We start from the raw sequence: 230,686 nt of genomic DNA on the forward strand, positions 1-230,686 counted from the left end.
GTATTCCGAAGCGTTTCGAGACACGTCCGGCAAACGGCGAGAGAAGCATGGCCGCGATTCCGATGGACCGGACAACCAAAACTCCCTGTTTATCCAGACCGAAGGGAGCTCCGCTTAAATAACTGCCCAGCACCGTATACATGTTCACAAAAGACATAAGCAGAACGAAAGCGACCACATAACTGAGCACGAGCTGCTTGCGGACAAAAACTTGCCCGATCTGCCGGACCGGCTCCCAAATACTCGCGTGGGCCTGCTGGATTCCTCCTTTTGGAAGAAAAACATAAACCAGAACCGCAGTTAGTGCGTAAACGCCGGCAAGCACATAAAATACCGCGTTCCACCCGTACTGTTCGCTGATAAGACTGCTGACCACCTGTCCCACGATTCCGGCCGTCAAAAATCCCGTACTGATAAAGCCGATCGTCGTTACGCGCTTTTCCGCCGGATACATCTCCACGGCATACGCAAGCGCTACCGGTGAGAAAGTGGCAGCCGCCGCTCCTTGAAGCCCCCTGAGAACCACAATCCAAGCAAACGAATGGACCAAGGCCAAAAGGAATGAAATAAACGTAAGAACGAGAAGTCCGGTGAAAATAACCTTCTTTCGTCCGTATTTATCGGACAGAGCGCCATAAATGAGGCATCCGAGAGCAAAGCCGATCGAAAACGTGCTTCCCGCAGCGGCCGCCTCTGTCGGCGTTATGTCATAAAGCCGGGCAAAAACCGAAATCAGGGGAATCGTCACAAACAGACTGGACATGACCGCCAGGCCGGACCAGCACAAAATCACGGTCATAAGGGAATAGTTTCTGCGCACGACAGAAGCATTCGTAAGTGGAGCTTGATTATTCATACTTCACCTCAAGTTGAATGGATGTAATACGGTTATATAATTAGATTATCTAACTACATGACTAAAAAAATTATCTGCCCGTTCCGAGCCGTTTTTCTATGCCTCTGTTAAGCTTAACGAGCATCTTATTAAACAGCTCTCGTTCCTCTTTATCCAATTCATCGACGAGAGACGCGCAGGTGGACCAGAATGCGGGCAGCACCCGCTTAACCAACCCGCTCCCTTCGGGACTAAGCCGGATATGTGTCATCCGCCCGTCTTTGCTGTACGGCTCGCGGATGATCAAGTCTCTCTTGTCGAGCCAGTTCAATAAGGACGTAACCGAGGAGCGGCGTATTCCGAGCCGGTCCGCTATGGAAGAAGGGGTAACGAGCTCTTTGTCTTGATGAAGAGAGATCAGCAGCAGAATATCCATCTTGCTCTCCGTAATGTCGTAATCGGATAAATGAATATCCATCACATCGAGAACACTGTCCCCGAGCCAAAGCATAAGGAGACCTGTAAGAGCGGAATCGCGGTCCGTATCGGAATTCGCGGTGCGTTCCAGCAAATCCCGGTAAGGTTTCGTCCCCAGTTTCGGCAGCTGCTGTTCGGTCGTATATTCCTTGGCGGGTTTTCTGTTCACGTTCATATACCTCCCTTCTCCGTTATTCGCCTATCGTTGTTCGATCATTCACGGTGCAGCTTTCATCGTTCCTGTTAGTTAGATAATCTAATCAAAATCACTATAACGTATCGTTTCCGTTTTTGCAAGCGTCAGTATGGAGCGCGTAACCGGCCGGACCGGGTGTCCACTTCTCACGTCAGCTCCGGGCAGGGGCTTTTCAAACCGTTCTAGATGAAATCGCAGCACATCCGGTACCGCCGTTACCAAAAGCTAATTTACATTTATTTGCACCGTGCGGATAAAAAAACCATCTGTCCGCTCCAGGCGTACAGATGGCCAGACTCTTTATTTGAAGCTCGTAACCCGGTAGAGAATCACGGCCGCTTCCGCTCTGGTCGTCAGGCCGTAAGGCATAATGCCCGTTCCGCTGCCTTCGACGAGTCTTTCCCGAACGAGGGCGGCTGCGCTCTCCACCGCGTAAGGAGCAAGTTCGGAGGCATCGTCGAAACCCGCCAGATCACGGGTACTCCCTGACTGAATGCCGTAACCGGCCGCATTCAGCGCACGGACGATGAGCGCCATCATGTCTTGTCTCGTGAGGAGCGCGCCGGGATCGAAAGTATCCGGACCGGTGCCTTCCGCGATGCCGAGCGCTTTCGCAGTTCCGACCGCCTCGTAATAATACGCGCCGGGTAACACATCTCCGAAGCGGCCCGCCGTGTCGGCCTTTAAGCCGAGCGCCCGCACGAGCAGCGTCACGAATTCGCCTCTCGTAACCGAGCGTGCCGGTTCGAACGTGTCGGCGGTGACGCCTTGTATGACGCCTTTACCGGCGAGAAGTTCTATCGCGTCTTTGGCCCATGCATAGCGGCTGTCCACGTCCGTGAACGTCTTTCTCGCAGGTTCAGGCTTCGGCTTCGGCTCCGGTTCCGGTTCCGGCTTTGGCTTGCCGTCCGGATTCACAGGCGGCTTGGTGCCCGTGACAGGCGGAACCGTGGTCACCGGCGGCAGGGATGAGCCGCCGTCTCCTCCGGAAGAGCCGCCGCCGGACGAACCGTTATCTTTCGGGATTCCGATCTGCACCGCATCGGAATTGGTCCGTACTCCGGCAGCTTTAATGACGAAGGTATAGCTTTGCTTCGGATCAAGCTTGCCCAGCTCAAGCTTGTAGGTGCCGGATTTCGTTTCGTCCGGCACATATTCGCTCCAGTAAGGACGAATTTTGTCGTCCTTCTCGTAAATCCGGTACCCTTTCACCGGCTCTTTGGAGTTCTTCGGACCGTTCCATGACAGTACCGTCCCGCCGCTTCCGCTTTGCACGGCGGCATTTTCGACCTTCGCTGGTTTCTCGTTGGTGCGTTTAATGCCGTACTCGTCATATGGCTTGACGTCTTCTCCCTTGACTGCCGTGTACGACGTGAATTTCATCACATCTTTGGACACCGAAACATCGGTGAACATCTTTTTGAAAGGCTGCTCGTTGATCTTGGCGAAATAATCGTCGTATCCCTTGTATTTCTCGTAAAATTTGCTTCCCACCGTATTCGTCATCAGATAAACTGTTCCCGGTGGATTGAGGGCATTCCCTGCTCCATCGTCCTTGATGTCTTTCATAGGAACATCGTTCAGCATCTGATAAGATCTCATATACATATGATCGTGGGCTTCGAATACGACATCAATGCCCATTTGATCCAATGCCGGAATTAAGTGTTTCTTGTAAAAGGCGATCCGTTCGCCTTCCCATTCCCCGGCATTGTCGCCGGCCGAATAGGGCCCTTTGTGTAACGAAACGAATTTCCATTTCTTGTCGGTCCGGGCTACAACGTTCTTCATCCACTCCAGTTGGGCGGTGAATTCCGGGTCCACCCAATCCACCTGGCCGCTAGGATCCAGTCCCCCTTCGAACTGAGTGTTGAACTGGATAAACAGGGCGTCGCCATATTCGAATGAATAGATCGAGCCCTCATGTGTGCCCGGGATGATCTGCTTCGGCAGATTAAAATGATAATAAAAGTTGTTGTTTTCGGTATTTTCGTCACCCTCGTAGTCGTGAACCTCGTGCCCGCCGAGGATCGGTACGTAAGGCGTGTGAGCCAGCTCGTTCTTGGCCGTATCCAGCAGCCACTGCCACTGCTGCTCCAAATCCCCGTTGTCCACCAGGTCCCCCGTAACCATAAAAAACTTCGGCTGGCCGGCTTTGTCCACCGCTTTGCGGAAAGTATCCTGCCATAATTCGAAGGAAGACTTGCTGGACCCTTGGGAATCCGATCCCACAATAAAGCGGAAATCTTCGTCGGCCGCTCCGTCCGTCGTAAACGATCCGACCGGGCCCCAGCCGTCCGGTTCACCGTTGCCCGCCCGGTACTTGTATGCCGTGCCGGGCTTAAGCCGGTCGGCCGTTACTTTATGACTGGCGAATTTCGTCTTATTGCCGGTATCCCGGTCGCTTTTGACGAAATAAGATTCAATGACTTCCGAGCTGCCGGAGTATGCGGAAGCTTTCGCTTCCGGGAACACGCCGTCTTTCATTTCGGAAGCTTCGATGACTTGAACCACGGTTCCCGGAATGTCTGGGGGCGTATACCAGGCGAAGCTCATCGACGTTTTCGGGTCCCCGTTAAACGTCATGTTCAGCAGCTTCGGCGTTTTGGGCGAGGTTCGGGTCTTGAAGCTCCACGTGATATCTCCGGCAAGCGGATAACCGTCCTCGGCTCCTTTTACAAGTTCTTTCGGAACCAAGACCGTGTAGGTCTTTTCATACGCAAAAGGGGTATGCTTGATTGTGAGCGTATCGCCGGATACTTGAAGGAATGTTTCGGACACGTTTCCGTTCTCGTCCGCTACGGTTGCCTGCTTTCCGTTTTCCAGAGCGATTTTTTTATTGAACTTCAACGACAATTCCCGGTCCGCCGTAATTTCTTCCGACTTGTCTCCCGGAAATTCCGCTACTGCCACCGTGGGCTCCGAAATATCCGAGCCGCTGATGCGTTCCCCTTTCACTTCGACGGCCCGGATCCGGCTCGAACCCGATCCGCCGATGCCCGGCCCGCCGGACGTTTTTTCGTCGGAGCTGACGATCCAGCGGATATACAGCTGAGGCTGGTTATCCGCTTCGGAGGGAAGCGGCAACTCGTTCAATTTGCAGGAGTCTCCGCTGCAGTTGTACGACGATTTGGCCATCACCAGATCGGCGATCGGGGTCCATGTCCGCTTGTCTTGGCTGATCTCAACTTTAAAATTCCGCGGTCCCGATCCGGAAGAGTTCTGCTGGGACGACAGGGTGATGCTGCGGAATCCTTTGGTCGGGACGGCCGCCAGCCAGTGCTTGACCCCGTTACCTTCATCCCAGCCCTGATAGCTCAGCGTGTCGTCTTCCACGTACTCGAACACGCCTCCGGAGTTGCGAAACGTGGACGCGGTGCCGTAAACTCCGCCCGCCGGACGGTAAATTCCGTTGTCACCCGCACCGGCGTTCCGGAAATTCCATTGAACCAAGGTCGAACGATCTTTGGGGACTCCGTATGTAGCAGTGAAAACTCCCTGGTCGGGCTGCACATCCCCCGATCCCCGCTGCTCCGCAATTTGTTCGGCAGGCGATGCCGCCTGCTGCGGCGCAGCAGCGGCAAACAGGCTGCCCGCCGTACTTGAAAACAGGACGACAAACACCGTCAGTACCGTTAAAACGTGATAAAACTTCTTGCTCAATCGCATGGCACTTCCACACATTCCGCTCCCACATCCCTCTCTATTGTCTACAAGAAAAGGGCCTGCATATAGCAGGCCCTTTTCTTTCGTTGCTTGTTATTCGCCGGGTGTCCACCAGTTGCCGGAAACGACTATCATACTCAGCAGCCGGATGCTGTTATCGAAATAATAGCTGTCCGAGGTAGGCGAATCGACGATGTCGCTCCACAGTTTGTTCAGCCACTGCTGATTGGACGAGTCTATCATCGCGCTTACCGCAAACGGCGCCGTGAACGCGATGGCGTGATCGGCTTTTTTCACATTGCCCTTCAAATCATAACCCGAACCGATTTTAGCGGGTTTGCCGCCCGTTGCGGACTGAATCCAGCCGTTCATCTGGCGGAGCTGCTCCAAAGCGCGGGTATCGCCGCTGATGAGATAATCCGTGGCTATTCTCCATGGTGTACGGCAGGAGTTCCAGCTGTATTCGTCATCCGTCGGCTCTTCCAGGTATTTGTCCGGAGCCGGTGCGTATGTTCCGTCCGATTTGCGGACGACGAAATCCGGAAGCAGCCCCGTTTTCGGCGAGTGCTTTTTATATACGGAGTTGATGATCTTGTAGGTCGTATCACTTACTTTGTCCCAATCCGCATTACCAGTCGCGTCCTTGAACGCTTTGAGTTGATGGAGCATGAAATCCGACGGACGCGTGCCCGGTCCGTACTTCGAATCGCTGTCGGAGGCCCAGTCGCCCAGCTTAAGATGAAATTGTTTGGCGTGTACGTCCCGCTTCAGGATCGCATTGATCATCTTGACGGCTTCACTCTTGTAGTTGACCTCCCCCGAACTGCCCCACTGTTTATCGGCGAGAAGCAGGGAATAAGCGATGTCCAGATCCCCGTCCGTCGCGGAGTAGGAACCCGAGCTGTCCACAATGTTGCCCGATGAGTCTTTGGCCTGCTGCCAAGCCATCAAAGCGGCATCGGCCGAACTCGGATGAGCTTTATAGAACCGGTACAGGCCGTCGAAATAAGTTTGCGCACTGGCGTCGTGCCCCGCCATATATGCGGTAATGAGCATCCCGTAGCCGTGGCCTTCCGAGCAGGACACCACATTTTTCGGATCGTCCACGATTTTTTCCCGGTTATAAAAAACATAATACTGGTTCGAAATTTTCGGATGCTTGACGAGGTATCTGGATTTCCATTCATCATATTTTTTCTTTACCTGCTGGTCCATCTGATCCTGTGTAAAATGGTTTGGCTTAATCGTGCCGGAGGTGTAGGAAACGTGCTGAGGAAACGGCTTCAACGCGGATGCGGCAATCGAAACGTTCGAACTTTCCCCATAAACTGGTTCGGTCTGGATGGATGAAGCCGGTACGGTTTCCTGAGCGGAAGCCGTCCCCGGTCCTGCTATCAAAGTGCCTAACAGACAAGCGCAAGTGCTTAATTCCAGCAATTTTTTCTTCATAGACCCTTCTCCTCTCAAAATTGCGTTCGTTATTCGGTAAACGTCGCTGCCAGCCTTTCTTATCCCGCTTCCGGCCACCTCCCTTGCGCATTTCACCCATATCATCTCCTTTTAAATTAAAGCGCTATAACTTTAATCTATGAAGGAGATTCGAATGTATCCTTGTGATCAGCGGAAATAAAGATTTCCGGCGAATTAGAACGGAAGTAAACCGGCCCCAATCCAACTAGAACAATAAGCGCTTTAATTTTTAATGTCAACGGCAAGCGTGCCGCCGAATTTTAAAGGTTTTATGAAGGCACTCCAAATCGCCCTTGCCGGCGTATAAGCGTCTGAATCTCCCCGGCAATTGTACCGGAAAGAGATCAGGATCGGATGCAGAACAAACGCACTCGGATGGAGAGCGTTCCGTATTAAGAATTTATTTTCCGGTCGGCCCCATTGCTTAAAAAAGGCCTATTTTTGCGTAAACAGGAACAGGGTCGGGTACTCCGGAGAAGCCCTATAGAAAGGCAGGCCCAGACTGTACTGCCGCGTCCGGACCTGCCCCGGGTCGTTACCGTGCTTCCTGCCCTCTCAGCAGCGTTTCCGCAACCGTAACGACCCGTCTTGCCTGATGGTTAACGGCAACCAGTACCTTGACGTCGAAATTGCCTCTCATGTCCACCGTCAGGCTTGTGCCGTACGGATTCCCGCCCGCGTCCATAACGGACGCATCCGTATACCCCAGTGGTACATGCTTATATACAAGGACAAGATCGTCGCTTCCTGTCCGCCGTGCACGTTGCTTGCGCTCGTCATGGCGGATACAACCTTGTTCGTCAGCTTCCCTCGTGCCCACAAGGCGCCGGTGGTGTCGAGAAACTGCTTCAGTTGAGTGGCCACGCTGCCGAAACGGGTCGGCGTGCTGATGAGTCCGCCCAGGCGATGTCATCCAAGGATGCTTCCGGCACGTCCGCGGTTTCATCCAGATGCGCCCGCCAGGCCGCAGAGCTCGCGCCGACCGCCTCCGGCGCGAGCTCTGCGGCCCGGAAAAGCCTGACCTGAGCCCCCGCTTCTTTCGCAGCGTTTTCGGCTGCCCGGGCCATTTTGTAGTTGGTACGTGTTGAACTGTAATACAAGGGGTTTTCAAAAAGATGGTTACGTATGCTCTGATCGTCAATCTTTTGCTATACTAATACTATAATTGATAATCATTATCACTGAAGGAGAGAAAATCATCGCCATGACTGATATCTCCAGCCTCCATAGAGAGCCGGTTTCTGCGCCTCATCTCTTTCATATCCCCCTTCGTATTACCGAAGTGAACAGCCAAGTCAAAGATCTTGGCCGAAGCGAACGCACGGGTTGTTCCCGGATTTTCGTCGTTCTTGGCGGAAGCGGTGTGCTGCACATACAGGAGGAGCCGTACGAAGTTTCCCGGGGAAGCCTATACCTTTGCGACGATTTTCAAAAGCTGGACGTTACATCTCACGGCTTGCTGAAGGGCGTGCTTATCGAGTACCGGCGTTTGGGCACGGCAGACCCGGACACCGGTGCCCTGCAATGTCCCGAACCTCTGAACGGTTGCCCGGACAAGCTCTTGAGACAGGCTGACGAACTGCAAAAACTATGGCGCGAGCCCAAGCTGGGCAGTCCTTTCCGGATACAACAGCTGTTCATTGAATTGATGAACGGGCTCTACGAAGAACTGGCTTCCAGGGAGAGGACCGGCCGCTCTTGGCTGGAGCAGAGCGTTAGTTTCATGCAAGCGCACTTTGTCGAGGACCTTACGCGGGATCAGCTGGCCGAAAGAGCGAATGTGAGCCCGGAACATTTTTCCCGCGCCTTCCGCAAGTATACCGGGCGGACCTTCAACGAATATTTGACGCTGCTGCGGATTCGCGGCGCCCAGAAGCGGATTTTGACCGGTTCGCCGGACTTGAATACGCTCGCTCAGGAGATAGGGTATAAAGAAGGCGCGTATTTGAGCCGCAGATTTAAAGAATCAGTAGGCGTCTCCCCTACCGTTTACCGGGGGAAGTCCAAACGGATCGTCACGCTTAATCAAAACTATACAGCTATTCTGACCGTGCTGGGTATTACTCCCGAGCTCGGCGTTTACACGGGCTGGACCGAGAAAATCGCGGGTGGGCCCGAAATACCGGAGAGGCAGAAATTTAACCCTTATGGCTGTACTTCCGCCAGTTTTTATGAGACGGTTGCCGCCGCCCGTCCGGACATCATTATCAGTTACGACACTCAAGAGGAAAATAATTCCCTTCTTCCGCTTGCCCCGGTGCTGGACCTGCCTTTTAAAACGATGAGCTGGCGGGAGCAGTTCCGGATGATCGCCGGGATCGTAAACAAACGCCGGGAGGCAGAAGAATGGCTGGCGCTCTATGACAAGCGGCTGATTCCGATTAACCGGCAGTTGGACCGACAGCTTGGAAGCCGGGGGACTGCGGCCGTCTGGGAAATCGGCCCGGACAAGGCTTACGGCTTCGGAAGCAGCCACGGCAGAAGCTGCCAGATTTTGTATGACGACATCGGCTTTCGTCCGCCTGAGCGGATGCTCGAGCAGGGCTTATCGTGGCGCGGGTACGTGGAGACCTCTATGGAAGCTATCGTCCAATATGCCGCCGATCATATTTTTATTACCGCGCTGCCCTGCGATTCTCATGGACGGCAGCGGCTGATGCGGCTGTTCCGGTCGCCGGAATGGCTTGCGCTCGATGCCGTCCGCCGGCGCAGAGTTTACCTGCTGGATCAACCCGAGCTGTTCTTCGGCTTCGACCCCCTCTCCTCCCTGGAACAGCTGCGCGTTTTGATGAACGTATTGGCACCGGATCACAAATTTACATGATCTTATATCATGTATGTGTATCGTTCTTGGGGTCTTTCCGCTGTACATTTAATGAGAATGATTATCATTTTTATTTAGGAGGACAACCCATGTTTTCTCATCAGCGATTCGCCCTATACCGTTTGCAGGCGGCAGCAACTGCCGTCCTTCTGCTCGCGGCCGTTATTCTATCCGGCTGCGGCGGTCGTGAGGATTCGGCTGCCGGTAGTACCGTGCCAGGCACACCGAACGTGCAGGCTTCGGATGTGAGCGGAACCGGTACAACGAAGGAAACGGCATTCAAAAAGATCTCCACCGTTAAAGGGGAGATTCAAATTCCCGTCCGTCCCCAGCGGATCGTCGCAGAGGAATATCTGGGAAGCTTGATCGCCCTTAATGTCGTACCCGTGGGAGCACCGGGATTAACCCTGAACAATTATTATTACAAAAAAGCGTTAAACGGAGTGGCCGATACGGGAACTTACGGAAAACTTTCCGTAGAGCGCATAACCGGGCTGGAGCCCGATCTGATCATCACCGGGAACGCGGAGACTTACGAACAGCTCAGCAAAATCGCACCGACCCTGGTCATACCGTACGGCACGTTGAAAAACACGCGCGAGGAACTGGAATACTTCGGCACCTTGCTCGGCAAAGAAACCGAAGCTAAGTCATGGCTCGAGGATTACGACCGGCGCATCGCCGCGGCCAAGTCCAAAGTCGATGCCGTTCTGCCTGCCGATGCTTCTTTTACCATCATGGAAAGCACCGATAAAAGCATATGGGTTTACGGGGATAATTTCGGACGCGGAGGTCAGCCGGTATACCAGGCTCTGGGCCGAACCCCCCCTGCCGCAATCTCCGATGAACTCATGAAAAAACAGTGGGCCGAAATCTCGGCCGAAGTGCTGGGACGTTATGCGGGAGATTACATCATCATGACTGCTAACAACAAAACCGCCGAAGACTTCCGCACCGATCCGGTTTGGAGCACGCTGCCTGCCGTCAAGAACGGGAAACTGTACGTGTGGCCGGAAGAACGCTCCTGGTACTACGACCCGCTTGCCGTACTTTCCCAGACCGAAGAATTAGCGGAGTGGTTAGTCAAGACCGGCAAGTAAAAGAACGGGCCGGAAGAAACACCTGTTTAGACTCGCCCCTTACTCTATCTCTTCTCCATCCATTCGCCCCCTCTCCATCGCATAGTTTTAACCGGGCCGCTCTTCTGACAAGAGCGGTTTTTTTCCGCTTCAAAGGATTTAGGAAGACGACGCTGTATTGCCGCTGTTTGCTCTCCCGCCAGAGCTTCCGTCGCTTCGCGGCTCCCCCCCTTCTGCGTCAGTAAGATACAGCGCAGCGCTGTATGTAGCAACGGTTCCTTTCCAAAGAGGAGAAAAAAAGACAGTATCCGGGCACTATTACCCGGTACCGTCTTCCGATATTTGCATTCGCGCTTTTTATGATAAGAGAAGTCAAGTGAGCGTCTCCGACGGTTCGGAAAACTCCGCTTCCATCGGATACTCTGTCTCGTTACTCCCGCAAACTGGCTGGTCTCATATCAGTCCAACTGCTCTCGATATATTCGAGACATTCCTGGTGCGTGCCTTCCTCCAGAACGGCCGTCCAGCCGTCCGGCGTCCGGATAAAAGCGGGCCAAAGCGAATACTGCCCTTCGACATTGACAAGAACCCGGAAGGAACCGCTCTGATCGTCAAACGGATTAGCCATAGAAACTCCCCTCCTCTTCTTTCGCTTTCGCGGACGACAGCTTTCCGGCCAGCATGCGGCCGATGATCGACAGCGGTCCCGGCTGGCACAAATCTTTGTGCCGGCATTCGATATCGTGGCGCTCGATTTCTCCTCCCACATAGGGAATCCACATATCGGGATCGATCGGATCGAACCAGTCCGGAATGATCGTCGAATGGAAAAACAGAAGATCGCCCTCGTATTTCTCCGGCACATAGGCCGCCAAAATTTTGACCGAGTTTTCGTACGTTACACGGAGCTGGCGGATCGTCTCGACACTCAGCGAAGCCAGCGCGCTATTGTCTCCGCGCAGAATCTCTATCGCGGTTTCCATCGTCAGCGGCTCGTCTCCGATGCTGTCGGGGTCGTACCCGCCGAGAGCAAGCAGAGCGGTCAGCGCCTCTTCTTCGTCCGGCTCTCCCCGCAGCGGCAGGTAATGGCTCGGATAAGCGTCCAGCATGGCCAGAAACTCGACGGATTCGCCTTCCTTCTGAAGCTGCACCGCCATGGCGTGAGCCACATTGCCTCCCAGCGACCATCCGAGCAGGCGGTACGGACCCGCTGGCTGGACGGTACGGATGCAGCGGATGTAATCCTCCGTCATCTCGCCCAGCGTTTGTGGGAGCCGGTCGGGACCGGCTATCCCCCGCGCCTGAAGCCCGTAGATCGGAACGTCCGGGTTCAGATGTTTCATCAAGCCGGCGTAGCACCAGCTGAGTCCTCCGGCCGGATGCACGCAGAACAGCGGAGCGCCGGAACCGTTGGAGCGCAGCGGCAGCAGCATCTCCAGCGCACCGTCACCCGTATCCTCTTCGAGCCTCGCGGCCAGTCCGGCCACTGTAGGCGTTTCGAACAGAAGGCCGATACCGGGATCTTTGCCCCATACCTCCCGTATCCGGCTCATGAGACGGACGGCCAGCATCGAATGCCCGCCCAGTTCGAAAAATCCGTCGTCGATCCCGACATCCTCCAGGCCGAGCGTTTCCGCGAACAGTCCGCAGAGCACTTCCTCCTGCGGAGTCCGGGGACTCCGGCTTCCGTTTGCGGAAGCGTAGACGGGAGCCGGCAGCGCTTTGCGGTCGAGTTTGCCGTTAACGGTCAACGGCAGACTGTCCAGCACGACGATGCCGGAAGGGACCATATGATCCGGCAGCGCCGCGGAGGCGTGCAGACGGATCATGCCTGCGTCCGGTACTTCGCCGGACTGAGCGGGAACGATATACGCCGCCAGCCGTTTGTCACCCGGCTGATCCTCCCGCAGGACGACGGCCGCCTGCGCAACCGCCGGGTGCTTCTCCAGCACGGCTTCGATTTCGCCCGGCTCGATCCGGAAACCGCGCAGCTTCACCTGCTGATCGGCCCGGCCCAAGTACTCCAGAGAGCCGTCGGCGAATCTCTTGGCAAGATCCCCTGTCCGGTACATCCGGCTTCCCGGCGGACCGAACGGATCGGCGACAAAGCGTTGAGCGGACAGCTCCGGCCTGCGCCAGTAGCCTCTTGCGAGTCCCGCACCGGACACGTACATCTCCCCGATCACGCCGAACGGCACAGGCTCCAGATTGTCGTCCAGCACGTATACGTCCAGGTCGGGAATCGGTACGCCGATCACGCTGCCGGACCCTGCTTCCGCGCTGCGGCGGTCTAACGGATAGTAACTCACATGTACCGTCGTTTCCGTAATACCGTACATATTAACGAGTCTGGGGAAGTTGTCCGGATGGCGGCTGTACCACTCCTCCAGTTTTCCGGGATCAAGCGCTTCCCCTCCGAAAATGACATGTTTGAGCGAAAGATCCGAAGCCTGCCCGGACTTCTCCCTGTCCGCCTGAATCAACTGATAGAAAGCGGACGGCGTCTGATTGAGCACCGTAACGCGCTGCTCTTCCAGCAGACCCAGAAATTCGGACGGAGAACGGCTTACGGAGAACGGTACGACAACGAGCTTTCCTCCGTACAACAGTGCGCCCCACAGCTCCCATACCGAAAAGTCGAAGGCATACGAGTGGAACAGTGTCCAGGTATCCGTCTCATCGAAGCCGAACCATTCCTCTGTCGATTCCATCAGCCGGATTACATTTTCGTGAGGAATAACGACCCCTTTGGGGCGGCCCGTTGAGCCCGACGTGTAGATGAGATACGCCGGATGGAGGGCGTGATGTCTGCCTGCACGCAGATCCGGTTCGGGATCGGATTCCGGCAGTTTCCGCAGGCGCTCCTCGCAGGCAAAATCGCCCAGTACCACGATTTTCAAGCCACTTCTTTCCGGCATACTTGCAGCGGCGTCCGCCGAAGTAACAAGAATCGAAGGTCTCGCATCTTCCAGCATGTAAGCCAGCCTGTCGGCCGGATAATCGGGATCGAGGGGCAGATACGCCGCTCCCGTTTTTAGAACGCCCAGTACGGCTGCCGGAAGATCCGCCGATCTCGGCAGAGCCAGAGCTACGAATTGCTCGGGTCCGGCTCCCTCCTCCATCAGAAGGCGGGCAATCCGGTTGGCCCGTTCGTTGAGCTGCCGATAGCTCAGCGTCTGCGTGCCGTACACGACAGCGGGAGCATCCGGCCGGAGTGCGGCCTGCCCTTCGAACAGCTCCGTAAGGGTGCGTCCGGGGGCGGACAGTTTGCCTCCTGCGATCGTTTGCTTGGCAGCCTCCGGTCTCGGCTTGGCCGTGAGCGCAAGCCGCTCTTCCTCCAGCAGCACGCTTATGCGGCCGACCGGCTGATCGGGCTGCGCCGCAGCTTGTTCCAGCAGCATCAGGAACCGCCTGGTCAATGCTTCAGCCGTGTGCGGCAGGTACAAATCCTTGCTGTATTCGAGCAAACCTTCTATGCCGCACGGTTCTCCGTCGGGGCGCCGGTGCTCTGTGAGTTCGAAGGTAAGATCGAACTTGGATGACCCTGTCCCCCGCAGCTCCAGCTTCGAGGCGATTCCCGGCAGATCCAGCCTCGTGGCCGGTGTATTTTGCAGCACGAGCATAATCTGAAAGAGCGGATGCCGCGAACGGGACCGTGCCGGGCTCAGTGCCTCGACCAGCCGCTCGAACGGCAGCTCCTGATTCTCGTAGGCGCTGAGATCCGTCTGCCGGACGCGTGCGAGCAGTTCGCGGAACGTGGGCTGTCCGGAAAGATCCGCTCGGAGCACGAGCGTGTTGATGAACATGCCCACGAGCGATCCGGTCGCTTCGTCCGGCCGGCCTGCGGCGGGACTTCCGACCGGTATATCCTCGCCTCCGCCCAACCGGGCCAGCAGCGCGGCGAGCGCCGCATGCAGCACCATGAACAAGCTGGCTTTCCCTTCGGCCGCCAGATCGAGCAGCTGCGCATGCAATTCTTCGCCGATCCGGAACGGAATCACGCCCCCGGCTTGTCCGGACACGGACGGACGCGGATGGTCGGCCGGCAGCGGAAGCTCCTCGGGCAGACCCCGCAGCGCCTCTTTCCAGTACGCCAGCTGGCTTCCCATCAGACTTTGCGGCTCGCTTTCTTCTTCCAGCAGCTTTTCCTGCCACAGCGTAAAATCGCCGTACCGGACCGGGGGTTCGCTCAATGACGGGTCACGGCCCGCGATCCGGGCCGCATAGGCGGATGACAGATCCGACGTGATAACCGAGAGCGACCAGCCGTCGGCCGCGATATGATGCACGACGAGCAGCAGGACGTATTCCCCTTCTTCCCGTTCAAAAAGGACCGCTTTCAGCGGAATCTCGGAAGACAGCTCGAATCCGTGACGAACTTCCCGGTCGAGCGCTTCCTGCCAGTTGTCTTCTTCCAGGCCCGCTGCCGGAATCACCTGAAACACAAACCTATCGGCGGCAGCTTCGCGATCAAATATGCGGATCTGCGGCATGCCGTCAGGCGTTTCTGGAAATACGGTGCGCAGCGGCTCATGACGTCCGGTAACGTCGAGCAGGGCCTGCTTCAGCGCCTGACGGTCCAGTTTCCCGGAGAGTGTACATACCAGCGGGATGTTGTAGGTGGAACTTGCTCCCTCCAGGCGGTACAGGAACCACAAGCGTCTCTGAGCCCTTGATAGAGGGACTACGGCCCCCGGAGCGGCCGGAACGACCGGCGGGATAGCTATCCCCTTCCGGCCCAGCAGCTGTGCAAGTTCACGAACCGTCGGCGCTTCGAATATGCCGGATAACCGCACATCCACTCCCGTCGTTTCGCGAATGCGCAGAACCGCTCGTCCGGCCAGAAGCGAATGTCCGCCCAGACGGAAAAAGTCGTCGTCGATGCCAACCGAGGACAAGCCGAGCACCTCCGCGAACACCTGGCAAAGAAGTTCCTCGTGAGGCGTCCGTGCGGAAGCTTCTTTTGCGGTGCCGGACATTTGCGGAGCGGGCAGCGCCTTGCGGTCGACTTTTTTATTAGGCGTCAGCGGAAGGCTCGCCAAGGTAACCCATACAAGCGGGACCATATATTCGGGCAGCTCCTGCTGCAGCTGTTTTTTCAATTGGGCATGATCCGGTTCATGGAGCTCCTCTGGCACGACATACGCGGTGAGCCTGCGCTCCCCGGGCCTGTCTTCCCGGACCACGACAACCGCTTGAGCTATGCCGGGCTGTCCGGCGATACGGGATTCGATTTCGCCGAGTTCAATCCGGAAGCCGCGTAATTTTACCTGATGATCCGCCCGTCCCAGATAATCGATGCTTCCGTCCGGAAGCCAGCGGGCCAGATCGCCCGTGCGGTACATGCGCGAACCCGGTTCTCCCCACGGATCGGCTACGAAACGCTCCGCCGTTTGAACGGGTCTGTTCAGATAACCGCGGGCCACTCCGGCGCCTGCGATGTACAGCTCCCCTTCGGCTCCCGGAGGAACGGGCTGGAGCCCGGCATCCAGGATATACGTCCGGGTGTTGGCGATCGGCGGACCGATAGGAGGCTTGATCATCGACCCACCCGGAAGTGCGGCCGCGGTAGAATAGATGGCCGTTTCCGTCGGGCCGTATTGGTTGTGCACCTCGCAGCCGAGCTCCTGCAGGGCAAGCTGGAGGCTCAGGGGCAAAGCTTCCCCTCCCGCAATGACACGCAGGCCGTCGAGCCTTCCCGGTCTTGCCGATACGAGTGACTGCCACAAAGTCGGCGTCGCCTGCATGATGGAAGCTCCAGTAGACCTTATTCTGCGGGCCAGCGCTCCTGGTTCGAGAATCAGCTCCCGGGATGCGATATCCAGGCAAGCGCCTCCGATCAGCGGCAGCAAAATTTCCATCACGGAAATATCAAACGCAATGGTCGTCACCGATAAGAAGCTGTCTCCTTCTTGAAGACGGAACTTCCTCTGCATGGCGTCGAGCAGATTGGCGAGGCCGCCGTAGGTTACGGGCACGCCTTTAGGCCTGCCGGTAGAGCCGGAGGTATAGATCACATAAGCGGGATTGAGCGGAGACGGGCGCAGCGGAAGACATTCGGCATCTGCATGGTCTCCGGTTTCCGGTATGGAGCCGGGACTTTCCGCGCGGTCAACCTTGTCCAGTTGATCGAGCAGTAGCAGGGATATCTTTCCCGTTTCCGGCAGCGCACGCATCGACTCCGTATCCGTCAGGAGGCAGGCCGGCTGCGCATCTTCCAGCATGTAGACGATGCGTTCCGCCGGATAGTCCGGATCGACCGGCATATAGGCCGCTCCCAGCCGGAGAACCGCCAGGATGGAAACGACGGCCGCCTCGCCACGCGGAAGTGCAATCGCGACGAGCCGCTCCGGTCCGATCCCGAGCCGTCTAAGCTCCGCGCCAAGAACCGCTGCCTGCCGGTCCAGTTCCGCGTACGTCAGCGTCCGTCCGCCGCACACAACGGCGGACGCATGGGGCGAAAGCTCCGCACGCCGGCGGATCAGCTCCGCTGGTGAATCTCCGGGCACGTCGCAAGCCGTATCGATCCAGCGGTTCAGGAGCAGATCCTTCTCCGAAGGCAGCAGGGTGTCCAGCAGTCCGGCGGGTGTATCCGGGTTAGCGAAGGCGGCCGACTCGAGGAAACTGAGAAAACGGCGCCGGTGGCCCGAAAGTTCCTGCTCGCTGTAAATGCCGGGATTTGCATCAAAGTCAATCTGCAGGCCGTCACCGTCGGAGGCTTCATAAATTTGTAGAGACAGATCTTCGGCGGGCCCTGCGTAAACGGAGTGCCGAACCGTTCCGGCCGAGGCGAAAGATGGGGTTTCCACGAACGGAATAATGTTGATCATCGGCCCGTAAAGCCTCCGCCTTTCGCCCAGCAAACCCAGATCCCTTACAAGATCATGCTGCCGGTAGCGCTGATGCCTGCGGAGTTTGCGCAGTTCCGCCGCAACTTGCTGTCTCAAGTCTCCCCAGCTCGTTTCGGGCCTTACGGTCAGGCACAACGGCAGGACGTTCATGACCATACCGGGTACATTCAGGGCCGAGCTGCCCAGCCGGTTCATCAAAGGAAGGCCGAGCCGGATATCCGCGGAGCCCGTCATCCGGTGCACGTAAGCGGCGGAGGCGGCAAGCACCGCTTCCGCCCAGCTGCATCCGGCCTCGGCGGCGGATTCGGTCAGCACACGGCTTGCCGCGGCAGCAAGCCGTCCCGATTGCCGGAGAGGGCTGCCGTCCGGGCTGTTTCCGCCTCTGCCCATGACGGAAGAGTCGGGGGCATCACCGAGCTTGTCCAGCCAGTACGCCCGGTCCCTCTCGTGCTGTCCCGATGCCCGGTATGCCTCCTCCTCGCGGAGAACTTGCTCGGGAGAACCGAAATTATGCGGCGGAACGGGACCGCCTGCTGCAAGAGCGGTATAAATCTGAGACGCTCTCCGGTGAAGCAGCGCATAGCCGTACGCGTCGATCAGTATATGATGAATGCGCTGATACCAGCACCAGCGGTCGGAAGCCAGCCGGATCAGCGCCTGGGTAAACAAAGGTCCTTCCGCGAGTTCCACGGACTTCTGCAAATCCTGGCGCATCCACGCTTCCGCCTCGGCAAGAGGATACTTCATCCCGCTGACGTCTATTTTCAGCAGAGCCCAATCCGTTTCGGGTCCCAGCTCCTGCCACGGCCCTTCGCCGTCCTCGCCGAAACGGGCGTGCAGCCACTCCGCTTCCCGCACCGTCAGCCGCAGTGCCTGTTCCAGTAGTTCCTCGTTTATGTCTCCGTGAATCTCCAGCCATTCCGCCGTGTTGTAAACGGAACGCTGTCCGTCCATTTGGTGGGCGTACCAGATTCCTTGCTGAGCGCCGGAAAGCGGCAGCCGGAGGGCGCTCCCTATCATCAGCGCTCCCCCCTTGCGGCTGCATCGTAATAATCCCCGTTCGGAACGAAGGTTACGGTTCTTGAAGCCAGCAGTCTGCTCCAGGCAAGCAGCGTCGGTTCTTCGGCAAGCTCCGCGAACGTAACGGACGCCCCCAGGCTTCTCCAGCGTTCGGCCAATGTCATAATCCGGATGGAGTCGAGTCCCCAATATTCCGGCAGATTATCCTCGTCACCTATCGCATCCGGCCGCTCCCGCAAAAGCCCGGCAACCTGCTGCCGCAGAGCCGACAAAGCAAAGGCGTACGGATCGGGTGCGCCCGCCGCTTCCGGCCCGTCCGACCGGCCGTCAGCCGCAGCGGTTTCGGCGATACCGGCGGCTGCGTTTGAAACAGCCCCCGCTTCCGCCTGCCCGAGGTTTACAGTTTCTGAAGTCTCTTTTGCCCACTGCGCCAGCAGCTGCTCCGTCGTCAGTGTGACCGCGCAGCGCTCGGCCGCGTATTTCAGCGCCAGGTCGTGTTTTTCCCGCGAAAAATCGGCCAGAGCGTCACTGACCATAAATGCCTCGATATCTCTCATAAAAGCCTCGCAGGCTGTCATCAGGCAGCCGATATGGGCATAAATTCCGACGATAATCAGCTGGTCCCGTCCCATCGCTTTCAACTGATCGGCCAAATCCGTTTTCTGAAAAGCGCTGTAGCGCCATTTGGTCAGCCGGATATCGTTGTCTCCGGGCTCCAGTTCCGCAATGATTTGCTGTTCTCGAGGGTCTGGGCCGATACCGGACCCCCAAAAATCTTGAAGCAGCCTGCGCTGTTCGGGTGTCTGTGCACCGGGCTGGGCCGAATAAATAACCGGCACACCCAGTTCTCTGCAGCGATTTGCGAGCAGCCGGATATGTTCCGTCAGCTCAGCCGCGGGCGATTGGCCCGGTTCGAAGCAGTCCATAAAATACTGCTGCATGTCGTGAATAAGGAACGCCGCCCGGGCCGGGTCCGGTGTCCAGGAAACCCGGTTTGCGGGTAAATCCTCCGCCGTAGGCATCGGGTATGATTGTACGGATGGTATTGCCATTTCAATCCTCTCCTTGTCAGGCTGTATAAAGTAAGCTGGGCTATCCTTGTCCGATGACCCGCTGTGCGAATCTAGCTTTTGACTCCGGCTTCTTCCAGCAGCAGAGCCGCAATACGCTGTCGAAGCTCTTTCTTGCTCACCTTGCCGACTCCCGTCTGGGGAAACGAATCAATGAATTCGAACCGGTCCGGGATTTTATAAGCGGCCAGGCCGCGGCGGCGGAGGAAGGAGCGCAGTTCGTCGCCACCCGTATGAGGATCCCTCGACAAAATAAAAGCGCAGGAACGCTCGCCCAGAAATTCGTCGGGCATCGACACGATGGCGGCGTCCCGAACGGCGGAATGGGCAAGCAGATGGTTTTCCACTTCTTCCGTGCCTACCTTGTCGCCTCCCCGGTTAATCTGATCCTTGGCTCTGCCTTCCACCACAAGATTCCCCTCAGGGGTCATACGCGCCAGATCTCCCGTCCGGTAAAAGCCGTCCGGCGTAAAACTGCGCGCATTGTGCTCGGGGGCTTTGTAATAACCGCGGATGGTATAAGGTCCCCGGGTCAGCAGATGACCGATCGTTCCCGGAGCCGCCGGACGATCCTCGTCATCGAGAATCAGTACTTCGTCAAGCGGTGACATGGGCCGCCCTTGTGTGCCCGTAATGACGCTCTCCGCATCATCCAGCCGGGTGTAATTCACAAGACCTTCCGCCATGCCGAAAACCTGCTGGAGCGTGCAGCCCAGCTCGGGCTTGACGCGCTTGGCCGCCTCCTCGCTGAATTTGGCTCCGCCTACTTGAAGAACCTGGAGCGGATGAAGGGTTTCGCCTCTCGTCTTGGCAGCTTCCAGCCAGACAAGCGCCAGCGGCGGAACGACAGCCGCAATAGTGCATTTTTCCTTCCTGATCAGCGGAAACACCTCGTCCGGACTGCCCGACCGCGCAAGCACGACCGTGCCTCCGGCATACAGGGTTCCGAGCGCCCCGGGCGAGCTCAGCGGAAAATTATGCGCGACCGGCAAAGCGGCCAAATATACGCTGCCGCCGTCCAGCCCGCATACTTCCGCGCTGCGCCGAAGACTGTATATGTAATCGTCGTGCGTACGCGGAATGAGCTTGGGAAGCCCCGTGCTCCCGCCGGACAATTGGAGAAAAGCAGTGTCTCCGGGAGCAGGACCGGCATCCGGCGTACCCGGCTGTTCTTCACGGACATCGGATGCTTGTCCCTCGGATCTATCCACCTGTAAAGGATGTAATTTACCCCGAATAGCCGGAATTTCGTGTGCATACGTTTCTTCCAAACTCAGATGATCGCCCGGATTTCCGGCTACGAGTACGTGACGGAGGCCCGGAACTTCGGCTTTCACTTCCGAAGCCAGCGTGCGGTAGTCGAAGCCGGCGTACTTGTCGATGGTGATATAGGCCTCCGCTTCCGAATACGAAGCGATATGAACAATCTCGCTCCGGCGATGGAGCGGCAGCGCAAAGACGGGAAGAGCGCCAAGCCGGAACAGCGCAAAAATCACGTCAAAGAATACCGGCACGTTCGGAAGCTGCACGACGACCCGGTCGCCTTTCCGGATTCCGAGTCCTTTCAATCCGGCGGCCAGCCGGTCGGCGTTCAGATCCAGCTCGGCGTAGGTGACACGCTCTTCACCGCCGACAATCGCGGATCGGTCGCCGTGGGCCGCGGCGCGTTCACGGAGCATTCCGCCGAACGTTTCACCCCGCCAGCAGCCCGCTTCGCGGTACTTCCGGACGAACTCGTCCGGCCAGTACGGATAATCTTCGCTCATACGCTCTTGCCTCCTCCGCCGCTTCCCGTATCCGGGTCCATTCCCATCGCGAGAAGCAGCGTTTTGAGCTTCGAGGAGGTCTCGGCCAGTTCGGCAGCAGGGTCCGAACCTTCGACAATCCCGGCTCCCGCGTATAAAGTCACGGCATCTTCCGCGATCTCCGCGCAGCGGATCGTCACCGCCCACTCGCCGTCACCGGCCGCATCGCACCAGCCGACCATACCGGTAAAATACCGCCGGTCGAACGATTCGAGCTCTCGGATGGCGGTTCTCGCGGGACCTGTCGGGGTGCCGCATACCGCCGGCGTCGGGTGCATGGCGACGGCCAGTTCAAGGGAGCTTGCCGCCGGTTCCAGCAGCTCTCCGGTCACCTTCGTGGACAGATGCCACATCGTTTTGGTCCCGATGACCGAAGGCTCTGCCGGCACATCCAGCTTCCGGCAGTAAGGGCGGAGCGCGGAGGCTACCGCATCGACCACAACCGCATGCTCGTGGCGGTCTTTAGCCGACAGCAGGAGCGCGTCCGCACGCCGCTTGTCCTCGGCGGGATCGCTGCTGCGGGCCGCCGAGCCGGCCAAGGGATTGGCCGTGACCAGCTGGCCCGAACGCGCGACAAGCAGCTCCGGACTGGCGCCGATCAGCGTGTGGGCGGCGGAAGCCGGCGCCGTGCCTTGGCCCTGGCCGGGATTGTGGCCGCTGCCGGACGCTCGCAAAGGAACGGCAAACGTATAGCCGCGCGTATTGCTTGCCGCGAGGCGGCGCAGGAGGCGTCCCGTTTGAACGGGCGGGCAATTTTCCAGCCGCAGCGAACGCGACAGCACGACCTTGCGCAGTTTGCCGGACCGCAGCTGCTCCAGTCCTTTTCGCACCGCCGCCTCGTAATCGGATTCCGTCGGGAACGATACGATTTTGAAGGTTCCGCCGTCGACTTCCCCGTCAAAAACAGAACGGGCCGTATCGCCCGCAACATCGGCTTGAACCGCCTCCGCATCCGCCAAAGGACCGGCCCACTCGGTATGCCGCGGTACGAACAGTTCCGGTCTGACTCCGCTGTTCACGGTGAACGGAATCGCTCCGACGATAACGGGTTCGGCGGCATTCCCCGCGCGGACACCCGCCAGCAGGTCCGCGACCCGGCGGGGCAGCCGCTCCAGTTCTTCCCCTTTCCCTTCAACGGAAAGTCGGACAAGCTCCCCTTCCGCAAGCAGCGTCCGGCGGGGCGAGCCGAAATAAAACGCCGAACCTTCGCTGTACTTATCGAGCAAGTCGGCCGGGGATAACAATTTTTCCTTTTGACCCAGCATCATGTTTATCCACTCCTTTTTATCTGTCAGCGGCCGAGCGTGGCTCCGCCGTCGATTCGAATATCGTGAAGCGTTATATGACCCGCCTGATCCGACGAAAGAAAAGCCGCGGCCCAGGCGATATCCTCCGGAGTCGCCAGCTTTCCGAGCGGAATGCCCAGCTTGTACAGTTCCGGCGATCCCGAAATCGTCTTGAATTCCCCGCTTTCGTCTTCCCACATGCCCCGCTGCATCGGCGTGTCCGTCGATCCCGGGGACACGATATTACAGCGGATTCCCTCCGCGGCATGCTCAAGGCCCAGGCATTTCAGCATCATGGCCGCGGCGGCTTTGGACGCGGCGTAAGCGCTCATACCGTAACGCGGCACGGTCCCCGCATTAGAGCCGATCAGCACGATCGACCCCCTGCGGCGCTTGGACATGCGGCTGATGACGGAGCGGCACACATAGAAGGCGCCGGTCGTGTTCACGGCGAATGTCCGCTCCCACTCCTCGTCGCCGAGCGTTACGCCGGTTCCATACTGCAGCACTCCCGCCGCATGCACGAGTATATCGACCGGGCCCTGCTCACGCTCGATGCGGCCGATGACTTCTTCCACGGCCCTGCTGTCCGCCACGTCGGCCGTATAGGCAGCGGCGGAAACGCCCGAGCTTGCCAGAGCTTCGGCTGCCTGCGCCGCCTTGTCGCCCTGCCGGTCTACGGCGGCTATTACGGCGCCCAAGCTGCCAAGGACGGCTGCGGCCGCTTCGCCGATGCCTTGGGCGGCGCCCGTCACGACGGCAACTTTGCCGGAGATTCCCGTGAATGGCACACGTGCAAACGGACTTTCTGTCATTCTTCAATTCGCTCCCTTCCATTGGCTGTATGTCCAGGTTCCTCTTGCCGCTTTCGTTACGGGCGGAAAGCGAACCTCAGCCCCCGGCTGATCAATCCGGGAAGGACGGAAACATGCCCTTCCTCTTCGAACGAATGCCACTGTGCGCTTAAGCCGCGGTTCTCCAGCTTCGAGAGCCTGACGGCCATCTCTCTGGCCATTCTGTAATTGCCCGAGGGATGCGCATTTTCGAGCTCTCCCATCGCAATCAGCGCCCGGATGCCCGGACTCTTCTGCAGCGAACCCGCGTCAAGCGCAGCCGTAAACAGCTTCTCCCGTTCGTCGAGCCATTCGCGGTTCCAATGGATGGACGGGCTCCCGGCGATATAGGTACGGAAATATTCCGGTCTTGTAAAAAGCGTATGCAGGACGAACAATCCCCCGAGAGAATGACCCATGATCGTCTGATTCGTGAGGTCGACGGGGTACTCCCTTGCGATGACCGGTTTCAGCTCTTCCTGAATGAAATCCAGGAAGGCAGCCGCGCCTCCCTGCTCCGGAAGCATCGTTCCGTCCGGTTTGCGCGTATATTTGGCAGTCTTTTCAGGCGTATAATCGAAGTATCGCTGCGGATGAAACGGTTCGTCCGTCGGATATCCGATGCCTACGATAAGCGCCGCTTTGACGCCCGTCACTTCGGGACGTCGGCATTGAACCCGCACAGCCTCCGTAACGGTGGCAAATACCGAATTGCCGTCCAGGACATAAAAGACGGGATAACCCGTCGAGGGAGGCGGTCCCGGCGGAATTGCCGTCATAATCCGGTAGGACAGATTCGTTCGGGACGAACGCATCACCCGCTGTTCGGCGTTCGGAATCCCCACACCGCCATTCGCCGTCTCTCCCTGAAAAGTTCTGCGGGGTATTCCCACACGTGATACCATTCTTTGCGGCCTCCTAGTAAAGAAATGTAAGCATTCATTTAGTGATATTGATAATCATTTTCATTTAAAATTATATAGGCTCCTATCCCCCCGGCACATGGAAGAAATCCGGAATTTATTTGGTCAAAATCCATTTTTAACTAATAACTTTACAGAAAAAAACCGTGGACGGGATTAACCCGTACACGGTTCTCTCTATCATTTCGCAATCAGCTTGACCACATCGTCGATCATCATTTCGTCGGCAATCATTCCGCTTCCCAGCCAGTATTCGCTGTTCACCTCATAGGCGTGTCCGGCTTGGACGGCAGGAATCTTTTTCCAAAACGGACTATCGGTGATTTCTTTCATCCGCTCCGTTCCCTGCCCGTATTGATTCATCATAAATATGTAATCCACGTCCAGGTCGGGCAGCACTTCAAGCGAGATAGCTGCGGAGTTTTTGCCGTCCACCAGCTTTGACATCCCGAATCCGAGTTTATCGTGAATGACGGCACCGGCCAAGTATTTGCCGCCCATCAGGCTTACGCCTCTGCTCGCAAAACGGATGACAGCGGCCTTTTTACCCGGCGCAGCCTGCTGCAGCTTCGCTTTCGCTTCCTGCACTTTTTTGTCGTGAGCCTGCAAAGCTTGCTTCGCTTCCTCGGTCTTGCCCAGCAGCTCGCCGAGCTTGCTTAGTGAAGCAGCCGGATCGCTTGAAGCGTTTTTGAATACATACGTCGGAGCGATCTTGGAGTATTTCTCGTAAACTCCGTTGGATGCGTACGATTCTGTTTGCAGAATAATCAGATCGGGCTGAAGTTCGGTCACGACTTCCGGAGAAGGGGCTCCGCTCGAAAAGTCAAGCTTGGGCACCTGACTCAGCTTCTCCTTCAAGTAACTGTTGCCTTGTCCTCCCGCAGACCATTGAGCGACCGGGGTTACTCCAAGCTTTGTGAGCGAATCTTCCAAGTAGGGCGCAAAGACCCGTTTTGGAGAAGCCGGCACTTTGACGGTATGGCCAAACTCGTCCGTAAACGTCCGTTCCTGTCCGCCGGCCGCACCGGTCGGTGCCGCCGAAGCGCTTGTATCTCCCGCTTTGCCGTCAGCGGATCCCGCATTCGGATTAGCTCCGCAAGCGGTCAGCATCAGAGCGGTGCATATAACGGCGAGCACCTTCACCGTAACGATTTTATTCAGGATACCAAATGAATTGCGCATAACTAAGCTCTGCCCCCTATGATAATGATTCTCATTCACAGGAATTATAAGTCAGCGGGAAGACTTCCGCCATGCACATGATCCAGAAAGGCGTTTGGACATTTTCCCGTAAACAGCAGCATCGCTTCATCCAGCATACGTGCGACGGCGACCGGGGAGTATTCCAGCCAGGGATCGGCCGATATGGGATAAATGTTTCCCGAACGGACCGCTTCGATCGTTTTCCACTCGGGTGAGTGCTGAAGGGCAAGCCAGTAGGCCCTCGACTCCGATTCGGGGCAAACCAGGACGAGAATCCGGCTCGGATCAAGCGCTCTGATATCTTCCGGGCGGATCGGGGCGGACTGCTTGCCGGATGAAACCTGCCGCAGGTTCAAATCTTTGAAAAGCACATCCTCCATTCCCCGGTTACTGTAGGAATACAGCCCCTTGCCGTAAAGCCGCACGATCAGGATCCCGTCATCTCCAAGCGCCGCCTCCGACTGAATCCGGGCCTCATCCGCAAGCTTGTCGTAGCCCCGGATCCACTGCTCCGCCTCGTCGGTACGTTTCAGGAAAACCGCGATAAGGCGCAAATACTCCCGCCAGCCCAGCTCCTGTGAAGTCGGGACAAAAAGAGCGGGCGCGATTTTACCGATCGTATCCTGCTGCTCGTCGCTTAATCCGTCCCCGGCCACGACGGCATCCGGCCTCAGGCGCGCCATCAGATCCGCATTTTCCTCGAAGGTTCCCGTAACATAAGGGTCCGTCAGCTTCAGCGCGTATCTGATTTTTTTCCGGTACGAGTAGTAATAATGAGCCGTCCACTTGGGATCGAGCGGAGCCGCCAGCGGCGTCAGGCCAAGGGCGATCAGATACCCGGTCATGTCTGGGGACCAAGCCGCGATCCGGTGTTTCGAACTCCGCGCGAACTCCGTAGGTGACATGCCCACTTCCTTTTTAAATTTCCGGCTGAAGTAGTATTCGTCCTTATATCCCACACGCTGGGCGATTTCCCTCAATAGAAGTGGTTCGGGCTCGGACAAATAACGCTTGGCCCGGTTGATCCTCAAATCGGTCAAATAGTCCATGGCACTCTGGCCGAACGTTTTTTTGAAAAGATCGACAAAATATTTCGGACTGACATGAACGCGTTCGGCAAGCTGCCGGACGGTCAACTGCTCGTGATAATGCGAATCCATATACACCCGGATGTCAGTCAGGTATGGTCTCGTGGCCGCTGCTCGTTCTCCGCGACCTTCGATGCGTGCCGATGATTTGCCCGGCTTCATCTGCATTCCCCCTCATCTGGGATATAGAATAATCGACGTCGTGATTCGCCTGCTTTTCTCTATTTTAATTTAAATGATAATGATTATCAATGATAACAAAAAAAGAAAAACGTCCCGCCTCAAGCATGGAACGCTTTCCAAAATTGTCCCTCCCGGTCGATGATGGCGCCAATCCGGGCAAACGGGATGGTAAAAGTCGGAAAACCTGCGGCATACGGGCCGATTTCGTACGGAAAAAAATAGAGATGAAGCGCATTCTCGGTCACAAAGAACGGTTGATCCGGCTTAATGCCCTTATAGCTGTCCGGAAACACATACGCATATTGCGGGTCTTCTTTAATCTGCCTGCCCACGATAGCGCTGAGTATGCGGACATAGTCACTTCCCGGTTTAAACAAATCTTTAAGTGCATACATGCGGCCGTTCTCCAGGTTAAGGATCGCATACGTTTTGGAAGGCATGCCGTGAGCGGCGCCAAACGGGTATTTGTACCCGGTCAATTCCAGCTCAAGCAGCTTATCTTTGAAAAAAGCGACCTGGAAATCGCCGGAATACGAATAATCAAGCTTCACGTCTCCGGGAACGGGCTTCACCTGGCTCCATTCCTTCAGTCTGTCGTTGACCGAACGCTGTACCGTCTCGTCCTTCAGGCCTTCGACCTGCGGGTAATAGACGAGATAGTCGCGGTTCGGCTTATATTTACCTTCTCTTACGAGGTAAGGCGGTCTCAGGGGAATAACCGTGTTCTGACGCCAGATAACCTTGCCGGCACGGTTCAGATAAGCCAGCCTGCGATCGGTGTATGCTTTGATCAGTCCTCCCCGCTCGAGCGTGAGTGTGCCGCTTCCTTCCACTCTCGGATAGCCCGGCGCCGGTTTGCCGCTGCGATCGATGAAATAGGTTTGTTCGGCTTCCGTCACCGAGGCTAACCCGTCCTTGAAGTCGGAAACCTCGTCGTACAGAAAATCCGACAGCAGCGCTCCGTCCCAGTCCGCGATCGCGTAAACCGAACCGAGGAAAGGCTGTTCGGGATCTATCGCCCTGCCGAGTGCAAACCGCTTCTCTCCCAAATCGCGGATGTCGTTGTAAGCCGGCTTGATCACATACCGGCCCGCTTTATCGATGACGCCGTATGTCCACTTGTAGTCTTCCGACGTACTGACAACGGCACGGCCGTCATGGAACGGCAGTCCCACCGTAAAGGACGGCGCAATAACGACTTTCCCCCGTTCATTGATGTAGCCGTACTTGCCGCCGGAAGTTTGCTGGAACGCAAGAAGGCCGTCTCCGTGCGGTCCGACGAATGCGTAAGGGTAGGACGCCAGCTTGCGGCCGTCCGGAGCGATAAGCGCATAGTCGCTGTCGCGGATTTTAACGACGGCCCGGTCGTCGCTAAAATCGTTCGCTTCCTCGAACTGCGCCGGAATCACCTCTCTGCCCTGTGCATCGAGATAGCCGTATCTGCTCGTTCCGGTATCGCCGCTTCCCCCTTCGGTGACGTAGAAAACGGCTCGCCCGTTCTCCATATTGGCGATGAACGGGTAGGCACGACGAGTCAGAACTTTGCCTTTCTCGTCGATCAGCTTGAAGCCTTCGCTGTCGATGACGACCGCCCGGCGCTCCGAAAACGGATTGATCGAATTGTAAACAGGCCGCACGACAAAGTGCGCCCACCGGTCGATCAGGCCGTATTTCCCGTCCCGTCCGACGACGGCGAGTCCGTTCTGCTGGAAATCCGCGGCGTCCTCGTAAACCGGCCGGATCGCCAGCCTTCCTTCCGGATCGATGTAGCCCCATTTCAGTCCGGACGTTGTTTTCAATGAAGCGGGATACAGGGCCGGCATCCGTGCTTGGGGTGATCTGCCGAGCCCGTTCAAAATGTTCAACCGGAGCTCCAGCAGTTTTTCACGCGAAGGATAGGGATTCGGAAAAGACAGCGCCTTCCGGACCGATACCAGCGCCGCCTCCGGCAGCCCGGCCCGGTACTGGGCGTCCGCCAAGTAGTACCAGTAAAACGTATAATCCGGATGCTGCCGGGTCATCGCCTCGTAGTACCGGACCACACGCGGAAAATAATAAGGATAAACATCCGGCGCCGGCACAAACGCCCCGCCGCTCCACCTCAGCACCTGGACGCGGTAGGCTTCTCCCGTATCATGAATCCACAGCGCCACTTCGGCTTTTCCGTTACGCCCGGTAAGACCCGGCATATCCTCTGCTTCGATATAACTGTAGCTCATGTCCGCGGGAGCGGCGTCTTTAAGCCCTTCCGGCGTCCATTCGTAAACCGACAGCTTCGACCAAATGGAACCGATCTGCCAGCCTACGAGCAGATTGTTGAGACCGGCCCGCAGAACGGGGGCGGACGACAGCAGCGTTACGCCGTAACCGGTTCCTTTTACAGTCGCCGCTTTCTGCCAAACGCCGTCCCGGCAAGTCAATACAAGCAGGTACATTTCACCGTTTAACCGGTAAACCGCCGCAATTTCCGGTATGCCGTCCCCTGTTAAGTCGGCCGAGTGAATCGCGGGTTGTGCGGCGGGTTTCTCTATCGTCATCAGTTCGGCTCCTTGCGGTAAAAACCCCGATACTAGCGAAGTCACCTGCATCTCGTCAGCCCGCATAGGCGATCCTCCTTTTTCCCCTTGCTTCGCCTAATCGTATGCGTTCCTCCAGTAGATATGCTTGCAAACGGTGAAATTCGTTTGGGATAAGTTTGGCGGGGGCGGCCGCCACCTCACAATCTTAGAAGATATGTAGGGGCCTTGCGGACACGGCGGAATTCGGTGTACAATCGCTTCAAGTTTTTAAACCACAGCCAATCTTCGAAAAATAAGAGGAACTTCCATGAAAAAAATCAAGCGCATTCTAAAAAGTAAATTTTTCCTTTTTGCCGCCCTGCTTCTGGTTTTCTTTTATGTCAATAACAGCTCCCTTTTCGTCAAAAGGGAGGCGGGCGCTCCCTACCTCCTCGCCCATCGGGGACTTGCGCAAACCTTCACCATGGAGAACATCGCAAACGACACGTGCACAGCCGAACGGATTTATCCGCCCGAGCATCCTTATCTGGAAAATACGATTCCCTCTATGGAAGCGGCTTTTCAAGCGGGTGCGGACAGTGTGGAGCTGGATATCAAACCGACTAAAGACGGTCAGTTTGCCGTTTTTCACGACTGGACCCTGGATTGCCGAACCCCGGCCGCCGGTAAAACCAGTGACTACACGATGGCGCAGCTGAAAGAACTGGATATCGGCTACGGCTATACCCCCGATCACGGGAAGACGTATCCTTTTCGCGGCAAAGGAACAGGGCTCATGCCTTCTCTGGGGGAAGTGCTCAAGTTATTTCCCGACCGTTCCTTTCTGATTCATATCAAAAGTAATGATGCCGCAGAAGGAAAACAACTGGCCGATTTTCTGTCCGTACGGCCCAAAGAACAAGTGGAGCGGCTTACCGTCTACGGGGGTGACGAACCTATTGACGCGTTAAAGGCGGAGCTTCCCGGTATACGGGTGATGTCGTTGGCCACGATGAAAAGCTGTCTGATCCCTTACATAGCCGCAGGCTGGACAGGTTACATACCTTCGGCATGCGAGCGGACACAGCTGCACATTCCGGAGAAAATCGCGCCGTGGTTGTGGGGCTGGCCGGACAAATTTTTGAACCGGATGGACGAGGCAAACACCCGCGTTATAGTTGTCGGGGGAGACGGCAGCGACTTTTCCAGCGGCTTCGATTCCCCTGAAGACGTCAAACGGCTGCCCTCCGGCTATAGCGGCGGAATCTGGACGAACCGCATAGACAGAATCGCTCCGCTTTACGGAAAATAAGGTTATGGCAGCGCAAGGCGAACTGCCGGGCCGCATAAGCAAAAAAAAGAACCGGTCCCCTTGAAAGGGGCCGGTTCTTTTCTTTACTATCTCGTAAGGACGGTATCCTTCCTTCGATTATTTAAGCGCTTTGGCGAGGCCGGTGAAAATAACCCCCAACGCATGCGCTCCCGCATCGGGATAGCCGATACTCCGCTCGCCGACGGTTCCCGCTCTGCCCATCCGGGCGACAATCGCTTCCGTCTTCTTCGCTCCCTCTACCGCAGCCTCTGCAGCCGCGGCTCCGGCAGATCTCAGGTCCGTGCCTGCGGCGGCACTCGCTTCCCACGAGTCGGCGTAAGGAACAAGCGCATCGATCAGCGTCTTGTCACCGACTACCGCTCCCCTGCCGAACGACCTTTCTCCCGTGTCCTGAATTCCTTTGACCGCAGCTTGCAGCATTCCAGCGATATCCGTCGCATCCAGACCGGCTTTGCCACGGACGTTTCTGCCCGCCGCCCGGAAAGCCGATCCCCAGATCGGGCCGGAAGCGCCGCCGCAGTGCTCCATTATAATCAGGGAGCAGCCATCCAGAAACGATCCGATGTCCGAAGCCCGGTCGGTTAGTTCGTTCCATTCCGTTTTCAACTGCTTAAAGCCTTTTGCAACGCTCATTCCGAAATCGCCGTCTCCCGCATGCGCGTCCAGCTCGCAGAACTGCACCTCATTTTCGATAATGATTTCACTCATCGTATCGATCAGATAGATCATATTATCCAGAGACAGCCTTTCGTTATGAATAACGGCGCTCTCTTCCGGAGTCACAACGCTAAAGGAAATCGGCTTGTCCCCGTACGCCTCCTCATCAGGAGCGACTGCCGTCCAGCTTAGAGGCTCTGTATATTCACGGACAGTGAGGGCCGGTGTATCGCACTCCGCGCGGAGCAGATTTTTCAGCTCGTCGTCCAGCTTCATGAGGGTGAGCGAGGCGCCTTCCATATCGATGCTAGTCATGTAATTGCCGACTAGCGTTTTATATACGGCAACATTCCGCGAGGCGAGTTCCCTTTGAACGGAATGGTTCAGCAGATACAGCTCCTGCAGCGGAGTGCCGCCGAACCCGTTGACCAGCACCGCCACTTCCGGCGCATTATCTTCGTCTTCGGGCAGACTCTGCAGCAGCTCGGCTACCATTCTGCGGGCCAGGTCATCGGCCGTAAGCACACTTTCACGCCGGATACCGGGTTCGCCGTGGATGCCTACCCCGTACTCCATTTCATTCTCTTCCATGGAGAAAGTCGGGCTGCCTTTGGCCGGCACCGTGCACGACGACAAAGCGAATCCGATGCTTTTCGTACGGTCCACGGCCTTCTGTGCCGCCTGCTTTACCTGCTCCAGGGACATCCCCGCTTCCGCGGCGGCGCCCGCTATTTTATGTACGAGAACCGTTCCGGCAACGCCTCTTCTCCCGACGGTGTATAAGCTGTCCTCTACGGCAATATCGTCGTCCACTTTCACAAAATCGACTTGTATGCCGTCTTCGCCCGCAAGATGCGCCGCGTTTTTAAAGTTCATGATGTCGCCGCTGTAATTTTTGATAATGAGCAGCGTTCCCTTCCGGCCGGCGGTTGAACGGATCGCCTGGTACACCTGTATCTGGGACGGAGAAGCGAAAACATCGCCGCAGACCGCGGCATCCAGCATCCCTTTGCCCACGAATCCCGCATGCGCCGGTTCGTGCCCGCTTCCCCCGCCGCTGATCAGCGTCACTTTATCGGGACGGATCGTTTTTTTGCGGATAATCGTATATTTACGGTCAAACTCCAGATTCGGATGAGCGAGCACAAAACCGCTGCACATCTCTTTAACCAGGTTTTCCGGCTTGTTCATAATCTTCTTCATCGCTTTCGCTCCTCTCGTTGGCTTATTAAAAGAATAGGCCTGCCGAATTACGCAGGTAGTCACGATTCGATTGCGAGTCCTGAACGCCTGCGGTAGAATCAGTTCCCTTCGACGAGATTTTTGAGTGCAGAGAGCACCGGTGAAACCTCTTCGTCTTCCGTTACCCCGCTGCCGGCGTCCGGACGGTTATCCGTTTTCTCGATCGTCAGCGTAGTCCAGCCCCCTTCATCCTCCAAAAGATAGCTCATGACGAAGTAATTTTCCGGCTTGTCTTCCAAACCGGGGCGTGGAGCGAAAAGCGTATACCGGATCAGCCGGTCAGGCACGATTTCCTGTACGGTTCCCCACTGCTCGAAAACTTGCCCCTCCCACTCGTTACGGAAACGAATTTCGCCTCCAGACTGCCAGTCCGTCACAAGCTCGCTTCCATACTGCCACTGCTTCACGAGTTCGGGGCGGGTAAGCGCGTCCCATACGTTACCTGCGGGTGCGCCGATTTTGATGCGGGAAATTTCCTTGGCCATCCTTTCTCCTCCTTAAATAGCCGCCTTACCCATAAACGGGCAGAAAGCCCTCGCCGGGTTCCAAAACCTTTGTGAACGCTGCCGGTTGGGTCCATGGGTTGTCGGCAAGCATTTATATGCTGCTATTATACCAATTCCGCCCTGTATTCTGTCCAGCAAAGCGGGGCCGCATGGCGCCCGGTTTTTCATGTACTTTTCGGGTAAAAGAACGTACGACACATGAAACGAAGACTTTCAGACGCTCGTACTAGTAAAATCTAGTAAAATAGGAGCTGCCCGCAATGAATAAAGCACAGCCTTATCTGGAAGCCATCCGGCAGCGTTATCCCGAGCTGCCGCTGGACACGGCCGAAAAAATCGGGGCCGGGCAAAACAACGACGTTTGGCTCATAAACGGCCGGCTGATTTTCCGGTTCCCCAAATATGAATCGGCCATCCGAGACATGGAGAGAGAAGTCGCTTTCCTGCTTTATGCGGCGGATCATGTATCGTTGGAAATTCCGCGACCGGTTTTTATCCATACATGCCCCTCACTTAAAGAACTCCCTTTCATCGGGTACAACAAAATCGAGGGAGAACCGCTAGAAGCCGATCTTTTGCAGGCCGAGGCGTCGAATGATTCTCAAGAGGAACACGTTCCGAATGAAGCATTTCTGCGTCATATAGCCGGACAACTCGATGATTTCTTGCAAGAATTGCATGGACTGGACCCGAAGGATCTGGCGTGTGCGCAGCGTGAACCCGGGTATGACGGCTACCGCGAATGGTCGGATATGTATGAACGCATCCAAAGCCGGCTTTATCCCTGCATGAAACAGGGCGCGCGTGCTTGGACAGACCGGCATTTCTCCGCGTTTCTCGGCTGCAAAGCGAACTTCGAAATCACCCCTTCGCTCATTCACGGGGATTTCGGGACTTCGAATATTTTGTACGAGCCCGTATCCAAACGGGTAAGCGGAATTCTCGATTTCGGCTCGGCCGGCATGGGAGATCCGGCAGTCGATTATGCGGCTTTACTTGCCTCCTACGGGGAATCTTTCTTCCGGCTTGTTCTGGTTAAAAACCCGAAAGCCCGCGAAATGCTGAGCCGGATAATCTTTTACAAGGGAACGTTTGCCCTGCAGGAAGCGCTGTTCGGCGTGGAAAACGAGGATCCCGAGGCGCTGAAGAGCGGACTGGAAACGCTGGAAGCGCTGGAGTGAAGCCAATAAGGCATTTTCAATGGTTGAGATCAGCCGTTTCCGCCACAAAAAAAAGAAGAACCTGAGAAAGGTTCTTCTTTTTTAATGAAGCTTTTCGCTAATTTTCTGAGCAGCCGAATCTCATTATAACTTCATGTCTTGCTCCTTTGATTGAATAAAATAAATATTCCCATCTTCGTACTTATAATAGCCGACATTGAATTGTTCAAGATCAATTAAATCTTTAAACGTATTCGGTAACTTATAATGCCAATCTATTGATTTAAGCTTATGAGGAAAATTGTCGCCGTTCGGGTTGGGTGTATGAATATAAACGGCATCCAAACCCGCGTCTTGTTCATGGATGCATATCCAGCTTTGAGAAGGCTTTTCAATTCGTTCCAGCCTCTTTAATAAAATATTGTACAGCGCAAGATGGGCTTTAATATGTTCTCTTCTAAGCTTTAAGCTATGTTCTCCAGTCCCGCAAAAATCGAGATGGAAATGCCAAAAATCAAACCAAGATTCGTTATCCGGTTGTAAATAAAAGTCGTTAACCTTCTTCCATAAATGGCGGAAGTATCTTTTCTTTCCCCGAAATTTTTTCATAGTTAATATCCATTTTCATAGAGGTATCAACCAACCATTCTACCCGCAGTCAGGGTCGCAGCTATCGCAGTCTGTCAAGTTGAGACGGCCGCCCCTGTATTGAACCAGATATGATAAAAATCGACCCACCCGTAAGAGTTGATTTTCACTCCGCGGACGGATTGGTGGAAGGCGGTGTTCGTCGTTTTATGAACGAGGAACATAACGGCATGGGTCTGCCGGACCCAGCGTTCGAGACCCGCAAATCTCTCCTTCCGAGCTGCCTCGACCGGCTCCCGCAAAATCGCGGCCGTTTCACGGCGGACAACCTCTTCCGTCGCGCTGTCCCACAGGGCGGCAAAAAAATTGTTCTGAAGATATACCTCCAGCTCGCGCACCTCGTCGCCTCCCAGAACAATCCCGTAAAGTTGGCAGTCGTAGCGCTGCAGCGAAGCGCGGTCCGACCATTCCTCCGCGTTCCGTACTCGGATTTCAATGTAAACGCCGAACGTACGGGCGCGTGCCTGAATCCAGCAGGCGTCTTCTTCGTGATGGGAATACGTGACGAGTTCCAGTACCTCTCCGGCATATCCGCTTTGCTCCAGAAGCGTCTCAATTTCAAACCGTCGCTTCACTGGATAATAGGTTCCCGCCCTCTTCCCCATATCTTCCTGCGGATGAAAGCCTTGGGCCGGACATAACCGTTCGCCTTTCAGATCGGCGATCAGCGCTTCCCGGTCGATAATGTGATGAAGCGCTTCCCGGAACAAGGGATGATTGTGGGGGCCTTTTTTCCTTTGGTTAAAGACGAGCATGCTGCTGCAGTTGAATATCGTCTCCATGTTCCGCCATCCCCCTTCCCCGCTGACCAGAGCCTCCCGCCTCGCGCCGGATGTCTCTCCGTGGGATGTCATGATGGACGTCCAGTCGGGTTCTTTCAAGCGGCCGGACTCCTCCGGCGGAAAAATGAGCACCTCCACGCGGTCCAGATGGGCCCGGCCCCGGAAGTGAGCCGGAAAAGCTTCCAGCACGCATCTCCCCTGATTGCGGCATTCGACCCGAAAAGGCCCAGTGCCTACGGGCATCTCCGCAAATGCGGCCTCGTCCCGGCGCACAACATCCTCCGGTACGATGGCGGCCGCGATCGTACACAAAAATTTCAGGAACAAGTAATTCGGTTCCCTTAGCCGGATGACGACCGTTTTCCGGTCGGGAGCGTCCATCTGCTCTATATCCCGGAACATCCATCCGCTGTCATAACGGCCGGGATCGTGCCTGAGCCGGTTTAGCGTAAACATCACATCTTCCGCCGTAAGTTCCCGGCCGTGATGGAACAGAACGTTTTTTCTCAAATAAAAGGTCCACTCTCTGGCGTCCTCACTGCTTTCCCAGGAATGCGCTATGCAGGGAATAACGTGCCGCTGCTCTTCGTCATATTCGACGAGGGTATTGAAAAGCTGCCGGGCCATATGACAGTCGAAAGCATAGTAGACAAGGCCAGGGTCCAGCGTCGTAATCGAGCGGAAAACGGGCATACAAAGCGTCTCCTGCGGGAAATCCGGCACTCCTGCCGTAGAGAAACCGATGCCTTCGGAAATCCAGTCCATAAACCGGTCTTTGACGGCGGGACCGCCGAACCGGTTCATCAGCTCCATCGCTTCGTGAACCTCACCCTGCTCCGTGCGGCGGCGGACTTCCTCCAGCAGAAGCTCGTCGGAATCCAGCACGAGGGTCAGCTTCGATTTGTTGCCGCGGCCCCTGCCGGGCTGCCAATCGATCCACCCCTGTTCGCATAGCGCGCGGACGATCAGCTTCACGTAGCGGGGCGTGCAGTGCCAAATACCGGCCAGCTCGTCGACCGTAACGGGAAAAGGTTTCTGCGGCTCCCGGTCTCTGAAAAACAGCCGGAGTTCCAAAAAAGGCAGCACGGTCTGCATGTTTTCGTTCCTCCGTTTCGATAAATTCGTAATAAAAGGTGAACTGTTTCCATCAAATCATACACTTTTCATCCCCTTTTGTGCAGCTATACTGAACATAACGACAAAAAAAGGATGATCCCCATGAAAACGAAAAAAACAAAAATATTCCGTATTCCCTCTTTTCACCCCGTCGCCTGGGGAGTCATTATCGGGACTTTCCTGTCCCGGACCGGTTTTTTTATGACGATTCCGTTTCTCGGCATTTATCTGGGCAAGGTCAAGGGCATTGATCCCGCGACGATCGGAGCCATTCTGGCCGTAAGCTTGTTCGTGGGCACGCTGGGCAGTTTTGCCGGAGGCGCGCTGTCCGACCGCCTGGGCCGTTATCCCGTGATGATTGCGTCGATGGCGGCCTGGAGCCTGGTGTTTATCGGCTTCGCCTTTGCCGACGCGACCTGGCTGTTTTTTGTCCTCAGCGCCCTAAACGGGCTGTTCCGGAGCGTGTTCGAACCTGTGGCGCGTGCCCTGCTGGCCGATGTGACCCCGGCCGAAAGCCGTACGGAAGTGTTTAACGCACGCTATTTCGCCATCAATATCGGCGGTGCCGTCGGGCCTTTAATCGGCCTGAAGCTGGGCATCGGAGGCACGTCGTCCCTGCTGCCTTTTCTGGTCAGCGCCGCTATCTACGCCGTGTATGCCGCGCTGCTGATCGTCTTTATGTTCTCTTTCAGACATATGCTGCAGAGCAATGACGAGCCCGGCGCAACCGTGAAACAAATGATGAAGATCGTTTTTACCGATAAGGTGTTTCTCTATCTGCTGCTCGGCAATTTTTTCGTCGCCGGGGCTTACTCGCACCTCGACACAACCTTGTCGCAGTACATCGGCCATGACCGGGTAGCGGTCTACTCCAGCCTGTTTGTCGTCAACACGTTATGCGTGCTGCTCCTGCAGTATCCGTTGACTCGGTTTATGAAGCGCTACACGTCCCTGACGGCTCTGAAAACGGGCTGCCTCCTGTTCGGGGCGGGACTTTTCGGATTCGGTCTCTTTGAGAATACGGCGCTGCTCTTTCTCTCGATGATTGTGTTCACCATGGGCGAGATTCTGTGCTTCGTCGTGGGAGATGTGCTCATCGGCGAAATCGCTCCCGAGCGTCTCCGGGGAGCCTATTACGGAGCCAGCGGCTTCGCATTTCTGGGGCAGAGCTTGTGCGCCTGGATCGGCGGGCTCCTGCTTCAGGGGCTGGGCTTCGGTCAAGGACCGCTCATCTTCGGCATTTTGGCGCTGCTCGCGCTTGCCGCATTCCCGTTCTTTCACAGAGGACAGCAGCTTGGCGAACATCCCGTAGGTGCCGAACCCTCCGAGCTGTCCGAATCTTGCTGACGCCCCGGCGGGAAGAACGTCCCCTTAACGGGTGCGCCTTTCCGTTTTTCTTTGTGTCTAAGCCGCCGCGGACAAAACACAGCAAAGCCGTTCTCAGGCGTTAGGCCCAGGAACGGCTTTAATCTGCATTGCAGATTCTCATGTCGAGATTGCAATGCTTCGATGACTTTCCGTTGACTTCTTTACTTCTACATAAACATACCCGCGATCGTACCGCTTAACAGATTAGCCAGCGAAGCTGCGATCACTGCCTTAAAGGCAAGACGTCCCACTTCTTGACTTCGTTCAGGAGCTAACGATCGCATGGAGCCTAACAGGATCCCCATGGAACCGATATTCGCAAAACCGCAAAGCGCGAAGCTTACGATCGCAATCGTCTTTGGCGACAAATGCTCCATTTCTTTCGCAAATGAACCGAAGGCGATCATTTCATTCATGACGAATTTCTGCCCCAAAAAACTGCCCGTTATCGTGGCCTCGGACCAAGGAACGCCGATCACAAATGCGAGCGGTGCAAACACCCAGCCCAGAATCATCTGAAGCGACAAATCTCCGTACCCGAACCAGCTTCCGACCCAACCCAGCAGTCCGTTTAGCAGCGCTACCATAGAAACAAACGCGATCAGCATGGCGATTATCTGTACTGCCATCCTCATCCCCGCCGAAGCGCCTTTCGAAATAATATTGATGAGGTTATCCTTCGTATCCGAATCTTCCTCTTCAAGTTCGCGAGAGCCTGCTTCTACCGGCGTATCGGTTTCCGGAATCATAATTTTCGCAATGATGAGACCCGCCGGAGCCGACATCAAGCTCGCGGACAATAAATAGGCTATCGGAATGCCTAATGCCGCATAGGCCACCATGATTCCTCCCGCGACGGAGGCGAGGCCGCCGACCATGATCGCGAACATCTCCGACCGAGTCAAGAACTTCATATAGGGCTTGATCATGATCGGAATTTCTTGCAGCCCCAGAAAAATATTGCCTGCCGCTGCCAACGATTCCGCGCGGCTTGTCTTCAGCAATTTGCCGAGCCCTCCGCCAACGACCCGCATGAAGAACTGCATGATGCCGAATCGGTATAGAATGCCGATCAGCGGCGTAATGAACACAGCCAGCATCGCTACGCGAATGGCAAAGATATTACCCGTGGCCTGCGTCTTATCCGCCAAGCTTCCGAACACGAAGGAAAGACCTTCGTACCCGTAATGGAATAAGTTCGTAAACCCTGCGGATACGACTTCCAGCATCTGTTTGCCGGTATCCCATTTGAGTACGATATAACCAAATACCAGTTGAATTCCAAGCCCAACGATAACCGTACGATAATTGATCTTTTTCTTATGGTCAGACATCAGATAGGCAATCCCCAAAATAACGGCTAAGCCTACAAGTCCCCATAAAATGCTCATGTTATCAGCTCATTTCTGCTAGTTCGTAAGCATAGGGGATGGATTGGAATGCGCCTTTGCGCTGGACAACAATCGACGAGAAGCGGCTGGCAAACTTGACCGCCTCCGCCACATGCCTGAGCTGCTTCCGTTCCTGCCTTCGCAGCTTGGTGCAGAAGGACCCTATAAAGCTGTCGCCGGCGGCAGTCGTATCGATCGCGGCAACTTTTTCGGCAGGAATGGATAAATTGCCGTCAGGGTGACAAATGAGGCTGCCCCGGTCACCGAGTGTGACGATTACGCATCCTACGCCTTGTTCAAGCAGAGTCGCTGCCCCCTGCACCATATCCTGTTCGCAGTTCGTATCGCAACCGGTGATCATGTGCATCTCGCTTTCGTTCGGGATGAGGAAGTCCGTGACTTGAAGCAGCGCGGGCGGAATCGCCTTGGCCGGCGCAGGGTTCAGCACCGTGACCTTCCCTTCTTCCTTCGCAATTGTAAAAACATGCTGAATGACTTCGATCGGCACTTCGAATTGAGACAGAATGACGTCGGATAATTGGATAATTTCTCTGGATTCCTCTATATCCTGCGCTGTAATGGCCATATTCGAGCCGGCGCTGACGACGATCATGTTGCTGCCGCTGTTGCTGAATAGGATCAAAGCTTCTCCTGTAGGCAGATCCGGGTTTACGCCGACATGTTCGGTATGAATACCTTCCTGCCGCAGGGTAGAAACCAATTGCTTGCCGTATTCATCCGCCCCGACTTTGCCGATAAAGTGTACGGAAGCTCCAAGCCGGGCCGCCGACACGGCCTGGTTAAATCCTTTCCCGCCGGGACCGACAAGTTTTCCTGATGCAAATAGGGTCTCTCCTTCGTGCGGGAGGGATTCCAGCAATAAGCTGGAATCCATATTAATACTTCCAAGTATGCATATCTTTTTCATTTTTCTCTCACTCCAATCCTATAAAACCCTCTGTTTAAGTGTTCTTACACAGCGATCATCGTTACCGCTTAAGAGAACATCACGTAGGACAACACCAGCGTACTGATGATGCCGACTATAATCGGAACAGAGGTCCGCTTGATAACTTCCATCGGGCTTTTCTGAATGATGCTGCAAACGACAATGATACATGCAGCTACCGGCGAAACCGAACGCACAAGGTTCGCGATCAACTGCATCGGAATCGACAGCATCGCCCCGTCAATGCCTACGTTTTGCGCAATGGCAGGCAGCAATCCGACCGAGGCGTAGAACACCGCAAGTCCGCCGCCGCTGATCAGGCCGATGAGGGCCGTGATTCCCGAGAAGGCAAACATCAGGATCATGCCGGCGCCGTTCAAATCTTTTACCGAATCGGTCAGCATGTCTACAATGCCGAGCGCCTTCAGGCCGTCAACAAGCAAGCTTGCGGCAACAAGCAGCGAAACAACCATCGCAAGCCCGTCCCCCATACCCCGGAAGAACACCATCAATTCTTCGAACACTTGCTGAATTTTACGTTTGCGGATCATTTCGACAAGGACTGCAACGATTAGCGAAATAAACGTGATTTCAACCAGACCGATTTTGATCGATTTAACGAAGATACCGAATACCGTAATCAGAACGAGTGGAAGAATCGGAAGGAAGCCATAATAAGTTGGCGGCAAATCCGTGCGCAGCGTTCCAAGCTTCGATTCGTCGATTGTATCGGTTTCCGGATTTTTCTTATCCATATATTTCTGCCAGAAATAATGCGCGAAGGTCATCAATATAAGCGTCGGAATCGAAATGACGGCATGATATTTCATGACGTATTCCATTAAATCAATACCCAGCGTCTGAGCGGCAATGACATTATCCGCGCCCAGCGGCGTCGGGATGATCGTCGCTGTTGTCGCAATAACGGCACCTGCGGTCAATCCGGACATGCCGATTCGCTTCAAAACCGGATACAGTGTAGCCATGAGCAAAATGGCAAGACTCGAAGCGCTCGGAACCACAAGCGACAGCAGGTTACCGACTACGAAAATAACAGGGACGAGCACATAGACCGATTTAATTCCGGCTAACGGCTTCATTAAGGTTTGAACGGTCACTTCGTTCGCGCCAATTTTCGTCATATAGGATGAGAAGCCGAATAATACCATGATCGTCATACCGATATTGCCTAAATTGCTTATAAAATTGTTTGTAATCGACTTCATCGGGTCAAACCATCTGGAACCCGTCGCCGCCTCCGCGGGCAAAACGTTATGCCCCATAAATACAGCGCCGTATAAGAGTACAATTCCTGCAACGAACAAAACAACGGTAGCATTGACTTTCTTACTGATCATCCAGCCCGCAAGCACGACCACGATCAAGCCAAATATAAGTTCTGCCAAGTCGAGATCTCCCCTCTAAATTGTTTGATTTATTTTGCTTTCGCAATACATTCGATCGCCCATGTACGGAATGCGTCCACGTCAATATCCAGGCAAACGTTTACATTCGGTTCTTTATTGTACCGGTTTTTTTGATCCACAATCGTCGTGCCGGCCGTGTACACACCCGCACTCTCAACGTCTACGAAATATTTCTCGGTTTTGAATAATTCAGGTTTAACGATATAGGCGATCGCGCATAAATCATGCATTTTCAGCCCCGTCTTTAAGCTGCCGCCGCGATAGTGCTGGAACATGGAATACAGCATGTTGCCGGTTTCATTCAAATCGCGAATTTTGACCACATTATCGGGTGTCAAGGTTGCCTTACTAGTTACATCCAATCCGACCATTGTAATATCCAAGCCTGAGGCAAAAACCATCTTGGCCGCTTCCGGGTCCGCATAAATGTTGTACTCTGCCGTCTGAGTATGATTCCCTGCCGACGCCGAACCACCCATTAAGACAATCCGTTCAATGCGTGATTTGAGTTCCGGGTACATCGCCAGGAACAAAGCGATGTTAGTCAGCGGTCCGATCGGCACGAGCGTTATCTTCTCCTCGCTGCGCATAATCGTCTCGCGAATTGCGTTGACGGCATGTTCGGGATGAATGCTCGTTGTCGGCTCCGGAAACTCGTATCCACCCATGCCGGATTCCCCATGAATGTGACTGCTGTCCTCATATGGCATGCAGAGCGGTTGTCTTGCCCCTCTGGCAACAGGAGTGCCTGTACCGAAGAACTCGATCAGCTTAAGCGCGTTTTGGGTCGTTTTGTCAACGGATACGTTCCCGGCGACGGTGGTCAGCAGCTTGACGTCCAGCGATTCATGGTGCAGGGCTGCGCCAATCGCAACCGCATCGTCAATTCCGGGATCCGTGTCAATAATAAGTGGAGTTTTTCTTACGCTCATTCTGCTCAACATCCTCTCAAATTGTAAAATTAACCCTTTAGATTATCTTTCCCTAACAGCTAACAAAAAAATAACCAGGCATGTGTAACCGGTTACCTATTTTGAGTTTATGTTAATCCAATGCGAAACTAATGTCAACTAGAAGATCATTGTAAAACCTGGATTGACAATCGTATGTCGATGCAGTAAGATAATCATATTTATTTGTGTAATCGATTACACCTTAACGAACAGGAGATGAGGGCATCGCAACGATTCGAGATGTTTCTAAATTAGCTGGAGTTTCCGTTGCTACCGTTTCTCGCGTTATTAATCAAAAAGGTTATGTTCACGAAGATACGCTGCAGCGAGTTCATAAAGCCATTAAATTGCTTAATTACGTACCGAATGACGTCGCTCGCAGCCTCTCCAAGAAGTCGACCAAGACTATTGCGCTGTTCGTTCCGGATATTACCAACCCCTTCTTTAACGAGCTTGCGCTTGCCGTGGAGAAAGTAACACAGTTGTACGGGTATACAACGATCCTATGCAACACCAATGAGTCGGCCAAAATCGAAAGACAATACATCCAGAACTTAAAGCAGAAATATATCGATGGGTTCATCATGGCAACCAATACCTTAACGGAAGAGGAAATTGACCAGCTCGATATCCCTATGGTCGCTGTGGACCGCAGCAGCACCCCCGTCGTTCCCACCGTCACTTCGAAGAACCGGGATGGGGCTCACTTGGCCGTGCAAGCCTTATTGCAGCAGGGATGCAACAAAATTGCGCATATCAGAGGACCTAAGGGCTTGTGGATTGCCGAAGAACGGTGCCAAGGCTACCTTGACTTGGTTGAAAATATGCCATGGTTTACACCTAAGCTTATTGCCAATGGGAATTTCCAGTTAAAAGAAGCGGCTGAAGCCGCGAAAAAGCTGTTCAAGGAGCATCCCGATATTGACGGGGTATTCGCCGGTAATGACCTGATGGCAATCGGTACGCTCCGCGCATTGCAGGAACATGGTATTCGTGTGCCGGATCAAGTCCAAATTATCGGCTATGACGGCATTTCGTTAGCTGAAATGGTCTACCCTGAATTATCAACGGTATCGCAATCTATTTATGAAATGGGCATGCTCGCCGCCCGAATTCTGATCAAGAAAATTGAACAGATACATTTGGATGAGGAAAACCACCAACTGGAAGTAAAGCTTGTTCAGCGCGGAACTACCCGACATGGATAATCCTCGGGACAGATCGGCTCAGGTTCGATGGGAAGCTTATTCCCCACTTACTTATTTTAAGCAGGTTTGACCAATAAAATTTGCTGGTTGAAGGTTAAAACAAAATAAAAGCTTGGGCCAAATGCGGCCCAAGCTTTTTCTAATTGTACAATTCCCCTTGTTATCGAGGGTTCACCCCATGTTGTTCATCATGAGAAAAACCCATGTCCGCCGGTGGTTTGCAGGAACTATGCCCGTCAGAACTGCTGCGCAAAAATTGCCCATTAGTGGTTCCGGTCGCCGGACAAATAAAGCTCTCTTGCGGTCTGCAGAAACAGTTTCACTCCGTGTGGAGCCTCCTTCAAAGAAGGAACCGCCAGGTGAATCTCTCTAAACGGCTGTGGGTCAATTGTCCGGACGCGGACATTAGGCGGCAGTGCCGACAGCGACAGCGAAGTTTTCGATACGATCGAGACGCCCAGCCCTTCTTGAATCATGCTCAGCGCCGTGCTTATGTTGTGGCCGTCATATTTAGCGTGCAAAGTGGCTCCGAATTGCTGGAACAGCTCGTAAATCGGCGTTACAAACCCACCTTTGCACACAATCATAGGTTCATTGTCCAGATCCGTGATATGGATTGTCGGGCGGCTTTGTAATGGATGATCATCCCGATGGAGCAGACATAATTCATCTCGGAAGAACGGAATCGTTTCCAGTTCGTTGCTCGGCGGAATAATCCATCCGACATCGATCATTCTGGAATCCAGCCATTTTTTAATCTCGTCTATGGTCCCTTCGTGCAGTTCGAATGTCAGCCCCGGGTACTTCTCCCCGATCACCCGCAATATTTTCGGCAAGAAGTGCGCGGACACAATCGGGAACACCCCGACGCGAACGGTGCCGACTTCAAACCCTTTTTCAGCCGTTACCTCCTGCTCTACCTTATTGTAGCCGTGCAAAATGTCTCTGAATATGGCAAGCAAGCGCAAGCCAATATCGGTGAGAATGACCCCGCTTTTCCGATCCCGTATCATGAGGGTGACTCCTAATTCCGATTCAAGCGCAGAGATGGCGCGGCTTACGGCAGGCTGCGTCATATTCAATTGCTCACCGGCTTTGGTAAAGCTGCCGGTCTCGACTATTTTCACAAACAACATCAGCTGCGAATGTGTCATAACAATTTTGGTATCTCCTCTATAATAAACATGCATTTTATTTATCTAATGAGCTATTGTACCATAGGAAGCACCATCACACAAAGGAGCTGTAGAACCATGCAACTTTCGCGAACACTTACTTTTATTCTTTTAACGTTTTTAGTTATGTTGTGGGGGGTGAACTGGCCGCTTTCCAAATATGCACTCGAATTCGCGCCACCGCTGCTTTTCGCCGGCTTGAGGATCTTTATCGGGGGTCTCATTTTGCTTATTTTCGCTTTGCCGCGCTACAGAAAACTTAATATGAGGCACACTTGGAACATCTACCTCATCTCCGCATTGCTGAACATCATTCTCTTTTTCGGCTTTCAAACTTTCGGACTGAATATGATGCCGGCCGGTTTGTTTTCGACGATCGTGTTCATGCAGCCCGTTCTACTCGGTATCGGAGCCTGGTTGTGGTTGGGTGAATCCATGACTGGTTTTAAAATAATCGGCTTGATTCTCGGCTTCATCGGAGTCGCTGTTATCAGCATAAACGATGGTTCCGGGAATATTTCGTCCGCCGGCATCTTGCTCGGTTTAGCCAGCACGATTACTTGGACGTTCGGTACGATCTATATGAAAAAAACCTCAACTAGAGTCGATGCGATCTGGTTGACTACTCTTCAAATGATCTTTGGCGGAATTGTATTGTTGGTTGCGGGTACTACCGTTGAAAACTGGACGGATATCGTCTGGAACCAGCCGTTCATCTCGACGTTGTCGGTTATTGCGATCTTCTGTACGGCCTTGACCTGGCTCGTTTTCTTTCTGCTTGTCAGATCGGGCGAAGCCGGCAAAATCGGTTCGTTTAATTTTCTGGTTCCGCTCATTGCGATCGTGATCAGCGTTCTTGTTTTGGGCGAAACGATCACTCCCAAGATGGTGGTAGGACTCATTCTAATTATCATTGGTGTTGCACTGGTAAACCTCAAACTGAAATCTCTGCAAAAACGGGACAAAAAGCACATGGGGAATATGAAGGCGAGGAAAGACAACGTATGACGATATCGTCCATCTCACTGATGCCGGATTGCATGTGGAGTTTACTCAAGAAGCATACAGACGTTTAAAAGATTCTAAGGTGCTTTCAATTGAATGACAACCACAAAATCCGGCCTTTTAATTAAAAAACACTTCCGAACCTTTGGCGAGGACGGTTATGGCTGCACCGGAACGCCAAATACCGCGTGCGGCCGATCATTTGAATCCTGCTCCTCGGAGCAGGTTTTTTTGTGCCGTCGACCATGTATTTGGAAAGGCGCGTCCAACAATTGGAAGACGGTAAAAGGGGTTTGGAAAGTTTTGCCGAATAGTTCCCTATACCTATATACATACATCAGAAGGGAGTCAAAAGAAGTGCAGCGTACTACTAGACCTACATACAATCCGTCCAATAGACCAACATCCGCCCAAACTAACAGGACGGCTAGCGGTCAATCTAGGGCGGGTAGTTCCCAAGTAAGCAGGGATACTGTCAGCCAAGCAAGTAGAGCCGGGAGTCAGTCCGGCAATACAAGCCATGTTAACGTCGTCGTTTGCCGCAAATGTAAATCACCGCAAATTGTTGCCAACAAGAGAGGTTACAGCTTTGCCAAAATGTTCAAAACCCTTGGATGGATGGTTTTACTTCCTCTCCTATTTTTAGTAGTCACTGTAGCCGGAAGTTATATGGTAATGACTAATGTCAAACTCGGCAGCGGCGGCGGAAGCAGCATAAACGGCGGATTTTTTGAAAGTCTGACAACCGTCATCGGCATTTTATGTTGGATTTCATTCACCTTATCCTTGCCTGTAAGTATCCTTGTCGGGTTCGTTGGGAGAAGTGAAATTGTAAACGGTTGTATGAACTGCGGCTTTAAGTGGAAACCTTCCAAAAGAAGGTAAAGTTGATGAGGATGGGTCAAATTATTTTCATCGACTGAACAAGAAGAACGTAAAAGGTTACAGCCGTTCCATAGCAAGACAATTAGCCCCCGCCGATTTGGCAGGGGCTTTTTTGTGCGTACAGATGCCCGTACACCTCAACTGTTGGTCAGGGAGCAAAGACTTCCGGATTATCGTTTCGCCAGGCGCCTATGCACCCGATTAAACAGGCCGTGCAGCTTATCATGCTGCTGCCGATCTCACTGTCCGCATAGGTAATGGCGATATTTATGCCCGGCTTGCGCCATGCCAAAATTCGACCGGAAAATCCGGGCCATTCGCATTCTTCATCCAGTTGGGGCTGACCATATGCTTGTATCGACTCATCCGGTGTTGAGCGCATTGTGATTCCCTTGGGAAGATCTCCGGGGAACGGAGTTTTAATTCTGTCATCCGACCCGGGCGCAAGAAAATGTATCGCGCCAATGATCCATCCATCTTCATTTGTATAATTGAGCCCAGTCAGATCATTTATTTTGGGTGCGCGATAAAGATCGATGCGTATCGATGATTTCACAGACCAGATGATATCGTCGTTAAAATAGCTGTTCGCAGGCGGCATTCGCTTGATGCCGAATGATTGCAGCAGAGCTTGAACATTCTTGGGACTGTATGGATGCCCAAGCATTTCAATGAGCTGTTCAGATGGTTCCTTCATGCTTATATCCCTTCCTTTCGAGTCGGTTGCGGTAATACATCAAGGGCAGAGGCCATATTTTCGCTTGCCGTTTGTTGGGACAGCCAATTTCAGAAATTGAAACCTTTCCCCTTCAAAGGCTGCCGTCCACACGAGGCCATCCAAATAGTAGTTATCCAACTCCTCGGCTCTCCTCGTAGGTGTGCCCAGCTTGGCTTCGATCTGCGCTCTTGAATCGTTTTGTAACAATCCATAGGGAATCGGACCTACATATTTTCCGTGTTTCTTATTTTCTTCCATGATCGTCATTGTTAATTCGTCAAATATATAATCACCCTCGCTTTTCTTGGTGATACCGTTGTTTTCAGCGCCAATATCGAAATGGAGAACGAGACCCTCTCCACTTACAAAATAGGTCGTATTAAGATTCCTCTGCACATTCGGCCGCCAAGTTATCTTGTCCCTCGAAAGCTGATCGACCAAAGGAGGGTAAACGCTGCTGTGTCCCAAATATTCAATGTAATCCAGAGGGTTCATTCCTTCCACTTCCTTCCTGCTTTTTTAGTTTTAATTATCCCTATTATTCGTTCAAGGGTCAATGTCACATATTCATTAAGCTATCGGGCAGTATTCCGTACTAACATGAATGTACATGTTTAGGTGAGAATGGTAGTATGAAGGAACATATTTTGTAGTCGAGGACTAAACAAGGAGAAGAAACAATTTATGAAAACCTTTGTATACATGGTCAGGCACGGAGAATCACCTAAAACGGAAGGGAACGAAAGAACACGCGGGCTGACTTTAAAGGGCAGCTCGGATGCTCAAATTGTAGCTCAATTGTTGAAAGACGAGGGTATAGACGCGTTCATCTCAAGTCCGTACAAAAGGGCAATATTAACACTTGAGGGATTAGCCCGATCTTTAGGCAAAGAAATGATTGTTATAGAGGAACTAAAAGAAACCGTATTTATTGGCGATGATAAAATACTGCCTGATACGGAAGTGTATCCATTAGTAAAAAAGATGTTTTCAGACCCGGACTTTTCGTTGCCTGGAGGAGAGTCTTTTACAAATAGTCAAAACCGTGTTGTAGCCATTTTAAAAAACATTCTAAGCGAATATAAGGGGCAGAAAGTTGCTATTGGAACTCATGGAGCGGTTATGACGATGATGATGGGATATTTCGACCCCCAGTTTGATTTGGACTTTTTATTAAAGACTTCAAAGCCTGATATCTACAAGATGGAATTTGATGAAGGAATATTAACTACTACAGCGAGGCTATGGAAGGTATCTCCTGCATGATTTAATTAAACTAACGCAAACCGACAGATCATCGGGTCAACGAAAAAGAGGAGCTAATTGCCCCTCTTTACTATTTCCGCCAGCACAGCTCAACTGTTAGTCTTTCCTGACCAACCGTACACAGCACTCCGCAAGGCTGTAGTGCTTAATACTTCATCAAACTATAGTTTCCCGCTCAAAAGTACAGATACTGTTTCGAGGAACAGTTGATTGATTATTCGGAGCGGTATAGCTGGCCGCATGCCGCGTTAATGTCCGATCCGAACTGAGTTCGGACGGTGACACTGATTCCCTTTGACTTCAAGATCCCAACAAACGCTTTAATCCGATTAGATTCAGATTGCTGATAGTTGTCCGGCGTAACTTCGGTCGAATTGAATGGAATCAAGTTAACGTGGTAGAGATGTTCCACAGGTCCCCTTCCCCTTAACAGCTCGGCAACTGCTTCCGCATGCGCCGTCGAGTCGTTGACTCCCCGGAGAAGAATATATGCAATATACACCTTTCTCCCCGTATGTCGGATGTGATGGTCCAATGCCTTCAGCACGTCATGGATTGGGAATCGGTCGTTGATCGGCATCAGCTCGCTTCGCTGATCGTCGAACGGCGAATGCAGCGAGAAGGTTAGATTGACTTGCGGAAACTCACGTGTCAGCCTATCGATACCCGGCAGCAGACCGATGGTGGAAACCGTAATTCGTCGATGTCCTAAACCAAAGAGCTGCGGGTCGGTCAAAATCGTTATGGCATCAAAAATATACGGGTTGGCGAGCGCCTCCCCCATACCCATGAAGGAGACGCTGTCCAAGGCGTGGCCGTTCAAGCGGAAGTGCAGCAATTGGTCGGTAATTTCTTCGGCAGTCAGATTTCGTTTCAGGCCGATGGTACCGGTGGCGCAAAACCTGCACCCGAAACCGCAGCCGCACTGCGTGGAAATACAATACGATTTCCAGCCCCGCTCATAAGTAAGTCGTACGGCTTCCACGCGCTCGTCGCCCGCAATGGCGAACAGCACCTTGTTAACCTGTTTTGACGTTAGTTCTTTTACCGGAACGATACTGCAGACGTCCGGACCAAGCATCCGGGTCAACTCGTCGCGCAAAAATTGGGGCAGCATGGTCATCCGTCCGTATTCGCCGACGTTGTGCTTGAAAATCGCGTCCATAATCTGAGCATACCGATACTCGGGTTGCTTAAAATCGGACAATATTTGCCGAATCGTTTCATATTTCGAGGGTAGTCTCATGTCTTCTCCTTACTGCCGGAGAAAACGTAAAAAAAGCAACCGTCAGTCGGTGCTTTGACACGTCGTTAACCAACTATACAGAAAAAGCGCATAACGTTTGCAGTCGGATCGCTATGTGCACCTGTCGATAGATGGGTAAGCCTCCGGCAACCGAATTGTTTTTTTGTGAACCGCTTCACCTAGCAAGAACCGATTCACATAATCATCTACAACCTCGTTCTTCATCGCTTTCATCCTCCTAGAAATGATTGATCTTTTTCAGCTGCACATTCTTTGTCAAAATAAAAAAGAGCCACAAGAAAGTTACCTTTCTTGTAGCTCAAAAAAATACGGCACATCCAACCCGATGCAGGGCAGGAAAAGGATCTATTTTTTGAGTAAAAAGAATAAGGTAACTTTCTTGCCAATAAAGAATAAACCAAATTTTGTTTTATTCTTTAAAAAGCGGCAAGAAAACTTACATTATCCTCTTCAACTCCGATCGTTAAGTGTCAGCACGATCTTAACATGCCCGCTTTTACATTGCAACATCCTAGATCTTAATAATCCAGCAGACGTCCATTATCGTTCCATTGGCCGTACATTTTGTTTTCTCTCGTGTTTGTTATGAATTTGTCTAATCTGCTCTTAAATAATTCGGGTTGATTTTTTATGCTTTGTATCGTGTCGATCCGAACTCTTTTATACAGCTCCGGAAATGCCTTGAAATTCTCATAGACTTGCTTTTCCTCTTTCAGCCTTTGCTCAATAACCGGATCGATTCGAAAAGAATCGTCATCCATATCAGGAAGAACTTTTCTTCCTTCGTCTGTCATCAAACCCAACTTTTCAAGGCGGCGGACACGTTCTTTATTTAATTCAGTCCACGAGCTTTTTTTGCTTCGAGGGGACAGTCTCTGAGCCAGCCCCGTTTCAGCTATTTTCTTCTTGACTCCATCGATCCATCCAAAGCACAAAGCTTCCTCGACCGCGTCCAAATATAAGAGCGTATCCGATTTGGGCGTCATACTAACCAAGACCCAGCAGAACTTTTCAGTCTTCCTATTTTCCTGCAGCCAAAACCTCAACTCTTCTCTCGATTTTACGAGAATTAAATGATTCATTTCCATAGTTGATTTACAATGAGTTACTGTTTGTTGGCTATAACGTTATCCAGAAACTTATCTGCGTCACTGTTAAATTTCCAGCTAACTCCAAATTTATCAACCAGCATTCCAAAGCACGACGACCAAGTAGTATCGGATAACGGCATGATGACATGGCCGCCAACAGACAAATGAGTAAAGTATTCTTCCAGCTTTTGCTTATCATCCATGACCAGACTAATCAAAATATTATTCCCTTTCACCAGCTCACCGGTTACCGCCTTCATGGAAGGCAAAATGTCCGACATCATGATTTTTCCGCCTGCGAATTCTATGGAAGACTCCATGATCATAGTTAACTCATTTTCCGGCATCGGGTAGTTTGGATCTTGCGGGATATCCCCGAATTTCACTTTTTTCACTTCAATGGCGCTTAAAGCCTCCGAATAAAATTCAATCGCTTGTTCCGCATTTCCATCCAAGTTTACATATCCAATAGCTGCCATAAAGCAATACCTCCTTCTTGTTATACATGTAGTATAATCGACTAAAGGTGACAGCTGTATGTCACCATTTTATACTGAAATAGAAAAAGAGGCGAACTGATGGACAAGGTTGAAAGACTAATCTCTATCATTATGATCTTGCTGAAAAAAAATATCGTTTCAACTAACGAATTCGCGCAATTATTTAATGTTTCCAAAAGAACAATTCTTCGCGATATGGAAACCTTGAGCTTATCCAACATCCCGCTCTATTCTATCCATGGAGTTAATGGCGGCTACGGTATCATGGACGAATACAAGGTGGATAAACGTCTTTTAAGCAGCTCCGACTTAGAGAATATATTGGCTGCGCTCGGCGGATTGGAACAAATTCTAATTAGCGAAGAAGTTGAACTAACGATCAAAAAAATAGAAGCCATGGTTAGCCCATTGGCTCCGAAAAGTTCAATTCAACTGTCTTTTTATGACTGGGAGGGTCGGTCTGAGATCATTCAAACCTTGAAGACGTGTCAAGAATCCATATTAAAGAGAAAGTTAGTTTCATTTGAGTATATAGATAAAAACGGTACCGTGACGAACAGAATTGTCGAGCCCTATCAGCTTCATTTTAGCGAAACGAGTTGGTATCTCAAAGGATTCTGCTTACATCGTATGAGCAATAGAACGTTTAAATTATCTCGGATCGATCATCTTACTATGAATGAACAAACGTTTAGCCCTAGAGATGATTTGTTGGAACAAGAGCAGGAAGCAAGTTATCAACCGGAACTAGTCGCTATTCAGGCATTGATTTCGCCTAGCATAAAAGATCAATTCATTGAAAGGTACGGTCGAAAGAGTATTGAAACCTATAATTCTGAGTTCTTATTAGCCACCATTGATGTCCCTCAAAACAGTACGGGATTTCAATTTTTGGCAAGTTTCGGTACAAATTTAAAAATCGTAGAGCCCAAAACATACGTTGAAGACTTTCGAACTTATTTAAATAAAATGGTGGATGTATATTCCTGAAAAGGTCTCGTTTCGGCTAACTGAATTTGCGGGCCCAGTTATGTAAGTTTTTATGTTAACTTTATGTACGCTAGTTCTATTGGCATGGTAAAATAATCCTATCACATCATTGGTATAGAGGTACGAAACATGAAAATATCCCACAATATACCTGCTTATAGGATAAATAACACGCTACAAAAAAATTCTAAAACGAGTTCGAGTAGTCTGGAGAAACTTTCTTCGGGATTACGAATCAACAAAGCTTCTGACGATGCTGCAGGGCTGGCCATATCCGAAAAAATGAGGGCACAAATTAGAGGGTTATATCAAGCTTCCAAAAATGTTATGGATGGCATCTCACTTATTCAAACCGCTGAGGGCGGATTACAAGAGATAACGGATATTTTACAAAGACAAAGGGAACTGACCATTCAAGGCTTAAATGATCCACTTACCGATGAAGATCGGCGAAAGATTGACATGGAAATCCGTCAGCTTACGGATGAAATCGAAAGTCTTTCAAAGAAAACTGCGTTTAATACGATGAACTTGTTAGCAAGAACTGATTATAAGATATTGGCTGATCGTTCAAGCAGCAGCAGCACTTTTTCGGCAAGTGATCCTCCACCGGTATCTTCAATAAACAAAACTATCGTTTACAAACCACGGGGAACACCCGATGAAGCAAGACATGTGATTGGTAGTTCCGATACATCCGAAACGACCTATACCTTCTCAAATACGAACAATATTTCCAACATTGTTTTACCGGATGGAACAGAAGCATTTAATGAATATAATGTTGACACGCTAACCACAACAAAAACAGACACCAATAAGACTATTTATGAGTCGTTAACAGCTGTAAACGATCCTGAGTTTTCCAAACCTGCCTACTGGTACTCTCACGGCATGAATAAAACCTTTTTCGGACCGAGACATTTTGGCGAAGCATACGGTACGATGCTGGAAGATATCGAAGTTAACGGAAGATCATGGCCAATTGAATATTCATCTCGCAGCAACTCAGGCAGTGATCCCGCTTGGGATCATATGTGGTTTCCCGGTACAAACCTGTCCATTATGAGATATAGGACTCTTTTAGCTGATAATTCGATGGAAATCAGGTATGAAATCACTAATAAAGATTCATTCAACACGAATATTAATCTAAGCAATATAGTTAACCCCCCGGCAAATTCAGTTATCACAGGTGCCGGTGGAAGCCCGTTGGCTAATGGCCATACCGTAATAAGTCCACCCGGGGGCAGTTCCTTTACCATGACGGGGACGGAGGCTGACGCAGGCATTCAGTTTCCGCTTGGATCTTTATCGCCAACAGAGCTTTCCATAGATAACCCGGCAGCAGGACAGCCCCAAGTAAATTTTAATTGGCAGCTAAACGTGCCTAGCGGGTCGAGTGTAACTTTTGGATTCAAATATGGCCCGTTTTCATTAAATTATGAACCGTTTGAACAAGCGCAAGAAACCGTCGAAACTAAACACATTGAAACCACAGTGAATACAGACATCACGGATATCGACTATCTTCCGCCAAAACTTACCATTCAGGCAGGAGCTAACAAAGACGAGACCATTGTTATCCCCCTTTTCAATGTAGGAACACAGGGATTGGGCATCAAGGATTTAGGTCTGCTCCCCCCCTCCATACCTGAACAAGCATTAGCCAAAGCAGATGGAGCCATTGAAAAAGTTTTGCACTATCGGGCGATGTATGGTGCATTGCAAAACCGTATGGAACACACGTTAAACAACGTGAATAATTCTGCTGAAAATCAAATGACAGCCGAATCACGTATTCGTGACGCAGACATGGCCAAGGAAATTTCGAATATGACAAAATCCAATATGTTAACGCAAGCGGCCCAAACGATATTAGCCCAAGCAAATCAGAATCCTCAAGCCGTGTTGCAGTTACTTAAACCATGATCGTACAGAGAACCCACCTGACAGGTGGGTCCTTTTGTTGTATACAAAAAAAGAGGAGGTTTCTACGATAGTCCCCACCCATTCATTCAAAAAAATGAACGTTCTATTCAGAAACGTTTCTTTGACTTAACAATAACCTCATCGTAGAGTGATAAATATGAAACACAGCATAGGCCAAATATGGACTTCCTTCCGATTGAATCGAAGTAGAAGCGCGCATTACGCAGTCATTGGACAGTATGAACCAGATTCCGTATGTACAGATAATAATCTGCAAAGGCTTTTGCTTGAATGAAACATTCGCATACTTGACTTTCCCCTGCACGGGAAACTGTATACTCTCCTTATGTTATAAATCGGAGGTGATATTTTGTTTAAAATCAGTGAGTTTTCCAGGCTAAGTAAGGTCTCCTTAAAAACACTGCGCTATTATGACCAAATTGGCATACTAAAGCCGAGAAAGGTAGATCACGACACCGGCTACCGTTACTATTCCGCAGATCAGCTTCTTGAGCTCAACCGCATCTTAATCTATAAGGAACTGGGTTTCACATTGCCGCAAATTACACAGCTGCTCCAGGAAGATATTACATTGGAGAATATTCAAGGCATGTTTAAGCTGAAAAGAAGCGAAATCCAGCAAATCATCGATACGGAACAAGCCAAGCTCGCCCGGATTGAGGAGCGTATGCAGCTTATAGAAAGAGAAGGGCAAGTCGAAACAGGACAAGAAATCAGGATCAAAGCAGAAGACGCTAGGCAGTTTCTTTTTCTGAAAGCGCACGGGAGAGAAGAAGATATTTCAGACCTGTTTCGTACTTTTAATCAATTATTAACAAAGGAAACTCGCCAATTGGTCCAAGGTCCGCAGGTTGTTTTGTGGAAAGAAATAGATGGAAAAGAGGATGAGTTTGAGTTTGAAATCGGTTATTTTTTAACCTGTGAGCCTCTATTGTCTCCAGATCCATTTCAACTGCGGACGCTTCCTCCTGAGCCGATGATGGCCACAATGGCCTTTCGTTCGGATTCCAACTTCGCTTGTACAGCCTGTGTGGATTTAGCTAAATGGATTGAGAAAAATAACTATCAGATCAAGGAAAACGAACCTGGTCGGGAAATCTATTTACCGCTATCTACAAAACAAGATGCACAATTAATGGAAATCCAAATTCCAATTATACATAGATAACCGGAGGAGGAGCGGATTGAATTGAAAAATAATCGGATCATCTATGTCCTGGCACTTGCTGTTTTTCTGATCGGAACCATTGAATACATTATTACAGGAGTCATTGAAATGATCGCCGCGGACTTGGGAGTATCTACTTCCGAAGCCGGGTTATTGGTGACTGTATTTGCTCTCGCAGCGGCCATTGTCGCTCCGATTCTGATTGCATTAACGATAAATGTGGATCGCAAGAAACTGCTGATGGCTGCCCTCAGTGTGTTTATTGCCAGCAACGGACTTATGTTTGTAAACCTTTCTTACGAAACAGTACTATGGATACGAATTATTCAAGGGGCTAGCGGAGGAATCACTACCGTAGTAGCCATGGCAGTAGCGACACGACTCGTTGAAAAAGAAAGAAGGGGCAATGCCATCGGTATCATTTTGATGGGGCTTAGCAGTTCGCTAGTGCTGGGTGTTCCGATTGGCACATTTTTTAGTGAGATGTTCGGATGGAGAGTTTTATTTATTGGGATCGGTTTGTTAAGCGTTCTGCCATTGCTCATCATCTATAAAAAAGTTCCGGCAATCAAAGAAGAAGATAAGGTTACCCTCAGGATGCAGCTATCCATTTTAAAAAATTCAAACATTCTGACTGCCTTGGTTATTACTTTATTTTATATCGGCGGCTATTCTACCCTATTCACTTATATGACGCCTTTCTTGCAAGCCGGATCCTCTCTTTCCATAACCGAAATTAGCGGTGTTCTATTCCTGGCGGGAATTTGCAGCTTCGTCGGATCAAAAGTGGGCGGCCAATTGGCAGATGCAAAGGGACCGAAATTCACCATTTGTCTCGGACTCCTGTTACAGGGAGCAACTCTCCTTTTATTCACTCTAGCCGGCGTCAATCTCTTTGTATTGATCTTGGTTATCATGATTTTTATGTTAGCCACTTGGAGTATTTCCCCTGCTCAGCAGCTATATCTGGTTACTCTGGCGCCTCGAAATCCGGACATTGCCCTAAGCGTAAATACTTCGTTCATCCAATTTGGTTTTGCGCTGGGATCTGCATTAGGCGGGCTTGTCATCAGCCGTACATCTGTTCTGTATTTGAACTGGCTGGGTCTTGCCGCTGTAAGCATAGCTTTACTTCTTGCGATGTTACTATTCAAAAAAATGCGCAGCGGGATTGGAACCCCTGTCGTTACTAAATAAAAATGAAATGGACTGAACAGGGGTGAAACTAAATTATATTCCGCCCCAGGTCTGCCCATATCCTTCCATTATTAGGTGTATGCCATTTTCTATGTTTTTAACTGACTAAAGTGTAAGAAAGAAAATACAACAGAGTTATTAATAAATATTTCGGAGCTTTTTCTTTTAATAAATCCAAAAATATGTTTCCACAATCTTGGCAGTGATCCTATTTAGTTCTTAAGTGGAAAAACTTCGATAACTTGCTGAAATGAAGTAGGGAATGCTTTGTTCATTTCATTTATAGACATCATATCAGTTAACATAGATCTCCCTCTATTATTCAATAATAAAAGGAACTGTCTAGAATTCTCATGGGTTTTATTAAATATTTCTGGTGGAAAGGTCAGATTAGTTTCTCGTCCTTCGTACATCTGAATGTTTCTTTTAATTACCTTAATTTCAAAATTTTCGTTTAGTAGAAGTAAATCTGATACAGTAGAGTATGGAGTTGCTGATATCTTTAAAGAATAAGATTTTGTATTAGACAACATCATCTGATTTTTATCCAAGACTAATTTAATAGGATTACCATCGTCTCCAATCCATGTAAGTGTAGGTACTGGCTTAATCCCTTCTTGAGAAACAAGTTTTTCATTTATTACTGATTGTTTATGTATTTCATCCTTACTTATAGTTGGACTATTTGTATTTTGAATATAATAACGAACAACTCCTAAATTTCCACCAGAATAGTATTCTCCATGCTTATCTTTTTTGATTGGAAATACAATTAAATCTTCTTCTTTATTAGGATTCCATTTTATTTCTACTGGGATTTTTGTTGTTGAGTTAGCGGCAAAGTTAATACGCAATGAATTGTTCCATTTGTTATCATTTTTAATTCTAAGTGGAGCAACTTTATTTCCTTGGATTGCCACAAGAATTATCTCGTTCGCATCATCAATCGTATCAATAGTATACTCACCGGAAATAATATCTTTTTCTTCTTTATTTATATAATATCTATAATAATCATCGTCTCGTAAATCATACTTAACTTCCATATTAGGGTCTAATCGAAGCCGTTGTGCGAAACTAAAAGTGGAATTACTAAATGAAGCCGTGTTTGAAAGTAATACGTGTTCATTTTCTAAGACATTGATTTCGTTTATCATAACATTTCTGACTTTGCTGTTCATTTTATCACCATTTAAAGAATAATAGTAAAAAGATAACGCAAATATACAAATAAAAAATACTATTAAGACTATTTTCTTCACGCTATAATACTCTCTCCCTGAAAGAAATAATAGATGGGAATTTAAATCCCCATCTTACGAAATTTAATTTTTAATATACTGTTACAGATTCAGAAGATTTTAGTTCATATAGTGCAAAGTCATATACACAAGAATGGTAAGTAATACCACGATATGAACCTTTAACTACTGTATTGTCAACTAGAGTAGTAGAACCTGTTATTGATGTTGCAGTTCCATAGCCTATCGCCATATCCTTTGGACCAGTGTTTAGTAAACCATTAGTGAAATTACCTTCAAACCAGATAGATGCAGTTGCAGAAGTGGTTACTGTTAATTTTTTTCCTTTTGTGCTTCCACTAGTCATAACGTGTTTTACAGCGGAGATATAATCGGTTTCAGTCGTTCCTGTAGCGACTTGTACGAACGAAAGTGACGAAGGTGATATCTCATTATTTCCACTTGGTGCTGTAATTGTTCCAGTTTTAGGCACAATATCGTAAGTAATTTCTGGAGAATAACTTGTAATGATTTTAAGATTTTCTTCAATAGCCTTGCTATCTTCTTTTGAATTTGCAAATACAGATCCTGGAATAGAAAGGGCAGTTACTACGCTAGCAATCGAAACTATCTTCAATAATTTCTGCTTCAAAACTTTAATCACTCCTTATGGGGTATTAGTAAGAATCCACTAAACATTCCCATAATAACCTATTATGTTTTCAAAAGTCAAATACTGCCATATTGTATAACCAAACTTAGTTTTATAAAACCCGGTGAACCTCTACAAGATGAAATGAGATACACGACATATCTAGTTTACCTTGAACCAGAGTCTTAAACTCGTTCAAAGTCTTACCTTTTAAGATTCTTACTTCTACATATTCGTTAAATTTATCTCCATATTCGGTGTAATTGATAACTGGTCGCTGTCACCTGTTGATTAACTAACTCCTAAAGTTAAAAATGTATCGTAAAAACAATTTTGTTAATTGAATTCCCCGACTGAAAATCGGCATATTCAACAATAGAGGCAGGATGTTTTTTAATTATCTCCTAACTTCATGCTGCTAGTTATGCTATCCCTGCCGTACTTCTCTATTTTATAGCCATATGCATTGCTGCGACGCCGCCACTATAGCTTTTAGCATCTACTTTGGAAAATCCCGCTTCTAAAAACATCTGTTTAAGTACATTTTTATCAGGGAAATTACGAGCTGATTCTTGTAACCATGAATATTCGTCATAACTTTTGGCAATAAACTTTCCAAGCAAGGGCATAATATAGCGAACATAAAAAAGAGAAAGCTGCCTATAACCGATTAATGTTGGTTGGGATGTTTCTAAACAAACTACTTTTCCGCCTGGTTTTGTTACCCGATACATTTCCCGTAAAACGGTTGAATAGTCCGGTACATTTCTTAAACCGAAACCAATGGTTACATAATCAAATGAATGATCTTCAAAAGGCAGTTCCATGGCATTTCCTTGGATAAATGTAAGCTGCTTTAAAGCTTGCTGCTCTTGCTTATCTTGCGCAATTTTGAGCATGTTTTTGCTAAAATCCAATCCAATTACTTCTCCGTGCGTTCCAATAACATTTGCCAAAGCAATCGCCCAATCCCCGGTTCCCGTGCACACATCAAGAGCTTTACTTCCTTCTCTAACATTCATCTGTTTCATGACATCTTGACGCCATGCGATATGTCTCTTAAAAGTGATGACAGAATTCATCGAGTCGTATTGATTCGATATCTTTTCAAATACATCATGAACCCTTTCCATCTTGGTTTGTTCAGACATGAAATCCCCTTCTTTCACTAATGCGATATTATAAAAACATCTCCATTTTTTTAGTATTTATTTTCATAACGTACTACGCCGTAGTTCATAAAAATACTGCACAATCGGATGCTTTAACTTCATCTTCTCGGACATGTTCAAAATCCGCTTTTTTCCAACTCGTCTGTCCACCAAAGCTAGAATATTCAATAAGATATCATGGCTCTCTATGCTTTCCTCTATAGAAGTGGATAAAAACTTATTAGCTACAACGATAAAATTTGATTTACTTAATGATGTCTGTGCCGTCAAAAGCTCCTTTGCATGTTCTGAACTTTTTCTGCTTCTTACAATTACTTTTAGACGATCCTCCGGAACTTTCCCTTTCGTTTCTTGTCTGACTGCTTCCATTTCTTCATGGCTGATAGGAATTTGGATATCCGGATCATTCTTAATTTCCAACTCCGTCTGATACCATCTGATTAAGTTAGTTGCATCGTTCATATTGAGTACGTTCTTTTTATCTACCGTAATATAACAAATTCCCGCTTTATCAGGTAAATAACGGTAGCCGGTTGCACGGTATTCGACTCTTCCATCTAACGCAGGACAAAGAAAACTCTCCAGATTTTGTTTCAATTTGCTCCAGGACATGTGCTCCACCTTGTTCTATATTAATAACGACCTGTTGAGGCAGTCGCTCTATTCTCTATCATACAATAACCGGCGCTCAATCCACTATGTTTGAATGAAAATACCTCCACCATCAACCAACCGCCTTTTGTTTTAACAGACTAATATGGAGAGTAGGCATAGAGAAGAACCGAAGGCAAATGTGCTCTCGGTTCTTTTTCGATATCGATACACAAATACCCTGTAACTACGATAGTCTTCTCATCAGTTATTGAATTCTATATTTTATTGCGTCCGAATTTCATTCTTTATCACTGGTGTGTCCTATGTGTTGGTCTTGGTAAATTAACATATGCATTTTCATTAATACCAACTTGGTTCATTATTTTACGTAAATCAGCCACTAACTTCATAAAATAAACTTCTTGAATGATACTACCAGCATATTTTTTTAGAGAATAATCATTGGATAACGAATGATATAATCCACCTAAATCATCTACAAGTATCTTTTTTATAGCAATAGGTGTAATAGATTGATCTATACTGCATTCATTAACGAGTGCCTGTAATGTTTCATTAAGTGCACATTCATCATATGATGGATGTGATAATAAATATTTTAAATCATAAAGATCCTTAAATCTTGGTCTCACAATGGTTTGATGTAGCTTCCAAGCAATTTGTATCGAAAGTGGTACCGAATAAGAAACACTGAAAGTATCACCAAGAACTGGTCGATACTCAATTGAAACGGGATCTACTGCCATTTCTAAATTGAATGAAACATCTAGATATATTTCACTATAATGATTTACTTCCCTAGGTTCATCTGTGAAAAAATAGGCAAGATCTGTATTTATTGTAGGAAAATCATCTGACATTGCATAATCTATACACCGCCAAAATGCATTCTCTCGAAAACTTCTAAACGTTATACCATCACCAAGATCCGTTTCCGTCACTTGGATCATCCAATTTGTAAATGTTTCATGTGCATGCTCTACATCTTTGATCTTATCCATATACAAAAAGTCGAGATCTTCAACATGCCTAGTATCTGGGTTATTCAAATATTGTCTTGTTAATAGGCTACCTTTTAAAACAAATGGCATATTCACAAGTGATATTCTTCTCAAAAGTGCTTCTAAGACAATGAGTTCTCTATCCTCATCATTCATATCTTTTAAATTCTCAAACTTAATCATTATTGCATCCCTCTATTGTGAAATTTATGAAATCCATCCGCTATCCAGTTCTTCTCTACTGTCATAGATACATAATTCATATTGTTCTTTCAGAACATCTATCTTATTTTCTTGCAAAATAGAATGCAACTTATATACCCTTGCATAGAATTTTTCCTTACTTTCATATTCTCTGACTGTAATAAATCTTATTTCTCCATTTGTTGCTAAAGAGTTTCTTGAAATATGTCCGCCAAGACCCTCACATAAATTTTTTAGCCTGGCAACTTCTTTCACAGCTACTTTGCCATGCCATTCAAAATAAGGCTTAGAATTCCTAGTTACTGGCATACGGAAATATTTTTCCTCATTCGGAGATATCTCTATTTTTGTCCTCATGATAGTAAATCCGTTTTTTTGAAATTTGGTTGCAATTTTCTCAATTTCTTTTTTCGCTTCATAACAATCAGTACTTTCAATAATCCCTGTACACATAGGCTGATTAATATAATCCCCTTTGTCTAAGACAATCATAAGAGGCTTCACTTGTTCCAGAATACAAGTATTAACAAAAAATTCCTTTTCAACAAGCTTTAAATTATTGACTGTAATATGAAATTCAAATTCCATTATTTTGCTCCTATGCATTATTAGTTGAATTTGCTAGATTTACTGCACGAATCATTTCTAAAATACTCATTAATCACACAATGAAATTGATGACCATTCACAGTTACTTTCTTGAAACGTTTTCTAAATGGCTTCAACCATGTCACCTCTAGCGATAGATGATAAAAATGGTCTTTTAGTTAAATTTTTCAAACATAGTGACAACAAATTCTTCGAAAGTCTTTTCCTCCGTTGGATTAATTGACAGATCATCATCGTGCCATATTTCAACAATAGCCCAATTATCAGTTGTTAAAAACCCCACCGCATCTCCACTAAAATTATCGCCAAACAATAAAACATCTTTTAGTTCCGGATGCGAGTCCTCATCAAAAAGATGACCTAAAATTTCGTCTACTTCGACCAAACCACTATAAAAATTAAAGTATGTACCATTAACAGTTCCATAACCAACTTCTCTTAAAAAATCAATATATTCTTTGGGGATTCCTTCTACTTCTAACTCTCTTTTTATTTCATCTTCAGACAGAACTTCAAAGTTATGTCTTGAGGAATTATTTCTTATTGAATTAATAATGTTGGTGTACCTCATATGTTGACTAATGTCCCCCTTAAAATCCGTGTTTTATTGTAAACAGAAGCTATATTAAAAATCACACTCATCTATCGTCGAGGTTAACTCAGACCATCTTGCCGATAATAACTTAGCATAATCCAAGGAAACTAACCCATAATGCCCTAAAGAATAGCCATCGTTAACTTCTATTAACAATGTTTCACCTTTATCAGTTAACCCAAAATCTACGGCATAACCATTAGGAGCAGATTCGAATTGAGAGACGACATTTTCAATTACTTTATAATCAAAGTGCACTCTCCAATTCCCTTTATATCTTCTAATGTCTAGTATTTTCCCGTATCTAACAAAACATCTCCACTCTGCTACAAAGTTTACAACTTCCGAACATAATATATCTGGATCTTCACCATTTGTACCACAACCTATTAAATCCTTAGTACTTCTAACAACAACACCAGTAAACTTTTTATCCTCGACAGGCTTAATAAATACATTCCAGTTCTCAGGGTTGTTTGCTATTACACTTAATTTTGAATTCCAAACCTTCCTACCCAAGTAGTTTTTTAATTCTTCAGGGTAATCAATTTCAGGTGGGATTATATCATGTTTAAAAAGTACTGTTCTAACATCATCAACATAACTAACTATTATATCTTCTTTTTTATTATCAGATAGCTCATCAATATTTTTAAAATAATGAATTTCAAATCCCATTTGTTTAAATCCGTCATACGCTGCATAAAAATTGTGATTGGCAATTTCGTTATCAAAATTTTTTCTTATATATACCTTCATAAAATCTCCCGCCTCATTAATAATGCCGACCATTGAGAATGATATAAATTCCTAAATAAAATCTGAATTTTAATGCATTAATCATACCAATTTTCACCAAATTAATACATATTAATTGAAGTATGCACAAAAAAAGAACCTCCTCTTAAGGAAGCCCCTCATTATAAAATTAATTAATCCACCCGATATATCCTTACCACGCACTCCACATGTATGGAGTAAGTAATTTGGACAAAAAGAAAATACTACTGATGTGATGGTATTCGCTAACTATCAATTCGTTGTTGTATATCTGATCTGCAATATTTCATTGATGCAAACTCTATCCTTGATGTGAAACAAAGAGATTCCAAAAAATTATGATTTGCCATAAAGTTTTTGATTAACTTGTTCTATAAAAATTGCAACTCTTTCTTCATCAATGAATCTACTAAAAATAGGTTTTAATCTGTTTCTATACTTTGTTCTCAGGTGTTTTTCAATTTCGTTCAAAAGTCTTGGGTCTGAGTGGATATGTTCTAACGAAATACTTTCTCCTAATGTCTTTTCCAAAGATAAAGCTATATCTCCATCTTGAATTAAGTCATTAATTCTAATAAATTGCATAATTGATGGTTCGAGATAAATAACAGGGAGTTGGGGGAACTTTTCTTCTACATATTTCTTTATTCCCCTACTTCCTGTATAAAATAGTTCGTCATTTTCAAATAAGAATAAGTTCTTCTCACCCAAATCAGATAATATCTTTATTAGTTTTTCAGAAAAAAATGCCCCTCCTAGAGAAATAACATTTAGTTTTTCTACTTTCAAACGTTCAGCAAGACCATATTCTTCAGTTAACACATTAAAGAAATCTTCGTCTGTTTTTCCCTCTACATACAAATTCAAATTAGTAGGTTCAGTTTCCTGACCAATTACTTGTGGTTTTTCTTGATTAACTTTTGTTTCAATTGCCTTATCCATTTGTTTATAGTACGATGAAATACCATTAACTCTTCTTACTCTTTTAAAGAGTGGGATCCAACCATTCCTATCGCTCCAAATAATCGGTAATGTAGAGTTTGGTGTATTGTATGGAAATACAATAAGTCCCCCAATCCCCCCATACCCCATTCCGTTATTGCTATTGGAACTTATTTTACCGTAATATTCTATTCGTTCACGTAATTCTTTTCGGCTATCATGCAATACTCCGTCATAGAATTTGGAATCCAAGGATTCTACTGTATCTTCCTTTCCATATTCAAATGCAGAGAACGTTAGAGCTTTTGTTTCATCAGTGATTTTAGTTATTCCATCTCGCATCCCACACACAGTAAGTAAAAAGATATTTTTAACTTTGAAAGGAGTGACTTTTTCAGTCAAAACATTTATTTCCCTTGTAGCTTGATTTCCTGTTGAAATAACATCATCTAGCAAAACAATGTTATTCACCCTCTCCTTCTCAAGATGATGAAATGAATCTTCGTCTAAAAAGTTTTCTTCTGAAACATCATTAATAAGTCTGAAATGATAACTAATCATCGACCCGCTTTTTCCTGCATCCCCAATTCCAGCAAATAACGTATTGTCGCCTTTAATTACTGTATTTTTATCCTTAGCCATTCTAAGAAGTCTACTATATGCAACTTGCAGAGCACTATTCATATCATCATAACCAATTACATTTAGATTATTAATCACTCTTAAAGCTATATAATAATCATTTGGATCGAATTGTAATATCCACTTAATAACATGGTCGATCTCTATGTTCACAGGCCAAGAAGCAATTACGTTCTCAAGTTCATTAAGCTTATCATGAATAAACGATGGATATTTCATACCTTCTTAACCTCACAATGGTAAAATATATTATTATGATCAAAATCAAAATTAATTAAGCTTATCTAATTACTCGTTCTAATAAAGCCGTACCTACCCCTAGAGTGACTCTTGGTAAACTCAATAAAATTAATCTCCTTTATGACTTCTTCTGAAGGTTTTTTATTTTCGAGAATAATAACTTGGTTATTCAGAGTTACCTCTGCCAAAAACTCAAAAAATCTTGATTGCAAATCATCTGAGGTTTTATCTTCATCACCGTCTTCCTCTTTATATGAAGTTATTGGCGAGTCGAGAATTACGATCCCTGGGTGGGGGAGGTCTTTTAAATTACAATATTTCATTACCCCTAATACAAAAGCGCTGTAAGAAATTGAACGATATCCTTTACCGAATAATCTTCTCGCTTTTCCAGATATGAGAATATCTTTTTGTTTAACATCAAATTTTACACTCTCGAAACCAGGATATTTCCAACCAGTCAAAAAATACTTAATGCTTTCACAAAGATCATCGTAGAATTTAGTATAATCTAGTAATTGTTCAGAAGTTGCACCTGTATCAGGCTCAGATCCTATTAAATCCAATATATTCCTTTTCTCATCAAGCAGTTTATTTAATGTATGTTTCTTTTGTTCCACTTCATTAATTGTTTTCTGATTTTTTAGTATACCCTGAAGTTCTTCTTCTATTATCAAAATTTCAGGTTCTAATTGTTCGTCTAATACTTTACTTAATTTATTATAATCTTCTTTGTCATCTACTAATTTAGTATTTATCGAAGATACTTCCTCATTCATTGATTCAATAGTGCTGTTTAAATCCTCTAAATGAAATAATAACTTTTGTAATTCGATTTTATATGATTCTTTCTTCTGTTCTATTTCCAGATGTGAACAAGCTAGTTCCCCATTATTTAAAGTAAGAGTTTGATTACAATGTGGGCATTTTTCATAATTTAGTAAAGAAAAAAAGTGATCTCCCTCTATTAAAAAATTTATCCTTTGCATGTCAGTTTCGTACTGGTCTTTCAACAATAGGAATCTTTTCAATAATTCATATGTAGATAACAACTTCGATTCATCTTGTTGGATGTTCTTCCACAATTTTTTTCTAGAATCAGTTAATTTTTCAATCTCCGAACTAATTCCACTTCTTTTTAAGGTTAACCCTTTAATAATCGCATCTAAATCAACTTCAGATTGCAATGGGGTTAAATTGGAAATGTTCAATTCCAAATCGTTAATCAACCTATCAATCAATCCAACTTGGGCAGTATACACAGACCCCGAATTGCTTGCTACTACATTTTCTGATAATTCACTATCGTCTTTATTTGTTAAGATAAGTCTAAACGCCGCTTCCTCCGCGGTCTTGGTCTTGTTATTGTCTGAATGTACTGGTGATTCTTTTGCTATTATTTTTACTTCATCTATTAAAATGAAATCATTATAATTTCTATACGTAAATCGTCTCAACTTATTATTCTTGTTGGTTTTGATAAATAAATTAGTGTTTTTATACCCCGTTAGTGACATTAAGAATTTCGACATACTTTCTTTCTTCTCACTATGTTTCTGCGATAGGTTTTGAAACTTTGATTCAGTGGTCAACTCATGTATAGGGCAGTTATATTTTTTAAAGTTCCCTCCAGAAAGTTGCCTTTCAAATGTAAACTTCAGACCATCATTACTTTCTAACTCCAAGAAGATAGTATGGTATTCATAGTCAACAATCTCATCAATTTGTTCAGGAGCGTCTTTCCCACCTAACATGAAATTAATACATTCAAACAGAAACGATTTACCTGTATTTGTTGGCCCCATAATGACATTAAGACCCTTTTTGAACTCTATTTCAGTCATTAATTCATTTTTGCCCAATAAACATAATTTTGTTAGAAAGAAACCTTTTGTTGTCACTCAATACCACCCCTAACAAACGCTTCATACATGAACTCTCCGCCCCAGTTATCTATGTTTCTTTCAATGAAAAATTTCATTTCCTCTTCTGAGTATCCAGAAAAATATCCTACAACCCATAAAGCGTTGTTTTGTAGTTTTTTACTATAAGTTGACTCAAATAAATCTAGAAAGGGTTTTGTTAATTCAGAAGCGGAATAACTAATACCTTTTTCATCAAAAATAATATTTATAAGGCTCTTGCTATACATTAGTTCTAAACCTTTTTGCATAGCTTTTCTTCTTACTATTATGCCACCAGACCTGTGAGGAGTATCTGGATGTAACGAAGGTGGACTATCTACCGCTCCAACATCCTTTGTATGTATAACTAAGTAATCGTAATAAATAAGTCGTTGTAAATCTAAACTTACAGGGGATGTTACGGCTAGTATCGTAAGGGCTCTCAAACCAATTTCAAATGATGAATTAATGCTACTAGATTCAGTAGTTTCATTGTTAATGGTCATTATTGTTCCACCCAACTTATCTTATCTTCATTAGCTAAATGATGACATAAACCATTTAAATCATTTCCTTTTATTGAATTATACAATGGGTAACTAGGCATATTTAGGCTTCGCGCGGCTTTACAAACTTCCTTTACTCGCTCAAATCCATCAGTATGTTCTGATTCTATGATGTCGATCACCCCATCATAAACTTCCTGTTTTAGATCCTCAAAAGCATTTACACCTGGAGGAAGGGTATCTCTCTCAAATTTCATTAGAGACTCAGCGGAATAGAAGCATTTTCTTTGTCTGTTAAAGTGGGAATTGTATTTATAATGCTCTGAGAGTTCTGTGGTATCCCTTATTGTAGATTTGTGGTTATCTGAATACGCTTCAAGCAATTTTCTAACATAAAGCAATTCACTTGCACTTATATTCTCAGGTGGATTAACAGGTTCAGGACGTGTTTTATGAATTCCACCGAATCTATAATAAAAGTACTTTGTCTGTGAATGTTGTTCTATTAATTCTTGCGGATCAATATCATCAATGATTGAAAAGTCAAAGTTCTTTACATATTCGAGTAAATCTTCAGTCAATTCTATATTTGCTCCCGAAGTAATTTTACTTCGACATTTATCGTTCCATTCTGAAATTAATTGCTTCTTTAGTTTGTGAGGATCGTCGATTAAATTAGAAAGGGTAGTTGAAATACCTTTTGGTGTTACAAAATAATATTTCCTTGGTACTGAGTATTCTTTTTTGTAAGTGTAGTAGCATAACTTTCCAAGCTCGATCCATATCTTACTTGGAGATAAAGGGGAGTTGTAATGTTTGCATTGATAATTATCCCAAACTAATTTCTTGCCTTTTTCATATTCGACATATGCGATAACATCTCTGCCCATATCCCCTGCCGCGCCGCATCTTCTTACTTTCACGTACTTATCTTTTAAATAGTCGCATGACCACTCTCTAACAAGGTCTTCAAAATCTTTGTCAGAGATAACCTGCAATCTTTTAATCGGCTCTATAGCTTTTCCTAATAGTAAATCCGTATTTGACAACTTAGTTTTGACTTCTGGCTCATTGATATCTATCATATTATTCTCTAGCTCTATCATAATAACCACCCGAACCTAATCTATTTGATATCCAAATAATAACATAAAATTCCTCTCTATTTTATTAAAGATTATGAAATATTAAAGTTCTTAGGGAGGTAAGAGAGTCGGGTTGTCTATAAAATAGATTCTGTACGTACAACAATATTCAAGAAAATTTGGTGTGCGTTTGACGAAGACAAACTCTATCTCAATAACTAAAACGAAATCATTCGTTACCGGGTGGCATCTAATAAACTGCCGGGAAGATCTAAAACATAAAAAGTGCTACCCTCTAAAAGGTAGCACAAAATAAATTATTCATTGTACAGACCCTCAATGGCTTTTAGCTTGTCTTCCTCAGTGGGCTTGGAGTAACGCAGTATCATGTCTGCTGAACTATGACCGCTCAGGGATTGTATGACCGCTATATCCTCATTCGCCCTAACAAGCCCTGTGATGAGCGTGTGGCGTAGTTGATGAGCGTGTAGGTCATGTTGCTCTAAAAGATGCTGAACGCATCTGACGCTAATTCGCTTGTCTCTGTTGCTAATGAACAGGGCTTCGTTATCGTCTGACCGTTCCTCAAGGTATTTTCTAATAGCCCACCTTGTATCAACGTCAAGGGGCAATGTACGGGCTTTATTGCCTTTTCAAGCCCTAACCCTTAACTCTCCTTTACGTTCGCTTAGGTCAACGTCTGACCTGTCTAGGGCTACTATTTCAGATACCCTCAAACCCGTATGAAGTAAAGTCTTGATTATGGCATAATTACGTTTGTTTCCGCTTCTGTCTACTTCTCGTTCAAGCCGCTTCCGCTCAAGCCTGTCAAGGACTTTCGGGGCGGTTTGCTTGTAGTCGGGGGCTTTGACGATATGAATTTCCTCAATGCAATCTAATTTCTTAGCCCACCGACAGAACTTCTTAATGGCGTTATAGACCTTGTTAATGGTAGCGGCGGTCTTCTTCTTGCTTGCCATGTATGTAACGTATTGCTGAACGTCAGTACGGCTGAAATGCTCTAAAGTAGTGCCGCAACCATCAAGCCACTGGCTGAACTGTTGCAGAGCATGGCGATAAGTCTTTACCGTTGCCTCACTCTTCCCCCGTAAACCTTCATTGATAAATTGGTCTAACATGCTTATCTCCCCCCGTAAAAAGGGCTCAAATAATTCTACGCAAAAAAAAAGAGCGTATAATACTACGCTCCACAATACGAGTTTCATATACCTTACTAGGACTAGCTTATAAAAGGCAACTTTAGATTCTTTTTCTGCTCTGCATTTTCATTAACAGGTTCAAACTCCAGTTCTCTTGTAACCCAATACATCTCAATGTCGTAATCTAACTCTAAATATCCTTTTTCAATACACTGGTAGAAGGTTGGGAATTGGTAGACGTTTACGCTGATGAGGGTATAACTGGTCGTAGTATGGCGCGGCGTGAAAGTCTAAAACGACTCATTCACGATGCTGAAAAAGGTCTATTTGATGTAGTTCTAATCAAAGCATTATCTCGGCTTTCAAGAGATACACCCGATTCAATAAACATCGTTAGAACGCTTCATAGCCATAAGGTTGAAGTGTTTTCATCTAGGGAAGGCATGATTGATGATGAATTGATTTTATCAGTCATTTCAGCGGTCAATCAGCGACAAAGTGAAGATACATCTTATAACATCAGTTGGGGAATTGCTGTAAAGTCTAAAGAGGGAATCTTTCATGGAACGCCGCCCATCGGCTACGACAAAGTAAAGCCGGGAAAGTTAGTTCCTAGTGTCGTTCATGCCCCAACCGTCCAGTTGATATTTGACCTATACCTGAACATAGGAATGGGTGTTCAAGCAATTGCCAACCACCTGAATGATGAATTAGGTGTGCTTCCATCAAGAAAGAACTCAAAAAAGTGGCATGATTCTTCTATCCGTCTGATTCTAACTAACCGTCACTATACTGGCGACTTGGTTCAAGGACGCTCTAAGGTTGACAGTAAAGATAAGAAATTCCTTCAAGACAACGGCTACAAGAAACGGCATAAGATTGATGAAAGCGAATGGATAGTCGTTCCTAACCATCACGAACCACTCGTTACTCGTGAACAGTTTGAAGCCGTTCAGGAGAAAATGAAGCAAAAAGCTGCGCGAATGTTCAGGGGTAGAGGTCGCAAATCGTTATTTGCAAGGGTGGCGTTTTGTGTGGATTGCGGAGCAGGGATGAATTTTAGGAATGACCGTAAATCCTACGTCTGTGCAACCTATCAGAAGAACACGTCTAAAAAGTGTTCCTCCCATATCATCAAGCATGACGCTCTAAAGCAGGTTGTACTCAGTCATCTAAAGGACTTACTTGAAAACTCTCTGAACATGAAATCGTTAGTTGACGTGACAATCCAACGAGCAGGAATAAAGAAAAACAACGCTGTTAAAGAACTTGAAAAGCTTCAACGTGAAATCAGCAAATTGGATAAGGAACTTGTTCAGCTTACAAGGAAATGGACAAGCGGCGATATTGATACGGACATGTTCAATGCTTGTTCTGTGGCAGTCAAGAACGAACGCCAAGCCTTAGAGGAACGAGCGGCGCGACTTCAAACAGAAATTGCTCACGAACACGATACAGAATCACGAGTATCGGCGTTCAAGGCGGAGTTAATGAAGTTCGCCTCGCTAGACGTAAGCAACGAGGAAATCCTGAGGGACATGATTCACAAGATGATTAACTGTGTAGACGTTCATGAAGACGGTTCAATCGAAATCAGTTACAACTTCCAAAACCCACTAAAACAAGAGGCGTAGCCTATTTAGGCTCGCCCCTCCATTCCATCAATATTACGCACTCCACATGCGTCATCTGTGGAAACATATTCACCGGCTGCACCCATTCGATCTGGTAGCCGCCGCGGAGCAGCGTTTCGCAATCCTTGGCCAGAGTGGCCGGGTTGCAGGAGACGTACACGAGCCGCGCGGGCCTGGCTTGGAGAATGGCTTGCAGCAGCGACTGTTCACAACCTCCACGGCGGGTCAACGACAACGACATCGGGCTTGATGCAGCGCCCGACCCATTCCGGCAGCAGCTTCTCGGCGCATCCCTCGAAGGAATACGCTGCACAAACTGCTTGGAATCCGGCAGCCAGTCCGTAGCGGTTATGAGTGTAAGCTGTAAGCTGTACATGCCCCGTCACTTCGCCGACACGGGCGACGACTGTCCACACCATACCTTCTCGTGTACGTTCATTATAAGCGGGAATCTGCAATTCCGTCATACTGGCTTTTACCTGCTCAATCATCTGGTTAACGACAGGATGCTGGACGGCACATCCGCTAATATCGATCAAACGGTGCGAGCCGGAAGCGTAAAGGCCTGTTATGATTTTTTTATCCTCACGCCCTGCCGGCCAACTTCTTCTTCCGGCTATCCGGGCGAGCGGGACATCATGGACAGCATAAATTAAGTTAAGATTGAGCAACAGAGACCTGCTGCGCTTCTTTCTTCACTTTTTTGTCCGACGGCAGGAAAATCGTCAACAGCCCCAACAGCGGCAAGTAAGCGCAGCATTGAATAATGAAATCAATACTTGTTGTGTCGGCCATGTTGCCGAGAATGGCGGAGCCGACACCGCCTAAACCGAAAGCAAGCCCAAAGAAGATCCCGGAGACAAGTCCTACTTTGCCCGGCAGCAGCTCGTTGGCATAAACCATAATAACCGAGAAAGACGATGACAAAATCGTGCCAGCCAAGAAAATCCAGATGATTGAGAAAGTCAGATTGGAATAGGGCAGCATCAATGCAAATGGCGCGGTGCCCAGGATCGAGAACCAGATCAGTTTCAGCCGGCTAAAGCGGTCTGCCAGCAAGCCGCCAAGCAGCAAGCCTACAACGTTAGCCGCCAGGAATACGAACAGAATGATTTGCGCCTGCCCCATCGTGACACCGAAACGATCAATGACAAAGAACGAATAATAGCTGCTGATCGCCGCAACATATAAGTTTTTCGAGAATACCAAAATCATAAGAATTGTAATCGCAAGCACAATACGGCCGGTTGATAACTCGGTTGGACTCACTTGACTTTGTTTTGTTTTGGCGCCGGCAGCATCAGCTGGAACCAATTGATTTTGATACCAGCGGGCCACATAAAACTGGGCAAAAAAGCCTACCGCAATCACGATCGAAAGCCAAACGAGCCCTTGCTGGCCGGTAACGACAAACCAAACAGCAGTCAGCACTGGAGCAATCGCTTGCCCCATAAACCCGCCAAATTGAAAAATCGAGGAGGCTGCTCCTTTTTTATCGCCTGCTGCCAGAAACGACACGCGTGCCGACTCCGGATGGAAAATAGCTGAGCCAAGTCCAATCAGCATAACGGCGAACATGACAACCCAAAATTGATGCGCATAAGCAAGTGTGATGACGCCAAGCATTGTAAACAGCATGCCGAACGGCAGCATCATCGGCTTAGCCTTGTTGTCCGTGTAAATCCCGATCAGGGGCTGCATAATGGCTGCAGTCAAATTGATCATTAGTGAAATGAGACCGATTTGAGCAAAATTTAGGGACAATGACGATTTTAAAATCGGGAACAACGACGGGACAATAAACTGAATCGTATCATTCAATAAATGCATCATGCTGATCGTCAGCAAAATGGGATAAATCGTCTTCGCGGCAATTGATGCCGGTTGTATGGTTTTTGTTGCCATTGCAAACCTCTCCTCGTATAGTAGTGGCTTCTCACTCCAGAGAATGAAACTCATTCTCTTAAGATGGCTGACATACAGCCCTTTTTGTGAAAATCATATTATTCTCTCCTTCATCCCCCTCCCATTAAAAAACTCCTGCCGTCCAGATACGCAACACGCGTATAAGGGACGAAAGGAGCGAGTATTCTTCCGCGGTACCACCCATAATTGCTGCATGCATACACAGATAGTTCCGCATACTCAGTACAGCCACTTCCAATCGGCTAACAGCCGATCAACGGCACAGTAACGTGCGCCACTCCGATTTCCTCTAATCGTTGACTGGTTCAAGGAAATAGCTCCGAGGCGAGTTGGCAGTAGGGTTATGACGATGCTCTCAGCTTCTGCACCGATCTCTGTACATAAGAGCCTCTGCCTGCTCCTCATCATTGCTTCATGTTGTTTGAGCGATACAAGAACAAATCTTTGTTGTAATATATTGCATATTATATTCTGCATATCTTCTAGACGCAATCTTTTTTTGCGATAAAAATAAAGCTTTTTCTCTTTTCTCTTTCATTGCCGCCCCTTAAGCGCTGTTTCTAATGCTCTTTCAATTGCTTTCAGCTGCAAGATGCGATATATTAAAAATCAAAATATTATGGAGTAATGACTGTTGTTTTTGTCTATCAAGGATGAAGAGGATGAATGGAATGCCAATACCTGACAATTATTCGACACCAGTCCGCTCTACAGCCAAAGATCGGACATTGTCACAATTGCAAAAATGGATTATTGACGGCACGCTGCAGCCTGACGAAAAGCTCAATGATGCCGAACTTGCCGCTGCGCTGGGCGTGAGCCGGACGCCGGTTAGAGAAGCGCTGCAATTGCTCGAAGCACAGGGACTCGTCCAGATGTTTCCCGGCAAGGATACGCGAGTGACCCGGATCGACAAAGACGATATTTATAAGCCGTACGCCCCCCTCGTTGTACTGCACGCATTGGCAGCCGAGACGGCGGCCCAACTGATTCAGCCGGAACAAATCGAACAATTGCGGGAATTGAATCAAGCATTTACGAAGTGCATTCTTGAAAAGGATCTGTATCAGGCGCTTGAATATGACGAGGAGTTTCACAACCTGATTGTAGAAATCGCAGACAATTCGTATATCACGTCCTTTTGCTCTTCGCTCCAATTGCATATCCGCCGCTTTAAATATGTGTTTTTAAACCATCCAATCGAACAGACGCAAACGGCCGTTCAAGAGCATGAACAAATCATTCAAGCGCTGCAGGATCGCGATTCGGCAACAGCCGCACGCATTATCAAGCAGAATCTGTCCCGGCCGCTTGACGAGTTTCATAAGCAGTTGCATGAATAATACGGTTGAAACTTAATCGATTAAATACAAAAAAACCTCCCTTAATCGCAAACAAGCTGTCGTCATGAAACGACTTTGCGATTGGAGAGGTTTTTTATTTATAAACACTTGCTTTCAATGCTATATAAGTTGAATTATTGAATCACTTATTTAGAATCTAACACAAAGACGATCGCTTAAAGCTCCTTCGCTAATAGCTGGCGGCTTTTCACATCTCAATCATTACGAACCATCAATATTAGGCACTCCACATGTGTGGTAAGCGGAATTCCCGAAAATTTGCTGAATAAACAAGCTTACAGCTTTTTAAACAAGGCTGCGCGGACTTGCCATCCCTCATCTCCCACAACGGGAAAGTAAGAAGAACCATGCATTTTACACCGTTCGAAGAGGGCCATCTGCCTGAAGTGCTGGTTATCTACAATTATTATGTAGCGAACACCACGGTTTCGTTTCACACGGAGACGTTAACGCCGGATGAAAGGCGGAGTCAAGTCCTGTCAGGTGACAAGCGTTACAGAAACTATGTCATCGAAGACCGGAACACCACCCTCGGCTACGAAAAATGTGCACATTTCAAAGAAATCGGCCGCAAGTTCGACAGATGGCCGGATATCGCCAGTTATCAGAAGCTGATTTAAAGCCGCTGGGAGCCTGCAAGCTTGTAACTGATCCAGCATTCAAGTTCATCTTGACCCGACAAAAATCTTACGCCGATCATAAGCAAAAAAGATCATCGACACACCTAAAATCGCGCAAATCAGGTACATAAACGAGTACGAAGAAAGGTCCGCGACGGGGCCCATAACGACGCCGCCCAGCGAAACGCCTAAATCGGCCGTAGCGATAAATAAACCAAGTAACACATTGCGATCATGCTGCGGCAATACAAAAGTCAAATACGTCGTCAAGGTCGGGTAAAGCAGGGCCTGAGCGATGCCCGTTAAACCTGCGCCGACATAAAAAAACACCGTTCCTCCCGCTGCGGAAAAACTTACACATTGCGCCCCTGCGGCTAAAATCAGCATAATCACCATCATAAAAGACGAATGCCACTTTCCGTCCGAAGGAATTTTCTTCCTAAGCGCAAAACGGGCGGCCACTACGGCCGTCGCCTGAATCATCAGATACATGGCCGCATTGCCGTTTTCGATCTGCATGGCATACAGGGGAATAAAGGTTGTCACCGCTCCGAATACGAGGGAAGCTGTCAGCATCAGAACGCTGCATTTGAATAAATGCGGATTTTTAACCAGATGGCCGAACGAATGGAGCATCTTGGCGCCATGCCCGGGCTGTCCCGCAGCGGGTTCGGCCTCTTTTTTTTCCATCCCTGCACTATAGCCCACCACTCCAGTAAGTATGGCAATCGTGATCATGGCCGCTATAAAATAACGGCTATCCGCGGTTTGCCACATGCCCAAAGCCAGCAGAGGCCCGATAATATTCGGCATAGAAGCGCATAAGGAATACATCGAGATGCCTTGTGACCGATCCTTATCCGGCAGCGCGTCTATAATACCCAACTGTAGGGCCATGGAGAAAAAAGCGGTACAGACCCCTTGCAGCATACGGGCGGCGAAGTATCCCCCGAGCCCGGTAAACGTGTACAGGAGTAAGGCTAACCCGTTTATAACTAGAATCGTGCGCAGCACTTTAATCGGACCGTGTTTGTGAATCACCTGACCCGCCCAAGGCCGAAAAAACATCGTTGTAAATAAGTACGCCCCCATAATGATCCCGATCGTTGTATTCGTGGCCCCCAGCGATTCGCCCTTCAAAGGAATGATCACGTTTAAAATGGAGTTGGCGCTGAAATACAACAGAGTCAACATATACAGCCTCAAAAAAGGCCAGGACAAAGCTCCTTTCACCGTTCTTGCTCCTTCCCGAATTCTCTCTGTCTGCCCATAACGCTAGGTAATGATCATCTGCAATAATTTCTTTGCATACGCGGATTGAACGTCTTTTAAGTGTGCGATGTTCACCGTTTCTTCGATCCGGCCCTGTCGCATGAAAACGACCCTGTCGCAAATATAGGCGGCAGCCTGTATGTCATGGGTGATGAAGATGTACCCCATGTTGTAAATTTCCCTCAATCTTTTGAGCAGCTGAAGCACCTGGATTTGAACCGAACCATCCAACGAGCTGATGGCTTCGTCCAGCAAAATACATTTGGGCTCGGTTGAAACGGCTCTGGCTATGCACACTCTTTGAGCTTCTCCGCCCGATAATTCATGGGGGTATTTTGTTCGATAGGACGAGTCCAGTCCGACTTGACGCAGCAGCAGATCAATCTTGCCTGAAGCCTCTTTTCGGGCTTTGTTTTGCAGCTTCAAAGGTTCCATCATAGCCTGCTCAACCGTATAAAACGGATTAATGGAGGAGGTATAGTCTTGAAAAACAGCGCTGATGTTCCCCCGTCGCGCATTCCGCTCCCTTATCCTTTTTCCCTCGAATAAAACGGTTCCTTGATCCGGCTCCTCAATCCCTATGATCAGTCGGCCCAGTGTGGATTTGCCGCTTCCGCTTTCTCCGATGATGCCCAGACATTCCCCTTGCCCGCATTCGAAGCTAATGTCTGTTAACACGTTTTGTTTTTTCTTGGAAAATAAACCGCCCGTTTTGTATGATTTCTCGACACCCTCAATCCTCAGCACGGCTGACGCCTCCCATTAGGTTCCTAAAATGATGATTCAGCGAAAGCTTCGAGGATACCAAATAGCGGGTATATTCGTGGCGTGCTTCAGAGAAAATGGCCGCAGTCGAGCCTCTTTCCACCACTTCTCCTTCTTTCATAACCAGCACCTCATCCGAAATTTTTCGGACAATACCCAGGTCGTGCGAAATAAAAATCATGGAGCAGCCCATTCTCTTCCTGAGCTGCGCCAACTGTTCGACAATCTCGTATTGGGAGATCGTATCCAGCGCCGTAGTCGGTTCGTCTGCGATCACGAGATCCGGTTCCAACACAATAGCCAGCGCAATCATAACGCGTTGAAGCATGCCCCCCGAAAGCTGGTGCGGATACTTGTTCATCACCGCTATCGGATCTTGGAGCATCACGCTTTCCATCGCTTTGGCCATCTTCGCCGTTATTTCGTCACGGCTCCAGCCGAAATGTCCGGCAAGCGTTTCTTTTAAATGTACCCCGACAACACAAGAGGGATCGAAGGCCCGCATGCCGTTTTGCAAAATCATACAGAGCTGTTTTCCTCTTCTTTTTCTCATTTCTTTCTCGGGCAGCTCGCTTAAGTTTACTCCGTCGAACAGAATGTCTCCCGATTGGCGGATATTGGCTTTAGTCAATCTCATAACGGCTCTGCAGGTCAGAGACTTGCCGCTTCCGCTTTCTCCGACGATGGCCAGACAGCTTCCTTTCTTTACATGAAAGGAGCTATTCGGGATAATCACTTCACCGGTCAGGTTATCCCAAACCTTTAAATTTTTCACTTCTAAACTATTCATGACCGGACTAAGCCACCCCATTTCCTTGAATCGCCGTGCCGGAAGCGATGGTCTGACCTTGCGGGTTTTGCTTGGAGGTTCGTAATTTAGGATCTAACGCAGCTTGGAGCGCATCGGACAAAAAGTTGACGGCCGACACGACAAGAACGATCGCCAAACCCGGCGCTAACATAAGTCCCGGCTTCGAGAACATGACTTCCCTTGCCTCATTCAGCATCATGCCCCACTCTGCATTCGGAGCTTGAACGCCTAAACCGAGGAAGGAGAAGCCGGATAACTGCAAAATCATGGAACCGAAAGAACTGCTTGCCAGAACGGCAATGTCGGAAAGCGAGACGGGCAAAATATGCTTGATCATAATTTGAAAGCTGCCGGCGCCAAGCGCTTTAGAGAACTTCACATAGTCCGCTTCGGCAACTTGCATGACGGACGTTCGGATGACACGGGCAAACCATGCCCATTTCAGACATACAAACGCAATCAATATATTTTCAAAACCTGCGCCCACAATGCCGATCACGGCCAAGATCATGACATAACCCGGAAAAGAAAGCATCACATCGCAAATTCTCATCACTACGGCATCGGTTCTTCCCTTGAAATACCCTGCAATGAATCCGAAAAAGGCACCGATCCCTACCGTCAGAATCAAGGCAGCCATCACCCAAAGCACGCTTGGACGGATACCGTAAATTAATCTGGATAAAACACATCGCCCCAGGTGATCGTTGCCTAACAGATAGTCCGGCGACGGACCCGCAAACCGAAGATCCATACGCACTTCCCCCGGAGCATGAGGCGCAATCAGAGGGGCAAAGATCCCGGCAGCGAGGATTGCGGCGATAAAGAATAAAGATAGAACAGCCGGCTTGTCTTTCCAAATAAATTTAAATCGTTTCATGACATCCCCTTCCTTAGTTTGGGGTTCATCGCCGCGAGAATCATGTCCGACAAGGTATTGAAAAGTACGAAGGCAGCCGCCAAAACAAGGACATAAGCTTGGATGATCGGGAAATCCCTGCTAAGAATGGATTTGACACTTAACGTCCCCAGCCCGGGCCACGCGAATAGGTTTTCTACGACGACCGTGCTTCCCAAAATAATGGGGATGGCCATGCAAAACACGGAAATGGCCACCTGAAGCGAGTTTCTTAGGATATGCATCGTTATTATCCTTTCAGGCAAACCGCTTGCCCTGCCGTACAGCACATAGTCCTCATTCAACTGGCCGATCATGGAGCTTCTGACGATCCGGAAGTAAATGCCGGTATAACTGATCGTAATCACGGCAACCGGTAAAAGGTAACTTTTGAAAGAGTCCATGCCGCTTGTCGGGAGAAGATCCAAATGGACGGAAAAATACCACACCATGAGCGACGCAAGCCAGTACGGCGGCATAGAAGTCAGCAAAAACGAGACCCCTCTAACCGATTTGTCCACCCTCTTCCCTTCTTTCCATGCGCAGAGCACGCCTAGGGCAATGGACAGGACAACAATGGCCGCCATCGAAACCAACGTCAGCTTTAAAGTATTCAGAAAAGCGGGACCCAGCAAGGACCAGACAGGTTTCCCCGTAACGTACGAATCGCCGAAATCGAGCTGCAGGCACGAAACGAGCCAATTGAAGTAACGGATCAGAAACGGCTGGTCCAGTCCGAGCGCCCGATTCGTTTCCGCGATCAATTCCTCGGTTATATTCGGCACGCCTTGCGCGTGAAGGACCACTTCGGCCGGGTCCAAAGGAGACAGATGGTTTAGAACAAACGTCAGAAAGGATATGATCGCAAGCAAAGGGAGCGATAATAAACATCTTTTGAGGATATAACTGCCCATAGTCATCTCCTTTTTTGTACATGGCTTCAGGGAGTTCCCTGTGCATGCATGCAGCTACTCAAAGTACATTTGCTCAAACGGCAGCTCGTATTGCGTCTGCTTAAACGAGATCCCTTTCAAATTTTTGGGAGCCAATACAGTGACGCTGCCATTGGTAACGGGGATAAAGACGCCTTCATCATGGACAAGCGTTAAAATATCCGCGTATAACGATTTCCGTGTCTTCTCGTCGGCGGACACCATCACCTCATCGATTTTCTTATAAAGCTCGGCTGCTTTCGGTATGCCTTTGGTTGTGTGCAGATAGGAGCTTTCCGATGTAAAGGCGGCAATTGTACTTTGAGGATCGTAGGCGAGCCCCCATGTTTGATTGAACAGCAGATCGTAGTCTCCCGTGGCTCTTCTTTTCGCGATAGAAGAAGATTCTTCGCCGATAAGGTCCAGCTTAGCCCCTATTGTTGTCAACGTGTGTTGAAGAAATTCCGCCTGCGTTTTTTGAGAGGAAGAATTGACGTCGTAGTAAAGTTTCATGGTTAACGGGGTTCCGTCTTTGGTTCTGATTTCTTTGCCGCTCTCCAGGCGCCAGCCCGCTTCTTCCAAAATCTTTTTCGCCGTTTCCGGATCGTAGCCCCGCTTCTTCAAATCGACATCCGCATAAGGGACATTGGAGGAGAATAGAGCGTTAGCCGCCGTTTCCATCCCGTTAAAAATTTGCTTGCTGACGGTTTCCCGATCAATGGAATACCAGATGGCCTCGCGTACGGCCGTTTCGTGTACGGGGCCTGATTTGCTGCTGTTGGCCACGATCATTTTCGTGTTCATCGCTTTACTTCTGACCAACTGGAAATCACCCGATTGAACTAACCGGTTCATCGCTTCCACATCAATGCTGTCCGCGCCTCGATCATCCGTGAAGATAAAATTGACTTCACCCTTTTGCAGCGCCAAAAGAGTCATTTCCCCTGCCGGAAGAACTTTCGCCGTAATTTTCTTCACTTTGGGCGCGCCGCCCCAGTAGCTTTCATTGGCTTCAAAAGTGGCATACTGTTCGGTTTTATGCTCCGTGAGCTTATAGGGACCGGTGCCGTTGTATCCGCTCACGCCATCCTTTGTCTCCCCGTTAACGAAATTTTTGGGGGAGATGAATACGTAAGGCCGGGTCATCGACAATTCCTGTAAAGCCGGATAGTAGGGCTCGGATAGAATCAATTCCACCGTAAACTCATCCCGCACCGTACAACTGACGATCTTAGTGGATAGTTTGATCCAGGAATGCTTGCTTGCGTTTTTTTGCACGGCTTCGATGTTTTTCTTCACAGCCTCCGCGTTAAACGGTTCCCCGTCGTGAAAGGTCACATCTTTTCTCAGATGAAAAGTGTATGTTTTCCCGTCCTTTGAAGTTTCCCAAGATTCGGCCAGCAGCGGCTTGATCCCGTTTTCCGTATTTTCGACTAAGGATTCGTACACCATTCCTTGCGCCGGCATTGAACCCGTGTATAAATGGGGGTTCATATCGTTAATATCTTTTGCCGTGGCGTACACCAGTTCTTTGCTTTGTTCCGGGGCCCCCGTTTTCGCGCTCTTATCGCCGGCGCAGCCTGCCAGCAGGGCAATGGAAATCAATAAAGCAGCTAATAAACCCGCTATTCTTCTCGTCACGTCTTTTCCTCCAGTATGCAGCGTACTATATGTCCTTTGAGACCAAACCAGTTTCTATTTCAATGCGTATCCTCTTCAAATCTTCTTCAAAACTTTGCACGATGAATGCATCCGACAACAACTCGCCTTGCAGCCTATGCTGAGCCGCTTCCTCTATTTTCCGCTCATAGGTTGAAATGAACGTATCGATCGTCGGACAGCTTGAATCTACATACTTCGCAATGCCTTGTATGATTTTTATTCGGTAGTAATCTTCCTTCGGCATACGCGGGATGTCCCAGTACCCTTCCTGGTTGACAAAAATTTGCCGAATGGGGACTGCCGAGAAATCGAAATATTTCCCATTGGGATCCGGCTCGGAAAAAGGATCGATTAACAGCGATGTATACCGGATGTATACCAAATATTCTTGATGGATCGTTTCGAAGTGTTGGAAGTTTTCGATCTCATGACGCGATAAGCTTTCCGGCCGCACCGGATAATTATCGTCTGTCATGAACTTAAGCAAATTAAGGCCGTCTATATGCAGCTTGCGGAGAATGGCCGTCATCTCTTTCCAACAGGCCACCATATCGCGGATTAAAGCGGGTGTAATGGGACCTTCGGGAAACATTTTGTATACAAATTTCTTGGGGGCCGCTTCTCCGAATAGGACATTTAACGAAAAGTCGTTCATAAACAGAGGCGGGTGGACGTATAAGGATATGTTTCTCGTTTCCGCTTCGAATGGAGAACGCATGATTTCCAAAGTTATCCCGAGTTGTTCATACAACGCGCGAAGCTTCGCCACATTATCGGATTCGGCTGGGGCCTTGGTCGAGCCAATGAACACTTTTTTCTTGATTCCTGTCGTGATGACCTGATCGGACGGCTTGTCGTGCCTCCAGCGCGTATCGCCAAGATAGGTGGAAAAGCTGATAATTTCCGCGTCTGCACGAATATCCGTCATAAAGTGGCGGATTAAGCTGTTTGAACCGAAAGTCGGAGAAATTAAAACCACACACCGTACTTGCTGTAAAAGCTTTTCCTCGATTTGTTTGAGTACTCCTATGTAGGCATCCGCTGTAACGGACAAGATCACGGTATCCCATTTTCCGGTAATGCTCTCGTATCCGTGAAAAACATCATCGACGACGCACTCGCCTTGCAGCTGCCGGTGTTTTTCATTTTGAATGTCAACGCGGATACGCCGGCTGCTCTCCTTGAGCGCCGCAAAGAAGTGTTCGGAACGAGCGGACTCTCGACCGGCGATTCCTACGCGGCAGTTCGCAACTTTTTTTAGCAGGACGGCCAATTGAATCGAAGCGGGACCCGTTCCCAGCACTAAGACTTTTTGAAAATCATCCATTTGATCCTTCCTCCCCAAATAAAGCCTATGCTTTCCGATACAAAGCGATATCGAACACATGACCGGGACGCAAAACGGTTTCAGCCAAGCTCCACTTGCGCCCGTTCACCTTTTGCATGGGGTAATTGAATAAAGATTTCAAACCGTCTCCGTATCTCATAGCCACAATCACATCCCGCTCGGTCAGCGCCTCCAACTGGTCCAGCAGTTCGTATTTATTGGCGACCGTTGAGCTGAATATGATGTGAGTCACCTCCCGTATATCATCCAGATGCTCTACGAACACGTTCTCCAGCCTGATTTTCAATCCGCTTCCCAATTCCTCTACAACCCTTCTTCCAAGTTCCACTGCCTCCCTATCAATGTCGATGCCGATCACTTCCGCACCGGTTCGCTTGGCTATGTACAGTGGCGTCATGGGGAATGAACCCGAACCCACCAGCAGCACTTTCGAATCCGCCGTCACTTGAAAGCTTCCAAATTCTTTTTCGATGCAGGATTCTATATTCCGGAAATACTCCGTTCTTTCCGCGTCTCCGTTCAGCAGCTTCCATGCACGATATTTTTCCATAATCGCGACACAGAATGCCGACGTCTTCCTCAGATCTTCCACTAGCCGGGACATATGGCCGGAATCTTGCCGGTTCAAATGTTCCCATGATTCTTCATTAGCCTCGTTCGTAATAAAAGCGGAATAGTCATCTAGGATGGCCTCTAACTCGGAGCTTCCCTGAGCGGTACCTTCGTAACGTTCTGCCAACTGCGCAAATTGTGCTTGGAATCCGTTTAAAGTTTGCAAAAATTGTTCGGGCGTATGCATACATTCACTCCAATCCGGTTCAGTAAGTTAAACATCAATGAAAGCTCTGCCTTGGGCTACAATTTCGACGGCTCCTTCAATAGTGAGGCTTGTTACCTCGTCTTCCTTCCATTCGGCCATGACCGTCATGGTTCCGCCGGGCTGCTTGATTTGCGCGGAAACGGCCCCCTTGTTTTTCCATGACAGGAAGGCGCCAAGTGAAGCCGTGCCGGAGCCGCACCCTCTTTCCCAAATCATGCTGTCCAAGAGAGGGACATAAATAAGCGGAGCCAGTTCGTCCGAATCACTCTTAAATAACAAAATGCCGATCACGCTGGCTTCCGAAGCCGCTCCAAGCAACTTCGCCAGGGCCTGTGCCCGATTTCTCACGGTCTCATTGAAATGATCGACTTCGATCACAATATGTAGAAAATCGGGATATCTCACCGTGACAATATCCAAGTCATCGCCTTCAAACTTAATTGTCTTCCGATCGATTTTTTTGGGCACAGGCATTGCAAGCCGGCACACGTACTCTTCCTTGACTTTTTTCACATGACAGGTGATTAGCTGTTCCGTTCCGGAAGCTTCGAGGACAATTTCCATGAAATCGTCGGGATTCATTCCTTTCTCGGAGGCAAGAAAAGCGGCTAAGGACATGCACGCATTCCCGCAAAACTCACCTCCCGCCATTCGCAAATTTGCATCGGCTTCATAGCTGCCGGGTTTTTCGATGAAGCCTACTTGTTCGGCGTACACACTGTCGTAGGACATCATTTTAGCGGCGATGGGCATATAGTCCTCAGCCAGGTGATTCGTTCTCACAAGAATGGTCATATTCTGTGTGGGATTGCATTTCACAAAGTCGATTTCACGTTTCATCAGACAACTACCCCTGGGCCGATTTTTTAAAAAATGCAGGATTACGTCGCGCGACTGAATTTAATCGTAATCGTAACGATTATCATTATCATACTCGCAATCCCAATTATCGTCAATAATAAAAAAAGATGCCCGAATCGGGCATCCCTGGTTCCTTATTATGGAGTGAAGCGATAAAGGATCGCCGTCTCTGCTTACGGCGCTTCCGAAGAAGAAGTGCGGCCCCTGCGATCCGGCAAACAGAAAAACAGGAAAAGACTGCTTCCACGGAAGCAGTCTTTGGCAGCGGTTCCGGCTTTAGGCGTCCCGGAACTGGTTCCTGTCGTCCTCTGTGATCGGACGAAGGACTCGGCACGGATTGCCCGCGGCAATGACGTCTGCGGGGATATCCTTCGTAACGACGCTCCCCGATCCGATAATCGTATTGTCGCCGATCGACACGCCGGGATTGAGTATCGCCCCGCCGCCGATCCAGACATTGTTGCCGATCGAGATCGGGAGCGCGTATTCCACCTCATTCACTCTAAGCTCCGGATGAATGGCGTGGCCGGCCGTAAACACGCTCACATTGGGGCCGATCAGAACGTTGTTCCCGATCGTTACCCGATTGCAGTCGAGCACCGTTAAATTATAATTGGCATAAAAATTTTCCCCCAGCGAAATATTGTATCCGTAATCGCAGCGGAACGGGGGTTCTATAAAAAAGACTTTGCCCGTACGTCCGAGAAGCGGACGGAGCAGTGCGTTCCGTTTCTCGACTTCGCCGGGACGCAGCGCGTTGTAGTCGAACAAGACTTCCTTGGCGTGCTGCCGTTCGAGCAGAAGCTCCTCTCCGAAAGCTTTGTAAGGTTTGCCGGCTAACATCTTTTGTTTCTCGGTCAAAGGCTTCGGGTCCGTCATCGTGTCTGAACTCCTTTAGGTCTCGTTGTTTTGCATCCTGTTCATTCTAACATGTTTACCGTACGAGCCAAAACGCTAAGCGTTTACATTTCATATATATACCTTTTACTGGGATTTATGGTAAAATGAATTACGAAAGTATAAGCGCTTTAACTTTTGAAAGGAGGACCGCCTTCGTCTTTAAGCAAAGCAAACCCTTAGTGCCATTCCAAACCGAAAGGACGTGTGGGAATGATTATGCATTGCAAACAGGTTGCTTTAAGTCTCTGCTTTTGTCTTCTGCTTGTTTTAATACCCGTACCGGGAACGGCCAAGGCGGAAAGTGTGCCGGCTCCCTGGAAGCAGCAAAACATCGGCTCGCCCGCTCTGGCGGGCAGCGCCTCCTATGACCCGGGTGCGGGCCGTTTTGAAGTCAGCGGCTCAGGCACGGATATTTGGGGCAAATCGGACCAATTCAATTTCGTCTATCAGCCCTGGACGGGAGACGGCTCAATCGTAGCTCTCGTTTCCTCGCAGACGAACACCCACGATTTTGCCAAAGCGGGCATTACGATCCGGGAAACGCTGAAGCCGGATTCCAAACATGCCGATCTGCTTCTGACGCCTTCCAACGGATTCACATTCCAGTATCGAACGGAAACCGGAGGCACCTCCGAGAGCGAGAAAATCGCTTCGACCTCCCCTGCGTGGGTAAAACTGGAGCGCAAAGGAAACGTCATCCGGGGGTATGTGTCCAACAACGGATTGAATTGGGGCGATCTGGGGACGCTTACTTTAAAGATGAACGCCTCCGTGTTTGTCGGCCTTGCCGTCTCCAGCCACAACACGTCCAAGCTGAGCACCGCCGCTTTTACTAACGTGACGGTAAACGCCGCCGGCGACGTGTTTCCGCCAACCGAGCCGACGAACGTTCAGGCCAGATCCGTAACCGATACGTCCGTGGAAATCGCCTGGACCGCATCGCTGGACGATGTCGGTGTCACCGGCTACGATTTGTACAAGGACGATGTTTTGACCCAGGCGAACGTTGCCGGTACTTCCTATACCTTTACGGGCTTGAAACCTGCCACCACTTACCGGTTTACGGTAAAGGCCAGGGACGCGGCCGGAAACAGCTCGGCAGCCAGCGCTCCTCTGTCGGTGACGACAACCAGCGGATCCGATACGGAGAGCCCCGCCGCTCCGGCCGGACTTGCGAGTTCAAGCAAAACCTCCACGTCCGTCCAGTTAACCTGGACCGCAGCGACGGATAACGTAGGCGTGTATGCCTATGATATTTTCACGAACGGGAAATTGTCCGGCAGCACCGACAAGACCTCTTTCAACGTGACGGGGCTTGCCGCCAATACCTCCTACAGCTTTACGGTAAAAGCCAGAGACCTTGCCGGCAATGTGTCCCCCGCCAGCAAAGCGCTGTCGGTTAAAACGAACCCGGCCTCTTCGGAACCTTACACGCCCGAGGTCGTCGCTTCCAATCTGGAAACGCCGTGGGCGGTCGACTTCGCGCCGGACGGCCGGATTTTTTTCACCGAACGCAATAGCGGCAGAATACGCGTCGTCGTGAACGGTCAGTTGAAATCCGCACCGGTCATTACGCTGGGATCTCCTTTCTACTACATGCCCAAGAGCGAGGGAGGACTGCTGGGACTGGCGCTAGATCCGGATTTCACCAACAATCATTATATGTATATTTACCACTCCTACAAGACCTCGGACAACAAAGTCGCCAATCGGGTGGTCCGCCTGATCGAAAGCAACAATACCGCCAAAATCGACAAAGTCCTGATCACGAATCTTCCCGGGGCGGTGTATCACAACGGCGGCCGTCTCAAAATCGGCCCGGACAAAAAGCTCTATTTCAGTGACGGCAACTACGGCAACAAGGACGACACGCTAACCTATCTCGGAGGAAAAATATTCCGGCTGAATCTGGACGGCACGATCCCGTCCGATAATCCGTTCGGTGCTTCTTCGCCGATTTACAGCCGGGGGCACCGGAATCCGCAAGGATTGGCCTGGCAGCCCGGAACGAACCGGCTGTTCGAGTCCGAGCACGGAGAATCGTCCAAAGACGAGATTAACTTCATTCAACCGGGAGCCCATTACGGCTGGCCGCAGTACGAGGGCGGAAATCAGAATCAACCGGGCATTACGCCGCCTCTCCTTTACGCCAGCGGGACTACTTGGGCGCCTTCCGGCATCGCCTTTGTGACCAAAGGGCCGTGGGCCGGGGATCTGCTTGTCACCAACTTGAAGGGCAAACAGATAATCCGCATGACCGTCAAGGAACAGAACGGCAAGCCCGTCATCGACAGCGGCAGTCTTAACTATTTGTACGTCAATAAATACGGCCGTATCCGCGACATTGTCGAAGCTCCGGACGGCTCGCTTTATTTCGTGACCAGCAACAACGGGGATAAGAACGGAGACGGAACGCCCGATAAATTGGTCCGATTGGCGCCTAACTTTTAAACCTTGCGTGTGAATGAGAAAAAGAGCGGGATTTCCCGCTCTTTTTGTTCTTTCTTAAAACCGCCTGACGGCGGGCTTTTCGTTGAAACCGGTTCAACCTCGGCCGTCTCCATTTTAAGAAATCAGATGATTTCAATGAGTGTCAAAACCCTTGTATATCAAGGTTTTTTTCTTTTGCCTTATGTCGTATAGCAGTTTCATTGAATATCAATCGAACGTAGTCAAAAACGTAGTCAAAGCGTAGTCATCTAACTACGTCTCAAGATAGCTAGCAAACTTCAATATCGCTTCTTCTTTTGCTTCTTTCGTAACATGGGTGTATGTGTCCATTGTTGTTTTTATATCACTATGACCTAAACGATCTTGAACTTCCTTTAAGGTTGCTCCCGCCTCAAATAACAGCGAGCAGTGAGTATGGCGGAAACCGTGTGTTGTGATTGTACCTAGCTTATACTTGAACAAGACAAATTAAATTTAGTGTGATGAATGTCAAAAAACTACACTCTTTTAAGAATGTAGTTTTTCGAACGAGATTATTTTTTCTTTACTTCGGTGTTATAAAAATCATATAACTTATCTATAGATGAATTTGACAAAAGAGGGATTGCTCTTTCAATCATTTTTCTGTCCCAATCAAACCAACGCATTTCCATTAATTTATTTATTTCTGAATCAGTGAATCTTTTTTTTATTTCCTTTGCAGGATTCCCACCAACAATTGTGTATGGTGGAACATCTTTTGAGACTACAGAGCCTGCCGCAATGATTGCACCTTCACCAATTGTAACACCTGGCATTATCATAGCGTTCATACCAATCCAGGCATCACTTTTTATGACTGTATCGCCTTTTGGTTCGTATGATTGTTCTACTTGTTCAACAAATGGATAAACCGTCGCCCATTCAGAGTGGTGGTTATGGTTGCCACCCATTAAAATAACTACTCCACTAGCAATACAAACATAATTTCCAATAATAAGCTTATCAAGATGCCAACCATATTGTTCAATAGGATTGAAAAGCTCCTGTGATTTAAAATCTCCCCATAAATACCTTACACAACCATCTTCAAAGTTTTGATTTCCGTAATAACCTGAATAATAGGAATACTCACCCACTTCAATAAGTGGATTTGTCACTATATCTTTTAAATATTTAATTTCAGACCAATGATTAAATAACGGTTGATTCATAATTATACCTCGCTTCTAAGTATTGTAGATTTTACGATTTACTTAGAAGCTTAATCTCACAGCGACATTTTTAAACTTTTTCAAACGACGAATCATTATCTTCAGCCTTTCTTTTGTGAGTAATAAAAGCTTAACTCAATAAATTCTAACAGTCAAATTGTGAAAGTATTCACTTTAACTAATGGAGTGCTTTAGTTGAATAGCTAGAAAGATGTATCCATCTCATACGAGGCGGATGTAGTCAAATACGTAGTCAAACATTCACAATGACAGCTATAAACCGTTGAAAACACTGATCGTATAGCCTTTTATGGGGCGGTTGGTTCAACCTCGGCCGTTTCTGCTTACGCTTTTGCTAAAAAACAGGCAAGCCAGAAGAACGGCAAGCATAAGGGAGCTAATGGCCGGAACGACAAGCTGCAAAAGAAGCTCCAGTCCTTTGCCGTCCACTACGAAAACAGCCGCTATCGCAAAAATCAAGACAAACAGGGCCAGCACGGCAAACCAGAAAGGCTTGCCGGAAACCCGCGATCTCTCCTCAGCCGGAACGCGTAAATGCCGATGTATCCACCAGGCCGTCCCTATCAACCCGATCAGCGTGCTTCCGTGCTGCGCCGCTTTGTATACGGGAACTTCCAAGCTTCCCGCCGTTATCGTTCCGCCGAGGAAGGAGATATGGTTGACCAGCCAGGCGCCTTTGTGCGTGAATTGGTCCCAGATCAGGTGCGTGCCGGTGCCTGCCAGGCCCAGAACCGCGACCGTAAGCCAGCCTTTAAAAGTAGCGGGAATTCCGCCTTCCCTTCTCCAGCGGTAAGGAAACCGGCCGGGCAAATAATCGTAAAGCGCCGGCCGGACAGCGGTTTCGAAGAGCATAAACAGCAGGAGGATCATCGGCAGATTAAAAAACACGATCCCCGCCCCATGGTGGCTCCAAACACCGGCGGCCCGGAACCGGACAAAATATTCGAAATCCGGAGACATGCACCCGATAATCAGAGCGGATACCGGAAGTGTCGTTTTGTTCCACCACGGCATAACCGCCATGGGATGCGCGAACGTAAAAGGCATGCCACTACTCCTATCATGCAAAGGTTTAAGAAATCGGGAGGGCCCTCCACCAGGAAGGCCTCTGTTGTTTACGCAAGCCGTGCTTTTATAATGAAGCGGTGCTGTGTCGTTTCAAAATAACCCTTATCCCCGATAATCCGGTGAATCTCGTACAACTTCTCCAGATAGAGGTTCTTCTCAAATCCGGGAACCTGCCAAGGTGTGGCATTCAAATAATAAATCAAGCTGCCGATATCGTAAAATCTTTGCGGAATGAATTCTTCTTTGCCCATTACGATGTCAAAGCCGTTTGCCCTCAAACCTTCCACTGCCCTATCCAAATTCCAGCCGCTGAATTCTTCGTTCAGCGGAACGCCGAAATATTCATTCAGCTCACGGCAGTCCTGCCCGCCCGACTGCTGAGTCAGAAAAATACCGTCATCCGTGATGATTCTGCTCATCTCTGCCGGGCAGTAGATTTCGTGTTTGTTCAGAATCAGATCGAACTGCTTGTCTGCAAAGGGCAAATCGGAATCCTGCCCGAGCTCGATCTGAATCACTTTTACCCCGAGCGGCTCCAGTCTTTGCCTGGCTACGGGCACATTGGGGGCGTAGCTTTCCGTCGCGTATACCTGATCCGGCAGAGGCCCCAGCATAGACAGAATCTCTCCCCCGCCTGTTCCCATATCCAGCAGGGTACTTGCGCTCCGCACAAGCGGAATAGCCAAGCTCCCGTAAGACCAGGAAAGCAGCCCGCTGTCTATACGCCCCGTTCCGGTCATAGATGTGAAATCCCACCCGGTGAAATCCTGTTTAACGCCGTGTACTAAATCCAGAAAATGTTTATCCATTGTCTTCGAATACCTCCCGAACTCATTTTTTTAGTCATCGTCAAAATGAGCCCTATGCGGAGGATCTCTTATTCTCGGGTTTGGGAGTTAGATCTCATGCTCCAGCAAATTTTGCTTCACGCCTGCTTTTCCTCCTTCAAAGGTATGCTGCGCCTGTCCGAAACAGCCGCTATTTTGCTTTATAAGAAAAAAATCCTTTCGCTCCGGGCGTACCTGCCTTTAAAATGGAGGTTGTTGCTATATACGCACGGTTATACGAAGGGAGTATTTACCATGTCTCAACCTCATGAAAATCCGGAAACGGATTCCTATAAAAGCCCGCAAGGGCTCCTGACCGACTGCGAGAAATGCTTCGGCCTCTGCTGCGTGGCGCTGCCTTATGCGGCATCCGCCGACTTTGCGAAAGACAAGGACGCCGGTCAGCCTTGTCCCAATCTGCGGCAGGACTTCCGGTGCGGCATTCACACCAGCCTGCGCGAGCAGGGCTTCAAAGGCTGCACGGTCTTTGACTGCTTCGGCGCCGGACAGAAGGTTTCGCAGGTGACTTACGCCGGAGAAGACTGGCGCCGGGTCCCCGGGTCCGAGAAACAGATGTTCGAGGTGTTCCCGGTCATGCGGCAGCTCCATGAGCTTCTGTGGTACTTGTCCGAAGCGCTGACTCTCCAGCCCGCCCGTTCCGTACACGGTGAGCTGCGCACCGCGCTGGAGGAGACGGAACGCCTGACTTTCCTCGCCCCGGAAGCGCTTCTGGAGCTTGATGGCGCCGCACACAGGGGGAAAGTCAACGAGCTTCTTTTGCGGACGAGCGAACTCGTCCGCGCCGACGCCGCAAGCCGCCGGAAAGGCGGCACACAGCGCCGCAAAGTCGGCCGGGGCGCCGACCTCATGGGGGCGAACCTGAAGGGAGCCGATCTGAGCGGCGCCAACCTCCGGGGGGCGTACCTCATCGCCGCCGATCTCCGGAACACCGATCTGAGAGCGGCGGACCTGATCGGCGCGGATTTCCGGGACGCCAATCTCGGCGGAGCCGACTTGCGCGGGAGTTTATTCCTCACGCAGGCCCAGCTCAACGCGGCGAGAGGCGATGCGCGCACGAAGATTCCGGCAGCGCTCGTTCATCCCTCGCACTGGTCCGCCGCCGGACATGGAACGGAATGACCGGACGACAAGTGCGATTTGTCTAGGGCATGAACCTTTCACGTAAACTCCGGAGCAGTCAGATTTTGGGCCCGTGTTACGGAAGGGAATTGCCGTGATCCGGATTTGGAATATGCCCCCATCCGCCTCTTTTTTACATTATAAGGGTCCCGCCGACAATTTGGCAAAAATATACACTAAGGACTGTTCAATAGTTAAAAAGCCGGGTTTTCCTACTCTAAGGAATCCGGCTTTTGTATTCTTATCCCTGAATCTAAATTCACCGCCACTCGGCCGTTTGCAAAAAAAGAAATCAAGAACCGAACCTTTTTTCGCTAGAGAGACAATATAGGGTGTAAGCTGCTTACTCAGGAGGGCCCTCTGAATGCAAAGTGAATACATGTACCAACTACTCACAAAAATGAAAGATGGTGATCAACAGGCGTTTCACGCGATGTATGACGCCACCTATCAGGACGTCTACCGGACAGTCTCCTTTCTGGTGGACCACCCGCAGGATCGGGAAGATGTGATGAATGAGATCTATATGCAAATGTGGACCTCACTTGCCAACTACGATCCGAACCGGCCTTTCCACTTTTGGCTGCACGGCTTGGTCATCCGTCAAGTGCAGAGATTTCGGGTCAAGAGCTGGCGGAGATTCCGAATTTTTGAACGCATTCGCGCCTTCTCCAGGGAAGAGTCTCATTGGGATCAGCCTGCCGTGTTGATGGACGGGACGAACCAAATGATATCGCAGGCCATCCAAAAACTGACCGACAAACAGCGAGCGGTGATCGTCCTCCGCTTTTATCATGACTATACGCTGGAGGAAATCGCGGCATTGCTCGATATTCCGCTGGGTACAGTCAAGTCCAGATATCACGCCGGTCTCCAGGCGCTTCGAAAAAACATATGGAATCTCCCCCCGGAAAGGATGGAAAAGATCAATGACTATTGAACGCAAAATCCGTGAACATCTGCACGAAGAAGCAGAAACGATGGAGTGCCCTCCGGCCGTTACCAGACGAATCGAACAATCCTATTCTCACTATTTGCAACGAAAAAGGAGCGAATTACCTATGAAAAAACGTTTAATCGGCGGAATTGTCGCTGCTGCGATTTTGATTCCAACCGCGGCATATGCGGCCCCTACCTTGATTGAAATGCTGACGAGAACACCAATGACGGCTGAACAAGTCAAGGTGGATAAGGTTGGCAAAGCAGCGCTTGAGAAGCTTTATAACGCATTTCCCGAAACAAAATCGTTTGAGATTATCGAGGCAAGCAGCGTTCAAGGTGTCCAAACAAGCATCATCCTGCAGGAAAAAGGAGGCACCGGCAAAAAGATTACCCTCCATACCAACGCCGTTACGGGTGCGATTGAACACGTGATTCAAGAGAATTGGGAGCCTAAGGAGAAGCCGCTCCCTGCTTTAACCGATCAGGAAATCAAGTCGAAGACGGATTATCTGATTGATAAACTGTACGACAGCGTCAAAGAGTACGAGTTTGCTATGGAGCAAATGGAGAACCCGGATCAAAAAACGTTTATGTTGAATTACAGCAAAAAGGGATCCAAAACACCGTTCTACCAAGTATTTGTTCAGGGCAATGCGATCAGCGTTTCTCTTATCGGAGGTGAGACTGCACCTTCAACACCTTCAACCGATAGAGTAGAAGGTTATTTCTCGAGAGACGGTAAGCCCGATTACTTTGCCGACGACTTTTTAAATGATGCCAAACTGTTCTCCTTGCTAAAAATCAGCCCGGCCGAATTGAAAGAAGAATTGGCAAAAGGCAAATCCGTTGTGGAAGTGGCCTCATCTAAACAGGTCTCTAAACAACAAGTGATTGACGTTATTGCAAAAACACAGGTTGATTCGCAAATTCAAAGCGAAAAGAATGGCGACGTTCCTCAAGGCAATTCCTCAATTGAACAAATGTTAAAAGCTATTGAACCAAAAGTGCTGCAAGTGATCGAGCACAAAAATGAAACATCCTCGAAGAAATAACCAGTCAAGGGGATGAGGTTACGGTTCTAACCTCACTCCGAACGGTAACCCGTAAGATGGACACTTTAAAAAAGTGCCCTTCCTGCGGGGTACTTGTGTTTGGAGTCACCGCCCGGTAAAACCCGCTTTTACGGCCTGCTTACCTTCACGGATGGAGTGAACCGGTGAACGCGTTCCTCCTCCTTGTGGTTTGTTTCTACACGACTCCGATCATGTGCCTATGGGACCACCGGGCGCCTCGAACCGCAGTACATACGCCTGCTCGTAAGCATATTGAAGATGGTCGGCCACACGTTGGTACCACCTTTTGCCTGGTGACAAATCGAGATACCATGTCGGAATCATGCGCCGGATGCCGACCCGGAAACCCTCTTGAAAGAACATTTCCGCTATATGGTCAAGGGTATGCTCCTGCATGGGGATGGAGGCATTGCTGTTGATCCGCTCTTGGATATAGGGCAGACTCGGATTTTCGCTGTAATCGGCGAAGGTCGCGTAATAGACCCCTCCCGGCTTCAGCGCTTTCTTCATCTTCCTCGCATGTTCGCCGAGATCGGGAATCAGATACAGCACCGCTAAACTGAAAGCCAGATCAAATCGTCCCTCGAACTGCTCCGGTTCCGCAGTGGCCACGTATTGAATCGGCAGATCCCCTTTCCGGCTATTGGCCACCTCCACCGACCGGCGTGCCAGGTCGGTGCCGATGCCTTCCTTGAAGGGTCTCTGCTCATAGAGCAGCCGGAGGAAGCCTCCCTGATTGCAGCCGAAATCCAGTACGCTGCACTGCGAGAGGTCCTCTTCCGGGATAAAGCTGAGCACCCTTTTCCAGTGGGGGATATGATCGTCCTCCATCCCCTGGTCGCCCTCTTCATGATGCTTCCACCAAACATCGTACAAAACATCCTGATTCAATCGCTTCTCCTCCTTGTTTCAACTGATACTTTTTACATTCGAAGCTTTGTCTTGGGACTACTTCGGCGGTACCCTCCGAACAATATCATGCAGCCGGCTACGATCATTACGCCACCTGCGACAGTCAGCAGGTCGGGAATCTCGTTCCAGAACAGATATCCGAATAAAACGTTCAGAAATAAGCCGAAATAGCTGACTATCTGTACAATTACCGCATTCTCATGGGTAAAGGCCTTCGTCAGGAACAACTGGCCAAGCAGCGATACAAGTCCGATGATCAGCAGCATTACAGACTCCCGCGCATCCGGTATAACAAACGAATCCCACATGAAGGGAATAGCTACCAACGTCGAGGTCGCCACAAAATAAAACACAATCTCATAAGACGGATGCGTCCTGCTCAAATATCTTATCGATATGCTTGCGGCTGCAGAGAAAAAAGCGCTGAGCAGTCCGACAAGCGCATAGACCGAGTAACTGGAAAATTCATGCGGTTTCAACAGCAGGAGAGCCCCCGCGAAAATAACGGGAAATACCGCCGCTCCCCGGCGACCCAGCTTCTCTTTCAGAATGAGCGCGGATAACAGTGCCACAAAGATAGGAGCCAACTGTGCCAAGAGACTCGCGTCCGTGAGCGGAATGTTGGATAACGTGTAAAAAAAGGCAAGCATATACAGGCCGCCGCTCAGCCCTCTTACCGCGAGCATCGGGATGCCCTTCCTTGAAAAGGCTACTCCGCTGTATCGCATTAAGATCAAGATGAGCAGGGTTCCTATAAGTCCGCGAAAGAACGCAATTTCGGCGGCGGGGATGGTGCTGCTGATGCCTTTCACCAGCGCGTTCATCACACTGAACACGAGGGAAGACAGAAGAGAAAGCAGGATTCCGTTTTTCATATTCACCTCAGACTGCATCCTATTCGCGCATAAACGCCGAAACCAGCTGGCGCGTGTAAGGATGACGTTCTTCACTACAGAGCCGGTCGACCGGGAAACGGTCAATAATCCGGCCTTCCTTCATGACCAGGATACGGGTACACATTCGCTGAACAACGGCAATATCGTGAGAGATGAACAAGCAGGACATGCCGAGTTCCTGTCTTAACTGCTTCAGCAAATTCAAAATTTGCGATTGTACAGTAACATCCAGACTGGAAGTGGGCTCGTCACAGATCAGAAGCCGGGGTCTAAGCAGGATAGCCCGGGCGATGGCCACACGCTGACGCTGCCCCCCGCTCAGTTCATGGGGGTACCGGTCTCCAAGCGTACGTTCCAGACCGACCGTCTCCAGCAGCTCTGCGGCTATGTCTCTTCTTGACTGCCCCCTCCCTGCAAATTCCGAAAGATCATCCTTTTGAAAATTATCAAACGGCTCCACAATAGAGCGCCAAATGGGCAGCCGGCTATTTAACGATGAAGCGGGATTTTGAAAGACGGCCTGTATATTCTTACGCACCAGCCGCAGCGCACGCCCTGTAAGGCCATTCAAGGATATTCCGTCAAAAATCACTTCACCCGCATCCGGCCGCTCCAGCGCTAACAGCAGCTTAGCGACCGTGCTCTTGCCGCAACCGCTCTCCCCGACCAGCCCTAAACATTCCCCTCCATAAATTTCAAAAGATAGCTGCCGGACTGCTGCCTCCTGCCCGGTCTTGGCAGGGTAACTTTTTACAAGTCCGACGGCTGACATTAAAGGTGGACTGGGGGCCGTCCGACTCTCACTTAAGATTTGAATATTCCCCATGCCCGTTAACCTGCCCTGAGGAATGATCCGTGGACAAGCATCCAGCAGCTGCTGCGTATAGGGATGCTGAGGCAGCCTGCAGATTTCGGCAGCTTCTCCCGTTTCCAACAATCGCCCTTCCCGCATAACAGCCACCCGGTCGGCAGTGCGATGCACATGGCGGAGATCATGGGAGATAAACAGCACCGCGCATTCCGTTTGGACGCGAAGCTCATCCAGCAGACCGAGGACCCGGTCAGCCGAGACCGCGTCCAACGCTGTGGTCGGCTCATCCGCGATTAACAAGGCGGGATGCAGCATGAATGCCGCGGCGATCGCTGCCCGCTGCAGCTGGCCGCCGCTGAGCTGGAACGGATAACTGGCGAACACGCGCTTCGCGGGCAGCATGACTCGCTCCAACCAGCTCAGCGCCAGAGTTTTTGCCTCATGCGATGGCATCTTTTGATGCACACGGATCATTTCGGTCAACTGAGTGCCGATTTTAATCAATGGAGTAAAGCTGCTGTGATAGTCCTGGCTTACCCAGCCGATTCTGCGGCCAAGCAGGCCTTCTTTTTTCCTGCCCCGCAGTGTTAGAAGGTCGTCTCCTTGAAAGTTGATTGTTCCCAGAGCTATCTGGAGCGACGAAGGCAGCAGGCCCGTAATGGCCGCCGCGGTCACACTTTTGCCGCTGCCGCTCTCCCCGACGATGGCCAGTGTCTCCCCTTTTCGGATTGAAAAGGATATATCTTGGATAACGGGCAGAGACCGGCCGCTTCCTTTCGTGCAGATGCATAACTCCTTTATAGCCAGTACGGGTACTGGTTCATCAGATGATGTGGTTACCTGCTCAAGTTCACCTTCAGACAACGAAGCACCGATAGCTGCCGGGGGCCTTTCCCCCTGCTCCGTACGCATCACGAATACCTCCTCTTCCTGCGGCTGGGACGGTCGCTCTGAACATCAAGCGCATCTCTCAAACCGTCGCTCAGCAGATTCAGTGCGATTACGACAGCTAGAATAGCGACGCCCGGATAGATCATGAACTGCGGTGCCGCCTGGAAATAGGGTCGTCCTTCGCTCAGCATGGCCCCCCACTCGGGAGCAGGAGGCTGGACGCCCAAACCGAGATAAGATAATGCCGAAATAAGAAGGATTGTCCTCCCCACATCCAGGGCAGCCATTACGGCCAGCGGGGAGGCGATATGCCGGATGAGATGACGCCGATTGACCGCCCACGGGCTACTGCCGGCGACGATCGAAGCCAAGATATAATCTTGCTTCTTCTCGGACATTATGGTTCCGCGTACCACCCGGGCGTAGCTGATCCACTTGATGCAGGAGATGGCAAGCATAACCTTCATCAAACCCGGCCCCAAGAAACCCGTAACCGTAACGGCAAGCAGAAATTCGGGGAGAGCGGCCGCCGCGTCGGCCAGCCTCATGAAATAAGCGTCCGTGCGGCCGCCCCTATAGCCGGAAAGAATGCCGATCGGAATGCCGATCAGCATCACAACCGCCACGACGAGGAATGAAAGGCCCAGCGTGACCGAAGTGCCCGCCAGAAGTCTGGACCAAATGCACCGGCCCAGATGGTCTGTGCCGAGCGGGTACTGCAGGCTGGAGGGCTTCAGCCGCTCCGACATGCTGACCAGCAGCGGATCATGGGGAGCAAGCCATTTCCCGAACAAGGCCGCCAGGAGAAACAACGCGATCATCAGCATCCCGACGCAGGCCAGCCGGTTATGACGCAGCCTGTTCCATGCCGTGTTAGGAGCGAATGCGGTGTTATCCGCAATGCGACCGTTCATGCTTCTCTCCCCTTCGCATAACGAATTCTGGGGTCCATATACCCCAAGCTGATATCCGACAGCAGATTGGCAAGACCGATGCACAGGCCTGAAAACAGAACATACCCTTGGATGATCGGATAATTACGCTGAGTAAAAGCTTCCATCGCCAGGCTGCCGAGACCCGGCCATCCAAAGAGAGATTCTGTGACAACAGAACCGGCCAGCAGGCTGCCGACGCTCAGCCCGAAGAGCGAGATCACCGGAAGTAAGGCGGCTCTTAGCGCATGGTTTACCGTAATCCGCCATTCCGGGATTCCCCTCCCCCGTGCCGCCCGGATATACGGCTGCGAAAGAGTGTCCAGCAGTCCGGATCGCAGCAACCGGATATACTCCGGCGCCATTACAAAACCCAGCGTAAGCGACGGCAGGACCAGATGCAGAAGATCTCCTCCGCCCATGACCGGCAGCCAGTTCAAATGATAGGAAAACAGGTAGATAAGCAGCAGCCCGAGCCAGAAGGTCGGCATGGAGATGCCGAGTAATGCGATCAAGCGGCTGATATGGTCCGGCCAGCGGCCTTGATACTTAGCCCCCAGTATGCCGAGTGGAACTGCTGTCAGCACAACGACCAGCATGGCTCCCGCCATCAGGAAAAACGTAGCCGGCAGACGTTCCATGAGAATATCAACCACATCCCGGCCTGTCGTATAAGATTGTCCGAGATCCAGTCTTAGAACCCCGGCAAACCACCTTGCGTACTGTTCGTAGATCGGCATATTCAGGCCAAGTTTCTCTTTTACAGCCGCCACATCGACAGCGGATACCGCCCCTTCGTCCGCTTTCAGCACAGCCCGTACCGGATCGCCGGGTGCCAGCTTCATCAGGACAAAGGTAACGAGACTTAAGAAGAAGAGTACACAGGCGAAATACGCAATCCGCCCTGCCGCAAGCTTGATCATCTAGTTCACATCCAGCTTATTCGTGACAATGTAGAACTCTTCCGCTCCGGGTTTCCATCCGCTGATTCCTTTGTTTATACCTACCAATATATTCGGATAAATAATATAGGAATGAGGAATCGCTTCCATAATGACTTCAACGGCCTGCTGTGTGAGCATGTTGCGCTTTTCCACTTCTCCCGTTTCGTTCAGTGTCTTCAGCAGCGGAGCAAGCTTCTCGACTTCAACCCCGGCGGGATTGTAGGACTCACCCGGCACATAGGCCGAATTCAGAAACGAGCCTCCATCGCCGCGTGGCGAGGTAAGGTAACTAGATGTCGAAAGATCCCAATCGTTATGATCCTTTATATAGACATCCGGATATTCCACCGAATCGATCTTTAGCTCAATGCCCGCCTTGGCCGCCTCCGATTGGAGCAACTGCGGGATCAGCGGGAGCTCGGGGTTAATTCCGCTGAAAGCAATCAGCTTAAGAGTAAGCGGTTTTCCGTCCTTTTCCAGCTTGCCCTTCGCGTTTTTCTTGTATCCTGCACTTTCCAGCAGCTCCAGCGCCCCTTGCGGGTCGAGCTTCTGATAGCCGCCTTTCCTGCCGAATGGCAGTGTACTGTTAAACGGTCCGTTCGCAGGAAGTGCATGACCGAGCATCACGTCTTTGACGATAGCATCCCGGTCGATGAGTTTATCTATCGCTTGTCTTACCCGGATGTCTTGAACCGTGGCGCTCTTGGGGTTGTACGTAAAATAATGCGTACGGAGACTGGTAACCGATTGGATCGAAAGCTGTCCGTCTTGCCGGATCGCCGCCAGCGCTTCGGGCGCCAAATGATACACAATCCCCGCCTGCTTGGACTGTAAAGCCAGCGTCCGTACGTTCGCATCGGAATTGAATTGATACTTGACTTCACTGAGCTTGGCCTTGCCGTCCCAGTATTCGGCGTTACGCACCAAGGCGACCTCTTTTCCCGGAATAAAGGAAGCTACTTTGAATGGCCCCGTACCCACCGGTGATTTGTTGAATGCTTCCTTTCCCATAGCTTTCTCGGCCGCTGTACTTATGACGCTTGCTGTCGGATGAACCAGTTCAGCGGGAAATGCCGGGAACGGTTCCTTGGTTTTAAAAATCAGCTCTTGCCCGTTTGCTTCAATGGACTCTACCTTCAAGGAAGCGGACAGGGCCGAGCTGTCGGCGATTCCTCGCTCGAATGACGCTTTTACGGCGGCGGCATCCAGCTTAGTCCCGTCATGAAAGAAAATCCCGTCACGAAGGGTAAACGACCATATCCGGAAGTCCTTTGTCTCCCACTTTGTGGCGAGCCAAGGCACCACCTGCATCTTCTCGTCCAGACGTACCAGCGTTTCCGAGACACCCGCTCTCAGGGGAACCCAGGTGTTGTGCGGGTCCAACGTATCGCTTGGGAGACTGTGGACAATGGTTAATTTCTTGCCCGTTTCCCGCTGCGCAGTATCGCCTGTCTCAGACGGTTGTCCTTCCCGCAGCGGAGCGGCTGGATTACATCCGGTTAACATGAGTACCGCGCACAGCACGATAATGGCCGAAATCGCACTTAACCTTCGCTGGGTTCCCCCTTTTCGCTTGACTGAATCATACATCCTTTCCTTACTCCTCCTTACCATGAATCGGTTTTATAAAGCATTCTATTCCACTTTAATTGCAAGATCGGCATGCCTTGTCGCATGTGCAGCCCAAGAGAGCTCTAACCCGCTTAGAATGAGGTCTGCCTCACTCTCTGTCGTATCCGTGAAAAGATCGGGCCGGAAGTGCTCCATCCCCTCTTCTTCCACAAAAGAAGACAGCTTGCTCTCAAACTCGGCGATGAAGGCGGACGTTTGCGGCATAGAGAGATTTAACTTTTTCCCTAAACGCTCCACCAGCTTTATTTTCTTATAATCCTCGTACGGCACTCTGGGAATGATCCATTTGCCTTCGGAGTCTTTCGAAATTTGTTTATACGGAAAAGCGGAGAAATCCGGATATCTGCCCTGTTCATCCGGTTCGGCAAACGGGTCGATCAGAATGGAAGCATATCGGATATATAAGAGATACTCTTGCTTTACCGGATCCGCTTGGGTAAAACCTTCGATATCCTCCCGGGAAAGTGTGGTCTCGTGAACAGGATAGTTGTCATCGTTAAGGAACTTAAGCAGATTGATCGGTTCAGCGTGCAGGCGGGTAACAAGCTCCCCTATTTCCTTCCACAGCAGTAACATGGATTTAATCGCCTGCGGGGTAATGGGTCCTTCCGGGTACAGTTTGTACATATATTTTCTGGAGGGTGTACGGCTAAATATTTCACTCATTGAAAATTCATTGATGAAAAAGGCCGGATGAACATAAGTCGTAATACTGCGACTTTCGGCAGCGGCAGGATGGGAAACGCTTTCGAATTGAATGCCGAGCGACTCAATAAACCGTTTTATATCGCCTAGTGTCCGACTGTCCGGCTTACTGCTGCCGGCTGTAACTTTGCGCTTGAGCCCTCGTACGATCGATCTCAGCACCGTGGACTGGCCCGCTTCAAACGCGAACCTGGAAGCGCCGTAGTAGGTGGAAAGAGAGATGATCTCGATATCGGAGCCCGCGGGTCTCACCAGACTTTGCACCAGCAGATTCGAACCGATTCCCGGCGAGAGAAGCACAATGCGCTTCACCTGAGAAAGGTTCTCCAGCCTTAACGCGCCGATGACATCCGAATAGCTGTCGGATGGCGTACATACAATCACGGTGTGCCACCTATCGTCAATTCCATCGAAGCCGTCGTAGTAGTCGTCCAGCCGGGTCTCACCTGTGAGATGCCGCTTTGATTGAATCTCTACGACAGAAGAGAGGGTATAGCCTTGCCGGTCCAGCTCGCATAGGATTCGGGTAGAATGCGCTCCCTTGCGATTCGCCAGGCCCAGCCGGCCGCACCATCCCCGGCTTACATCCACAGCGATATGAATGCCCGCCGGCCCCGCTCCCACGATCAATGTATTTCCGAGCGGCGGAACAACCTGCTCAGGACTAGTCAAAGGCAATCGTCCTTTCTTGGGTTAGGAGTTTGGATTCCATCAAAACCGTATCGTACAGGCTATTGGTTCTAACAACGGGCGTCAGATTCCACTCATAAGACAAGTCCGCATGAAGAGGATAATTAAAAAGCGACTTTAATCCGTTGCCGTAACGAACAATAATTTTGGTGTCCTGTCTCGCCGTACGCTTTACCTCTTCAACGATCTCCAGCTTATTCGCAACGAGCGAAGCGACAAAGACATGGGTAGCCTCTCGGATAAACGGATGGTCCGATAATCGGCCTCCCGCAAAATCCACTAGAGCCTGCAGGCCGGAAGCCGAAGCAACCTGGAAACCGAGTTTGACGGCTTCCTCATCGATATCCAGGCACAGCACCTTAGCTCTCGATTCCTTCGCTATCGTTAAAGCCGACAGCGGATAAGCGCCCGAACCGATAAAAAGCACTCTGGATGCCGGTCCGATTCCGAATAAATCAAGCTCCTCCTGAACGGCATGGGACAGCTGCTCGATGTAAGAGGTAGCTTCCAATTCTTTGTTGATCAACAGCCGCGATTGATATTTCTCCATGTCGCACAGTGCCTTGACCGATGTCTCCCGCAGCTTCTCGCTGTATTGTCTGACTTCATCATGGGTTCCCCATTCATGCCAACGCTTTTCATTTTCGTCATTCACCATAAACCGGCAAAGATCGTCCAGCTTGGTCTTTAGAAGCTCGAAACATTCCGGATATTCTTTTGAGAACGCATTCAATTGATTGATTTCATACTCAAGCGATTGCAACGAGAGCAAGAAAGCGTACTTACTTTTCACAAATTCACTCCTTCCCGGCTTAATCATTCGCTTAGCGCTTTTTAAAAAAACAAGTGTAAGAGGCTCACTCCTTCCGGACTTTAAGTATAATTAGGAAAGACAGTTTAAATATTACAGCAATTGGTTTCATAGAAATATAGCTAACTATGGCTATTTTTTCCTTACATTTAATTTTAGCTTTTGGTCAATAAACCCATTGTCCGCATGAAATTAATTGCCCGTGTTACGTATTTGCCTGCGTCATGTCGCCCGATTCAAATCACCATCTAATAAATCGTTGAACTTTATCCGGAAATGAAAAAACCAGCAGCGGCAAAAATTTGCGGCTGCTGGTTTTAAATTCAGTCTCAAACGTAACACCAATTTGTCTCAGGTATGGATCAAATCAGTCTCAAGTACAGCCGGTACTCCCGGCTTAACATATCTTTAGTGTCCGATGCTGTCTACCGACTTTACCGAATCTACCGGCTACAGAAGCAGCTTTAATTCATGAAGCCGGTCGAAAATGAGCCGGCTGACAGGCGAGACATGTTCCCGGTCTCCGTAAGCTAACCAGACCAGTTCCTCGATTTCGGATGCCGGACTCAGATCGCCTTCGAAATCCGCTTGGTAACAAGCCATCCGCACGAGAACTCCTTCTTCTTTTCCGTGAGCCTGGGCTTCGAACGTCCCGAAATGAGACACGGTTTCGGGTTTGATGCGTACGGAAACCTCTTCCTCCACTTCACGCACAAGCGTATCCGTGTCGGTTTCGCCGGGGTCCCGTTTGCCTCCGGGAATGTAATACGTATCTTTCCCTTTGGAGCGCGCGCTAAGAATACGGCCGTTCTCCACATAGATCCATGCGATTTTATCAATTCCTGCTGCTGACATACGATGTACCCCCGCTTGATTTTTCTCAAAAGTATACCACCTTCCGTCCTATATTCAAAGGAACCGTCAGGTGCAAAGCGGGCGGGATAACCCGGCCGTCCTGCTGTGCCCGCCGTTCATTTCCGGCCGGCGGCCCGGAGCAGCAGCGTTACGGCTTCCGCTCGCGTAGCCGGATCACCCGGCATGAACATGCCGCCGCCTGGGCCCGCGACGAGTCCCAGCCCGGCCGCCGCGCCGACATACCCGCTGGCCCAGGCCGGAATATCGCCGTCGTCGGCAAAACCGGTCTGCGCCGTCGGCTTCGCCGGCAGCTTCAGCGCACGGGCGGCCATGACCGCCATCTCCGCGCGGGTGATGTTCGCCCCGGGCCGGAACGTGCCGTCCTCATAGCCGTCGACGATGCCGGCTTCGACGGCTTGAGCCGCCGCCGTTCCGGCCCAGGCGCCGATGTCGGCCGCGTCCGCAAAGCCGGGCAGGGCCGCGGTGCCTTCAAGGTGCAGCGCTCTTGCCAGCAGCACCGTGAACTCGGCCCGCGTCACCCGGGCGTCCGGCCGGAACGTGCCGTCGGGATACCCGTCGGCAATCCCCTCCGCGGCGGCCCGGGAGACCGCTTCCTCCGCCCAGTGTCCGGCGGTGTCCCGGAAAAGCGGAGGCCGATTCGCGCCGTCCTCCTTCTCGGCAAAAACGGCGAATATTCCCGTGTCGGGCGCCTCCACGCTGATTTTGCCGCCCGCGGCTGCGCCTCCGATCCGGGTCCACTCTTTCCGGACGAGATCATAGGTAAAGACGGCAGCTTGACGGCCTCTGCCTGCCTTCCCCGCTTCGTAAGCCAGCGTTAACTTAATCGGCTTTACCAGGCTCGTGCCGGCGCTGCGCGTCACTTCAAAGACAGGGCTGACTCTCTCGAGTCCCCCGCCAATAAGACCGGAAGGTTCCGTGATTTTTCGGATCCCGAACGTGACGGTTTCCTTCGAGACGCCCGCAGGGATCTCGATTCCGATCTCGCTTCCAAGACGAATCGTGCCCCCTTCGCCCGGCTTCAGCGTCAGCAGACCGTTCCCGCCGTCAGGCTGTGCACCGCCTGTACCGCTTGAGCCGCCGCCTGTCCCCGTCCCGCTGTCTCCGTCTTCCGGATTCCCCGAGTCAGGGTCCGATCCCGAATGATCGATGGACTCTTTCAGACGGATGTTTAAATCGCGGAGTGTGTCTATGACCGTTTCGAAGCGGACCGGGTACTCCAGCAGCAAATTCTCCACCTGCCGGCGTATATCCGGACGACCTTTTCCCGTGGACAGCAGTTTGGCGGATTCGGCGATCAATTCCTGGTACGGTACCATTTTGTCGTCGCCGTATACTTCGAACTCGTAGATCGAGTACCCGTATTTGGTGCCGTCTACCGGTTTTCTTTCGACTCCCTGGAATTTAACGTACCTTGCCTTTACAGGCTGAAAGTCGATCGTGTCCAGCTTGCCGGCAGAAGACAGGATCGTGTCACCCCCTTTGACATTGGTCCATGTCTGCTTATCTTCGGATACGAGAAGCTTGAATTTCTCCGCCGCCGTTTCCCATCCGATTTGGATTTTGTTGATCGTTTGAGACTTGCCGAGATCGACGATCATCCAGGAAGCGTCATCGTACGCGCTGGACCACCGGGTGAACAAATTGCCGTCAATCGAATTGCCCGGCGTATGCTCGGGAGCTTCGAGAGGAGAAGACTCCGCCGTTTGGTGAAGAGCCAGATTATTGACGTCCAGCAGAGGAAGAAACTCGTTGTAAATGTGCACATTGTCGAGCGCGCCTCTGAAAGCGTTCGTTTCGCTTCCGATTTTCTGAACCGGCAGCATCAGCGTCTGAATGCGTCTGACCGGCAGACCGAGTTTTTCGGCGTATTCATTGCCGTTCACATAAAGAGACACACCCATCGCATCCCCCGTCAAGTAAAGATGTGTCCATTTGTCAGCCGGTACCTCGTAGTTGAATACACTGTCGTACTCCTCTTTGGAAAAGCCCAATTTGCCCGTTTTTCCTTGTTTCAGCTTGATTTTCCCCATAGGCGACTCCATCAGCACGGCATCGTCCGGGTTATCCCGTTCGGGCTTGATCCACATGGAAACCGTCCAGCCGAAGCCCATCGTATCAATGGGAGTCTCGACGTAACTTTTTCCGCCTCGGAATTGGGCCGCTTTGCCGTATTTTCCTTCTGTAAAAGCGATATTCTCGCCTTTTCCGTGAAGTTTGTTGCCGGAAGTGTCTTCCGACTCCCCGTCGAACGGATACCGGATCACCAAGCCGTCAGGCCGATCTGTGTTGACCCGGTGCAGGCGGTTCACGCCCGGCGCTTCGCCAATTCCCGCCGCCGTCGCCATAAACGCGTCGTAATCGCTGCCTTCCCGCGCTCCCTGCCACATTTTCTCCGAAAGAACCTGCATCGCGGGCAGCATCCGGACGTGAGAATCGTCCATCGAAACCCCGGTTTCGTACGAAATATCGTTCCAGATGGCGAACATGCCGCCTTTGAGCCGCGGAAGCCCATAGGGCAGCGTAACGCCCGGCCATTTCACTGGCTCCCACTGCCGGTAAAGAAACGGGGTATTTAAATAATCACGGTACAGCCGCGGAACGAGGTACATATAGTTCGTATCGGAATTGACGATGTCATAGCCCAAATCCATCGCTTGTTTCGGCCCTCCGTACGGTTCATACCAAATGTCCATGGTAGCCTCGCTGCTGATGGGAGTCGCTCCCGCATATTCATTGAGGCCGCCCCACAGATACGGATGCTTGCCTTTGCTGTTGATGTGCTTGATCAGCATATCCATGTAGCCGCGGAAAACCTCTTTAGAAGGACCCCCGTATTCGTCCGTCCCGATATGAACATCCGGCCCGAGAAACGTCGGTTCTCCGTTATTGTAGCCGTCGATATATTCGTCGAAAAGACTTTTGACAAAATCCACGGTTGCAGGCTTCGAAATGTCAAGAGTGTGGTCCGTCCCGAGTGAAGGGTCGTACGTCGTGAATATACGGGAATGGCCCGGCGTATCGATTTCAGGGATGACGTTAATTCTGTAATCGCTTCCAAGACGCTGCAGCTCGCGGAACTCTTCCTTCGTGTAATGACCGTCCGTACTGGCAAGGCCGGGGTAACGCTCGCTTTCCAGACGGAAGGCGGCCCGCTGCCCGTTCTTAAACGGAACTCCGACGTCATCGTTCAGATGAATCTGCAGGTCTGTCATTTTGTACCAGGCCAGCAATTTCACGTAATCCCGCAAAAAATCAATCGTATAAAACTTCCGGGCGACATCGATCATCAACCCCCTCGTCTCGTACTTGGGGTAGTCGCGCGCCGTTCCGACCGGAAGATGGCGGCGCTCCGGGTCTCCTTTCAGAATCTGCAGAACCGATCGGGTTGCCCAGAAGACGCCTTTCGTTTCCGGAGCTGTAATCGTAACGGACTCCTTCACGTCCAGCAAATAACCTCCGGCGCCCAGATGCTTCATAGCCGGGTCCAGCTTCATGAATAGGTCCCCGGAAGATGCTTTGCCTTGAACGATCTTCGGATTCAGGCCGGTCATCTCTTTCAAATCGGCCCGGACGGTCTCTGCCGTTTGCCGCAAGGCCGGATCGCTGATTACGATTCTGGAGGAGGCCGACAGGGCAAGACGGCCCGTTCCCCCGGCCCATTCGCGCAGCGATGGAATGACCTTCGGTTCGGGATTGCGATCCGGTGTCTGTGTGTACAACCCGGGTACATGCACGCCGATGTTGCCGGTTATTCCTTTCCGCGAAGGATCGGATTCGCTCTCCACCTGCAGAAGGAGCTGAACGGTTCGGTCCGTCAGCGGAGGATGAACGGTTCCTTCTTTGTCGATGACCGGCAGAGCGTCGCTTCCGTATACGGATATTTTATAACCGGGCGGCATGACAGGGAGGTTTAGCGAAGTCTGCCCCTTCACGACCGGGTCGAGCTTTTGAATGCCGCCGATGATTTTGGCGATCGGGTCCTCTTTATACACCTCGAATTCGTAAAAAGAATACCCGTACAAGATGCCGTCGCTCGCCGGCGCACGCTCCACGCCTTGGAACTTAACGTATCTCGCTTCACGCGAAGGGAAATTCAGCACTTCTTTGCCGCCTTCGCATTGGATCAGGCCGTCGTTCTCTCGGATGTTCTCCCATACGTCGCCGTATACGGAAGTGAGCACCCGGTACGATTTGGCGGGCGTCTGCCAATGGATCACCACTTGGCCGATCTCCTTTTTCCCGCCGAGATCCACCTCGAACCACTGATCGTCCGTTTTGGCCGACGACCACCGGGTTCCCATATCCCCGTCTACGGCCATCTCGGGATACAAGCCGTAATCCACTTCATTGCCCGAAACTTTAACGGATTTCTTCAGGGCGAAATTCTCGGTGCCGCCGGCCGGCGCTGTCAGAAGCAGGGGGCCGGGACTCACACCCGGAGTCGGCCGTTCAGCCGATCCGCCGTACGTGTCTTCCGGAACCGGAGTGTCTGGCGATTCTAGTAGTGCATTTCCCGTTTGCACGTCCGCTCCTAATCCGGGCGGATTTGGACCGGCATATACGGCGGGCTGGCCCGCACTTAAAACGATTGAGAATACAAGTACAAATGTCAGCATGAAGGAAAGCTTCGCTTTCGTTCCTTGATAGGTCTTCATTTACTCATCCTCATTTCTTTGTGAAGGACTTGTGATCGTTTTTCCGGTTCTGAGCATTAGAGACATAGGTCGGGCCCGGCTCCTGTTGTTGCTTTTCGTTTGCTTTTCGGCTGCTTTCCGGTTTCTTCATTTCCCTCCTTCCGATGTATGATTGAATGAATAGACCCTTCCACTGTTCATACTAAAAGACCGCCTTGCCTGTTAAAAAGAGATAACTTCTTACATTTATATACAATCGTTTACTTTCGGCGTCGGACAGCCTCCCGAACGGGATAATTAACGCCTCCGCACTTCAAGCAAAAAAAGCCTCCGATAGGGAGGCTTTTTCGCAGCGGCTTTCGCTGATCGTTCAATGGGGCGCCTTAGCCCGGGTTTCGGGTTTTCACGCCTAGTGCCTCCCGGTTCCCCTGCCGATCATGGCTTCGGATTAATCACCCAGCCCGTCACGAATACCACCGCCAGGAAAAGGACATAGACCAACTGGATCGCGAGAGCCCAAAGACACAGCTTTTTACTCCGGTTTCGCAGGAAAAGACCGGTTAGCGCGCTTAACGTGCTGGCAGCAAAAAGATATTCAAGAACGTCCAGCGTCCACACATTAAACAGAAGCGTGAGATTAATAACGGCCAGTTGAACCACCGCCAGGCTGCAGGACATATATCCCGCCCACGATTCTTTTAGAAAAGGGCTGCCCGGCCTGCCGCTTTTTCCGTTTCCGGGCCGTTTCTTTGTGATACCGGCAAACCATGAAGTCAGTTCCATAACCGGACCTCCCCGACTTTAATTCCCCGGACCAGGGCGTTATTACGCAGGGCTGCCAAATCCTTGACAGGCCCTGTCACGACAGCTCCGTACGTTTTGATTCCATTGTCTTTCAAATAGCGGATTCTCTTATCCAGTTCCAGCGATTGGCTCCGGGAGAATAATGCCGCCATTTTTTCATAGTTTTTCAGAAAAACGAGGGTATCCATAAACTGCTCCGCATTTTCTTTCGTATCGTTAAAAGGCGACCACGCGTCCCAGTCCTCATGCGCGGGATAGCCGATCGGTCCGATCACGCGCCCCCCGCTGTCCACGCCCCGCTGCTCGAAGCCGGTGTCTACCGCGTACCAGACGACTTCGACCGAGCCGCTTTGAAGTGCCTTGAGCGTTTCGTCCGTGCCGGTTACACGGTTCAGCGACACGTAGGCTTCAGCCACCGTTTTTGTTCGGCAGACCCCTTAACAGGTACTTGAGCAAAAAATTCATCCTGCTTTAAATCGATCCGTTTGTGCTTGCGCAAATAGTCGATATACGTGTTTTTGGCTACCGTAAAAAGCCACGGTTTGATCCTTGTTCCGCTGTAATCCTCCAAGTTCACATACGCTCTATAAAAGGTTTCCTGAAGAATATCTTCCGTCAAATGGTGATCTTTGCATAAGGAAAACAGATAGGCGTATAGGTCTTTGAAATACTTTCGGTAAATGTCTTCTAGACTCGACGATTCATTCATGTTCTCCTCCTTCGGTAAAAACACGGTTATCTCCTGTTAAAAGTTGCATAACCGTTCGTTCAAACTGACACTCCAAACAAAAAAACCGTGCGGCGCACGGTTTTTATCGCGATAAAACTCCACATGGTTTTTTCTTTTTTTCTATAGAGTAAGTTTGTTTCCGCCTGTTAACCGGCCTATTCTTTCACCGCACCCACCACGATGCCGGTTACGAAATAGCGCTGCAAGAAAGGGTACACGAGCAGGATGGGCAGAGCGCTGATAAAGATCTGCGACGCCCGGATCGTACGCTGAGACAGGCTGGCAACGGCTGCCGGGTCCAGCTTCGACATGTCCGCCTGCACGATGATCGTCTGCATAAACGTGGCAAGCGGGAGCTTCTCCGAATCCCGGATATAAATGATCCCGTCGAAATACGAATTCCAATGCCCGACCATCATAAACAAGGAAACGGTAGCCACGACAGGCAGGGAGACCGGCAAGTATACGCTCAGGAACGTGCGGAACTGCCCCGCCCCGTCGATAAAGGCCGCTTCCTCCAAGTCTTTGGGCACCGTGCGGAAGAAGTTCATAAGCAGAATAATGTTAAAGACGCCCACCAGTCCGGGAAGAATAAGGGCCATTAACGTATTCATGAGACCGAGCTTCAAGATCAGAATATAGCTTGGAATCAGTCCGCCGCTGAACAGCATCGTCACGACAAAATACCAGAGATACAGATTGCGGGCACGGAATACGTGACTTTCTTTGGACAGAGCGTAGGCGGCAATGGTATTCACGACCAGAGCCAGCGCCGTCCCGATCACGGTTCTCTGCACGGACACCCACAACGACGACAGGAAATTCGCGTTATCGAAAGTTTTGGCGTAGGCTTCGAATGTAAAACCGATCGGCCAGAAGGTGACCAGTCCCGCATTGGCCGGCGCCGAAGCGCTGAGGGACACCATCAGCAGATGATACAGAGGAAGCAGGCAAAGAATGGCCAGAACCGTTAAAAACACATTATTGAACAGACTGAATATCCGGTATGGCAGTGTTTTATGATACATGCGCTCTCTTCCCTTCTAGAAAATTCGGTACCCGGCAAACCGGTAAGCCAGTCTGTACGAGATTGCGATCAGGATCAGACTGATGAACGATTTGAACAGGCTGACGGCCGTGGCAAAGCTGAACTGCCCGCTGAGAAGACCTTCCCTGTACACGAACGTGTCGATAATATCGCCCTGCTGGTAAATGAGCGGGCTGTACAGGTTGAACACCTGGTCAAAGTTCGCGTTGAGCACGTTGCCGAGCGCCAGAGTCGCAATCACGATCGTAATCGGGATGAGCGCGGGAATCGTGATGTAGAATGTCTGCTTCCAGCGTCCGGCCCCGTCTACTTCTGCCGCTTCATACAGCGAGGGATTAATGCCGGAGAGCGCCGCCAGAAAGATGATCGTATTGAAGCCGAATTCCTTCCAGACGTCACTGAAAATGATCGTGAACCGGAACCAGTTTCCGTCTCCCAGGAAAAATATCGGCTTGATGCCGAACACGGCAGCAAGAAACTGGTTGATAAGTCCGGTTTGGGCAAGCATATCGATCAAAATGCCCGAAAGCGTCACCCAGGACAGAAAGTGCGGCAAATAAACGAGCGTTTGAATCGTTCTTTTCAGCGCCATTTTCCGCACTTCGTTAAGCAGCAAAGCAAAGAAAAACGGAATGATCAGATTCATGACCATTTTCGAACAAGCGAAGAATAACGTGTTCCACGTGATTTTTAAAAAATAATCGTTTTCCCACATATACCGGAAGTGCTTCAATCCGACCCAGGGAGAGCCGGAAATTCCCAGCGCGGGTTTATAGTCCTGGAAAGCCATAACAATCCCCGACATGGGGATATACGAAAATATAAATACGAGAACTTCCGCCGGCAGAACCATAAAGTGAAGGATCCAGGGCTGCTTGTAGCCTTTTTTTGCGTCTGTGCGCCGGGCTTTGCCGGCATTAACCTGCTGCACCGTGTTCACTCCCATCGCTCTCTCCCGCCCCAAAAAATTATTTTGTGTGTACGATGAATCTCTGCTATAAATAGTAGCAAGCATTTCGGAAAGCTGACTATAGTACAATGTTAGGCTGCCATAGGGATATATTAGGGGCAGGGTCTGGAGGAGATCGGAATGGGTTTGGGATTAGCGGGAATCGTTACGAAGGTCCGAGGAAAAGCACGGTACAGATTCAGTCTGTTTGCCAAAATGAACACCTTGATCATCGTGCTTTTTATCCCTATTATTCTTGTGTATACGTATTCAAACGACGTGACTTTCAATGTCCTAAGCACGGAGCTGCAGAAGTCCAACACCAAACAGCTTACGTTTTTATCCGGTCAGATCGATTCGCGCATCAGTCAAATGATGGATTTCAGCCTCGTCTTCTCGAAAGATCCGAATGTCAGTAAATTCAACGGATTGAATATATGGGAAGACCGCTACGACCGGATGCAGACGCGATACGTCATTCAGGAGAAAATGGCGCTCCAGTCCCGGGTGACCGACATTTGGCCGGCCCGGTACGCGGTCTACTCCCAGCAGAACAAAGACGTGATCTCTAATTACAAATCGCCGGCCTTCGACGAGCAATATTTAGAGAACAACAGGAGCGGAAAATGGACCTACGGGGACGGAAGCCGCAAAGCTCCGGGAGGACTGGACGCTTTTTACTGGTTCTATACGGACTCTCTGGCCCAGCCCGGCATGCTGACGGGCAGCAGTCTCGTCATCGAAGCGAGCTTCAGCTACGAGAATATCCAGAATATGCTGGATACCTACAAAGCGGGCGGACAAGGCGATCCGTTTTTTTACCACAAAGGGGATACGCCGATCTTGAACCGCAGTGCGGATAAGCGCCTGTCGGAACAATTGATAAGCTACCTGGACGTGCATTCCCCGGACAATACGACGCAGCATGTCGTCAAGCTGGACGGCAAAAATTATCTGGTCAGCTCCGTCAAATCGTCCTACCTGGATTGGCATCTGGTTGACGTGGTTCCGCTCGATCAGATTCTGGGCCCCATTTCGTTCAGCCGGGATCTGTTCTATCTCTCGATGTTCCTGCTGTTCGTGGTCGGCATTTCGGCCTCGATTCTGCTGTACCGGAACGTCCAGAAGCCGATTCTCAAGCTGATCAACGGACTGCGCCGTGTTCAGCGCGGAGACTATTCCGTCCGTCTGCATACCCGGGACCACAACGAATTTTCATTCCTGTTCTACCGGTTTAACGATATGTCGCGCCAGATCCAGGACCTTATCGAGAACGTGTTCAACGAGAAAATACGTGCCCGGGAAGCGACGCTCAAACAGCTCCAGGCCCAAATCAATCCCCATTTCCTGTATAACTGCCTGGGCTACATTATTAATATGGCCCAGATGAAAGAGGAGGAAGCCGTCGTCGCGATGGCGTATAATTTGAGCGCCTATTACCGCTATACCACGCGGATGGAACGGGAGACGGCCTCTCTCGAAGAAGAGATCAAGCTGCTTGTCAACTATCTCGATATCCAGAAGCTCCGCAACGGCCGGATCGATTACCGGATCGACATTCCCGAAGACATGCGCAGCCAGTCCGTTCCGCGCCTGATCCTCCAGCCGATCGTGGAAAACTCCGTCATTCACGGAGTCGGCAAATCCTACACGTCCGGCGAAATCCGGATCACCGGCGAGATGTCGGACGGCTTCTGCCGAATCTATGTGGATGACGACGGACCGGGATTGAATGCCGAGCAGGAATCGGCGCTGAACCGGAAAATGCGGGAGCCGCTGCAGGAAGAAATGGGCTGCGGCTTGTGGAACACGAATCAGCGCATCATGCACCAATTCGGCAGCCGGTCCTATCTGGCTTTCGTCAAATCGCCGCTTGGCGGACTCCGGACCGAAATCGTCTGGGAGATCCCTCCTGCCGCAACGACATCCGACTATTCGAGACCTCAAGGAGACCTTAGACATGCAAATGATCATCGTTGACGACGAAGCCCACTGGGTGGACAACCTGGCGCTGCATAAACCGTGGCACGAACTCGGAATCGAACAGGTGCACCGGGCTTACTCCGCCTTCGAGGCGCTGCAACTCATAGATACTCATCCGATCGATATCGTCATCTCGGACGTTCAGATGCCCGAGATGACCGGCATCGAACTCATCGAACGAATAAGAATCCGCGACAAGAAGATGAAATGCATCATCTTGTCCGGACATTCGGAGTTCGAATACGCCAAAAAAGCGCTCCTGCACAACGCCGTCGATTATCTGCTTAAGCCGCCGACCGACCAGGAGCTGTTCGGCGCCGTCAAAACCGCGATGGATCAGCTAAACGCAGAATGGGAGCTGGTCAGCTCGCTGGAGCGCACCCGGCATACGCTGCGCGAGAATTTGCCCATTCTGCGCGGACAGCTTCTGCTCGATGCCCTGCAAGGCCGCCGTCTGTCCATAGACGAATGGCGCCGCAAGCTCAGCGACTACGGGCTGCCGTTCCATTTTGAGAACAGCGCGTTAATGCTCGTCAGGCTTGAAGAAGAATTCGGCCGGTACAAGAACAACGGACAGCCCTTGATCGAATATGCCATCATGAATATGGCCGAGGAGATCCTGGGCGAATTCATGGAAGTGTGGGGCGTCAAGGAGGAGCACGGTTATCTTGTGTTTCTCCTGCAGCTCAAAGAATCCGCCGGCGGCGCCGGACAAGAAACCCTTCTGGAGAAGCTTTCCCAGCAGCTCCAGCACAAAGTGAAGCAGTTCCTGAAAGGCTCTCTCTCCATCGTTATCACGGAATGGTTCGCCTTTCCGGAGCAGCTGCCCGACCGTTTCCGGCAGGCTTCCGCCTATTTCCGGGAAATCGTCGGCGACGAACGGGATTTCGTTGTACGCGTCAACGAAGTCGACCACACGCCGGCGCAGGGGCCGCTGAACGCGCTGTACGTTCCCCCCTCCCTCATTAACCTGCTGGAGGCCGGTCACTGGGATGCGGCGGAAGCCAAGCTGACGGCCGTTTGCACGGAGCTGGAGGAGAAATGGCCGGAATCCTGGGAGCACTGCATGGAAGCCGGATTCCTCATCGCCGCCTCCTTCAGCAATCTCGCCCACCGCAGCGGCTATACGCTTACGAAGCTGCTCGAAACCGGCGATATGGAGGCGCTGCAAAGCGGAGAGGCTTTTGTCACCATCAAAAAACTCGGGAAATGGTCGCTGAGCGTGCTTCACAAGCTCAAAGAAGCCAGCTCCAGCAGCGTCAAGGACAGCCGCTCCCAATACGTGAAGAAGATCCAGGATTACGCGGATAAACATTTGCACGAGGACGTCTCCCTGCGGGCTTTGGCGGACCATATCAATTTGCACCCGACCCATTTGTCCAAAATATATAAAATCGAGACGGGCGAAGGCATCAGCGATTATATATCCCGGCTTCGCATGGAACGCGCCTGCCATCTGCTCAAGGCCACCGGCAAAAAAGTGTATGAAATCAGCATGGAAATCGGCTACATGGACCCGGCCTATTTTATCAAAGTGTTCAAACGCCATTTCGGAGTGACGCCCCAGGAATACCGGGACGGGGCTTTATTACCATGACAGATTCCTATCGAAACTAACAAACTCATATAGATGCTTTCCCCGGAAAGTTGATACAGTAACACATGTAAAGATCACACGAGTAGGGGGAATTGAAGAATGGTCAAGTTCAGGAAATGGGGATCGGTTCTCATTGCGGCGGGACTCGTTACGCTTACGGCCTGCGGCGGGGCATCGGGCGATACATCGAAAGGCAGTACGTCTTCCTCCGGAGCCGAAGCCGCCTTCTCGAAGGGAAAATATGATCCGCCGATTGAGATCAGTTCGGTGCTGATGCCCAAGAAGTACGTTCAGGGCGACACCAAAGAAAACAACGTCCACGACCGCTGGATGCTGGAAACGTTAGGTATCAAACATAAGGATACCTGGTATCCGGCCAATGATGACCAATATAAGCAAAAGCTGCAGCTTGCGATCGCTTCGGGCGAAAAACTGCCCGACTTCGTATCCGTGCCGACCAATCCGGTACTGACCAATCAGCTTATCGATTCCGGCCAGTTCATGCCGATTGACGAGCTTTTCGATAAGTACGCCAACAAAATTTTAAAAGATCATTCCGCCGCGCATCCGGAATTATGGTATCCGTTCACGAGAGACGGCAAGAAATACAACATGCCGATTCTCGAGTATACCGACAATGACGACACCCTTTTGTGGCTGCGCGAAGATTGGATGGAAAAGCTGAACCTTCAGGCGCCTAAGACGATTGCCGATCTGGAAAATATCATGGACAAATTCAAAAACCAAAACCCGGACGGCCTGGCCCCGAAAGATATTTTTCCCCTTGCGATTTCGCTGAAAAACAATACGAACACCTGGATGGGTTCGCTCGACTGGCTGTTCGGCGCTTACGGGACGATCCAGGAGCAGTGGAACAAAGACGCTGCCGGCAGCCTTGAATACGGCTCCACCAACCCGGGTGCCAAAGAAGCCCTCGCCAAACTGAAAGAATGGATGGACAAAGGCTATATCCATACGGATTCCGCTCTTTGGGACGAAGCCAAATCGGCGGAAAGCTGGACCAAGGGAGCCGCAGGCATTCTGCCCGGAGCCAACTGGGTGCCGGACTGGCCCGCGCCGGATCTGCTTAAAAACGTAAAGGGCGCGAAATATAAAGCCTATCCGATACCTGCCGGACCTAACGGCCTAATCGGGACGAAATGGCAAAATTCCGGCGTAAACGCCAGTATCATGATCAACAAAGACGCCAAACATCCGGAAGCGATTTTCCTGTATTACAACTACCTGCTCGACAATCTGGCCAACCCGGCAGCCGGAAGCAAATATGAATACGGCTTCGCAAAAGGCTACGACTGGGATCTCATCGACGGGAAACCGACCAGCGACAAAGAGAAAATCAAAAATTTCTCCAACGAGTTCCCCTTCTTGACCGGCCCGGCCCGGATTCCGGATCTGTATATGAAAACGCTCGTGAAGCTAGCCGACGGTAAAGCACCGGAAACTCCTTACGAGAAGCAGATGGCCGAATTCCGCAAACCGGAAAACTGGGCGGCTGCCAAAATCGTCATGTCCCAAAAGGACATCCGCAAGCAGAATTATTTCACAGGGGCGGCTACGCCGACGATGGTGTCCAAGTGGAACCTTCTCCGGCAATCGGAACTGGAAACGTTCAACAAAATTATTTACGGCAAACTGCCCATCACCGCTTTTGACGAATTTGTCGCCAACTGGAAAGCAAACGGCGGCGAGCAGATTACGAAAGAAGTCAACGACTGGTATAAGTCGGTCTCATCCAAATAAAGATTTCACCGAAAAAAGCCCGGCAAACGGATCGCTGAGCGGTCTGCTGCCGGGCTTTTTGGTTTAGAAAGCGGAAGCCCGGAACTTACCTCCGGACTTCCGTTTTTTTCGTGTGATTATCGTGCTTAGAATACCGTCCTTACCGGTCCGTCCCGCTTTCCCTCCTAGATCGTCTCAGTTCCCCTGACCGCCCTCTTCGGCAAGAAACGCGTCCACGTGACGGGTGTATTTCTCGTACCACAATTCCCATTCCTCCTTCCGGGAAGGCATTTCCTCCCCGTCCAGCAGGAGCCGGACAACCTCCAAGCATACGTGCCAGCCTGCAAGATCTTTCGGGGTATGCGCGGTTATGGCTTGCAGCTTTTCGATCAAAACCAATCGGCATCCTTCCGGTTCGGGATACAGCTCAAAACGTACCCGGTCCTCTCCCCACGTATATTCGAGTATGGAGGGAGGATGCAGATCCAGGATGTCCAGTTTTTCAAAGCTGCCGTCCGGCATATTGAATCGGATAAATCCGCCTTCACGCAGTTCCCCTACCTCCAGCTCGGAAAACCAGCGGGACAGCTTGTCATTCTCCGTAAGCATGGACCACAACGCCTCAGCGGAATGCCCAAAAGAACGGTCAAATCGTACGACGTATCCGTCCGGGGACTTTTCAAGAATCGCCAGCATTCTAATCTCCTCCTCGTTACTCCACAATTTCAGATCATTTCGACGGCGGACGTCTGACCGGTTGTTCTTCTGTTAGTTTATCAGCCGGTAATGTAAAAACAAAATTCCTAAGCAATTTCGACGGAAAATATCTTCTTGTCAAAGTAGATTAATAAAGAATTTTACCATCTAGTCATCAATCTACCAAATATAGTAACTACAATCATCTATTGGTATTGTCAAAAAAACACTAGTATATGGGTGTACTAGTATTTAATTGTATTAGAGCGAGTTCTTGGCCGATTACAAGAAACGCTCCAAAAAAATTAATGAAAGAAGGTCATTTGATGAAAAAAATCGGTATTTCACTGCTCTCCCTCTTTACGTTCCTGTTCTTTGCTTCCTCCGCTTTTGCCGTCACCGGAGAAGGCGCCGCGCGTCTGATCACGACCACCAAGCATACGGCCATCCAGGGAACGCTGACGATCCCGAGTGCTTGGAATGTATCGAATGACGGCAGCTACATCGCGTTCTACCTCGGTCTGGGTGTCGTATGCGAAGGCGGCATTTCATTTAAGCCTTCCACGGGCTGGAACAAATTCCTGAACTGCGGCGGCGGCGAAGGAAGTGCCTCGAACAAAACGGCACCACTGACTGTTCAGCCCAAAGCCGGGGATACCATCTCCCTGAAGCTGGTCAATAACTTGAACGACACCGCCACTCTCTATGTAAACGGCGTCGCGGCTTATACAAACCTTCCGGTTGCGAATGCGGGTGCGCTTAAAGCGGCAACAACCGTAAAAATGGTTCATTCCACGCTGGATAACCAGGACAAAAACAGCTACACCAACGCTTCTTTCAGCAACGTGCTCGTGCAATCGCAATCCGGCGGCAGCTACACAACTTTCCCGAGCAATATTTCTCCGGACTTCCCGCTCGGCGGCAAAGGGGATTATGTGATCAATTCGAGCAATCCGCTGGGCACCACGTTAAAAGCCGGCAAATAAAACGACGGCTGCATAACCGGACGGCAGCGCCATCCGTGTGCGATACGGCTCGTACACCGCTCGCCTTCCTAAAAAGAACCGCTTTTCGCGGTTCTTTTTTTGATTTTACGGGAGGAAACCGGAATTTCTAAACTAAAAGTTTAAAGTGCTAAGATAATCTTTATGGGCTCCGATACCCTAAAATCCACATAATATCACCGCTTCCTTATCACTTGCATCTATGTTGTATAGTGAGGATATAGGATGAAAGGAGTGGTTGATATGTACGTTAAGCATGAGCGGCCCGGCCCCGTGGAGTATGCCGAGTTGAGAAAACTCGCAGGGTTAGCTCCCTTGGAAGAAGCCGCAGCCGCGGCCGGTTTGAACGGCTCCATTTTCACGGTTGTTGTGCGCGACGAGAAATCCCGGCTCATGGGAATGGGAAGAATCGTCGGGGATGGAGCCTGCTATTTTCAAGTGGTGGATGTACTGGTGCATCCTTCCTGCCGGGATCAAGGGACGGGTACCGAAGATACGCTTATGAAGGAAATTGTCCATTACTTGGAGGAAAATACGTCCGAAGGTGCCCAGGTGATTGTCATTTCGGATACGCCGGGAATCCGGTTGTACCAATCGTTCGGGTTTAAGCTGATGTATCCGGACTTTTACGGAATGTCGAGAAATTCCCGGCTGCCCGTTTAAAAAGCTCGGAAGATTGATCACGGATGAGTTTCGCGTAAGCCTCGGGTGAGCCTCGGTCCGCTCCGGCGAGCAAATGCTTGCTGGCGTGTCTGAAGCTTCCCCCCTCCCGTAGAGAAACGCGCCCGCCCGCCGAGAACGGCCCCCGCACGAATAAAAAGGTTCCTGAACCTGCCTTGAGAACAAGGCGGTACACGAACCTTTTTTGGGTCTTGCATTTCCGCGCCGGAATGTATCGCTCCTACCCCATCATCTGCTTCACAAGCTCGCGGTTCCGCTTCTTGAAGATTTCGTTATGAGAAGAAACCATGCCGGTTTTATCCGAGCCGGGCTGGATATACTGCTTCGCCTGGTTGACCGCGTTCGCCGCATCCTGGAATGCGCCCGCGATTAAATGAAGCTTGCCGTCATGCTTCAAAATATCCCCGGCCGCATAAAGCCCTTCCACTGTCGAGACGCTCGAAGCATTGCCCGCAATGTAGAAATCGTCCGCAAGCTCAATCTCCAGCCCGCTGCTTTTAAGCAAAGTGCTGTCCCGTTCATAGCCGTGATTGATGATCACTTCATCGACCGGCACATGTGTAAGTTCACCCGTCAGGTGATTCGTCAGTTCGACATACTCGATAATGTCGTGGCTGGAAGCGGCGATCAGCCTCGTGATCGACGAATTCAGGAAGCAGACGGCGGAGCCCTCCATCAGCTGCTTAACCTGCGCTTCATGCCCGGTTAGCGCATCTTTGCGGTGGGTCAGATACACCTGCTTCGCTACGGATTCCAGCTCGTTCGCCCAGTCGACCGCCGAATTTCCGCCCCCGGAAATGATCACCGTCTTGTCCTTGAAGCGCTGCAGCGATTTCAGCGTGTAGTTCAAGTTCGAAACCTCATACCGCTCCGCTCCCTCGATTTGCAGCCTTTGCGGCTTCAAGATTCCTCCGCCGACAGCCACGATCACCGTTTTGGAATAATGCGTTTGCCCGGAAGCGGTATGTAAAACAAAATTTCCTTCGTCGTCGCGGTCAATCGACTCCACTTTCTCGTTCAGCACCACTTCGGGACGGAACGTCAATCCCTGTTCCACCAGCTTTTCAATAAGCTGGGCCCCGGTAAGAGGCGTATGTCCCCCGACGTCCCAAATCATTTTCTCCGGATACACATGAATTTTCCCGCCCAAATGCGGCTGAAATTCGATGATCTTCGTTTTAAGTTCCCTTAACCCACTATAGAAAGCAGAGTAGAGACCCGCCGGCCCCCCTCCAATGACGGTTACATCGAATAGGTCTTTCTCGTTCATGTTCCCTCACTCCTTGCCTAGAGTTGTGATTGATTATCATTCTCAATAAAATATACGACCTTTTCTTGAATTTTACAAGTCAAACTGCGGGTTGACAAATGTTTTCTCCCCCATTAAAGTATGTTATGTGCTGATGATGATAATCATTATCAATAAAATCGGCCTTTATTTTTACACAGCTACTGGGGGTTGCATCATGGTTCGCCTATATACAGATGAACTGAACATTGGGTATGGGGAACGTTTAATCGTTAAAAATTTGAGCGTATCGTTTCCCGACCAAAAAATCACGACGATTATCGGCGCCAACGGCTGCGGCAAATCGACGCTGCTGAAAGCCGCTACGCGGATTATTTCCCATCAGTCGGGCTCTATCCTTCTGGACGGAGAACTGATTTCCAAGGAAAATACAAAGGTTTTGGCCCGAAAAATGGCCATCCTCCCCCAGTCTCCGGAAAGCGCAAACGGGCTTACGGTCGGCGAACTCGTATCCTACGGCCGGTTTCCGTATCAGACGGGCTTCGGCCGGTTATCGAAGAAGGACTACGAAGTCATCGATTGGGCGCTGGAAGTCACGGGAACGAGTGAGTTCAAGTACCGGCCCGTCGACGCCTTGTCGGGAGGACAGCGGCAGCGTGTCTGGATCGCCATGGCGCTGGCTCAGGAGACGGACATTATTTTCTTGGACGAGCCCACCACGTACCTCGATATGGCGCATCAGCTGGAAGTTCTTGAGCTTCTGCAGAAGCTCAACCTGGAGCAGGGACGCACGATTGTCATGGTCCTTCACGACCTCAACCAAGCCGCCCGGTTCGCCGACTACATCATCGCCCTCAAAGACGGCGAAGTCGTAAAAGCCGGGAACTGCGAAGAAGTGATCAGCCATGGAGTTCTGAAGCAAGTGTTTCAAATCGACGCGGAGATCGGCCGCGATCCGCGTACGGGCAAGCCGATGTGCTGCACCTATAACTTAATCAAGGGAGATTGACATCATGAAAAAACTGCTTCTACCCATCCTGCTCGTTCTCGTTCTCGCTCTATCCGCCTGCGGCACCAAGCGGCAAGACATCGCCGATAAAGGAGGCGCTTCGGACAGCAAACAACCTGCGACGATCACCTACCAGTCCGAAAGCGGTCCGGTTGAAGTTCCCGCAAATCCCCAGCGTGTCATCGTACTATCGTCCTTCACCGGCAACGTGATGGCTCTCAACGTAAACCTGGTGGGCGTGGATTCCTGGTCCAAAAAGAATCCCCGTTTCGATAAATTAAAGGACGTACAAGAAGTTTCCGACGAAAGTCTGGAAAAAATTATCGAACTGAAACCGGATCTGATCATCGGCCTCTCCAATATCAAAAACGCCGACAAGCTGAAGCAGATCGCTCCTACCGTCACGTTTACATACGGAAAAGTCGATTACCTCACGCAGCATCTGGAAATCGGCAAACTGCTCAATAAAGAAAAAGAGGCCAAAGCTTGGATCGACGATTTCAAAAAACGGGCGGCTAAAGCCGGTGACGATATTAAAGCCAAAATCGGAGCGGACAAAACGATTTCCGTCATTGAAAGCTTCGAGAAACAGCTGTACGTCTTCGGCGATAACTGGGGCCGGGGCACGGAAATCCTTTATCAGGAAATGAAGCTGAAAATGCCCGATAAAGTGAAAGAAATGGCGCTCAAAGACGGCTACTACGCCCTCTCCGCCGAAGTACTGCCGCAGTATGCCGGCGATTATGTCATCTTCAGCAAAAATCCGGATGCCGATCATGCGTTCCAGCAGACGGATACGTACAAAAACATCCCGGCCGTTAAAAACGGTCATGTGTTCGAAGCAAACGCCAAAGAGTTTTACTTCAACGATCCGCTTACCCTCGATTATCAGCTCGATTTCTTTATCAAGAATCTCGGCAAATAAGCGGCGCCATCCTGAAGGGATTCTTTCTCGAAAGAATTCCTTCTTCCATTCCAGTACAGAAAAGATGAGACGGATGAACAAACAAAACCCGCGTATCCTACCTTTTTCATTCAAGCTTGCAGCAGGTATCGTCGTATTTGCCGGCCTGTTTATGGCGGCTATGCTTTTCGGCGCGGCCGATGTCACCGTAAAGGATGTCTGGCTTGCTCTCACCTCTTCCTTGGCGAACGAGCAGATTACCCTGCTCCGGGAAATTCGGCTCCCCCGCGAGGTTGCCGCCATTTTCGTAGGAGCGGCGCTGGCCGTATCCGGCGCAGTCATGCAGGGCATGACCCGCAACCCGCTGGCCGATCCCGGCCTGCTTGGTTTAACCGCCGGCGCTAACGCCGCGCTCGCCTTCACCATCGCGTTCGTCCCGGCGGTCGGCTACTTCGGCATTATGACGGCCTGCTTTGTCGGGGCCGTTATCGGAGCCGGACTCGTTTTCGGTATCGGCACGCTCAAAAAAGGCGGATTCTCTCCACTCAGAATCGTATTGGCGGGCGCCTCCGTGTCCGCTTTCCTTTACGCCGTTGCCGAAGGAATCGGACTTGTTTTCAAAATCTCGAAAGATGTGTCGATGTGGACCGCAGGCGGTCTGGTCGGTACGACCTGGGGCCAGCTTCAGGCCATCGCTCCTTTTATCGCGGCAGGGATACTTATCGCACTCGTTCTCTCGAAGCAGCTCACCATTCTCAGCTTGAGCGAAGAGGTTGCCGTAGGGCTGGGCCAGAAGACGCTCCGGGTGAAAGCGGTTCTTTTTGTGGTGGTCGTCATGCTCGCCGGCGCCTCCGTGGCTCTCGTCGGAAATATGGCGTTTATCGGCCTGCTGGTCCCCCATATCGTCCGTGCCGTCGTCGGAACCGATTACCGGTTCATCTTACCTATGTCGGCCGTATGCGGCGCGTCTTTCATGCTCTTCGCCGACACGCTCGCGCGAACCATACACGCCCCTTACGAGACGCCTGCAGCGGCGATCGTAGCCATGCTCGGGCTGCCTTTTTTCCTGCTCATTGAACGCAAAGGAGGGAGAGCCCTGTCATGATCCATCCTTCCTTAATCAGAAAACAGCGGCTTCTGGTCGCGGGAGTTATCGTGCTAATCGCGTTAACCATTCTGGCCGGAATGGGCCTCGGGTATTCTTCCCTGTCATACGACCGGCTGGTTCCCACACTGCTTGGGCAAGGCTCTTTCAAGGAGAATTTTGTCTTGTTCTCCATCCGGCTGCCGCGAATTATCATCACTCTCCTGGCGGGGATGGGACTGGCCCTGTCCGGCGCGGTTCTCCAAGGCATTACCCGCAACGACCTCGCCGATCCGGGTATTATCGGGATCAATTCCGGCGCCGGCGTCGCCATTGCCGTTTTCTTTCTGTTCGTCCCGATTGATCCCGGATCTTTCGTTTATCTGCTGCCTGTCGTCGCTTTTACAGGCGCCCTGATTACCGCCTGTCTGATCTACCTGCTGTCGTACAGCCGCAAAACCGGCCTGCAGCCCGTAAGGCTCGTGCTGATCGGCGTAGGATTCTCCTTGGCGCTGTCCGGCGTCATGATTGTGATCATCTCGTCCGCGGAACGGGTCAAGGTCGATTTCATCGCGAAATGGCTGGCCGGAAGCATCTGGGGAGCGGATTGGCCATTTATCGGCGCCATTCTCCCTTGGCTGATCCTCCTCATTCCGTTCGTGCTGTATAAGGCCAACCGCCTGAACCTGCTCGGCATGAGCGAAAGCGTCGCCGTCGGCGTCGGCGTCGCGGTTGAGAAGGAGCGGGCCGCCCTGCTGCTTGCTGCCGTCGCGCTCGCGGCATCCGTCGTTTCCGTAACGGGCGGCATCTCCTTTATCGGTCTTATGGCGCCCCATATCGCGAAATCGCTCGTCGGCCCGAGAAACCAGATGTTCATCCCCCTCGCCATTCTGCTCGGCGGCTGGATGCTTCTCATCGCCGACACGATCGGCCGCAATATTATCGAGCCCGACGGTATCGCGGCGGGAATTATGGTCGCCTTGATCGGTGCCCCGTACTTCATCTATTTATTGCTGAAAAAATAAAAGAAACCCGTCAGCGCGAAGGCTGATGGGTTTCTTTTTTTGTTCCCGGCTCCAGTAAAGCGCTGAGCGCTTTACTCATTTCAGGTGACCGGGACCGATCTGTTTGGTCAAGATCGGCGGGCAAAGCTGAGAAAGCCGCCCGGTTCGGCAGTTTTTTCTGCTATAAAATACGGGTTCCGATCCAGCCAGTAGAGTTCGCGAAACAACACCGGTATGGGATTGATGCCGCGGTATCCCGCCCCATATGCATAAAGGTTCTACACGGCCCGGGACTCGATCAGCGTCCCCTTGACGATAATCCGGTGGGTCGGATTTTTCATCGGGTGGCAAGTGATAAGTGTAATTTCACTATCCTTGCCGTTGCCTTGAAGTACCTCCACCTGTTGCGGCAGTACGTACCGCTTCTCTTTGACTTCGTAAATAAACTTATCGGAGGCTGTATCCACTTCGATCGTATCGCCGACGGCCACTTCATCCAGCCGGTTAAAGTTTTTACCGTAAGCGAAGTTTCGGTGACCGGCAATGGCATAGTTTCCGATTTGCCCCGGTTTCCCCGTATTGGAGATGCTTGCGAGCGAAATTTTCAAGTTTTCTACAGTGGCGTCTGTCAGAACCGGGAGCTTCAACTGGATTTTGTCGATCACCAGGACTCCCTCCACGTGTTTACCGCCCGTCGCAAGCGAAATCGGGTCTTCCGCTGTGTTTGGAGCTTGCCCGGCAGAAGAAGCGTCTGTCTCGTTCTCCGGCTCCGATTGGTCGATAATTTTCAAATTGGCCTGCCACTGGTCCAGCAGCCTGCTCTGCTGCATATTTTCGTATCGGTCCTGCAGAGTCGGATACAGAAAAACAGCGATGCCCAGAATCACGCACAGCAGGGGAAATATCCGTTTTGTCATCTGAACGCCCCGCTTTGATTTCAATTTTATTCCCGCTTCTTTCTCCGTAGAAAAACCCTTTAAGCAAACCCGTTTAGTCTCTAAACAAAGTTTACTTAAAGGGTGTCCATCCTTCAATAGTCGCCTTTTATTTTTTTACGGCTAGTTTTCTTCTCCAAAGAATTCCGAGCACAATTAATGCGATACCTGCGGCTTGTACACTCCAGCGCCCGGTTTCACCCGTTTGAGGAAGTACGGCGGCCGGCGGGTTACCTTGACCTGGAACCGGCTTTGTCTGCACCGTGACATCCAGAAGCGCAAGGATCGTTTCGTTGCCTTGGCTGTCCTTGGCGGCTACGGTGAAGCGGTCCTTACCTGTATAGCCCGGATTCGGGGTATACGTCCAGCGGCCGTTTTCGTCAATCGTCACTTTGCCGTGTTCCGGCTGCTTGTCGATCAACGGCTTCTGTCCTTCCGGCACATCGACTTTTCCGCCGATAGGCGTGTCTTTGTCCGTTGTGACTTTACCTGTGGCCGGAGAGGATGTTGGCTCCGGTGTTGGCGTCTCCGACGGTGTCGGCGTTGGTGTCTCCGACGGTGTCGGTGTTGGCGATTCCGACGGTGTCGGCGTAGGCGCTACCGACGGTATCGGTGTTGGTGTCTCCGATGGTGTCGGTGTTGGCGTCACCGACGGTGTCGGTGTTGGTGTCACCGACGGTGTCGGTGTTGGCGTTGGTGTCTCCGACGACGAATTATCGGACGGTGACGATGACGGTGTCGGTGTTGGCGTCACCGGTGGTGTCGGTGTTGGTGTCACCGGCGGTGTCGGTGTTGGTGTCACCGATGGTGTCGGTGTCGGCGTTACCGGCGGTGTCGGTGTTGGTGTCGGCGTTACCGGCGGTGTCGGTGTTGGTGTCACCGGCGGTGTCGGTGTCGGCGTTACCGGCGGTGTCGGTGTTGGTGTCACCGGTGGTGTCGGTGTCGGCGTCGGTGTCGGTACGGACACCTTGGCGTTTGTCACGTTCAGCGTAAAGCCGGCTGTCGAGTTAATCGTAACGGGACGGTCGGTATTGTCAAGCACATAACCGGACGGCGCGGCTTTTTCTTTGATGATATAATCGCCGGCCAGCAGCTTTTTGAAAACCAATGTGCCTGTCGAATCCGTTGTTCCGCTGTCAATCAGGGAACGCGTGTTTCCTGATTTGCGGTACAGTTCGAACACGGCGCCTTGAAGCAAGTGAGAAGAGTCGGCCGCATCCGCTTTCTTGACGGTGAGCGAACCTCTGATCCCGCTGCCCGTACCGGAACCGCTGGATACCCCAACGACGATACTATTGGTAGTTTCCTTCGATACCACGCTTACGTTATTTCCGCTAAAGCTGACTTTGTTGGAAACCGTATCCTGATCGTTCGCAACGATTAAAGACTGATAATCAAGAACGTAAGGCGCTGTAATTTCATGGAGGAAATCAAGCTCGAACGTCTGCTTGCCGTCATCGTCCGTCAGAATTACAAGGTTATAATCGGTACCTTTGACGGCTTCGGTACTTTTGACGACGTCTCCGTTAGCGGCTACGTTCGTCGTGTACAGCCGGAAAGATTCAGGCAGGAGCAGTTGGTTTTCCGTAGGGGTATCTACGATTTTCGCGTCCGCTATCGTCGATTGTCCCCTGTTGATGTTGATGGTCCAGTTGATCTTGTCTCCGTTCTGGGAACCGGTTTTATTGACATATTCGCCGCCTTTCGGAATCGTCACCTTGGCGGTCAGCTTTTCCGATACGGGAGACGCGGCGTCGAACAATTCCGCCGTGTTGTTGACCGTGCTTTCGATAAGTTCCCCGTCCAGACTCGTCTTAAATGTGATATAGAATGGCGTCGAGGAAGGATTCAGGAGGGTCACCACCAGCTTGTTCGCATTGTCAACCGAATAGCTGTACTCGGAGCTGTCGATGATCGTACCCAGGGAAGGATTACCGTTCGCTGCAATAGTCATTTTATAAAGAGCAAGCGAGCCCGGGACCAGGGTTTGTTTCGATTCGAGAAGGTCTTCGACGCTCGGGCTGTTGAGAGGCTTGCCATTGTAATTGACGCCGATCGTCCAGCTTAGCTGTTTCGCCGAGGCATTGTACGAACCGTTTTTGAAGCCGTTGTTTTTAGCCTCGTTGCGCGGGGTGAAAACAGCCGATACGGACTTGGTTTGCGCTGCGGATGTGCTGTCTTTCCACGTGATGTCCGCATTGTTTACAAAGTTCTTCGTGCTGCCCGGAGGCGTAATCCAATCGAAATTGTATTCTGTCTTATAGCTGATCGTGACGGTCTCTGACAGAGGACCTGCGAACGTCAGCTTAAATCCGGAATCTTCCGTTACCGTACCGTCCAGCGTATAGTCGGCAGGGCTGTTCAAAACCGTGCTTCCCTGCTTGACTTTAAACGTACCCGGTACGATCTTCATTCCCTTATTCGGGAACGCATCCGTAATGACGACTTCGCTCATCGGCTGCTTATCGCCGTTTACCGTTAAGGTCCAAGAAGCCGTTTTGTCCTGATAGTTAGCGGCATCCATGGTTTTGACCAGAACGACCTGCTTGACGGTACGGGTTCCTGTCGCACTGTCGCCGCTTCCGGAAGTCACTTTGTTGTTAACGGTTCCGTCTGCAATCACGCGGTCAGCGGTCTTGGTCTGGTAAGTAATTTTGTAGGCGCCTGTTACCGGCTGGTTAAACTGCAGCTTAAATCCGTTCTTTCCGGCAGCGGATGCGGATGTCACCGTATAATCGCCGGCCGAAATTTCGCTTCCGACCGATTCATTGCCGGCGTTATCCAGCGTAACCGGGTACACTTTGACCGAGTTCGCTACCAGTTCATGGACATCGTCGAACAAATCGGTCAGAACGGCGTTCGTCTGGGATATCGCTCTTTCGTTGTAATTATACTGGATGGCCCAGTCGATCGTTTGCGTGGCTGCGTCGTAGCTTACGGAGCTCTTGCTAAGCGCGCTTCCGCGCTGCACGGTTACGGATGCGCCCGCGCTGACCGCATTCTGATTGCTGCCCTTAAACGTGGCCGTGTTGTTGAAGGCCGCCGGAGCATTATCCGTCAGGGGCGTTGTAAACTGAATACGGTACGCGGTCGTAATAGGGCTATCTGCAAAACTCACCTTTACCGTTCCGCCCGAAGTGTCCAAGGTATACTTGCCGGGATCGACAAGCGCTCCCTGAACGACCGTACCGTCCAGATTTACATCCAGCGCATAAACAGCTGCCGTTACCGGTACGGAAAGTCCCGCCGGAAGCGGATCCGTCATCACCGCATTTTCGACAGACTTTAATTCTTTGTTAACGTCAACGGTCCAATCGATATTTTTAGCGTTGTATCCTTGGGGAACACCGCTTTTTCCGATTGTCGAGGCAACGTTAGGTTTAAACTGGAGAGAAATGATCTGCTCTCCGCCTTTAATCGGAAATTTAATTTTCTGAAGAGTCGAGCCTGTTATCGTCTGTTTGTCAAACTGGGTTTTGAGCGTTAAAATCCCTCGTACGTCATCATGTGTCTCTATGTAGGAGTTGAAGGTCATCACGACTTGGCGGGTATCTTTGTTGACTGTAAACGAACCCACATCATCCGATTCAATGAGAAGAGGTCCGCTTATGTTGTTGAAGAGTAGAAACTCCGCAGGCAGGGTGAACTTGAACGTATCTCCGTCCTTGTAACCGTGCCCGTCAGGCAGAGACCAATGGTAGTCTACCTGCACTTTGGAGCCTTGTTCGTAAACATCGTTTGTCACGACGTTACCCGACTTGTCGTACACGTCCAAGGTTACGCTGTCCAAAATAGATCCGGTAATGCTGGCCGCATTCGCCGCGCTCCACTGTCCGAATCCGTTAAAAACCTGGACGAAGACCAGCAGCGCAACAAGAGCAGCGCTAATTTTTTGCTTCAGCATGAACGTTTCACGCCTCCATTCCCTCATTTATTTGCTGAAGTCAATATCACCTTATGTTTGTAATTAACTTGCAAGAGGATCGTTCACCTGCACCGCGCAGGAAGAAGACTCCGAGACGCTGAAGACGTCCGGCTCCTCATCTCTTCGGACAAGTGAATACAAAACGGACAGAGACTTCAACGGTGATTTTTTTGCCGTTCGGCATCATCAGGGTCTAATCTCTCCTGTTTCTCTCCTTTCTCCCGATCAGTTTATGCCGCAAAAAGGCACACTTTGTATTGTAACGCGTCCATCTCGACAAAATCTAAACAACGGGGGCCGCATAAAAAAACCGGCCTGTATACACAGCCCGGTTTCCGGATAAGCGGCTTGTCGAGAAAGGACCGCCTCCTGTTCAAAGCACAATTGCCGCGCCTTCCCTCCACTTTTCCATCCACATTTGAACGGAAACCTCGGGAAGCACGTCCATTTCCTTAAGCAGCGCACACAGCCGGTTGAATTGATCTTCTACAGCCTTACGGTCCCGGAGAGAAGCATACAGCTTCATCAGCGGGAAATAGCTGCCTTCGAAATGCGGGTATTTCTCCTGCATCCGGTTGTAAATCAGGATCGCTTCATTAACTTGGCCAAGACCGGCATAAAATTCTCCCAGTTTCCGTGCATGCTCGATCCACAAAATGCGCAGCCGCTGCCGCTCATTCTCCGCCCAGAGATAATCGCAATCCGCCAGAAAGTCTCCGGGATACAGATCCAGCACCTTGCGATGCTCCGCCGCATTGCCGGTATGAACGGCTTCCAGCCGAGTCAGATCCCGCTCCCATTCCTCGGAGTCGATCCGGATGTCTCCGGCGTCCAGTATATACCCCTCTTTGATGTTCATACTCCGGATTCCGATATCCGTTCCCGTATCTTTTAACGCCTGCCGGATATGATAGATCGTGGTATACAGATGTGCGGACGCTTTCTTCGCCTCCAAATCCGGCCAGAACATCTCCTGCAGATCGCTTTTACGGACAGCCTGTCCACGGTGATGAATCAAGTAGGCGAAGAGCTCCTGCGCTTTGGCCGTGCGCCATTTCAGCCTCTCTACGGTACCGTTCCGGCGTTCGAATTGTATCGTCTGCAGCAGACGAATCCGCATGGAGCGGGACGAATCGTCCTCCCGGGCGCGGCGGAAGAACTGCGCTTTATCCGTAAGTCGCTGGACGGTTTTTAAGAGCCGTTCCTTGTGCAGCGGCTTCAACACATAATCGATAGCGTTCAAATCAAACGCGTGAACGGCGTATTTATCGTAGGCCGTTACAAATACGATGTCCAATTCCGGGCAAACCTCCTGCAGAAGCTCGGCCGCCTGTATCCCGGATTTACCTGGCAGATGTATATCAAGGAACGCTACATCCGGCTGCAGCCCTTCGGCCTTGGCTATCGCCTCGTCCGGGTCCGAATAGGAACCCGCCACCTCAATTCCGGGGATTGCTTCCAGCATGCGGTTCATCTGCAAAGCGGCAAGGGGCTCGTCTTCCAGAATTATCGCTTTTAACATCTTCAGTCCCTCCGAATCAGACTCTATTCTTTCAAACGAACCTATGTATTTTATCGGACTTTTATCGTGTTGTGATAGATCGGCCTTCGGTCCAAATAACAAAGGGCAAAGGGCTTCGCACCTCTTCTCTACCATATCAGAAATAGAAGAGCCTTCCTACCTATTTTTATCGGGTCAAAAGAATTAGTTCGTATAGAAACGCGTTTTGAAATGAGAAAGGATTTTAAGAAAATTTGTAGAAATGCAACAGGATGAAAACCTACAAATTCAGAGTGTTTATCTGGGTGTTTCTTTGTTTCCTTTCGCTCGGCGGACTGCGTCTGATCTGGTACCATATGACCTCCATCCCCGCTAACCCTCCGGCCGTTAAAGGAACGCTCAATTTGCAAAACTGGGATTTTGCCGAAAACCCGCTGGTAACACTCAACGGCGAATGGGAATTTTATCCGAATCAACTGATTCCTGTCGAAAGCGGCTCGGCGGCACCAGTGGGGATGCAGGTTTTGCAGGTTCCCGGTTCCTGGGAACAGTCTTTTGCCGCGGAAGCGAAAGACAGCTACCGCTTCGGCAGTTACCGGCTGCGTGTGTCTCTTCCCCGTGATACGAAGCTGACATTCAGCATCCGTTTGCCCGATATCCGTTCGGCTTCCGCGGTGTACGTAAACGGTCAGCCTCTCCATCAAACCGGCCGGCCGGCAGAGACCGGCGATGGCTTCATCCCGGGCTACCGTCCCGCATCCGTCACCTTTACGGCGGACAGCGGCCAAGCGAATCTGATCATTCATGCGGCCAGTCCGTCCTATATGAAAGCCGGAGGCATTACGGGTTCGGTCCGTTTCGGCGAAAAGACCGCCCTGACGCGCACCGTCTGGATCGGTATCGGCTCGCAGCTTGCCATCGCCCTCGTCCTGCTGATTCACTCGGCCTATGCGGTGCTGCTTTATTTGATCGGCGCGCAGCGCAGATCCGTCCTCACATTTGCTGCGCTGGGCCTCTTTGCGGCGGTCGCCGTGCTTTCGGACAACGGCAAGCCTCTGGTCGTCTGGCTGAATATGGATTACGAAACCGCCACGAGAACGATATTGGTCGCCTACACGGGAATCGCCCTTTGCCTGATTCAGCTCGCGAGACTGTGGTTTCTCAAACAGACCGGCAAACGGATTTTCAGAATGCTTCAGTTGATTTATGTCTTGTACACCCTGTTCATTCTATTCGCGCCCGCTTATATGGTCTCCCGCTCCGCTTTCTTTTTAACGGTATCCGGCTTGGCTACGGATCTTGTCTTTCTTGTTCTTATGCTGAGAACGATAAAAAGAGAAAAGGAAGACGGCATTTTTTTGCTGCTCGGAATTGCGGCGGTCGTTTCCAACGTGTTCTGGGGCGCCCTAAGGCCGCTAACCGATCCGGAACCGGATTTTTATCCGCTTGACCTGTTTGCCGCTTTATTTGCGCTTGCCGCCTACTGGTTCAAACATTATTTCCGTACGTCCGCCAGAACGGCGGAGCTTGCCGAACGATTACAAAAGGAGGACAAACGGAAGGATGACTTCCTCGCCAACACGTCCCACGAACTGAGGAATCCGCTGCACGGAATTTTGAATATGGCTCAGACGGTTCTCCACACGGAACAGGACAAGCTTACGGAAGACAGCAGAAAAAACATGGAACTGCTCCTGACGGTCGGGCAGCGGATGTCTCTGCTGCTCAATGATCTGCTGGACATCACGTTATTAAAAGAAAACCGCATCCGCCTGCAGCGGAAGAAGCTGAAAATCCAGTCCGTCGCGGGCGGCGTGGCGGATATGCTGCGTTATATGATCGGCGGCAAGCCCCTGGAACTGAAGCTGGATATTCCCGAAACATTTCCTCTCGTCATTGCGGATGAGAACAGGCTGACCCAGATCCTGTTTAATCTCGTCCACAACGCGATTAAATTTACGAACGAAGGGACGATCGCCATCGAAGCGCGGGTCTCGGACGGTCACGCCGAAATCCGGATAGCAGACACGGGAATCGGCATGGACGGGCAGCAGTTGATCCGATTATTTCAGCCCTACGAGCAGGCCGATTCCGGGATTACCGCACCCGGCGGGGGGCTGGGTCTTGGTCTGGGCATCTGTAAAAACCTGGTGGAACTGCACGGGGGTGTACTCGAAGCTTCTTCCGTGCCCGGGCAGGGCAGTGTATTTTCTTTTACACTGCCTCTCGCGGAGCCGTTCCGGGCCGCCGCCTATCCGGGCGAAGCGGACATAAGCGCTCCCTCCGGAAACGCCGTCCTGTCCGCCGCTCCCTTGGCGGCCGCTGAAGAAGAACTCACCGCAGCCGGCCCGACCGGACAGGTCGCGCACACCGCCCGGCAAGAAGAAGCCGAACGGCCGGAGAAGCTCCCGAATATTCTTGTCGTCGACGACGATCCGGTCAATCTGGCGGTGCTTCGCAACCTGCTGGCATCCGAAGGCTACCGCGTCGAAACGGCAGCAAGCGGCAGAGAAGCTCTGTCCCGGTTGGACGGAACCGGCTGGGACCTTGTCATCAGCGACGTCATGATGCCTCTTATGTCCGGGTACGAACTGAGCCGGATCATCCGCGGCATGTATGCGCCGGCCGAGCTGCCCGTCCTCCTGCTTACGGCGCGCAGCGGCCCGCAAGATAGTACGGCAGGCTTTCAGGCGGGCGCGAACGATTATGTCACGAAGCCGGTGGAAGCTTACGACCTGAAGGCGCGGGTCCGCTCCCTGATCGGGCTCAAACTGTCGGTAGAAGAACGGCTGCGCATGGAAGCCGCTTGGCTGCAGGCTCAAATCAAGCCGCATTTTTTCTTCAACACGATAAACTCCATCTCCATCCTCAGCGAGATCGACCCGGCAAAAATGAGAGCGCTTCTGGAGGAATTTTCCGCTTACTTGCAAAACAGCTTCGACTTTCAAAATTCGGAGCAGCTTATTCCTCTTCAGAGAGAGCTCGAGCTTGTCCGCTCCTATCTCGCCATAGAAACCGTCCGTCACGGACACAGACTGGACATTCACTGGGAGATCGCCGACATTCCCGGGCTCAGACTTCCGCCTCTATCCATTCAGCCGCTGGTTGAAAATGCGCTTATCCACGGCGTGCTTGAGAAAAAGTCGGGAGGCGTTATCCGGATCGAAGTGAAGAGCCGCGAAAACGGGACGGAAGTCCGTGTCACGGACAACGGCACGGGGATGGACCCGGCAACCCTGGAGAAGCTCAAGAGCCTCCACGCCGGAGAAGAACGCCGGGGAATCGGACTGGCGAACACCGACCGCCGGCTGCGGCATATGTACGGCGCGGGATTGACGCTCGAAAGCTCTCCCGGTCTCGGGACCGCCGTTTCTTTCTTCATTCCCGACAATTGAATGTCAGGCGACAGCTTGCAGCCGCGCAAACAACAGAAAAACTCAGTCTCTCCGAGGAGTGACTGAGTTTTTCCTTTTTGTCTTCCCGCACATTCGTCAGTCCGGCAATCCCTGCGGCGCCTTGGCCGCGGACGGCTCGGCTCCTTGCCTGCCGCCGAACTTGAACAGCACGATTCCGGCGACGATGACCAGCACACCGATCAGCTTGTTCGACGTAAACGGCACCGTCTCCAGCCCCAGCCACCCTAGCGAGTCCCAAAGCAGGGCAAAACTGAGCTGCGCCGTCAGCACGATTGAAATGGCATATGTCGGGCCCAGAAGCTTCATTCCCTGTACGAGGCAGATGACGACGCCGACACCGATCATGCCGCTCACCCAATACCATGGATGCATGTTTTGCAAGGCGAACGTCTGCTTTCCTTCCACCAGCAGACTGATGGTTAACGAAGCCAGGAACCCCATTCCCAACACCAGGGTCGTCGTTGCCCAAGATCCCGTCCGCTCATTTACTTTGCTGTTGAAAACCGTCTGCAGGCTGACCAGCGAACCGGCCAGAACCGCCAGCATTAATCCCAGTATCATGGTTGGTTCCCCTTCTCTCTATAAATAAATAACGCTATTTCCCCTACACGAGGAGAACCGCTAAGCTCTATCACTCATAAATATTGTGACCGGCCAGCGCGCTCAGCCCTTCCCGGTCCTTAATCGTAATAAACCCTCTCGTGCGCTGAAGCAGCCCTTCGCTGCAAAACTTTTGGATCACCCTGTTCAGATGCCTGTAGCTGGTTCCGATCAAATTAGCCGCATCCATGAGGTGAGTCGTACTCAGCTGCCCCCGGACCAGATTATCCGATTCATCGCAAAAAACCGACAGCAAGTAGCTGGCGAGCCGAACTTCTACCGGATACATCAAATTAAAACTGGAGAAATTCGAGTCGATGTAAAACTTCTGCGTAATAATCTCCAGCAAAAACCTCAGCAGCGGAGCGTGGTCGTTCCCGTATTTTTTGAGCCAGCGGTAGTGAATTCCGATCATGTGAACCGGCGATACGGCTTCAACCGTGTTCACGATATCGCTTCCTCGTATATATTCAATATCCCCGATTATTTCAACCGGCGTCTTGAAGCAAAGAATCAGCGTTTTGCCTTCCGCGGAGGACGTGTAAATTTTGATTTTCCCTTTAACCAGCACATACAAATAGTGGGCCGGCTCGCCCCTGGAACAGATCATCTCTCCCTGCTCGAAGCTGAACAGAGACAAATGAGGGTTCAAGGCTTCATTAAAAACCGTTTCCAGCCGGTGTTCCCGCAAATAACGGGACAACAGCTCCCGGTCCTGAATTTCTTTCATTGCGGGTCCACCTCCAGCCTTTTCCTTATCCTGTCCCCGAATCCATATCCTATCACAGTTTCAGGATCACGACACCCGCGATCATTAACCCGATGCCGATGAACTGCGGCAGCTTCATTTTCTGTTTGGCGACGCCGAACCATCCGTTGATATCCACGAGAAAAGTAAGGCTGAGCTGAGCGATCAGCAGCGCGGCAATCGTAAACGTAACCCCGATTTTCTGAATGGCCGTGACCTCGCTGAAAATGATGACCGCCCCCAGTGCGCCTCCGATCAGATAAAGCGGCTTAATCCCCTTGAAACTTCGCAGGCTGCCGTCCCGCACAAAAAGCAGGATAACCAGCGCAATCAGAAAGCCCGTCAGTTGGGTTATCGTAGCGGCCTGCCACGTGCCGATATCATGGCTAATGCGCGCATTGGCGACGCCCTGCAGCGTAATGCATGCCCCGCCTAAAAATGCGAATAAAATCCCTTTCATTGCGGCCGTCTCCTTCGCTTAGAACTTCTTTCTTATTAAATCCCAGCCGCAGGCGTGCAGAAAAGGACATATGTCCTGAATGTGTATAAAATGCTTCCATCGAACGCTTCCAAGTTCGCCGGAATCCCGAAAAAATAACCGGCCTCTCGGGAGGCCGGTTATTCGGGTGCTGCTTTAAAGCAGCAGTGTGCAGAGACCTGCATATTGGACCGTCTGCTTAACTGACAGCAGTGGGCTTAGTCATTCCTTCGCAAGTTCCGGAGAAAGCAAGCGAACGGAGATGATGATTAATCTTCCAGTGTAGACAGGTCGCCGGTAGGCAGTCCCAGTTCCCACGCCTTCAGAACGCGGCGCATAATTTTGCCGGAGCGCGTCTTCGGAAGCTTGTCGCGGAACTCGATTTCGCGTGGAGCCGCGTGGGCCGCGAGGCCTTTTTTGACAAACTGCTGAATTTCTTTGATCAATTCCTCGGAAGGCTCGTAGCCGTCCCGCAGCGCGATAAACGCTTTAATAATTTCGCCGCGCACCGGGTCCGGCTTGCCGATTACACCCGCTTCCGCAACGGCCGGATGTTCCACCAGCTTGCTCTCGACTTCGAAAGGCCCGACACGTTCGCCGGACGTGTTGATCACATCGTCTACGCGGCCCTGGAACCAGAAGTATCCTTCCTCGTCCTTGTAAGCGGAGTCGCCGGAAATGTACCACGGCTTCAGCCGGTAGTACTCGTCGTATTTCGCGGGATTGTTCCAGATGAGGCGCATCATGGAAGGCCACGGAGCGCGTACCGCAAGGTTGCCCATCCGGTTCGGCGGCAGCTCGTTGCCCTGATCGTCGACGATGGCCGCGTAAACGCCCGGAATCGGCTTGCCCATGGAGCCGGGCTTAATCGGCATCGCCGGATAGTTGCAGATAACCTGCGCGCCGGTTTCCGTCATCCACCACGTATCGTGAATGCGTTTGCCGAATACTTTCATGCCCCAGCGTACCACCTCGGGATTAAGAGGCTCGCCCACGGACAGGATGTGGCGCACAGAGGACAGATCGAACTGCTTGAGGAGATCGTCGCCCGCCGCCATCAGCAGCCGGAAAGCTGTCGGAGCCCAGTACCACACCGTGACTTTGTAGGTTTCGAGCGTCTGGTAGCTGTCATTCGCCGAGAAGCGGCCGCCGCGTACAAGCGAAGTCGTCCCGTTCAGCCAAGGCGCCCACATTCCGTATACGGTTCCCGTTACCCAGCCGGGATCGGCGCAGCACCAGTAAATATCGTCCGGCTGGAGATCCAGGACCGTTTTGGCGGTATGAAGATGCTGGATCATCGCGTTATGGACGTGCAGAACCCCTTTCGGTTTGCCGGTAGAGCCGGATGTGTAATGCAGCTGCATGCCGTCTTCCAGTCCGACCCATTCGATTTCCAGCTGATCGGACGCTTTTGCCATCAGATCATCGTAAGAAATCTCTCTGTCGCCGGGCTCGCTGTTCTCGCCGACCACGATGACATGCTTGAGCGCGGGCAGCTCGGAAACGGGAATGCGATCCTTAAGCGCTGGGGTTGTGACAATGGCCACGGCTTCGGAATCCAGAAGCCGGTCCTTCACGGCCGCTTCCATAAAAGCTTCGAACAGCGGGCCTACGATCGCCCCGATTTTTACAGCCCCGATATAAGCGGTATACAGCTCCGGAGAACGCGGCATAAACACGAAAATGCGATCTCCTTTGCCGATGCCGAGAGACCGCAGAGCATGTCCGAATTTGTCGGAAAGGGTTTTCATTTGTGCAAACGTATACGATTCATTCCGTGCCGCGTCCGTGTAAATAAGCGCCGTTTTGTCCCCCCGGCCTTCCTCCACATGGCGGTCGAGCGCCTCGTAAGCGATATTTACTTTTCCCGTGCGGGACCACGTAAATTCCTTCTCCACATCCGCCCAGTCGAAATTGGCGTACGCCTCTTCATAATCGGTCAGATTATTACCCTTTGTAAGAACCGGTATGATTTCCTGCTCTTCCGTTTGCATCGTCATCCTTGCACTCATCCTCCCATTCTCTTTCCCGATTTCAATTTGTAATTTATCCTAATAAATTCCATCGGAATTGATTATATCTTACATTCACGGACACGACAATAAAAAACAGACGAAGAACCGGCTTTTTATCCGGAGGAAATCGGCCGGTTTTGTATCCGGTCGGACCCCGCCTGTCTCCTTTTTTTTTTGACAATGATAATCATTATCAATATAATGTTCTTTGGAAAAGCTATCCTTACAACCTACATCTATGGAGGAATTTTACCGTGTTTAATCTCAAAAAGTCGGGCGTGCCCGCTATCTTTATCCTGCTTCTATTTGCTTTGACCGTAGGCTGCGGCAATAAAGAGAGTGCACAGCCCCGGCAGCAAACCGTCACGGACGGGATGGGTCATCAAGTGAACCTGCCTGCCAAGCCCAAAAAAATTATTGCCTCCTACCTGGAGGACCCTCTGCTTGCCCTCGGCATTAAACCCGTCGCCCAATGGTCCGTAAAAGGCGGAAACGTACAGGAATATTTGCGCTCACAGTTGGAGGGAATTCCCGCCATACCTTCGAATCTGCCGCCGGAGACCGTTCTCAGCTTCAACCCGGACCTGATCATCCTCCGCCCGGAAGCCGCCGCTCAAGAGAGTCAATACGAGCAGTATGCGAAAATAGCGCCGACCTTTGTCCTCTCTAAAGAAGACGCCGACGATTATAAAAAAACAATAACGAAAATGGCCGAATTGTTAAATAAAAAGGAGGAAGCGAAAAAAGCTCTGGATGCGTACGACCGGAAGGCTAAAGAGTCGAAAGACAGCTTGCAGAAAGCGCTCGGAGACAAAAAAGTCGCGGTTCTGTGGCTCACCAAGAAAACCTTCTACGTCGTAAACGGAAATGTTTCAAGCGGAGCGGTTTTGTACGGGGATTTGGGCTTGAACAAACCGAACCTGCTGAATTCTTTGCCGGAGTCCAAGGCCAATTGGGTTCCCGTTTCGCTGGAGAAGCTGGCCGAGCTGGACGCCGATTATCTTTTTCTCGTCAACTACGATAAAGGCCAGGCCGGAAACCTGGAAGAAGACCTGTGGCGAAATATCCCGGCCGTTAAAAACGGTCACGTCTATGAGATTGCTTCAACAAGCAGTTGGTTGTATAACGGCGTCATCGCCGCCGAGAAAATCGTCGACGACGTCATGAAAGCGCTGCGTCCTTAACAATCGGACTCCATTCATGCGTACACCGCCTGCTGGCGTTCGTTCGGCCTTTGCCGCCCGTTCCGGTTCCGGTTTCGCTCCAGACTGCGGCCTTACTGTTGCCGGATGGAGGGAACGTGCTGCGAGGTTCATCCCCTTCTTAGGCGACCTATACGTGCTGCGTCCTCAGATTCCCGTTCCGCACATAATCAAACGTCTCCAAGAAAAAAGGACAACAGGGCAGTCGCCCTGTTGTCCTTTTTACATGTCGATTATCCTACAGTGACGCGGTAATAATCGTTTACGCTGCGCTCGACGAAGCCCACCGATTTGTACAAGCCCAGGGCACGGTCATTGTTCGCCGCCACCTCCAGAGCCAGCTTGCCCTGAAGCTGCTTCGACTCCGCTATGGTAATCGCTTTGCCCAGGATCACTCTGCCGTGACCTTGTCCGCGGTATTCCGGGAGCACGCAAAATCCGGAAATATACCCGCCGTCGTACAGCTGAATGTTGATTTTCCCGATGGGAGTCCCCTCAAGCTCGGCAATCCAGAAGCTTTCTCCGGCCGCGGCCAATTTCTGTTCGTTGAATCCCCTGGCATCCGATTCCGTGACGCCGTACCCGGCAACGTCCAGCCGGATCGCTACTTCCATATCCGCTTGCTCCGCGGGACGCAGCTCGATTTGACCGGCGGAAATGACGGAACTCAGCACGTCCCGGTCATAATCGGAGGGCAGCTCCATCCAATACTCGGAAAATTCATAAGCGCCTCCGGCATATGCGGCGAAAGAGCGTCCCGACTCCGACCCCCGCTGCACAATAAGCAGTTGTTCGGGTATTCCGCGTTTCCGGCATTCCTCGTCGGCCGCTTCGAGCAGCTTCCGAAAAATTCCCCGGCGGCGGTACTCCGGGTCCACCATGCCGCTGATTTCCGCTTCGCTGCTTTTAAAAGCAAACAGCGCCAGAAAACCGACTGTTTTTCCGTTCTCGACATAAAGCCAGTCGCTGCATTTTTCCGCTTTCCGGTTCTCGAGCATATCCCAGTTCAGTTTTAATGTAATGGAATCGTATTCGTTACAGCGCTTTTCCAGTTCTTTTACTTGTGCCAATTGATCGTGGGTTAAACGATTTACAGGCAAAACCATTCCGGTATCCGGCATTCAGATTCCCCTTATTCATGTAGTAAGAGCCGTGAAGGCTCATGTCCTATCCATTATAGTGGAAAAATTGACCGCCTGTTAAGGCGGATTTGATTATAGTCGTTTTTTCGTCCCTGGCGGCTAGTTGTACCTTAGGGGCTCATCGCGCGCGATTCAGGCGGGCAGCACACGGTGCGCGGTTCCCTCCGCGCAGTGAGGAGCCGCATGATGACGGGGACCGCCGGCGGCCAGCCGCTCTTCTTGGCTCCTGTAAAGCATGCGGCCCGGGATGGGAAAAGCCCCTGACAGGGCCAGGATTCCGGCCGCGATCAGGGGCTTCTTTTAATAGGGCGCGGCCAGCGCTTTTTTCAAGAAACGTCCGGTATGAGAAGCTGCGGCTGCCGCGACCGTCTCCGGTGTGCCCGCGGCCACCACTTCCCCGCCCTTGTCTCCCGCTTCGGGCCCGATATCGACGACCCAATCGCACTCGCGGATCATGTCGAGATTATGCTCCACGACGATGACCGTGTTTCCCGCGTCGACCAGCTTGTTCAGCAGGACGAGAAGCTGCCGGGTATCCCGCGGATGCAGACCCGTCGACGGCTCATCCAGCAGATACAGCGTATGCCGCTTCGTTTTGCCGCCCAGCTCTTTGGCAAGCCGGATCCGCTGCCCTTCTCCTCCCGACAAGGTCCGGACCGACTGCCCCCAGTGCAGGTAACCTAATCCCACTTCGGTCAAAAGAGCGATCTGCCCGTCCATCTTGATTCTGCCCTGCAGCAGAGGCAGGCTTTCTTGGACCGTCATGTTGAGCAGGTCCGAAATGGAGTACCCGTTGCAGGTGACCCGCAGCACTTCTTCCTTGAACCGCTTCCCCCGGCAGACCGGACAGCGGACTTCAAGACCGGGCAGGAAGAACATGTCCATCGGCACAACACTGAGTCCTTGACAGTGCTCGCAGCGGCCGCCCGGCGTGTTGAACGAGAAATGCTTGGCGGTAAGTCCCGCCCGCTTCGCTTCGGGCAAGCCGGCATACAGACTCCGCATCGCCGTGAATACGTCAGTGTAGGTCGCGACGTTAGACCGGCTCATCCGGCCGATCGGCGACTGGTCGACCGTCACGATCCCGCCGATGCCGCCGAAACCGGTGATGCTCCGGCAGCCGCGGCGCTGCTGCTCGTCTCGTCCGCCCGCGGCCACCAGATCGAAAAGCAGGGTCGACTTTCCCGAACCCGAGACGCCGGTGAGGGCGGTCAGGCAGCCTAGCGGAAAGGAGACGTCGATATGCTTCAGATTCCGTTCATAGGCATCGTGAACGTTCAGAAACCGGCCGTTTCCCGGTCTTCTCTGCCGGGACAGGTCCGCGGTCATGCCGGAAGACTCCCGCAGGAACGCTCCCGTGACGGAGTCGGGGGTGTCCATCAGCTCCGCGAGCGTCCCTTCTCCGACGACTCGGCCGCCGAAGCTTCCCGCACCGGGACCCATGTCGATCACATGGTCCGCGGCCTGCATCATTTCGACGTCGTGCTCGATGACGAGTACCGTGTTGCCGAGGTCCCTCAGCTGCTTCAACACGCCGATCAGACCTGCGGTATCCCGCGGATGCAGTCCGGCCGTCGGCTCGTCGAGGATATACAGCACGCCGGTCAGTCCCGATCCGAGGATGGAGGCGAGCCGGAGACGCTGCGCCTCTCCGCCGGAGAGCGATACCGTCTGACGGCTGAGGGACAGATAGCCCAGACCGACGGCCACGATCCGCTCCGTCCGGACGGTCAGATCGTGCAGAAGCGAGCCGACCATCTCCCTGGCCTCGGGCTGCAGCTCTCCCATCAGCCGCTGCAGCCAGCCGAGCGCATCCTGTAGCGCCCAACTGGAAATATCGGAGATGGCAGCGCCGCCGACCGTCACCTGCCGGACGCTCTCCTTCAACCGGGCGCCGTGACAAACGGCGCACGTCTCTTCAAGGAACAGCGCCGATTCGCCCGATTCGCCGCCTTTCTCCTTGTAACGTCTCCAGATGCCGGTCACAACGCCTTCGAACTTCCCGCCGCCGACCGATTTGGGCAGCTTTACATCGGGAAAATGCGAGGAGAACGCCTCGCTCTCGACCCCGTAGTAAAGCAGGTCGCGCTGGACGGCCCCGTATTCTTTAAGGGGCAGATCGGCATCGAAGGTGAAGCCGTAATGCTCCCCCGCCGCTTTAAGGATCGGCAGGTTGTATTTCGCGATCACGTCATACCAGATCGTTACACAGCCGTTCCGCAAGCTTTTCTCCTCGTCGAAAACGGCCTCCATGTTCAGGGTAACCGTATGACCGAGCCCTCCGCATTCCTCACAGGCGCCTTCCGGCGTGTTGTAGGAGAAATACCGGCGCGTCAGGCGCTCCATACCGACACCGCAGTGCGGACACTTTACGGCCGGCTGCATGTCCTCCCCGTCTTCTCCGTCACCCGGTCCGGCCGCTTCTCCGTCAGGCCCCGGTACGAAGCGCTTTCCGCAGTTCGGGCAGGGCCGCTCGCCCAGCTTCTCGTAAATGACCCGCAGATACGTGTGAATATCCGTAATCGTACCGACCGTCGATCTCGGATTTCGGTTCGTGACATGCTGCCCGACGCTGATGGACGGGGACAACCCGATAATCGCGTCTACCTTCGGCTTGGCAATAGTGTCCGAGGTCATGCCCATTGACTCCATATACTGCCTCTGGCACTCACGCTGGAGTGTATCCATGGCCAGCGTCGATTTACCGGAGCCGGAAGGTCCCGTCAGCACAACCAGTTTATATTTCGGAATGCGAAGCGTCACGTTCCTCAGATTATTTTCCCGGGCTCCCCGGATCACGATCTCGCTGCTCACAAGTAAACCCTCCGTCCGTTTTGATTTTTCTTCCTTATTAGCGCATTCCTTCCTGATCTCAGCCACACAACCTTATTCTATAACATTCATGCAAATGAGAAGGTTGAAGTCTTTTTCGCTTGATTTATCAGGCACTTGTTTGCAAAATGTATAGCCGTGCACTTCAAGGTTCTGAACGAATTGGAACGACAACCGCCCGAAAAAAAAAGTCCCCGTTCCACGGAACAGATGCTCTCCTGTCAGGAAAACGGCGTGCCTGGTGCCAAAGACTTTTTCCCATTAGACGAATGATTCGACGAAAATAAAAAGACACAGCACATGAAGTGTCGTGTCTTTGAATTGCAACGGATCTCGGATCGCGTCCGGTCCGTACGTTTTCTTTTCTTTTATTCGGGCGGGCCGCAAAATTTTTCACCCCGCACTCGCATACGTTCGGGTACCTTGTAACCCGCAGAAGTCCGACGGTTTTACACCGTGATTTCTATGCTGTTTCCTTCCGGGTCCAGAACAACACTTTCAAAATAGCCGTCGCCGGTTACTCGCGGCTCGCTCTCGACGGTATATCCGTCACGCCTTAGCCGTTCCGTCAGCTCCACGACCTTGTCTTCGCTTCCGGTCGAGAAGGCGATATGGGCATAGCCGAGGTAAATCTGCCCTTCTTCTCTTCCGGCGCATGCCGGTTTGGTCATCAGCTCCAGTCTTGCACCGCTTTCGAACTGCAAAAAGTACGAGTGAAACTGCTTCTTGGCATTCGTGTACTTATCGCCCGCCACTGCGCCGAAATAAGTTTCATAAAAAGATTTCATCTGCTCCAGATCGGCCGTCCATAGGGCCATATGCTCGATTTTCATACGAATCGCCTTCCCTTCCTTAAAATAGCCGGTGATCGTCCGGCGGCTCCCATGACGGCGAATTCAGGCTGCGCTTCGACGCTGTAAATCCCCGCCCAGACGTCTTTGGCGTAACGCCCGTCCGTCTGCAAGTCGTCCAGCCACTTCCGGGCTTCGACCGGGCTTACCCAACGGATATTCGCGTAAGCCTGCCGGATTTCCTCTTCCACGTCCGGCGCCATCCGGCTTCCGTCTCCGCATACATACAGCCGCCCGCCTTGTTCGAGCAGGGCGATCAGCTCCGCCGCATTCTCTTTCATCAGGTGCTGCACATACGTCTTCGGCGTTCCGCTGCACGGAAGCGATCCCGAATCTATCAAGGAAGGAGAAACGGTCCATGCTTGTCGAAGTAGTTTTCCGGGATATAACGGCTTATAAACGGAGGTTGATTATGAAGGTTAAACGAATTATCGCGAACCTGGACACGCCGGAACTTACGGCGGCCAAACGCTTTTATCAGGAGGCGCTCGGTCTCGATTTGCTGATGGATCACGGCTGGATCGCAACGTACGGGAACCGCGAGACGATGAACGTCCAGATCAGCGTCGCTTCGGAGGGAGGCTCCGGCACCCCTACACCGGCTTTATCCATCGAAGTGGACGATCTGGATGAAGCGCTTGCACGCATGGAGAAGGCCGGTTTTCCTGCGGAGTACGGACCCGTTGACGAGCCCTGGGGGGTCCGGCGTTTTTTTGTACGCGATCCGCTGGGCAAGCTCGTCAACATTTTGAGCCATGGGCAAGAAGACTAAGCCCTGGTGAGCCCCGCTTGCGGAATATCGTTTTCCGATCCGGGCTTAGAACGCCAAAAGCCGCATCCGGCCGTTATCGCAACGGTTCTAATGCGGCTTCCGCTTGTTGCGGCATGCTCACCCCTTCAGCCGGAGGGCTTGTATGAACATCGCCAGAGCCGCCAGGCACGCAGCTGTACGCACATGATTCCAGGCGGTCCATTTGACGACATAACTCGACCACACGTCAGCACCTGCGGCGCTTCCCGGGTTCACGGCTTCGAGCGCGTTATTCAGGGGAACGTTGAACACCATCGTTACCGCAAAGCCGGCGGCAAAAAGCAGGCTGCCTGCCAATAACCAGCCGCTACCCGGCTCTCCCCAGTTCAGCAACGAGGAGACCGCCAGCACGCCGCTTAACAAAGCCGTTCCCATAAACACGATGCCGAACAGGGGGTTCAGGATGGTGGCGTTGATCGACTGCATCGCCGCAATGCCCTGCTCCGCCGGTATCCGGGCGAGTGCGGTCATAACGAACGCCGAGAAGGCGAAAAACAAGCCCGCGTTCAATCCCGAACCGAGGGCGGAACAAAACGTTAAAACCGTAAGCAAACTGCCGCTCATTACGAATCTGCCCCTTCCGCTAAAGCCGATATCCGGCTGTCTTCTTACTCCATTTTATAGCGGAACTGTCACGCCGGAAAAGCCGCATTTCGTTATAACCGATTTGTACCGGAATCATCCCGTCGGCAGGCTTCCCGCCTTTTCTTGCCGCTCCTTTATTTTTTGCCAGTCGGAATGGGCCGCCTCGACTCTTTTCCACAACTCCTCCCGCTCTGGCTTGCTGTAGTTGACAAGCTGTTCATCGAATACACCGGCGAGAACCTCGAACCATTGCGATTTCGTGTGAAGCTCGGTTTTTTCCAGTCCGCTTGCATTCCGTTTCCTCCAGATACATCCTCTGAGTTCATTGCCCTCGGTCTCATTCCGTTGTCTGATCAGAAACTTGTTAAACCAGGGGGAATCCTCCGAACGGATATAAAATTCGTGGTTCGGCTTGAATTCTTCAAGATCCGTCAGCACGTCAGGCGCATAATCGACACCCGGAAAAGAAGCGAGATGATCATGCTCCAGCCGCCAGCCGTCAGCCGCAACCCCCGACTCTGTCACCTTGTAAGTGTAAGGTTCCTGAATGAAAGTGCCGTGTCTTAGAGGCAGCGGCTCGAAAGGCATATCCCCCAGCCCTACTTCGGCGATCCAGGTCCCCCTCCCCGCTTCTTCGTCGGAAAAATCAACGGTCAGTCCCAGATGAAAAGAATTGATCCGCGGCTCGGCTCCCATTGGCTGAACGCCGGCACGGTGCAAATTTACCCGGTAGCCGAGAGAATGCAGTAGAACGCCGAACGCGCCGTTCAAGTGGAAGCAGTAGCCGCTTCGCCGGTTCAGAATGAGCGCCACCGATTCTTTAAACCCGATAGGGGCCGGTTTTCCGCCGAAAATGTCCAGCGTCTGCCAGGAAAGATGCTTGACGTGAGCTTTGTGCAGCTCTGCCAAATAAAGAAGCGTGGGCGCCCCGATTTCCGAAATCCCGATTCTTTTTAAATAAGCGCGTACTTCATCCCTCGTCAATGTATACATAAAGAGTCACCTCGGATAGCCGTATTACGCTTGCCCGGAAATGGATTTCCTGCTGCGTAATTCCATTCTAGAAGGGAGCGGAGACGCCTACAACGCCAAAAAGGAGCATCTGTACCGGTACAGATGCTCCTTGGAGTGCGGTTGAGCACCTTCATGCAGTGCCTCACCGCGGGTTGAAAGATCTCGGAGTGCCGGGCTGTCCGTGCTAATATCCGCTGCCCCACCAAGAAAACAGGCGGACGCCTTCCACTGTAGAGCCTGCCTGTTGTCACCTTTGGTTTGGGATTTACATGTGGGCGCCCGAAGCTGCAGGGTCTTATTCACCGCGTGATTAAAAGCTTGGTGCCCCGGGCGCGGGAGTCCTGTAAGTCTCGGACTGCGGCTGCGGATGCGGCTGCGGCGAATAAGGCTGTGCGTACGTCTGATTGTACGCCGTGTTGTACGCCTGGTTCTGTGTCCGGTTGTACGTCTGATTATGCGTCTGCGTCGTATAAGCCTGCGCGTTCGGCCTGACACAGCGCTGGCCATACGGATTCGCCCCAGAAACGGGATTTGCGTAAGACGGCGAAGAGTACCGGGCGGGATAGCCGGAAGCAGGGTGCCCGGCGCTTGAAATGCTCCCGTATGGACCCGCCGGACCGCGATAGCCGATCGGAACATTCTGCGGCGGATACGGCCGGGTGGAAGCGGCCCCGTAAGATGCTGCCGGGTAACCCGGCGGAAGAATCGAGCCGACGTTCGCGGCAGCTCCGCTCCCCCGGATTTGACCGTTCGGTTCGCCGGAACCTCTGACGGTATGCGGCTTTCTGCGGCAGTTGTCCGGCGGTCCGACCGTAACGGTTTTCGTGATGGGGGCGATCGCTTCTTTCCATTTTTCTTCATCCAGACAATAGGTTTCAGCCATTACACGGGCAGGGGTCAGCCTCAGAATATCCGAGCCCAGGATCACTTCCGGCGTAGGCGCGTCGAATATCGCGATAAGATGGGTATCGTCTTCGGACGCCTGTTCATAATGCCACCACCCCTGCGGCACATTGGCCACCTGCCCCGTTTTAATGGGGATATGATAGAGCTTATTGGTAAAGGGATTGATAAACGAAACCTCGGCCGCACCCGAGACGCAGTAAACGAGTTCCGTCGCGTTCTGATGATAATGCGGCTCCACATAATACCCCTTGCTTAAATAAATGTCGAGCAGAGAGGTGTTGCCCAGCGTATTGAGCTGCTCATAGCCGAGCAGATTGATGTAATTGCGGCTGTTCGTTTTGAACACGGTGTTCTTCGGCAAATCATAAAAAAACCGGAGATCCGGTGAAGTGTAATCCATATAAGAAATCGCCAAATTCATCTTCTCCTTATTCGTAATGACGGAGCCTCTCCTCCTTCCTATTTGTATGGGGGACGGAATGTTTTATGTGCTTAAATAAGTCCGGACTTCCGCCCCCGCAGGGAAGGAGTACTCGCGCCGAATCCCCTGCACGAGGTACCGATTGGGGCTTCATGAAGCATAGCGCGCACGGCTTGCAGCGGTCTGCCGAACATGATAAGGGACACCCTCGCCGAATAACGGGGTGTCCCTTATTTATTTCAAGCACGTAATTCCCGCGAATCACTCGCCGCCCGGTTCCATCAGCTCCAGCCCTGTTTTGCCGGAAAGGCGGACTATTCTTGCACAAGTTTCTCCGGAATCCGCTTTCCGTACCGATACTTCGACAACGCCCTCCTGGTGCCGTCTTAGTTCCGCAGCTTGACCGGCCCGATAGACGTGGATAAAATCAGCGGACGCTCCCGTATGGCTGTGCACAATCGCGGTCAGAAGCCTGCAGGGATCGACGGAATCTCCCGGAGTCCGTACGGTAATCAGCTCATCTCCCGGCATGACAAGCGCGGTGTGGTACACGGATTCGCCGCCGAGCTCATACCGTATTTGCACGGTGGCCGGAGCCGCCGGGTCCAGGTCCCGCTTGCCGGCTAACGAAGACTTCCCGCCGGATGCTCCCGCAAACTGGACATCCTTCAGGCTTTCCGCAAGCAGGACGGGATTCGCTCCCACGTTCCCTTCACAGGTTCCGGCAGCGGCCGGATGCTCCTTGCCCGGCAGCTCTCCGGGTTCCTCCGAAACAGGCAGCGGTTCCGCAGCCGAATGCATCCACCACTGTATGGATCGCGGCCCGCTGTCATCCGTGGTTACCCGGAACCAGTCCAGGAGCCAGTCATCCGTCAGCAGAAGATGCCGGTCCAGCGTGCAGCCGGGATACGCCCCGGTCGATTGAAACCACGCGTAAAGCGCCTCCTCCGTTTCCTCGAATCGCCTGCACTGCCCCGTGTGGGGCGCCTGTGACAGGCCATCCAGCGTAACGGTGTTGTGGCTGTGCGTTTCGGAGTACCACGCTTGACGCAGGGGTGACCCGTAAGGCACCACCCCGAAGTCGGGCGTCAGCGTCCCGGCGGGATGCATGACGCTGAGATGAAGCTTGTCTAAATGGCCGTGAGCACCGCCGTGCCCGCCGAAATCGGCGAAGAACGAGAGCGGATTCCCGGCCCTCCTGCCGGCAGCGAAGCCGGTATCCGCCCAAAGCCGCGCGCCTCTCCGGGGCTTCCCTCCTTCACCGGCGGCATCCGGCTGTACGTCCTCGCCGTACAGCAGCGCCTCCAGCCCGCAGCGGGCATGCGGCGACGCGAGGGTTCCGCCAAGCTGGCGGTACGCCTCGCGGAGGATCGGCCGCAGGCCGCCGATCCCGTAGCGGGACAGCCCCTGCTCGGCGATCTCGGCGATCTCCCGGGCGTAAGGCCCTCGCTCCATCGGGCCGTCGTGCAGGGCCGGGAGCACGCCCCGGTCGTCGGCCAGATCCGCCATGGCCTCGAACATCCCGCGCATCGACCGGCCGTTCCCGCCTTCGCAGGCATACAGGTCGATGCCGAACCTCTCCGCCATCCGGGCGGAGATGAGATAGGCGCGCAGCACGAACACGTGATAATACGTGCTGCCTTCAAACTCAAATCCATCCGCGTTGATTCCGATGGACAAGTGGTGTTTAAAGCCCCCTTCGCCTTCGATAAGTGCCTCCAGCGCGTCCTTCCGGCCTTGGGCCACATAGACGCAGGAAAGGGAGGCATTCAGCCAGGCGGTATAGTTGTTCTCGGCATTTTGCCGCTCATGGATCAGAATATGACGATACTCCGTCATACTTTCCTCCAAGAGTCCCATGAAAATGCCGAGCGCTGCCGTCTCCTCCTCGCTGAACGATACGCCTTCGTCGCGCAGCAGAAGGTAGGCGCCGAGCAGCGTCGTCGACCAGATCGCTTCGGTCAGCGCCTGGTGGAAGGCTCTGCCCTTCAGCATCCAGCCCTGCGCGCCCGCGTGCACGGGATAGAGCGGGAACTGCTCCGCGTACGCGATGAGCAGTTCCTTGCCGAGCCGCGCGCAGGACTCGTCGCCAAGAGACGCATGCACGGCAGCCGCTTCAAGGGCTGTCCGCGCCAGCGACTGGTGCTTGAACACCAGCCAGGCGCCCCGGTATTCTGCGCCTTCCAGGACGCATCCGTACGGGCAGCGGAATGACGAGGCCTCCGCCTCGGCCGGATCGAACAGCAGCTCCGTATGATGGACCGGGCACACGTACTGGTGCCACCAGCCGCCGGGTTCCTGCGGTATCGCCGGGCTCCCTGCGGCATTCAGCCGGAGAAGTTCCTCACGGATAGCTTCCGCCGTCTCTTTCGCCCACGGAAAACGGGCCGTCTTGTCCCGGAGACTTCCTTGTGCCAAGGACAGCGGCTCCGAAGCCGCTGCGGGGCGGCCCGCTCCGCTCTGTGCCGTGACCTCTCCGGGTTCCTCCCGGAGTAGCGGCTCCGTCTTGCCGTGGCATCGAGGTACGGGATTGCTCTGCCGCTTGGGTCCGGATGTATCCGCAGGCTCCTGCCGGGATTCCCTTTTTTCGTAGATTCTCGCTCGGTCCCGTTCCCGCTCCCGTTCTCTTGTCATCTCATCATCATCCCGCCGTTAACCTCGATTGTCTCCCCTGTCAGGTAAGAGGCCAGATCTGAGGCGAGGTATAGAACCGCTCCGGCTACATCCTCAGGCGTTCCCTCACGCTGAAGCGGAATGCCGTTAATCGTGGCCTGACGGGCGGTATCCGTCGTAAACGTGGCGTGGAACATCGTGTTCCCGATAAATCCGGGAGACACATTGTTGACCGTGATACCGCTTCCGGCAGTTTCTTTGGCCAGCCCCTTGGCGTAAGCCATCACGGCGCCTTTGCTGGCCGCGTAAATGCTGGAGCCCGGACCGCCCCCGTTATGGGCCGCGACGGAGGTCATATTGACGATTCGGCCGGAGCCTTTGGCGGCCATGCCTGGCAGCACTCTTTTGCACATAAAGACCGTGCTCTTGAAGTTGACGTCCATGATCCGCGTGTACATGTCCTCGGTCATTTCCGCGTTCGGAACACGCTGTACCAGGTGACCGGCATTGTTGACCAAAATATCGACGGTACCGCCAAAGGCCGCTTCCACTTCGCTTAAAAGACGGTCGATTTGCGCGATATCCGTCACATCGGCCTGAACCAGAACGGCTTCGCCGCCGGCTGCGCGGATCGTCTCCACGACTTCCTCCCCCTGGGCCGTGTTGCTCAGACAGTTAATGCCGACTTTCGCTCCGTGAGCGGCGAGAGCGATCGCGACGGCACGCCCGATTCCCGCATTGGAACCCGTTACAAGTGCAATTTTTCCCGTTAAGTCGATAGCCATTTCAAATTCCCCCTGTTTCTCGGATAGATGTGCGCAGTTCTGTAATAACCGGCTCAATTAGTCGTGCCAAATGCTCCCCCATGCGGATATGCCCGTAATCGGAGGGATGGATAAGATCGGTCGTCAGGGAAACAAAATCGGTCATGATTTCGCTTCCCTCCAGCAGATGAAGAAGAGAATGGTTCCGGTCCGAAACGTATCGTCTGAGCATGTCATTGAAAATCAGATCGCGTTTCGTAAACACATGCTCCTCATCCCGAAAAAAAGCCGCCCGGTTCGGATAGATCGTCGTCACGAAAACAGGCTTATGCGGGTTGCGCCCCGTCACCTCATCGAGCAAGTACGTGATCCGGCGCTCGAATTCGGGCGGGTCCATGACACTGCGCATATTGACGCCCAGCTCCAGAAATGCGGCATCCCAGCCGCTTCTGCGCGCCAAATGGTCGGCGGCTTCTTTCTCGCAGTAGCAGGTTCCGCTCAGCCCCAGATTAACGGCGTCGACTCCCAGCCTTACGGCGGCCTGCCGCACGTAACTGCCGGTGTGGCTGAGCGAGCCCGCCCCCTGCGTGATGGAAGATCCGTAGGCGAGCAGAGTCAGCTGCGGCATCTCCGCTTTATGCGGCGGATGGACTTCGTAACCGAAAGCATCGAGGTCGTAGAAAACAGCCGTAAAGCGGTCGCAGTAAACGCGCCACACATCGGACGAGAATGCCCCGCTTTGCAGAGCGGACCTGTGCACCTCGGCAAACCTTTCCGGCTCCTCCAACTGGAGGGTAACGGCGGTCCCGGCTTTCAGATCATAAGCGGCGTGGAAAAAATCGCCCCGGAACACATAGACGCGGCCGTCCTTTTCCCGCGCTCCGAGCGTAACCCGCACATAGGGCGCTTCCGTCACAAAACGGATTTCGCACCCGCTGGACTCCGCCGCTTTTGTGCGGCCTTTGGCCGACAGGGCCTCCCGGACTTCCCGGGGAAACCTCTGAAGGAGAAGACCCGGCAATCCCGGCCTCTGCTCCAGCTCCGAAACATTATGAAAATACACTCCGTTATGCAGCATGCTTGCGCCTTTCCCCGTTCATCCGGCAGCGGATAAGATGGCCCGGGATTGTTGGATTTCCGGGATTTTTACATCTTTTAGGAACGGATTCCGATAAGTTCTGTGATTAGTTATGGATTCATCGTCGTGATAAGCAGGACGGGAGCCTTGGCCGGATCGGTTCCTTCGAGGGATGCGATTCTGGCCTCCCGGTCGTTTTCATTCATGCTAAGCCGAAAGCTGAGAACGCCGTCCAGAGCAGCCTGCGGGGTATTATAAAACTCCGTGACATCGAAAATCACGTAGCTGCCGTCCGCCAGAGGCGTCTTGGAACCGAGCGGGATATCGGAATAAGAACGGGCGGGTTGATTGTTTGCCGTTACCTCCGCCGGATTCCAGTCGTCATTCAGAATGCCGGTCAGTTGGAGGTCCGAACCGGACTGGGCCGAGGTGACGAACAGCTTCAACTGGACCGAATCGACCGGTTGCGCGAGCGCCGGAAGAGCCGCTTTTATGTAACCGTTTCGGCGGCTGGCCGATTTTCGCTTGATTTGCATCTCGGGCTCCGTACTGAAATTCGTTCCCGCCTTGTCGGACAAAATATTGTCCACATAGGTGTCTCCCCCGATCGCAAACGGATTCGTGGAAGAAGAACGCACCGTGTACACAACCGCCGGGGCGGTTTTGCCTCCGTAAGCGGCGCTTACCGAAGACATGCCCAGCCCGGCTGGAGTCAGCCTGCCTTCGGCCGAGACGGCCAGCACGCCCGGCTGGCTGCTTGTGAATACGGCGCCGGAAGGCACGGGCTCCGCGGACCCGTCGGAATAATGCGCGACAACGGAAAGCTGTTTCGGCACTCCGCCGAGGGCGAGCTGGGCCGGTACGCCCGTGAGGCTGATTCCCGTAAAAGCGGGCGTTGTCACACTAACGGTATTGCCGGCCGTTTTATGACCCGCTCTGTCCAGCGCTTCGATCTTGAACGTGTAAGCCGTACCCGGCTGCAGAGAGCCCGCCTCGTACGACAAGACATCTCCGAATACCGTGTCGATAAGAGCGCCGCTGCGGTAAATGCGGTAGCCCGTAATTCCCGTGTCGTCCGCTGCGGCTGTCCATTTCAGCTTCACCGTGCGGGGTGTCACGCTGTCCGTCGCCAGCGGATTCGGAGACGGCCAGGCGGGCGCTTCGGCGTCCGTCCTTCCGTCGGGCGTATACTCATCCGCTCCGACATCGGGTATACCCGACCGCGCTTCCCTGTCCATGTCTTCCGTTACGAAAGACAGCGGACCGCCGCTCGCGTAATTGCCTTTTGAAGCGTCGATGGCCGGACTGTCCGCAGCGAGCTTCTTAAAGACGATATGCCGCAGCGGCTCATATTCGCTCGACGCCCACAGCCACGGATAGTCTTGAGGTCCGAGCTCCAGGGTGGCGTTTTGCAGGCTCGGGTAGACGACTTTGACCTCGTCTTCCGTCAACGGCGCGGAATTTCCGGTAACGAGCGGCACGCCTTTCTGCGGGAACATGATGTTGCCCGACCACGTCAACCCCGGAACCGGAGTCATGATGCGGATCAGCTCGTCCTGAGAGCCGACGACGATATTATTAGCGAAGGTGAGATTTTTCGGCGCCGTTCCGTAGCGGACCATACCAAGCTCGATCCCGCTTTTGTTGTTCACCAGCGTATTGTTGGCGATCACGATGTTTTTGGCGATATAGTGGTTGTTCGTCGGATCGATGGGACCCGTCATGTTGTCGTTGTCGCCAGTCGTGAACGCAAGCGTGGCGTCCCAGTTCGTGCCGGTCAGACCTTCGAAATAATTGTTATACACCTTGTGGTTCTCGCCGTACACACGGACTCCGCCGGTGCCGAGCGGAGCATCGTCGGGATCGGTACTGGGCACCTGACGGCCTTTGCCGATGAACATGTTGCCGTATACGCTGGAACCGCTGCCCGTTCGCAGTGTTACGCTTCCGAGCGACTCGACGAAATAGTTGTAGCGGATGGTGTTCGCTCCGCTTTTCACCGAAACGATCTCCGTGTCCGAATCGCAGTGATCGAACACGTTGTACTGGATCGTGGCATGGGCATCGAGGCCCGATAAAACCGACACCCCGATGCGGATCGGCTCCGATTCGTTGGACTGCCGCTCCAGCGTGTTGCGGAAAACGTTGTACTCGACCGTATCGTACCGGGTAATTTCATACGGGATGGTTGAACCTTCCGGACGGCTTGATACGCCGTCGAACAGAATGAACTTGCCCCGGTCGCGTTTGTTTTCCATCAAGTTATGATCGATGCGGTTATGGTGGCTGTTCGTTCCTTTAATATAAATCCAGTTCGATTTGTCCGCTGCGGTCGTGGTGTTCTGGGAATGGAAATAATTATTCGTGATCTGGATGTTGTTGGAGCCGTTCAGGTTAATCCATTTGTCCTGCGGATTCATCCGGAACTCCATATCCTGGATCGTGATATAAGAGCTGGTTTCGACCGTTAGGCCCGTGGAGGCGAAAACGGCCTTGCCCTTGTGCTGCGCTTTCACGACAATGGGATTCTGCGCAGTGCCGTTTCTGCTGCGGACCGTGAATCCCGTGTAGCTGCCGTCCGCCAGCTCGATCACTTCCCCGGGCACTGCCGCGTTAAGACGGGTCAGCAGCTCCGCCGTCGTCGTGACGGGGGGCTTTGCGGACGCCAGCGGTACGGCGCTCACCGGCGCGCTTGCGCCGCCCTCGCCCGAGGCGTTCACGGCACTGACCGTGAAATAGTACGTCTGTCCCGGTGTCAAGCCCGCGGCGGTATACTCCGTCGCCGTGACCGGTGACGCGTTGAGCGTCGTGAAAGGCCCCCCGGCGTTCGCGGACATGTTCACGTTATAGCCGGCGGCGGACGGCACGGCCGTCCACGTCAGCTTGACGGCTCCCGCTCCCGAAGGGGACGCGGATACGCCCGCCGGAGCGGACGGAACACCCGGCTGTCCGGGTCCGCCGCCCGTGTAGGCCGCCGCCTGAATATCGTCGAAGGCGGTCGTGCCCGACTGGCTGTAAAGGCCGACCCCGCCCGCCGTCAGCGGAGAAACGTCGGTGCCAGACAGGACAAGCGTGCCGCCGTAGTAGCCGTCCAGCTTAAGGCTGCCGTCTTCCCGGTGAATCACGTCCAGCTTCAGCGGCAGGTAGCCCTGGCTGTCGAAGAAAGGATTCAGCACGGTATTCGGTACCGATACGCCGCTGGCGTTCGGACTTCCGGGCGTCTGCGGAACGGCCGTTTTGGAAGTCCCCGTCACCCTCTCCAGATAAAACTGGTAGCTGACCGAATTTTTCTTGGTCATAAACCGGTAGTAGGTCGGCTTCGTACCGCTGACCGAATATTTCGCGGCCAGTCCCGCGTAGGTGGAGTTGGCACCGGTTACCTTCACCCGGCCGGACAACGTTATACTGCCGTCCGTCAGGACGGGATTATCCGTTCCCCAATAGCCGTTGGCGATCAGGTAGGAAGTGCCGCTGGTCGGATCTGTCTGCTGCAGGAAATGATTGGCCTCCGCAGACCCCGAGGCGGGCTCCTCGCCTACGCTCCAGCCGGCGCTTCCGCCCGTGACCGTTGTCCAGGGCTGTGCGGCTGTCGGACTGGCGCCTACCGGGGATGTGTATCCCGTTTGGGAAGAACCGTAGCTCTCGAAAGACTCAAGCCACGGGCCGGTCAAGCCGGCGGCCGGGGCCGGAACGGTTAAATCTTCGGACCCAGCCGTTTCGGTAGCGCTTACACTTGTGACGAAAACTAAAGAAAGGCATAGAGAGAGAACCAGCTGCAAACTTAGAAAGACACGGACACGCGCTCTAAAATCCGGCACGCTCTTAATCATCCATCCACCATCCTCTCGGTTTCAATTCATGCCTATTATAAGTTCCGCCTGACCGCAAACCCATGACGCCTTTTAATCTGCATTGTGTTTTTTTAATTTCCGCCTCCGGTAAAATAAAAAAACGCCTGCTCGATACGAGCAGGCCCTGCTTGCTGTAGCATCCGGTTCAGGAGCCGATGTTCGGAAACCGGATGGAAATCGAAGTGCCTTGGCCCTGGATGCTGCTTATGGACAGGCCGTACTTCTCTCCGAACACGAGCTGGATGCGCCGGTGCACATTCATCAGCCCGATTCCTCCGTGCCCTTTGCGGCCGCCAAGCGCGGAATCGGCGAGCTGATTGGACTCCAGCTGCCGTTTCAGGGAAGCCAGCTTCTCGGGAGGAATGCCTACCCCGTTGTCCTCGATGACGATTACGAGATCTCTCTCCTCCTCGTCCGTCCAAGCGTCCAGCCGGATATAATGATAATCCTCGATACCGTCCGCGAACGCGTGCTGAAACACATTCTCGATAAGCGGCTGAAGCGTGAGGCGGGCCGTCTTTTTCAGGAAAAACTCGGGCGTTATCCGCACATCCAGTTCGAAATCCCGGCCTACCCGGTGCTTCATGATCGTCATATAGTTCAGCACATGCTTAAGCTCGTTGACGATGGCGGTTTCTTCGATATGCGTCTGCACCGAGTAGCGGAACATGGCGGCGATCGCGTCCACAATTTCCGTGATTTCTTCGGACTGCCGGATCACTGCGTAGCAAATGATATTTTCCAGCGTATTGTACAGAAAATGCGGGTTGATCTGGAGCTGAAGAGATTGAAGCTCGGCTTTCTGCCGTTCCAGCTCCGCGTCTTTCTTGCTCAGCTCCGTTTTGTACAAGGTATCCATCAGCTCGGACAGGCTTGCGACCATCAAATTATAGCGGTCGATAAGTTCGCTGAATTCGTTGCGTGTGCGCAGTTGGGGAATCTTCATCCAGTTTCCCTGCTCGGTCTGCCGCATGCCTCTTTTGAGGATATGGATCGGTTTCGTGATGATCCGGCCAAACCGATACGAGATGAGCAGCGCGATAAGCAGCGTGATGCCCCCGACCAGAAACGATAAATACCGGATGCTGGCGATAGGCCTGTTGATGTCTTCAGTCGGGATCGACACCATGAGATTCCATCCCGAATACGAGGACTTCCGGCTGACGATCATGCGCTCTTCTCCGAACGAAGCGTCCGTGAACGAGGTCAGCTGCGTGTTTTCGAGCTTGGCGAGCAGTTCGCCGCCGATTACTTTGCCGATTCGGGTTTTGTCGGGATGATGCACAATCCTTCCTTCGTGATCCACAATAGAGAAAAAGCCGCCCGGTCCGAGGTTGACTCCCTTCCACAGCGTGGAAAATTCATCCGATTTGATCTGAATCGTCAAAATGCCTTTAAATTCGTTAAACACTTGACCGTGTATTTTACGCGAGAGCGTAATCAACTGAGTGTCGCTTTCCGTAAACACGCTGTTATTGATGATCGTCAGGTTACCGTTGGAATCGGTTTCCTTGTCCAGCTCCTCCACCGTCGCTCCGGGAACCGGGTCCTGAATAATTTTTAGGGCCGGGTTTACGAAATACACCCAGTTTTTACTGTAATCCGTCAAATAGACGGTCATAATTTCCGGGGTTTTCAGAAAAAGCGGGTCAATGACCTGCTTTTTGAGCGTATCCGTATATTGAAAATACGCGTAATCGTCCTTCGGCGGAGAATCCAGAAATTTTCTTATGTCCGGGTGGGTAAAAAGAGAAAGATGGGCGCGCTCGTACAGCTTCAAATACAGATCCGTATGATTGACCGCATTGGATACCGCCTCGATCAGATGCTGTTCGTTTTGCTGCCGCAGTTGGCTGGAAGAAATATGGTAGGAAAACCAGCCGATCGACGACGCCGTAATGATCACGACAACCGCGATGTAAATAAAGATGGTCCGGGACAACGTCTTTTTCATTTATTTGATACCCAACTGCTGCCGGTATTCAAGCGGAGAAACGCCGGTCACTTTTTTAAACATCCGGGAGAAGTGCGGGTAATTCTCGTAGCCGACCTCGTAGGCGATATCGTTGGTGCGGTAGCGCGGGATTTCCAGCAGCTTTTTGGCCAGCTCGATCCGTTTGAGAATCCGGTACTGGACGAACGTCTCCTTGTGCACTTTTTTGAACAGAAAGCTTAAATACTGCGGAGTGATGCCCAAATAATCGGCGGTATCCTCCAGCGACAGCTCCTTCGTGATATGGGCGTCCATATAGTCTTTGGCTTTCAGCATGAGATCCTGCCCCCCTCTTTGCAGCGCGAGCTCGTCGATGATTTTCAGAAGGCTGACGTGCAGCTGCTCGAAATAACGAAGATGATCGCCCGAATCCGGAATTTCCCCTACAGCCGGGTGAAACCCTTTCAGGGCAAGCCTTTTCTTCAGCATCGGAAGACAATCCTTCAAAAGCTGGACAAAATCGTAATCCGTCCGGGAAGCCGTGAGGCAGTAAGACTTGAGCTGCTCGAAATACGTCTCCATTTCCTCGATCCGCATCGACCACACCGACTCCGCTATGTTCCCGATGAGATCCTCGTACTTGGAAATGGACAGAGCCGGGTTCCCCTGCGAGATAAGCCGGTTCAACAGATCGCCGATTTTAGCCGGTGTAAACGGTTTCAAAATATACTCTTTTACCCCGTACGAAATACAGTTCTGCGCATATTCGAAATCCCCGTACCCGGAGATAATCACCTTCTGCACGAGAGGATATTGGTCGTACACCTGTCTGCACAACTCCAAACCGTCCATTTTGGGCATGCGGATGTCGGTCAAAAGAAGCTGCGGCAGCGACTCCTTCATCCGTTCAAGCGCCTCCTGGCCATTGCCGGCGGTTCTCACCCACTCGAAATCGTACGGCAGCCGCTCCAGCATGGCGACCAGCCCCTGACGGATCAACGGTTCGTCGTCGACCACCAAAATTCGCTTCATGCCGTCCCCTCCTTCGTATACGGATCTGATGTTGCGGAAGGCAAAAAACATTTACCCGCCCCGGAGAGTGGATAAATGTTTAAACCGTCAGTTCGAATCGCCGAGCTTGACGCCTTCTTTCTTGTTGTACCGCTCGGTTGCTTCCTTGATGATATCATTTCCGCCTTTGGCTTTCCATTCCTCCAGCACCTTCGGCCAGTCGGAAATCGGTTCCTTCCCGTACACCATTTTGAGCATATGGTCGAGGATAACCGGCGGCATATCGGAGAACTTCAGGCCGGCATCGGTGAATTTGGCGCTGGACGCAAGCTCCGGTGCAAACGAGATACCGTCCCGGCCTTCTTTGGCCACGATCGTATCGAATTGCTGGATCAGCTTCTTCCCGTCTTCCGTCTGGTTCAGCAGCGTACGGTTCAGCGCCGTATCTTCCACCAGGCGCAGAATAACCGAGCGGAACTGCTCCTCGTACGTTTCTTCCGGCGTTTTAGGCTGCTTGTAAACCACTTTGCCGTCCTGCGTCTGATATGTGTCTCCTTCAATCCCGAAGTTGAAGAACTTGTCGCCCTGCTCGGTCACCATGAAATTGAGCATTTTGACGATGGCGGCCGCCTTTTCTTTGCTCACCTTGCTGTTAATATACGACAAGCCGCCGGTGTAGCTGTATTTCATCATGCCGCCCTTGCCGTCGTCTCCTACCGGTGACGGAATGATGACGACTTCGGACTTCGGATTCGTGACCTTCGTCGTGTTGATCCAGGTCATGAGCAGGTTGGCGTTATGATTCCAGATACCGGACTTGCCCGCATTAATGTTGTTCGTCCATTTGTTGCCGTCCACGCTGGCGAAGTCTTTGGTCATCAGCCCTTCGTCGTACATCGTTTTGTAAACCTGGAGGGCTTTCTGCATCTGTTCCACCTTGAAAAACTTCGGCACGACTTCGTCGCCGATTTTCTCGAACATCGTGCTGTAAGGCATCACATCGTAAGCGCCGAAAATAAAATCGGAGTAGACGAAGTTTTGCCGGAACGCGAACGGCTGCTCGACCCCGTTCTTCTTCATGGCCCGCAGCACATTCAGAAACTCGTCGATCGTCTTCGGCGCCGGCAGCCCCGTGGCGTCCAGAAGATCCTTGCGGATAAACGTGGCTCTGCGTGTCGGTACCGATAAGTATTCGGGGATGGCGTAAATTTTACCTTTGTATTTGACTTCGTCCCAAGCTTCTTTTGGAATCGCTTTCAATAAATCTTGACCGTATTCCTTCAGGAGATCGTCAAGCGGCATGAACAGACCGCCTTTTATCGCGCCAATCATATCCGGGCCTTCCGGGAACATCCCCTGGATCGTATTCATGACGTCGGGGATGTCGTTGCTGGCGAACATGAGAGCCGTCTTGGGCTTGAATTCGGCATGCGGCACCAGCTTGATATCCAGCTGTACGCCGGTCATCTCGCCGAGCTTTTTCGCCCATTTGTCGTTGTTGATATCGGTGCTGGCGAGCGCATATTTATTCAGGGAATCGCTCAGCGACAGGGACACTTTCACCGGTCCGGGCGATTCCTTCGGACTCGCCCCTTGGCCCGAGCAGGCCGTAAGAGCCAAAGATGCGGTCAACGTGAGGAGCAGCGCGCTTTTTTTCCATCTTTTCATGTGGACATCCCCCTTAAGGTGCGTGTGTCTAACCTGATTCGTAGCAGCTTGAATTGCGGGATTAAGATTTGATCGATCCGATCAGCATACCTTTAATAAAATGCTTCTGCAGGAACGGATAGACAAGCATGATTGGAATCGTCGCAATGACGATAACCGCCATTTTGAGGCCTTCCGGTGACAAGTTGGCTATGTCGCCCGCCGTATTGGCGAGATCCGAGGAATCCGTGACGACGTATTCCCTCAGCTTCACTTGGAGCGGGAACAAAGCCCGTTCGTTTATATAGTAAAGCGCGTTGGAATAGTTGTTCCAGAGGGCTACGGAATAAATGATGCTCATCGTGGCCATCGCCGGCTTCGAAAGCGGCAGAATCATCGTCCACAGGATGCGCAGCTCCCCCGCCCCGTCTATCCGCGCCGATTCGATCAGTTCGTTCGGTATCGATTGGAAGAACGAACGCATCACGAACAAGTTAAACGCGCTGATTGCGCCCGGGAGCATCAGGGCCCACAGGCTGTCGAGCATCCCCAGCGAGCGGATGAGCAGGTAGTTCGGAATCAGGGGCGCGTGGAAGATCATCGTGATCAGCACGAGCACGAGAATCCCTTTGCGCTCCCTGTATTCGGTTCGGGACAGCGGGTAAGCCAGGCTGGCCGTCATGACGAGCGCGATCAAGGTTCCCGCGACCGTGACGAGGGCGCTGATGCCGAACGCCCTCCAGATCGCCGTCTGCCGGAGCACCGTGGCATAGTTCGAAAGCGTCCAGTCGGAGGGCCACAGCAGAACGCTGCCGCTGCTGAGCGCTCCGGCTCCGCTGAACGATTTGGCCACGATGTTCAAGATCGGCAAAATCATGGCCAGCGAGATGAGCAGAAGGAGCACGGGATTCAGCAGCGCCGTCTTGCTTTGTTTTTCCAAGGGAGACAAGCTTGTTCCTCCTTCCTAGTATAATCCTTCTCCAGTAGTTTTTTTGCTGAATTTATTCGCCGATACGATTAGCACGAAACCGATTACGGACTTGAACAAGCCGATTGCCGTCGTGTAGCTGTATTCTCTTTGGATCAAACCCACTCTGTAGATGTACGTGTCGAGAATGTCGCCGCTCCCGTTCGTCAAGGGATTCAGGAAAACGAAAACCCTTTCAAAACCGAGATCCAGAAAATTCCCGATTTGCAGCAGAAACAGAATCGTAATCGTCGGCATGATCGACGGAATCGTAATCGAGAACGTCTGCTTCCAGCGGCTCGCCCCGTCCATCTGCGCGGCTTCGTACAAATCTGGGTTGATGCCGCTCATGGCCGCAAGATAAATGATCGTGCTCCACCCGGCGTCCCGCCATATCCCGGAGCTTACGATAATCGAGCGGATGTACGAATCCTCTCCCATAAAGTACACCGGTTCCCGGCCGAAGAGGCCCAGGATGTAATTGATGGCGCCGCTTGTCGGGGACAGAAGCTCGATCACAATTCCGCCTACGACGACCCAGGAAAGGAAGTGCGGCAGATAAACCGACGTCTGGACAAAGCGTTTGTAAGCCGCATTGCGCAGCTCGTTCATCATCAGCGCCAGAATGATCGGAATCGGGAAACCGAACAGCAGTGTATAAAACCCGATGGCGAGCGTATTGCCCAGAATGCGCCAGAAATCCGCATACTCGATCATCCGCCTGAAATTGTCGAGCCCAATCCAATCGCTTTGCCAGATTCCCGCGAAGATGTTGTAATCCTGAAACGCCATCACAGATCCCGTCAGCGGGATGTATTTGAAGATCAGGAAATACGCGATACCCGGGAGTGACAAGAGGTATAACACTTTGAACCGGCTGTAATAGGAGAAAAAACCGGCCTTCTTCCCCGTACGCTGTCTTTTCGCTTCGGCTCCGAGACCGGCCCCGCTGTAGCTCACATTCCATCACCCTTGCTTTGTTTGGTATGATTGAAGTGTACCTTACGGGCTTCTCGATCGGGATACCGTGACTTAACATGAGTTATCTTTTTTTAAGGTCCCGCAATTCCCAAGAAAAAACATCAACGGCCCGTGGTATAGTAAGCATAGCTTCAACCGCGCCCGTGTTAAGACATCTACTTATTTACGGAGAGGAGGTATCTTCATGCCGACTAACCTTCCCGACCGGCCGAATAAAAAAGCCGTGGCGTCCGGACCGGAATCCGATTTTCCCGCTGGCTTGTCCAAGCCCGCTCTCCGCGCGCTTGCCGGAGCCGGCTTTCTGCGGCTGGAGCAGCTTGCCCGGGTCACCGAGAAAGAGCTTCTGCAGCTGCACGGCATGGGTCCCAAAGGGATCGAAACGCTGCGCCCCGCTCTGGCGGCCAAGGGCCTGTCTTTCGCCTCAGAGCCCGGAGCTTCCGGAACATCGTCCTAAACATCGTCCTATACAAGCATCGAAACCGCCGTTTCCGCGCGGAGAAAGGCCCGAGACATGGAGTACTACAAGCCCATTGACATTGCCCGAAAACTGCACATCAGCACGAGCGCCCTGCGGCATTACGAATCGTGGGGCGTCGTTCCGGCGCCGGACCGGGCCGCGAACGGGTACCGCCAGTACACGAGGATGCATCTGGCGTATTTCCGCTGTCTGCGCACCCTGTTCCCCGCCTTCGGCGTCGGACTTAGCTGCGAGGTGCTTCGCCATATCCAGCGCAGCGATATGGACGGCGCGTTCTGGCTCGTCAGCCATGAGCAGTCCGTCCTCCAGCATGAAAAAGCGGTGGCGGACAAGACACTCGCTCTCCTCCAAAACCCCGAGCTGCCGATCCTGGCCAACAAAAAGCTGAAAAGCACGATGACCATAGGCGAAGCCGCCTCTCTCGCCGGTGTCCAGGATTCCGCCATCCGCCATTGGGAGAAAGAAGGGCTGCTCAAGCCGGGAAGAGATCCCGACAACGGGTACCGGATTTTTACGCCTATGCACATCCGGCAGATTCTGCTGATCCGCACGCTGCGCAGAACGGTTTATTTTCTGGACAGAATGAAGGATATCGTACAAGCCGTGGAACACCAGAGCATCGAGAAGGCGAAAAAAGTGACGGAGCAAGCGCTTCATAGCATTCATGAAAGGAACCGGCAGCAGTTCCGGGCTGTCTCTGAACTCGTCGAGCTTTGCAAAGAAGTCGGATTAATGGAGCGCGATTGACTGACCGGCTCCCCTTCAAGTTTCACACAAAAAAACCACCCGCTTCCTTCTTGGGAAGCGGGCGGCTGTTCTACGGGCCTTCCTGTGCATGTACGTGCCAGACGTACGGCAGGAACAAGCCCACTGCTATTTTCAACGCATACGTTACCTTGCAATCGTTTCTTCACTGCTTGCATTCATTGGTTCATGTGCGCCGTCACCGTCCGGTATGAACAGTTCAACGCCGGACGGCGGCTGGAGACTACTTCAAGATTTTACTCGCCACGGCAGAGAGATCCTGATTGTTGATTTTACCGTCCTTATTGATGTCCAGGTGCTTGACCTGCTCCCAGTCCGGACTTTGTTTCGTTTTTCCGTATGGAGCCGCCACGATAGCCAGGTCACCGACGCTCACTTTGCCGTCTCCGTTATAATCGCCCGGAACCGATCCCGGGGTTTGTACCGTCAGAGACGAAGGCGCGGCCTCCGCTTCTTTTCCTTCGCGGTCACCCATCACCGCGCTCGTGACGGAGACGACTCCTTTGATCGTCTGATTATCCTTTTTGCTGCGGAAGGTCAATTCGAGCAGCTTGGCGGGACCCGTCACGGCATGGCTGTCACCTTGACTGGCCACGAGCAGCCGGAGCTGTCCCGGCGTTTTTTTGTCGGTTTCGAGCAGGGAGATTCCGTCCAGGACGGGCTTCGCGGACACAAAATCCATAAAGGCGGCATCATATTCGACTTTAAGGTCCTGTGCGTATACCGCCTGCGTTCCTCCGGTCAAGCCGTAGGTGACGGAGAACTTCTCCCCCGCCGGAACCGCTGCGCTGCCTGTCAATACGGTCTGCCAGCCCGTCTGGCCCGCCGCAATCGTCACCGTTACCGTAGCAACGTTGGAGTCCGTCTTGCCGTCGCTGGCTTTGAACGTGAACGTATCGGTCCCCGTCTGGCCCTTGCCCGGCGTATACGTGAACGTTCCATTGGACGCATCCGTCAATGCGGCATTTCCCTTGGCGCCGTTGCGCACAATACTGTAAGTCAGCGCATCGCCGTCGTCATCCGTCACCTGAAGAGTACCGGAGACGGGCGTATCCGGCGCTGTGCTGATCACGCTGTCCGAAGCTACGGGAGCCCCTCCCACCGGTGCCCCGCCTTTGGTGAACTCGTAAAGCTTGTCGTACAGGCCACGAATCTCGGGATCGGAGCTTGCCGCCGTTTGGGCCATGACCGGCCCGCTGCCTTTATAATAAGCCTTGAAGGAGCTTCCCTTAAAGCCGAACTGCTCGCCCGCATCCAGGTATTCCAGGAATCTCTTGCGGAAAACGGCATCGGCCAGCAACCGGTCGTCGAACTCAAGCTCGACGCCCATTCCGAAGCGCTTGGCCGTTTCGGCCGCGTCCTGCAGGCGGTCTATGTTCAGGGGCTCGAAATAATAGTTCGGCTGGAAAGTGACCGCGTCAAACCCTACATCTTTCCACATGAAGCTTTTGTATGCGAGGAAATGGGGAATCCAGAACGACTTCAGACCTTTCTCGTGAACGAGACCGTTCGTAAAGCGCAGCAGATCCGGCCCCGTGCTGCTCGTTCCCACCTGCTCCTGCAGCCAATAGTAACCGGAAAGCTCCAGATTGGAATAGTGCTTTTCCTCAAACTTGCGGCTGACCTCGTCGATCCACCAGCGGATCACCTTCTGCCGGTTGGCGATGGCTTTATCCTTGCCGACCGCACCCTCGTTGAAATTCTCGCTGACACCGTCTCCGTCGATATCGCCAAAATCGGTTGTATATTCGCCCGGATTAGGAATCATCATGACCGTTTTCGTTTTGTGGCCGGGCTGTCCCAGCTTCTGGCCAACTTCCTTCGTCGCTTCGTTGAGCTGATCCAGGTCTCCCTGAGCCGCAAATGTTTTGTCCAGGTACCATTTCCAGTCCGTCAGCAGCGCCTCCCCTTCACCGAAATCGCGTCCTTGTGGCGACTGCAAGCCGAGGACAAGGGCTCCGTCAAAAAACCAGTCGACCGGCTTTCCTTCCTTGTTCACATACCCAATCTCGGGAACCAGTTTTTCCTTCGTCATTTTGACGCCGTCCGAGTAGTACCCGTTGTACAGAAGCGACAGGTTGCGGATTCCGGCCGTGTTTTCACCGGGCTGCATATAGTCGAAAGCTTCCGCAGGCACCTGCTTCGCTCCTTCGATTTTGCCGTCGGCGCCCCAAATCTCGATCTCGTCGATAAACTCCCATGCCTTCGGATGCATGGAGAACGCCACTTTAACATAACGGGCGTAGGCCATCTTCGCACCGGAGCCCGCATTCGGAATGCCGTCCTTGCTTCCGTCCCACGTATAGAACTGGTCGACAGGCGGGCCGTCCGACCACAAATGCTCCGTCGCTTTATGGGCTACCGTTCCCCAGTTCTGCTTATCGTCGGACACATACATGGAGACCGTCAGAGGAAAAAGAACCGCCGATCCCGGCCAATCCTGCAGAAAATGCGCCCGGATCTTGGAAATCGACTTGGCCTCGCCCAGATCGAAGACGATTTCACGGGTCTGCTTATTTAAGCTTCCGACCCAGGACGGGTCCGTCACATTGGCGCTGCCGATCACTCCGTCGGTAAGCTTACCGGAAGGATCCGGATAGTTTGAATGAGGAGCCTCGGACCATTCGTACTTCAAGCCTTTGGCAAGATTGCGCACTTCCGGCTGAGCCTGGGCGCCGTATGCCTGGGGAAGCATCGTAGCCATCAAGGCCGCTCCAAGTGCCAGCGATAACCATTTCTTCTTCGAACTCATAATTTCCCTCCTAAAATTGGGTGGTATGAAAGCGCCTACAATGTAACCTTAAGAGACACGCCTCTTGAATAAAAGAGATAACTTCCGACTTTTATATACACTTCTTTACTTCGCGCTTTCAATTCGTGTGTGCTCAAGGTTTTGCATGAAAGGGTCCTTATGACTCTCCGTTTTCCTCCCTCCAGCAGAAATTCAAACGCGGAAACGGCAAAAAAGCCGCTTACCACGGCCTATCGCAGCGAGCTATCCGGCTTGGCTGTTTGAATCGGTCGCTGCCCTCCTCTTGCTTTTTCTTTCCGTGAGGTCCGGTCTTCTCCACTTTGTTAGCCGGCGAAATGCAGTCAAGCCACAGGCAAAAAACACGTTAAATTAAGTCTCGCATGGGCAGGCGCATAAGCAACTGTCTTGATCTTGAATAAAGTGTCGTAGTTCCCAATAGAAAGGCAGGACTACGATCCATGTCGAAAGCAATCCTTATCCAAAGAAAAGTAGCGCCGAAAGTCATTGCTACGATTCCTTTAAATTCTCCCCTCCATGTTGCCATTAATCCCAACACGAACCGGGTGTTCGTCACCCGGAGCTTGGATGCGCTGGCGGTAATCAACGGACTTACCAATCGTGTCATTAAAACCATACCTATCGAAAACGCACCGAATCGCCTGGTGGTCAATGCCCGAAAAAACCGTATTCACACGTTAAACACGGGGGTAACAGCGAATCCCACGGGAATTACCGGAAGCGTGAGTCTCGTGAACGGCGCGACGAATCGGCTGGTATCGTCCGTTGACGTCGGCAAGGATGGAGCTGCTATCGCCTTGAACGCCGCAAACGGCCGGGTATTTGCCGTCAACGCGGGCAGCAACTCCGTCACCGTGATCAACGGGCGCACCAACCGGGTCATCACAACCGTTAAAGTAGGCGACACGCCGTTCAACGCGGCTGTCAATCCGATCACCAACCGAATCTTTGTGTCCAATCACGACGCCAGCACTGTTTCCGTCATCAACGGAGCCACCAATAAAGTAATCGCTACCGTTAAAGTAGGCTCAGGACCGGACACCATCGCGATTAATCCCCTGACCAACCGGATCTTTGTCGCGAATACGAACAGCAGCACCGTTTCGGTCATTAACGGAAAAACGAATAAAGTCATCAAAACAATCCGTGTTGGCGTTTCTCCTAACGACATCAAAGTCAACGTAAGAACCGGCCGGGTCTACACGGCAAATTCAACCGCCAATACCGTTTCCGTCATCAGCGAAAGAAAACTGGCGGTTATCGACACGATCAAGGTCGGAAGCCAGCCTTCCGTTATCGGTATCGATACAAAGAAGAACCGCATCTTCGTCGTTAACGCTTCTCTGAAATTATCGAGAGGAACCGTTTCGGTCATCGGCGGTTGCAGTAACAAGGTCATTGCCACCCTTAAGGTCGGCGCCCAGCCGTCGGATCTCAGCGTCAATTCCAAAACGAGCCGGGTGTATGTAACCAACAGCGCCGGTGACAGCGTTTCGGTTATCCGGTCGTAATCCGCCCGCAAAGTTTATCCCGCCGGCCCCTCAGCCGGCAGGGATTAAGGAAGCCCGGCCTCATTCATTCGAATGAACGGCCGGGCTTCTCAATCCTCTAAGGGTGCGGTAAGCATAAAAAGATGACTCCCGAATACTCGGAAGTCATCCTGGGACTAAAGGTCAGCGGAGGTTGTTATGGAATCACTTTCCATACGCTGGAGTTGCTGCCGGGTGTTTCGCCCTGCGTCCACCATTTGGCTTCGTAGTTGACGCCGTTGTACGTCACCTTGCTTCCGCCCGTATAAGCGGTGGAAGCGTTCCAAGCCGGATAAGTCGTGCCGGCGATTGTCGTGAAGTTGACGGTGTTGCTGGCGGCCGATACATTGCCCGCAGCGTCAACGGCTTTAACCGTGATGGCATAGGCCGTATTGGCCGTCAGACCCGTCAGGTTGTAGCTGAGCGCTCCGCTAGTCGTGCCGATTTGAGTGGAACCGTTGTAGATCCGGTAGCCGGCCACACCGACATTGTCGGAGGACGCCGTCCAGGATACGGTTGCGCTTGTAGCGGCAACATTCGAAGCCGTCAGGCCTGCCGGCGCCGTCGGAGCTGTCGTGTCCGGAGTTCCCGGCGATCCGCCGAAGTTCACGTCGATTACGTTGTAGAAAGCGTTGGCCGTATCGGAGATTTCCCAAACGGCAAGAATTACTTGATAGCCCGTTCTGCTCGGAACGTTACACGTGTCGGAGTACGAACCGGAAGGTTGTCCCTTGTACGGTACGTTGCAGAAAGGCGTCAGGTCGAAGGAAGCGCGGCTCAACGGCGCATTCGGGTTCCAGTCCTGCTTCGTAATGTAGTATTTCCAAGCCGCCGTCGCATGCGGAACTTTCAGCGTCCAGTTGAAAGTCGTCGGGCCCGGGCTGAGGTTTACTTTGGTCCAGCGGGTGGACGACTGCTCGTCCAGCGGTGCGAACAGGCCGTTCGCGCTTGCGATTTTACCGTCGGCGGGTCCTGCAGCGGGGAAGCCTTTAAGCGCTTCGAGGCTGTAAGGCTCGTAAATAATCAGGCCGCAATTTTTGTTCACTCCGCTGGCGCAAAGAGCGGCACGGCTGGACGGGTTACTGACATACCCGTGAGCGGAAGCTTTATTTTCCAGCAGAAGAAGCATCGCGATGGACAGCATGAGCATAATGGCTCCGGCCGCAAGCATCTTGATCATCCCTTGATAGGGCAAACGAATGGTCACTATAAATTCCTCCTTTTAATGGGCAATGAAAATGAAAGCGTTTTAACAAATGCCGGCGCTGGAGCCGGGTCAGACATTAGGTATAAGCGGGCAGCGGCAAAGATGATTCCTGCGGATACCCCTGCATCCTCCTCCTTTCACGGGATCGCGGCCTGGCTGCAAACTAAACCGGCAGCCTCTTTCCTCTTCTCGGCAGCGTGCGTAAGCGATTTCAAAAACAGCCGGATAGTAAACTGCATGGCCACAGCCACCCGGCTAGAACATGGAAACCGGCGCACACGCCGAAAATACAACTCATATTATACCTCATATTACAAATTATACAAGAACATGATGCAAATGTTTCTTTTCTTTTTAAGGAGACATAATAGCGGTTATTTTCTCCTCATGTAAGCAGCGGCACGCCTAGCCTAGCCATCCAGAAAGCCTAAAAACCGGTAGTCTGTTCCGGCCCTGCCGTTCATGGCTGTTATAAACTGAGCTGCCCCGGTTTCCTCAAAAAAAGAAAGGCTGCCGGTTTCCGGCAGCCTTTATCTGTGAATATCTTCGGCGATTAGTTAGGGAGTGCCGCCTGATACTCGGTCCAAAGCGTATTCACATTCGTGCCCGTAAGCTCCTGGATTTTGCCTTCTGTCCAATCCTGTCCGTCAAACGGGGTCAGGCTTGCATTCAGCTCGCGGACAAATCCGGGCTTTTTCGTGTCTTCGATCCAGCGGAAGAAGTTGCCCGTCGTGCCGTAACCGTCCTGCCACGTTCCGCCCTTGGTCATGTTGTAACGGTTATGATAGCCGACTGTGAAGCGGATTGTATCCGCCAGACCCTCGACCATGTAGCTGACACCGCCGACGCTTTTGTCGGCATACCGGTTGTCGTCGTACTGGTAGCAGTGCGTCAGCTCGTGGTACAGGACGCCGAGAATTTCGTCACGCACCGACTTGCCCGGCTCGTTTGCGATATCCCGCAAAAACCGGGAGCTGAAGCCGACCGTTTTCTGGATGTGGTCGCCCGACGCCCATGCCACTCCGGGAACGTCTTCGATCGTGACCTTGATTTTCTGCACACCCTGAGATTCGCTCGGATTGTTGTACAGCAGTTCGTTTACTTTGCGCACGATAACCCGGATATCGTCGGTCGCATTAGGCAGCGCCTGGTCGAACAGTTGGCCGTTGCCTGCGGCGTCAAGATTTTGGACCTCGATGACCGGGTTCACCGCATGCCACATATCATCCTTGCGCGAGAATTCGACTTCACCGAGCTGCAGGATGCCCCCGCTGTGATTGGTAATATTGTTCAGCCGGTAGTATTGGTAAGCGGTGTTGTTGCCGTTCAGGACGTAATGATTCCGCTGATGCCGGAGTCCGAACGATTCATCGCTCTTGGAATCCAGGTTCGTCCATGTGGCATTATCGTTGGACCCCTGAAGCACCCAGCTTTTGGGATCGCGTTCGGAAAAGTCGTTGGCGGCCGAAAGCGCGTAGCCGTCGATCGTGACGGGTTTGCCGAAATCGAACTTCAGCCAGCCCGTGGCATTGAATGTCAGCCATTTGGTCACGCTGGTTCCGTCCACCAGATTATCTTTGCCTTCGTTAGGCGTATTTTCAGCGCTGGCCGTAACGGTCGGCTTAATCGTGGTCCATGTATCGACGGAGCCGTCGAATAATTTGATTTCCGAGATCTGGAGGATTCCCCCCGAATGGTTTGTAATGCTGTCGAGTTTAAAATATTTAAAAGAGGACGCGTTCGCTAACGAGTAGGATTTTGTCTGATTGCGGTATGTAAAATCTTCATTTTGCCGTGTATCGAGTACGGTCCACGTCGATCCGTCATTGGAGCCTTTGAGCACCCAGCTTTTCGGGTCTCTTTCGGGAAAATCTTCAGCGGCCGTAATCGTATAAGAGGTGACCGTCTTCGCGGTGTCGAGTTTGACTTGAATCCAGCCTGTGGAACTGAACGTAAGCCATTTTGAGTAAAGAGACTGGTCGAATGCGCTTTCCTTGGTCTGGGTCGGCGCATATTCGCCGCTTGCCGTTACGGATCCTCCCGCCGCCACATTTTTGGGGGTAGTCGTAGACGTCGTTTGAGCCGCCTCTGCCGTAGGAACGCCGAAACTGCCGATCAAACTCAGTCCCAGAAAAGCCGTTGCCGTCAGGTAAGTCAATTTTTTCATGGTTTTCTCCCATCCTTCTCTCTCGTTTTGGCCAAACCGAAATCCAGAGTTATCCACTTGGATTCTTCTTCATTTTAGCAGAAACATGCAATTTTTATCTATTGAGGTTTTTTATGCTTTTTCTGGCTGAACCTGATTTTATGCCAATTAAAAAGCCGTTTCCCGCAATAGGAAACGGCTTGCTGGGAGGATCGCCGCCAATTCCGCCGGAAACCGGCTCACCCCCTATCCGTTCACGCCGACCTCCGCCGCACCGCGTCTGCTGAAATGCCCGGCTTCGGCCCGTTCCAGGCCCAAGTGATCCCGCAGCGTGGTCCCGCTGTATTCCGTACGGAAAAGACCTCTGCGCTGCAGAATCGGAACCACCTCGTCGGTAAACGTCTCAAGGTCTCCCGGCAGGACCGGCCCCATGACATTGAACCCGTCGCATGCTTTCTCCTGGAACCACTGTTCCATGAGATCCGCAAGCTGCTCCGGTGTGCCGACGAATTGCAAGTGTCCCCGGGCGCCCAAAATCCTCTGCCCCAGCTCCCGGATGGAAAGCCCCTCGGAACGGGCGGTATCCATAATAAGCTGGACGCGGCTTTTCATCCCGTTGGACTTCTCCACCGGATCGGGAATATCGGGCAGCGGGCCGTCCGACGGGTAAGCCGACAGATCGTGGCTGACCATGCCGGAAAGGGCCATGACGGCCAGCTCGGTCGGGATAAGATCCGTCAGCTCCCGCTCTTTGCGCCGGGCTTCCTCCACCGTCGACCCGAGAATCGGGGATATCCCCGGCATAACTTTGAGGCTGCCCGGCTTTCTTCCCGCTCCGGACAGCCTGCCGTTGACGGCGGCATAGAACGCTCTGGCCGCCTCCAGCGACTGCTGCGCGGTGAATATCACCTCGCCGTAACGGGAAGCGAACTCCTGTCCCTGCCGGGACGAGCCCGCCTGGATCAGGACCGGATTCCCCTGGGGAGGGCGGGGAACATTCAGCGGCCCTTTGCTGGAGAACCATTTTCCCTGGTAATCGACCGCCTTCACCTTGCCGGGATCGGCATAGATACCCGCTTCCCGGTCGAGCACCAGCGCGTCATCGTCCCAGCTGTCCCACAGCCGGGTGACCGCTTCGACGAATTCCTCGGCCATCTCGTAGCGGAGCGCATGATCGGGGTGCTTCGGCAAACCGTAGTTATGGGCTTCGATATCGAGCTGGGAGGTCACGATGTTCCAGCCCGCACGCCCCTTGCTGATATAATCGAGCGACGCGAACTTACGGGCCACATTGTAAGGATGATTGTAGGTCGTGGATACGGTCGCCGTAAGGCCGATCCGTTTTGTCACGGCGGCCAGAGCCGACAGCAGCGTTATAGGGTCCAGCATGCCCGAGGCCGCCATATCCACATGCTGCACATACAACAAGTCCGCGAAAAAAATCATGTCGAACTTGCCCCGTTCGGCCGTTTCGGCAATGGAGCGGTAGAGGTCGAAGTCGTACATCCCCTCCACCCCGGATTCCGGGTGGCGCCAGCCCGCATGATGATGGCCGGCATAATAAATGAAAGCTCCCAGATGGAGCTGGTCCGTACGTTTTGTCATCCGCATTCAACCTCCTCTAATTCAAATGTTTCGCTCAACCCTTGAACGTATCCCGCCAGCCCAGCCAGCGTCTCTCCAAAGCGCGGACCGCGAGGTCCGATAATGAACCGACGCACGCGAACAGGATAATCCCGACGAATACGATATCCGTATTCGAATACGTCCGGGCATCCTCGATCATGTATCCGATGCCCGCGCTCGTTCCCATCAGTTCGGCGAAAACGAGTACGAGCCACGAAACGCCCATAGCCAGACGCAGACCGAGCAAAATGTGAGGCAGCGCGGAAGGGATAATGAGTTTCCTCAGCTGCTGAATGCGCGAATACCGCAAAATGCGGGTCACCTCGTAAAGCTTGGAATCCACACCCCGGATTCCCGTGAACGTATTGAGGTAGACCGGGAAAAAAGCGGCCAGCGAAATCATCAGAATTTTGCTGAATTCCCCGATTCCGAACCACAGAATAAACAGCGGAATCAGCGCCAGCAGCGGAACCGTCTTCAGCATCTGGAGCGATGGGTCCAGCGTCCGTTCGATCATTTTGCCGATTCCGGTGAACAGCCCGGTCAGAAGCCCGGCAAGCGCCCCAAGCCCAAAACCGCTTGCGGCCCGGACGAAGCTGACGCCGATATGCCGTAGCAGCTCGCCGTTCAGGCCCAGCTCGGCGAAGCGCCGGGCAATGTCTGAAGGCGTCGGCAGCTGCTCCTTTCCGACCAGCCCGCTCATTCCGGCCGCCTGCCATACCGCCAGCAGGACGAACGGGACAAGCAGGCCGTGCGTCCAGAACGGGAACACTCCGAGCCAGCCCAAGTCTTTGACCGTCCTGCCATAGACGTTCGGAGCCGTTTTGCCCGAAAACGTTTGGCCGGAGCCTTTTGCGGATACGGATACGGATTTCCCCATGCTTATCCTCCTTCCCCACGGAAGCTGTCTCTCCAGCGAAGCAGCCTGCGCTCGGCCAGAAGTACGAGCGAGTCGGACAGCTTGCCCATCACCGCGAACACGACAATACCGACGAACATAACCGTCGTGAGCGACATGGATCGGGCATCATTGATCATAAAACCGATGCCGGTGCTGGAGCCCATCATCTCGGCGACGACCAGCCCAAGCCATGCGACGCCGAGCGACAGCCGGGTGCCGAGCAGGATATTGGGCAGAGATGCGGGCATAATCAGCTTGGCGATCATCTGAAAACGGCTGAACTCAAGCACCCTGGCCACGTCGAACCATTTATTGTCCACCGAGCGTATCCCCAGGAAGGTTTGAATGTACAGCGGGAAAAAAGACCCTTTCGCAATCAGAAGAAGCTTGGATTCCTCCCCGAAGCCGAACCAGAGAATGAACAACGGCGCGATTGCCAAATGCGGCAGCGTGCGCAACATTTGAAACATGGGATTCAGCAGTCTTTCCGCTTTGTACGAAAATCCGACCCACAACCCGGCCGCAAGTCCGAGACTCCCTCCCAGCAGAAAGCCCGACAGCACTCTCCAGGCCGAGACCCCGAGATTGCGGAACAGCTCCCCGCTGAGCAGCATCGCCCCGAATTCGCCGAGTATATCGGCCGGGGTCGGCAGCAGGATGGGATTCAGCCACCCGGCGGAACCGGCGATCTGCCATCCTGCAAGCAGACTGAGGGGAAGCAGTAGTCCGGCGAGCCGGTTAACCGCAAGAAGAGATTTCTTGCGTGATTTTCCGGCCCCAGGCGTACCGCCGAACCGTTTGCCGTCCATAAGTTTGTTTCGGGTACTCGCCGAAAGCATGTGCAGCGCCTCTCTTTCGGATCTTATTTGACCGCGGAGGCCGCTTTAAGAGCCTCTTCGATAAACGTGTTGTTGACGGCGTCGGCCACTTTGATCTTCTTGCGGATCGTTCCCGCCGATTCCTGAAAATCGGCCGTTTTCTGCAGCTCCGCAGCCGTTGCCTCACTGACCGGAATATTGATCGATTTCGAACGTGTCAGCATACCCCCGACGACCGCTTCCGGTATTTTGTAATCCGCCGCATACCGTTTCAGAACTTCCGCGGAGTTCTGTTCTTCCCACAGCCTCGTCTTCTCAAGAACGGACAAATAGACGGTGGCGAGTTCCGGGTATTTATCCGCAATCTCTTTGCGTACGATGACGAAGGACGGGGCCAGAACACCCAAAGTCTCCCCTTCGGCCAGCACTTTTCCTTTTCCCGTCAACGTGTTGACGGTAATATACGGGTCCCAGGTCGCCCAGGCGTCTACCTTGCCGGAGTCGAAGGCGGGCTGCGCTTCGTTCGGCTGCAGCTGGATGACCTGAACGTCCGCAGGATTAACCCCGGCATCGTGCAATCCCCGGGTCAGCAGATTGTAAGCGTTGCTGCCCTTCGTAACGGCAACCTTCCTGCCCTTCAAATCCCGGATATCCTTGAGCGGGCTGTTCGCCGGAACGATAATGGCCGTATTCCGCTTGCCGTCGAGTATCTGGGAAATCATTTCGAACTTGATTCCGGCCGATTGGGCGGCGATGACCGGCATATTGCCGAGGGAAGCGAAATCCAATTTGTCCGAGGCCATCGCTTCCGTCATGGGCGGACCGCTTTGAAATTCCGCCCATTCGACTTTTACGCCAAGCGGTTCGTAGGCTTTCTCGAACCATTTCTCTTCCCTCGCTTTGGCGTACATGCCCCCGCTTCCCTGGACGCCGAGCTTAAGGGTGAGCCCCTTATAATCCGGCTTGCCTCCGTTTGCGGATGGGGACGTTTCTCCATTTTTGGCGCAGCCGGCCGCAATCAGAACCGTAACAAACAGAAGCAGCGCCGTTGTCCATATTTTCATATTCGTATCTCTCCTCCGTATGATTTCAAATTTACGCCGGATATTAAAACAACAAAATCGATCCGTTTAATTGGTTTTAAGAAATAAAAAATGGCCGCAGGACTAAAGCAGGTTCGTTCCCCGCTTGTTTGCCTACCGCCAATCTCCAGTTGTCTGGTCGAATGCGTTAAGAGATCTGGATTTGAATTCGGTTTTTTGTTCCACAACCTGAATATTCATTCGGTTTGTTACCAGCATTGTATCAGGCTGAAAAGAAGACTGTCAACAACTTTTTCCTATCGGTTAAATCGGAATTGAATCAAGCTTCAAAAAACCGGATCAGCGCGTCCGCGTCAATCGATACGGGAATTTCGAAACCCGGCGCCCTCTGCAGGGTCAGACCTTGAATCAGACTCACATAATAAAAAGCGAGCTGCAGCGGATCGCCGGCTATAATATCCCCCCGGCCTTGTCCATCCTTCATAATGCGAGCGATCGGCTGAAGATTGGCCGTAAACCGGTCCGTGACGGCCTGCCTGATCTCCGCCGGGACGGTTTCGGTCGTCCGTGCGCTCTGCAGCATGATCGTGTAGGCCCAATTGATCGGATTGGCAAGCCAGCCCGCGGCGAATTCGTGCAGCTTAACCAGCGGCGGCATCGTTTGCTCGTCGGCAAGTTCCGCCGCTCTCTTTCCGTAATCGAGCTGTCCGCGCTTTAACACGTCGGCGAAAATCTCGTCTTTGGAGCTGAAATAATGGTACATCGTGCCGATGCTGATGCCGGCCGCCTTTGCGATATCGCTGATGCTCGCGGCACCGAATCCTTTTGACGAAATGACCGTTATGGCTGCGTCCAGAATGAGCTGAACCCGTTCTTCTCTGACGCGTAAATCCCGTTCCGCATTTCTCGGCGACACCCGGTTCCCTCCTTACGGACTGCTCCGTATTTACTGGCTTCCCTGCGTCTATGATAATCAACCCGACCTCAAAAGCCAAGAGCATCGGATCGCACAGGCTCATCGGACGTAAAAAAAAGCATCCCTTCTCCCTGGTTCGGAAGAGGGGGATGCTATGCACTTGCGCCGCTTACAGTTTGCCGCCTTCAGTAATGACGTCGTTCGGATCGGTACTTGCGCCGAGCTCCTCTTTTACGTACGTATTGTAAAGCTTCAGCAGAAACTTCTCCTGCCCGAGCGTTTCCAGCTCCTTGTTCACCCAGTCCCGGAGCTCGGTATTCCCTTTCTTGACCGCCGGAGCGATCGGCGCTTCTTTCTCCAGCTTCTCCGGGATAAGCGTGAAGCCGGGGTTCTGGCGGGACCAGGCGAAGAGAACGAAATTATCCTGCGCATAGCCGTCTCCGCGCCCGTCTTTCAGCGCTTGCAGCGATTCGGTATTTCTCTCGTACTTTACCAGCTCTACGTCCGGGCGGTTTTTAGTCAGAAACAGATCGGCGGTCGTGCCCTTCGTGACGATAATTTTTTTGCCCTTCAGATCGGCCAGCGTCTTAAGCCCGCTTTTCTCGGATACGAGCACCTGTGTCGCCACTTTCATCGTGGGATTCGTAAAATCCACCGCTTCCTTGCGCTCGTCGGTCACCGTCATATTCGCCACAATGAGATCCACCTTATCGCTTTGCAGAAACGGGATGCGGCTGGCGGGCTCGACCGTCACGAACTCGATCTTCGATTCGTCTCCGAGCAGATCCTTCGCAAAACGTTTGGCCAGATCGCTGTCGAAGCCGATCTTATTCCCTTTGTCGTCGGTAAAGCCGAACGGGGGCTTGTCCGTGAATACGCCTACGATCAGCTTGCCCCGGTCTTTGATTTTCCCGATACTTCCTCCGCCGCTCTCTCCGGCCGATGCGGGTTTGGCTCCGCTTCTCGTTGCGTCTTTCGAATCTTTGACGGCTCCGCAAGCAGCCAATACGCCCGCAAGCAGAAGAACCGCCGCCCATATGGCGATTGTTTTTCTCATACTTCTTCTCTCCCTTTTCCGGTCTCTATTTCGAAAAAACGATTTAAAAATTGCCGTGCGCGGCCGCTTTGCGGACGGTTGAAAAAAGCGTCCGGAGGCGCGATTTCGCAAATTTCGCCCCCGTCCATAAAAACGATCCGGTCGGCAACCGCCCGGGCGAATCTCATCTCGTGAGTCACGATGAGCATGGTCATGCCCTCACGGGCCAAGTCCAGCATCACCTCCAGCACTTCTTTCACCATCTCGGGATCGAGCGCCGCCGTGACTTCGTCGAACAGCATCACCTCGGGCCGCATGCAAAGCGCCCGGACGATGGCGATCCGCTGCTGCTGGCCGCCCGATAGCTGACGGGGATAAGCGTTCTTTTTATCCAGCAGGCCAACGCGCGACAGCAGCTTCTCCGCATCCGCGGCCGCTTCGCGCCGGCTCCGTTTTTGTACTTTCAGCGGTCCCAGCAAAATATTATCGAGCACCGTCATATGCGGGAACAGATGATAGCTCTGAAAAACCATGCCGATTTTCTGCCGGGTTACCCGCCACGGCACTTTTCCGGCGTTCAGGTCTTCCCCTTTAAACAAAAGGGTGCCGCCCTGTATCGGTTCGAGCCCGTTCAAACACCGGAGCAGCGTGCTTTTGCCGCACCCGCTGGGGCCCAGAATGACGACGACCTCCCCGGCTGCCACATCCAGATCAATCCGCTTGAGCACACGGTGCCCGTCGAACGATTTCTCCACTTGTCTAAGCTGCAGAAGCCTTTCCCCCATAAGAACCTCCTTTCCGGCCGTACAGCAGGCTAGCCCGCCCATCTTTTTTCCAGTCTTCGCGAGAACACGGACAGCGGGTAGCATAAGGCAAAATACAGCAGAGCCATCAAGCCGTAAATAACGACGGAGGCGTAGGAAAGCGTGTAATGGCGTTCAATGATCTGCTGGCCCGATTTGATCAGTTCCGGCACACCCACCAGCACCGTCAGAGAACTTGTCATGACAATCCGCGTAAAAACGTTGATCGCCGGCGGCGCCATACGCCTGACCGCCTGCGGGACAAGTACGTAAACCAGCAGCTGCCGCCCGCTCAGTCCCAAGGATTTCGCGGCCTCCGTCTGCCCTTTGGGGAGAGACTGCAGGGCTCCCCGGACAATTTCCCCGATTTCGGTCATCCCCCACAGCGACAGGACAAGCAGGGCCGAAGCGAATGCGGGAAGATGAATGTCGAACAGAATCGGCAGCCCGAAGAAAAAGAAAAACAGCCAAACCAGGATCGGAACGCTGCGGACCAGCTCTAGAATCACTCTGGACAGCAGACGCGGGAGAAGCAGCCGCGAAGTTCTAAGCAGCCCGAAACCGATTCCTCCGGCCACGCTGAACACAATGGTCAGAAGCGAGATCCGCAGCGTCGCCCACAGCCCTTCCCCAAGCTGAGGCAGGCTCCTAAAGAGAAGCTCATAAGCCGAAAGCGCCATGCCGGTACCTCCTTTCCAGGTAACCGAGCAGAAAGGACAGCGGCAGAAAAATAACGAGATAACAGAGCGTCATCATCAGAAGCATCTCGTAGGTTTTGTAATAGAGCGAAATGTAACTGGTCGTCGTATAAAGCAGCTCCGGTACCGCAATCGCCGACACGACCGTTGTTTCTTTCAGCAGGAAAATAAAGTTCGCGAATAACGACGGGATGGAAATCCGCAGCGCCTGCGGCAGGATGACATACCGGAACAGCTGCCATTTCGAAAGCCCGATGGCAAGCCCCGATTCCGACTGCGACTTCTCTACGGCCTCCATGCCCGAACGGAACACCTCCGTAAAATAGCCGCCGCCCAGGAAGGACATCGCAATAAAAACCGTCGTCATCGCGGACAATTTTATCCCCAGCTGCGGCAAGGCGAAATACAGAAAAAACAACTGGATAAGCAGCGGGGTGTTTCTCGCTAATTCAATATGCAGCCGGACGGCCCAGGTCAAGGGACGGATGCGGAAAAACAAAATAAACGAATGAATAACAGCCACGAAAAGGGAAAAAAAGATGGCGATGCCCCCGATTCTGAGCGTTTCCCCTCCGGCTCGCACAAAATCGGGCAGATGTTTCCACATAAAGTCCGTATCGAGATGCACAATTCCCCTCCTAGTATTAATCCTTCTATTCGTACCCGATTACAAGGTTTAAAGACAGCCTTATACCGGATCGGAATTTCCTCCCACCTCCCGTGTACATAAAAAACAGCCCGCGGCTATCACCTGATGGGTCCGCCTGAGGCTGTCTGGATAGGAAAAAAGTCATGCTGTTCAACCCCGCACGGAGCAGGACGATGCCTTATTTCCATATTTTATAACATATTTTTCCAAGCTGTCAACTTGGTTTTATTGCTCTTCTCTTTAAACCAATTCGGAAATATAGAGCGGAACGGCTCCCTTCTCTGCCCGGAACCCAAGCGAACGGTAAAAGGACTCCGCTTCCGCGTAAGAAATCAGCACTTTTGTTTTGTATTCCCTATACTTGCCGAGAATCTCGGTCATCAGCTCTTTGCCGATCCCCTGATTCTGGTAATCCGGCCTCACCAGCATGTAATGAAAATATGCCGTCATTACCCCGTCAGAAAGGGCGTTGACCAGCCCGACCAGCTTATCGCCGTGCCAGGCCGTCACGACCGAGTGGGAATTCAGAATCGCCTGATGCAGCTCTTCAGGGTGTTTTCCCGATTCCCAATCTACGGACAGGAACAACTGCCGGAGCTTGTCTGCATCGACTTCGTTGGAATGACTATAGCGGATGTCCAATTAGATGAATCCTCCTTGACGGTTTCAGCTCAGCACCTCAACGACAAAGCCGCCCGGGGCTTTTACATAAAATGTCCAGCCGTGCATTCTTTGAGGCGGCTCCACATCGAACCCGTCCTCTCTCAGACGCCGGTTGATCTCGTTTACCTTCTCTTCGCTTTCCTGGATAAAACCGATGTGAAACGTTTTCGGATAGCTGACTTCCGCGCCTTTCATCAGGGTCAGGACCGCTCCGTTGTCATCGGACAATACCGCGAATGCGCTTCCGCGCGTACTCCGCGTTGTCAAACCGAAATACGTTTCCAGAAAAGCCTGGGACGCCGGGACGTCCGTAACCGTCAAATTAAGATGGTTCAGCTTCATCTTCCGCACCGCCTTTGAACAGATTTGAAATGCGTGATCCGTTCTTTATAGTCTACACCCTTTTGTATTCCTCCGCACCCAATTCCTGGATACGGTTCAGCACGGACTCCCACTCCCGTCTCATCAGTTCCCGCATGTATACATCGTCCAGCATTTCCTGATGAATGGAAATCGTGGTCCCTCCCGACTTTGCGGCCGTGAAGGTAATTTGAAGACGTGAGGGATTCGGCCATTCCTTACGCTTCCAAGTCATCCGGAGCTTTCGAAACGGATCGACCACGGTAAGTTTCCCCGTAATGCCTTCGGCGGAAGCAAATTACGCCCCTTTCTCCAATGGAAACGCGGACACGCTTCCGATCCACAACGCCAATCCTTCCCTCGAAGTCAGATAGTTCCAGGCTAGCGGAACGGATATCGCAGCCGTTTTTCTTACCCCGATCTGAACGCCGGCGTCCTTTGTCACACCGACGGGAGTCCTGCCCAAATAGGGAGCGTACATGGCAGCCAGCCATTCTCCCCACTCGCCTGAAACGCCGTAACAGCGGCAAATGTGATCCCTGATTTCCTCGTGCGACCAAAGCTCGTTCACGGAACGCTGGAGCTTGACGACCCATTCTTCCCAGGTAATCCCCGTTTCCATCCGAATGTTTTCTTTAAAAAGTGCTCCGGGCATACCCGTTCCTCCTGACAGTTAGTTAGTTACCCGCGATCGGCAAAAGAGCCGCTGCAAGTTTTCCCGGCGGATAATCCGGACGATCCCGGAAAAGCTTCTCCAGCATGTCCATCACGGCAAGCACCCGGTCCTCCCGCCAAGGCGCGGCCGCGACCTGGACACCGACAGGCAGCCCGGCGCTGTTCGGGTCCGCTTGCGCAGCGGCCCGTACCAGTCTGTCCCGGCTTCGGACGACCCGCATTACAGCCGCTTCCCCGTCCCGCACCTGACTGAGGCTAACGACCCCTGCAGGCATGCCGAGATAATTATACAATAACGCATAAGAGCCCTCGTACGTCATTGCGAGAGAATGATCGTGCGGGATTGCAGGCGTAAGGAAGGGCGGCGACAACAGGACGTCGACCTGCTGCCGCTCCATCTCCGCCGCGAACTTTTCCCGGTAGGCTTGGCGCAGCTCCACGGCTTGTCCGAGTTCCGCCCGGGTTTTGCGCCCGAGGCAAGGAACAATGTGCGTGCCGGCGATTTTCTGACCCACTCCCCGCAGGATCAGCGCCAGCATACGATTCGCCGTCCGCGAACGACCGAAGGAACGGCGTATGCCTTCCACCTGCGGGACAAGCGCATCCGTGCCGGCCGTCTCCGCAATGCCTTCCGCCCCGGCGGCCGACATCAGCGCGTAGAACTGCTGCAGAGCCAAAGCCGGCTCCGGCAGGCGGAACGGCTTCACGGTCACGCCTCGGGCACGCAGAGCCTCCGCGGCGTCCAGGACCGCCCGCTCCACGGCGGGAGACGGCGGCAGAATGCCGTCCGACGTGTAGTAGCCGATCCGCAGCTCTGCCGGACGGGTTTCCCCGGGCCGCTGCAGGGGATGCACCTGCAGCGTCTCCGGCGCGGCGAGCACGTCCATGGCGAGCGCGAGGTCTTCGACCTTCCGCGCCAGCGGGCCGGTGCTCGCCATCTCCGCCGCCTCGCGGCAGATATGCACGATGCCCGCCGGAGGGCGCGAGGCTACCCGGCCCGGCGTCGGCTTTAGCCCGTGGACGCCGCAGAAGTGCGCCGGCGTGCGGATGGAGCCGCCGACATCCGTGCCGAGACCGAGCGGCGATCCGCCCGCCGCGATAAGGGCGGCTTCACCGCCGCTGCTTCCGCCGGACGAACGCCCGGCGGGGTTCCATGGGCTGCTTGTGCGCCCGAATACGGGGTTGACAGTTTCGCAGCCCATGAGCAGCTGCATCGCATTCGTCTTCGCCAGAACGACCGCCCCGGCCCGGCGGAGAGCGGCGACGGCCGGATCGTCCTCGGAAGAGGGCGCCGTGCGGCCCGCCAGCCCCCACGTGGACGGCGTTCCCGCCGCGTCAAGAGATTCTTTGACACTGACAGGCACTCCGTGCAGCGGACCGAGCGGTTCTCCGGAAGCGGTCAGCCGGTCCGCTTCCGCCGCTGCCCGGCGCGCCTCCTCGAACAGCGGAACGGCAACCGCTCCGATCAGCGGCTGGATCTGTCGGATCCGGGCGATATGCGCCTCCACAAGCTCTCTCGACGTCCATCTGCCCGCCTTAATTCCGCGGGCCATTTCGGCGGCGCCGAGCTCCGGCAGCTTTGCATATGAAACGTGCGATATAGCTTCCGGACTGCTTATGTCGGAAGAAGCGAGTGTATCCGGTCTTTGTCCATGAATATTCATCATGATTCACACCTTCTCCTCTCTTCCCGGCTTTCCGGACCGGTCAATTCGGCTCCGGGTTCCATCGCCAATTCCTCGTCTATCCATCGCAGAGAAAATTCGATCTGTGCGATTCCCATCTCCAGCGTTTTCAGACGAAACGCATCGGTTTCCGGATCGTTCAGCGCTCCCCTCCGCATATGAAGAAGGCCTTCCCTCGTATCCGTCATTCTCTCTCTCTCCTCCAGCAGCCAGCCTCGAATCTGCCCCTCTGCGGCATACCGGCCGAAGAAATAACGGACGAGCAAATCCGATTTCTGCACTCCAGGCGACAAGGGAGACTTCAAATAATCCGCAAACGACTGCCGCCCTTTCTCCGTAATGCGGACTATATTTTTGGAAGGTCTGCCCTCCTGGGGAACGACTTCTTTCTCAATAAGCCCTTCCTTTTCCATCCGCCTGAGCGCAGGGTAAATTCCGCTGAAAGTCGCTCCGAAGAAATGGGCGACTGACTCGTCGAACCGCTTTTTCAGCTCATAGCCGGTCATCGCTTCCCCGTAAATAAAACCCAAAATCACTTGTTCGATATTCATAGGAATGAACCGCCTTATTTATATGATCATTGATAATATAATTATAGATCATATGTTACCCTATATTTTTCCACCTGTAAATGGGGCCTTACTCCCTGATTCCGAATTTGCGTATACAAAAAAAGCCTCCCGCACCGGAAAGAGTGCGGAAAGCTATTTAGACGAACATCGGCCTCCGGGGACGGAATGCCTAGGTTTTCTTTTTTTCGTTAAGGTAGGGCTGGCCCGGGTTGGCGGGTTTTCCCGGTTCGCTCTGCACAGGAACAGAAACCGGCGGTCCGATACGGACCGATTCCATAATCGGCGCGAAGGCTTTGCCGGCAAGAGCCGCGTTGACATTGTAAGCGTTCTTCAGCACTTCCGGCGGAGTCAGCCGCAGGATATCGGAGCCGTGGACCGTCTCGGGCTGCCCGTGATTGAAGAACGCATGAAGATGCACCTTCTCGGAAACCGGCGTAATCCAGTGCCACCAGCCTGCGGGAACAAAAACTACCTGCCCTTCCTTGGCCCGGTAATTCACCAACTGGGGGCTGTCGGGGCACATCACCGAAATATCCGCTTCCCCCGCTACAACGACATGGAGCTCCCACGCGTTCGGATGCCAGTGGGGTTCCCGGATATGTCCCCTGCCGAGCCGCAGATCCGTAAAAGCTCCACCCGTCATAGGCGGAAGCTGGGTTGAGGTGACTTCATACGCCACGTTGTCTTCATTGCGCTTAAACAGCACGTTATCGCGTACGTTAAAGGCGAGATTGGGCATGCCGGAACTTTTGTGATAATCCGCCCGGCCGTCCCTATAACCGTATCCGCTCACTAGCCTAGCTCCTCTCCGCATTCCGCATCCCGCATTCATATCCTGCATTCCTTCATATATATGCCTTTAGCCGGAACATTATCCGAAAGCGGGAGAAGTACAAGCGCAAGCAGCCAAGCGGCGTAGGACAAGGTGCCCGCACACAACGGGCGTACTTCAGAGCCGAGCGCTATTCCAGCTCCATCGTCTGACCGGACGAAAACCGTTTCTCGATCTTTTTGCTGACGATCAGCGATACGACAACGAATAGGAGAACGTAGAGCAGTTGGTACGGATTCTCGATATATTTGGCCACATCGTAGCCGATATACGAAACGGTGAACACCATGATCCCTTTGCCGATCAGAACGGCCATCAGAAAAGAACGGAGGCGCATGCCGGCCAGTCCCGCCGCTATATTAATGACCACGAACGGTCCCACGGGAAACAGGCTCAGCAGAAAAACGTAGCTGTATGCGTTCCGCCGGATCCACTTCGTCGTTCTTGCGATTTTCGGCTTGCGGGCCAGCCTTTCGAGATAAGGATGACCGGCGATTTTACGGACGATCAGGAAGGTGACGAGACAGCCGCTCACGATTCCGATCCATGAGTAAAGAAAACCGGCCCACAGCCCGTAGACCGCCGCGTTTACCCCTACGATGAGCAAAGTCGGCAGGGGCGGGACAAACGATTTCATAAAAGTAAGCAAAATACCCGGAAACGGACCGAGCGACCGGTATTGTTCCAGTATCTGTTTTAAATTGTCTTCATTTGTTACATAGGACACGATGTCTGAAATATCCATGAATTCCGCTTTTTCCTTTCGGGGGGGCATTTGGAAGGTCATTTCCGCTAGCCTAAGCTTACCTTAAAACCCTCCTCTTTCCCACCCTTACTTCCGGGAAAACCGGGAAGCGTTTGCATACCTGCGTGCAGCTGCCTCTCTTTTTCCGAAAGCCTCTAATCCGCTCTGCCATCCGCCGCTTCTCTTATCTCCCATTCTTCATATGCTAGGGATAACTTACCGGATAAGGAGGCCGCATCCTGTGGTTCATACGAAAACCAAATCCTATACCTATAAAGTGGGCAAAAACACGTTTCTTGTCATCAAGATCTTCCAGACCGCAGTCGCCAAAACACGCAACGGAAATGCACTGGCAAGCAACGCAGCCAATGTGAAAGTGTTTAAAAAAGACAAAAAACGTTAACGGGACAAACCGCTTGGAAAGGAGGTGAAAAGCATGTCTAAACACCGGAAGAATCGCAAACATGTGAAACACACGAAAGTAAAAACGACTCGAAACACGGTCAATGTTAAGCAAGCGGCCAAGGCTCGTACGGGACAAGGCGGCAACGCTTTCGCCATCAACGCTTCGGATGTGGGGGTAGTAAGAACCGACGTAGCAGCCAAATAAGGAATCAGGACCCACGAGAGGGCGGCGCTCCGTGCGTCCGCTCTTTCGCTCCTACCCTTCACGCTTGCAAAAACGGCAGTCAAAAAGCCTCCGCAAGCGATTTGCCCGCTTACGGAGGCTTTCTGTAATTGTTTATCTCGGGCGATCCCGTTCAATTCAGTTCCAACGATAACCGCTAAATTCCCGCCCAGACGTCTTTGGCGTAACGCCCGTCCGTCTGCAAGTCGTCCAGCCACTTCCGGGCTTCATCCACGCTTACCTGACGGATATTCGCGTAAGCTTGCCGCAGCTGCTCTTCCACGTCCGGCGCCATCCGGCTTCCGTCTCCGCATACATACAGCCGCCCGCCTTGTTCGAGCAGGGCGATCAGCTCCGCCGCATTCTCTTTCATCAGGTGCTGCACGTACGTCTTCGGCGTTCCTTCCTCCCGCGAATACGCGGTGTGCAGCCTGACGATGCCTTCCCGCTCATAGCCTTCCAGCTCCTCGCGGTAAATGTAGTCGCTCTCGCACCGGCAGCCGAAGTACAGATGCGCCTCCCCCAGCTCCGTTCCTTCCCGCCGCATCGCGCTTCGCGCTTGCAGGAAGCCGCGGAACGGCGCCACGCCCGTGCCCGGGCCGACCATGATGACCGGCGTCTTCGGATCGTCCGGCAGCCCGAAGCCCGATTCCGGCGTCCGGACGAACATGACGATCGCATCGCCCTCCCGCCGCTCCGCCAGGTAGTTCGACGCCACGCCCCGGTACTCGCCGCGACCGCTCCACGCGGGGCCCTTCACGACCCCGACCGTGATGCTCGCCTCTTCCGGCTGCGCCTGCGGGGCGCTGGAGATCGAGTAGTACCGCGGCTTCAGCGGCGGCAGCAGCTCCAGGAAGCGCTCGAACCCCAGCTCGCACGCTTCGTACTTCTCCAGCAGATCGAGCATGGACACGCGCTTCGTCCACACCTGCTCGCGGTACGCGTCTTCCTCCAGCAGCGCTTCCAGCTCGCGCTTGTGAGGCGGACAAGCCGTGCAGCCCGCCAGCTCCCGCAGCTGGGCCCGGGTCGCCGCCTCCTGCAGGTCCACGCTGTGGCCCAGCAGATCGTCCAGGCTCACCGGGCGGTCCAGCGGCAGATGGGCGGCGCTCCGTCCGCTTCCGCTCAGGATGAGGTGATCGCTGCCCTGCAGCCCGAACCGGCGAAGAACGCGCGCCACGCTTTCGCGCGAGTTGCGCGGCAGGACGCCCAGGTGATCGCCGACCCGGTAGGTCACGCCTTCGGGCAGCTTCACCTCGATCCGGCGGGTGCTGCGCCCGCTTCCTTCGTGCTGAAGCTCCGTGTTGCCGGCGATGAGCGCGTGTACGGCGTCGTAGGATTCCGCCAGCGGCGTACCGGCGAAGCCGCTCACAAACTGCAGGCTGAGCGAGCTTTTCTCCTTCTCCGAAATCTCGGCGAGCTCCAGCCCCAGCGCCTTCATGACGTCCGGCCACAGCGCTTCGCGCCAGTCTTCCAGCTGCTTCTCGAAATCGCCGCTTGCGTCGCCTTCTCCTCGTCCGGCCAGACGCACCGCTCCCTTGGAAGCGAGCAGCTCGTCGGCCCGGCGCGGAACGTCCTGGTACGTGCTCGCCCAGTTATGATCGCCGCATCCGAACACGGCGAACCGCACGCCGGCGATTTCGCTCGGCTCCGCGCTTTCGAGCCAATCCATGAAGTCTTTGGCGTTGCTCGGCGGCTTGCCGTTGTAGGAGGCGGACACAATGAACACGGCGCCTTCCTTCGGCAGCTTGCCCGCGTAATCGTTCATGGATGCGATCTCCGGGCGGAAGCCCTGGTATTTCGCCGCATCGGCAAGCTCACGCGCAATGCCTTCGGCTGTACCGAGGTTCGAGCCGTACAGCACAAGCAGCGGCGTATTATGGGCATTCACGCTGAGCGGCGCGGCTTGTTCTTTGACCTGCTTGTCCTCCGCCGCGGATACCGCGGCACCCGGAATGGTGACGGCAGCTCCCTGATGGCGCGGTTCCACTTTCATCGTGAAGCCTTCGGGCTTCATCGTCAGCGTTTCTTTCACCTTCAAGACGTAATCCGTATGCTGCCGAATGTTAAAATGCTTCAAAACCATTCCGAGCACAAGTGTAGCCTCCTGCATGGCAAACTGCTGTCCGATGCAGGCGCGCTGGCCGTTGCCAAACGGCTTGTACGCATCGTAAGGAATTTTCCCCGGGTCTTCGAACCGCTCGGGAATGAACGATTCCACGTCATCCCCCCATACGGACTTGTCCCGGTGAAGCTTCGGAATGAGCACCGTCAGACTGTCCCCTTTTTGCAGCGGATATTTGTCGGCCAGCAGAGTGTCTTCTTTCGCGTACAACACGAAAGCGGGAGCCGTCGGCCACAGCCGCAGCGCTTCGTTCAGGATCATCCGGATGTAGTTAAGCTCGCGGACTTGTGCGTAAGTCGGCACGGGACCGGTCAGTACGCGGTCCACTTCTTCGTACGCCTTCCGGAGCTTGTCGGGATTTTTAAGGAGAAAATATAGGGCGAACGAGAGAAGTCCGCTTGTGGTCTCGTGGCCCGCGATCAGGAACGTAATGATCTGATAACGAATATTCTCGTCGTCCAGAGACTCGCCCGTTTCCGGGTCTTTGCCGTTCAGCATGTGGGACAGCAGGTCGTCGATTCCTTCCGTGCCTTGGGCCCTGCGTTCCGCAATCAGCTTGTCCACCAAGGCGAACATGGCCTGGATGTCATGGTTGAATTGTCTCTTCGTAATGACCATCAGCTTATCCTGGAGTCCGAGACGCTGGGTCTGATTCATCGCTTCGTGAAGCGCTCTTACCATGCTTGTAATAAAAGGATGCGGCTGCTCCCGGTAAAAGCTGTTAAACCGGTAGTTGAACCCGCATAATCCGATCGTATCCAGTGTCAGGCGCGTCATATCCTCCGGCACATCGATGATTTCGTCCGCGTTTAGCCGGGACCACTTCTGGATGAGCTGGACCGCAATGTCCACCATCATGTCGTGGTACCCCTTCATGGCGCGCTGGCTGAACGTCGGCAGCAGAATATGATGAGCCTTCTGCCAGTTCGGTTCATCCGTGTGGGCGGTAAACAGCCCGTCTCCCCCAAAGGCGCGCACATTCGAAAGAGCGGCTCCGATTTTCTTATCGAAACGGGATTCGTCGCACGCGTCCGCGACCAGCTCGTGGCTGGATATCAGCAGCTGCGTTCTGCCCGGCATCTCCAGCTTGAAGATGGGACCCAGCTCATCCGCCAGTTTCATCATGGATTGCAGCGGGCTTTCTTTATCAATTAACGGAAGATTGCCAAGCGGCCCGTAAGTTTTGGGCTGCGGAATTAAAGGTTCTGATTTAGCCAAGACACTCTCGCCCTCCTTGTTCATGCCATACTGGTACTTACACATCCTCTCTACTATTTGAAAAGAAAGGAACGGCTATCCATTTTTTACTCGCGCTCTGGCGGCTACCAGCGAAAAATTACCACTTACATGGATGCCTTATGTAATTATTTCCAGTGTAACGCCAAAAACCGCTCCCGCAAAATAGACAATTCCAGTGAATTGTCCAAAACTAAACACTTTACCGGGATTGTCTATTTATTCGCATCCGATTTTTCCGTTAACGAACTGTACTTAACCGTTCCTCTATTTTTAAAAAGATCACAATTCCTTTATACTGGAAAGTGGAGTGTGAAGAACCATATCGAGGTGACATCATGACCGATTCGCAAACGACCAAAAAAGCGCTGGCCGCATCGCTTAAAAAGCAGATGGAAACGAAACCTCTGGCGAAAATCAGTGTCCAGGATATTTCCTCCGGCAGCGGACTGAACAGACAGACCTTTTATTATCATTTTAAAGACAAATACGACCTGGTTCACTGGATTTACTATTCGGAAGCGGTTGAAAGCATCGCCGATTACCGAGATTACGGGCATTGGAGCGACATGGCCGTACAAATCCTGCACTATTTGATGAAAAATCGCTTATTCTATGTCAATGCGCTCAATACTCCGGGGCAAAACGCGTTTGACGGCTATTTGTTCGAGGCTACCCAGGATATGATCAAACGTGTAGTGGACGATGCTTCCGGCGGCCTTGACGTATCGGATGCGGATAAATGTTTTATTGCGGAATTTTACACCTTCGCGTTCGTAGGCATCGTCGTCAAATGGGTCAAGACGGGCATGAAGGAACTCCCCGAGACGATGATGAAACGGATCAGCGATCTGGTAGACGGTACGCTGACCCGCGCGCTCAGCCGTCACACCGGAATGCAGACGCAGCCGGTTGAAGCCGCGCCTTAACGCCAAAAAAACGCCACCCCTTCTCTCTGCAGGGTGGCGTTTTTTTGTGATGTTAACCGGCATCATGTGACGATTATGCCGAGCATCGGGAGGTTGGGTGCGCTAAGGCTGCTGCGGGGAAACCTTGACCGCCCTAAGTTAGTCGGAGCTGTCCGCCACCGCTGCTGCACCTTGGCTCTCAAGGGGAGACTCCGGATGCCGCAGCATCAACGGAAGCAGCAGCAGCGCGCCGAGGAAGAAAAGGATTCCGCTTCCGGCATAGACCGCTTGGAGCGAGAATGCCGCCTTCATAACGCCCGCGGCCGACATGCCGATTACCATGAATCCCATTAACATGGGCGTAAGCACGCCGCCGACACGGCCGATAAAAGCCGCTTCCGTATTTTTCATCATCATGGTGTTGATTCCGATCATAATACAAGGATAAAACAGTCCCGTCAGCACCTCGAAGCCGATCGTAAGCGGAACGCTCGTGGATAAGCCGATTCCTATCGTTCCGACGGTGCTGGCGATAAGCCCGGCCGCAAGCAGCGATTGCGGCCGCATTTTTTTCGAAAGAGCCATAACGAAACCGCCGCCTACCAGCATAGCCGTTCCGTTCGCCGCCAGAAGCCACTGCAGAAACAGTTTATCCTGCCCGAGGTTTTCGATGGCGATAAACAGCGCCAAAGGCTGGATAATCCCTACCGCCAAGCCCGAAACGGCGAACGTTCCCCCAAGCGTCTTCAGCGCGCGGCTGTTCCAGACGTAGCGGAGTCCGTCCTTCAATTCCTGCTTGAAGTTGCTTTCGGCTTTGGACGGATTCTCCTTATCGGCAGGAAGCGATGTAAGAACGGCGGCGGAAGCGATGAAACATACCCCCATGACCGCTATCGAGATTTCCAGACCGTAATGTTGGTAAACGTATGTTCCGAGAATCGGGCCGAATACCATAAAGATGGCCATCAACGTCTGGAACATCGCCATCACGCCTTGCAGCTGTTCTTCCGGCACATGCTGTTTGAAAAGTTTTAACGCGGACGGCTGGGAGAATTGCGACAAGATCGCCGACACCAGCGTCGCGAAAAACAGCGCCTGCCACGAACCGTACATCACGACGAGCAGGACGGCGAATACGGACAACGCCGAGAGAAGCTCGCAAACGATCATCGTCCGCTTCGGTTTCCACCGATCCGCGAACGTTCCGCCGATAATCGCGAAAAGAAAAATCGGAGCAAATTCAGCGACTGAGATTAACGACACAGACTTGGGATTGTTGTTCGTTATATCCGTCACATACAGCAGAATGGCAAAGTTTCTTACCCAGACGCCAAGCTGCAGCAGAACGTTGGATAAAATAATCGTTCTGACAAAAGCATTTTTAAACACGACTACGAGCCCCTTCCTGTGATTTCCCGCCGAGTTTTTCATCCTCAAAGGAAACCTCTTTAACAAACGATATCTCGATTTGTTTATTCATTACTCAAACATAATATAATAACGTTTGGTTATTGGTCAACAATTATTTGTTTCGTCTACAAAAAATCAGATCCGTTCGTTTCGATGATGATAGGTAAGCTTTTGATTTGATCTCCAGCTTTTCCCCCACCCCAAACCGATCGGGCACCTTTCGACACACTCGGCTTTCCATCGACGGAGCTAGGATTTTTATATCCCAGAGTCACTCCCAAACTGTCCTTTGAAACGAGTCACCAGACTGACCTAACAAACCACACCGTTACCTCTCCCTATTAGATGGGGTTCTATTTGAAAAATCTATAACCGATAGAACCGATCCAGATTGCAAGCAATATCCATATCATAATGAACAATGCCCCAGTCACCCAATTCTTGGGTTTACCTTTCTTCCGGATCTCTTCTGCTTTTTCCCTACAATCCTGTATTACTTCTTGCGGAATTAGCTTCAGAGCAAGTGTAATACCTAACGGGACGATTATCAGGTCATCAAGATACCCAAGAAATCGGTATAAAGTCAGGGATAAGGTCTATTGGGCTGAAGGCGTAGGCTGCCACGCAGAGCGCAATCAGCTTCGCATACCAAGGTACCCGAGGATGTTTGTACGCAAGATACAGAACGAATATATTGCGCTTGATCTCTCTCGCCTTAGCTTTTACTCTATCGATCATTTTTTCCTGTCCCATACTTCCCCCCGACGTGAATGAAAGTCATGACTAAATCATAACCGATCCACATGAGGGTTGGATAGAATTCTTAGTGCAGCAGGTTTTCAGTCAGATGCTGTTTCATGGACACTGAGAACTTCTTAAATAGGCCCGTCAGAACCGAATTTGATCGTACGATACTTGATGACTGACTTGGCCAGCAGTTGGCGCATGCGGGGCGCACGTTTTGACCCTCTACCCTTCCTTTCGCTTTTCTGTGTGTTTCAGCTTTTCAGGCATTGTTCCCATCTCAACTCCTTTCGGAGTAATCCGCTGATCGAATTGCAGGACATCGTTATGCGAAAAATAAACATAATCCACTCCCGGCTCATCCTTAAAAACAACGACTGTATAGAAGGAAGGAAGTTTCATCCCCCAAACCCCTTTGACCGATGCCAGTTCCTCTTCTTTATAGCTTTTTTCATGAATCAGATAGCTCTTTACCCGTTCTGCATACACGATTTTATTTCCCTGAACATAGACAAACGGAGCCAGTAAAACGATCAGAACGATTGACAGCGCAATAATCTTTCCACGGCTTATGTTCCGCACGTTTGCGACTCACTTTCAATGTGCCTCGACAAATCCGCGTACGCCTCTTTGAGCCATGGATGAACGACTCTGAGCGTGTCTTTCCGGCTCCATAAGTAGCGGATATAGGCAAAAGCCGCATGGTCAATCGAAAGCGCAAGGCCTCTATTCAGCTCTTCAAGATACGGGGGCGTGCCTATCTGATCCCAAGCTACTTTGTCAGCCGTAAAAAGCAGCTTATCCATCTGCGATGCCTGCTTTTTGAGCGTGGTGTGGCATTCAACCGCACTCAAGATCTCAGGGTCCTCCACTCCGAATAGATCCCGTGCTATCGCTTTCGACAGCTTCTGGTGAATGATCATCGGAAAGCTTTCTTCCTCCGGAAGCACCTCGATCCCAAGCTGAACCGACACGGAAATACGCGCATCGTTGGGAAATACGGCGCTGATGTCATGTAAATAGCCCGACCGCGCCGCTGTTTCCGGGTCCGCCCCGTAGCGGACGGCCAATTCGCGGGCCTGTTCGCCCACTTTCATGCAATGCTCCGCGGTTTCGCGGTGTCCGTTTTCAGTGAGAAAAGCATACACATCTTTTTTCAAATCGCCTGACAGTTCCGGTCGGACCAGATGCTCGTAAACGTTCATTTTCATCACTTCCCAACTGTTTTATAAGGGTCACTCTGTAAGTATAAAAGGATATTCCAAGGAATTCCAAATAAACCTTTCCTAAAACTAAAAAAGTCCGCCGCACGCTTCCGTAAGAAACGCACAACGGGCTGTATTCTGCAGCCGCTATTGGAGAGGCGGTCGTAGCTTTTTTAGTAGAGGGCCGCGTTGCACATAAGGAAAAGAACTCGGAAGCACGCAAAGAAAAAGCCAGCCGGCAATCCGGCTGACCTTCGGTATCCTTATCGCGCTCATTACCCTGCCTATGCAGGCAGAGTATGCAGCGTTTTACGGGGAATTAAGCCCAATTCCCTTTGCGGAAAATCGGTTCGATCGTCCCGTCGGCCAGCTCGCCGTCAATGTCCATTTCCGCCGAGCCGATCATGAAGTCCACGTGGGTAATACTGTCGTTGAGGCCCGCTTTCGTCAGTTCCTCCACCGACATTTTCGTTCCCTCCGGGATGCTGAAGCCGAAGGCTTTCCCCAGAGCAAGGTGATTTGACGCGTTCTCATCGAACAGCGTGTTAAAGAAGATGATGTTGCTCGCGGAAATAGGAGATTCATGAGGCACAAGCGCAACCTCGCCCAGATGGCGGGCTCCTTCGTCCAGTTCGAGAAGTCCTTTTAACGCTTCATAGCCTTTCTCCGCCTGAAAATCCACGACACGGCCGTTTTCAAACGTAAGCGTGAAATTCTCGATCAGATTCCCCTGATAGCTCAGCGGCTTCGTACTGCGTACAACTCCGTTCGTGCCGTCCTTAAGCGGCGAAACGAACACTTCCTCCGTCGGAACGTTCGGATTGTACGCATCCCCCTTCTCGTTCGCCGTCGAGCCGCCGGACCAGATGTGCCGCTCCGGCAGCGTTATGCTCAGCTCCGTGCCCGGCGCCCGGTAGTGAAGCTTCCGGTACTGTTTGGCGTTCAGCTCCTCCACTTTAGTACGGAGCGTCGCATTGTGCCGCTCCCAGACCTGAACGGGATTGTCCTGATCCACGCGGGTAGCTTTGAAAATCTGCTCCCACAGGGCGGCCACGGCTTCATCTTCCGGCAGATCCGGGAATACTTTACTGGCCCACCCTGTGGACGGAGCTGCGAGAATCGACCACGTCAACTTGTGAGAGGTCATGTATTCTCTCCATTTGGCAAGCGCTTTTCCCGCAGCCTTGGAATAAGCCGAGATACGTTCAGGCTTCACTCCTTGAAGAAGTTCCGGGTTGCCCGAATCAATAAGCAGATAGGCGCCGCCCGTTTCGGCCAGCTCTTCCACCGCCTGCGCTCTCCATGCCGGATAGGTATCGAACGAATCGTCGGGAGCAAGCGTGTATCTCAGCTTCGTAATAACATCGTCCATCCATTCGATGTGCACCGATTTCGCTCCCGCCTCGTAAGCCTTTTGCGCGATAAAACGGGTTAAAGGGGCCTGCTGAATGGAAGCATTCACCCATAAGGACTGACCGGGCTGTATGTTCAAACCGACTTTCACCGCTAACTCGGCGTATTTCTCCAGGTTTTTTTCGAATTGATTCGCCATATTCATTCTCCTTTGTTGATAAATTCAATGCTCGGACTGCTCGTTATGTAGGTTCCTCTTAACTTGTTCGACTTTCGAAGCCGTATTCCTTGTGGCACAGCCGCAAAATGCTCCGACGCCGGATCAATCGTTTTCTTTCCGGCGTTTCCGGAAGCGCCTGACTTTCATCAGGTTGCCGCACATCTTATCGTCACACCACCGGGCCGTCCGGCTTCTGCTCTCGTCGAAGAAAATCCAACGGCAGTCTTCATTGGCGCAGATTTTGAGCCGCCGCACGTCTTCTTCCGCCAGCAGCCGCGCATATGCGACGGCCACCCGGCCCATGACCGCGGTCCAGCCCCTATCGCCCGTCGTGCTCTCCAGCCGCCAGCCCCCTTCTTCCCTCGTCAGCACCGGACGGGAAGGTACTTCGGCCATCGCTTCGTTCAGCCTGGCGATGTCTCCATGATCAGGCTCCCTGCCGGAGCTTGCGCATTCCGTGATCGCGCGCATGGCCTTCCGGAGCTCCCCGAGGGCGGTGCGTTCGCGGGGCTGTGGAGGAATCTGGGCCTGCAGCTCCCACTTCTCGAGAAAAGCTTCCAGCCAGCCCGGCCGGTCCAGCCTGTCCTCGCTCCGCCCCGTTCCCCGCCAGTCGTACCACTGGCTGTTCATAAACTCTAAAGCCAAATTTTCCAAAGCAACCTCCGGATAAAGATTGAGTCCTTTTCCAATTCATGCTAAAATTTAAGATGTAACTACCATAAACGATTTAGATGGTTACAATAAATCTGTGCGAATTGTCCGCACATCGGGCAGGCTTATCGCACAACCTATCCACTCATCATGACATCGTCTTTCTAATTTTACACCATTCTTAATTTAGGAGGAAATCGAATGAACGGATTGGATCTTCTTAAACGCGGCTGGGAACACGCTTACGGTACGGAAGACTGGTATGCCCCTCTGAAGGATGCCGTCAGCGGGATAAGCGCGGAGCAGGCTTCCTGGCGGCCGCCGGGTGAAGCGGGCAATACCATCTGGGAGACAGTCAACCATCTGGTCTACTACAAGCAGCGGCTGCTGGAGCATCTGCAGGGCGAAGAACCGGACAACTGGGCTCAAAACAACGACGTCACGTTCAAAACGCCCGATACGCACGGTTCCGAAGAAGCTTGGCAGCGGACACTCGGGGAGCTCGACGCCGTTCATACCCGCATCGGAAGCCTTCTGGGCACCAAATCCGATTCGGACATGGACGCTGTATATCGCGATTCCCCGATCGGTTTCCGCATCAGCAGCATCATCCAGCACGATGCTTTTCATACCGGCGAGATCGTGCTGATCCGTAAGCTGCAAGGTTCCTGGCCGGCGACTCGCCACTACGAATAAAGGCACGGGCCCGTTTAACCGGCAAAAAAAGCCGTCTGAACCTCTTCCTATACAGAAGAAGTTCAGACGGCTTTTTTTATCATGACCGGAACGGTACATCTTGCCGACCCCGATTGGAGATCATTTCTATCACGCGATGCTTCTCAAATCCGCTCTCTTACTTGTGCCAAAGCATCCCGCTTTATTTCTTCCGATTCTCTCAGCAGAAGCGTTCCTTTGTCCCTATACACGTTCCGGCTGTCACCTGACATGGTATTTAAGTTGATTTCCACCGTGATCCAGGCGGATTGTACCGCGGCTTCCAGCATCAGGACGGCAATTCCCAGATCGGAGACCACATTCTTGTTGACTGCCGGGGCGAGTTCCGCCAACCGCCGCATGACCGCGAGGCACGCCTCCATCAGTTCCAGCGGCACAGCCGCCGCATAAGCGGAGGCTTCCCGGATGGCGAGACTCCGGGCTTCTTTCTCGGCGGGAGTAGAAGCCGGCAGCTTCAGCGCCTTCATGAACCCGTTGAATGAAGCCATATCTTTTTCCTGTAAGGATTCGAACTCCACGATGGCCTGCCGAAAAAGATCCGCATTCTCAAGCATCGCGGCCTCTTTATCATGGAACTTGGCCCCCGTCGTCAACTGGGCCGTCATCGAGCCCATGGATGCCCCGAGGGCTGCTGCCAGAGCCGCAATACTTCCTCCTCCGGGCACCGGTGACTCCGAAGAAGCCTCGAACAGAAATTCGCGAATGGACTGATCGTACACCCTCATTTAAGCCCTCCCTCCCCGATCTGCATTCCGACCGCTTTTAACAAATTTTCAAACAAGATCAGCGTCGTTAACGTCCCCACGCCTCCCGGCACCGGCGTCATCGCCTTTACCCGCTGCAGAGCATCCGGACTCACATCCCCCGTTAATCCCGTGTCCGTTTCGTTGATGCCCGCATCGACAATAACCAGATCCGGGTGCACCATGTCCGCGGTAATCATCCCCGCCCTTCCGGCCGCTGTAATGAGGATGTCCGCACCGGCAATATGACGCGCGAGATTCTCCGTGTGCGAATGGCATACCGTTAGGGTCGCATGCTCCCGCAGCAGCATAGGCATCAACGGCCTGCCGACGGTTTCGCCCCGTCCGACGAGCACCACATGCCGCCCTTTCAGCTCGAATCCGAATTCCTTTAAGATGCGGATACAAGACTGGGGCGTTGCCGGGTACAACCCTCTTGTGCCGAGGAAACAGGCAAGTTTGCTGCCGGGCGTAATCCCGTCCACATCTTTGTCGGGACGGATAAGCCCGGAGGCTTCGGACGGGTTCAAATGCCGGGGCAGCGGAAGCTCCAGCATGATTCCGTGCACGCTTTTGTCCTCGTTCAGCTCTCCGAGATGTCCGAGCAATTCCGACTGCGTAATGCCCGGTTCGAATTCCGTCAGACGGTAGCGGATGCCGAGTTTATGAGCCGTCTTTTCCTTGGCTCTGGCGTAATATTCGGAAGCCGGGTCCCCTTTTATGAGCACAACCGCCAGGGAAGGCTCTATCCCCCGCTTTTTCCACGCGTCCGTTTCTATTCGGATCGAGTCTCTTAACCGACCGGCAATATCTGCCGTTTTCATTGACATTCCCATGTGTTCCGCCCCCCGATTTATTGGTTTCCCGCAAAAAGAAAACAAAAAAAGTATCCGCAGACCGCGGTTTCCCGTTATCTGCAAATACTTTCGCCCAGGCGTACGGCTATATTTCCCGTGTGCTCCCCCGTGGTTCCCCACGTTCCGCCAGTCACACACTCTTCCAGTGGCCTCAGTTTAGCACAGCGGGCGTTCTGCGGTAAAGTGCCGGAGAAGCATTTTTTTTCAAGACCGTTCGGTATACCGCCTCATTTATAAAGTTTGAACATTTCCCGGTTTTCTGCTACCGCGTTCTTTCACCATCGTTCTCGTGATAAGCAGCATGGAGACGACAATGAGCGCAGCGGGGATGTAAAAGATAGACGGCGTGATGCCTTCTATAAGAAGCGGCAGGAAATAGCCGACCAGGGAAGCCAATTGGGAAATCACGACATACAGGCTGGCTCCGAACCCGGTTTTATGCAAAAACATCCGCTGGACGTAGCCCATTGCCACCCCAAGCAGCACGGCCACGTAAAACGAATACAGCGGCTGCATAGCGAAAAAGAACGGCAAATAATCGACATTGGCGTACACCAGATAGACGATCAGGGCGAACAGGCCTGCGAATAAAATGACCGGCTTGAACCCGTATTTCAGCGCCCAATAGCCCGCAACCGTCATAAACAACAGTTCGAACACCGCCTGCGCGCTCCATATGTAAGACATCAGCTCCGGATTGCCGAACTTCTCGTTCACGACAAGGGGGAGATACAGTCCCCGAATCGCATCGGCGCACGACAGCATAAGGAGCGCGGCCAGCATAGCCAGCGAGAAAGGCTCGCCGCTCTTCTTAACGACCGCTTTGGAAGGCGCTTCCACCGTTTCCCGGTAAAACAGGAGAAGGACGAAGAGCGCCGTGTATCCCCCAAGATTGCCCCAGAGTACTCCGTAAAAGGTGAACCATAAGTAAATGTTCGCTCCCAGCAGCAGTCCCGTAAAAAAACCGACGCTGAAAGACGCGCGCAGCCAGAGCTGCGAAATCTCCACGATGTCGGGCGCAAGCTTCGAGAAATGGTTCCGCGCCATGGCGAACATCTGACCCATAATCATTCCGGACGGGGCCGATGCGATTGACATGCCCACCAGCGCGGACACGTACCCGTCGGCTCTCATATAGATCAGCAGCCCGGCCGCACACACCACAGCAGCCGCCATGGGGATGATTTTCTTCCGCGGAATTTTATCGCTCAGAATGCCCACGCTAATCGTGAAAATCATATTGAGCACAAGTGATAGGGCAAAAATCGACGCGATCTCGCCTTTCCCGAGTCCGATCCCTTCTTTTAAGTAAATGGCGTTCATGGGCGCCAAAATCCCGACGCCGATTCCGTACAAAATCATCGCCAGGACCAAAACCCATGCTTTTTTTACGGAAATAAACAATTTAATGTCTGCCGCAACACTCATAACCGGCTCACTCCCTTCCTCTTCCGCATTCGTATACTTCTAATTCGTTTCTTTCGACAATTTCCCTTTTAATTCTAACTTATTTTCCAATTTATGATTTTCGCAAAAAAATATCCAAATTTTCGGGATATTGTGGAGGAGATGTTTTACTATTTAAACCATTTTATGTCTATAAATAGTTCTAAAGACCTACTTCCATTGCTTCTACCTTATACTATAATATGGATATGAGGAGGTGAATTGATTCATTTAGACATAAATTGACAGGAGGTAGATGCTAAACTTTTTGACAGGCAGGAATTAAAGCTCATTTGCTGCTCTCGGTAGATAGCCATTCACTGCTTACGATGCCGAATCCTGACCTATCCACCAGAATCACTCTGGTTTGTGTCATTATGATTTTTTACGATTCGCAGCAGTATAGTTCTAAATTCCCTGTATTCCAATTCAATTAAATCGGAGGTATTAAACTAATGTCCCAATCCATTTCATGGAACCGCTCTCTTTTCAAAGTTTCTCCTTTTCTCGTAGCATTTGCTGCGCTCGTAATCGGTGCCATCTGCTCGCTCGTTTTCGCTGAAAGCGCTTCCGCTCATGGTTACATCACAGGTCCGGCAAGCCGCGCAGCCCTCTGTAATCAAGGCATTAACAAAAACTGCGGAGCCATCGTGTACGAGCCGCAAAGCCTTGAAGCACCTGGCAGCTACCCTGCAGGTGGTCCTGCTGACGGTCAAATCGCCGGCGCTGGCGCCGCTTTCCCTGAACTGAACGCTCAAACTGCAGACCGCTGGTCCAAAGTGAACATCAACAGCGGAAGCAACACGTTCACTTGGAAGCTGACTGCCGCACACGCAACGAGAGAATGGAAATACTACATCACGAAAACTGGCTGGAATCCTAACGCAGCTCTGAAACGTTCGGATTTCGAACTGTTCTGCTCCTTCAACGACGGCGGTAAAAAACCGAACCCTTCCACTTCCCACACTTGTGACGTTCCTGCCCGCAGCGGTTACAACGTAATCCTGGCTGTTTGGGAAATCGCCGATACGCCTAACGCTTTCTACAACGTAATCGACGTTAACGTAAACGGTGGCGGAACTGGTACACCTACAGACAATCAAGCTCCTACTGTTCCTGCTGGCGTGACTGCTTCCGGCGTAACAGCTAACTCCGTAACTCTGAACTGGAGCGCTTCTTCCGACAATGTCGGCGTAACGGGTTACGATGTATACCAAGGTTCCACTCTTGTAGGAACTTCCACGACAACCAGCTTCACGGTAACAGGCCTGGCGGCTGACACTAGCTACACGTTCACAGTTAAAGCGAAAGACGCAGCAGGCAACACTTCCGCTGCAAGCTCCGCTGTAACGGCTAAAACAGCTGCCGGCGGTGATGGCGGCACGACTGCACCTGCTTGGAGCGCATCCTCCGTTTACACAGGAGGCAACCGCGTTACTTACAACGGTGTCGTATACGAAGCCAAATGGTGGACTCAAGGCGAAACTCCTGGGAAAGCCGACGTTTGGAAAACCGTTTAATTCACTTAACAAGCAGGACCATCCGAAGCTCGTCTTCGGATGGTCTTTTTTATTTGGACATGAGGACTCTGTCTCACAGCACCGCTCTCTTTTTAGTGTATTGCGCGAAAAAATGTTTAGCATCGGGCTGAACGGGTAATTTTCTGTAGAGCAAGCAACCTTACGTTTGAGGAGGTAAACGAAAATGGGTAAAAAAATGATGTTTACTGCAATTGGTCTAGGAGCTGCTTACTTACTCCGCAATAAAGACGCCCGCCAGAAATTGAAGGATCAATTCCAGAGCTTTACGGGTTCCGCCAAAACTCAACAGACCCTGCAATAATCCATAGGAAATTAAAAACTCCTCCGAACCCTTGTAATGGGTATGGAGGAGTTTTTTGCTGCTTTATATAATCCGGGAAATAATTCCTGGATTACACAAGATAAGGAGGGCCTGTTTACAATCCTTATCTCCCTCCTCGATTGAGCTATCCGGTTTGCCGGAGAGTCAAAGTTCCTGTAAAATAAATTTAAACGTAACGATTACGGTTTTTCTGGCATGGCCGTTTCCTGACAAGCATATAGTGAGAACATATCTTTACTCAAGAAAGGAACTTAAACCGTGACAATACCTGTATTCGTCCTTAGCGGTTTTTTGGGCAGCGGTAAAACGACCCTTCTGCTCCGTATGCTCGAAGAATCGAAGAAGCTTGGTCTGCGCCCCGGGATATTGATGAACGAACTGGGCAAAGCGGATGTCGACGGCTTGATTCTTGAAGGGCACAGCTCCGCTTCGATTGAAAAACTGCTGGACGGCTGTGTCTGCTGCAGCAAGAAAAGCGAGCTTACCGGCAGCTTGCAGGCTCTGCTTGTCCGCAAACCGGATATTTTGTTCATTGAGCTGACCGGTGTGGCCAACCCGGAAGAAATTGCCGATGTGCTTACGGAACCCGGTCTGCTGGGCCGTGTTGCCCTTAAACAGGTCATCACCGTGCTCGATGCCGAAAACTTCATGGATTACAACAGTCTGTTTGCATCGGACAAACAGCTCGTACGGACACTTAGGAGGCAGGTAGAAGTCGCCGACCTTATTCTGGTTAATAAAACGGATTATGTGCACCGCATTCGGCTGCACCAGATCGAGAAGGCCATACGCAAGCTGAACGGGCACGCCATGCTCGTCTATACGACCCATTGCCGCGTCGAGCTTAAGCCGATCCTGGAGGGAGTCCAGCCCGTACAGAAGGGCCCCCTGACGGTCCGGCCGATCCGGATGACGAAGATCACGACTCATCCGAAGGAGCCCAGCACAGCCGGAACCGGACGCGGCATGCATCCCGCAGATTCGCCGGAACCAGCGGAAACCGCGCCTTCCCACTCCCGCGTCCGCACCGTCACTCTCCCGTGGAATCAGGCTGCGGGGCTGACCAAAGCGGATGTGGACGCCTTCCTCCAGCGGTGGAAGGACGGTCTGATCCGCGCCAAAGGTTATGTGACGTTCGCGGAATCCAGTCACATGCATTTGCTTCAGTACGCAGGAAAGCGGAGTTATTGGGAGCCTTCCTTTTATCAGGGAGAACCGTATCTCGTGTTTATCGGAATCGACCTGGATACGGACCGGCTGAGCGAGGAATGGCAACGTCTTCAGGATACACCGCAGCCGCAGTCCCTTGAACCCGAATCCGGCCGCCGCCGGAAGTAGCTTCAGGCACGGAATGGATCGGAGATGCCTTCAATACGGCATAACCCGTACGAGTTTTTTGCTCCCTCCTCCCTGTTCTGTTGATGGTATCTACGATTAAGTGCCTGCTACATCCGGCTCTTGCACCGCAAACAAAACCGCTTTCCGTCGGAAAGCGGTTTTGTTGTGGCCGCAGCCTTTATTTTCCGAGATCGGCAAAATCACCGGCATACGGATATACGTAAGGGGACGAAGGCTCCTTGATTGTCTGGATAACGGCCCCCTCCAGCTTCATCACATCTTTACCTTCGTACACGGACTTGCGGATCGTGCCTTTCACCGTCACCCATGTATCCTTGAGATACGAATCCGCACCCGGAGCTTCAACGATAACGCCGTACGGAGACGCATCGGCAGAGCAGCACTGCATCGTCAGTCTTGCGACGACGAACTGGTTTTTGGGCATGTCGTCCTCCCGGTAAACGAAGCCGCTGATTTCCATCTGTTTCCCCGCAAAATTCCCGGCGAACAGATCCACGGCCGTCAGCCTTTCCATAAAACCCTTCTCCCCGATAAGAATGGTTTTATTTTGGTAAAGCCGCATGGCCAGCTTCGCGTAATCTTCCGTAAACCGGCTGCCTTTGAACATCTCCTTGAGCCTGGCTTCTTCTGTATCTTCCTTGCCCCGGCTCGCTTCCTCCTCTGAAGATTGCTGCTTCTCGGGCGAATCGTCCCGGGTACCTGCATTCCTCTGCGTCTGGAGGTTGGAGGCATTCAGTTGTATCCCTTTGACTTGAACGATATCGCTCCCCGTTACCCGGTCGGGCAGCAGAAAGCCCAGCAGCAGCGGTAAAAGGAACAAGGAATAAGCCGCACCGTGCGAAAGCTTCGATTTCCTTACACCGGGCTCGCATCCGCAGTCGGATTCATTGCCTGCAGCGGGCTGCAGAGCCAGATAAACCTGGATCACGGCCAGTACGAACAGGGCGATCGCCGAAGCTTTGACGTACGGTACCAGGTGGGGCGCCAAATAATGCGACATGCCGCCCGTTTTGACCAGATAAACGATATAGAACGAAAACCCGCATAGAATCGCCGCCCTCATAAAAGAATGGAAGGCGTAAACGCGCCTGTCTTCCACCCGGTTCACCTCCCCCAATTCAAAGCGTTAGTTGAAAAACAGGTGTTCGACAATGACGGAACCTGCAAACACGGTCATCGTGATTAGAACGGCCAGCAGCAGGACAAACTTCGTTTTGAAGACGGACAGGAGCATCAGCGTGCTTTTAAAATCGAGCATGGGCCCAAAAACGAGGAAGGTGAGCAGCGAACCTTTGGAAAACGTTTGGAGAAAGGAAGAAGCGACGAATGCGTCCGAGGTGGAACAGAGCGACAATATGTAGGCAAAACCCATCATAAACAGATGCGGAAGCACCTCCCCCTCCCCCAGCGCCGACAAATCCCCTCTGGGCACAAACGCCTGAATAACGGCCGTAACGAGAGAGCCGAGAATGAGATATTTCCCCATATCGAAAAATTCCCCGCCCGCGTGACCCATCATCGTAACGAATTTGCCGCCGCCCTGCACGTGCGCGCAATCTTGTCCGTTCTCGGCATACAGCGAATCCAGTCTGTGTTTCAGCGGATTTTGGTTAATGAACGCGTACACGAACAAGCCGATAAACGCGCTAACTCCAAGGGCCAGTCCCATCCGGGCATACACCATTTCGGGATTCATCCGGAACGCCGTGTATGTGGCCGCATAGACGACCGGGTTCACGATGGGACCCGCCAGAATGACGATTACGCCTATGTACAGCGGCATTCCCTTGTTGATCAGCCGCCGGACGACCGGGATCATGCCGCATTCGCAAATCGGAAACAGGATGCCCAGCAGGCAGGCATATACGAATCCGAGCAAAGGATTCCGGGGGATCGCTTTGCGGATCCAGGTTTCCGGGATGTAGACCTGCATGAACGAGGAAAGCAGCACACCGAGCATAATAAAAGGAACCGCTTCGAGCACGATGCCGATAAACATCGTCTTGAACAGGCGGAGAACCGAAGGGTCCGGCAGCCCCGCATTCCCTGTCCGTACGGCTTGCCAAGCCAGTACAGCCAGGAAACTTCCCGCTGCGATATAAATCAGATGTCTTTTTCTCATCCCTCTGCTTGCTCCGCTGAAATGCACGTTCTCCCCTCCTGTGTATGACAGTATCCTTATTTTAATCGTAATTATTACGTTTTTCAACAAAAAAGACTTCTCCCTTAAACCCGTTCCTCTTCTTCATCCCTATGCGAGTTTGACTGAATCTATGACAAGCTCCTTCCCTTGTCCCTTTCGTAAAGCCATAAAAAATCCCGGCACGCGAAAACGCGTTACCGGGAAAACACTTCAACGGCTCTGATTTAAACCCCCACGACCTGTTTCACTTCCGTGGGCAGGTCCGCAGGTTCCAGCCGTTTTTCCGGCTTCCAATAAAGGAGAGCCGCTTTGAAATTGTGCGGGTAAATCAGCTTGCCGTCTTCTTCTCGCACATAAGCGTACAAGAGCTCCACAGCCTTCTTGCGGTCATACTCCTTGTCCAAAACCGCGCTCAGGTTGTCCTTCAGCAGCTCTTCCTCCGTATCGTAGGCATACGTTTTGTGCAGATTGACAATTTTACAGTTCGCGTCGATTCCCAGTTCATACAGCAGATTCTGCAAATGGATGTAATCTCTGCGTTGAAATTTGATCCGGCAGCCGAGCTGCTCCTGGATGTCCTTGTAGTGCGGTCTTTCGGGACCGCTTACCATCCCCGCGATTCCGAGACGCTTCGCCGTGTTGTTGATATGCAGCAGCGCCCGGTCGATCTCCTGCATCCGGTAGTAACAATTGACGCCGAATACCACGTCGGCCCGCTTCACCTCGGGAAGCTCTTCCCATTTGGCATGCACGAAGTTTACATGATTCCAGCCCTTCCGCTCCGCTGAGGCTTTCAGGAAAGCAAGCACGCTTTCGGAGCTGTCGACGCAGGTGAGGGAACCCGCTTTCTCGGCCGCTTCGAACGTATAATTTCCCCAGCCGGGACCGATTTCCAGCACATCTTCGCCGGGATCGATAAGAGTGATCAGCTCCTTACGCAGGTTGGCGACCCAGGAATCCACCCCGGCTTGTTCTTTCTTTTTCATAAAAGTGTTCCAGAACCCTTCTTCCTTGACGTCATCGGTCATCCGTACCGGAAGATTTCCGTCCCAGTCCTTCATCCCCTCCTGCCAGAGGGTTTTGTAATTCGTATTTAGTTTGACTCCGTAATACATCGTGTTCCTCCCCATACGGTTTGAAGATACTTGTACATCATTCTTTCGTTCAAAATGCGGCGGACTTCATTTTACCCGTAAAGCCGGAGGATTCAACCGATCCGAAACAAATAAAAACATCCCGCCGAAGGCAGGATGTTTGGGTTCATCGCATGAATACGCCGGGGTTAGGACCCGACGATTAGGGAGAACATTCGCATCAACGCCATCCTATATCCGCGTAGGAATGAAGTTACCGGTAAACAGGCAGGTCTCCTGACTCGGGAACCCTATGCGCGCCTTCCCGGATTCACCAGTGACGTGATGCGCTTCGGCCGGGGCTTCGCCCCTTTTCCCCTTACAGTGGCGGGACCGTATCGGAATTGCACCGAACTTCCCTTTTAATCCGTTCCCTCTCCTCAGAGAAAGAACCGGAACCCGTTCAATAAAGAATGTTTGAACTTTCATTGTCTAAAGAAAAGCATACATGCCAAACAACTTCACGATTAATAGTAGTCCAAATCCGGCGTTTTGGCAAATGACCGAAGCATGCGGTCAAGCAGGTGTACCGGTAAGCCTGGCTCGCCTTACTTCGGACTATTAAGTCGACCCGTGACGGTTATGACTCCGCTGTTCCCCTTCAATAATCAGGTTGATTTGATCAATAAAATCTTTTGCCAGTTCAAGCTGTTTATAGGCAAATTCCAAATCTCCGCTGCCTGAAAGCGCGAAATCCAAGTTACCTAAAGTGGACATCAGTATGCGTGCGGTAACAGCAAATCCAAAAGCTTGCTTATCGGCCTGATTATTTATCCCACTCCAGATATATTGAAAGGTCGGCTCCTGAATTCCATTGAATAAGGCAAGATTGCCTACATAGGAAGCCAAATCCCAGTATGCGGGCATCAAGGATAAATCTTCAAAGTCCGACCAGACCCAGCCTTCGGGACTCGGTATTAAGTTTCTTGAATGAGCATCTCCATGAGACGGTATTAGCAAGCTTGTTTCGAGGCGCATCTGTCTATCAATCGCGAAGAGCAGACTTAGCAAATTTTGTATACGCTGATCCGGATGTTTCATTAATCTAAAAGCCGATTGACATGTCCGTTCCCAAACACCAAGCATAGGAATCTCGTCGGAAAAATCTTTCAATGCCAGTGAAAGTCTATTCACCAGTTCAACTGCTTCGCTTGGCGAAGGGCGTTGCAGTTCTGTAGGGGGAACATACTGCCAAAACGTCACCCATGTGCCGCCGATATCGTATGGTCCTGCATCCGTACGGTCAGTTGGCAATCGGACCGGCACTCCCTTTGAATGGAGATGACGTGCGGCTCTTAATTCACGAACCAGTACCTTGTAAGCGTAATCCGCATTATTTTTTGAAAGCACAGCGGCTATTCGGGCCACAATCGGATACGGGGCCAAATGAACGATCAGGTTCCCGCCATTACCAAGCTCGAGAGGAGTAATGTCCTTTAATCCGGCTTTTTCTGCGATTAAAACCGTTTTTGAAATAAGGCTGCTATTATTCGGCATTCCGAGGGCTCCTTAGTTCTTAGTTAAATATAAAATGATCTTAGCATCGTTGTCGTGTCCCTCATAGGTATTAAATATTTAACAATCAACTATTCCCATTCACACTTCCGTTAACGCGAACTTCCGTTTGGAGGTACTGACAACTTACTAATCTCCGCCCCTTCACATAGGCTGTTATAAACCCCACGAAATGGAGTCTGAGATGATGAGCCTGCCGAAAGTCCCCCAGCATCTCGCCTGGCACGAAACTTTGGAGCTTCACGAGCTTGTGAGCCTTCAGACCGGACAACTGATCGCTTGTAAACAAAAATTACCCACGCTTGCGGACGAAGGGCTTCAAACGCTCTTCAGAGCGGCGATACAAACCTTGGAGCAGAATCTGAACGAGCTGCTGGCGTATTACCCCGAAGCGCCTGCCGCCTCCAGGAATAAAAATGCGGAGCTGCCCGTCCTGGAAGCGGGACAGCTTCTCGCTTTTGCCAAAACCGCCGTACGCAGCTACGCCTGCGCCCTCACGGAAACCGCGACTCCCCGTCTCCGGGCAACCTTTGTGAAACATCTGTTGAGAGCGGTCGAATTTCACGCCAAAGTGTTCAACCGGATGTATGCAGACGGTGCGTACCCCGCTTATGACCTGAAGGAACTGCTGGAAAACGACGCGGCCAACGCCCGGGCCGCCCTCTCCCTCGAATAACGGCAAAAAACCGCCAAGGAACGGCACGACTGCCTGCCCCTTGGCGGTTTTTCGTTGTGCGGGAACGGCTTCCGCCCCGCACACTCTTTTATTGAAACCGGTATGTCCATAACCGCTCGTAGCCGAAGCGTTCCTGCACCTCTTTGTCGTTCGCGGATTTGCCGCCGAGCTGTCCGTTGAGCTGGAACTGGGAGCTGTGTGCAAGGATCGAGCCCAGCTTCTGCCCCAGATACGGCCTGACATCGTTCACGACATCCGCTTTGCCGAGCACATCCTCGCACCCTTTGGAAAAAGCGATGCAGTGAACGACCGGTCTCTCTTCCACGGGGATTCGCTGGACCGTATCAATCACGGCCGCGCCCGTTGCGTCATGATCCGGATGCACACTGTAGCCCGGGTAGAACGTAATGACAAGCGAAGGATTCAGCTCGTCGATAAGTCCGCGGATTTTGCCGACGAGCAGTTCGCGGTCTTCGAATTCAATCGTTTTATCGTGAAAGCCCAGCATGCGCAAATCCTGAATTCCGATTGACCGACACGATTCCTCAAGCTCGGCTTTGCGGATTTCAGGCAGTGTCACGCGGTTGGCCGCAAGGGGATTGCCCATGTTGCGTCCCATCTCTCCCAGTGTCAAGCATGCGTAAGTCACCGGGGTTCCCTGTCGTATATGGCCGGCAAGCGTACCGGATATGCCGAACGCTTCGTCATCGGGATGCGGCAGGACGACCAGTATGTGTCGTTCCATCTCCATCTACCTTCTCTCTTTGTAAGTTAAAAAGGGTCGCGGCTCAGCTGCAGCGAAACGACGAGCTTACCGTCCTTATCATGTCCCGACAAAATCAGTCTCTGCGTCTCTGTTTCATCCCAATGGGTAAGTCCCTCGGAATAAACCCAGCCTTCTTCCATTTTGAGCCCTACCCGGTAGGGGCCGTTTCCGGCAATGGAGCCCTGCAGATAACGGATCTTCGAATTGCGGATAAACGTCGAGGCCGTATGTTTGGACTGGTCAAGGTGGGAAGCGTAAGCCCCGTTCGTCATTTCCAGATGAATATACAGGTCCTGGCCCTTAAGCAGATCAAGAACTTGCTGGACGGCCGCCTGATTAATAAACTGCATGAAGATTCCTCCAGTAATATACTGACGTATTCACCTAAACTATTGTATGCGGCTAATATATTGTAGGTTTAAATGTAGCTTATTATAAAACATTCCGATCGACTTCACAAATCGCATCGGGTGCGGATAGACCCGGTATTCGGGCCTGTACAAACAAAAAACCCGCTCCACGGCGGGTTTTCACGGCTTCTATCGTTCTTTTATCCGAGCGGACCACTTGGCCATCAGACGTTTGAGCTCACCCGAAAGGACCGGCTTGCTGATATAATCGTTCATCCCGGATGCCAGGCACTGTTCTTTGTCTTCTTCTCTGGCAAAAGCGGTTACGGCAATGATGACGGGAGGCATTGCCTTCTTCCCGTGTCGTTCACGGATTAGACGGGTCGCCTCGAACCCGTCCATGACCGGCATCTGCACGTCCATGAAAATCAAATCATACGTCTGCTCCCCCGCAGCCTGCACGGCTTCCGCTCCGCTGTTTACGACATCCGCGGAATAACCCAGCTTGCCGGTTAACGTGTGAAGCAGTTTACGGTTCATGGGATGGTCGTCCGCAATGAGCACCCGCAGCGGCGCAGGCTTCGCCTCCGGAAGGGAAGGAACAGGCGCGGTTTCCGCCGGATGGATCGCGGAGGCCGTGTCCGGCGCTTCCGAGTCGCCTAAACTGGCGTACAGGGTAAAGAAGAAGGTGGAGCCGGCGTTTTCTTCGCTTTCGACACCGATTTCGCCGCCCATGAGCTCGACAAGCTTCTTGCTGATCGACAAGCCGAGCCCCGTACCGCCGTATTTGCGGTTAATGGCGGGATGCAGCTGAGAGAACGATTGAAACAACAGGTGGATTTTTCCGGCGGGAATCCCTATTCCCGTATCCCGGATTTTAAATTCCAGCATCACCGATTGGGGCTCGGGTGATGGTGTTATCTCCACCGCTACCGAGACGCTTCCCCGCTCGGTGAATTTGATCGCGTTGCTGATCAGATTGATCAGCACTTGTCTCACTCGCGCCTCGTCTCCCAACACGTACCGGGGCAGTCCGGCCGGAATATCGCACGAGAGCTTCAGGTTCTTTTCCTCCGCTTTTACCCGGAAAAGCTCCAGAACACCCGCCAGCGTTTCCCTTAAATCGATCGCGTCCAGGTTTAATTCCATTTTGCCGGCTTCGATCCGGGAGAAATCCAGAATTTCATTCAAAATATGCAGCAGGGCGTCGCTGCTCTCCCGGATAATATCCGCATAACTGCGCTGCTCTTCATCCAGCATCGTTTCCTGGAGCAGCCCGGTCATTCCGATAATCCCGTTCATCGGCGTGCGCAGTTCGTGGGACATAATGGCCAGAAACTCCGATTTGGCCCGGTCGGCCTGTTCGGCAAATTCTTTGGCCCGGATAATTTCTTTCTCGTTCGTCACATCCCGGAAAACAACCACGACGCCTTTTCTCTCCCCCTTATCGAACAGGGGCGTAACTTGGTAGGATGCCAGAAAGCTCGTTCCGTCCTTCCGCCAGAAAATTCCTTCGCTCGGCGATACGGAAACGCCGTCTCTTACCGCCCGTTCGACCGGCGAATCGCCGGGAAGGTACTGATTGCCGTCCGGACAGGCCTGCTCGACGGTTAGAAGGTGCCGGTTTCCGATCAGTTCTTTCGGATTAAACCCGAGCATGGATGCGCCGGCGGGATTGATAAACATCCCCTGCCCCTGCAAATCCAGCCCGAAAATTCCTTCGGAAACGGAATTGAGAATCAGCGCGTGCTCATAGCTCAGCTTCTCGATCTCTTCCGTATACTTTTTGCGGTCCGTGATGTCGCTTGTCAGGACATACACCCCGACGATGTGCCCGCTTAGCACGATCGGGACATTTATGACGCTCGCTTCGATGCGGTGTCCGTCTTTATGAATGAGCCCCGTCTCGTAAGTCTGCGGTTCGCCCTGTGCCGCCAGTTCGAAATGCCGTAAAGTCTTGTCGTAATCGTCCGGATGAACCAGCGATGCGAAATGCCGGTCGGTCAGCTCCTTTTCGGAATAACCCGTCAGAACCTGCTGCCCCCGGTTAGCCGTCAGCAGCTTTCCGTGAAGATCGAGCGAAGCTACGCCGACCGGATTATAGTCAAACAGCGACTTGTACTCCTGAAGCCGGAGTTCCGTGTTTCTGCGTTCCGTAATATCGCGTGAAATGGCGACGATTTCCTGCTCTCTGCCCTGATCGTCCAGCGTGTAACGGCTGGTCGTTTCGAACCAGACGTACGTGCCGTCTTTGCGGAAGAAGCGGAACGTAACCTTCTCATCTCCTTCCCCGTGCATATTTTCCTGCAGGTACTTTTTGACAAAGTCGACATCATCGGGGTGAATGTAGCCGAGTCCCGCCGTGCCCACCATTTCTTCAGGCTCGTAACCGAGCATCGTATGGCAGATCGGGGACACGAACAGGAACGTCGCCTGCTCGTCCACAGCATGTCTGGATATAAAATCAAGCGAATATTCCGAAATAAGCCGGTAATTCTGCTCGCTTTCCAGAATCCGCTCTTCCATCCGCCGCCGTTCGGTTATATCCTGCACCATCCCGATAATCTGGATAGGTTTATTGAATTCGTCGGCCACGACTTCCCATTGACCCGCAATGGTCCGGATCGACTGGTCCGGCAGACAAATTTTGTAGATCATTTCACCGGATTCGCCGTTTTCGAGCGCCTTCTCGATGCTTTCGCGGACACGCGGGAGATCTTCGGGGTAAATGCAGCTCAGAAACAGCTCCGCATCGGAATCCGCGGAATGGATCGCATAACCGAAAATGCGGCGCATTTCGTCCGAGAAAGAAACCCGCGAGTTAAGCAGATCCCACTCCCAGGAACCGATATGGGCTACCCGCTGAGCCTCGGCCAGCGTTTCTTCGTACTTTTTGCGTTCCGTCACGTTGCGGCCGATCGCTAAAATTTTGATGACGCGGCCATCGCCGCTACGCACGAGCTGAAAGGCGGTCTCAAGCCAAATATAATGTCCCTGCTTGTGCCGGACCCGTCTTACGAAAACTTCTTTCTCCGAGTAGAGCTTATCCCGGTTCCTCATTTGCAAAGCATCGTCGGGATGATAGAAATCGACGCGTTTGCGGCCGATCATTTCTTCCGGCTTATAGCCCAGCAGCCCCTCGACAGAGGGTGAAATATATAGAATGGTCCCGCTCGGCGAGCTGAACGAAATGACATCCTGAATGTTTTTGGAAAAAAGCAGGGCGAGGTCGCGGTTGTCTTCAAGCTCTTTTGCGGCTGCATTTTTGTCCGTCATATCCGTAAATTCATGAATAAGATACAGCGGCTGTCCAGCCTCCGGATCGCGTGCCAATGTCGTGCGGACGTGTAGCGAAATGACGCGCCCGTCTCTATGAAAATACCGTTTCTCCCTTTCGGAAACCTCACCGGGAAAAGCGGCAAGCTTCTCCATCATGCGTTTGTGTTCACTGATGAAACTTTCGTCGTCCGGATGCAGAAGTAATTTTTCGGTTCTCTCGAGCAGTTCCGCTTCCGAGTAACCGAGGATGTTGCATAAAGCCGGATTCATGCCGAGCCACTCCCCGTTTTCAGGAGATGCGAATACCAGGCCGTTCGCCGCCTGACCGTACAAATGGGTAAAAAGCGTTTCTTTAGCCTGCGAAGGGATGTTCACGGGAAGCCTCCTTGATTCCGCCCCTGAATCTGGGGCTCTGTTTCACTATAACCGGCGATTCGCCCTGGAAACAGATAGGTTCGATGTAGTTATTATAACAACAACGAACCATTTAGAAACGCCGAAATCGGCTTCCGCTCTCTAAAACTTTCAATCTCGCTTCAATCCGCTGAAAAAAGCCGGGTTTCCTTGCAGGCAAGGAAACCCGGCCGGGAGCGGAAACCCGTGCGGCAGTAAGCTGCGCAGCTTTGCCGAAGCGGGAAGGCGTTAAAGCTTCGATACCCCTGGCCGGACTCTCCAGGTTACGGTTACCGACTTCCGGAGGGCCGTGCCCAGAGCAAGCAGCCAGACGAGCAGCCCGGCCGCCGCCGTGAGCGTCCAGGGCGACAGCTCGGCGACGGACATACCTGAAGCCGTCTGGAAGCCGACGCCCGCAATCGCCAGCATCCAGCCGATTGAGCCCGCGTGGACGAGCCTGACTTTGCGAGACTGCGCGTCATCCGATTTTTCCAGCAGCCAGCCAAGCAGCGGAAGCGTCTGAACCGCATGAAACCCCAGCCCGTGCAGGACGATCAGATTGCCCGAAGCGCCGGTGTAGCGGCTCTGAAGCGCGATCATGCCGATTCCCGCAACAACGGCCGCCATTGTGGAGAGAAACCCGTAACGGATGCCGAGAACAACAAGCGGCCGCTCCGCCAGTACCGATTTTCTGTAAAAAGCCGCGGCAAGCCAGACGACCAGAACAATCAGCAGCATGGAGTCCAGACCAAAGACGATTCCCGCGATGCGGTCGATATCCGTGCCCGCCTGTGTAAATCGCGGATTGATACCTCGCAGATGCTGGACGGACTCCAGCAGATAAGCGGCCCCTCCCGTAAACGCGAGCATCCAGCGGTATACTTTGCGCGAGCGGCTGCCCATTGAGGCCAATGGGAGAACGGCAGCTATCGACAAGATGAAAATACCCAGCGCCGCGTTAAAGGAAAAGGCGCTTTCCACATTGCCTTCCGGAAGGACCCGGCTTCCGTACAATGCCATATAAACCGCCATAAAAGCCGCGAGTACAAAGCCTGCCAAACCCGTCCAGATTAGTACGCGTTCGCCTGAAAACATGGAATGAGAGCCGTCATGTCCGTTATAAAGAGCTGATTTCATTTTAAGCACATCCTTTTCTCGAATATTTATTTATTAGTCAATAAATAATTCTGTAAAAAAATAGGCAGCCTTAACGTGCCGCCTTGCCAGGTCTCCTAGCAGTTCGAATCTTTGAAAGGGAGCATCTCGGGAAGCTGCAGCACATCCGAAGTTACGATCAGAAGTCCGATGGCCATGAAATTGCCGGCTGCCGTCTCGACATCGTCCATTCCGGACTCTTCGAATTTTCGCATGATTGTGCTGTGTATCAACGCAAACTTCTCGCTCATATGCCTGCGGATTTCGGGTTCTGATATGGCAGGCGCCTGCAGCACCATCAACATTTCCGCCCGGTTAGCCCGCATGAGATCTTTGAACGCCTGGCCCATTGATTCCATAATGAGATTCCCTTGAGCTTCCACCTGCATGAAGGCATCATAGAGCCGCTGTACGGCCCGGTCAGCTACCGCCTTGAACAGCTCTTCCTTGCTTTTGAAAAAATGAAACACGTACGGCTGCGTCACCCCGGCCGCTTTAGCCACCATGGCTGTCGTTGTTTTATAATATCCAAGTTCCGCGAATATTCCAACGGCTGCGTTTATAATCTGTTCTTTGCGATCTTCGCGGACAACCAACTCCGCACCTCCTTTTATTTATTGATAAATAAATAATAAAAGCCGAATGACCGTTTCGTCAAGAGGCAACGCAAAAAAAGTTTAAAAAGCCGCCTGGCTTGGATGCCCGGCGGCCGTTATTTTTAAAGTCTTATTTGCTCAAAATGTCTGTCAGAACGGGAACGATCTGCGATTTGCGGGAAACGACGCCTTTCAGCACCGCTTTGTTGTCGGCAAGCGTTACGTTGTACGCTTCTTCCACCGCTTTGGCGGAGGAGCCGAGCGCCAGACCGATGGAATCGTTGTTGAGAATATCCGTTACGACAAACAGGAAAAGATCCAGTCCTTTTTTCTCGATAATCGCGTTCAGAGCCGCTTCCAGTTCGTCCTGGCGGGCGAGAACATCGTTCGTGTCCACCGCGTTTACCTGTGCGATTTCCACCTTGTGGGAGCCCATCTGGAACTCTTTCGCGTCCAGCGAAATGAGCTGTTCGATCGTTTTGTCGCTAAGATCCGCGCCCGCTTTGAGCATGTCCAGTCCGTAGCTTTCGAGGTTAACGCCGGCGATCTCCGCCAGTTCGCGTGCGGCCGCCACGTCCTGCTCCGTGCAGGTCGGCGATTTCAGCAGCAGCGTGTCCGAAATGATGGCGGATACCATCAGTCCGGCAATGTTCGCGGGAACGGACTTGCCGTTTTCTTTGTACAGCTTGTTCAAAATCGTCGCCGTGCAGCCGACAGGTTCGGCGCGGTAGTAAAGCGGGCCGCTCGTCTCGAAATTCGCGATGCGGTGGTGGTCGATAACTTCAGTCACGCGCACTTGATCGATGTCGCTAACGCTCTGCTGACGTTCGTTATGATCGACGAGAATAACGGTCTTGACTTCGCCGGCAACCGTCTCGACAAGACGGGGAGCTTCTGCCTTAAAAGTATCCAGCGCGAATTGGGTTTCGCCGCTTACGGCTCCCAGGCGGACCGCTTCTACGTTTTCGCCAAGCTGGGTTTTCAGGTCTGCATATGCGAGTGCGGAACAAATGGTGTCGGTGTCCGGGTTTTTGTGTCCGAAAATCAATGTTTTTTCCATCAATAAAGGCTCCTTACTTCGTTTGAATTTGAAATGGATCGCAAAAAGAGCTAAAATCCTAACTCGATTATAGCGTTAAAATCAGCTTATTCCAATCCCTATACAGAGAATAATCGGACGGCTGCTTTAAAGTCTCCTGCCCACGTACAAAAGGTGCGAGGAAGAGCCGAGATTGTACGGATCTTCGGCCGCTTGCATGATCAGATCCAGCACTCTCCGGGACACTTCCTCCCCTTGCGAGCGCCAGTAATCCCACTGCTCCCCCGTCATTCCGGCGGCGATACTTCCGGAACCGATCAGCTTGACGGTCCCGAAGCCGTTTGTCTCCATGAACGGGACGATATCGCCGACCGGAAAATAGTACGCACCGGTAAAACGACCGGCATCGCTGTGATCGAAGCGGCCCGTTTCGGCGAAAGCCTCCAGCCCGCGGACCGTATCGTTCGGCTTCCAATTCAGCGGATCGCGCAGGGAATTGGCGAGGTGCCGGATCCGCGGCATAAAAGCGACAAAGACCCAGCCGTCCTTGGCGGTTACCCGGTGAAGCTCACGCACCGCCTTCTCCCGGTCTTCGGCGCCTTGCAGGTGGTAGAGAGGCCCAAGCATCAAGGAGGCGTCGAACTGCCCGTCTCCGAACAGGCTGAGGTCTCTCGCATCGGCTGCGTGGAACCCGCGGAACCGGTCCAGCAGCCCCAGCTCGGCGGCTTTGCTTCGCGCCGTTTCCACGAGCTTCGACGTCAAATCGGCAAGGGTCACGTCGTGACCCTCACGAGCCAGCTCCATGGCATATTTGCCCGGGCCCGCTCCGTTATCCAGAACAGCGGAACCGGCGGGCAGATACTTTTTAATAAAAGACAAATTTATGGTGTACTCCCACGGTTCCCGGTCCAGCCTCCCCCACTCGTCAAATTGGCTGTAGTAGTTTACGATAGGTTTCATTTTTTCGCCTCCCGATTGCTGTTTCCCAAAACAATTCGAGCCGAAAGCCTTTTTTCCTTTTCATGAAAGAGGAATTGGGAGACGGATGTTTAATAGGAGTAAAGGTGTGGAGTTGCTAGAAGACAGAAACCGTATAAAAGGAGAAAAAAACGATGAACATTACGGAATTGCGTCATGGCGAACCTTATCCGATGGACCTGCTCCTGCTTGCCGATCCTTCGGAAGAACTGGTTCGGGAATACATAGAGCGAGGACGCTGCTTTACCGGAGCGGCTGCGGACGGGAGGGTGATAGGTGTCTATGTGCTGCTGCCGACCCGCCCGGGGACGGTCGAACTCGTCAACGTGGCGGTAAGCGAGGATTGTCACGGCAGAGGCTACGGCAAGGAGCTGGTTCTCCATGCCGTCGGGCAGGCCCGGGAATTCGGGTTCAAAACGATCGAAATCGGAACAGGCAGCACCGGAGTCGCCCAGCTTGCGCTTTATCAAAAGTGCGGATTCCGGATTACGGGAATCGACAAGGATTTTTTCGTCCGGCACTATGCCGAAGAAATCTACGAGAACGGGATGCAGGTTATCGATATGGTACGGATGTCCCAAGATTTATAAAATTTTAATTAGTTCGCCCCCAACCCCCGACATTTTCTTCACTTTCCGTTTGATATGCTTAGGATACGCTTAGAGACCTAAGTGTACAAATGGAGGGATGAACAATGGCAGAGTCCGAAAATGAAATTCAATTGTCCGAAGAAGAAGTCGCTGCCGGCGAGGTAGAAGCTGTCGAGGAAGTCCAAGCGGATGCGGAAGCCGAAACGGCGGAAGATGCCGACTCGGACGCAGATACCTTAGAAGACAGTACGGAAGCGGACGACGAAGAAGTCACGGAAACCGTTGAAAGCGACGAGTCGGATGAAGCCGTCGAAGATACGGCGTCCGAAGACGTTACGGATTAACCCCTTCACTCCATTCGCACTTCATACTTACATCTGCCGAGCCTGTTCCTGTAGGAACAGGCTTTTTATGCGGCGATTTCCCCGCGTTCAGGTTCCATTCAGCTCTTCATCCGTTCGACGGCAGACGCTATGCAGCAAAAAGCACGCAAAAAAAAGGCTCTCCGCGACCGTCCGAAGACGCCGGGGAGCCTTTTGCCAGTATGACGGGATTCGTGAGAGCAATATGCCGCCCCTTCATCCTCGCATTTATTCGTCCTGCGGAAGATGTTCCTTGCAGAACGTATCGACGACCGCAAGCTCTTCGTCCTCAAGATCGAACTCAAGGTATGTATCCGTCGAATTTTCACGGATATCGTACTTGATGATCCGACTTTGTCCTTCGTCCACGCCGTATATGACCCGCAGATAGATTCCGTTAGCCGTGTACAGCTCGTCGTCTTCCGGAACGTCTACCTCCAGATTAAATTCATAACGCTTCCCCGGAATAATCCCGAACGGGTCTTTTACAAGTTCTGCACTATAAGCTGTAATCGTTAGCATGTCAGCATTCCTTTCTCATCAAAACCTTCGAAGCCTATTATACACCGAATCGAGGAATTTCCCATCCCCTCTCTTCCCGGTGACTCTTTAGGATATCAATCCGAGCGTCTTGGCCTGTTCTTCGGACAAGACAAATTCTTCGTTGGCCCACACGTCGTCCTCTTGGTTCAAGCCGAACATTTTCATCACTTCGGGCCAGATTCCCTTTTCCAGCGCCTCGCCTTGCGTAATCATAATTTTCATCTTTTCTTCCCCCTTAGAATGGTCGTCGCTGCTTCCAACTTCTCTTCATTCATTACCCAGAAATGCAATTTCTATGACAGCCGAAGCTTCCTGAATGGTTAAAAAAACGACCCACGGGGTCCGGCAAGCCGGAAGTGCGCTGGGGTTTCTGGTAAAAGAGCCGCCCGGCGACGTAATCGCGATTTGTCGGCAGCAGGGCTATGATTGAAATAATTTACCTCCTTAATCAGTAGCATCCCTAATAATACGGCATGCTTTAAAGGCATATTGCCTTTACCTTCCCATGATAAAAAAGCCTGCCGAGCTTGTGGCCCGGCAGGCTTTTCCTAACAACTTTCTATTGTGCAGTGCCGGTCGGTTAAACCGCTCTGGCGGAGTGATTAACCTTCAAGCAGCAGGGATTCCGGATCTTCGAGCAGTTCTTTGACGGTGACGAGGAAGCGAACCGCCTCGCTGCCGTCTACGATACGGTGGTCGTAGGAAAGCGCGATGTACATCATCGGACGGTTTTCCATTCTTTCCGCATCGATCGCAACCGGACGGATCTGGATTTTGTGCATGCCCAGAATGCCCACTTGCGGAGCGTTAAGAATCGGCGTGGACAGCAGGGAGCCGAATACGCCGCCGTTCGTGATCGTGAACGTACCGCCTTGAAGGTCGGACAGCGCCAGTGTGTTGGCGCGCGCTTTGCCGGCCAGGTCTCCGATCTGCTTCTCGATGTCCGCAAAGCTCAGACGATCCGCTTCGCGAACGACCGGAACGACCAGACCTTCCTTCGCGGATACGGCTATACCGATGTCGTAGAACTGCTTCACTACGATATCGTCTCCGTCGATCTCGGCGTTCAGATGAGGGAATTTCTTCAACGCGCCAACGACCGCTTTCGTGAAGAAGGACATAAAGCCCAGACCCACATCGTGCTTGTCAAGGAACGCCTGCTTGCGGCGTTTGCGCACGTCGAGAATCGCCGTCATGTCAACTTCGTTGAACGTGGTCAGCATAGCAGCCGTGTGCTGAGCTTCCACCAGGCGGTTCGCGATAGTCTGACGGCGGCGGGACATACGCTTGCGCTCAACCGGTTTGCCCGGTACCGCTTGCTGTGCGGCTTGACCGGCGCCACCGGACTTCGCTGCTGCCGGCGCGCTTGCCGGTTGTGCCGCTTGCGTGCCATGGGACTTCACGTCGTCTTGGTACACGCGGCCGATCGGATCCTGCGATTTAACCTGGCTCAGGTCGATACCGCGCTCTCTGGCAAGCTTTCTGGCTGCCGGGGAAGCAGCCAGCGACGCGCTGTCGCTCGCCGCTGCGGAAGCCGCAGGCGCCTTGGCAGGAGCTTCTGCCGCCGGGGTAGCTGCAGGAGCTTCCGCCGCTTTCGGAGCCTCAGGAGCCGCTGCAGGAGCCGCAGACGCCGGTGCGCCGGAGGAAGCGCCGATCACGCCGACGATTTCGCCGACCGATACGTTGTCGCCTTCCTGCTTGCGGATTTCAGACAGGACGCCGTCTTGTTCCGCGCTGATTTCCAGGTTTACTTTGTCCGTTTCAAGTTCAAGAAGCAAGTCGCCTTGACTTACCGTGCTTCCTTCAGTCACAAGCCATTTAGAGATAGTTGCCTCAGTAATAGATTCGCCTAATTCAGGCACTTTAATATCAGCCACGATGGTGACCTCCTATGCATGTTTATTATTCCGGTTGTTTAAGAGCGAGCGAGATAATCTGGTTATGTTCGAACGTATGAATCTCCTGGAAGCCGCTGGCCGGGCTGGAGCGGTCAGGCAGACCTACGTAACGCACGTTGACTTTATCCGGCGCAAGGGAACGGATTCTGGATTCCATGAAGTTCCAGGATCCCATGTTCCGGGGTTCTTCCTGTACCCAGACGATTTCTTTCAGTCCAGGGAACTTCGCGATGATTTCCGCGATATCCTGTTCCGGCAGCGGGTAAAGCTGCTCTACGCGGGCAATATGAAGCCACGAGAAATCGCGGTCTTCGGAAGTTTCAAACGCTTCTTCCAGATCGATCGCCATTTTACCGGTGGTCAGCACAAGACGTTTCACTTTCTTCGGCTGATTGCCAAGACCTTTCTGTTCCATGACAGGCAGGAAGGAGCTTTCGCTGAATTCCTTGCCGTCGGACGATACGCGAGCGTTGCGGATCAGACTTTTCGGCGCCATAATCACGAGCGGACGAGCCTCTTCGCGTTCCGTAATGGCAGCCTGGCGGCGTAGAATATGGAAATATTGCGCCGCGCTGCTCAGGTTCGCGACCGTCCAGTTGTTCTCTGCGGAAAGCTGCAGGAAACGTTCCAGACGGGCACTGGAATGCTCCGGTCCTTGACCTTCGTAGCCGTGCGGCAGAAGCATCACGAGGCTGGATTTCTGCTCCCATTTGGAGCGGCCCGCGGAAATGAACTGGTCGATGATCACCTGCGCCGCATTGGCGAAATCGCCGTACTGGGCTTCCCAGATCACGAGAGTTTCCGGCGAGTACACGTTGTAGCCGTATTCGAAAGCAAGGACGGAGCCTTCGGAAAGCGGGCTGTTATAAATCGCGAACGATGCGCGCGCCTGAGGCAGCTTGTGCAGCGGCGAGTAGGTCGAGCCGTTCTTCACATCGTGAAGCACGAGGTGGCGATGCGCGAACGTTCCGCGCCCTACGTCCTGTCCGCTGATCCGGATCGGCTTGCCGTCGGCCAGGATCGATGCGAATGCCAGCGTCTCCGCGAGCGCCCAGTCTACCTTGCCGCCTTCGTTAAGCGCGTCTCCGCGGCGTTCCAGGATACGCTGCAATTTCGGGTAGACGTTGAAATCTTCCGGCCATGTAATCAGCTCGCGGTTGATTTCCTGCAGTTCCTGAAGCGGAACGGCCGTCTTGATTTTCTTGAGATCGTCGAAAATAGCCGGCTCGGCGACACGCTTTCCCTTGCCTTGGTGATTTTTAACGAGTTCGTACGCTTCCTGAAGCGTGTTCTGGATGTTCTGGATCATCTGCTGGTAGCCGTTGTCGTCTACAAGCCCTTCCTGCTTCAGCTTTTCCGCATACAGGACGGAGATCGTCGAATGGTTCTTCACTTTGCCGTACATCAGCGGCTGAGTCGTTTCCGGATCGTCGTTCTCATTATGTCCGTAACGGCGGTAGCCGATCAGGTCGATCAGGAAGTCTTTCTTGAACCGGTTGCGGTATTCGCAAGCCAGACGCGCCGCTGCGAGGCATGCTTCCGGGTCGTCCGCGTTAACGTGAACGATCGGAATCTCGTAGCCTTTGGCCAGGTCACTCGCATAGTGAGTGGAGCGGGAATCCGTGCTATCGGTCGTGAAACCTACCCGGTTGTTGACGATGATATGGATCGTTCCGCCGTTCTCGTAACCGGTCAGCTTCGTAAAGTTGAGTGTCTCGGCAACGATACCTTCACCCGGGAACGCGGCGTCGCCGTGCATGACAATACAAGCCGCCTTGTTCAGATCCTGTTCTGGATAGCCGGGATTTTCACGATTATCTTGTGCCGCACGCGCAAAGCCCTCAACGACTGCGCCTACAAACTCCAAGTGACTCGGGTTGTTCGCGAGTGTCAGCTTGGCTTCTCTAGTTTCGCCTTCCTTGATTGAGCGTCGTGCACCCAGGTGGTACTTTACGTCCCCTGTCCAGCCGTAGTTGATTCCTGTGGAACCTTCGGACGGAATGATGTCTTTGTTCGGCGCATGATGGAATTCCGCAAAAATTTTCTTGTACGGCTTACCCAGAATGTGAGCAAGCACGTTTAGGCGTCCGCGGTGAGCCATCCCCATCAGAATGTGTTCCGCTCCGTCGTGAACGACTTCATGTACGATTTCGTCTAAAAGTGGAATAAGTACATCCGTACCCTGCAGTGAGAAGCGCTTCTGACCGACGAACGTGCGGTGCAGGTAGTTTTCGAACTGCTCTGTCTGTACTAGGCGGTCCAGAAGCTTGGTGCGCTCTTCTTTCGTCAGCGGCTCGATAGATGCGCCCGATTCCGCTTGACGGTTCAGCCAATTACGCTCGTCTTCCTCATGAACATGGCTGAACTCAAAACCGATCGATTGGGAATATCTTTGACGCAGGCGCTGGATCGCTTCCCAGCCGTTCGCCACGTCGGACGGTGCTTCTTCCCAGACGATTGAAGCCGGCATTGCCACCAGATCTTCTTTGGTCAGGCCGTATGTGCCCGGCTCAAGCAGTCTTGTATCCGGGTTGGTGCTCAGACCCAGCGGGTCCAGGTTGGCAGCTAAGTGCCCGTATGTGCGAATATTCCACACCAGTTTGCCGACGGCGACGACTTTCTTCAGCACGTTCGGGTCGCTGGTGGTAGTGGTTCCTGCGTTTGCCTGACCTTCGGATTGGACGGTTTGTACCGATGCCGGAGGCGCTCCAAAACGCGCAAACAGGTCCCGATAAGCTGCTTCCACAGAATCGGGATCGTTCAGATACTGCTCATACTTCTCTTGAATGTAACCTAGGTTCGGCCCGTAATAAGATTCCCAGGGCCACCGACTGCCTTCCACTTCATTCCTCATAGCTGTAATTTTCCGCCTCACTTTTAAGATATTAGTTCTGCTCGTATAGAACATCCTAGCATAACAATAACGATAGCCCTCCTCGTCGAGAATTTCTCCTCAATTTCAGGTATCGTCATCAAATGTGGAAATTACAATACTTATTATAATGCAGTCTATAGAAAAGTCCAAAAAAATTGCGCATTTTGTCACAAGAGTTCACAATTTAGCCGGCAATTATGGCTTTTTTGGTAAAAACCTCATAGAATGCCGGTTTTTTCGACAAATTATCAGACAATTCACCTTAAAAAAAGAGGAATTTCAACCGTTATTTCTTCTCCGGCATCGCCCGTTCTTCGAAATGTTCAGAAAGTGTTCGCAAACCTTCCGCCAATTCTTGTCCGGAAACCGGTCTTCCGTGTCCGGTGACGGCCAGAGACGGCTGCAGTCCTTCCAGAAACCGGACGGAGATTTTGGCCGCTTCCCAGTCGGTCGTAAAATATTTCGGGGGACCGTTTACCTCCGGCGTCTGCATAATTACTTTATAAAGGGACTCCTGCTTGACGTTCACGAAAGCGTCGCCCGCAATCAATGCTTTATCCTCGTCCCGGAAAAGGGAAATATGCCCGTGTGTGTGTCCCGGCGTATGAATCCATCTCCAGTCCTGCATTTCGGGTATGGAGCCGTCCGACGGAAGCTTGCGCAAATAGCTGCCCAGATCAATCCCCTCATTCGGGAAAACGGGCGACATTCTGGCGACGAGTCCGCTGTCCGCGTCCGGGTCGGCCGGCGGATAGTCCTGCATGCCGTTCAGATAAGGAATTTCGAGCTCGTGCGCGTAGACAGGCACGTCCTAGCGCTTAAGCAGCGGGATGATGGCACCGACATGGTCGAAATGGCCATGGGTCAATACAATCGCGCGCGGAGGCACCGTCCCGAAACGCTTTTCCGCGGCTTGGATAATCTCGTCCGCGGAACGCGGCATCCCCGCATCCACAAGCACCCATCCCTGCGGGTTGTCGACTTCCCCCACAAACACGACATTTACGATCTGCAGGGTGAGGCAGTAGATGTCCGGGGCGGCCTCGAGCCCTTCCCCGCTCTTGACAGACGTAACCGGCAACCTTTTGTCTTCAAACGTATTTTCCATCCATCCGGCTCCTTTCCGTACTCCGTAGTTTTCCAGATAAGGCTGCGCCTGCTTATACTTACCCCATTGCCCGCAAAAAAATCGGCTCTTTCCCGGTCTTTCTGCGGTTGTCGGGATTTCGGTCGTGCGTTAAAGCGGAAGATGGGACAGGAGGTATAAATCTTCCCTCTTTTCACAAAATAGGAAAAACCGCCGGAAAGGTGATCGGCTATGCGTTTCAAAAAATGGATGCGCCTGCTTTCCAGTACGAATCCCCCTTCGCCCGTCATCCGGCAAATTCATGCCGAACCTCCTGTGCTTTCCAGGATCAAGGAACAGTTTAAAGACTGCAGCGATCTTACCCAACGGGAATTTCCGGAGCTGGAGATCACGCTTTTTTATTTCAAACACATGGTCGACCCCGATTTGTTCGAGCGTGAAATTCTGGCCCCGCTCGAAAATATCCAGGCGGACGAAACGGACGAGCTGCTGCAAAATTCGATTTTTACCCGTGTGACCGAAGAACGCGTCCTTGTCAAGAAAATCCTCAGCGGCTGGGCCGCCCTATTCGTCCAGGGAACCGCCTACGCCGTCGATATTTACGGGCCCGAGGGACGGGGCATCGAACAGTCGGAGACGGAAGGCGTTATCGTCGGCCCGCACGACGCTTTTACGGAATCTCCGGAAGCGAACTTGTCTCTCATCCGCAGGCGGGTGAAAAGCAATCACCTGAAAGTTCAAACGTTTACCGTAGGCGAGATTACGAGCAGCAAAGTATTCGTCCTCTACATCGATGGAATCGCCAACATGGATTACGTCAACACGATGACGCAGCGTATAGAGGCCATCGAGACGGACGCGATTTTCGATGCGACCATGCTCGTTCAGCTCATCGACGATTTCCCCAACTCGGTGTTCCCGGTTATGCTGAACACCGAACGCCCCGACGTTGCGGCCTCCAAACTTGTGGAAGGCAAAGTCGTCGCTATCGTCGAGCAGAGCCCGTCGGTCATCTGCGGACCGACTTCCTTTTTCGAATTTTTTATTTCGCCGGACGACTATTACAGCCGTTGGGCGGTCGGCACCGCGACCCGCTTACTGCGTTACGCGGCTTTTGTCATCACGATTTCGTTTACGGCTCTCTACGTCTCCGTTACGACTTACCACTATGAGATGATTCCGGACAATCTGATCACGACGCTGACGGAATCACGCAGCCGCGTCCCTTTCCCGCCCGTTTTCGAGGCGCTTCTGATGGAGACGACGATTGAACTGCTCCGGGAAGCCGGGGCCCGGCTCCCGACCAAAATCGGCCAGACGATCGGTATCGTTGGCGGTATCGTCATCGGACAAGCGGCCGTCCAGGCCGGTTTTACGAGCAATATCCTCATTATTGCGGTGGCCTCTTCGGCGATAGCCTCTTACGTGATTCCGAGCTATACAATGAGCGCTTCCATCCGGCTGATTCGCTTCGGTCTGGTCATCGCCGCCGGCGTACTGGGCAATTTCGGCCTGATGGCCGGTATCGCCCTGGTCATCATCCATTTAGCCAAATTAACGAGCCTGGGCGCTCCATATACGATGCCCGTCGCTCCCCTCAAATTAAAGGACTGGAAGGACATCTTTATCCGGGCCCCTTTCTGGAGCCTGAAAAGCCGGCCTTCCCAATCCTTGTCGATGAACAAAAAATACAACAAGTTCAAAAAGTAGGTGGTTGCTTTGTCCAGGGAAAGATTGTATACCCACCATGTCGGATTTCTCGTTTTCAATACGCAGATGGGCGTAGTGTTATTCTCTCTTCCCCGGATCGCAGCCACGTATATCGGAACGAACGGATGGGCGTCCTTTCTGATCTTCAGTGTAATCTCCACCTTCAATATCTATCTGATTTCGCTTGTCAACAAATTAGGCAAGGGAGAGTCTTTCTTCGATATCGTGGAGAAAACGATTCCCAAGTGGGTGCTGGCACCGCTTTACCTGTTCATGACGTCCGTGTTCGGTATGATCGGGTGCCTCGTAATCAAGCAGTATGTGCTCATTTACCAGCTTCTGATTTTTCCGTCTACGCCCGATATCGTGTTGAAGCTGGTAGTCGATCTCCTTGTTCTGCTTCTTCTTCTCAAAGGAATTTATACCATTTCGAAAGCGAACATCATATTCTCTCTGCTTTTGCTGCTGCTTGTCCCGATATTTTTTGCTTTTACGACGGAGTTTGATTGGGTCCGGCTGACCACCTCCCTTTTTAAAGATGGAGAGCACAGTGTCAAGGGATTCATCAAAATGTACAGCGCGTTTATGGGTTACGAGATCAGTCTCTTCTTCATGCCCTACGCAAGCAGGAGCGTCAAGTGGATGCGGGGAGTTTATATCGGAAATTTCGTAGTTACGTTCGTCTATCTTATGGTGACCTTCATCTGTTACGGCGTTTTCAGCTATGTCCAGCTTAAACTTCAAACTTTCCCGCTTCTGGATCTGCTTGCTTATTTGAAATTTCCGTTTATGGAACGCGTTCAGAATTTCCTTTACAGCGTTTTTCTGTTTTCGGTTCTCGTTACGGCCGCCATGTATTTCTGGTCCAGCAAAGAGACCCTTAGCAGGCTGGTTCCCAAAATAAAAGGGACCTATCTATCCCCAGCCATCATGGTGGCCACGTTATTTATTTCCTATATGGCCCAGACCCTGACCGTCGTGGAGAAGTGGTTCGGTTATCTCAGTGTCATGCTTATTGGACTGGCGTTCTTTCTCCCGGTATTTGCTCTCGTTGTCCTACTTTTCCGTAAAAGGAGTCTGCCGAATGTTTAAGATGCGGCGTCTTTTTCTTCCTTCGCTGCTTTTCCTTAGCGGATGCTCAAGTGACCAGAACATACTGGAAAAGATCGGATACATCCAATCCGCCGCTTATGACTGGGCGCCCGACAACAAAATGAAAGTCACCCTCAGTATCCCGGTTATCGAAAGGGAGTCCCGGGACGGGTACGACGAAATACTGACGATTACAGCTTCGAGCAGCAAAGCGGCGAAAAACCTGCTATCCCGGAAAACGAGCCGGGCGCTGGTCAGCGGCCAGCTCAGAAACCTGCTTTACGGCATCGAACTGGCCAAAACCGGGCTGCGTCGGAACATGGACTCCATCTTGCGCGATCCTTCCATCTCCAAAAGGTCCAATATTATCCTGACGGAAGGCGAAGCGCACGATATCATCAACCGGGACTACACAGGGCATCCCAAAACGGAACAATATGTAGATAAACTGCTGCAAAAAGAATTCCAGCTTCAGAATACGCCGCGCATTCTCCTCCATCAATTTGTCCGGGATTATTTTGATGAAGGCATCGATCCCATCGCGACCGTCATCCGCATTGCCGGTAATGATTTGGAAGTCAGCGGGATCGCTTTATTCAAAGAAGATGTGTATGTCACGAAGCTGCCTACGAAAGACATGATCTTTTTCAATCTGCTGTACCAGAATCAGAAGCAGGGCGAATTTTCATTTACCCTGAACGACGAGGAAACCAAATCCATCATGTTCAACGCCATCTCCAGCAAACGGAAAATTAAAATTCGCCGGGATGAGGAGGGCGTTCTTCATGCGGATATCCGAATGGTGGTCCATGGAAGCGTCCTTGAGTATATCGGCAAACTAAATTTAAGCACGGATGACAGCGCCAAGGTCGAGAAGAAGATGTCGGCCTATATCTCGGAGCATTCCGAGAGGGTCCTCTCGTTTATGCAAAAACACAGCGTCGATAGCATCGGGCTTGGCCGGTATGTCCGGAACGAACTGGGGTATGCGGAGTGGGAGAAGCTGGACTGGGCAGAGGCCTATCCGTCCGTACAAGTCCATGTCAATGCCGAGTTTCATATCAAAAATTTCGGTAATTTCTTTGATTGAACGCAGACAAATGCAGCAAAAAAGGACGCGGCAGTCCCGTTTTGACGGGGTGCGCGTCCTTTTTTATTGATTCCCCGTAGTCCGAATATCCGGCAAAACGCAACTTTTTCCTCCACGGGTTGTGCGAAATGAGCTTTCCTTGTATACTGTTTTAGCAAACATACGTTTGCATTCCTATCATCGTCAGTCAACGGAGGCATTATGAAAGGTTCAACTCATCTCGCAATCGGCACTGCCATCGGACTTGCCGCGTCCGCTTTTCATCCTTTTACCCCAACGAATTTTGCGGTGTACATATCGGTGGCCGCTTTCTCCGCGTTAAGCGCGGATCTGGACGGTCCCAGCATGCTGAGCAGCAAGCTCGGCAAAATTTCCAAATGGCTGCGCGAAGTGTTTCTATGGGGAGGCGCTTTACTTGTCGCGGCCGTGGCCTATCTT

Annotated in this window: 188 protein-coding genes, 7 pseudogenes and 2 riboswitches (2 of these 197 running past the window's edge); of the genes and pseudogenes, 48 read left to right on the forward strand and 147 right to left on the reverse strand. The window is 52.1% G+C overall.

What is annotated here, in order from left to right; translation table 11 throughout:
* From PCH01S_RS03630 to PCH01S_RS03650, 5 genes and pseudogenes are all read right to left on the reverse strand, one after another.
* Positions 1-856, reverse strand: the 5' portion of a protein-coding gene (locus PCH01S_RS03630) for an MFS transporter (RefSeq protein WP_042226913.1). Its footprint begins 365 nt before the window's first position; 856 of the gene's 1,221 nt are visible here — the first part of the coding sequence; it begins with the start codon at positions 854-856; its stop codon lies beyond the left edge, outside the window.
* Between the two features lie 70 nt (positions 857-926).
* The gene (locus tag PCH01S_RS03635) at positions 927-1,487 is read right to left on the reverse strand and encodes a MarR family winged helix-turn-helix transcriptional regulator (RefSeq protein ID WP_042226915.1); all 561 of its coding nucleotides are present in this window, start codon (positions 1,485-1,487) and stop codon (positions 927-929) included.
* A 321-nt stretch (positions 1,488-1,808) separates the two neighbouring features.
* The gene (locus tag PCH01S_RS29170; RefSeq protein ID WP_053228639.1) at positions 1,809-5,171 is read right to left on the reverse strand and encodes an S-layer homology domain-containing protein; all 3,363 of its coding nucleotides are present in this window, start codon (positions 5,169-5,171) and stop codon (positions 1,809-1,811) included.
* A gap of 96 nt (positions 5,172-5,267) precedes the next feature.
* The gene (locus PCH01S_RS03645) at positions 5,268-6,623 is read right to left on the reverse strand and encodes a glycosyl hydrolase family 8 (RefSeq protein WP_042226916.1); all 1,356 of its coding nucleotides are present in this window, start codon (positions 6,621-6,623) and stop codon (positions 5,268-5,270) included.
* Between the two features lie 556 nt (positions 6,624-7,179).
* Positions 7,180-7,711 (reverse strand): annotated as a pseudogene (locus tag PCH01S_RS03650) (NAD(P)H-dependent oxidoreductase).
* A gap of 137 nt (positions 7,712-7,848) precedes the next feature.
* Here PCH01S_RS03650 and PCH01S_RS03655 point away from each other — a divergent pair.
* Positions 7,849-9,468, forward strand: coding sequence for an ABC transporter substrate-binding protein (locus PCH01S_RS03655; protein WP_042226918.1), 1,620 nt, complete (start codon positions 7,849-7,851; stop codon positions 9,466-9,468).
* Between the two features lie 89 nt (positions 9,469-9,557).
* Entirely contained in the window at positions 9,558-10,568 is a 1,011-nt protein-coding gene (locus PCH01S_RS03660) for an ABC transporter substrate-binding protein (RefSeq protein ID WP_042226920.1), read from the forward strand.
* A 409-nt stretch (positions 10,569-10,977) separates the two neighbouring features.
* Here the strand turns inward: PCH01S_RS03660 and PCH01S_RS03665 are convergent, their stop codons facing one another.
* The 10 genes from PCH01S_RS03665 to PCH01S_RS03710 all read right to left on the reverse strand — a co-directional run bounded on the left by PCH01S_RS03665 (position 10,978) and on the right by PCH01S_RS03710 (position 29,412).
* On the reverse strand, positions 10,978-11,175 hold the full coding sequence (locus PCH01S_RS03665; RefSeq protein WP_042226922.1) for an MbtH family protein: 198 nt from the start codon (positions 11,173-11,175) through the stop codon (positions 10,978-10,980).
* On the reverse strand, positions 11,168-18,418 hold the full coding sequence (locus PCH01S_RS03670; protein WP_042226924.1) for an amino acid adenylation domain-containing protein: 7,251 nt from the start codon (positions 18,416-18,418) through the stop codon (positions 11,168-11,170). The genes PCH01S_RS03665 and PCH01S_RS03670 overlap by 8 nt, the downstream gene beginning before the upstream one ends.
* Positions 18,418-19,470, reverse strand: coding sequence for an isochorismatase family protein (locus PCH01S_RS03675; protein WP_042226925.1), 1,053 nt, complete (start codon positions 19,468-19,470; stop codon positions 18,418-18,420). The genes PCH01S_RS03670 and PCH01S_RS03675 overlap by 1 nt, the downstream gene beginning before the upstream one ends.
* Before the next feature lie 71 nt (positions 19,471-19,541).
* Positions 19,542-21,254 carry a (2,3-dihydroxybenzoyl)adenylate synthase gene (locus PCH01S_RS03680; protein ID WP_042226926.1) on the reverse strand — a complete coding sequence of 571 codons (1,713 nt, stop codon included), beginning with the start codon at positions 21,252-21,254 and terminating at the stop codon, positions 19,542-19,544.
* A complete protein-coding gene (gene dhbC / locus PCH01S_RS03685; RefSeq protein WP_042226928.1) occupies positions 21,251-22,561 on the reverse strand; it encodes an isochorismate synthase DhbC in 1,311 nt (436 codons plus the stop codon). Before dhbC ends, PCH01S_RS03680 begins: the two co-directional genes overlap by 4 nt.
* A gap of 23 nt (positions 22,562-22,584) precedes the next feature.
* Positions 22,585-23,394, reverse strand: a complete 810-nt coding sequence (locus tag PCH01S_RS03690; RefSeq protein WP_042226929.1) for a 2,3-dihydro-2,3-dihydroxybenzoate dehydrogenase — start codon at positions 23,392-23,394, stop codon at positions 22,585-22,587.
* A 56-nt stretch (positions 23,395-23,450) separates the two neighbouring features.
* Positions 23,451-24,317, reverse strand: a complete 867-nt coding sequence (locus PCH01S_RS03695; RefSeq protein WP_042226931.1) for an alpha/beta hydrolase — start codon at positions 24,315-24,317, stop codon at positions 23,451-23,453.
* Between the two features lie 198 nt (positions 24,318-24,515).
* Positions 24,516-25,517 (reverse strand): ABC transporter substrate-binding protein, encoded by a 1,002-nt coding sequence (locus PCH01S_RS03700; RefSeq protein WP_042226932.1) that lies wholly within the window; start codon positions 25,515-25,517, stop codon positions 24,516-24,518.
* Positions 25,518-25,561: 44 nt separating this feature from the next.
* Positions 25,562-26,788 (reverse strand): AraC family transcriptional regulator, encoded by a 1,227-nt coding sequence (locus tag PCH01S_RS03705; protein WP_042226934.1) that lies wholly within the window; start codon positions 26,786-26,788, stop codon positions 25,562-25,564.
* A gap of 119 nt (positions 26,789-26,907) precedes the next feature.
* The gene (locus PCH01S_RS03710) at positions 26,908-29,412 is read right to left on the reverse strand and encodes a WG repeat-containing protein (protein WP_042226935.1); all 2,505 of its coding nucleotides are present in this window, start codon (positions 29,410-29,412) and stop codon (positions 26,908-26,910) included.
* Positions 29,413-29,635: 223 nt separating this feature from the next.
* Between PCH01S_RS03710 and PCH01S_RS03715 the strand changes: the two genes are divergently transcribed.
* The gene (locus PCH01S_RS03715) at positions 29,636-30,619 is read left to right on the forward strand and encodes a glycerophosphodiester phosphodiesterase family protein (RefSeq protein WP_042226936.1); all 984 of its coding nucleotides are present in this window, start codon (positions 29,636-29,638) and stop codon (positions 30,617-30,619) included.
* A 117-nt stretch (positions 30,620-30,736) separates the two neighbouring features.
* On the opposite strand, the gene dhaK is transcribed toward PCH01S_RS03715, so the two are convergent.
* Both dhaK and PCH01S_RS03725 read right to left on the reverse strand, forming a co-directional pair.
* Entirely contained in the window at positions 30,737-32,500 is a 1,764-nt protein-coding gene (dhaK, locus tag PCH01S_RS29600; protein WP_042226938.1) for a dihydroxyacetone kinase subunit DhaK, read from the reverse strand.
* A 98-nt stretch (positions 32,501-32,598) separates the two neighbouring features.
* Positions 32,599-33,024 carry an SRPBCC family protein gene (locus PCH01S_RS03725; RefSeq protein WP_042226940.1) on the reverse strand — a complete coding sequence of 142 codons (426 nt, stop codon included), beginning with the start codon at positions 33,022-33,024 and terminating at the stop codon, positions 32,599-32,601.
* Positions 33,025-33,305: 281 nt separating this feature from the next.
* On the opposite strand from PCH01S_RS03725, the gene PCH01S_RS03730 reads away from it, so the two are divergent.
* Positions 33,306-34,226 carry a phosphotransferase family protein gene (locus PCH01S_RS03730; protein WP_042226942.1) on the forward strand — a complete coding sequence of 307 codons (921 nt, stop codon included), beginning with the start codon at positions 33,306-33,308 and terminating at the stop codon, positions 34,224-34,226.
* 123 nt (positions 34,227-34,349) lie between these two features.
* On the opposite strand, the gene PCH01S_RS03735 is transcribed toward PCH01S_RS03730, so the two are convergent.
* Together PCH01S_RS03735 and PCH01S_RS03740 are read right to left on the reverse strand one after the other, a co-directional pair.
* A complete protein-coding gene (locus tag PCH01S_RS03735) occupies positions 34,350-34,814 on the reverse strand; it encodes a hypothetical protein (protein ID WP_042226944.1) in 465 nt (154 codons plus the stop codon).
* A gap of 74 nt (positions 34,815-34,888) precedes the next feature.
* Entirely contained in the window at positions 34,889-36,730 is a 1,842-nt protein-coding gene (locus tag PCH01S_RS03740) for an SgrR family transcriptional regulator (protein ID WP_042226947.1), read from the reverse strand.
* A gap of 123 nt (positions 36,731-36,853) precedes the next feature.
* On the opposite strand from PCH01S_RS03740, the gene PCH01S_RS03745 reads away from it, so the two are divergent.
* A complete protein-coding gene (locus tag PCH01S_RS03745; protein ID WP_042226948.1) occupies positions 36,854-38,098 on the forward strand; it encodes an MDR family MFS transporter in 1,245 nt (414 codons plus the stop codon).
* 188 nt (positions 38,099-38,286) lie between these two features.
* On the opposite strand, the gene PCH01S_RS03750 is transcribed toward PCH01S_RS03745, so the two are convergent.
* The 4 genes from PCH01S_RS03750 to rihC all read right to left on the reverse strand — a co-directional run bounded on the left by PCH01S_RS03750 (position 38,287) and on the right by rihC (position 42,818).
* Positions 38,287-39,510, reverse strand: coding sequence for a NupC/NupG family nucleoside CNT transporter (locus PCH01S_RS03750; RefSeq protein ID WP_042226950.1), 1,224 nt, complete (start codon positions 39,508-39,510; stop codon positions 38,287-38,289).
* A 4-nt stretch (positions 39,511-39,514) separates the two neighbouring features.
* Entirely contained in the window at positions 39,515-40,438 is a 924-nt protein-coding gene (rbsK, locus tag PCH01S_RS03755) for a ribokinase (RefSeq protein ID WP_042226952.1), read from the reverse strand.
* A gap of 68 nt (positions 40,439-40,506) precedes the next feature.
* Positions 40,507-41,865, reverse strand: a complete 1,359-nt coding sequence (dcuC, locus tag PCH01S_RS03760) for a C4-dicarboxylate transporter DcuC (protein WP_042226954.1) — start codon at positions 41,863-41,865, stop codon at positions 40,507-40,509.
* 29 nt (positions 41,866-41,894) lie between these two features.
* Positions 41,895-42,818, reverse strand: coding sequence for a ribonucleoside hydrolase RihC (gene rihC, locus PCH01S_RS03765; protein ID WP_042226955.1), 924 nt, complete (start codon positions 42,816-42,818; stop codon positions 41,895-41,897).
* A gap of 245 nt (positions 42,819-43,063) precedes the next feature.
* Between rihC and PCH01S_RS03770 the strand changes: the two genes are divergently transcribed.
* Complete coding sequence (locus tag PCH01S_RS03770) at positions 43,064-44,047, forward strand: LacI family DNA-binding transcriptional regulator (RefSeq protein ID WP_084706517.1); 984 nt, start codon at positions 43,064-43,066, stop codon at positions 44,045-44,047.
* 263 nt (positions 44,048-44,310) lie between these two features.
* On the opposite strand, the gene PCH01S_RS03775 is transcribed toward PCH01S_RS03770, so the two are convergent.
* A complete protein-coding gene (locus tag PCH01S_RS03775; RefSeq protein ID WP_042226957.1) occupies positions 44,311-45,201 on the reverse strand; it encodes a LysR family transcriptional regulator in 891 nt (296 codons plus the stop codon).
* 99 nt (positions 45,202-45,300) lie between these two features.
* On the opposite strand from PCH01S_RS03775, the gene PCH01S_RS03780 reads away from it, so the two are divergent.
* Positions 45,301-46,230 (forward strand): DMT family transporter, encoded by a 930-nt coding sequence (locus PCH01S_RS03780; protein WP_042226958.1) that lies wholly within the window; start codon positions 45,301-45,303, stop codon positions 46,228-46,230.
* A gap of 1,030 nt (positions 46,231-47,260) precedes the next feature.
* On the opposite strand, the gene PCH01S_RS03785 is transcribed toward PCH01S_RS03780, so the two are convergent.
* Together PCH01S_RS03785 and PCH01S_RS03790 are read right to left on the reverse strand one after the other, a co-directional pair.
* Positions 47,261-47,809 (reverse strand): hypothetical protein, encoded by a 549-nt coding sequence (locus tag PCH01S_RS03785; RefSeq protein ID WP_042226959.1) that lies wholly within the window; start codon positions 47,807-47,809, stop codon positions 47,261-47,263.
* A gap of 39 nt (positions 47,810-47,848) precedes the next feature.
* The gene (locus tag PCH01S_RS03790) at positions 47,849-48,325 is read right to left on the reverse strand and encodes a hypothetical protein (RefSeq protein ID WP_042226960.1); all 477 of its coding nucleotides are present in this window, start codon (positions 48,323-48,325) and stop codon (positions 47,849-47,851) included.
* A gap of 189 nt (positions 48,326-48,514) precedes the next feature.
* Between PCH01S_RS03790 and PCH01S_RS03795 the strand changes: the two genes are divergently transcribed.
* Positions 48,515-49,096, forward strand: coding sequence for a histidine phosphatase family protein (locus tag PCH01S_RS03795; protein ID WP_042226961.1), 582 nt, complete (start codon positions 48,515-48,517; stop codon positions 49,094-49,096).
* A 214-nt stretch (positions 49,097-49,310) separates the two neighbouring features.
* Here the strand turns inward: PCH01S_RS03795 and PCH01S_RS03800 are convergent, their stop codons facing one another.
* The 3 genes from PCH01S_RS03800 to PCH01S_RS03810 all read right to left on the reverse strand — a co-directional run bounded on the left by PCH01S_RS03800 (position 49,311) and on the right by PCH01S_RS03810 (position 51,933).
* Positions 49,311-50,342: a Cfr family 23S rRNA (adenine(2503)-C(8))-methyltransferase gene (locus PCH01S_RS03800; RefSeq protein WP_042226962.1), complete on the reverse strand. Its 1,032-nt coding sequence runs from the start codon at positions 50,340-50,342 to the stop codon at positions 49,311-49,313.
* A gap of 539 nt (positions 50,343-50,881) precedes the next feature.
* Positions 50,882-51,451 carry a YdeI/OmpD-associated family protein gene (locus tag PCH01S_RS03805; RefSeq protein ID WP_042226964.1) on the reverse strand — a complete coding sequence of 190 codons (570 nt, stop codon included), beginning with the start codon at positions 51,449-51,451 and terminating at the stop codon, positions 50,882-50,884.
* Positions 51,452-51,468: 17 nt separating this feature from the next.
* The gene (locus tag PCH01S_RS03810; RefSeq protein WP_042226966.1) at positions 51,469-51,933 is read right to left on the reverse strand and encodes a VOC family protein; all 465 of its coding nucleotides are present in this window, start codon (positions 51,931-51,933) and stop codon (positions 51,469-51,471) included.
* Positions 51,934-52,032: 99 nt separating this feature from the next.
* Between PCH01S_RS03810 and PCH01S_RS03815 the strand changes: the two genes are divergently transcribed.
* The 4 genes from PCH01S_RS03815 to PCH01S_RS03830 all read left to right on the forward strand — a co-directional run bounded on the left by PCH01S_RS03815 (position 52,033) and on the right by PCH01S_RS03830 (position 57,262).
* A complete protein-coding gene (locus PCH01S_RS03815; RefSeq protein ID WP_042226968.1) occupies positions 52,033-52,944 on the forward strand; it encodes a helix-turn-helix transcriptional regulator in 912 nt (303 codons plus the stop codon).
* Positions 52,945-53,073: 129 nt separating this feature from the next.
* Positions 53,074-54,876, forward strand: coding sequence for a flagellin N-terminal helical domain-containing protein (locus PCH01S_RS31585; RefSeq protein ID WP_042226970.1), 1,803 nt, complete (start codon positions 53,074-53,076; stop codon positions 54,874-54,876).
* A 370-nt stretch (positions 54,877-55,246) separates the two neighbouring features.
* Complete coding sequence (locus tag PCH01S_RS03825) at positions 55,247-56,065, forward strand: MerR family transcriptional regulator (RefSeq protein ID WP_042226971.1); 819 nt, start codon at positions 55,247-55,249, stop codon at positions 56,063-56,065.
* Positions 56,066-56,086: 21 nt separating this feature from the next.
* On the forward strand, positions 56,087-57,262 hold the full coding sequence (locus PCH01S_RS03830; protein WP_042226973.1) for an MFS transporter: 1,176 nt from the start codon (positions 56,087-56,089) through the stop codon (positions 57,260-57,262).
* A gap of 212 nt (positions 57,263-57,474) precedes the next feature.
* Here the strand turns inward: PCH01S_RS03830 and PCH01S_RS03835 are convergent, their stop codons facing one another.
* The 14 genes and pseudogenes from PCH01S_RS03835 to PCH01S_RS31730 all read right to left on the reverse strand — a co-directional run bounded on the left by PCH01S_RS03835 (position 57,475) and on the right by PCH01S_RS31730 (position 70,589).
* Positions 57,475-58,524 carry a hypothetical protein gene (locus PCH01S_RS03835; RefSeq protein WP_042226974.1) on the reverse strand — a complete coding sequence of 350 codons (1,050 nt, stop codon included), beginning with the start codon at positions 58,522-58,524 and terminating at the stop codon, positions 57,475-57,477.
* A gap of 70 nt (positions 58,525-58,594) precedes the next feature.
* Positions 58,595-59,155, reverse strand: a complete 561-nt coding sequence (locus PCH01S_RS30190; RefSeq protein ID WP_129112512.1) for a hypothetical protein — start codon at positions 59,153-59,155, stop codon at positions 58,595-58,597.
* Between the two features lie 446 nt (positions 59,156-59,601).
* A complete protein-coding gene (locus PCH01S_RS03840) occupies positions 59,602-60,306 on the reverse strand; it encodes a demethylmenaquinone methyltransferase (protein ID WP_042226976.1) in 705 nt (234 codons plus the stop codon).
* A gap of 63 nt (positions 60,307-60,369) precedes the next feature.
* A complete protein-coding gene (locus PCH01S_RS03845) occupies positions 60,370-60,939 on the reverse strand; it encodes an SF0329 family protein (RefSeq protein WP_042226978.1) in 570 nt (189 codons plus the stop codon).
* 290 nt (positions 60,940-61,229) lie between these two features.
* On the reverse strand, positions 61,230-62,126 hold the full coding sequence (locus PCH01S_RS03850; RefSeq protein WP_042226979.1) for a nucleotidyl transferase AbiEii/AbiGii toxin family protein: 897 nt from the start codon (positions 62,124-62,126) through the stop codon (positions 61,230-61,232).
* A gap of 24 nt (positions 62,127-62,150) precedes the next feature.
* Positions 62,151-62,735, reverse strand: coding sequence for a hypothetical protein (locus PCH01S_RS03855; RefSeq protein WP_042226980.1), 585 nt, complete (start codon positions 62,733-62,735; stop codon positions 62,151-62,153).
* A gap of 175 nt (positions 62,736-62,910) precedes the next feature.
* On the reverse strand, positions 62,911-63,327 hold the full coding sequence (locus PCH01S_RS03860; RefSeq protein WP_042226982.1) for an SMI1/KNR4 family protein: 417 nt from the start codon (positions 63,325-63,327) through the stop codon (positions 62,911-62,913).
* A gap of 54 nt (positions 63,328-63,381) precedes the next feature.
* Positions 63,382-64,110 (reverse strand): ATP-grasp domain-containing protein, encoded by a 729-nt coding sequence (locus tag PCH01S_RS03865; RefSeq protein WP_042227434.1) that lies wholly within the window; start codon positions 64,108-64,110, stop codon positions 63,382-63,384.
* A 357-nt stretch (positions 64,111-64,467) separates the two neighbouring features.
* On the reverse strand, positions 64,468-65,934 hold the full coding sequence (locus PCH01S_RS03870; RefSeq protein ID WP_042226984.1) for a phosphoribosyltransferase-like protein: 1,467 nt from the start codon (positions 65,932-65,934) through the stop codon (positions 64,468-64,470).
* Positions 65,935-65,999: 65 nt separating this feature from the next.
* Positions 66,000-67,856, reverse strand: coding sequence for a hypothetical protein (locus tag PCH01S_RS03875; RefSeq protein WP_042226986.1), 1,857 nt, complete (start codon positions 67,854-67,856; stop codon positions 66,000-66,002).
* Positions 67,853-68,365, reverse strand: coding sequence for an ABC-three component system middle component 2 (locus PCH01S_RS30195; RefSeq protein WP_042226988.1), 513 nt, complete (start codon positions 68,363-68,365; stop codon positions 67,853-67,855). Before PCH01S_RS30195 ends, PCH01S_RS03875 begins: the two co-directional genes overlap by 4 nt.
* Positions 68,365-69,471: an ABC-three component system protein gene (locus PCH01S_RS03885; protein WP_053228641.1), complete on the reverse strand. Its 1,107-nt coding sequence runs from the start codon at positions 69,469-69,471 to the stop codon at positions 68,365-68,367. The genes PCH01S_RS30195 and PCH01S_RS03885 overlap by 1 nt, the downstream gene beginning before the upstream one ends.
* A gap of 296 nt (positions 69,472-69,767) precedes the next feature.
* Positions 69,768-70,091 (reverse strand): annotated as a pseudogene (locus PCH01S_RS31725) (tyrosine-type recombinase/integrase); the annotation flags it as partial.
* A gap of 12 nt (positions 70,092-70,103) precedes the next feature.
* Positions 70,104-70,589: a tyrosine-type recombinase/integrase gene (locus PCH01S_RS31730; RefSeq protein WP_407670191.1), complete on the reverse strand. Its 486-nt coding sequence runs from the start codon at positions 70,587-70,589 to the stop codon at positions 70,104-70,106.
* 251 nt (positions 70,590-70,840) lie between these two features.
* Here PCH01S_RS31730 and PCH01S_RS03895 point away from each other — a divergent pair, with 251 nt between their 5' ends.
* Entirely contained in the window at positions 70,841-72,244 is a 1,404-nt protein-coding gene (locus PCH01S_RS03895; protein ID WP_042226989.1) for a recombinase family protein, read from the forward strand.
* Between the two features lies 1 nt (position 72,245).
* Here PCH01S_RS03895 and PCH01S_RS29610 read toward each other — a convergent pair whose 3' ends face one another.
* The 4 genes from PCH01S_RS29610 to PCH01S_RS31205 form a co-directional block, all read right to left on the reverse strand.
* Positions 72,246-72,485, reverse strand: a complete 240-nt coding sequence (locus PCH01S_RS29610) for an RNA methyltransferase (protein ID WP_084706518.1) — start codon at positions 72,483-72,485, stop codon at positions 72,246-72,248.
* Positions 72,451-72,711: a hypothetical protein gene (locus PCH01S_RS03900; RefSeq protein ID WP_129112513.1), complete on the reverse strand. Its 261-nt coding sequence runs from the start codon at positions 72,709-72,711 to the stop codon at positions 72,451-72,453. Before PCH01S_RS03900 ends, PCH01S_RS29610 begins: the two co-directional genes overlap by 35 nt.
* Before the next feature lie 190 nt (positions 72,712-72,901).
* Complete coding sequence (locus tag PCH01S_RS03905) at positions 72,902-74,149, reverse strand: MFS transporter (protein ID WP_042226992.1); 1,248 nt, start codon at positions 74,147-74,149, stop codon at positions 72,902-72,904.
* Positions 74,150-74,582: 433 nt separating this feature from the next.
* The gene (locus tag PCH01S_RS31205) at positions 74,583-74,708 is read right to left on the reverse strand and encodes a hypothetical protein (protein WP_255246823.1); all 126 of its coding nucleotides are present in this window, start codon (positions 74,706-74,708) and stop codon (positions 74,583-74,585) included.
* Positions 74,709-74,841: 133 nt separating this feature from the next.
* Between PCH01S_RS31205 and PCH01S_RS03910 the strand changes: the two genes are divergently transcribed.
* Together PCH01S_RS03910 and PCH01S_RS03915 are read left to right on the forward strand one after the other, a co-directional pair.
* Positions 74,842-75,513 (forward strand): GntR family transcriptional regulator, encoded by a 672-nt coding sequence (locus PCH01S_RS03910; protein WP_042226993.1) that lies wholly within the window; start codon positions 74,842-74,844, stop codon positions 75,511-75,513.
* Positions 75,514-75,881: 368 nt separating this feature from the next.
* Positions 75,882-76,154 (forward strand): GNAT family N-acetyltransferase, encoded by a 273-nt coding sequence (locus PCH01S_RS03915; protein ID WP_042226994.1) that lies wholly within the window; start codon positions 75,882-75,884, stop codon positions 76,152-76,154.
* A gap of 45 nt (positions 76,155-76,199) precedes the next feature.
* On the opposite strand, the gene cntE is transcribed toward PCH01S_RS03915, so the two are convergent.
* The 10 genes from cntE to PCH01S_RS03965 form a co-directional block, all read right to left on the reverse strand.
* Complete coding sequence (gene cntE / locus PCH01S_RS03920; RefSeq protein WP_042226995.1) at positions 76,200-77,387, reverse strand: staphylopine family metallophore export MFS transporter CntE; 1,188 nt, start codon at positions 77,385-77,387, stop codon at positions 76,200-76,202.
* A 42-nt stretch (positions 77,388-77,429) separates the two neighbouring features.
* Entirely contained in the window at positions 77,430-78,173 is a 744-nt protein-coding gene (locus PCH01S_RS03925; RefSeq protein ID WP_042226997.1) for an ABC transporter ATP-binding protein, read from the reverse strand.
* A complete protein-coding gene (gene cntD, locus PCH01S_RS03930; RefSeq protein ID WP_042226999.1) occupies positions 78,160-78,981 on the reverse strand; it encodes a staphylopine uptake ABC transporter ATP-binding protein CntD in 822 nt (273 codons plus the stop codon). The genes PCH01S_RS03925 and cntD overlap by 14 nt, the downstream gene beginning before the upstream one ends.
* A 7-nt stretch (positions 78,982-78,988) precedes the next feature.
* Positions 78,989-79,882 (reverse strand): staphylopine uptake ABC transporter permease subunit CntC, encoded by an 894-nt coding sequence (cntC, locus tag PCH01S_RS03935; RefSeq protein WP_042227001.1) that lies wholly within the window; start codon positions 79,880-79,882, stop codon positions 78,989-78,991.
* Positions 79,879-80,814 (reverse strand): nickel/cobalt ABC transporter permease, encoded by a 936-nt coding sequence (gene opp1B, locus PCH01S_RS03940; protein WP_042227002.1) that lies wholly within the window; start codon positions 80,812-80,814, stop codon positions 79,879-79,881. The genes cntC and opp1B overlap by 4 nt, the downstream gene beginning before the upstream one ends.
* A 54-nt stretch (positions 80,815-80,868) precedes the next feature.
* A complete protein-coding gene (gene cntA, locus PCH01S_RS03945; protein WP_042227004.1) occupies positions 80,869-82,473 on the reverse strand; it encodes a staphylopine-dependent metal ABC transporter substrate-binding lipoprotein in 1,605 nt (534 codons plus the stop codon).
* 25 nt (positions 82,474-82,498) lie between these two features.
* Positions 82,499-83,821 (reverse strand): opine metallophore biosynthesis dehydrogenase, encoded by a 1,323-nt coding sequence (locus tag PCH01S_RS03950; RefSeq protein WP_042227005.1) that lies wholly within the window; start codon positions 83,819-83,821, stop codon positions 82,499-82,501.
* A 25-nt stretch (positions 83,822-83,846) separates the two neighbouring features.
* The gene (locus PCH01S_RS03955; RefSeq protein ID WP_042227007.1) at positions 83,847-84,641 is read right to left on the reverse strand and encodes a class I SAM-dependent methyltransferase; all 795 of its coding nucleotides are present in this window, start codon (positions 84,639-84,641) and stop codon (positions 83,847-83,849) included.
* Positions 84,642-84,668: 27 nt separating this feature from the next.
* On the reverse strand, positions 84,669-85,502 hold the full coding sequence (locus PCH01S_RS03960; RefSeq protein ID WP_042227008.1) for a diaminopimelate epimerase: 834 nt from the start codon (positions 85,500-85,502) through the stop codon (positions 84,669-84,671).
* Positions 85,503-85,799: 297 nt separating this feature from the next.
* Entirely contained in the window at positions 85,800-86,402 is a 603-nt protein-coding gene (locus PCH01S_RS03965) for a sugar O-acetyltransferase (protein ID WP_042227010.1), read from the reverse strand.
* 231 nt (positions 86,403-86,633) lie between these two features.
* On the opposite strand from PCH01S_RS03965, the gene PCH01S_RS03970 reads away from it, so the two are divergent.
* Entirely contained in the window at positions 86,634-88,874 is a 2,241-nt protein-coding gene (locus tag PCH01S_RS03970) for a PQQ-dependent sugar dehydrogenase (RefSeq protein WP_042227011.1), read from the forward strand.
* A 252-nt stretch (positions 88,875-89,126) separates the two neighbouring features.
* On the opposite strand, the pseudogene PCH01S_RS29615 reads toward PCH01S_RS03970, so the two are convergent.
* The 4 genes and pseudogenes from PCH01S_RS29615 to PCH01S_RS03985 form a co-directional block, all read right to left on the reverse strand.
* A pseudogene (locus PCH01S_RS29615) lies at positions 89,127-89,330 on the reverse strand (tyrosine-type recombinase/integrase); the annotation flags it as partial.
* 77 nt (positions 89,331-89,407) lie between these two features.
* Positions 89,408-90,067, reverse strand: a complete 660-nt coding sequence (locus PCH01S_RS03975) for a CatB-related O-acetyltransferase (RefSeq protein WP_042227013.1) — start codon at positions 90,065-90,067, stop codon at positions 89,408-89,410.
* A gap of 324 nt (positions 90,068-90,391) precedes the next feature.
* Positions 90,392-91,135: a DUF4184 family protein gene (locus PCH01S_RS03980; RefSeq protein WP_042227015.1), complete on the reverse strand. Its 744-nt coding sequence runs from the start codon at positions 91,133-91,135 to the stop codon at positions 90,392-90,394.
* A gap of 68 nt (positions 91,136-91,203) precedes the next feature.
* Entirely contained in the window at positions 91,204-91,965 is a 762-nt protein-coding gene (locus tag PCH01S_RS03985) for a class I SAM-dependent methyltransferase (protein WP_042227017.1), read from the reverse strand.
* A gap of 273 nt (positions 91,966-92,238) precedes the next feature.
* Here PCH01S_RS03985 and PCH01S_RS03990 point away from each other — a divergent pair, with 273 nt between their 5' ends.
* The 3 genes from PCH01S_RS03990 (at position 92,239) to PCH01S_RS04000 (ending at position 95,117) form a co-directional block, all read left to right on the forward strand.
* Entirely contained in the window at positions 92,239-93,123 is an 885-nt protein-coding gene (locus PCH01S_RS03990) for a pentapeptide repeat-containing protein (RefSeq protein ID WP_042227438.1), read from the forward strand.
* Between the two features lie 364 nt (positions 93,124-93,487).
* On the forward strand, positions 93,488-94,063 hold the full coding sequence (locus tag PCH01S_RS03995) for a sigma-70 family RNA polymerase sigma factor (protein WP_042227019.1): 576 nt from the start codon (positions 93,488-93,490) through the stop codon (positions 94,061-94,063).
* A complete protein-coding gene (locus PCH01S_RS04000) occupies positions 94,053-95,117 on the forward strand; it encodes a hypothetical protein (protein WP_174446778.1) in 1,065 nt (354 codons plus the stop codon). The genes PCH01S_RS03995 and PCH01S_RS04000 overlap by 11 nt, the downstream gene beginning before the upstream one ends.
* A 210-nt stretch (positions 95,118-95,327) precedes the next feature.
* On the opposite strand, the gene PCH01S_RS04005 is transcribed toward PCH01S_RS04000, so the two are convergent.
* The 15 genes from PCH01S_RS04005 to PCH01S_RS04075 all read right to left on the reverse strand — a co-directional run bounded on the left by PCH01S_RS04005 (position 95,328) and on the right by PCH01S_RS04075 (position 113,400).
* On the reverse strand, positions 95,328-96,029 hold the full coding sequence (locus tag PCH01S_RS04005; protein ID WP_042227023.1) for a class I SAM-dependent methyltransferase: 702 nt from the start codon (positions 96,027-96,029) through the stop codon (positions 95,328-95,330).
* Positions 96,030-96,061: 32 nt separating this feature from the next.
* Positions 96,062-96,925 (reverse strand): DMT family transporter, encoded by an 864-nt coding sequence (locus PCH01S_RS04010; protein WP_084706534.1) that lies wholly within the window; start codon positions 96,923-96,925, stop codon positions 96,062-96,064.
* A gap of 19 nt (positions 96,926-96,944) precedes the next feature.
* Positions 96,945-98,669, reverse strand: coding sequence for a dipeptide ABC transporter ATP-binding protein (locus PCH01S_RS04015; protein WP_084706519.1), 1,725 nt, complete (start codon positions 98,667-98,669; stop codon positions 96,945-96,947).
* Entirely contained in the window at positions 98,669-99,562 is an 894-nt protein-coding gene (gene nikC, locus PCH01S_RS04020) for a nickel transporter permease (protein WP_042227025.1), read from the reverse strand. Before nikC ends, PCH01S_RS04015 begins: the two co-directional genes overlap by 1 nt.
* The gene (gene nikB, locus PCH01S_RS04025; RefSeq protein ID WP_042227027.1) at positions 99,559-100,503 is read right to left on the reverse strand and encodes a nickel ABC transporter permease; all 945 of its coding nucleotides are present in this window, start codon (positions 100,501-100,503) and stop codon (positions 99,559-99,561) included. Before nikB ends, nikC begins: the two co-directional genes overlap by 4 nt.
* Entirely contained in the window at positions 100,504-102,114 is a 1,611-nt protein-coding gene (gene nikA, locus PCH01S_RS04030; protein WP_042227029.1) for a nickel ABC transporter substrate-binding protein, read from the reverse strand.
* Between the two features lie 45 nt (positions 102,115-102,159).
* Entirely contained in the window at positions 102,160-103,533 is a 1,374-nt protein-coding gene (locus PCH01S_RS04035) for an opine metallophore biosynthesis dehydrogenase (protein ID WP_042227031.1), read from the reverse strand.
* Positions 103,526-104,344, reverse strand: a complete 819-nt coding sequence (locus PCH01S_RS04040; protein WP_042227032.1) for a nicotianamine synthase family protein — start codon at positions 104,342-104,344, stop codon at positions 103,526-103,528. Before PCH01S_RS04040 ends, PCH01S_RS04035 begins: the two co-directional genes overlap by 8 nt.
* 468 nt (positions 104,345-104,812) lie before the next feature.
* Positions 104,813-105,217, reverse strand: a complete 405-nt coding sequence (locus PCH01S_RS04045; RefSeq protein ID WP_042227035.1) for an NUDIX hydrolase — start codon at positions 105,215-105,217, stop codon at positions 104,813-104,815.
* Between the two features lie 116 nt (positions 105,218-105,333).
* Positions 105,334-109,893, reverse strand: coding sequence for an S-layer homology domain-containing protein (locus PCH01S_RS04050; RefSeq protein ID WP_042227036.1), 4,560 nt, complete (start codon positions 109,891-109,893; stop codon positions 105,334-105,336).
* 414 nt (positions 109,894-110,307) lie between these two features.
* Complete coding sequence (locus PCH01S_RS04055; protein ID WP_042227037.1) at positions 110,308-110,655, reverse strand: hypothetical protein; 348 nt, start codon at positions 110,653-110,655, stop codon at positions 110,308-110,310.
* Positions 110,646-111,077, reverse strand: a complete 432-nt coding sequence (locus PCH01S_RS04060) for an anti-sigma factor C-terminal domain-containing protein (protein WP_241688698.1) — start codon at positions 111,075-111,077, stop codon at positions 110,646-110,648. Before PCH01S_RS04060 ends, PCH01S_RS04055 begins: the two co-directional genes overlap by 10 nt.
* Positions 111,068-111,385: a sigma-70 family RNA polymerase sigma factor gene (locus tag PCH01S_RS04065; RefSeq protein ID WP_241688699.1), complete on the reverse strand. Its 318-nt coding sequence runs from the start codon at positions 111,383-111,385 to the stop codon at positions 111,068-111,070. Before PCH01S_RS04065 ends, PCH01S_RS04060 begins: the two co-directional genes overlap by 10 nt.
* A gap of 176 nt (positions 111,386-111,561) precedes the next feature.
* The gene (locus PCH01S_RS04070) at positions 111,562-112,434 is read right to left on the reverse strand and encodes a carbohydrate ABC transporter permease (RefSeq protein WP_009674270.1); all 873 of its coding nucleotides are present in this window, start codon (positions 112,432-112,434) and stop codon (positions 111,562-111,564) included.
* Positions 112,435-112,449: 15 nt separating this feature from the next.
* Entirely contained in the window at positions 112,450-113,400 is a 951-nt protein-coding gene (locus PCH01S_RS04075) for an ABC transporter permease (RefSeq protein ID WP_042227040.1), read from the reverse strand.
* Positions 113,401-113,544: 144 nt separating this feature from the next.
* Between PCH01S_RS04075 and PCH01S_RS04080 the strand changes: the two genes are divergently transcribed.
* The 3 genes from PCH01S_RS04080 to PCH01S_RS04090 all read left to right on the forward strand — a co-directional run bounded on the left by PCH01S_RS04080 (position 113,545) and on the right by PCH01S_RS04090 (position 118,744).
* Positions 113,545-115,383 carry a cache domain-containing sensor histidine kinase gene (locus PCH01S_RS04080; protein ID WP_042227041.1) on the forward strand — a complete coding sequence of 613 codons (1,839 nt, stop codon included), beginning with the start codon at positions 113,545-113,547 and terminating at the stop codon, positions 115,381-115,383.
* Positions 115,364-116,983 carry a response regulator transcription factor gene (locus tag PCH01S_RS04085; protein WP_042227042.1) on the forward strand — a complete coding sequence of 540 codons (1,620 nt, stop codon included), beginning with the start codon at positions 115,364-115,366 and terminating at the stop codon, positions 116,981-116,983. Before PCH01S_RS04080 ends, PCH01S_RS04085 begins: the two co-directional genes overlap by 20 nt.
* Positions 116,984-117,082: 99 nt before the next feature.
* Positions 117,083-118,744: a type 2 periplasmic-binding domain-containing protein gene (locus tag PCH01S_RS04090; RefSeq protein WP_042227043.1), complete on the forward strand. Its 1,662-nt coding sequence runs from the start codon at positions 117,083-117,085 to the stop codon at positions 118,742-118,744.
* Positions 118,745-118,918: 174 nt separating this feature from the next.
* Here the strand turns inward: PCH01S_RS04090 and PCH01S_RS04095 are convergent, their stop codons facing one another.
* A complete protein-coding gene (locus PCH01S_RS04095) occupies positions 118,919-119,419 on the reverse strand; it encodes an SRPBCC family protein (RefSeq protein ID WP_042227044.1) in 501 nt (166 codons plus the stop codon).
* Between the two features lie 326 nt (positions 119,420-119,745).
* On the opposite strand from PCH01S_RS04095, the gene PCH01S_RS04100 reads away from it, so the two are divergent.
* Positions 119,746-120,405, forward strand: a complete 660-nt coding sequence (locus PCH01S_RS04100) for a hypothetical protein (RefSeq protein WP_042227046.1) — start codon at positions 119,746-119,748, stop codon at positions 120,403-120,405.
* Between the two features lie 261 nt (positions 120,406-120,666).
* The gene (locus tag PCH01S_RS04105; RefSeq protein ID WP_042227048.1) at positions 120,667-121,086 is read left to right on the forward strand and encodes a GNAT family N-acetyltransferase; all 420 of its coding nucleotides are present in this window, start codon (positions 120,667-120,669) and stop codon (positions 121,084-121,086) included.
* A gap of 238 nt (positions 121,087-121,324) precedes the next feature.
* Here the strand turns inward: PCH01S_RS04105 and PCH01S_RS04110 are convergent, their stop codons facing one another.
* A complete protein-coding gene (locus PCH01S_RS04110) occupies positions 121,325-122,374 on the reverse strand; it encodes an NAD(P)/FAD-dependent oxidoreductase (protein ID WP_042227050.1) in 1,050 nt (349 codons plus the stop codon).
* Positions 122,375-122,570: 196 nt separating this feature from the next.
* Between PCH01S_RS04110 and PCH01S_RS04115 the strand changes: the two genes are divergently transcribed.
* The 4 genes from PCH01S_RS04115 (at position 122,571) to PCH01S_RS04130 (ending at position 126,375) form a co-directional block, all read left to right on the forward strand.
* Complete coding sequence (locus PCH01S_RS04115) at positions 122,571-123,362, forward strand: ABC transporter ATP-binding protein (RefSeq protein ID WP_042227051.1); 792 nt, start codon at positions 122,571-122,573, stop codon at positions 123,360-123,362.
* A gap of 4 nt (positions 123,363-123,366) precedes the next feature.
* Positions 123,367-124,287 (forward strand): iron-hydroxamate ABC transporter substrate-binding protein, encoded by a 921-nt coding sequence (locus PCH01S_RS04120; RefSeq protein WP_042227052.1) that lies wholly within the window; start codon positions 123,367-123,369, stop codon positions 124,285-124,287.
* Positions 124,288-124,360: 73 nt separating this feature from the next.
* Complete coding sequence (locus PCH01S_RS04125; protein ID WP_042227053.1) at positions 124,361-125,371, forward strand: FecCD family ABC transporter permease; 1,011 nt, start codon at positions 124,361-124,363, stop codon at positions 125,369-125,371.
* Positions 125,368-126,375: a FecCD family ABC transporter permease gene (locus PCH01S_RS04130; RefSeq protein ID WP_042227054.1), complete on the forward strand. Its 1,008-nt coding sequence runs from the start codon at positions 125,368-125,370 to the stop codon at positions 126,373-126,375. The genes PCH01S_RS04125 and PCH01S_RS04130 overlap by 4 nt, the downstream gene beginning before the upstream one ends.
* Before the next feature lie 257 nt (positions 126,376-126,632).
* Here PCH01S_RS04130 and PCH01S_RS04135 read toward each other — a convergent pair whose 3' ends face one another.
* The 3 genes from PCH01S_RS04135 to PCH01S_RS04145 form a co-directional block, all read right to left on the reverse strand.
* Entirely contained in the window at positions 126,633-127,271 is a 639-nt protein-coding gene (locus PCH01S_RS04135; protein ID WP_042227055.1) for a class D sortase, read from the reverse strand.
* Between the two features lie 127 nt (positions 127,272-127,398).
* Positions 127,399-131,193 (reverse strand): collagen binding domain-containing protein, encoded by a 3,795-nt coding sequence (locus tag PCH01S_RS04140; RefSeq protein ID WP_042227056.1) that lies wholly within the window; start codon positions 131,191-131,193, stop codon positions 127,399-127,401.
* A gap of 394 nt (positions 131,194-131,587) precedes the next feature.
* The gene (locus tag PCH01S_RS04145; protein WP_042227057.1) at positions 131,588-132,736 is read right to left on the reverse strand and encodes a response regulator; all 1,149 of its coding nucleotides are present in this window, start codon (positions 132,734-132,736) and stop codon (positions 131,588-131,590) included.
* A gap of 251 nt (positions 132,737-132,987) precedes the next feature.
* Here PCH01S_RS04145 and PCH01S_RS04150 point away from each other — a divergent pair, with 251 nt between their 5' ends.
* Positions 132,988-136,110, forward strand: a complete 3,123-nt coding sequence (locus PCH01S_RS04150) for an ATP-binding protein (RefSeq protein ID WP_042227059.1) — start codon at positions 132,988-132,990, stop codon at positions 136,108-136,110.
* Between the two features lie 96 nt (positions 136,111-136,206).
* On the opposite strand, the gene PCH01S_RS04155 is transcribed toward PCH01S_RS04150, so the two are convergent.
* The 4 genes from PCH01S_RS04155 to acsA all read right to left on the reverse strand — a co-directional run bounded on the left by PCH01S_RS04155 (position 136,207) and on the right by acsA (position 139,957).
* Positions 136,207-136,692, reverse strand: coding sequence for a DMT family transporter (locus PCH01S_RS04155; protein ID WP_042227061.1), 486 nt, complete (start codon positions 136,690-136,692; stop codon positions 136,207-136,209).
* A gap of 70 nt (positions 136,693-136,762) precedes the next feature.
* Complete coding sequence (locus PCH01S_RS04160) at positions 136,763-137,461, reverse strand: Crp/Fnr family transcriptional regulator (protein ID WP_042227063.1); 699 nt, start codon at positions 137,459-137,461, stop codon at positions 136,763-136,765.
* Positions 137,462-137,513: 52 nt separating this feature from the next.
* Positions 137,514-137,939, reverse strand: a complete 426-nt coding sequence (locus tag PCH01S_RS04165; RefSeq protein WP_042227065.1) for a DMT family transporter — start codon at positions 137,937-137,939, stop codon at positions 137,514-137,516.
* 287 nt (positions 137,940-138,226) lie between these two features.
* On the reverse strand, positions 138,227-139,957 hold the full coding sequence (acsA, locus tag PCH01S_RS04170) for an acetate--CoA ligase (protein WP_042227066.1): 1,731 nt from the start codon (positions 139,955-139,957) through the stop codon (positions 138,227-138,229).
* 269 nt (positions 139,958-140,226) lie between these two features.
* Between acsA and PCH01S_RS04175 the strand changes: the two genes are divergently transcribed.
* Positions 140,227-141,156: an ABC transporter substrate-binding protein gene (locus tag PCH01S_RS04175; protein WP_042227443.1), complete on the forward strand. Its 930-nt coding sequence runs from the start codon at positions 140,227-140,229 to the stop codon at positions 141,154-141,156.
* 251 nt (positions 141,157-141,407) lie between these two features.
* On the opposite strand, the gene PCH01S_RS04180 is transcribed toward PCH01S_RS04175, so the two are convergent.
* From PCH01S_RS04180 to PCH01S_RS04195, 4 genes and pseudogenes are all read right to left on the reverse strand, one after another.
* Positions 141,408-142,295, reverse strand: a complete 888-nt coding sequence (locus PCH01S_RS04180; RefSeq protein ID WP_053228643.1) for a GNAT family N-acetyltransferase — start codon at positions 142,293-142,295, stop codon at positions 141,408-141,410.
* 321 nt (positions 142,296-142,616) lie between these two features.
* Positions 142,617-145,130 (reverse strand): excinuclease ABC subunit UvrA, encoded by a 2,514-nt coding sequence (uvrA, locus tag PCH01S_RS04185; protein WP_042227067.1) that lies wholly within the window; start codon positions 145,128-145,130, stop codon positions 142,617-142,619.
* Between the two features lie 467 nt (positions 145,131-145,597).
* Positions 145,598-145,981, reverse strand: coding sequence for a VOC family protein (locus tag PCH01S_RS04190; protein ID WP_042227068.1), 384 nt, complete (start codon positions 145,979-145,981; stop codon positions 145,598-145,600).
* An 86-nt stretch (positions 145,982-146,067) separates the two neighbouring features.
* Positions 146,068-146,310, reverse strand: a pseudogene (locus PCH01S_RS04195) (NADPH--cytochrome reductase); the annotation flags it as partial.
* 101 nt (positions 146,311-146,411) lie between these two features.
* Between PCH01S_RS04195 and PCH01S_RS04200 the strand changes: the two are divergent.
* The gene (locus tag PCH01S_RS04200; RefSeq protein ID WP_042227449.1) at positions 146,412-146,771 is read left to right on the forward strand and encodes a VOC family protein; all 360 of its coding nucleotides are present in this window, start codon (positions 146,412-146,414) and stop codon (positions 146,769-146,771) included.
* Positions 146,772-146,888: 117 nt separating this feature from the next.
* Here the strand turns inward: PCH01S_RS04200 and PCH01S_RS04205 are convergent, their stop codons facing one another.
* The 12 genes and pseudogenes from PCH01S_RS04205 to PCH01S_RS04260 all read right to left on the reverse strand — a co-directional run bounded on the left by PCH01S_RS04205 (position 146,889) and on the right by PCH01S_RS04260 (position 164,560).
* Positions 146,889-147,374: an anthrone oxygenase family protein gene (locus tag PCH01S_RS04205; protein ID WP_042227069.1), complete on the reverse strand. Its 486-nt coding sequence runs from the start codon at positions 147,372-147,374 to the stop codon at positions 146,889-146,891.
* Between the two features lie 114 nt (positions 147,375-147,488).
* Positions 147,489-148,388, reverse strand: a complete 900-nt coding sequence (locus tag PCH01S_RS04210; RefSeq protein WP_042227070.1) for an arylamine N-acetyltransferase family protein — start codon at positions 148,386-148,388, stop codon at positions 147,489-147,491.
* Positions 148,389-149,151: 763 nt separating this feature from the next.
* Positions 149,152-149,736, reverse strand: a pseudogene (locus tag PCH01S_RS31210) (cupin domain-containing protein); the annotation flags it as partial.
* 261 nt (positions 149,737-149,997) lie between these two features.
* Complete coding sequence (locus PCH01S_RS31590) at positions 149,998-152,370, reverse strand: heparinase II/III domain-containing protein (protein WP_042227072.1); 2,373 nt, start codon at positions 152,368-152,370, stop codon at positions 149,998-150,000.
* Positions 152,367-153,134 carry an SDR family NAD(P)-dependent oxidoreductase gene (locus PCH01S_RS04225; RefSeq protein ID WP_042227074.1) on the reverse strand — a complete coding sequence of 256 codons (768 nt, stop codon included), beginning with the start codon at positions 153,132-153,134 and terminating at the stop codon, positions 152,367-152,369. The genes PCH01S_RS31590 and PCH01S_RS04225 overlap by 4 nt, the downstream gene beginning before the upstream one ends.
* Before the next feature lies 1 nt (position 153,135).
* Positions 153,136-154,191 (reverse strand): SGNH/GDSL hydrolase family protein, encoded by a 1,056-nt coding sequence (locus tag PCH01S_RS04230; RefSeq protein WP_042227076.1) that lies wholly within the window; start codon positions 154,189-154,191, stop codon positions 153,136-153,138.
* Between the two features lie 110 nt (positions 154,192-154,301).
* A complete protein-coding gene (locus PCH01S_RS04235) occupies positions 154,302-158,021 on the reverse strand; it encodes a chondroitinase-B domain-containing protein (protein ID WP_042227078.1) in 3,720 nt (1,239 codons plus the stop codon).
* Between the two features lie 166 nt (positions 158,022-158,187).
* Entirely contained in the window at positions 158,188-159,996 is a 1,809-nt protein-coding gene (locus PCH01S_RS04240) for a cache domain-containing sensor histidine kinase (RefSeq protein WP_042227080.1), read from the reverse strand.
* On the reverse strand, positions 159,997-161,007 hold the full coding sequence (locus PCH01S_RS04245; protein WP_042227452.1) for a response regulator transcription factor: 1,011 nt from the start codon (positions 161,005-161,007) through the stop codon (positions 159,997-159,999).
* An 87-nt stretch (positions 161,008-161,094) separates the two neighbouring features.
* Complete coding sequence (locus PCH01S_RS04250) at positions 161,095-162,654, reverse strand: type 2 periplasmic-binding domain-containing protein (RefSeq protein WP_053228644.1); 1,560 nt, start codon at positions 162,652-162,654, stop codon at positions 161,095-161,097.
* 61 nt (positions 162,655-162,715) lie between these two features.
* Positions 162,716-163,582, reverse strand: coding sequence for a carbohydrate ABC transporter permease (locus PCH01S_RS04255; protein WP_042227082.1), 867 nt, complete (start codon positions 163,580-163,582; stop codon positions 162,716-162,718).
* A 15-nt stretch (positions 163,583-163,597) separates the two neighbouring features.
* Complete coding sequence (locus PCH01S_RS04260; RefSeq protein ID WP_042227084.1) at positions 163,598-164,560, reverse strand: ABC transporter permease; 963 nt, start codon at positions 164,558-164,560, stop codon at positions 163,598-163,600.
* Positions 164,561-164,765: 205 nt separating this feature from the next.
* Between PCH01S_RS04260 and PCH01S_RS04265 the strand changes: the two genes are divergently transcribed.
* Together PCH01S_RS04265 and PCH01S_RS04270 are read left to right on the forward strand one after the other, a co-directional pair.
* Positions 164,766-165,035, forward strand: coding sequence for a helix-hairpin-helix domain-containing protein (locus PCH01S_RS04265; RefSeq protein ID WP_042227085.1), 270 nt, complete (start codon positions 164,766-164,768; stop codon positions 165,033-165,035).
* A gap of 57 nt (positions 165,036-165,092) precedes the next feature.
* Positions 165,093-165,806 carry a TioE family transcriptional regulator gene (locus PCH01S_RS04270; protein ID WP_042227086.1) on the forward strand — a complete coding sequence of 238 codons (714 nt, stop codon included), beginning with the start codon at positions 165,093-165,095 and terminating at the stop codon, positions 165,804-165,806.
* 241 nt (positions 165,807-166,047) lie between these two features.
* Here the strand turns inward: PCH01S_RS04270 and PCH01S_RS04275 are convergent, their stop codons facing one another.
* Positions 166,048-168,576 carry a DUF4855 domain-containing protein gene (locus tag PCH01S_RS04275; protein WP_042227087.1) on the reverse strand — a complete coding sequence of 843 codons (2,529 nt, stop codon included), beginning with the start codon at positions 168,574-168,576 and terminating at the stop codon, positions 166,048-166,050.
* A 458-nt stretch (positions 168,577-169,034) separates the two neighbouring features.
* Here PCH01S_RS04275 and PCH01S_RS04280 point away from each other — a divergent pair, with 458 nt between their 5' ends.
* On the forward strand, positions 169,035-170,105 hold the full coding sequence (locus tag PCH01S_RS04280) for a YncE family protein (protein WP_042227088.1): 1,071 nt from the start codon (positions 169,035-169,037) through the stop codon (positions 170,103-170,105).
* A gap of 175 nt (positions 170,106-170,280) precedes the next feature.
* Here PCH01S_RS04280 and PCH01S_RS04285 read toward each other — a convergent pair whose 3' ends face one another.
* The 19 genes from PCH01S_RS04285 to PCH01S_RS04370 all read right to left on the reverse strand — a co-directional run bounded on the left by PCH01S_RS04285 (position 170,281) and on the right by PCH01S_RS04370 (position 187,498).
* Positions 170,281-171,330: a lytic polysaccharide monooxygenase gene (locus PCH01S_RS04285; protein WP_042227089.1), complete on the reverse strand. Its 1,050-nt coding sequence runs from the start codon at positions 171,328-171,330 to the stop codon at positions 170,281-170,283.
* A 553-nt stretch (positions 171,331-171,883) separates the two neighbouring features.
* Positions 171,884-173,497, reverse strand: a complete 1,614-nt coding sequence (locus PCH01S_RS04290; protein ID WP_042227091.1) for a basic secretory protein-like protein — start codon at positions 173,495-173,497, stop codon at positions 171,884-171,886.
* 225 nt (positions 173,498-173,722) lie between these two features.
* Positions 173,723-175,081: an LLM class flavin-dependent oxidoreductase gene (locus tag PCH01S_RS04295; RefSeq protein WP_042227092.1), complete on the reverse strand. Its 1,359-nt coding sequence runs from the start codon at positions 175,079-175,081 to the stop codon at positions 173,723-173,725.
* Between the two features lie 34 nt (positions 175,082-175,115).
* A complete protein-coding gene (locus PCH01S_RS04300) occupies positions 175,116-175,982 on the reverse strand; it encodes an ABC transporter permease (protein WP_053228645.1) in 867 nt (288 codons plus the stop codon).
* 2 nt (positions 175,983-175,984) lie between these two features.
* The gene (locus PCH01S_RS04305; RefSeq protein ID WP_084706520.1) at positions 175,985-176,842 is read right to left on the reverse strand and encodes an ABC transporter permease; all 858 of its coding nucleotides are present in this window, start codon (positions 176,840-176,842) and stop codon (positions 175,985-175,987) included.
* A 23-nt stretch (positions 176,843-176,865) separates the two neighbouring features.
* Positions 176,866-177,885, reverse strand: coding sequence for an aliphatic sulfonate ABC transporter substrate-binding protein (locus tag PCH01S_RS04310; RefSeq protein ID WP_042227093.1), 1,020 nt, complete (start codon positions 177,883-177,885; stop codon positions 176,866-176,868).
* A gap of 298 nt (positions 177,886-178,183) precedes the next feature.
* Entirely contained in the window at positions 178,184-178,780 is a 597-nt protein-coding gene (locus PCH01S_RS04315) for a TetR/AcrR family transcriptional regulator (protein WP_042227094.1), read from the reverse strand.
* A 169-nt stretch (positions 178,781-178,949) separates the two neighbouring features.
* Complete coding sequence (locus PCH01S_RS04320) at positions 178,950-179,837, reverse strand: transporter substrate-binding domain-containing protein (protein WP_042227095.1); 888 nt, start codon at positions 179,835-179,837, stop codon at positions 178,950-178,952.
* A complete protein-coding gene (locus tag PCH01S_RS04325) occupies positions 179,834-180,601 on the reverse strand; it encodes an amino acid ABC transporter ATP-binding protein (protein ID WP_042227096.1) in 768 nt (255 codons plus the stop codon). The genes PCH01S_RS04320 and PCH01S_RS04325 overlap by 4 nt, the downstream gene beginning before the upstream one ends.
* Positions 180,602-180,630: 29 nt before the next feature.
* Positions 180,631-181,299, reverse strand: a complete 669-nt coding sequence (locus PCH01S_RS04330; RefSeq protein WP_042227097.1) for an amino acid ABC transporter permease — start codon at positions 181,297-181,299, stop codon at positions 180,631-180,633.
* Positions 181,280-181,945 carry an amino acid ABC transporter permease gene (locus PCH01S_RS04335; protein WP_084706521.1) on the reverse strand — a complete coding sequence of 222 codons (666 nt, stop codon included), beginning with the start codon at positions 181,943-181,945 and terminating at the stop codon, positions 181,280-181,282. The genes PCH01S_RS04330 and PCH01S_RS04335 overlap by 20 nt, the downstream gene beginning before the upstream one ends.
* A gap of 261 nt (positions 181,946-182,206) precedes the next feature.
* A complete protein-coding gene (locus PCH01S_RS04340; protein WP_042227098.1) occupies positions 182,207-182,608 on the reverse strand; it encodes a GNAT family N-acetyltransferase in 402 nt (133 codons plus the stop codon).
* A gap of 24 nt (positions 182,609-182,632) precedes the next feature.
* Positions 182,633-182,971 (reverse strand): VOC family protein, encoded by a 339-nt coding sequence (locus tag PCH01S_RS04345; protein ID WP_042227099.1) that lies wholly within the window; start codon positions 182,969-182,971, stop codon positions 182,633-182,635.
* A gap of 52 nt (positions 182,972-183,023) precedes the next feature.
* A complete protein-coding gene (locus tag PCH01S_RS31225) occupies positions 183,024-183,251 on the reverse strand; it encodes an SRPBCC domain-containing protein (protein ID WP_241688701.1) in 228 nt (75 codons plus the stop codon).
* 36 nt (positions 183,252-183,287) lie between these two features.
* On the reverse strand, positions 183,288-183,644 hold the full coding sequence (locus tag PCH01S_RS31230; RefSeq protein ID WP_241688702.1) for a hypothetical protein: 357 nt from the start codon (positions 183,642-183,644) through the stop codon (positions 183,288-183,290).
* A 22-nt stretch (positions 183,645-183,666) separates the two neighbouring features.
* Positions 183,667-185,331: an amidase gene (locus PCH01S_RS04355; RefSeq protein WP_042227100.1), complete on the reverse strand. Its 1,665-nt coding sequence runs from the start codon at positions 185,329-185,331 to the stop codon at positions 183,667-183,669.
* On the reverse strand, positions 185,328-185,900 hold the full coding sequence (locus tag PCH01S_RS04360; protein WP_241688703.1) for a PadR family transcriptional regulator: 573 nt from the start codon (positions 185,898-185,900) through the stop codon (positions 185,328-185,330). Before PCH01S_RS04360 ends, PCH01S_RS04355 begins: the two co-directional genes overlap by 4 nt.
* Before the next feature lie 190 nt (positions 185,901-186,090).
* The gene (locus PCH01S_RS04365) at positions 186,091-186,714 is read right to left on the reverse strand and encodes a cupin domain-containing protein (RefSeq protein ID WP_042227101.1); all 624 of its coding nucleotides are present in this window, start codon (positions 186,712-186,714) and stop codon (positions 186,091-186,093) included.
* Positions 186,715-186,883: 169 nt separating this feature from the next.
* Positions 186,884-187,498 (reverse strand): TVP38/TMEM64 family protein, encoded by a 615-nt coding sequence (locus PCH01S_RS04370; protein WP_042227462.1) that lies wholly within the window; start codon positions 187,496-187,498, stop codon positions 186,884-186,886.
* 241 nt (positions 187,499-187,739) lie between these two features.
* Here PCH01S_RS04370 and PCH01S_RS30765 point away from each other — a divergent pair, with 241 nt between their 5' ends.
* Positions 187,740-187,901 (forward strand): hypothetical protein, encoded by a 162-nt coding sequence (locus PCH01S_RS30765; RefSeq protein WP_164977141.1) that lies wholly within the window; start codon positions 187,740-187,742, stop codon positions 187,899-187,901.
* 33 nt (positions 187,902-187,934) lie between these two features.
* Positions 187,935-188,108, forward strand: coding sequence for a hypothetical protein (locus tag PCH01S_RS30770; protein ID WP_164977142.1), 174 nt, complete (start codon positions 187,935-187,937; stop codon positions 188,106-188,108).
* A gap of 175 nt (positions 188,109-188,283) precedes the next feature.
* Here PCH01S_RS30770 and PCH01S_RS04375 read toward each other — a convergent pair whose 3' ends face one another.
* Complete coding sequence (locus PCH01S_RS04375) at positions 188,284-191,490, reverse strand: bifunctional cytochrome P450/NADPH--P450 reductase (RefSeq protein WP_042227102.1); 3,207 nt, start codon at positions 191,488-191,490, stop codon at positions 188,284-188,286.
* Positions 191,491-191,822: 332 nt separating this feature from the next.
* On the opposite strand from PCH01S_RS04375, the gene dhaS reads away from it, so the two are divergent.
* Complete coding sequence (gene dhaS / locus PCH01S_RS04380) at positions 191,823-192,413, forward strand: dihydroxyacetone kinase transcriptional activator DhaS (RefSeq protein WP_042227103.1); 591 nt, start codon at positions 191,823-191,825, stop codon at positions 192,411-192,413.
* Positions 192,414-192,551: 138 nt separating this feature from the next.
* On the opposite strand, the gene PCH01S_RS04385 is transcribed toward dhaS, so the two are convergent.
* The 6 genes and pseudogenes from PCH01S_RS04385 to PCH01S_RS04410 all read right to left on the reverse strand — a co-directional run bounded on the left by PCH01S_RS04385 (position 192,552) and on the right by PCH01S_RS04410 (position 197,978).
* On the reverse strand, positions 192,552-193,781 hold the full coding sequence (locus PCH01S_RS04385) for an MFS transporter (protein ID WP_042227464.1): 1,230 nt from the start codon (positions 193,779-193,781) through the stop codon (positions 192,552-192,554).
* Positions 193,782-194,155: 374 nt separating this feature from the next.
* Positions 194,156-194,540: pseudogene (locus PCH01S_RS04390) on the reverse strand (YkvA family protein).
* Between the two features lie 231 nt (positions 194,541-194,771).
* Positions 194,772-195,128: a DUF3139 domain-containing protein gene (locus PCH01S_RS04395; protein ID WP_042227104.1), complete on the reverse strand. Its 357-nt coding sequence runs from the start codon at positions 195,126-195,128 to the stop codon at positions 194,772-194,774.
* Complete coding sequence (gene yqeK, locus PCH01S_RS04400) at positions 195,116-195,751, reverse strand: bis(5'-nucleosyl)-tetraphosphatase (symmetrical) YqeK (RefSeq protein ID WP_042227105.1); 636 nt, start codon at positions 195,749-195,751, stop codon at positions 195,116-195,118. Before yqeK ends, PCH01S_RS04395 begins: the two co-directional genes overlap by 13 nt.
* A 319-nt stretch (positions 195,752-196,070) precedes the next feature.
* Positions 196,071-197,303: an aminopeptidase gene (locus PCH01S_RS04405; protein WP_042227106.1), complete on the reverse strand. Its 1,233-nt coding sequence runs from the start codon at positions 197,301-197,303 to the stop codon at positions 196,071-196,073.
* A gap of 123 nt (positions 197,304-197,426) precedes the next feature.
* Positions 197,427-197,978, reverse strand: a complete 552-nt coding sequence (locus PCH01S_RS04410; RefSeq protein WP_042227107.1) for a CGNR zinc finger domain-containing protein — start codon at positions 197,976-197,978, stop codon at positions 197,427-197,429.
* Between the two features lie 198 nt (positions 197,979-198,176).
* Between PCH01S_RS04410 and PCH01S_RS04415 the strand changes: the two genes are divergently transcribed.
* A complete protein-coding gene (locus PCH01S_RS04415) occupies positions 198,177-198,671 on the forward strand; it encodes a DinB family protein (RefSeq protein WP_042227108.1) in 495 nt (164 codons plus the stop codon).
* A 143-nt stretch (positions 198,672-198,814) separates the two neighbouring features.
* Here the strand turns inward: PCH01S_RS04415 and PCH01S_RS04420 are convergent, their stop codons facing one another.
* The 3 genes from PCH01S_RS04420 to PCH01S_RS04430 form a co-directional block, all read right to left on the reverse strand.
* Positions 198,815-199,435 carry a cyclodeaminase/cyclohydrolase family protein gene (locus PCH01S_RS04420; protein ID WP_042227109.1) on the reverse strand — a complete coding sequence of 207 codons (621 nt, stop codon included), beginning with the start codon at positions 199,433-199,435 and terminating at the stop codon, positions 198,815-198,817.
* On the reverse strand, positions 199,432-200,289 hold the full coding sequence (locus PCH01S_RS04425) for a bifunctional 5,10-methylenetetrahydrofolate dehydrogenase/5,10-methenyltetrahydrofolate cyclohydrolase (protein WP_042227110.1): 858 nt from the start codon (positions 200,287-200,289) through the stop codon (positions 199,432-199,434). Before PCH01S_RS04425 ends, PCH01S_RS04420 begins: the two co-directional genes overlap by 4 nt.
* 85 nt (positions 200,290-200,374) lie before the next feature.
* Positions 200,375-200,454: riboswitch (ZMP/ZTP riboswitch) on the reverse strand.
* 87 nt (positions 200,455-200,541) lie between these two features.
* On the reverse strand, positions 200,542-201,738 hold the full coding sequence (locus tag PCH01S_RS04430) for an MFS transporter (RefSeq protein ID WP_042227111.1): 1,197 nt from the start codon (positions 201,736-201,738) through the stop codon (positions 200,542-200,544).
* A 473-nt stretch (positions 201,739-202,211) separates the two neighbouring features.
* Between PCH01S_RS04430 and PCH01S_RS04435 the strand changes: the two genes are divergently transcribed.
* The 3 genes from PCH01S_RS04435 (at position 202,212) to PCH01S_RS04440 (ending at position 204,957) form a co-directional block, all read left to right on the forward strand.
* A complete protein-coding gene (locus PCH01S_RS04435; RefSeq protein WP_042227112.1) occupies positions 202,212-203,276 on the forward strand; it encodes a lytic polysaccharide monooxygenase in 1,065 nt (354 codons plus the stop codon).
* A gap of 184 nt (positions 203,277-203,460) precedes the next feature.
* The gene (locus tag PCH01S_RS30775) at positions 203,461-203,598 is read left to right on the forward strand and encodes a hypothetical protein (protein ID WP_164977143.1); all 138 of its coding nucleotides are present in this window, start codon (positions 203,461-203,463) and stop codon (positions 203,596-203,598) included.
* 279 nt (positions 203,599-203,877) lie between these two features.
* Positions 203,878-204,957, forward strand: coding sequence for a CobW family GTP-binding protein (locus tag PCH01S_RS04440; RefSeq protein ID WP_042227113.1), 1,080 nt, complete (start codon positions 203,878-203,880; stop codon positions 204,955-204,957).
* A gap of 178 nt (positions 204,958-205,135) precedes the next feature.
* Here PCH01S_RS04440 and PCH01S_RS04445 read toward each other — a convergent pair whose 3' ends face one another.
* The 4 genes from PCH01S_RS04445 to PCH01S_RS04460 form a co-directional block, all read right to left on the reverse strand.
* Positions 205,136-206,077: a TIGR03943 family putative permease subunit gene (locus PCH01S_RS04445; RefSeq protein WP_042227114.1), complete on the reverse strand. Its 942-nt coding sequence runs from the start codon at positions 206,075-206,077 to the stop codon at positions 205,136-205,138.
* 27 nt (positions 206,078-206,104) lie between these two features.
* Positions 206,105-207,127, reverse strand: coding sequence for a permease (locus tag PCH01S_RS04450; RefSeq protein WP_042227115.1), 1,023 nt, complete (start codon positions 207,125-207,127; stop codon positions 206,105-206,107).
* Positions 207,128-207,345: 218 nt separating this feature from the next.
* A complete protein-coding gene (locus PCH01S_RS04455; protein ID WP_042227116.1) occupies positions 207,346-208,236 on the reverse strand; it encodes a class I SAM-dependent methyltransferase in 891 nt (296 codons plus the stop codon).
* Between the two features lie 228 nt (positions 208,237-208,464).
* Positions 208,465-208,672: riboswitch (cobalamin riboswitch) on the reverse strand.
* A 143-nt stretch (positions 208,673-208,815) separates the two neighbouring features.
* Positions 208,816-209,751: a phosphotransferase gene (locus PCH01S_RS04460; protein ID WP_042227117.1), complete on the reverse strand. Its 936-nt coding sequence runs from the start codon at positions 209,749-209,751 to the stop codon at positions 208,816-208,818.
* Between the two features lie 205 nt (positions 209,752-209,956).
* On the opposite strand from PCH01S_RS04460, the gene PCH01S_RS04465 reads away from it, so the two are divergent.
* Complete coding sequence (locus PCH01S_RS04465; RefSeq protein ID WP_042227118.1) at positions 209,957-210,445, forward strand: spore coat protein; 489 nt, start codon at positions 209,957-209,959, stop codon at positions 210,443-210,445.
* A gap of 88 nt (positions 210,446-210,533) precedes the next feature.
* On the opposite strand, the gene bshB2 is transcribed toward PCH01S_RS04465, so the two are convergent.
* From bshB2 to PCH01S_RS04500, 7 genes are all read right to left on the reverse strand, one after another.
* Positions 210,534-211,190 (reverse strand): bacillithiol biosynthesis deacetylase BshB2, encoded by a 657-nt coding sequence (gene bshB2, locus PCH01S_RS04470; protein ID WP_042227466.1) that lies wholly within the window; start codon positions 211,188-211,190, stop codon positions 210,534-210,536.
* A gap of 26 nt (positions 211,191-211,216) precedes the next feature.
* Complete coding sequence (locus tag PCH01S_RS04475) at positions 211,217-211,561, reverse strand: YojF family protein (RefSeq protein WP_042227119.1); 345 nt, start codon at positions 211,559-211,561, stop codon at positions 211,217-211,219.
* 189 nt (positions 211,562-211,750) lie between these two features.
* Positions 211,751-215,215 carry a PAS domain S-box protein gene (locus PCH01S_RS04480; RefSeq protein WP_042227120.1) on the reverse strand — a complete coding sequence of 1,155 codons (3,465 nt, stop codon included), beginning with the start codon at positions 215,213-215,215 and terminating at the stop codon, positions 211,751-211,753.
* A 267-nt stretch (positions 215,216-215,482) separates the two neighbouring features.
* Positions 215,483-216,370: a hypothetical protein gene (locus PCH01S_RS04485; RefSeq protein WP_042227121.1), complete on the reverse strand. Its 888-nt coding sequence runs from the start codon at positions 216,368-216,370 to the stop codon at positions 215,483-215,485.
* 95 nt (positions 216,371-216,465) lie between these two features.
* Entirely contained in the window at positions 216,466-216,984 is a 519-nt protein-coding gene (locus PCH01S_RS04490) for a TetR/AcrR family transcriptional regulator (protein WP_042227122.1), read from the reverse strand.
* A gap of 130 nt (positions 216,985-217,114) precedes the next feature.
* Positions 217,115-218,044 carry a manganese-dependent inorganic pyrophosphatase gene (locus PCH01S_RS04495; RefSeq protein WP_042227123.1) on the reverse strand — a complete coding sequence of 310 codons (930 nt, stop codon included), beginning with the start codon at positions 218,042-218,044 and terminating at the stop codon, positions 217,115-217,117.
* Positions 218,045-218,170: 126 nt separating this feature from the next.
* Positions 218,171-218,983 carry a class I SAM-dependent methyltransferase gene (locus tag PCH01S_RS04500; protein ID WP_042227125.1) on the reverse strand — a complete coding sequence of 271 codons (813 nt, stop codon included), beginning with the start codon at positions 218,981-218,983 and terminating at the stop codon, positions 218,171-218,173.
* A 152-nt stretch (positions 218,984-219,135) separates the two neighbouring features.
* Here PCH01S_RS04500 and PCH01S_RS04505 point away from each other — a divergent pair, with 152 nt between their 5' ends.
* Together PCH01S_RS04505 and PCH01S_RS04510 are read left to right on the forward strand one after the other, a co-directional pair.
* Positions 219,136-219,591 (forward strand): GNAT family N-acetyltransferase, encoded by a 456-nt coding sequence (locus PCH01S_RS04505; RefSeq protein WP_042227127.1) that lies wholly within the window; start codon positions 219,136-219,138, stop codon positions 219,589-219,591.
* Between the two features lie 104 nt (positions 219,592-219,695).
* Positions 219,696-219,935, forward strand: coding sequence for a hypothetical protein (locus tag PCH01S_RS04510; RefSeq protein WP_042227129.1), 240 nt, complete (start codon positions 219,696-219,698; stop codon positions 219,933-219,935).
* Positions 219,936-220,181: 246 nt separating this feature from the next.
* Here the strand turns inward: PCH01S_RS04510 and PCH01S_RS04515 are convergent, their stop codons facing one another.
* The 5 genes and pseudogenes from PCH01S_RS04515 to PCH01S_RS04530 all read right to left on the reverse strand — a co-directional run bounded on the left by PCH01S_RS04515 (position 220,182) and on the right by PCH01S_RS04530 (position 226,377).
* Positions 220,182-220,475, reverse strand: a complete 294-nt coding sequence (locus PCH01S_RS04515) for a DUF6509 family protein (RefSeq protein WP_042227131.1) — start codon at positions 220,473-220,475, stop codon at positions 220,182-220,184.
* A gap of 87 nt (positions 220,476-220,562) precedes the next feature.
* Entirely contained in the window at positions 220,563-220,718 is a 156-nt protein-coding gene (locus PCH01S_RS30780; RefSeq protein WP_164977144.1) for a hypothetical protein, read from the reverse strand.
* 380 nt (positions 220,719-221,098) lie between these two features.
* Positions 221,099-222,373 (reverse strand): 2-oxoglutarate dehydrogenase complex dihydrolipoyllysine-residue succinyltransferase, encoded by a 1,275-nt coding sequence (gene odhB, locus PCH01S_RS04520; RefSeq protein WP_042227133.1) that lies wholly within the window; start codon positions 222,371-222,373, stop codon positions 221,099-221,101.
* Between the two features lie 25 nt (positions 222,374-222,398).
* A complete protein-coding gene (locus PCH01S_RS04525; protein ID WP_042227468.1) occupies positions 222,399-225,248 on the reverse strand; it encodes a 2-oxoglutarate dehydrogenase E1 component in 2,850 nt (949 codons plus the stop codon).
* Between the two features lie 307 nt (positions 225,249-225,555).
* Positions 225,556-226,377: pseudogene (locus tag PCH01S_RS04530) on the reverse strand (MBL fold metallo-hydrolase).
* Positions 226,378-226,587: 210 nt separating this feature from the next.
* Between PCH01S_RS04530 and PCH01S_RS04535 the strand changes: the two are divergent.
* The 4 genes from PCH01S_RS04535 to PCH01S_RS04550 form a co-directional block, all read left to right on the forward strand.
* Complete coding sequence (locus PCH01S_RS04535) at positions 226,588-228,066, forward strand: spore germination protein (protein WP_042227134.1); 1,479 nt, start codon at positions 226,588-226,590, stop codon at positions 228,064-228,066.
* Entirely contained in the window at positions 228,067-229,158 is a 1,092-nt protein-coding gene (locus tag PCH01S_RS04540; protein WP_241688704.1) for a GerAB/ArcD/ProY family transporter, read from the forward strand.
* The gene (locus PCH01S_RS04545; protein ID WP_042227137.1) at positions 229,151-230,248 is read left to right on the forward strand and encodes a Ger(x)C family spore germination protein; all 1,098 of its coding nucleotides are present in this window, start codon (positions 229,151-229,153) and stop codon (positions 230,246-230,248) included. The genes PCH01S_RS04540 and PCH01S_RS04545 overlap by 8 nt, the downstream gene beginning before the upstream one ends.
* Positions 230,249-230,449: 201 nt before the next feature.
* Positions 230,450-230,686 carry the beginning of a metal-dependent hydrolase gene (locus PCH01S_RS04550; RefSeq protein WP_042227139.1) on the forward strand. It continues 411 nt past the right edge of the window, so the window shows 237 of its 648 coding nt (coding positions 1-237); it begins with the start codon at positions 230,450-230,452; its stop codon lies off the right edge, out of view.

The sequence above is a fragment of the Paenibacillus chitinolyticus NBRC 15660 genome (assembly GCF_000739915.1).
Classification (GTDB): domain Bacteria; phylum Bacillota; class Bacilli; order Paenibacillales; family NBRC-103111; genus Paenibacillus_F; species Paenibacillus_F chitinolyticus.

Excerpts from the sequence above, each read along its gene's own strand:
- PCH01S_RS04525 (WP_042227468.1), bottom strand. The coding sequence starts at position 225,248 with ATGAGGAATGAAGTGGAAGGCAGTCGGTGGCCCTGGGAATCTTATTAC.
- rihC (WP_042226955.1), bottom strand. The coding sequence starts at position 42,818 with ATGAGCGTAAGAAAAACTCCACTTATTATTGACACGGATCCCGGAATT.
- PCH01S_RS03960 (WP_042227008.1), bottom strand. The coding sequence starts at position 85,502 with ATGAAACGTGAAATCGACTTTGTGAAATGCAATCCCACACAGAATATG.
- PCH01S_RS03795 (WP_042226961.1), top strand. The coding sequence starts at position 48,515 with ATGAAAACCTTTGTATACATGGTCAGGCACGGAGAATCACCTAAAACG.
- PCH01S_RS04290 (WP_042227091.1), bottom strand. The coding sequence starts at position 173,497 with ATGAAAAAATTGACTTACCTGACGGCAACGGCTTTTCTGGGACTGAGT.
- PCH01S_RS04090 (WP_042227043.1), top strand. The coding sequence starts at position 117,083 with ATGGTCAAGTTCAGGAAATGGGGATCGGTTCTCATTGCGGCGGGACTC.
- PCH01S_RS03810 (WP_042226966.1), bottom strand. The coding sequence starts at position 51,933 with ATGGCAGCTATTGGATATGTAAACTTGGATGGAAATGCGGAACAAGCG.
- PCH01S_RS03995 (WP_042227019.1), top strand. The coding sequence starts at position 93,488 with ATGCAAAGTGAATACATGTACCAACTACTCACAAAAATGAAAGATGGT.
- PCH01S_RS04080 (WP_042227041.1), top strand. The coding sequence starts at position 113,545 with ATGGGTTTGGGATTAGCGGGAATCGTTACGAAGGTCCGAGGAAAAGCA.
- PCH01S_RS04360 (WP_241688703.1), bottom strand. The coding sequence starts at position 185,900 with ATGAATATCGAACAAGTGATTTTGGGTTTTATTTACGGGGAAGCGATG.
- PCH01S_RS03865 (WP_042227434.1), bottom strand. The coding sequence starts at position 64,110 with ATGAAGGTATATATAAGAAAAAATTTTGATAACGAAATTGCCAATCAC.
- PCH01S_RS04045 (WP_042227035.1), bottom strand. The coding sequence starts at position 105,217 with ATGTCAGCAGCAGGAATTGATAAAATCGCATGGATCTATGTGGAGAAC.
- PCH01S_RS31585 (WP_042226970.1), top strand. The coding sequence starts at position 53,074 with ATGAAAATATCCCACAATATACCTGCTTATAGGATAAATAACACGCTA.
- PCH01S_RS30780 (WP_164977144.1), bottom strand. The coding sequence starts at position 220,718 with ATGAAAATTATGATTACGCAAGGCGAGGCGCTGGAAAAGGGAATCTGG.
- PCH01S_RS04075 (WP_042227040.1), bottom strand. The coding sequence starts at position 113,400 with ATGGGAGTGAACACGGTGCAGCAGGTTAATGCCGGCAAAGCCCGGCGC.
- PCH01S_RS04110 (WP_042227050.1), bottom strand. The coding sequence starts at position 122,374 with ATGAACGAGAAAGACCTATTCGATGTAACCGTCATTGGAGGGGGGCCG.
- PCH01S_RS03660 (WP_042226920.1), top strand. The coding sequence starts at position 9,558 with ATGTTTTCTCATCAGCGATTCGCCCTATACCGTTTGCAGGCGGCAGCA.
- PCH01S_RS04055 (WP_042227037.1), bottom strand. The coding sequence starts at position 110,655 with ATGGAACTGACTTCATGGTTTGCCGGTATCACAAAGAAACGGCCCGGA.
- PCH01S_RS03885 (WP_053228641.1), bottom strand. The coding sequence starts at position 69,471 with ATGATAGAGCTAGAGAATAATATGATAGATATCAATGAGCCAGAAGTC.
- PCH01S_RS03905 (WP_042226992.1), bottom strand. The coding sequence starts at position 74,149 with ATGGCAACAAAAACCATACAACCGGCATCAATTGCCGCGAAGACGATT.
- PCH01S_RS03655 (WP_042226918.1), top strand. The coding sequence starts at position 7,849 with ATGACTGATATCTCCAGCCTCCATAGAGAGCCGGTTTCTGCGCCTCAT.
- PCH01S_RS04235 (WP_042227078.1), bottom strand. The coding sequence starts at position 158,021 with ATGATTAAGAGCGTGCCGGATTTTAGAGCGCGTGTCCGTGTCTTTCTA.
- PCH01S_RS04405 (WP_042227106.1), bottom strand. The coding sequence starts at position 197,303 with ATGGCGAATCAATTCGAAAAAAACCTGGAGAAATACGCCGAGTTAGCG.
- PCH01S_RS04085 (WP_042227042.1), top strand. The coding sequence starts at position 115,364 with ATGCAAATGATCATCGTTGACGACGAAGCCCACTGGGTGGACAACCTG.
- PCH01S_RS04120 (WP_042227052.1), top strand. The coding sequence starts at position 123,367 with ATGAAAAAACTGCTTCTACCCATCCTGCTCGTTCTCGTTCTCGCTCTA.
- PCH01S_RS03870 (WP_042226984.1), bottom strand. The coding sequence starts at position 65,934 with ATGAAATATCCATCGTTTATTCATGATAAGCTTAATGAACTTGAGAAC.
- PCH01S_RS03965 (WP_042227010.1), bottom strand. The coding sequence starts at position 86,402 with ATGACGGACCCGAAGCCTTTGACCGAGAAACAAAAGATGTTAGCCGGC.
- PCH01S_RS04505 (WP_042227127.1), top strand. The coding sequence starts at position 219,136 with ATGAACATTACGGAATTGCGTCATGGCGAACCTTATCCGATGGACCTG.
- PCH01S_RS04420 (WP_042227109.1), bottom strand. The coding sequence starts at position 199,435 with ATGAGGGTGTACGATCAGTCCATTCGCGAATTTCTGTTCGAGGCTTCT.
- PCH01S_RS04010 (WP_084706534.1), bottom strand. The coding sequence starts at position 96,925 with ATGAAAAACGGAATCCTGCTTTCTCTTCTGTCTTCCCTCGTGTTCAGT.
- PCH01S_RS04265 (WP_042227085.1), top strand. The coding sequence starts at position 164,766 with ATGCCGACTAACCTTCCCGACCGGCCGAATAAAAAAGCCGTGGCGTCC.
- PCH01S_RS03955 (WP_042227007.1), bottom strand. The coding sequence starts at position 84,641 with ATGCATACGCCCGAACAATTTTTGCAAACTTTAAACGGATTCCAAGCA.
- PCH01S_RS04475 (WP_042227119.1), bottom strand. The coding sequence starts at position 211,561 with ATGCAGTTTATTAATCAGGCGGCCGTCCAGCAAGTTCTTGATCTGCTT.
- PCH01S_RS04230 (WP_042227076.1), bottom strand. The coding sequence starts at position 154,191 with ATGCTGCATAACGGAGTGTATTTTCATAATGTTTCGGAGCTGGAGCAG.
- dhaK (WP_042226938.1), bottom strand. The coding sequence starts at position 32,500 with ATGAAGAAGATTATGAACAAGCCGGAAAACCTGGTTAAAGAGATGTGC.
- nikC (WP_042227025.1), bottom strand. The coding sequence starts at position 99,562 with ATGAACGGTCGCATTGCGGATAACACCGCATTCGCTCCTAACACGGCA.
- PCH01S_RS04455 (WP_042227116.1), bottom strand. The coding sequence starts at position 208,236 with ATGTATTACGGAGTCAAACTAAATACGAATTACAAAACCCTCTGGCAG.
- dhbC (WP_042226928.1), bottom strand. The coding sequence starts at position 22,561 with ATGATGCTGGGTCAAAAGGAAAAATTGTTATCCCCGGCCGACTTGCTC.
- PCH01S_RS04180 (WP_053228643.1), bottom strand. The coding sequence starts at position 142,295 with ATGCCGGATACCGGAATGGTTTTGCCTGTAAATCGTTTAACCCACGAT.
- PCH01S_RS03990 (WP_042227438.1), top strand. The coding sequence starts at position 92,239 with ATGTCTCAACCTCATGAAAATCCGGAAACGGATTCCTATAAAAGCCCG.
- PCH01S_RS03860 (WP_042226982.1), bottom strand. The coding sequence starts at position 63,327 with ATGAGGTACACCAACATTATTAATTCAATAAGAAATAATTCCTCAAGA.
- PCH01S_RS03750 (WP_042226950.1), bottom strand. The coding sequence starts at position 39,510 with ATGAGCATTTTATGGGGACTTGTAGGCTTAGCCGTTATTTTGGGGATT.
- PCH01S_RS04270 (WP_042227086.1), top strand. The coding sequence starts at position 165,093 with ATGGAGTACTACAAGCCCATTGACATTGCCCGAAAACTGCACATCAGC.
- PCH01S_RS04460 (WP_042227117.1), bottom strand. The coding sequence starts at position 209,751 with ATGCCGAATAATAGCAGCCTTATTTCAAAAACGGTTTTAATCGCAGAA.
- PCH01S_RS04150 (WP_042227059.1), top strand. The coding sequence starts at position 132,988 with ATGAAAACCTACAAATTCAGAGTGTTTATCTGGGTGTTTCTTTGTTTC.
- cntC (WP_042227001.1), bottom strand. The coding sequence starts at position 79,882 with ATGAAACGATTTAAATTTATTTGGAAAGACAAGCCGGCTGTTCTATCT.
- PCH01S_RS31205 (WP_255246823.1), bottom strand. The coding sequence starts at position 74,708 with ATGAAAGAGAAAAGAGAAAAAGCTTTATTTTTATCGCAAAAAAAGATT.
- PCH01S_RS04515 (WP_042227131.1), bottom strand. The coding sequence starts at position 220,475 with ATGCTAACGATTACAGCTTATAGTGCAGAACTTGTAAAAGACCCGTTC.
- PCH01S_RS04345 (WP_042227099.1), bottom strand. The coding sequence starts at position 182,971 with ATGAAGCTGAACCATCTTAATTTGACGGTTACGGACGTCCCGGCGTCC.
- PCH01S_RS04095 (WP_042227044.1), bottom strand. The coding sequence starts at position 119,419 with ATGCTGGCGATTCTTGAAAAGTCCCCGGACGGATACGTCGTACGATTT.
- PCH01S_RS04250 (WP_053228644.1), bottom strand. The coding sequence starts at position 162,654 with ATGAAAAGATGGAAAAAAAGCGCGCTGCTCCTCACGTTGACCGCATCT.
- PCH01S_RS04145 (WP_042227057.1), bottom strand. The coding sequence starts at position 132,736 with ATGTTAAAAGCGATAATTCTGGAAGACGAGCCCCTTGCCGCTTTGCAG.
- PCH01S_RS04130 (WP_042227054.1), top strand. The coding sequence starts at position 125,368 with ATGATCCATCCTTCCTTAATCAGAAAACAGCGGCTTCTGGTCGCGGGA.
- PCH01S_RS04330 (WP_042227097.1), bottom strand. The coding sequence starts at position 181,299 with ATGGCGCTTTCGGCTTATGAGCTTCTCTTTAGGAGCCTGCCTCAGCTT.
- PCH01S_RS04050 (WP_042227036.1), bottom strand. The coding sequence starts at position 109,893 with ATGAAGACCTATCAAGGAACGAAAGCGAAGCTTTCCTTCATGCTGACA.
- PCH01S_RS04485 (WP_042227121.1), bottom strand. The coding sequence starts at position 216,370 with ATGAAATCAGCTCTTTATAACGGACATGACGGCTCTCATTCCATGTTT.
- PCH01S_RS04305 (WP_084706520.1), bottom strand. The coding sequence starts at position 176,842 with ATGCTTTCGGCGAGTACCCGAAACAAACTTATGGACGGCAAACGGTTC.
- PCH01S_RS03715 (WP_042226936.1), top strand. The coding sequence starts at position 29,636 with ATGAAAAAAATCAAGCGCATTCTAAAAAGTAAATTTTTCCTTTTTGCC.
- PCH01S_RS04135 (WP_042227055.1), bottom strand. The coding sequence starts at position 127,271 with ATGACAAAACGGATATTTCCCCTGCTGTGCGTGATTCTGGGCATCGCT.
- PCH01S_RS04275 (WP_042227087.1), bottom strand. The coding sequence starts at position 168,576 with ATGAGTTCGAAGAAGAAATGGTTATCGCTGGCACTTGGAGCGGCCTTG.
- opp1B (WP_042227002.1), bottom strand. The coding sequence starts at position 80,814 with ATGGGCAGTTATATCCTCAAAAGATGTTTATTATCGCTCCCTTTGCTT.
- rbsK (WP_042226952.1), bottom strand. The coding sequence starts at position 40,438 with ATGAAAAAGATATGCATACTTGGAAGTATTAATATGGATTCCAGCTTA.
- nikA (WP_042227029.1), bottom strand. The coding sequence starts at position 102,114 with ATGTATGATTCAGTCAAGCGAAAAGGGGGAACCCAGCGAAGGTTAAGT.
- PCH01S_RS04225 (WP_042227074.1), bottom strand. The coding sequence starts at position 153,134 with ATGGCTATCGACTTAACGGGAAAAATTGCACTTGTAACGGGTTCCAAT.
- PCH01S_RS03805 (WP_042226964.1), bottom strand. The coding sequence starts at position 51,451 with ATGGAAATGAATCATTTAATTCTCGTAAAATCGAGAGAAGAGTTGAGG.
- PCH01S_RS04065 (WP_241688699.1), bottom strand. The coding sequence starts at position 111,385 with ATGAATGAATCGTCGAGTCTAGAAGACATTTACCGAAAGTATTTCAAA.
- PCH01S_RS30195 (WP_042226988.1), bottom strand. The coding sequence starts at position 68,365 with ATGACCATTAACAATGAAACTACTGAATCTAGTAGCATTAATTCATCA.
- PCH01S_RS03740 (WP_042226947.1), bottom strand. The coding sequence starts at position 36,730 with ATGCAGACCGTGCTGCCTTTTTTGGAACTCCGGCTGTTTTTCAGAGAC.
- PCH01S_RS03670 (WP_042226924.1), bottom strand. The coding sequence starts at position 18,418 with ATGATAGGGAGCGCCCTCCGGCTGCCGCTTTCCGGCGCTCAGCAAGGA.
- PCH01S_RS03950 (WP_042227005.1), bottom strand. The coding sequence starts at position 83,821 with ATGGATGATTTTCAAAAAGTCTTAGTGCTGGGAACGGGTCCCGCTTCG.
- cntD (WP_042226999.1), bottom strand. The coding sequence starts at position 78,981 with ATGAATAGTTTAGAAGTGAAAAATTTAAAGGTTTGGGATAACCTGACC.
- PCH01S_RS03745 (WP_042226948.1), top strand. The coding sequence starts at position 36,854 with ATGAAAACGAAAAAAACAAAAATATTCCGTATTCCCTCTTTTCACCCC.
- PCH01S_RS03705 (WP_042226934.1), bottom strand. The coding sequence starts at position 26,788 with ATGAAGCCGGGCAAATCATCGGCACGCATCGAAGGTCGCGGAGAACGA.
- PCH01S_RS03850 (WP_042226979.1), bottom strand. The coding sequence starts at position 62,126 with ATGATTAAGTTTGAGAATTTAAAAGATATGAATGATGAGGATAGAGAA.
- PCH01S_RS04245 (WP_042227452.1), bottom strand. The coding sequence starts at position 161,007 with ATGAAGCGAATTTTGGTGGTCGACGACGAACCGTTGATCCGTCAGGGG.
- PCH01S_RS04210 (WP_042227070.1), bottom strand. The coding sequence starts at position 148,388 with ATGTATACATTGACGAGGGATGAAGTACGCGCTTATTTAAAAAGAATC.
- PCH01S_RS03910 (WP_042226993.1), top strand. The coding sequence starts at position 74,842 with ATGCCAATACCTGACAATTATTCGACACCAGTCCGCTCTACAGCCAAA.
- PCH01S_RS04310 (WP_042227093.1), bottom strand. The coding sequence starts at position 177,885 with ATGAAAATATGGACAACGGCGCTGCTTCTGTTTGTTACGGTTCTGATT.
- PCH01S_RS04510 (WP_042227129.1), top strand. The coding sequence starts at position 219,696 with ATGGCAGAGTCCGAAAATGAAATTCAATTGTCCGAAGAAGAAGTCGCT.
- PCH01S_RS31230 (WP_241688702.1), bottom strand. The coding sequence starts at position 183,644 with ATGCCCGGAGCACTTTTTAAAGAAAACATTCGGATGGAAACGGGGATT.
- PCH01S_RS03710 (WP_042226935.1), bottom strand. The coding sequence starts at position 29,412 with ATGCGGGCTGACGAGATGCAGGTGACTTCGCTAGTATCGGGGTTTTTA.
- PCH01S_RS04125 (WP_042227053.1), top strand. The coding sequence starts at position 124,361 with ATGAACAAACAAAACCCGCGTATCCTACCTTTTTCATTCAAGCTTGCA.
- PCH01S_RS03845 (WP_042226978.1), bottom strand. The coding sequence starts at position 60,939 with ATGTCCTGGAGCAAATTGAAACAAAATCTGGAGAGTTTTCTTTGTCCT.
- PCH01S_RS04240 (WP_042227080.1), bottom strand. The coding sequence starts at position 159,996 with ATGAAAAAGACGTTGTCCCGGACCATCTTTATTTACATCGCGGTTGTC.
- PCH01S_RS04495 (WP_042227123.1), bottom strand. The coding sequence starts at position 218,044 with ATGGAAAAAACATTGATTTTCGGACACAAAAACCCGGACACCGACACC.
- PCH01S_RS03985 (WP_042227017.1), bottom strand. The coding sequence starts at position 91,965 with ATGGATAAACATTTTCTGGATTTAGTACACGGCGTTAAACAGGATTTC.
- PCH01S_RS04325 (WP_042227096.1), bottom strand. The coding sequence starts at position 180,601 with ATGGGGGAAAGGCTTCTGCAGCTTAGACAAGTGGAGAAATCGTTCGAC.
- PCH01S_RS04200 (WP_042227449.1), top strand. The coding sequence starts at position 146,412 with ATGAAGGTTAAACGAATTATCGCGAACCTGGACACGCCGGAACTTACG.
- PCH01S_RS03975 (WP_042227013.1), bottom strand. The coding sequence starts at position 90,067 with ATGAATCAACCGTTATTTAATCATTGGTCTGAAATTAAATATTTAAAA.
- PCH01S_RS03695 (WP_042226931.1), bottom strand. The coding sequence starts at position 24,317 with ATGGTATCACGTGTGGGAATACCCCGCAGAACTTTTCAGGGAGAGACG.
- PCH01S_RS03675 (WP_042226925.1), bottom strand. The coding sequence starts at position 19,470 with ATGGCAATACCATCCGTACAATCATACCCGATGCCTACGGCGGAGGAT.
- PCH01S_RS03785 (WP_042226959.1), bottom strand. The coding sequence starts at position 47,809 with ATGAAGGAACCATCTGAACAGCTCATTGAAATGCTTGGGCATCCATAC.
- PCH01S_RS04295 (WP_042227092.1), bottom strand. The coding sequence starts at position 175,081 with ATGACAAAACGTACGGACCAGCTCCATCTGGGAGCTTTCATTTATTAT.
- PCH01S_RS03800 (WP_042226962.1), bottom strand. The coding sequence starts at position 50,342 with ATGAGACTACCCTCGAAATATGAAACGATTCGGCAAATATTGTCCGAT.
- PCH01S_RS03730 (WP_042226942.1), top strand. The coding sequence starts at position 33,306 with ATGAATAAAGCACAGCCTTATCTGGAAGCCATCCGGCAGCGTTATCCC.
- PCH01S_RS03665 (WP_042226922.1), bottom strand. The coding sequence starts at position 11,175 with ATGGCTAATCCGTTTGACGATCAGAGCGGTTCCTTCCGGGTTCTTGTC.
- acsA (WP_042227066.1), bottom strand. The coding sequence starts at position 139,957 with ATGACGATGCAAACGGAAGAGCAGGAAATCATACCGGTTCTTACAAAG.
- PCH01S_RS03840 (WP_042226976.1), bottom strand. The coding sequence starts at position 60,306 with ATGTCTGAACAAACCAAGATGGAAAGGGTTCATGATGTATTTGAAAAG.
- PCH01S_RS03735 (WP_042226944.1), bottom strand. The coding sequence starts at position 34,814 with ATGAAAAAATTTCGGGGAAAGAAAAGATACTTCCGCCATTTATGGAAG.
- PCH01S_RS04105 (WP_042227048.1), top strand. The coding sequence starts at position 120,667 with ATGTACGTTAAGCATGAGCGGCCCGGCCCCGTGGAGTATGCCGAGTTG.
- PCH01S_RS04500 (WP_042227125.1), bottom strand. The coding sequence starts at position 218,983 with ATGAAACCTATCGTAAACTACTACAGCCAATTTGACGAGTGGGGGAGG.
- PCH01S_RS03900 (WP_129112513.1), bottom strand. The coding sequence starts at position 72,711 with ATGACGGAATTGCAGATTCCCGCTTATAATGAACGTACACGAGAAGGT.
- PCH01S_RS03780 (WP_042226958.1), top strand. The coding sequence starts at position 45,301 with ATGCAACTTTCGCGAACACTTACTTTTATTCTTTTAACGTTTTTAGTT.
- PCH01S_RS29610 (WP_084706518.1), bottom strand. The coding sequence starts at position 72,485 with ATGTCGTTGTCGTTGACCCGCCGTGGAGGTTGTGAACAGTCGCTGCTG.
- PCH01S_RS03915 (WP_042226994.1), top strand. The coding sequence starts at position 75,882 with ATGCATTTTACACCGTTCGAAGAGGGCCATCTGCCTGAAGTGCTGGTT.
- PCH01S_RS04425 (WP_042227110.1), bottom strand. The coding sequence starts at position 200,289 with ATGGGAATGTCAATGAAAACGGCAGATATTGCCGGTCGGTTAAGAGAC.
- PCH01S_RS04070 (WP_009674270.1), bottom strand. The coding sequence starts at position 112,434 with ATGTATCATAAAACACTGCCATACCGGATATTCAGTCTGTTCAATAAT.
- PCH01S_RS03980 (WP_042227015.1), bottom strand. The coding sequence starts at position 91,135 with ATGCCTTTTACGTTCGCGCATCCCATGGCGGTTATGCCGTGGTGGAAC.
- PCH01S_RS04205 (WP_042227069.1), bottom strand. The coding sequence starts at position 147,374 with ATGAGCGGCAGTTTGCTTACGGTTTTAACGTTTTGTTCCGCCCTCGGT.
- PCH01S_RS04190 (WP_042227068.1), bottom strand. The coding sequence starts at position 145,981 with ATGAAAATCGAGCATATGGCCCTATGGACGGCCGATCTGGAGCAGATG.
- bshB2 (WP_042227466.1), bottom strand. The coding sequence starts at position 211,190 with ATGGAACGACACATACTGGTCGTCCTGCCGCATCCCGATGACGAAGCG.
- PCH01S_RS03725 (WP_042226940.1), bottom strand. The coding sequence starts at position 33,024 with ATGGCCAAGGAAATTTCCCGCATCAAAATCGGCGCACCCGCAGGTAAC.
- PCH01S_RS04430 (WP_042227111.1), bottom strand. The coding sequence starts at position 201,738 with ATGAGTGTTGCGGCAGACATTAAATTGTTTATTTCCGTAAAAAAAGCA.
- PCH01S_RS31730 (WP_407670191.1), bottom strand. The coding sequence starts at position 70,589 with ATGTTAGACCAATTTATCAATGAAGGTTTACGGGGGAAGAGTGAGGCA.
- PCH01S_RS04160 (WP_042227063.1), bottom strand. The coding sequence starts at position 137,461 with ATGAAAGAAATTCAGGACCGGGAGCTGTTGTCCCGTTATTTGCGGGAA.
- PCH01S_RS30775 (WP_164977143.1), top strand. The coding sequence starts at position 203,461 with ATGGGTAAAAAAATGATGTTTACTGCAATTGGTCTAGGAGCTGCTTAC.
- PCH01S_RS04300 (WP_053228645.1), bottom strand. The coding sequence starts at position 175,982 with ATGGGGAAATCCGTATCCGTATCCGCAAAAGGCTCCGGCCAAACGTTT.
- PCH01S_RS04465 (WP_042227118.1), top strand. The coding sequence starts at position 209,957 with ATGAGCCTGCCGAAAGTCCCCCAGCATCTCGCCTGGCACGAAACTTTG.
- PCH01S_RS30770 (WP_164977142.1), top strand. The coding sequence starts at position 187,935 with ATGTCTAAACACCGGAAGAATCGCAAACATGTGAAACACACGAAAGTA.
- PCH01S_RS04415 (WP_042227108.1), top strand. The coding sequence starts at position 198,177 with ATGAACGGATTGGATCTTCTTAAACGCGGCTGGGAACACGCTTACGGT.
- dhaS (WP_042227103.1), top strand. The coding sequence starts at position 191,823 with ATGACCGATTCGCAAACGACCAAAAAAGCGCTGGCCGCATCGCTTAAA.
- PCH01S_RS04100 (WP_042227046.1), top strand. The coding sequence starts at position 119,746 with ATGAAAAAAATCGGTATTTCACTGCTCTCCCTCTTTACGTTCCTGTTC.
- PCH01S_RS03645 (WP_042226916.1), bottom strand. The coding sequence starts at position 6,623 with ATGAAGAAAAAATTGCTGGAATTAAGCACTTGCGCTTGTCTGTTAGGC.
- PCH01S_RS04140 (WP_042227056.1), bottom strand. The coding sequence starts at position 131,193 with ATGCTGAAGCAAAAAATTAGCGCTGCTCTTGTTGCGCTGCTGGTCTTC.
- PCH01S_RS03700 (WP_042226932.1), bottom strand. The coding sequence starts at position 25,517 with ATGCGCAATTCATTTGGTATCCTGAATAAAATCGTTACGGTGAAGGTG.
- PCH01S_RS03855 (WP_042226980.1), bottom strand. The coding sequence starts at position 62,735 with ATGGAATTTGAATTTCATATTACAGTCAATAATTTAAAGCTTGTTGAA.
- PCH01S_RS03690 (WP_042226929.1), bottom strand. The coding sequence starts at position 23,394 with ATGACAGAAAGTCCGTTTGCACGTGTGCCATTCACGGGAATCTCCGGC.
- PCH01S_RS04545 (WP_042227137.1), top strand. The coding sequence starts at position 229,151 with ATGTTTAAGATGCGGCGTCTTTTTCTTCCTTCGCTGCTTTTCCTTAGC.
- PCH01S_RS04280 (WP_042227088.1), top strand. The coding sequence starts at position 169,035 with ATGTCGAAAGCAATCCTTATCCAAAGAAAAGTAGCGCCGAAAGTCATT.
- PCH01S_RS04000 (WP_174446778.1), top strand. The coding sequence starts at position 94,053 with ATGACTATTGAACGCAAAATCCGTGAACATCTGCACGAAGAAGCAGAA.
- PCH01S_RS03680 (WP_042226926.1), bottom strand. The coding sequence starts at position 21,254 with ATGAGCGAAGATTATCCGTACTGGCCGGACGAGTTCGTCCGGAAGTAC.
- PCH01S_RS03815 (WP_042226968.1), top strand. The coding sequence starts at position 52,033 with ATGGACAAGGTTGAAAGACTAATCTCTATCATTATGATCTTGCTGAAA.
- PCH01S_RS04375 (WP_042227102.1), bottom strand. The coding sequence starts at position 191,490 with ATGAACAAGGAGGGCGAGAGTGTCTTGGCTAAATCAGAACCTTTAATT.
- PCH01S_RS04435 (WP_042227112.1), top strand. The coding sequence starts at position 202,212 with ATGTCCCAATCCATTTCATGGAACCGCTCTCTTTTCAAAGTTTCTCCT.
- PCH01S_RS03970 (WP_042227011.1), top strand. The coding sequence starts at position 86,634 with ATGATTATGCATTGCAAACAGGTTGCTTTAAGTCTCTGCTTTTGTCTT.
- PCH01S_RS03635 (WP_042226915.1), bottom strand. The coding sequence starts at position 1,487 with ATGAACGTGAACAGAAAACCCGCCAAGGAATATACGACCGAACAGCAG.
- nikB (WP_042227027.1), bottom strand. The coding sequence starts at position 100,503 with ATGATCAAGCTTGCGGCAGGGCGGATTGCGTATTTCGCCTGTGTACTC.
- PCH01S_RS04165 (WP_042227065.1), bottom strand. The coding sequence starts at position 137,939 with ATGAAAGGGATTTTATTCGCATTTTTAGGCGGGGCATGCATTACGCTG.
- PCH01S_RS04370 (WP_042227462.1), bottom strand. The coding sequence starts at position 187,498 with ATGGATATTTCAGACATCGTGTCCTATGTAACAAATGAAGACAATTTA.
- PCH01S_RS04115 (WP_042227051.1), top strand. The coding sequence starts at position 122,571 with ATGGTTCGCCTATATACAGATGAACTGAACATTGGGTATGGGGAACGT.
- PCH01S_RS04535 (WP_042227134.1), top strand. The coding sequence starts at position 226,588 with ATGCGTTTCAAAAAATGGATGCGCCTGCTTTCCAGTACGAATCCCCCT.
- yqeK (WP_042227105.1), bottom strand. The coding sequence starts at position 195,751 with ATGAACGTTTACGAGCATCTGGTCCGACCGGAACTGTCAGGCGATTTG.
- PCH01S_RS04355 (WP_042227100.1), bottom strand. The coding sequence starts at position 185,331 with ATGATGAATATTCATGGACAAAGACCGGATACACTCGCTTCTTCCGAC.
- PCH01S_RS04155 (WP_042227061.1), bottom strand. The coding sequence starts at position 136,692 with ATGATACTGGGATTAATGCTGGCGGTTCTGGCCGGTTCGCTGGTCAGC.
- PCH01S_RS04015 (WP_084706519.1), bottom strand. The coding sequence starts at position 98,669 with ATGCGTACGGAGCAGGGGGAAAGGCCCCCGGCAGCTATCGGTGCTTCG.
- PCH01S_RS04320 (WP_042227095.1), bottom strand. The coding sequence starts at position 179,837 with ATGAGAAAAACAATCGCCATATGGGCGGCGGTTCTTCTGCTTGCGGGC.
- PCH01S_RS03775 (WP_042226957.1), bottom strand. The coding sequence starts at position 45,201 with ATGACACATTCGCAGCTGATGTTGTTTGTGAAAATAGTCGAGACCGGC.
- PCH01S_RS31590 (WP_042227072.1), bottom strand. The coding sequence starts at position 152,370 with ATGACAAGAGAACGGGAGCGGGAACGGGACCGAGCGAGAATCTACGAA.
- PCH01S_RS03790 (WP_042226960.1), bottom strand. The coding sequence starts at position 48,325 with ATGAACCCTCTGGATTACATTGAATATTTGGGACACAGCAGCGTTTAC.